Raw genomic sequence first — 230,686 nt, 5'->3', positions numbered from 1 at the left:
TATTTAAAAATATAAACAATAAAAAAGCATATCTATACTCACTAATAGGATGCTTCATATATGCTTGTACAGATGAAATCCATCAACTTTTCATAACTGGAAGAAGTGGAGAATTCAAAGACGTACTAGTAGATACACTAGGAGCAACAATAGGATTATTACTAGTGTTCATAATAAACAAAATACTAAACTTAAGAAAAAATAAAATAAAAAGTTAAAGCTGATTCTAAAAAACTATGAATCAGCTTTTTTAATGTTAAAAACGTTTTCAAATTGTTGTGATATAATATCCTTAAAAAGGGGGTATATTTACATGAACTTTAATATAGAGAACACAGTATCAATAATGAAAAAATATCTTGATATACCAAGCCCTGCTGGATATACAGATATAGCAATTTCAGAATGCAAAAAAGACTTTGAAAAACTAGGGCTAGACTGCAAATTAACTAAAAAAGGTGGGTTAATTGCAACTCTAAAAGGGAAAGATGATGAAAATCAAATAACAATATCAGCACATATGGACACACTAGGAGCTATGGTAAAAGAAATAACTTATGATGGAAAAATAAAATACCATAGAATCGGTGGGGGATGCTGGGATTCGGTAGAAGGAGAAAACTGTAATATAATAACTAGGAAAAATGGACATATAAGAGGAACAGTAACGTTTAAATATGCATCAACTCATACATATGGACAAGAACTAGCAGCAAGTGAAAGAACAGGGGACACTATGCTAATTAGGCTAGATGAAGAAGTAAATTGTAAAGAAGACGTTCTAGATTTAGGAGTAAAAGTTGGGGACTTTATATACATGGACACAAGATTTGAATACAATAAAAACGGATTTATAAAAAGTAGATATATAGATAACAAAGCAGCTATTGCAATAGTGTTAGAGTTAGCAAAATACTTTAAAACAAATAACTTAAAACCAGAACACACAACAAACTTTTATATAAGTAACTATGAAGAAGTAGGACATGGACTATCAAAAGCAATACCAGAAAAAACAACTGAACTTGTATCAATAGATATAGCACCAATAGGAGACGGACAAACATCAAATGAACACAGTGTATGTATAGTAGCAAAAGATAAACAAACAGTATATGATTCATACCTAAGATTCAAGCTAGAAGATATAGCACAAGAACATAACATAAATTATAATATAGATTTATTTAACAACTATAGTTCAGATTCATCACAAGCAATAAAATGGGGAGAAGATTTAAGGTTTGCAAATATAGGACCAGGAGTAGATACAAGTCATCACTATGAAAGAACACATATTGATGCTATTGAAAATACATTTAAATTATTAGTAAATTACATGTTAAAAAATTAATTTAAAAGCCAGAAAATGAGGTAAATAAAGAGGTTGAATATGATCAACGAACTAAGTCGTTTGTGATATTCAACCTCTTTTAGATTAATACTAAACTAAATAAGTAGAAAATTGAAAAAATATTTGCAAGCTTGCATAGATTGGCCAAAACCTATATAAACTTATTGAAAACAATGATAAACTTTAAATACATCAAGGAAAGAAATTTACAAAAATAGGGGAGGTACAATGCAAACAGGGGCAATCATTTGGGAAGCTAATTTTTTTAAACCACTAAAAAATCTAGTTGAAGAAATAATTGAAATACTAACAAAAATAAAATGGAGTGAAAGTAAACTAGCATACAAAAGTGGGATAAAACAATCTACTATAAATAGAATTTTAATAGGAGAAACAAAAAAGCCTGCATACACAACAATACAAGCTATAGTTGAGGCTTTAAAAAAGGGGATAGAAAAATATAATAAAAGTAAAAAAATGGTGTAGTTAAATGGAAATTAACTTAAAATTTGATACAAACCAAGATAGTAAGGAAGATATATTAGAACTAGTTATGAAAATACTAGGAAGAGAAGATGTAGGAAATAAAAAAATAGTAAGTATAAAAGATGCTAGAAAATCACTAAGGGAACTTGCAAAACTAGGAAAAATTCAACTAGCTCAGGACCTTGTCAACAAATACTGTGGGGGCAGTATAGAAGGAGCACCTGAAGATAGTTATAACAAGCTAGTACAAGAAATAGAAAAAATAATAAATAAAGGGGAATAGGGATGTTAAAAACAAAGGTTATAACGGGAAAAGTAAGATTAAACTATACAAATTTATTTAAACCAAAAGCAATAGAAGAAGGTAGTGAACCAAAGTATTCGACAACTTTAATAATACCTAAAAAAGATATGAAAATAGTAAATCAAATAGCATTAGCACTAGATTCTGCAACGGAAAATGGAAAACCAATATGGAAAGACCAAGATGAAGAGGTGCTAATATGTGTAAAAGATGGAGATAAAGAAAAAATAGGAGAAGAAGCTTACAAAGACAGCTACTTTATAAATGCAAGTTCTAAATACAAGCCAGGGATAGTGGATATAAACCTAAATCAAATAATCGATGAAACACAAATATACTCAGGTTGTTATGCAAGGTGTTCTATAAACTTTTATCCATACAATCAAGAAGGAAAAATTGGAATAGCTTGTTCTATAGAAAACATACAAAAATTATCTGATGGTGAAATGTTAGGAAGAACAAGTGCAGCACAAGATTTTAGCACACCTTATGAAGAGGATATATTAATATGAAAAAAATATTAAGCATAGATATTGAAACTTATTGTGAAAAAGACCTAGCCAAATGCTCGGTCTATTCTTATATAGAAGATAAAAGTTTTAAGATAATATTATTTGCTTATGCTTTTGACAATGAAAAAGTAAAAATAATAGATTTACAAAATGATGAAAAAATTCCAAAGGAGATAGAAAAAGCAATATATGATAAAAATATAATAAAAACAGCTTTTAATGCAAACTTTGAAAGAATATGTTTAAGTAAATACTTTAAAAAGCATATAGAGCCAAGCCACTTTAACTGTACAATGGTAAATGCAATGTATCTTGGATTACCACAAAGTCTAGAAAAAGTAGGTAAAATACTAAATCTAAAAGATCAAAAACTAGAAGAAGGAAAAAAGCTAATAAAAATATTTTCAAAGCCAAATAAAAACAAAATCATATACAGTGGACAACAATGGGAAGACTTTAAAGACTATTGTATAAGAGATGTAGAAGTAGAAAGACAAATAAGAAACATATTTAAAAACTATAAACTACCACCAAAAGAACAACATCTATGGCAAATCGACCAAAAAATCAACGACAAAGGAGTATTAATAGAAGAAAGTTTAATAGAAAATTGCTTAAAAATAAAAGAAGAAAATAATGAAATATTAAAAGAAAAATTAAAATCTATAAGCAATATAAAAAATCCTAAAAGTGCAAAAGAAGTAAAGGAATACCTAAAAGATAAATACAACTTTATAGTAAATTCACTAAACAAAGAAAATACAGAAGAACTAATAAACAGTAATATAGATGAAAATATAAAAGAAATACTAATTCTTAGAAAAGAGATATGTAGGACATCACTTAAAAAATTTGAAGCAATGAAAAACTGTGCTTGTAAAGACAAAAGAATAAGAGGATTATTTCAATTTTATGGAGCAAATAAAACAGGAAGATGGGCAGGTAGATTAGTACAAGTTCAAAATCTTCCACAAAATAAAATAAACAACATAGAAAATTTAAGAAGTTATATAAATGAAAATAAAAACTACGATTTAAAATACATAGAAAATAACTTTGGGAAAATCAGTCAAACACTACCACAACTAATAAGAACAGTATTTGTACCAAAGAAAAATTATAAATTTATAATAGCTGATTTTAGTGCAATAGAAGCAAGAATATTATCATGGTTATCAGAAGAAACCTGGAGAAATGAAGTATTTAAAAGCCATGGGAAAATATATGAAGCAAGTGCAGCAAAGATGTTTAATTTAGAAATAGATGATATAACAAAAGATAGTGAATATAGACAAAAAGGAAAAATAGCAGAACTGGCTCTAGGCTATCAAGGAGGAAGGGGAGCACTAAAAGCAATGGGTGCTTGTAAAATGGGATTAAGTGAAAAAGAACTTGAAGACTTAGTTAAAAGTTTTAGAAAAAGCAACAAAAACATAGGAAAACTTTGGAGGGAAGTAGAAAAAAGTGCAATTTATGCAGTAGAAAATAAAACTACTGTAACTTTAAAAAATATAATTTTTAGTTATGAACGCAATATGTTATTTATAAAACTTCCTAGTGAGAGAAGTATTTCTTATGTAAGGCCAAAGATAATAAAAGATAATTACGGAAAAAAATTAGTTTATGAAGGTATAAATCAAGTTACTAAAAAATGGGGATTAATAGAAACTTATGGAGGAAAATTAGTTGAAAATATTGTTCAAGGTATAGCAAGAGATTGTTTATGCGAAGCGATTTTAAATCTAGATAAGCTTGGGTTTGATATTGTAATGCATGTTCACGATGAAATTGTTTTAGAAGTTAAAGCTCTAGATATTACCCATTTGAATAACCTTATTAAATATGTAAAAGTCATAATGGAACAAAATATTTCCTGGGGAAAAGGGCTTGTTTTAAGAGTAGATTTATTTGAAAGTGATTTTTATAAAAAAGGTTAAGGGGACAAAATTATGAGGTTTGATGGATACATAAAAGTAAGTACTTGTGAAAATAGAAAAAATATTAAATATAAAAATGAAACTTTACTATGGTCAGATTTTATAAAAAGATTAGTAAACACAACATATACAAGTGAAAGTATAGATGAGTATTTATCTATGGAAAAATCTAAACAAGATGATATAAAAGATGTTGGAGGTTTTGTTGGGGGAAGTTTAAAAGATGATAGAAGGAAAAAAGGAAATTTAATAAAAAGAAGTTTGATAACTTTAGATGCAGATTATGCTTATCCTAAAATGGAGTCTATTGTTGATTTATTATATGGATATGCTTGTTGCGTTTATTCTACTCATAAACATCAAGATGAAAGCCCAAGGTTTAGATTTGTAATACCTTTAAGTAGAGAAGTTGATAGTTGTGAATATGAAGCTATAGCAAGGATGATAGCTAGTGATATTGGAATGGATTATTTTGATGATACTACCTATGAACCAGAGAGATTAATGTATTATCCATCCACTAGTAAGGATGGAAAGTTTGTATATAGTATATGTGATGGAAATTGGCTAGATGTTGATAAAATCCTTAGTAGATACAAAGATTATAAGGACGTTAGCAGTTGGCCTGTTTCAAGAAGATGTAATAAAAAAATAAATAGAGAATGTGAAAATCAAAAAAATCCAAGAGAAAAAGATGGTATGATAGGGGCTTTTTGTAGGGTTTATGATATTCATGAAGTTATAGATAAGTTTTTAAAAGATGTATATGAAAGTTGTGATTTAAGAGATAGATATACTTATAAAAATGGAAGTAGTTCTTGTGGGTTAGTTGTATATAATAATGGAGATTTTGCTTACTCACATCATAGTACAGATCCTTGCTTAAATAAACTTTGTAATGCTTTTGACTTAGTTAGAATACACAAGTTTTGCAAAAGAAACATAGATGATGAAAAGTCTTTAAAGGATATGCTTGAATTTTGTAGCAAAGATGAAGCTGTTGTAAGGGAATTTGGAAGAAGTAAGTTAAAAAAAGCCTGTGATGATTTTAAAGAAGATATAGAGTATGAAGAATATGATGATAGTTGGCTTGGGGAACTTGAAGTAGATAAAAAGGGACTTTATAAGGGTAGTGTTAAAAATATAGTTACTATACTTGAAAATGATATAAATTTAAAAGATTGTATAAAGTATGATGAGTTTAATAATAGTGTTATGAAAAGTGAAAATTTACCTTGGATAAAGGAAGAAGTTAAAAGTATTTATGATAAAAATTACTTACCTTGGGATGATTATGACGATTCTCTTTTAAGATGTTATTTAGAAAAAAGCTATGGTATATATGTGCCTACAAAAACTGACGATGCTCTTTCCTCTGTGGCAAAGAAAAATTCATATCATCCTATTAGAGATTATATAAATTCTTTAAGTTGGGATAGGGTAAGTAGACTTGATAATTTATTTATAGATTATTTAGGAGCAGAGGATAGTGATTATACAAGGGCAGTTATTAGAAAGACTATGGTTGCTGCTGTTAGTAGAATTTTTGAACCAGGAATTAAATTTGATTATATGCCTGTATTAGTTGGACCACAAGGAGTTGGGAAAAGTCATATTTTAAGTTTGATTGGACAAAAGTGGTATTCAGACTCATTTAATACTGTTCTTGGAAAGGAAGCTTATGAACAGTTACAAGGTTGTTGGATTATAGAGATGGCAGAACTATCTGCTATTAGAAAAGTAGAAGCAGAAGCAGTTAAACACTTTATATCTAAAAGAGATGATGTTTATAGACAGGCCTATGGAAGAAGAGTTGTTAAGCATAAAAGACAATGTGTATTCTTTGGAACTACCAATGATGTTGAGTTTTTAAAAGATAGAACAGGAAATAGAAGGTATTGGCCTATTGTTGTACATAAAAGTAGTCCTAAAAAAGATATGTGGGTAGATCTTACTTCTTATGAGATTGATCAAGTTTGGGCTGAGGCTAAGATTTTTTATGATAAAGGAGAAAAGCTAGTTCTTGATAGAAGTCTTGATAAGAAAGTAATTGAGATACAATCCTCTCATATGGAGTCTAATAGTAAGGAAGGTATGATTATTGAGTATCTTGAGAAGTTGTTGCCAGATAATTGGAATGAGATGGATATAGGTGCTAGAAGAAGATATATTAGTGGAGGTGATTTTAGTGATATTCCTGGAATTAAAAAGCGTGAAAGAGTATGTGCTATGGAGATATGGTGTGAGTTACTTGGAGGAGATGCTAAGTTTTTAAAGGCTGCTCAAAGTAGAGAAATCAATGATATTTTAAGAAATATTAAAGGGTGGAAGGATTACTCTAAGGGTTCTGGAAAGTTACGTTTTAATGCTTATGGGATACAGAAGGCTTTTGTGAGAAGTGATGATTAGTGTATCTTAAATATTTTAGATACGAAGTAGGATACATTAAGGGATACAGTTTGATGCTAGTGTTTTCAATGGATTAAGTTAATATGTATCTTATGTGTCTAAGGTTTTATATTATATAGAAGTTTTTAAAGTATTTAAATATAGTTTTTTATATATTATATAAGCGATTTAGGATTTTTAGATACATTTTTAAAATTTAGGAGGTTTTTATGAGAGAAGCTGATTTATTGAGTTTGGTTAGAGTTGAGGATTTACCAGAAGGGTGTAAGGATTTAGCTGATATTTTGGGAGTTGATATAGTTCTTGAAGTTATTGGTTATGTTGGAGGAGGAAGTTTGTATTTTCCAAGTAAGAGTTCTGTTGTGAGAAATGCTCGTAATAGGGTTATTAGGAAAAGTTTTAACGGGGGAAATTATAAGGAGCTTTCTAGGACTTTTGGCATTAGTGACATGCAGATTAGAAATATAGTTAATTAAAAAAACTAGCCTCACTATTTTGTGAGGCTAGTTATTTGTTTTATACTATTAAGTCGTACTCTGATGTATCTGTTACTACTATTTTTGCTTCCTGTGCTGATTCTATTTCAGAGCCATAGGGAGCAAATATGTTTTTAGATACTATTAAGTCCATACATTCTTTTATTTGTGCTTCTGTTATATCATCTTTTGGGCCGTCTATTGATATTGATATTTTTCTTCCTATTTTTGTGTTAAATGTCATTAGTAATTTTTTAGCTGTTTTCATTTATATATCCTCCTACTAGTTTAGTATCGTATAATCTTGTTTTGCAATTTCTAAAGAACTGTGTTCACAAAGTTTTACCATTGCATTTGCTACGTCAATGACATTTTGTGAATTTGCGTCGTGTTTTACGTTTGAGTAAGTACGAGATTTTACTATTGTTTTTCCGTTATCGTCTAAGCCACAGTCAAGTTTGATTTTTAATGCTGATGGGTTTTGAGTTTCAGTTACAGTCATATTTGAATCCTCCTTAGTTTTTTAGAAGTTTAACTTCTAATTAAATTATAAATTTTTTGTAATGTTAATTATATTAAAAAATTTTAGGAAATTATCAAATTAAATTTAATATGATATTTTACTTTATTTAATAAAGAAAAATAAAAAATAAATAAGATTTTAAAAAATAAAATAAATTAATATTAGCAATATTTGTTGAAAAATTGCAAAAATAAATATACTATTAAAGTAGGGTTATACAAATCAACAAGGAGGCGTTAATATGAGTAAAAAAGATATTAAGTGGTCAGAACTAGGTTTTAGTTATATCAAAACAGATAAAAGATATATTTCTCGTTGGAAAGATGGAAAATGGGATGATGGAATCTTAACAGAAGATAATAACATTACTTTAAACGAAGGTTCTACATGCCTACATTATGGACAACAGTGTTTTGAAGGTTTAAAAGCTTATACTAACAAAGATGGAGAAATTCAATTATTTAGACCAGATCAAAATGCGCTAAGAATGCAAAGAAGTTGTAAAAGACTATTAATGCCAGAAATACCGGTAGATAAATTTATAGATGCATGTAAACAAGTAGTAAAAGCAAATGAAGACTACGTACCACCGTATGGAACAGGGGCAACATTATACCTAAGACCATATGTTATAGGTGTAGGAGAAAATATAGGAGTTAAACCTGCAAATGAATACATATTTGGTGTATTTTGCATTCCAGTAGGACCTTACTATAAAGGTGGAATGGCACCAGTAAATTACATAACTACAGAATACGATAGAGCAGCAGCTCATGGAACAGGAAGAGATAAAGTTGGAGGAAACTACGCAGCAAGTTTATTAGCACATAAAGAAGCTGTAGAAAAAGGATTTGCAGATTGTATATACTTAGATCCAAAAACTCATACAAAAATTGATGAAGTAGGAGCTGCAAACTTCTTTGCAATAACAAAAGATAATAAATTTGTAACGCCAAACTCAACATCAATACTTCCAAGTATAACAAAAGCATCATTATTACATGTTGCAAAAGAATACTTAAACATGGAAACAGAAATAGCTGATGTATTCATTGATAAATTAGATGAATACAAAGAAGCAGGAGCATGTGGAACAGCAGCAGTAATAACTCCAATTGGAGGAATAGAACATAAAGGTAAAATGCATGTATTTTACAGTCAAACAGAAGTTGGACCAGTAGTGAAAAAATTATATGATACACTTTATGGAATTCAAACAGGTGATGTAGAAGCTCCTGAAGGATGGATAGTAAAAGTAGATTAAGCTTAAAAATAAATATAAGTAAAAAAAGAGGTAGGTTATGATTTAATAATCTGCCTCTTTTTTACTTATATTAAATAAGTTTTTTCAAAACTTTGATTGTGGTCATAGTTAACAAAAAAAATAAAAAGGAGTAGGTAAAATTGTTATAACTTTTATTAAGTTGATTTTTATTTATTCAAATAAAGGATGAATACACTAAATTGATGAATATAATTTTATTAGTATAGAGTTTGATTAAAGGGGAGACCATGAAAAAGATAGTGGGAAGGTGGATATTTTTTGGTTTAGTGGTTATTGTAATATCAATTTTATTTATATCAAAGGATAGAGAACATATTATAACAGGAAATCCAGATATTGATTGTATTATAAGTAGAGAAGATATAAAAGCAGATAGAGATGATATGGTAAAGATTATGGAAAGTACCCATCCAATATTTTTAGATGAAGTTCCAAAAGTTTATTATGATGCTAAAGCGGAATTTTTAAAAAATACTAATAAAAAAATGACATTAGGTGAATTTAGAATAGAAATTAGCAAATATTTATCATCAATAGATGATAGTCATACTAGTATAGGATGGGTAGGAGCTGAATTTTTAGATATTAACTGGAAATATATAGATAAAAAACTTACATTGTTAGATAAAAATAACAAACCTACAAAAAAGTTTGTAACATCAATTAATAATGTAAATATAGAAGATATTTTAAAAGTTATTGATAAAACATTTCCAAAAGAAAATTACGTTGATGAATATATGAATAATTCAACTTTATCAAAAGAAAAACTAGTTTTATGTAGTGCTGGAGTAGATGTCTCAGATGATATAGTTTTAAGTGTTAATGATGGGAAAAATGAAGAAGAAATTAAGGTGGGATTTATAAATTATAATAAGGGGGGAAATAACCTAAGTAATGATATATACATTAATGATTTAGGAAACAAAACGGTATATATAAGACTTGGATTTTGTGAGGATAATTACTATATAAGTAAAATCAATACATACTTAAGAGAAAACTTAGATGATATAAAACATGTAATTATAGATGTACGAGATAATCCAGGAGGAGATTCAACTGCTTTTGAAAAGATTTTACAGGCACTAGATATTAAAGCAGGAAATTTTGGCGGTATAACTAGAGTTTCAGATATAGCAACAAAGTTTTATCCAGATTTAAATTCAATGGAATATAAAGAATTTGAAAGATATAATAATGTAGTTAAGAATGAAAATATTGAAGTATATGTAATTATGAATGAAAGTAGTTTTAGTTCTGCTCAGTGGGTAGCTACCTTGGTTAGTGATGGTAAATTTGGAACCCTATTAGGAAAACCAAGTAGAAATAGACCTTCGTCTTTTGGAAACTCACCTTCTTTTGAACTGGCAAAAACTAAGTTAATGGGGCAAATATCAATTACAAAATGGCTTAGACCAGATGCTTCTAAAGACCAAGAAGAAACTATTGAGCCAGATATTAGAGTTGAAGACTGGCAAGATCCTTTAGAAAAAACATTAAAGTTGATTGAAGGTAAAGAAGATTTATCAAATATGTAATTTTTTTTACCAAATAGCTTTATCTTAATAAAAGATAAAGCTATTTTAATTTATAAATAAATACAATAAATTAAAGTGAGTAGTAAAAGATTCGTATAAATAATTAAGAGATTAAATTAATTTACAGATTTAAGTTTTATATAACTAGTATAAATAGAAATAAAAGGAGTATTTATGGATGAATTTTAATATAAATTGTTTATACAATGAAATTAATGGAGAAGAACGAAAACAAGAATATAATAGTATAAAGAAAATGCTATCTAAAATACTTAATATAAGTGAAAATAATGTTTGTAGTATAGAACCAGTTGGCGGTATGACAAATAAAAGCTTTAAGGTTTTTATAAATAATGAATATTATATTTTAAGAATACCAGGAAATGGTGCTGATAAAATTATAAGTAGATATGATGAAAAATATAATAGTTTAATTGCAAATGACTTAGAGTTAGATACTGATATACTGTATTTTGATGAAGAAAATGGAGTTAAGATAGCTAAGTATATAAATAATGCACAAACTATAAATCCTAAAACTGCAAAGAAAAAAGAGAATATGATAGAAACTACAAATCTATTAAGAACACTTCATAAATCTAACATGAAATTTTCTAATGAATTCAATGTTTTCAAAAAAATAGAAGAGTATGAAAAGTTACTAAAAGAATCAAATGGAACTAATTTTAAAGACTATTCTATTGTAAAACAACAAGTATTAAAGTTAAAAGAAATACTTAAAGATTTAGGGGAAGAAAGTGTTCCCTGTCATAATGATACAGTACCAGAAAATTTCGTAAAAAGTGATGATAAGTTATACTTAGTAGATTGGGAGTACTCAGGTATGAATGATCCTATGTGGGATTTGGCAGCACATTGTTTAGAATGTGATTTTTCTAAGGAAGAAGAAGAACTTTTCTTAAATTTATATTTTAATCAAGAAGTAGAACCTAGATACAAAACTAAAATCCTTATTTATAAAGTTTGCCAAGACTTTTTATGGAGTATATGGACAAATATAAAAGAAGCTAGTGGAGATGACTTTGGAACTTACGGAGAATATAGATACAATAGAGCAAAAATTAATATAAATAAAATTTTAGAATTAAATTAGTTTGGGAGAAAAATTATGATTAATAAAAATAAAGGATTATTTTCAGGGGTAATGTCTGGAGTTTTATGGGGATTAGATACAGCATTAACTGGAATAATTCTTACCATGAGTCCCTTTATAGAAACGCAAAAAATTATATTATTAGCTCCAATTGTAAGTGTATTTTTGCATGATATGTTTTCAAGCTTATGGATGTTTTTATACATAATAGTTACAAAACAATTAAAAACAGTATTAAAATCAATAAAAACTAGAAGTGCAAAGTTTATTTGTATAGCAGCTATATTTGGAGGACCTATAGGTATGGCAGCCTATTTAATGGCTATAAAATATATCGGAGCAGGATACACTGCAAGTATATCAGCTATATATCCTGCATTAGGAGCGTTTTGAGCATATCTATTTTTAAAGGAAGAATTGAGTAAAAGGGCTTTTGCTGGTCTTACATTAAGTATATTTTCGGTAATAATATTAGGATATTCTCCTGATAACATTTCAAATGGAAATTTCTTATTAGGTTTTTTATCAGCTTTAGTTTGTGTATTAGGATGGTCATTAGAAAGCGTTATATGCGCCTATGGTATGAGAGATGATGAAGTAAGTTCAACTCAAGCACTACAGATAAGACAATTTGTATCTGCTATATTTTATGGAATAATAATAATTCCTATAATAGGAGGAGTTGGATTATCTAAAATTATTATTACATCTAATTTATCAATTTTAATATGTTTTATAGCGCTTATTGGAACGGCATCATACATGTTTTATTATAAAGCAATAGATAGGGTAGGACCGGTAAAGGCTACAGGCTTAAATATAACTTATTGTATTTGGTCTATAATATTTGACGTAGTTATTTTAGGAAATTGTATTACATTAAAGTTAATTTTATGTAGTGTTCTTATAATAATAGGATCTATTATGGTATCTAAAAATTAATTTTATATAAGGAGTTTATTTTATGAGAGCAATACTTTTAGCAGCAGGGATGGGAACACGACTTAGACCATTAACACTTACAACACCAAAATCATTAGTAGAAGTTAATGGTAAGCCTATGTTAGAGAGACAAATAGAATTTTTAAGAGAAATTGATATTGATGAGATAATTGTTGTAACAGGATATTTAAATGAAAAATTTGAGTATCTTAGAGAAAAATACGGAGTTAAACTTATCCATAACGAGAAGTTTGATATATATAATAATATATATACTATGTATTTAGTTAGAGAATATATAGGAGATAGTTATGTTATAGATGCAGATGTTTATCTTAATAGAAATTTTTTAGAAAGAGATATAGAAAAATCTACATATTTTAGTGGTTATAAAACTGGATTTAAAAATGAATGGAAATTAGAATATGATGAAAATAATAAAGTATCTAATATTATTGTAGGTAATGGAGAAGGATATATTCTATCTGGAATATCATATTGGAGTAAAAGTGATGCAAGTATTATAAATAAGGAATTAGAAAAGTATATAGAAAATGGAAAATTTAAAGATTTATACTGGGATGATGTAGTTAAAGATAACTTATCTAAATTAGATGTATATATAAGAAAAATTAAAAGTGAAGATTCATTTGAAGTTGATTCTCTAAGGGATTTGTCAAATTTAAATGAATTATTAAACATTATCTAAAAATTAGCTTGAATAATGAAAGAGGTTATATTCTATAAAAATAATATATAATCTCTTTTTTTATTCAAAGATTTTAATTATTACAGAATCTATAATATAAAAAACTATAAAAAAAGGTTGATATATATAAATTATAGAAATATATATTATAAGTATATAAAAACAAAAGGGGGATAGGTATAATGAAACTTGATGAGAGGTTATTAAACTTAAGAAAGCAAAAAGGCTTATCTCAAGAGGAGTTAGGGAAGAAGATAAAGGTTTCTAAGAATACTATTTCAAAATGGGAAAGAGGATTGTCTTATCCAGACTTTGAGAACTTAGCTATTTTAAGTGATTTTTTTGAATTAAGTTTAGAAAAACTTATGAAAGATATTGATGTTAATAATATTATAAATAAAAAATATATAGATTTTAGATATAAAATTAGTATAATTTTTAAGAGTATAATAAATATTTTTATAGGTCTAGGGTGGATTTTATTAGTTACCTTAATTTTAGGGATAATAGGGTCTCTAATGGAGAAAGGGATTAGATAAATTGATTATCAACTATGTAAATGGTAAAATATAACATATAAATTAAATCAATTTTGGAGGCTTATAATGAACAACACCGAGGATTTAAAACCAAAAAGCATAGTAAGTAATGTAGTATTTATAATTTTATTTAGTATATTTTTCGTAAATAATGCTTACGATGTATATCTTAATCATATGGAAATTAATATGACTATGGGGATAGCAATACTAGATTTGGCACTTATAGTATTAAATGTTAAGGATTTAACTAATAAGAAAAAACACAATAGAGAACTAGAACAGCTTAATCATTAATTATATTTAAATTTCAAGATAAAAAAGTACTAATCTATAGTTAATAAAACTATAAAATTAGTGCTTTTTTATTTTATATAGATATAAAAAAATTTTTACGTTATAGTTATTTATAAAAGGAGAAAATACTATGAATAAAAGCTTTAAAATATACATAAAAAATAATAAAAATAAGTAAGGGGAAATAAATGGTTAGAATTTTATTAGACGAAGTAGAAATTAATTTAAAAGAAAAAGAAGATTTTAGTTGGATAAAAAATTATGGAAAAGTATTTTGTGTTTTTGATCAACAAGATTCAGGTAACATATGCTTTGGAGTAGATGATGGGGAAAATAAAAAATTTATTAAATATGCTGGAGCAAAAACAATAAATTATAAGGGTGATTTGGAGGAAGCTATAAATAGATTAAAAAAATCAGTAAAAATTTATGAAGATTTACAACATGATAATTTAATTAAACTTATAGAACATTTTCAAATAAATAATGGCTATGCATTAATATTTGAATGGGTAAATGGAGACAATTTACATCCTCATTGGAAATTTAACACTTATGAAAAGCACAATAATATAAATTCACCTTATTTTAAACATAAAAATATGAATATGAAAAATAGGATAGAATCCATAAATAAAATATTTGAGTTTCATAAACATGTTGAAGAGAAGGGGTATGTAGCTATTGATTTATATGATGGAAGTATAATGTATGATGATAAAAATCATGTAACTAAAATTTGTGATATAGATTTATATAATAAAGGATATTTAGTTAATGAAATAGGAGAGGAATTTTGGGGTTCTAAAAGATTTAAATCTCCTGAAGAAAAAACAAAGTCAATGATAATCGATAATAAAACTAATGTCTATAACCTAGGGGCTTTAGCTTTTGGACTTTTAGGAGGAGAACTAGACAGGTCTTTTGAAAAATGGGAAGTTGATGAAAAGTTATATAACATAGCTCTAAAAGCAGTAAGTGAAAAGAAAGAAGATAGATATAATAGTGTTTTGGATTTTTATAATGACTGGATTAGAGAAAGTAGAAATTATATATAAATAAGATTTATAAAGGGGGATTTTAATGAAAGAGGTAAAATTAAAAAATGGGGAAGTTGCAATTTTAAGAGAGCCTACAAAAGACGATGCACAAGCTATGATAGATTATTTAAATGCAATTGGAGGTGAAAGTGACTTTTTAACTTTTGGTAAAAATGAATTTTCAGCGAGCTTAGAAGATGAACAAGATTATATAGAGGCAATAAACAAAATGGAGAACTCAAAATGTATAATAGCTGTTGTAAATAATGAATTAGCAGGTATTATTTCTATAAATTCAGTAAAAAAAGCTAGAATGAAGCATAATGGAACTTTGGGAATAAGTTTTAGACAAAAATATTGGGGAATGGGGCTTGGTAGCGAGTCTATGAAATATATTATACAATGGGCTAAATCTAACAATATAACAAAGAAGATAAACCTTTTAGTTAGAGAAGATAATTATAGAGGGATTAAATTATATGAAAAGTTTGGATTTGAAAGAGAAGGATTATTAAAGAAAGATATATGTGTAAATGGAGTTTATTATAATACTATTGCTATGGGACTTTATATAGATTAAAAGACTTTAAAATATTGCTTACATAGGAGATTATAAGATGAAAGACATTAAAATTAGAAAGTTATCTAAAGTAGATGAAATACCATATAAATTACTATACAGTGCTGACCCATCAATTGAATCAGTTAATGATTATTTAGATAGAGGAGATTGTTATATTGCATATAATAATGATGAAGTTTTAGGAGTATATGTTTTAATAAAAACAAGACCATCAATCTTAGAAATTGTAAATATTGCTGTTGAAGAAAGTTATCAAGGTAGTGGAATAGGTAAAAAATTAGTAGCTAGTGCAATAGATAAAGCAAGAGAATTAAAAGTAAAAACTTTAGAGGTTGGAACGGGAAATTCAAGTATATCTCAGCTAGCATTTTATCAAAAATGTGGTTTTAGAATAGTAGGAGTAGATAAAGATTTCTTTAAAAAACATTACAAAGAAAAAATTGAAGAAAATGGAATTGAATGTATAGATATGATTAGATTAAGTATAGATTTATAAAATTTGATAAAAAATAAATATAATATTGGGAATCGTTATAAAATTGTAAAACTTTATAACGATTTTTTATTTATAATTAATATATATGTATTTTACTAAAAAGGAGAATTATTATGAAAAAGTTTTTGAATTTTGTTTTTTGTACCATATTTATAGCATATTTTTTAATTTTACTAGATACTGTATTCTTTTTTAGAACTGGAGATAGTATGAGATCGGTTAATTTAATTCCTTTTAAAAGTATTACTCAGTATGTAAATGTTTATGATGGAGTTAGACACAAGTTAGTAGATATGAATATTTGGGGAAATATATTAATGTTTATTCCTTTTGGAATATATTTAATGATATTTTTAAAAGAAAAGTCTTTAATAAAAGGAATTTTAATAACTGTACTTGCTAGTTTAATTATAGAGATAGTTCAATTTATATTTGCACTTGGAAGTAGTGATATAGATGATATAATTCTTAACACAATAGGTGGTTTAATAGGTATATTAATATATAAAATATTAATGTTTATAACAAAGGATTCTAAAAAGGTTAAAACCATAATTACTATATTATCTGGAATAGTTGGATTTCCAGTAATATTTATAACTATAATGCTTTATGTTTACAATAGCTAAAAAATAGGGGGATAAAATTATTGAAAAGAAAAGTGGTTATATCATGGGGAATTGTACTTGGATTAGTATTATTTATTGGATTAATGAAAAAAGATTTGATTTTAAATATGTTAAAACCATCAAGAGAAATTGTTATTGGCTATCCAGATGAAAATCACCCAGAAGATATGCTTAATATAGAAAAAATGTTAAATGATTATAAAGATCAACATAAAATCGACTTATTTGATGCACTACTTTATAATGCAAAAGATATAGAAAATATAAATTTAGATCCTAAAAAAATGGATGTACAAATAATGATAAATAGTCCAAGAGAGTGTATTGGATTAATGGAATTAAGATTATGGTTTAAAGATGATATATGTTTAATTGGAAATAGAGTAGGTGAAAACTTTGATGAAATTAGATTAAAAAAATTAGACAAAGAATCAACTAAAACTTTAAAAGAAGTTATTGGATATAAAAAGTAAATCTCTGTGATAATTAAATGTAAATTTAACTTTAATTTAATAAAAAGAAGTGAAAATTTTAAAAAGTTTCATAGTTTTGTTAAATTTTTGAAAACTATTGATTTATTTAATTAAATTTACATATAATTAATTAACAAATTAATACAATAATACCTATAAAATTATTACAGGGGGTTAATATGAAAAAACAATATCTAGATACTTTAGTTATAGGATTTGCCTTATTTGCTATGTTCTTTGGAGCTGGAAATTTAATATTTCCACCATATTTAGGAGTAGTATCAGGTGAATACTGGTTATTAGGTTTTTGTGGATTCGTTTTAGCAGATGTAGGATTAGCGTTACTAGCAATATTAGCTGCAGCAAAATGTGATGGGGATATAAGTAGGGTCCTATCAAGAAGTGGAAAGACACTATCTAAAATATTGGCAACAGCAATTATGATTTGTTTAGGTCCGCTATTAGCAATACCTAGAACGGGGGCTACAACATTTGAAATGGGTATAGAACCAATTTTTAATGGATTTAGTCCAGTATTATTTTCGGTAATATTCTTTGGACTGACAATTATACTTACCATAAAACCGTCTAAAGTAGTAGATATTATAGGAGAATATTTAACACCTGCATTATTAGTTGCATTGGTATTTTTAATCATAATGGGGATTGTATCTCCACTTGGAGATTTAAATCAACCACAAATGATAGATGGAATTTTTGCAGAAGGTATAGCACAAGGATACCAAACAATGGACCCCTTAGGAGCAATAGCCCTATCAGCTGTAGTAATAATCTCAATTACACAAAAGGGATATACGAAAGAGTCACAAAAAGTAAAGATAACACTTCAAGCAGGAATTATTGCAGGGGTAGCTTTATTTATAGTATATGGAGGATTAACATATTTAGGATCTACAGTTGCACATCAATTTAAAGGTATAAACCCATCAGATATAAATCAAACAGCTTTAATAGTAGGTATAACAGAACAATTATTAGGTTATCCTGGTAAAATAGTATTAGCACTAATTGTTGGGCTAGCTTGTTTGACAACATCTATAGGGCTTGTTTCAGCAACAGCTCAATATTTTACAAAGATGTCTAATGGAAAAGTAAAATATGAAACTATAGTAGTAGGAGTCTGTATATTTAGTGCATTGGTTGCAAACTTTGGAGTTAGTGCAATAATAAAATTTGCATCACCAATTTTAACAGTAATATATCCTGCTACGATTGTACTTGTATTAATGACTTTATTTAATAATAAAATTAAAAATGATAACACATTTAAAGGAGCAACATATGTAGCTTTAATCATAAGTATACTTACTGTTATAGATAACATGGGAGTTAATGTATTTTTTATAGAGCACTTACCTTTTTATAAGTTAGGTTTTAACTGGATAATACCTACTATAATAGGTGGGATAATAGGAAGTTTAATAAAGCAAAAAGAGAAACAAGAGATTAATTAGTATTTTTAATATATTAATTTTATATATAAAAAAAGTCGTATCATAATTTATTGATAGGGCTTTTTTATTATGAAGAATTAAAAATAAAGGAATAATTATGAGATAGGTATAATATAAAAGTAAATGGGGGTTAGATATTTAATTGAATTTAATAATGTCAGATTGAAGGGGATTTTAATATGGATAAATATATAGTTAATGAAGATGGAAAAATATTTTATAAAGTAATTGGTGAAGGTAAGCCAATCCTTTTTATACATGGAGGACCTGGATTAACTCATAATTATTTTTTACCACATTTTTTAGAACTTGCTAAGTTAAATTATAAATTAATATTTTTTGATCAAAGAGGCAATGGAAAGTCTACCTATTTAAATAATAGTAAATATATAAATATAGATCAATTTACAAATGATATTGAAATTTTAAGAAAAGAATTAAACATAGATAAACTAATAATATTTGGACATTCTATGGGTACTTTTTTTGCTATGGATTATGCGAAAAAGTTTCCACAAAATGTTGAAAATCTAATTTTATGCAATGCTACACCAATGAATTTAAATGCACTTGGAAAGATGAATGAAATAATGATTAAAAGACTTAACCCATATACCAAAGACCTAGATAACATAACAAACACAGTAAATTTTAAAAACTATGATAAAGATACTTTGAAAAAATATCTAGTAGAGCTTAATAGACATAACTTTTTTGATGAAACCCTTGTATATAAGTTATTTGATGGTGTTGATATAAATGAAAGCTATATAAAAAATTTTGAATTTATAAATACAACATTGCTTAATGAGTATGTAAATTTATTAAGTGATTATGATATAAGTAGTATAGAATCACCAATTTTAATAATAAATAGTGATTATGATTTTATACCAATAGAATCTAGTCTTTATATAAAAAATAAAGTAAATCAATGTGAGATAAAAACAATATATAAATCAGGACATTATCCTTTTATTGAAAAAACAGAAGAAGTTATAAATACTATAGATAGTTACTTAAAAAAATTTGAAGTTTAAATAAAAAATATAAGTGGGTAGTTAAATACTTTTAAGCAACTTAACTACCCACTTATATTTGATAAAATCTACTTTTCCCAATGAGAAGGCCTAGTTATATAACTAGGTAATTTTGTAGTTATATCACCTTTAGCAGAGTTAACCTGAAACTGAGTAATATATAAGCTTTTACTAAAATCAGCACCTTTTATATTTGCATCTCTAAAATCAGCTCCGATAAGGTCAGCACCATCTAAGTTTGAACCAGAAAGATTAGCGGCAATAAGAAGACTCCCTCTTAACTTAGCTCCTTTAAGATCAAAATTTCTAAGGTCTTTACCTATAAAATCAAAATCATTTTTAATTTTTCTTTTACCTTTAGGCAAATTTTTATTTAAAAATCTAGGTCTATAATTATCACTGACTTTAAGTAATAATTTATTAACTTCTTTTCTATGAGAATCTAAATCAAAACTTAAAATAGATTTTGGTTTAAGTAAAGAAATTTCATAGGTTTTTTCTATCATATCTAAAATATTGGTATCATTTGAAACTAAATAAGCTTGATTTAGATACCAAAGCATTTCATGGATTTGTCTCATTACAACAAAAACATCAAACATTTCTTTTGAAGAAATAGAATCATTTTTCCAGTCAACACCTTTGTATGTTATTTGGCACACCTTTTGACCTGCACCAAAGCAATCAAAGTTAGTACAACCTTTAAGATTTTTTTTATAAAGTGAACTGTGAATACTGCATTTAAAATAATTTTCTAAGTTTAAACAAGGTTTACCAGAATCCTTATTAAAAGGAAAGCCATCGGACTTAGAAAAGTATAAAGATACGCAGCATAGTCCAAAACATTTTTCACAATCTATTTTATAGCTATGTATATCATTAGCTGGTTGCATTAAAATCCCACCCTTTTATATTTTTTTACATATTAATGATATAGTATTTTATTTATTTTTACAAATTGATATTAAACATATAAAATAGTGAACATTTGATTGTAAATAAAGAGGAACTTTGTTAATAAAAATCTAATATAAACTTATAACTATAAATTTTATTAATTAAATATAGGAGGTTATAGATGATAAAGGGCTATGCAGATTTAAAAGGAACGATTGAGTATTTTAAAAACAAACAAAAATCAGATAATTGGGTAGTAAAAACGGACAGACTTTGTTACTCAAAGTTAGGCTTAGGAACTTATATTGGAGATTTTAGTGAGGAACACTCAAAATTTTTTAAAGAATCAATTGCATATGCATTGTTAAATGGAATTAACTTTATAGATACATCCATAAACTATAGAGGAATGATATCTGAAAGAGATATTGGATTTGTACTTACAAAACTTATAGAAGGAAATATTTTAAAAAGAAATCAAATGATAATATCATCTAAAGCTGGGATAATACCTGGTGATGGAGAAATAATGCTTAGACCTATTAACTATATGCAAGAAAAGCTTCTTAACACAAAAATACTTGATAAAGAAGATGTATATATGGAAGATACTTTATGGCTTACAATGAATCCAAAGTATTTTGAATATGCTATAGATATAAGTAGAAAACATTTAAACTTAGAAACTATCGATATTTATTATATGCATGAACTAGAACTGTCTATGAAACATTATGGAGCAGAAAAGTTTTATAAAAAATTAAAAGATATAGTTATTGCATATGAAAATATGGTTGATGAAGGAAAAATTAGAGAATATGGTATGGCTACATGGGATGCTTTTCAACTAGATCCTAAAGATGAAAAATATATATCTCTTGAAAAAGTTATGGAAGTAGTTCAAAGTGTAAGAGCAAATCATCATTTTAAGCATTTAATGGTTCCAATAAATTTAAAAAATAGATTATGTGTTGAAAATAAAAATCAAAAATATAAAGATGATGTACTTACAATTGTTGAATGTGCAAAAAAATATAATATTGAAATCCACATTAGTGGACCTTTAGGTCAAGGAGAAGCTAAAGATTATTTAGAAGTTAAAGAATACATAAGATATTTAGTTGAAAAAAGTGGGTGCAATTCTTATTTTATTGGAACTAAAAATATTAATCATCTAAAAGAAAATATAGAGATTACAAAAGAGTTACTTGATTAGGAGGAAAATCAAGTGCACATTGAAAATGATAAATTCTATTTAACTAAAATTTCAATTAAAGATTATGAAGAAATTATAAAAATATATAATTCAAACGAACAATTTTTAAATATACATCAAGATACAAAATCAATAACTAAACATTGGCTAGACAAAGAAATGAAAACTATGAAAAAAGAAGGATTTTTATCTTATAAGATAGTAGAAAAAACATCAAATCAAATAATAGGGATAATAGATTTTAAAATATCAAATCAATCATATATATCATTAATCATAATACATAAAAAATATCAAAATAAAGGCTTAGGAAAAGAAGTATATAATTTAATTGAAAGCTATCTAAAGCAAAGAAATAGTATATCTATAAAAATAGATGTTGTTAAAAATTATAATAAAAATGTTATTAACTTTTGGTTAGAAAATGGGTTTGAAATTATTGAAGAGATAAATTTAAATTGGAATGGAAAAGTACTAAATGCATTAACAATGGAAAAAATAATTTAGATGGAAATATTTACATAATATTCTGAAATAGGTATACTTTAACTAAAGTATTATATAAAAGGGGATTGGACATTGAAATTAAAAAGTTATGTAGGAATAGCAATTTTAACTTTAGCAATGACTGGATGTAGTATTAAAGATAAAGAAGAAAATTTAGATACTTCAAATCAGAATAGTTTAAATCAGAGTGTAGAAAAAAATGATGAAGATAATAAATATCAAGAACTATTAGAGCTAGCTGATAAATTTAGAGAAAGTTCATATAGTAGTGAAGAAAATCTTAAAGAACGATCTATGGAAGAATCTATAGATTATGTAAAAAGTATAATTCCTAATGATTCAAAAGAAATTGAAAACGTATATGAAAAAGAAGTCGGAGTAAATCAAGTTATATATGAATATGAAGGGCAAAAAATTGAAGTAAGATATATGCATCCTTACAAAGAAGATGGAAACAATGTAGATGAATATGATTTGAATAAAACTGTGGGTATATACATTGGTTTTTTATAAAATTAAATAAAAAAGCTAGGTACATGTAATTGTGCCTAGCTTTTTTTATTTAATTTTATAGATTTATATTTAAGATTTCTTAAGATTTACTTATAAATAAGTTAATATCTATCTTTTAAAATTACATTATCAAAGAAAAACATGAACTTAAGGAGAAGATAGATATGAAAATAAAGATAATAATAGTAGCAGGAATATTGGCATTAGTAGCTTTTTTTATAAGTTTAAAGGATTCAAATTTAGAGTATAATATTATGTGTAACTTTATTAAACCATCAAAGAATGTAGACAATAAAGTAAAGGATAAAAATATAGATTCAAACTTAATACTAGTTAATAAAGACAATCCATTAACATCAAATTACAAACCTAAAAATTTAACAAAACTTAATATACCTTTTGTTGAAGATTCAATTGAAGAAGAAAAATATATGAAGACAGTAGGAGCTAAAGCAATCAAGCAGTTATTTGAACAAGCTAAAAAAGAGGGAATCGAATTTTTAGGTACATCAGCTTATAGATCTTATCAAACTCAAGAAGAAACCTATTTAAATAGAGTTAATTCAGTAGGAAAAGAAGAAGCCGATAAATATGTTGCAAAACCAGGTAAGAGTGAACATCAAACTGGATTGGCTATAGATGTAACAAATAAAGATAGATGGTTTGTAAAGTCTACAAAGGAGGCTAAATGGTTAGAAGAAAATGCTTATAAATTTGGGTTTATATTAAGATATCCAGAAGATAAAACTGAAATAACTAAAATAGCTTATGAGCCATGGCATATAAGGTATGTAGGAAAAAAGGTAGCAAAGGAAATTTATGAAAAAGAAATAACATTTGAAGAATATATAGAAAGCAAAAATAATTAAATAGGGGGCGGTTTAAATTGAAAAATAAAATTCTTATTGTAGATGATGACAATGAAATAAGAAACCTTTTAGAAATATATCTTTCTAATGAAGGGTTTGATATTGTAAAGGCAAATGATGGACAAGAGGCTCTTGATATTGTTGAAAAAGAAGATATAAGGTTAATTGTATTAGATGTTATGATGCCTAAATTAGATGGAATTGAAGTTTGTAAAAGAATAAGACACAAATTAAATATACCAATTTTAATGTTAAGTGCAAAATCTGAAGATATGGATAAAATAAAGGGAATTATGACTGGTGCAGATGACTACATGACAAAACCTTTTAACCCATTAGAATTAGTTGTAAGAGTAAAATCTCTTTTAAGAAGAGCTTATTATTTTAACAATAATTCCAATTCTAATCAAAGTATAAATATTATAAATATAGAAAATTTAGTCATAGATAAAAATCAACATAAAGTAACAGTTGAAGATAAAGAAATTCCACTGACTTCTAGGGAATTTGATATTTTATACTTACTTGCATCTAATAGAGGAATTGTATTTAGTTCAGAAGATATATTTAGAAAAGTATGGAAGGAAGATTACTATCAATCAAATAATACGGTTATGGTACATATGAGTAGAATAAGAGATAAAATAGAAAAATATATGGATGGGCATAAAGTAATTCATACAGTATGGGGAGTGGGATATAAAATTGAAAAATAAAACAGATAATAATCTACTTATATTTAGATATATGTTTCAACCAATTATATACTTTATTTTAAGCGGACTCTTAGCAACAGGAATTTTATATACTTTATATGCCGTTTTTGACAATCTTTATAGATCAGCAAAATATACAATAGTAAATAATGCGGTAGACTATTTTATGTATATAAAAAGAGTTTTTTTAGGAGATTTAATTTATGCAATTTTATTTATTTTAATAACTTTTATTATATATGCATTAATTTCATACAAGAGGAGTCAGAACATAATTTTATTAATAAATAGTGTTAAAAAAATGGCAGATGGGAATTTAGAACAAAAAATAGAAATAGAAAATCCTAAAAAAGTAAAAGAACTAGCTAATAATATAAATACAATAGTTGATAGATTAAGAGATATAACTATAGAAGAGAGAATAGCACAACAAACTAAAACTGATTTAATCACTAATGTTTCACATGACCTTAGAACTCCACTAACTTCAATAATAGGATATTTAAGTTTAATCGAAGAAGATAAATACAAAGATGAAGTTCAGCTAAGATATTATACTAATATAGTTTATGAAAAAGCTAAAACATTAAATTTACTTATTAATGATTTGTTTGATTTAACAAAAATGCAAAATAACTCTATGCCTATGGATAAAATACAAATTAATTTGGTAGAGCTAATTGGACAGATAGTATCCCACTTCGAGTTTTTATTTGAAAAGGAAAAAATCAAATGTAGGGTTAAATTTTCAGAGGATAAATTTATAATTATGGCAGATCCAATTAAATTAGTTAGAGCTTTTGAAAATTTAATTACTAATGCTATGAAGTATGGAAAAGATGGCGGATATATTGATGTTGTAACAAGTAAGGAAAAATCTATGGCAGTAGTTGAGATAATAAACTATGGAGAATCTATACCTATACTAGATTTACCTCATATATTTGATAGATTCTATAGAGTTGAAAAATCTAGAAATAGAAATGATGGAGGGTCTGGTTTAGGACTGGCAATAACTAAAAATATTATAGAACTTCATTTAGGAGAAATATCAGTAACTAGTGATAATATAAAAACAGTATTTAAAGTTAAATTGCCAATAATTGAATAAATTTTATAATAATATAAGAAAATGTTTATTTAAAATGTTTTCTTATTTTTAATTAAAAAATATCGAAAAACAATAAAAATATATTGAATATATTAAAAATCCGTGCTATTATTAATCATGCAAATTAATAAAACAAGGAGAGAAATTTATGAAAAAAGAATATAGAAACTTAAAAAAATTTATAGGTATAAGCTGTATGGTTATAGTAGTATTAGTTATATTTACAGGGATTAAAATCAATTCAGATCCATTATTTCTAGATAAAATTAGAACATCAATTTTAACTGATGAATATTTTACAAAGATAGAAAAAGATGGTGTAGTAGATAAGGATAGAGAAAAAGAAGATAGCACATGGAAATATAAATATGATATTCAAGCTTATAATAAAAATGGTAAAGCTATCAAAGTTAGCTTTTACGCAGAAAAGAATCTAAGAAAAGGTGCTTATCTTAAATTAAATGTACAAGGTGGCAAAGATAAAAACGGTGTATATAGTATTAGTAGCTATGAGGAAGTAAATGAAACTAGTTTACCAAGTGTTGTTAAGAAAAAATTATAAATTAAAATAAAAAAAGATAGTGCATAAATAAGTCACTATCTTTTTTTATTTTAATTTAAGTTACTAAACTTTGTATATCTACTAGATACTTTTAAAAGGTATATATAAATTACACCGCCGATGAAACCACCTAAAGTATTTAGCCATAAGTCATCTATCTCACAAAATCTATAAGGGATAAATCCTTGAACAAATTCTATAAATAGTGATGATAAAAAGCAAGTAACAATAGTTTTATTTAAGTCAAATCCACTTTTAGAATATGTAAAAAATCCAAAAGGAACGAACAGTAGTATATTACCTAAAGTTTGGTATAGAAAATATCCAAAGCTATAATTTTTATATAATGATATTACAACTTTAAATGGAATTATATTGTATATTTCAAAACCTTTATAATCAACATTAAACTTAATTGGAAACATAGTAGCAGCCATTATAGCAACGATAGATATGTAAAATCCAAAATTAGTAATCTCTATTTTAAAATCCAATTTATAGTTTTTAATAAATAAATATACTCCCCTAAAAAATATATAACATATTATAAAATTAATTAAAATTAAAAAATCAAATTTTAATTCCAAAATATAACCTCCTAAAAATTTAATCATAGGTGATTATATCCTATTTTAAATATATGAATTCAATAATAAATATAAAAGCAAAAATGAAAACAAACTTGTAACAAATACATTAAAATTATTTTAAATTATTTGAAATTTGTATATAATAATACGTAGGCAAAAATTAGATATTGGAGGAAGTTATGAGTAATTTAGCAAAATCAGCATTTTGGCTTATGGTAGTCACTATGCTATCAAAGGTATTAGGGTTTGCAAGAGAAATAGTACTTGGATATTTTTATGGAACAAGTGCATATAGTGATATATATATAACAGCAATGAATATACCACTAGTAGTATTTGCTGCAATTGGTTCAGCTTTAGCTACAACTTTTATACCATTATACCATGAGGCGCTAGAAGAAGGTGGGAAAAAAGGTGCACTAAAGTTTTCAAATAATATTATTGGGATAGTTAGTATACTTAGTATATTGTTAGCGATACTTGGATATATATTTGCAGAACCATTGGTAAAATTATTTGCAATGAATTTTACGGGGGAGAAGTTGGAATTAACTATTCACTTTGTAAGAATAATGATAATAGGAATATTATTTATAGGATTGAGTTATATAATGACTTCATACTTACAAATTCAAGGGGATTTTACTATACCAGGTATGATAGGATTTCCAAATAATATAATAATAATAATATCTATTATTATGAGTGCTATTATGAAAAATATAGATATATTAGCTATAGGTGGATTACTTGCTATGTTATCGCAATTTTTATTTCAAGTTCCATTTGCAATAAAAAAAGGATTTAAGTTTAAATTATCAATAGACTTTAAAGATAAATATTTAAGAAAGATGTTATGGTTAGTATTACCTGTATTTATTGGAGTTGCAGTAACTCAAGTAAATACCATGGTAGATAGAAGCTTAGCATCAGGTTTGGGTGATGGAGTTATAACCTCGTTAAATAATGCTAATAGACTAAATGGATTTGTGTTAGGATTATTTATAGCAACTTTAGGAGCTATTATTTATCCTACACTTTCTAAGTTATCTACTGAAAATAATAAGGAAAAATTTGCGGAATCTGTAGCTACAAGTGTAAACTGTGTAAATTTAGTTTCATTACCAACTACTATAGGAGCTATAGTTTTAGCAACTCCTGTTGTTAGAATATTATTTCAAAGAGGTGCATTTGATGAAAGATCAACAGCTCTTACGGCAACAGCTTTAGTATTTTATTCAGTAGGTATGGTAGGTGTTGGATTAAGAGATATATTAGGAAAAGTATTTTACTCATTAAAAGATACTAAAACACCTATGATAAACGGAATAATAGCAGTTATTCTTAATATAGTTTTAAATATAGCTTTAGTAAAAGTTATGGGACATGGTGGGTTAGCATTAGCAACGAGTTTATCAGCTATTATATGTATATTATTACTATTTGGTAGCTTAAAGAAAAAAATAGGTTATTATGGACAAGATAAGATAAAAAGTACATTTTTAAAATCATTAATATCAAGTCTCATAATGGGAGTTGTAACATACTTTATATATAAATTTTTAAGTGGTATGTTAGGATTAGGATTTATACAAGAGGCTATATCTTTAGGTGTATCTGTAGCAATAGGGGCTATAGTTTATGCTATACTGGTAGTAGCTTTAAAAGTTGAAGAAATAGATATGCTTATTGATATGATAAAGAAGAAAATCGGGAAAGCTTAGGGGAGATGAAATGATGAAAAAGAGAGTTAGAAAAGCAATAATACCAGCAGCTGGACTTGGAACAAGATTTTTACCAGCAACAAAATCACAACCAAAGGAAATGCTACCAATAGTTGACAAACCAACTCTTCAATATATAATAGAAGAAGCTGTAAATTCAGGAATAGAAGAAATATTAATTGTAACAGGAAGAAGTAAAAAATCTATAGAAGATCACTTTGACCGTAGTATAGAACTAGAGCTTGAACTTGAACAAAAAGGAAAATTAGATATGCTAAAAATAGTTCAAGATATATCTAATATGGTAGATATATATTTTATACGTCAAAAAGAACCTAAGGGACTTGGACATGCAATATATTGTGCAAAAAGCTTTGTTGGAGATGAACCATTTGCTGTACTTTTAGGAGATGATATAGTAGATAGTGAGAAACCTTGTTTAAAGCAACTTATAGGAGCTTATGATGAATATAATACTTCTATATTAGGAGTTCAAGAAGTAGCAAAAGAAAATACAGATAAATATGGAATACTAGATGTTAAACATATTGAAGATAGAGTTTACAAAGTAAATGATATGGTAGAAAAGCCTAAGGTAGAAGAAGCACCATCAAATATTGCTATATTAGGAAGATATATAATTACTCCAGCTATATTTGAAATACTTGAAAATCAAAAACCAGGAAAAGGTGGAGAAATTCAACTTACAGATGCCCTAAAAACTTTAGGGGAACATGAAGCTATATATGCATATAACTTTGAAGGAAAAAGATATGATGTTGGAGATAAGTTAGGATTTTTAAAAGCAACAGTTGATTATGCATTAAAAAGACCAGAACTTAAGTCTGACTTTATAGAGTTTTTAAAAGAGAAGGTAAGTTTAGAAAATAACTCTAAAGAAGATATAATAGATGAAGCTGCTATAACAAAAGAAGAATAATAAAAAAGCTACTTATTAATAAGTAGCTTTTTTATTAGTTATTTTTTATATGAACATCCATTTGAGGATAAGGAATATTGATTCCCTCTTCATCAAATTTAATTTTAACTTTTTCTAGTAAGCTAGCATGTATAGTCCAATAATTTTTAGAATCACACCAAACTCTAACTGCAAAATCTATTGAACTTGGACCATGAGCAACCATTCCTACAAAAGGAGCTGGATCATATAGAATAAGGTCTTGAGTTTTAACTATATCACTTAAGACATTTTTAACATGATTTATGTCATTGTCATAACTAACATTAAAAACTAAATCAACTCTTCTTGTTGCTTTAGCAGAATAGTTTACTAAACTTCCATTTGATAAAGTTCCATTAGGGATTAATATCAATTTATTATCTATAGTAGTAAGTTTAGTGTAAAAAAGACCTATTTCTTCTACAGTACCTTGGTATATACCTGTTTCTATGTAATCTCCAACTTTGAAAGGTCTAATTAATAAGATTATAAAGCCTCCAGCAAAGTTAGATAAACTTCCTTGAAGAGCTAAACCTATAGCAACCCCTCCAGATGCTATTAAAGCAGCAAATCCTGTAAGTTGGACATCCCAGTATCCAAGTATTATTATAAATAATAATAATTTTAAAGATATTTCTACAAAAGCATGTAAAAACTTGGTAAGTGTTATATCTACAGATTTTTTTTCTAAAAACTTAGTAAAGTGTTTTACTACTTTTTTTATAACTTTTAAACCTATGAATATAGCTAGAAGACCAATTATAAGTTTTATTCCATAGCTTGTTACCCAACTTATAAAGTGTTCAGTTAATTTATCTAAGGGCATATTACTTAATTTTTCAACTTCATTAGTTACTGATTCGGCTACATTAGTAGTCAAATATAACACCTCTTTCCTATTAGAAATTCTACTAGTAGATAATACAATAATATTCGACAAATGTCTACAATATGAGATTAAAACTAAGCCATATACAAAAATTGGAATATATAATGAAATTTAAACAGTATAAATATAATATAAAAAAATGTACATATAATTGGATAAAGAGAAAAGCTTAAAATTAAGAATATAATTACTTTTTAGAAAGGGGCAATCATAAAATAGATAAAAATAAAGGGTAAAGCATTTAAGCTTTACCCTCCATAGGATAGTTAGTGATAGTTTTATTATATACAATGTTGAGGGGAAATGGCAGTTCCCCTTATGACTATATAATACGGATGAAATTAACAAAACTTTACAATAAATATAATAAAATTTAAAATTTATATTCTTGTGAATAGGATTTAATAAAAAGAAGCCTACACATTATATGCATAGACATCCTTTATAATATCATTGTGAGGGGAAATGGCGAGTCCCCTTATGTTATATTTTTCGGTTAAATATATTAAAGCTTAAGTGGAAATTTGAAAAAATTAAAAAATAAATCTAAAATATTCATAGTACTTTATATGCTAGATTTTAATTACTTAATATATTTAATTGTATAACCATTAGACTTCAAAATATGTAGAATACCATTTTTGCCAAATAAGGAGTAATAACTTATAGCTACTGCATAGGTTTTCTTATCATTTATTAAGGAATCTATTTTATCTGAAGTCATATGGTTAATGGTGTAGTTTTCAGTATTATCAAATCTATAAGAGTTTTCTTCAAAAAATCTTGCATTTCCATCAATGAAAGCTTTCACAACTTTTTTTGAAAAATCTATTTTTGTTTTCATGGAATTATAAGTGAAAGAATTAATTAGTTTTTTAAATTTATTTATATAAAACGTATTAGAATTATAATCCTTTAAAGCTACTATTTCTTTTTTATCTTTTATATATATATTAGTTAAATAACTGTCAAATTTATTTTCTGTTAAACCAGATTTATAAGCTAATAATTTATCAATAACTTCTAAAAATTTATAAGGAGTTAAATTAGCTATATCTTTATAATTTAAATTAAAATACTTTAATAAAGCATTAAAGTTTTTTTCTTCTTCTTTATTTAAATAGTATTTTAATTGATGATTTTTTGAGGAACAACTGTTTTTAGATGTATATATATTCTCATTTACTAAAAGTACATCAGTATTATACAAAACCTTTGTTAAATTTCCACTTAGAAAGTTAGTATGTTTGTCTATGTAAGGAATAGTACAAATTAGATATATAGAATTATTTCCTTTAGTAGCTTTAAAATAAATTCCTTTAGCTTTAGGAGTGGATATATTCTCTATGATTGAAGTAACTATTATCATGAGAATAACTAAACCCACCCATTTTAAGATGTTTTTTCTTGTAGAATTTTTCATAAAAATCACCTTTTCTTGTATATTATATATAAATTATATCAAATAAAAAAAATAGAAAACACCTATTTAAGTAGAATAAAATATTAAAGTGGAAGCTTAATTATAAAAAATGAATATTATAGTTAAAATTATATAAACTCAAATGTATATCTATAGTTTTTTACATAATAATGATAGTAGAGTTTACTAATACAATATGAAATTTTAACTAGTATTAGGTGTTTTTTAACTGTCAAGTATTTTATTTAACAGTCGTATAACTAATCTAAGTAAAGGTTAGAGGTGATACAATGATTAATAATATAGACTTATTAAAAATGGCAGCACTAATGTCAAATAATTATACAAGTGGCTGTAGTTGTAATTGTAATAAAACAAATGAAGCATTTGATATGTTGATAATGGGATTAATAAAAGCTATAAGTAATACAAATCCAATTGTAAGTAGTAGTAAAAATATAAATCAAATAATACAACCCAAGGTTCAAGATCATAATCTAGAAACAGTAAATACAGTACATAACAGTAATAAACTAAAACTAGGCTCTAAAAATCAAAATATAAATACACAGATAGATAATGCTATAGCTATATCATCGCAAAAGTATGGAGTTGATAGCAATTTAATAAGAGCAATAATCAAAGTAGAGTCAGATTTTAATCCAAAATGTGAATCATCAGCAGGGGCGAAGGGTTTAATGCAGTTAATGCCGGAAAACTGTAGAGACTTAGGAATAAATGATCCATTTGATATAGTACAAAATATAGATGGAGGAACAAGACATATAAAAGAATACTTAGATAGATATAACGGAAATAAAGAAATGGCTTTAATGGCATACAATGGAGGGCCGACAAGAATGAGTAGAAGAGGAGTTAAATCTCCTGAAGATATATATTTAATGCCAAGAGAAACACAAAATTACGTACCTAAGGTAATGAAATATTATAGAGTATAATTAAATGACCATAGGAGTTTAGTGGTTGATGTGGGGAGATTAGACTATGAATTATAGGCACTTAATAAAAATAAGAGAAAAAATACTCTTGCGAAAGAAAAAGAAAGATAAATTAACAGGAGTATATAATAGAGATTATTTTCAAAAATACACAAGTAAAAAATTAAATGGAACTATAATAAGAGTCAGAGTAGAGGGCATTAATTTTATAAGTTTAAATTATGGAGTTGAAAAGGGTGAAATGTTATTTTCATCAATAGCTAGAAGACTAAATCAAATTTGTAATTTTAATGAGATGCTTTTATCTAGGACATCAAGGTATGATTTTACTGTGTATGCATCTGTTTTAGATAGCAAATCAATAAGTCAATTTATAGAAAATACAATGACGATGTTAATAAATAGTATAGAAGAGATTTACAAAATATATATAAATTTTAATATGGCAGCAGTTATATATGAAAAAGAGAATTTAGACATACATGATGCAACGAACAAGTTAGATGTATGTATGACGAATTTATTAAAAAAAGGAAGTACATTTGAAATATATAATGATAAATATGATGACTGTATAAGTATAAAATCTATAGAAAAAGGTATTGAAAATGGAGAGATAAAGGTATATTATCAACCAAAAGTTAACCTGAAAAATGGGAAAATAGCCGGAGTTGAAGCTCTAATAAGGTGGTTTAGCGAGGAACATGGTTATATACCACCAGATAAAATAATAGAGTTTTGTGAAGAGTGCGGATATATAAACATATTAGGTAAATGGATACTAGAAAATGCATGTAGAGATATAAAATATTTAAATGAAACAATGAATACAAATATAGATTTATCAGTTAATATATCCCCACATCAACTAGATAAAGAAAATTTTACTGTAGATTTAGTACAAAGTTTAAAAAAAATTAAATTTAAATTTGACTTATTGAAACTTGAAATAACAGAAAGTGAAAATATAGAAGGCATAATAAAAATAAATGAGATAATAAATGAAATAAAAAGAACTGGAATAAAGATTTCAATAGATGATTTTGGTAAAGGATTTAATTCTATTAACTATATAAAAAACTATAATGTAGATGAAATAAAACTAGATAAGTCTTTAGTAGAGTATATGAATATAAATCCAATGTTTATTGAAAGTCTAATAAATATGATTCATACAACTAAAGCAAAAGTTGTAGCTGAAGGAGTAGAAACGGAACTTGAATATAGAAAATTGAAAAACACAGGATGTGATTTAGTTCAAGGCTACTTTTGCTATAAACCGATGAGCTTATATGAATTAATAGATGCGGTTGGAGAAGAAAAATATATGAGCAATAAAGAGTTAAATATGATTTAACTAAATAGAGGTTGAATATGAAAATAAGAGAGTTCAAAGTTTTAACAGAAAGTAGTAATATAGAAGCGAGGAAAGTAAAACCAGGGGCAAGTTTTCACGATAGCTTTAATCAAATAAATAGACTAAAAACAAAAGAAGAAGTTGACGGATATATAAATCAAATTAAAGACCTAGGAAAGCAATTAGTGAATACTAAAGGTTATTCTGATGTCATTAGATATAAGCAAGTTATCCAAAAATACTTAAAATCTGTTGTAAACTATGCCTATGAAGTAGATAGAAAAGATAGCTTTTGGAATAATAATTACTTTAGGACTGTAAATGTCGTAAATGAAAAGCTAGAAAGTTTAACAAGAGATTTTTTAAGTGATGAAAAAGAAAATATTGATATAGCATCAAAAATAGATGACATTAATGGATTATTAATTGATTTATATATGTAGTATAGAGGAGAGACATAATTTATGCAAAAACAAGGAGAAACACAATTCGTTTATGAGCCTAAATTTGAACAGTTAGTAGAAGGCGAAAAAGAGGCTATAAATGCTGTAGAGTCAATAGCTCAAGCAGCAATGAAACTAGAAGTAGAGGTGGGATATACTCATCAAAAAATAGAAAAAATAGTAAATCTTAAAGTCGGTGATGTGTTAGTACTTGAAAAAAGCTTAGAAGACCCATTAGATATAAATGTAAATGGTGTAAATATAGCTAGTGGTGAGAGTATGATAATACATGATAAAATAGCCGTAAGACTATCAAAGATAAAATCAATGCAAGAAGAAGATTAAATTCTTGAGGAGGTAATGTTTTGAAAGTTACTAATGATAGCAAGGTAGCGTTTAATAATATATATAAGATGGAAAAAGTAAAAAATCACAATAATTATAATAATAAAAATAGTGCAGATAGATTAGAACTATCTGAACTAGGAAAATATTTAAGCAAAGTTAACTCAAAAGAAGAAGTGATGGATATGGAAAAAGTTAATAAACTTAAAAAACAAATAGAAAGTGGTACTTATAAAATCGACTCTAGAGCTTTAGCTAAAAAGATAATAGAGAAACTTTAGGAGGAGAAAAATTTGAATCCAGAATTAAAAGTTATAATTTATGAAGAAAGAAAGCTATTTAACAAATTACTTAATTTATTAGATGAACAACATGATTACATAGTTAATAAAGAAGTAACAAAGATGGATAAGATAGCAAAAGAATTAGAAAGTTTAGCAAGAGAAATAGCAAAGATTGAAATACAAAGAAGAGAGATAACTTCATCAGATATCTCTATGAGCTCTTTGATTGAAAACTGCGAAGATGAAAAAATCAAAGAAGCTTACAATGAGATAACATCTAACATAAAAATGATAGAACTTCAAAAAGAAACAAATCAAACACTTTTAAAACATAGATTGTTTTTTACAAAGAAAATGATGAATGTTATAAAACCAAATCAAGGAATAGGTACTTACGATGCATATGGACAAGTAGGTAAGTAGGAAATGGAGAGATAATATGTCAGGATTATTAGGTAGCTTACAATCAGCAAGAACAGGTATGAGTGTAAGTCAAGCATCAATACAAACAACTTCTCATAACTTAAACAATTTAAATACTCCTGGATACTCAAGACAAAGAGTTGAACAAAGTGCAAGAAGTGCATATAGCTATCCAGGATACAGCTCCACATTAGGGGCAGGGCAGTTAGGTACAGGAGTTGAAGCAACAGATATAACTAGAATAAGAAATACTTTTTATGATTTTCAATATAGAAGTGAAACTCATGGATTTGGTGAAACTGGTATAAAATATGATCACTATACAACTATGGAAAATATATTTGGAGAACCTTCAGAAGTTGGGATATCAGCATCTATAAATAATTTTTTTACAAGTTGGCAAGAACTTGCTAAAAATCCAGATGATAAAGGTTCAAAAGATATAGTTATACAAAATAGTGATTATTTAACAAAGAAGATAAGTAATGCTTATAGTAAATTAGATAATTTAAGTGAGTCTGCTCAAAAGAAATTAGATGAGAATGTAAAAGAAGTAAATGGAAAACTAGATCAATTAAAAGAATTAGATAAACAAATAAGATTAATTCAAGGTAGTGGAAAATCTCCTAACGATTTAATGGATGAAAGAGATAAAATACTTGATGATTTAAGTTTTAAAATGAACATACACGATGAAGATGTTCAAAAGTTAATGAAAAATAAAATTGAAAATGGAAAAGACATTACTATAGATGATCTTAAAGCAATAAAAACTGTATCAGGAGAAATAAAAGGTTCTCTAGAAATGATTGAAAAAATAAATGGTTTTAAAGAAGATGTAAAAGAATTAGCTAAAGGAATAAATGATAGTGTAAATAAAGCTTTAGGTATGGACTTTTTCGAAGTTGGAACAAAACCAATTTTAAAAGTAAAAGATGATATATTAAACAAGACTACAGATATAAATGTATCTGCAGATACAGCTCAAAAACTGTATAAATTAAAAGATGCAAAAGTTTCTATAGGAAAAGATAATATTACTATAAATAACTTCTATAATGATACGATTCAAAGGCTTGGAAATGAGTGCCAAGAAGTTAGAAGAAATGAAAAGAATCAGAGTAAGATGATAAAAGAAATACAAACTTCAAAACTTAATGTTTCTGGAGTATCTTTAGATGAAGAAATGATAAGTCTAGTTCAATATCAACATGCATACAATGCAAGTGCTAAGGTAGTATCGACTATAAACTCATTATTAGATGTTGTAATTAATGGGCTAATAAGATAATTTAGGAGGCAAAAATGAGAATAACTAACTCTTCAATGATAACAAACCATATGTTTGATACACAGCAGACATTAGAAAGAATGGATACTTTAAATAGACAACTTGATACTAGTAAACAAATTAATAGAGTATCAGATGATCCTCATAAAGCTATAAAAATAATGAATTTAAATAATGAACTTAAATTCACTGAAAAATATAATCAAAATGTAGAAGAAACAGTAGGGTGGATGAATAATACTGATTCAACTTTACAAGAAGTAGGAGACCTTTTAGGTGAAATAAAAACTAATATATTAAAAGTAGGTAATGGGACTTACAATGATGAAGAAATAAAAGCGATACATGCAGAAATGAATGAAAAAATAAAAGAACTAGGAGAATGTTTAAATTCTTCTCATGGTGGAAGACATATGTTCTCTGGAACAGCAGTAGGTGAAGTTCCGATGGTTATGGAAGAAAAAGATGGAGTTGTTACCTTAAAAGTAAATTCAGCTGTAAATGATAAAGATTTAAAGGCTGAATTATCAGATGGAATAACTGTTGATTACAATGTTTCAGCTAAAGAAATCTTTGAAAAAGATGGGAAAAATTATTTAGATCAAATAAATAATTTATCAAAACTTATGAATGATATATCAAATGGTAAAGATGTAGAAGCTAACAAAAAAGAATTGCTTGGAACAGTAAAAGACGATATAGATGGTTTATTTAACCATACTATAGATACAAGAACTACTTTTGGAGTTAGAGTAAATACAGCTGAAAAAATAAAAGATTTTAATGACGAAAATATATTAAATATGAAAGCAGTTTTATCTTCAGAACAAGACGTAGATCATGTTAAGAAATTTATAGAGTTAAAATCAGCAGAACTAGTTTACAATGCGTCAGTTCAAGTTGGAGCAAAATTAATACAACCTACTGTACTAGATTATTTAAGATAATCAGGAGGAAAATTTATGGAAATATTATTTGAAAAAGGGCTTCCAGGTTTTGAAGATTATAAAACTTTTATAATTGGGGAAGTTGAAGGTAACTCTAAATTAAAATTAATTAATTCTATAGACAATGAACATATAGGATTCATAGCTATATCCCCTTTTGATATAAAAAAAGACTATGAAATAAAACTAGATGATGAAACAGTAAAGTTTTTAAAAATAGAATCGCCTGAAGATGTAATGCTGTTAAATATTATAACATTAGGAAAAACACTAGAAAAAAGCACGGTAAATTTAAAAGCTCCGTTAGTTATAAATATAAAAAACAATAAAGGTAAACAATTAATATTACAAAATGATAAGTATGCAATAAAAGAACCTTTAACAGGAGTGATATAAATGTTAGTAATTACTAGAAAAAAAGATGAGTCTCTATTAATTGGAGATGATATAGAAATAAAAATAGTGAAGGTAGAAGATGGCAGTGTTAAATTAGCTATCGATGCACCTAAAGATAAGGTGATACTTAGAAAAGAGATTTATGAAAATGTAAAAGAGGAAAACTCTAAAGCTATAACTAACATTAATGATATTTTTAAGTTATTTAAGTAAGTGAGTGAGGGAAGATTTATGTATACGGCAAATCCATATAATGCATATAAGCAAAACTCTGTAAGTACAGCATCAAAAGAAAAATTACTAATTATGTTAGTAGATGGTGCTGTTAAATACACTAAAATAGCTAGAATGGCTATTTTAGAAAAAAATATAGAAAAAGCACATAAAGAGTTAACTAGAGTTCAAGATATATTCTTAGAACTTATGATAACTATGGACAAAGATTCTAATAAATTTATGCAAGATTTATATAATGTTTATGATTTTATAAAAAGTCAGTTGGCTATGGCTAATATAAAAAAGGATGTAAAAATAATAGATAATGTACTTCCTTTAATAGAAGAAATAAGAGATATGTGGCATGAGGTTGATAAAAAAATAAAGTCTGGTAAATAGGAGGAAACACTATGACTAGAATAAATACTGTAAGAATACCAGGGCTTGCAACTGGAATGGATACTGATAGCATGATAAAACAAATGCTTTCAGGAGAACAAAATAAAGTTGACAAAGCAAAGCAAAAGCAACAAAGTGTAAAATGGCAACAAGAAATATATAGAGCAGTAATTAAAGATGTAAAAGATCTTCAAGATAAATACTTTTCAGTAACATCAAAAGACTCTATAATAACATCAAAAGCGTGGAACTCGACAAAAGTATCAAGTTCTAATGATAAGGTTATGACAGCTACTGGAAGTGCAGGGGCTAATAATGTAGATTATAATTTTGAAGTTGTACATTTAGCTAAACCTGCAAGTACAACTTCAAAAGAAGCTACAAATGGAGCAACTATAAAAAGAGAATCTAAATTAAATGATCTTGGCTTAAAAGAAGAACGTAAGTTTACTATAAGTTTTGGAAAAGATGGCAAAGATGTATCAAAAGAGATAACTATAAATTCTGATGATACTGTAGATTCTTTAATTGCAAAAATCAACGAAAGTACTGATGGTAAGGTAAAAGCAAGTTTTAGTGACATGACAGGAAAACTTACTATTGAAACTAATAAAACAGGAGAAAGCTCTAAATTAAGCTTTATTAGTTCTAAAGGAAGCTCAACAAGTCCAATGGATTTTTTAGGATTAAGTGATGTTCCAAAAGGAGAAAATGCAGAAATAATAGTTAAATCTTCTAAAGATAAAACATTTAGTAAAACATTAAATGAAGAATCAAATTCATTTACTATAGATGGAATAAATTATAGTGTTCATGCTGAAGGAAGTGCAGATATCAGCTCTTCTCAAGATGTAGAGCCTGTAGTTGAGAATATGAAAAAGTTTGCTGAAGACTACAATAAAATAATGGACAAAGTATATGGCCTTGTAACTGAGAAGAAAAATAAGGACTTCCAACCTTTAACAGATGCTCAAAAAGAAGATATGAAAGAAGAAGAAATTGAGAAATGGGAGAAAAAAGCTAAAGTAGGATTATTAAGAAATGATTCTGAGATGAGAACTTTTATGGATCATATGCAAAATGCTATATTTGGAGAAAATACTAAATTTTTAAATGAATGTGGATTAACTTCAAGTGAAGATTATAACAAAAGAGGACAGATATCCATAAATGAAGATAAATTTAGAAAAGCACTTCAAAATGAAGGTGATAGAGTTTATAAAGCTTTCGCAGGTAATAATAATAGTGTATTAGAAAAAATGAGAAAAACTATGAATAACTATGTAGGTGGATCATCTTCTATATTTGCAAGAAAAGCTGGACTTGAAAAAACTTCATCTGCTGTTAAAAACTATTACTCAGAACAATTAAAAAGACAAGAAGATATGATAAAAAGTCTTCAAAGAAAAATGGATAAAAGAGAAGATCAACTATATAAGCAATTTGGACAACTAGAATCTAGTATGAATAAATTAAACTCTCAAATGAACTACTTTGCACAAGCGTAGTCTTAAGGAGGAGAGCTTATGGAGGAACTTGCTAAAAAGTATAAAGAAATATCATTAGATATTATAAAAAACTTGGAAAAAAATGATTCTTATGATGTAAATATACTTTTAGATAAACGACAAGAAATATTAGATAGTGTAAATGATAAAAATCTATTTAAACAAATACTTGTTGAAGATGGAATACTTGAAATAGATAAAAAAGTACATTCTTTATTAAAGGAAAAAATGATTAAAGTTAAGATGGAAATAAAGGAACATAAGAAGTCTATACAAGCAAATAACTCATATGTTAGCTTTAGTAAAGAAAAATTAAATATTTTTAATAAAAAAGTGTAAAGTATTTTAAAAGTATTCCGATATATAATATTAGAGGCAATACTAGATCAAGTGATTGCACATAAAAAAGACAAGGATGTCGAAAAAAAACTAAGGAGAGTATAAAAATGAGAATAAACACTAACTTAAACGCTATGGTTGCAACTAACCAAATGGCAAAAAACACTGCATTATCAGGAAAAGCTATGGAGAAGTTATCTACAGGATTAAGAATAACTAAAGCTGGAGATGACGCTGCAGGATTAGCAGTTTCAGAAAAAATGAGATCTCAAATAAGAGGTATGGAACAAGCAGATAGAAACGTACAAGATGGTATATCTATGGTACAAACTGCTGAAGGTGCTTTACAAGAAGCTGGAAACATAGCTCAAAGAATGAGAGAACTTGGAATACAAGCTGGAAATGATACTTTAGATACTACAGATAAAGATAAGATAAAAACAGAATTAACTCAATTACAAGAGGAAATGGATAAAATAGGTAAAGAAACTAAATTCAATGGTAAAAACTTATTAAGTGGTACTACAAACTTCACTATACAAGCTGGTGCTAATACTGAAACAAGAAAAATAACTACAATAGACTTAGTAGCACAAGCTAAGACTTTATCAAAAATAGATGTAGCAGATGCAACTAAAGCACAATCTTACGTAGCTAGCGTAGATAAAGCTTTAGAAGCTATAAATACAGGAAGAGCTACATTAGGAGCAACTCAAAATAGATTAGAGTGTACTTCTTCAAACTTAACAACTTCTACTGAAAACTTATCAGCTGCAGAGTCTAGAATAAGAGATATAGATGTTGCTAAGGAAATGGTTAAGTTATCTAAGTTAAACATATTAACTCAAGCATCTCAAGCTATGGTTGCTCAAGCTAAGCAACAACCTGAGAGTGTAACTCAATTATTAAGATAATTAATGTATTAATTAAATTTTAAACTAAAGGGTAAAGCAATATGCTTTACTCTTTATTTTTAAATTTAATAGATTGAAAGGATTATTAATATGTTATTAAGTATTGTAATGATGGTAAAAAATGAGGAACGATATTTAGATAAAACATTAGAATCATTGAAACCTTTAATGAAAGAAATTGATAGTGAGTTAATAATATTAGATACTGGTTCGGATGATTCTACTGTTGAAATAGCAAAGAAACATACTGATAAAGTATTTTTTGCCAATTGGAGTAATGACTTTGGACAAATGAGAAATATATCAATTAGTCATGCAAGTGGAGAATGGATACTTATTTTAGATGCAGATGAGCAGTTAACTAATTATGATAAACTAAAAGAATTCTTTAATTCGAATTTATGTAAAAAATACAATAGTGCAACTATAACATTAAAAAATATTTTTTCTGAGGATGAAGATCGTTATAGTATTGATCCTCTATTAAGATTATTTAAAAATTATGATGGCTTTAGATATGAAGGTGCGATTCATGAACAACCAATATTTAAAAGTCCTACATACAATGATATAGCAAGATTTAATCATTATGGCTATTTATTTGAAGATGAAGAAGTGAGGCAGTTAAAGGAAAGTAGAAATAAAGCTATTTTATTAAAAGAAATAGAAAAAAATCCTAATAATCCATATATAAATTATCAACTAGGGAAGCAGTATATAATATCTAAAAATTATGAAGATGCACTTTTCTACATTGAAAAAGGATATGAGATATATGAAAAAAATAAGTATATACCTCTATTTGTAACTCTAGATTTGGCAAATTTATATGTAGATTTAAGTGAGTTTGATAAGTGTGAAAATTTATGTATTAAGTATATAAAAAAAGATGATAGAAATATAGATATATATTATTATTTAGCAACTAGCCAAAAACAATTAAACAAAAATAAAAAAAGTATAGAAAGTTATAAAAGATATCTTTATCTGACAGAAAATTTCAATATAACCACACAAGCAAATAATACAGAATGTAATTATGATACGTTACTTAATAAAGAAAAAGCTATTATTAATATAATGGATAATTATTATAAACTAGAAATGTATGAAGATGTTATAAAAGATATTGATAGTATGTCGATAAATGTTTTAGAAGAAGCATATTTAGTTGTATTTATGAGTTTATATAAACTTAACAAAGAAGAGAAAATAATTGAGTTATTTAATAAAATTTCAGGATCTAAATCTCAAGAAAATAAATTTAAAGTAGCTATAGAATCAATATTAAATAGAGTAAAAGAAAATGATAAGGCAAAATTTTATAAAATACTTTCAAATATTGATGATAACTATGGAATTTTAAATAAAATTAGATTAGGTATGACTTTAAATGAAGAAGAGTACAATTACATTTTAAAAGAAGAAAAAGAAGTGTATTTTTCAGAAATTTTATATTATGCTATAGAAAATAATTTTAATATAGAAAATGTCTTAAACAATGTTAGTTACATAAAAATGCAAAATTTCACTGATTATTTAATCAAAACAAAGCGAGAATGTATAATTAAATTATATAATTACTTAGAAAACGTTTCAAATACTATGTATTATAAAAAGCTTCAAGTTTATGCTTGTTTATCAAAATCACTATTAATGTATGGTAATTTAGTTGGGGACAAGTATAAAAAAATATTCTATATGTATATAAGTTATAGTTATGAATGTCTAAGAAGAGTTTATAATATAAACTTAAAAAATGAAGAAGCAATAAATTTACTTAGAAATGAAGAAGATGAATTTATCGTAAAATTAAAAAAAATTGAAAAATATAAAAGTAATGATGAATTAATATATATAAGAAAATTAAAAGATTTATTAATTGATAATCCTTACTATAAAAAGTGTATTAAGCTATTAATATCTGATTTTGAAAAAGAATTAAATGAAAATACAGAATTAAAGGAACTCAAAATTAAATATAAGTTGTTAATTGAAAGTAGCATAAATGGTGGGAATTTAGATGAGGCCATAAAAATGATTAATGAATATGAATCTATGTTTAGTGAGGAATTTGAAATACTAAATATGAAGGCTGTAATAGCGTTGATGAGTAGCCAGTTAGATAAAGCTGAAAAATTACTGAAAAATTCTTGGATATATAGTAGTGAAGATTTTAATGTTATTTTTAATATTGCTTATTTAAAAGAATTAATAGGTGATAAGCAAGAAGCTAAGCAATTTTATGAGAACATAATTAATAATTGTAATGAAGCTGATATAGTTAGAGAAGCTACTGAAAATATAAAAAAATTATAATGAAATAAGTTATTTATATTTTTAAGATTTAGTTTAGTTTTTAAAAATTCAAAAGGAGTAATTATGAATAAGCAAATAATAGAAGAAATTAAACTGTTTATAGAACAAGATAATATCGATGCTGCAAAAGAATATCTTGAAAAATATGAATCAGATTATGAAAATTTTAAGATAGAGATATACTCAATCAAATCTATTATATATATAAAAGAAAATAAGTTTAATTATGCTGAAGAGTTTATAAACAAGGGATTAGCGATAGATCCAACAAACATTGACTTATTATACAATTTAGCATATTTAAAGTTTTTACAATCTGATATAGAAGCATCGTATAGATGCTATTTAGATTGTTATATAAATTGTAGAGATAAGGACTTAAAACAGGAAGTTATAAATATACTAGAGCAACTTCAATTTAGTATAGATAAAAATAAATTAGGATTTATAACTATATGGATTGAAAATTATAATGATAATATTAGATTTCTAAAAAATAATAAATTTAGAATATATAAGATGAATTTAGAAGATTTATACCAACTGATGAAAGAAAATTTTATGCAAAATATTTTTTGCTATATAGTATTTGATGAATTTGTACATATAAGTGAATTAAAGGCACTTAATATATATGGAAAATTAGTTTATAATTGCCGTAAAAATTTGTATTTAGATAAAACTGATTATTTAAATGAAACTTCAAATATATATAATGAAATGGTCTGTTGTAGCGAATCTGATATTATCATAACTGATGATATATATATATATATTACTAAAAAGCTTTTAGAAGATAATGGGAAAATTTATTTTATAAAAGATATAAACTTAAATAATTATAATGAGATGCTAATTGAATTATTTTTATCGATTTATAAATCACAACCATACAAAGTTTATAATATATGTGATGAATTTCTTGAAAACCAAGATTATGAATATTTAAAATCAATTTATAGAATTGTTGAAAATAAAGAAAAAACAGAAAAAGATATTGAATATATAAAACAAATTTATAAAAAAAATAATAATGATGAATTTATATTTATTATATATATAAATTTACTGTTGAAGTTGGAAAAAGTAGATGAATGCATAGAATTAATTACTGAAAGCAATTATGTAAAAAATATATTTATTAGCGAGTTGAAATATTTAAAAAAAATAGGAAATAAAGAATTGATTAAATTTATGATTAATCTATCTTTAAATAATTATAGCAATATAGTTGATAATATTTATACAAATGATTATTATAAATTATCTAATTTATATTATACTCTAGGGTATTTAGATGAATCATTTGAAAATTATAAGAAAGTATTAATATATCAAAATGAATTAAGAGATTCAATTATAGTAAATCAAAATTTAAAATTTTTAAGAACTAAAATTTAAATGTACTAGAAAGGATTTATATGATAAAAGTAAGTATTGTAGTTCCTGTATATAATGTGGAAAAATATTTAAAAGAAAGTTTAGATAGTGCTGTTAAGCAATCATTAAAAGGGATAGAAATAATAGCTATAAATGATGGATCTACTGATAATAGTGCTGAAATATTAGAAGAATATAAAAAAAAATATTCTAATTTTAAAGTTATAAATCAAGAAAATAAAGGATTAAGTGGTGCTAGAAATACCGGAATAGCAGAATGTAAAGGTGAATATATTTATTTTTTAGATAGTGATGATTATATAGATTTAAATGCTATGAAATATTGCTATGATGAAGCTAAAAAAAATAATTTAGATATACTTACCTTTGATGCAGAAACATTTTTAGATGGGCAATCAAGTATTGGTGAAGTAGATAAAGAAGAATTTTACAGATATGACCTTATAGAATCAAAAATAATGAGTGGAGAAGAATTTTACGTTTATGCTAATAGAAATAGGGCTTATAGAGCACCTGTATGGTTGAATTTTTATAAAAGGAAATTTATAGAAAGCAATAATTTGAATTTTTATGAAGGTATAGTTCATGAAGATGAAATACATACAAGTAAAAGCTTCATATTAGCAAAAAAAGTTAAATATATACCTAAAAGATTTTTCTTTAGAAGAATAAGAGAAAATTCAATAATGACGAAAGAAATAGACGAAAATAGAATAAAAGGAAACTATATTATTGCAAAAGAAACTTATAAACTATCTAAAAATAAAAATTTAAGCAAAAAAACAAAAACAATCTTAAATATATGGATTAGAAAGTATTATTCTAATTGTATTATGTTTTGTGATACTTTAAATTTAATTGACAAAAGAAATTTTATTGTTGACAATATAGAAAAAGATATTTTGGATACTTCTCTAGAGTTTCAGATTGAAAATCCTAAAATGTTTTATAGCAATTGTAACATCAAAAAAAATCTTTTTTTAGTTAAAACCGGATACCATCTACTATTATCTACAAGTGTAGCTATAGATAGTTATATAGGATATAGGAATGATTTATTTATATTTGATAGTGATAATATTGAGTTTAACTTAGATGAAGTATCTAAGGTGTTTGATAATATATATGACTTAAACAATTTACCTGAAAATTTATATGATAATATTTTTACACATAACGAATCAGATCAAATAACTCAAATGATATGTAATAGTCTTTTTAAGGATTCTGAAAATGTAATTTATATTGAAGATGGATCAGCATCATATTGTAATTCAGTTATTACATATAATGAAGAATTTAAAAAAATAAGTAACATAGAGTGTATAGAAGTACTTGGAACTTATAGTAAGATAAAACAAAGGATTTTCCTATATCCTAATCTTGTTAGAGATGAATTTTATGATGGTAAATTAAGCAATGAAATTAATTTAGGATGTCTAAAAAAAGCGATAGATTTAGTATATGGTAACTATGAATTTAATATAAATGGAAAAACTATTTTTATTGCCTTAGAACATGTAGATGCATTTAATTTATATGATTTAGACTTAAATAAATATAAAGAAATAATTGCCTATTTAATTAAATCCTTAAAAGATTATAATGTATTTATTAAATATCATCCTAGAGATAATAGTAAGTACATGGATGATTTTTTAAGTGGATATAAAAATATTAATTGGATAGACAAACATATAAATATAGAAGTTTTTTACAAATATGATAATATATCAATTATTTCATCAGTATCTACATCTGTTTTATCGATGGCTAAGTTAGGAGCTAATGTTTGTGTTATATCTAAAATACTTAGTAATCAAGAACAAAGGTTGTTTGATGTATTTTCAAAGTTAAATGTTTATATGCCTAATACGGTTGAACAGTTTTATGCTTATGTAGATGAAAATATGTAACATAATATATAAATAAAATTAAATTAAATTATAATTTAAAAAATATGAAAATCTAAATTATTATAAATTATTAAAAAAATATATTGTATACAAATTTCATTAAAGTAAAAATAAATAATGAAATTAAAAAAATAGAAAAAAATTATGCAAAAAATAAAAAATAATAAGATTTATAAATGTTAAAAATAAGGTAGTTACAAGGATTAACCTTAATATTGAAATAATTTGATGTTAAAAATAGCATGATGTTTAAGCTTATAATTATTTTTTAAACAAATTAGAAAATTACTACTTATTGGAAAAGTTAGAATTTAAAGTAAATGCTTGAATAATGCTGAATAATGGTATAAAATGAAAATATAAGTCGAAAAAAATAAGGGCATACCTAGGGAAATCTAGGGTCGCAAAACTATAGGGGCTAAGGTTTATTAGAAATAAACTATGCCAGCCAGCTGCCGAAGAGTTACTAAACTTTTTGTTATAATTACTAATATAAAATTTAATTGCAAATATAAAATAAAAGATGTAATTGTATCATTATGTCTAAATTAGGGGTGTAAAATATTATTATATATATATTTACAGGGATAGTTCTGTGAAAATTTAATAATATTTACTTATTGAATTTATTTTATATTTAAAATTTAAAATTAGTAATTAGTCATATTGTATAAAAGTTATTAAACTACTCTTTCAGAGTAGTTTTTTTATTTTAATAAAAAAATGGGAGGGAAGAATGGAAATATACAATTTAATGAAAGCTGGTTTAGATGCCACAGCCTTAAGGAGTAAAGTTATTGCTAATAATATAGCAAATATTAATACCCCAAATTATAAAAGAAAGTATGTAAGTTTTGAAGATACTCTAAACGAATCTGTAAATGGAAAACCTAAAATAGAGGTTAAAACAGATGAAAATTCAAAAATGAGAGTAGATGGTAACAATATCGACTTAGAGAGCGAAAAGGTAAACCAAGCAGCTACAACTCTTGAATTTAATGCTCTTGTAACTTTAACTAATATAAAATTAGGAATGGCAAAAAATGTTATAGCAGGGAGGTAACTAAATGAGTATTTTTGGAGGTATGAGAATAAGCCAAAGTGCTTTATCTGCAGAACGTCTTAAAATGGATGTAGTTTCATCTAATATAGCTAATATGAAAACTACAAGAACTAAAGAAGGCGGAGCTTATAGACGTAGAGTTCCAGTATTTGAGGAAAATTACGATAGTAAGTTAGGTATGCTAGGTGTAAAAACTGTAAGTATACAAAAAGATCAAGCACCACTTAGAAAATTATATGAACCTAATCATCCAGATGCAGATAAAGAAGGATATGTTGAATATCCAAATGTGGATATATTAGTTGAAATGGCAGATTTAATGACTGCAGCAAGATCTTATGAATCTAATATAGATACATTAAATGCACAAAAGAATATGATTTCTAAGGCTTTAGAAATAGGTAGATAAAACAAAAAAGGAGTATATTTATGACAGGAATAAGTGCTATAAGCGGAGTAAACAATATCGCAACAAGCAATAATTTACTTAAAACATCAAATGCAGAGAGTATTAAAAAAGAAAGTAGTTTTTCAGATGTTATAAAAAGTGCAATAGACAAAGTTAATGATATGCAAGTGGACTCAAATAACAAAGTAAAAAGCCTTATAAAAGGTGGAGACGTTTCTATGCATGATGTAATGGTATCAGCACAAGAAGCCCAAATGTCAATGCAGTTAATGATTGAAGTTAGAAATAAGGTATATGAAGCTTATCAAGATCTAAATAGAGTTCAATTATAACTTTATAGCAAGGAGAAATTTAGATGAATATAAAGGAATTACCACAAAAAGCAAAAGATTTTGTGTTGGTTAAAAAAGAACAATTTGATACCTTATCTAAGAAGAAGAAAATTGCCATAATGGTTGCAGTTATATCTTTAGTTTTAGCAATGATATTTGGATTAACATATGCAAAGAAAAATAAATATGGTGTTTTATTCTCAGGTTTAGATTCTAATGATGCTGCTACAATAACTAAGGAATTAGAGTCAAAAAAAGTAGAAACCAAAATAGAAGGAAATAGTATACTAGTTCCTAAAAAAGATGTAGATAAATTAAGAATGGAATTATCTTCAAGTGTATCAAATGGTTCAAAAGGTTTTGAAATAATGGATGAAGGATCTTCTTTTGGAATGACTGATGAAGAATTCCAAATAAAGAAACAAAGAATGGTTCAAGGTGAAATAGAAAAAACTATAAAAGTTTTTCCACAGGTAAAAAGTGCAAGAGTACATATAACTGAAGGTGAAAAATCAGTTTTCGCAAATGAAACCGTACCAGGAAAAGCAGCTGTTTATCTTGATCTAAATCCAGGTGAATCTTTACAACCAGACCAAGTAAGATCAATTATGTGCTTAGTTTCAGCAAGTACTAATAATGTACCAAAGCAAAATGTCGAAGTAATAGATCAAAATATGAAGCTATTATCAGATGGACTTATGGATGAAAATGGAAACATAAAAACTTCAAGTTTAGGAGAAGTTGATCAAGCTTTAAAAGCTGAAAAAGACTTAAGTAAAGAACTTGAAAGATCTATAACAGGTCTTTTAGAACCTATATTTGGACCAGGTAAAGTAAGAGCAAGTGTTAACACGGATTTAAACTTTGATTCAAGTGAAAGATCTGAAATTATAATAGATCCAAATAAAGTAATAACTAAAGAATCAAAATCAAATAGCAAAACTACTGAGAGACAAAACACAGGTGGTGCAGTAGACAACAACATGAGTAATGTTAATGAAAGCGGAGCTGGAAGTGTTCAAAGTAGTGAAGAAGACATTCAATATCAAACAGGTAAAACTGAAACAAAGACTATAAAAGCAAAAGGTGAAGTAAATAAAATAACAGCATCAGTAGCTATAAATGGTCAATTAAGTGATGATGTAGTAAGAAATGTTCAACAAATGGTAGCAAATGCTATAGGAATGGATCCAAAAAGAGGAGATAACGTAAAAGTAGTTTCTATGGGATTTGAAACAGAGAAAGAAGATACTTCTACATTTGGAGTTATTAAGAGTGCTATAAGCCAAAATAAATCATTATCACTAATGTTAACTATAACAGGAATAATAATTGCTATTATTATAGGATTATTAATCGGTACAGTAGTTTACATGATTATGAAAAATAAACGTAAATCTACTATAGTAGAGGATGTAGAGGAAGAAGATGAATTAGAACTAATCAACAAAAAGCTAGAAGAATTGGAGCAAAATAGATTGAACAGCAATGAAGAAGAAGATGAAGCAAGTGTAAGTTTAGAAGATGAAGTTAAGCAGTTTGCTGCAGACAATCCAGACCAAGTTACAGATTTAGTTAATAGTTGGTTAAATGAGTAAAGGGTGATTTTATTTGCAAAACGAAGGCGTTAAAGGAAATGCATTTGACTTAGGTGATATACCTAAATTTAGAAGAGTTACGGGTGCAAGAAAAGCAGCTATACTACTTATGACTTTAGGGCCAGATGTAGCTGCAAGTGTAATAAAAAACTTATCTGATAGGAAAATTCAGAAAATAGGTGTTGAAATAGCTAATATAAATACAGTTAAACCTAGAGAAAGAAGAGAAGTTTTACAAGAATTTATAGAGCTAAATAAAGGTAAGGAATTTGTTATAGAAGGTGGTATTGACTGTGCAAAATCATTACTTAATGGAGCTTTAGGAAGTCAAAGGGCTACTAAGTTACTAGAAGGTATAAAGTATGATGCATATACAAAGTTATTTGTTTCAGCTAGAAAAGCAGAACCAGAACAAATACTTGCATGTATACAAGGGGAAAGTCCTCAAGCTATAGCAATATTACTATCTCATATTCAACCAGATAAAGCAGCAGTTGTTTTATCTGAACTATCAGATGAATTAAAATTAGAAATTTCCTTAAAGATAGGAACTACATCTAACATACCACCAGCTGTTATAAAATCTATAGATAAAGCTATAGAAGAAAAATTAACTAGCTTAGGTAAGTTAGATATGGAAAGCTCTGGGGGAGTTAACAGCTTAGTAGATATATTAAGCAATGTAGATAGAAAAACAGAGAAAAGTATTATTAAATTTATTGAGTCTAAAAATGAAGAATTGGCTGAAGAAATTAAATCTAATATGTTTATCTTTGATGATATTGTTAGACTTGACAACATGGCTATACAAAGAATTCTTAAGGAAGTTAATGTTAAAGATCTTGCATTTGCTCTTAAGGGAGCCTCTTCAGATGTTTCAGGAACTATATTTAAAAATCAATCTCAAAGAGCATCTCAAGCACTACGTGAAGAAATTGAGTTACTAGGAAAAGTAAAGATTTCTCAAGTAGAAGAAGCACAACAAGCTGTTGTAAATGTTGTTAGAAGACTTGAAGATACTGGGGAAATAACATTATCTAGAGGATCAGAAGATGAATTCATATAAAAATACAAGCATTATAAAATCTAGGGAAGTAGTTTTTAAAGGTTTTAAACCTTTAAAAACTACAAACTCAAATAAAGTGATAATTGAAACTCAAACTGAAGAATTTGAAGAAATTAGACAAGAATTAGAAAGCCAAAAAGAAAAGTTAAACAATGAAATTGAAGAAGCTAGGAAAACTTATGATGAAGTTATAGCTAATACACAATTAGAAAGCCAAAGAATTATAGAAGTTGCAAATGAAGAGTCAGAACAAATCAAAAGACAAGCATATGAAGAAGGTCACAAGCAAGGACTTCAAAATGGATATGAAGATGGATATAAAGAAGCTTATGAAGAAAATATAGAAAAAGCTAAAAAAGAATCTGAAGACATTAAAAAAGAAGCTAGTGAAACCTTAATAAATGCTAAGGAACAAGTGGTTGAATACTTAAAAGATAATAAGAAACAAATAATTGAATTAAGTATATCAATAGCAGAAAAAGTATTAAAAGAAAAATTCAATGAAGTTGATTCAATGAATAATATTTTAGAATCAGTTATCAATGAATATGAAGTGAAAGAAAATTTTGTTATAAAAACAAATTCAATATATATAGAAAGTATAAATGCAAAACTTAATGAATTAAAAAATGAACAATCTATAAAGGGAGATGCCTTTGTACTACCAGATGATTCTATTGATCCAGGAAATGCAATGATTGAAACAAATAAAGGAAGATTAATTGTAGGAATTGATTGTGTTATGGATAAAGTAAAAGAGGAGCTATTATGATTAACTTAGATTTTGAAAGATTAAAAAATAAAGTTTCAGATATAAAAGATGTGATAGCAGAAGGTAAAGTTACAAAAATAATAGGATTAACTGTAGAGGTTGAAGGAATAAAATCTTTTGTTGGAGAGTTATGTATAGTATATAACTATGCAAATGAACCTATAAATTGTGAAGTTGTAGGATTTAAAGATAATAATGTAATACTTATGCCATTAGGTGAACTTGCAGGAGTAGCTCCTGGTTGCAGAGTTGTTGCTAGAGGAATACCGCTAAGTGTTAAATGTAGTGATGATCTTTTAGGAAAGGTTCTTGATGGAATAGGAAACCCAATAGATGATGTTGAAATTTTAGGTGGAGAAAGATATAGTCTTTCAAATGAGCCACCAGACCCTATGAAAAGACCACGAATTAAAAATATAATGCCTACTGGAATTAGGGCAATAGACGGATTTTTAACTTGCGGAGAAGGCCAAAGAATAGGAATATTCGCAGGAAGTGGAGTTGGAAAAAGTACTACATTAGGTATGATAGCAAGAACAGCAGAAGCTGATGTAAATGTTATTGCACTTATAGGAGAGAGAGGTAGAGAGGTCTTAGACTTTATAGAAAGAGACCTAGGTGAAGAAGGAATGAAAAAGTCTGTAGTTGTTTGTGCAACATCAGATAAATCACCACTTTTAAGACTAAAAGGAGCTTTAACTGCTACAGCTATTGCCGAGTACTTTAGAGATCAAGGTAAAAAAGTAATATTAATGATGGATTCAGTAACCAGATTTGCTATGGCTCAAAGAGAAGTAGGTCTTGCAATAGGTGAACCACCTGCACAAAAAGGATATACTCCTTCTGTGTTTGCATTACTTCCAAAACTTATGGAGAGAAGCGGTATGTCAGAACATGGATCAATAACAGCCTTTTACACTGTACTTGTTGATGGAGATGATTTTAATGAACCAATTGCAGATACAGTAAGAGGTATACTTGATGGACATATAGTTTTATCAAGAGATTTAGCTCATAAAAATCATTATCCAGCTATAGACATATTAAATAGTGTAAGTAGACTTATGAAAGAAATTTGTGAAGAGGATCATCAAAAAGCGGCATCTTTAGCAAGAGATATATTAGCAACATATAAAGAAGCTGAAGATTTAATAAATATAGGAGCTTATGAAAATGGCTCAAATAATAAAATAGATATGGCTATCGAATATATAGATAGAGTTAATTCATACTTAAAACAAGGTGTAAATGAAGATACAATCTTTGAAGACAACGTAAGTGAGTTAAAAAGCATATTTAATTAATGAGGAGCGTTTTAAGTGACCAAGTATAAATTTAAGCTACAAAAGTTATTAGACATGAAAATAAAAGAAGAAGAAGCTAGCAAATTAGAATATACAAAAGCTCAAAATGATAAAAAAGCACTAGAAGATAATATAAAACAATTAGATTCTAATTATCAAAGATATTCAAATATTGAAAATTGTGAAGATATAATTAGCCAAAAAATTAGATTTAATTATTTATATTCTATTACAAAAACAATTGAAGAATGTAAAGATATGCTAGTAGAAAAAGAACAAAGAGTATTAGAAGCTAAGGATGATTTTATTGAAAAGCAAATAAATAGAAAATCATTAGAAACCTTAAAAGAAAATAAATTTATGAAATTAAAAAAAGAAGAAGATAGAAAAGAGCAAATTGAAAATGATGAATTTGCCTTATATGCATATATAAGGAATAAAAAGAAAATATCATAAAGGATGATTTTAATATGAATTTTAATTTAAATATTTCTAAAGGCTTAGTTAAAATGTCATCTGAAAAAAATAGTGTAAAAGGTAACTTATCAAGTGGCAATGGGTTTGAAGATTTAATTGCATCCTTAGGTTTAGACAGTGAAAAAACTAGCACTGACAAAGACATGGATATTATGGAATTACTACAAGGTCTTCTTTCAAATATAAAGCTATACAAGGAAATAAGCAACACAGAATGTGAAGATGAATCAAAGAAAAAAGATTTATTAAAAGAAATTGATTCTTTATTAACAAATATAAAAAATCAAAAAATAGATATAAATTTAAACAATGAAAAACAAAATCAACTTATAGATTCAATAAATGACGAGTTTTTAGAAAACGTAGATTTAAACTTTAACTTAGATTTTAAAACTATCTTTAATAAGAAAAAAGATGAAGACTTAATTGGTTTAGATAAAGTTATAAATTTAGACAATAATTTATCTGATGATTTAAAATCAGATAAAATGTCGAAAAAAACTGGAGAAAAAATAGATAATATATTGAAAAATATAAGTTTAGAAGATTCTAAGAACAAAAAAGTAAATTTAGAATCTATATCTTCAAAAGTTACTTCAGACCAAAAGAATATGATTGATGAATTGGATAATCAAGTTAAAAGTTTAAAATCATATGAAGAATTAAATGTATCGACAAATTCAAATAAAAGTAATGTTTTAGACTTAAAACCTAAAGAAGAAGATAAAGATTTAAATGTTTTAGAAAATATATTAGATAAAAATGCAAATGTATTTTCTCAAGTATCAAATAAAACTTTTATACAAGAATCAAATGCCAACAAAAATGTTCCAACAGTAACAATAAGAGCTAATCAAATGGCAGATGATTTTATAAAGATGGTTAAATACTTAAAAAATAATAATATAGAAGAAATTAAAGTAAATATAAATCCTAAAGAATTAGGAGATATGACTATAAAACTTATGAAAGATAGTGAAGCTACCAAAGTTTTTATAAATGTTTCTAAGGAAGATACTTTCCACATGTTAAGTAAAAATATAGGTGATATAAACAAACACTTATTTGATTTAGGAATAAAATCAAAAGATGTTGTGGTTACTATGAAATCAAATGGTGAAAATTTCTTTTCTGATAACTTAAATCAACAATTTAACAAAAGAGAAGAATCTAGAAAGCAAAAAAGAAATAGTACTAAGCAAGTAAGTTCTATAGAAGAGTTTGAAGAAGTAGATAATTTACAACAAAATGTCAATATATTAGCGTAGAGGTTAAACTATGAATGATTTTATGAATGTAACAAAAAAGAGTATAGATACAAATAACACAAAGACAAAAAGTGCTAAGTCTGCAGGAAAAACAGAAAATGGAACAGACATAATAATGCCTGGTCAAGAAACAGATAAAAATTTATTTTTAAAATTACTTGTAGCACAAATGGGTCATCAAGACCCAATGAATCCACAGGATCCAACTCAATACATAACTCAGTTAGCTCAGTTTAATACACTAGAGCAAATGCAAAACTTAAATGATAATACACAGTATATGGCTGGGTTAACAAATGGAGTTTTAGTAAACTCTGCAATGAGCACAGCATCATCTATGATAGGAAAAAAAGTAGAAGCTTATGCACCTGAAGAAGATGCAAATGAAAAAAATAAAATTGATGCAAATATACCTAAAGACAATAGTTCAAATGAAAAGAAAAGAATAACTGGAGTTGTCGAAGGTATAAAAATAGAAAATGGAATCGTTTATATGGATATAAGAGATAACAAGACAGGTGAATTAAAATCTGTTGAATATGGTGCTCTTATAAAAGCAAGTGAAAATAAATAATAATAGATTCAAATTTATAAAAAAGGGAGATAAAAGCTTATGTTAAAGTCAATGTATTCAGGAATAAGTGGAATGAAAGCAAATCAAACAAAGATGGACGTTGTAGGTAATAACGTTGCAAATGTAGGAACAACGGGATTTAAAAAATCTACTACAAGATTTGCTGATGCACTAAATCAAACAGTTATATACTCAAGTGTTCCTGGAGGGGATGCTGGAGATCCTAATGTTATAGGTGGAGTAAACCCAGGACAAGTTGGTGTAGGAACAAAAGTAAATGGGATATTTAGAAGTATGGCTCAAGGTAATATACAACCAACAGGAAGACCAACAGATTTAGCAATAGATGGAGATGGATTCTTTATTGTATCTCTTGGAAAAACCCAAAGAGCATATACAAGAGATGGATCATTTACACTAGATAAAAATGGAAGTTTAGTAACTGGTGATGGATATAAAGTTATGGGAATTGATGATAAAGGAAATGAAAAACCAATACAAATTCCTAAAGAAGAAAAAAATCCAGCGGGAGTTTTACAAAAAGTTTTATCATTTAACATATCTAAAGAAGGCAAGATTTCATATCTTTTAGCAGATGGAACAAAAGTTGAAAATGCTCAAACTTTAAAAATAGCAGTTTTCCAAAATCCTGAAGGTTTAGAATCATTAAGTGGAAATCTTTATGGACAAACAGGAAACTCAGGGGCTCCAATGAATACTAAACATGGTCTTATAAATCAAGGGGCAATAGAAATGTCAAATGTTGACCTTTCTGATGAATTTACAGAAATGATAGTAACAACAAGAGCATTCCAAGCTGCAAGTAAAGTTATAACAACAAGTGATGAGTTACTTCAAGAAATAATAAATTTAAAGAGATAATATAGGAGGGTAATATGAAAAAAAGTGATATATTAACTCCCTTAGGGCTTATCTTGGCATTTGGATTTGTTATATTAGGAATATGTTTAGGAAAATCAGGACTAAAACCATTTATAGATGGAGCTTCTGTAGCTATAACATGCGGAGGTTCTTTTGCAGCAGTACTTATAACATTTTCAATGGATGACTTAAAAACAGGATTTAAAGCAACAAAAGAAACCCTAAGATCTGGTAATGTAAATAAAGTAGATCTAGTTGATCAATTTAAAGAGTTAGCTAGAAAGGTTAGAAAAGATGGTCCTCTTGCAGTAGAGCAAGAGGTATCACAAATAGAAGATGATTTCTTAAGAAAAGGTCTAGAACTAGCAATAGATGGTATAGACATGGAAGATATAAAAGAAATTTTAGAAATAGAAATAGGTGAGGTAGAAAACAACTATAGTAAAGGTGCAAAAATTTATAAAGTTTGGGGTGGATATGCACCGGCATTTGGTATGGTTGGTACACTTATAGGACTTATACAAATGCTAGCTGATATGGGAACTCCAGATACTATAGCAAAAGGTATGGGTGCAGCATTAATAACTACTTTTTATGGAGCACTAATGGCAAATGCTCTATTAAATCCATTAGGATATAACATACAAATAAAAGGTGAAAAAGAGTGCGAAAAAATGGATATGATGATTTGTGGAATTATGAGTATCCAAAATGGAGATAGCACAAGAGTTATAGAAGAAAAACTAGTAAACTTCTTAACACCAAAAGAGAAGAAAGCTTATTACAAAAGAGAAACGTTAGAAGGTGGACCAGCACATGCCGCGTAGAGATAAAAGACGAGGGAAAAATGATGATATGGGTGGAAGTTCTTGGATGGACACCTATGCAGACACTATAACCTTGCTTCTTACTTTCTTTATTCTTTTATATTCTATGTCTGCAGTTGACAGTCAAAAATTAAAACAATTATCTAAGGCACTTCAACAATCTTTAGGAGGTGGAAGTACATCAATTTCAAAAGTAAAAGATATAGACGAATTAAAAGTTGATGTAGATAAAGATGCTAAGGAAATGAAAGAAGACTTAGAGAAGAAGGTTAATAAGGCAATAGCTAATAACAATTTAAATGATTCTATAAAAGTAAGAAAAGAAGATAGAGGTATAGTATTACAACTAGATGAAACTATATTATTTGATTCTGGTAGAGATGAATTAAAACCAACGAGTATAAATGCACTAGACACTATTACTACATTAGCAAATGGTGTAGACAATGATATTTTAGTGGAAGGTCATACTGATAATGTTCCTATACACAATTCAAGATTTGCTTCAAACTGGGACTTATCAACATCAAGAGCTGTAAGTGTTGTAAGTTATTTCGTTGAAAAAAAAGGTATGAATCCAACAAGATTTTCAGTAAAAGGATATGGTGAGTATAAGCCTTTATTAGACAACTCAACACCAGAAAATAGAGCTATAAACAGGAGAGTTGATATTTTAATAGTAGATAAAAAAGATGATCAACAATCAAACTTAGAGCAACAGCCTAAAGAACAAAATCAAAATAAGCAATCTCAATAGGGAAAAAGGAGCAAAAGTAACTTATTATGGATGGAATGTTACAGTATTTAGTAAATTTAAGCGCATTTGTTATATTGATGTTTTTAATAATTTTAATAGCTCATAAGATGAATGGGTTTAACTTACAAAATATGGGCATATACAAATATGCAAAAGTGATAGAAAAAGTGAGCATTAGTAAAGATACATTTTTAATAGTTTTAAAAACTGGAGATGAAGGATGTGTTTTACTAATCTCACCACACAATGTTGAAAGAGTAAGAGACTTAAATAAGGCAGATTTAGAAGAAATCGAAAATAGTAAAAAGAGTAGTAATAAATTAAAATTTGATACTTCTAAGTTTACGAAAGTCAAATTTAATAGAATTAGATTTAAAAAAAATATGTACAATACAATGGATGTAATAAACAAACTAGAGGAGAAAGAAGATGCAAACATTAAGTGATTTAACACCTTATATAGGTGACTACACTCCTTTAATGAAATTATTTTTAGTTCTAACAGCTCTAATGTTTTTAGGCACTATAGTGTTTATGATGACGAGCTTTGTAAGAATTATAATAACTTTTTCGTTTATAAAGTCAGCGCTAGGAGCTCAACAATCAATACCTAATCAGGTATTAGTAGGACTAGCAATTTGTTTAACGATGTTTGTTATGGCACCAACGGTTAAACAAATAAACGATCAAGCATTAAAACCTTATATGAACAATGAAATTAAATTTGAACAAGCTATAGAAAAAGCAGAAGTACCTGTAAGAAAGTTTTTATTAAAGCAAACTAGACAAGAAGATATAAAGTTATTTGTTGATAACTCAGATGTAAATAAGAAGAAAATGACTAGAAACAACATACCTTTATATATACTAGTACCAGCTTTTGCAATTAGTGAACTTAAAACAGCTTTTCAAATTGGATTTTTAATATATTTACCATTTTTACTAATAGATTTAGTGGTATCGAGTGTACTTATGTCTATGGGGATGTTTATGCTTCCACCTGTTATGATTTCTTTACCATTTAAGTTGTTATTATTCATAATGGTAGATGGATGGAATTTATTAATAAAATCGTTACTGTTAAGTTTTCAATAATTGAGGAGAGTATTCATTATGAATGAAAGTGTAGTAGTTAGTGTAGTAAAAGAAACTTTATATACAGCTATGTTAGTAGGCGGACCTATATTAATTTTATCTTTAATAGTAGGGCTATTAGTAAGTATTTTTCAAGCAACCACTCAAATCCAAGAACAAACTTTATCATTTATACCAAAATTAATAGCAGTAGCATTAGTTTTAGTAGTTGGAGGGGCTTGGATGCTAAATGAACTTATACAGTTTACTAACAAAATTATGAATATGATAGCAGTAATAAAAGGATAGTTAAAAAATTGATATTTGTATTTATTAGGTTAATAGCATTTTTTTCATGCCTAAGCGTAATATTTCCGAGTGGAACGCCAAATGTATTTAAAGTTACTTTTACTTTGTTTATATCGGTAATAATATCATGTACTGTAAATGTACATGTAGAAGTCAGTAGTACGTATGATTTAATTAATATTGCAGTTATGGAAACTATAACAGGATTGGTTTTAGGATATATAACAAGTATTTGTATAAATAGTTTAAAAATAGCAGGTAGTTTAATAGATCAACAATTAGGGTTATCAATGGTAAATATTTATGATCCTAATAGTAAAGACAATACTACATTAATAGAAAATATGGTTTATTGGATTGGTATAATGGTGTTTTTTACAATGAATGGACACCACAAACTTATCACTGGAATAAGCCAAAGCTTCAAACTTGTTAAGATAGGAAGCCCAATATTAACAAATAATTATGGTTATATAGTTAATGTATTTATACAGTGCTTTGTAATTGGATTTAAAATTGCGGTACCAATAATATTAGCTCTTATTATAACAGATTTTATAATGGGTTTAATATCAAGAAGTGTTCCGCAGTTAAATGTAATGATTTTAGGAATGCCACTAAAAATTTTAGTTGGGATAATGTTCTTTGTAATATCATTACCATTCATTCTAAATGAACTACATAACTTACTAGTTCATATGACAGATATATTAAATGGAACCTTTATGAGTGGTCATAGCTCCTACTTTACAGCTATGGCACCATTAGGAGCCATGTTATCAACAGATGATAAAACTGAAGAACCATCTTCAAAGAAAATAAAAGATGCAAGAAAAAGTGGGAATGTAGCAAAGAGTAAAGAAGTTGTAACAACATTAACATTGTTAGGTGTACTTATGATAATTTACTCAATGTCAGATTTTGTAATTTTACAACTTAAAGAATCAATAGTAAGGTATTTAAATATCGGATTTACAAATGAGTTTTCAATGAAAATAGTAGGTAATTTGCTTATGATGCTTTTAGCAGGATTTATGAAAATTATAATACCTATTGGAATGATTATAATTGTATTTTCTGCTATAGGAAACGTAATGCAAAGTGGATTTTTAATGACGACGGATCCTTTAAAACCAAAACTTTCTAAATTAAATCCGATAAATGGATTTAAGAATATGTTTTCAATGAAATCACTTGGAAACTTAATAAAAAGTATAATTCTTGTAGCTATATTATTTAAGGTTGGTTACTCATTTATGAGTAAAAACTTTATGGGAATTTTAAAAACAGGTGATATATACCTGCCTTACTTAATGAGTACAATTATTACTCTTGTAAAAGAGTTGATACAAAGTATTTTGTTAGCCTTATTTGTAATTTCTGTATTAGATTTTGCTTATCAGAAGTATATGTATAAAAAAGATTTAAAAATGACTAAGCAAGAGGTCAAAGAAGAGTATAAGCAAATGGAAGGTAATCCAGAAATTAAAGGTAAGATAAAACAAAAACAAAGAGAGATGGCATCAAGAAGAATGATGGAAGCTGTGCCATCAGCTAGTGTAATTGTAACAAATCCCACTCATATATCTATAGCTATCAAATATGAAAAAGGAAAAGATCAAGCCCCTATTGTAGTTGCAAAAGGAGCAGATATAGTAGCTTTTAAAATAAGAGAGATAGCAAAAGAACATGATATACCAATCATAGAAAATAAGCCTTTAGCTAGACTTATGTATAAAGAGGTAGAGATAGAAGAAGAGGTACCAGAAAAAGTGTATCAAGAAGTAGCAGAAGTGTTAGTAGCAGTTTACAAGATCAAAAATAGATATAAAAAAATATAAAAGAGGTTTTAAATGGAAAAATTTAGTCTTAAAAAACGAACTGATATATTAGTTGGATTTGGGATAATTGGAATTATACTTATGATAATAATTCCACTACCACCATTCTTATTAGATATAATGTTAGCCCTAAATATAGGTTTTTCAATACTTATATTACTAATGACAATTTTTTCAACTAGTATATTAGAATTATCAATATTCCCTACTATCCTCTTAGTAACTACCTTATTTAGACTAGGGCTTAATATATCATCAACAAGACTTATATTAGGCCAAGGTTATGCAGGGAGCGTAATAGAATCCTTTGGTAGTTTCGTTGTTGGAGGAAACTATGTAGTAGGTATAATTATATTTTTAATAATAATAATTATCCAATTTGTTGTTATAACAAATGGTTCTGGTAGAGTATCTGAAGTATCTGCAAGATTTACACTAGATGCATTACCAGGTAAACAAATGAGTATAGATGCAGATTTAAATGCGGGTATGATAGATGAAAAAACAGCTAGAAAGAGAAGAACTGAACTTCAACAAGAAGCTGAATTTTATGGATCCATGGACGGGGCATCAAAGTTTGTAAAAGGAGATGCAATCGCCGGAATTATAATAACAACAATAAATATACTTGCAGGTATGGTTATAGGTGTTGTAATGCTTAATATGGATTTTATGGAATCTATCCAGACCTATACAAGGCTTACAATAGGAGATGGACTAGTAAGTCAAATTCCAGCCCTAATAATATCTACATCGGCAGGTATACTAGTAACTAAAGTAAATGGTGAGGAAAATTTTAGTAGTCAATTAGGAAAACAGTTAATGTCTATTCCGCAAGCAGTGCTTATGGCAGGAATAGTGCTGGTATTACTAGGACTTTTACCAGGGCTTCCAAAATTATCATTTTTTACTTTAGGAGCAGGAGCAATATTTGTAGGATATACACTTAAAAAAGAAGAAAAATCTGAACAAGAAAATGCATTACTTGAAATAGAGGAACCACCAACTCCAGAGGAAAGTTTAGAAAATGCAGAAGATGTATCGACACTTATAAATGTAGAACCTATAGAAGTTGAAATTGGATATGGAATAATTCCTCTAGCTGATGAAAGTAGTGGAGGAGATTTATTACAAAGAATAGTTTCTGTTAGAAGACAGTGTGCAATAGATATGGGAATAATTGTTCATCCAATAAGGATTAGAGATAACTTACAATTAGAGCCAAATCAATACACTATAAAAATAAAAGGAGTACCAGTTACCACATACGAGCTTATGCCAAACATGCTACTTTGCATGAATCCAATGGGAATGGATATAGATATGGAAGGTATTTCAACAAAAGAGCCTACTTTTGGGTTAGATGCTTTATGGATAGAAAAAGACAAAGCAGAAGAAGCAGAATTATATGGATTTACAGTTGTAGACCCTACGACGATTTTAGTAACGCACTTACTTGAAACTATAAAAGCTAAGTCTTATGAGTTAATGGGAAGACAAGAAGTAAAAGCTATTATAGATGCAACAAGAGAAAGATACAGTGCAGTAGTAGACGAATTAATACCAGATTTAATGACATTAGGAGAAGTTCAAAAGATATTCCAAAATTTATTAAAAGAAAAAGTATCTATAAAAGACAGAGTTACAATATTAGAAACTTTAGCTGATAATGCAAGAAATACTAAAGATTTAGAGCTACTTACCGAATATGTAAGAATGGCGATGAGTAGAAGTATATGCTTTGAGCTAATAGATGAGAACAACTCAATTGTAGTTACTACATTATCTATGGAAATTGAAAATTTAGTAGCTAATAGTTTACAAAGATCTGTAAATGGAACATACCCAGCTATAGATCCAGATACTACTAATAATATATTTAGAGGAATACAAAATACTATAGAGTCTGTTAATTTTAACAATAATAGACCTATATTATTAGTTTCTCCAAAAATAAGAGCGCCATTTAGAAAATTAGTAGAAATGGTCTTTCCTAATTTAACTATATTGTCATTAAATGAAATACCTAGTGATGTACAAATAAAATCTCAGGGTGTAGTTAATATATAGTGATTGGAGTTGTTATAGTTATGATTAGTAAAGAAGAACTTATAAATCAAAATATGCCTATAGTAAAAAGTATCGCATCGAAATACTATACAAACAAAATAGGTATGGAATATGAAGATTTAGTGAGCTATGGTGTTATGGGACTTTTAGATGCAAGTGATAAATTTGATGAGGAAAAAGGTGTCAAATTCTCTACTTATGCTTCGATAAGAATAACATCTTATATAATAGATGAAATAAGAAAGCAATCGCCTGTATCTAGGGGTTGCCTAAGCAAAGTAAAGTCATATAAAAGTTGTGTAGAACACTTACAACATAAATATCTTAGACAACCAACAATAGATGAAATTTCAGATTATATGGAGATTTCATCTAATGAAGTTCATAAGATAAAGAAAAGTACTTTAAATTTAAGCACAAGCTCTCTTGATAATATTGTTTTAGATAGTGAAAATGATTTAAAACTTATAGACATAATAAAAGATGAATCTATAAATATAGAAGATTCTGTTGAAAAAGATGAGTTAATACAAACTGTAACGAAAGCACTAGATATGTTAAATGAAAGAGATAGATTAGTACTATCACTATATTATTACGAAGAACTAACACTAAAAGAAATAGGTGCAGTATTAGGAGTTTCTGAGTCTAGGGTTTCACAATTAAATAAAAAAGCTATCTTGAATTTAAAAGGTATGATGAAAAAATTAAACTACCTAGATTAGGAGGAAATATGCTAAGAGGATTATATACATCTGTATCATCGATGTTAAACTTGCAAGAAAGACAAAGTGTTTTAACAAATAATTTAGCTAATATCAAAACTAATGGATATAAGGAAGATAAACTTATATCCAAAAGTTTTGATGAAATGACTTTATCTAATAATGATAACTATAAAAATGGAATTCCAACCCATCAAATTTTAGGGGACTTAAGTTTTGGGACTAAAATCGACGAGGTAACTACTAATTTTAAACAAGGAAGTTTTATCTCAACAGAGAACAATTCAGATTTTGCTTTAAATGGAAGTGGATTTTTCCAAGTAAGAGATCATGATGGGAATACATTTTATTCAAGAGATGGATCTTTTAAGATAAACTCACAAGGATATCTAGTAACAAATGGTGGTCATAATGTTATGGGAGTAAATCAAGCTAGTAATAGTGTAGAGCCTATATATGTTGGAAATGGAAAGATGACTATAAATTCATCAAATGGACTGACTATAGAAGGTGGTAATAGTTATAAGTTTAACATTGTAGACTTTAATGATTATAAGGGATTAAAAAAAGTTGGAGATAACTTATATTCAGGAAACAACCCTACAAATACTAATAATTATTCTATTAAACAAGGATTCTTAGAAGGATCTAATGTAGATTATATAGCATCTGTAACTGAATCTATGGAAACAATAAAAGAATTTGAAGCTAATCAAAAGGTTATACAAACTATAGACTCTACACTAAAACAAATTGCTAGTGAAATAGGAAATGTAAGGTAGGTAAAGATATGTATAATATAATGCATAATAGTAAAGCAGGAATGTTAGCTAGCCAGTCAAAGATAGATGTAATATCTAACAATTTAACAAATGTACAAACTGTAGGGTATAAGAAGTTAGAGGTTGGTTTTTTGGATTTATATGAAGAAAATCTACATAAAAGATCTTTTCCTACAAATTCTAAGGATGCTACAACAGGGACTGGATCTAGAGTAAGTCAAGTAACTAGAAATTTTTCTCAAGGTGCTATAAAGGAAACTAAAATAAAAACTAATCTGGCTATAGATGGTGAAGGACTTTTTAGAGTAAGAAGAAATGATGGAAGTTATGCATACACTAGAAATGGTGAATTTAACTTAGATGCAACAGGAAAATTAGTAGATGATAATGGGAATATATTAGATATTAGATTTACTAATGGAAATTTAAGAAATACTAATTTAAAAAATGGAGAACTAAGCATAAATAAATCTGGAGAAGTCTATCTTGATAGTAGAAAAATAGGAGATATAGATCTATATACTACTAAAGGAGATGCGGATTTCACAGCTGTAGGAGATAATTTATTTACAGCAAAACCAGGACAAGTTGAAACTGTAAATAAAAAAACTATTTTACAGGGGTATGTGGAAACTTCAAATGTAAATATGAAAGATGAGATAGTAGACCTAATGATGGCACAAAGAGCATTCCAATATAATAGTAGAGGTATGCAGACAGTAGATGAAATGTGGTCAATAGCAAACAATCTTCAAAGTAGATAAAATCAACGGGGGAGGTGAAAATTATCGAAAAGCAAATTAGAAATTACGATTTTAAAAATCCTCAAAGATATTCTACTGATAATATGAGATTTTTATCCGTTATATCTGAAGACTTTTGCAAGTATATGAATTTACATATCAATTTTGAGTTAAAAAGAAAAAACATAACTTGCAAGCTTGAAAAAGTCGAACAAACAAACTTTCAAGAATTTATGGATATAACAAATCCAGGGTCAATAATAGTTGAACATGATATTTTTCCTTTAGTAAAGGGCCTTATATATCAAGTAGATAAATCTGTTGTACTTACACTTATAGATTTAATGCTAGGTGGAGATGGTACTTTTGAAGATGCAAATAGAGAGCTTACAGAGATTGATAAACATTTAATGCTTCATGCAGCGACTACTTATATAACTAGATTATATATAGTAGATGGTTGTACTAAAAGAAAAGTTTCATCAATACATACCAACATGGAATCAAGTAGAAAATACTCAGTAAGTGAATCTGTTCTTATTGCACATATGACTATGTATGATGGGAAAAAAGAAATTGGAAAAATGAGATTTTGTAACCCTTATTGCTGTATGGAACCAATACTTGGGCAGTTAGAAACTAAAAAACTTTTAAAATCAACTCATATAGAAGGGCAATATGAGTTTTCTCAAGCCATATACAAAAATATTTGTAATGTAAAAGCAGAACTTTTAGCCACATTAGGAAAAACAAAAATATCTGTAAAAGATCTTATAAATTTAAATGTAGGTGATGTTTTAAAATTAGAAACTAAAACAAATGAGCATTCATTACTTAGTGTAAATGGATCTAATGTATATAAGTGTAGAACAGGGCTTATAGAAAATAAAAGAGGGCTTGTTATTGAGGATATGGTTGAAAAAAACAATTAACAGACAAACTTATAATAAATAAAGGCTAGAAATCTATGGCGGAATAATTTAAAGAGTTTTAGCTAATACAAGAATGACTTTAAAATAGATATTTGATTTAAATTACAATCACTAATTGACAATTTTTAACAGTAGATGTAAACTTTGGAGTTAGGATAACTAGTATACTTGAAGAAGGTGAATTGGTGAAACTATAAAATAAATCAAAGTTCATTTGCGAAGGGTGAAATTTATATATGACAAAGATACTAAAAAGTAAATATAACAGTAGTGGAGAACGATGTGTAGATTCTTGCTTACATTATGGTGAATTAAGGTTTAAAAATGAGGATGGAAGCCCTGTTAATATTGAGATTCCAATGGACAAATATGAAGAAGCTATAGGTGATTTTGAGGATAGAATAAAAGAAGGAATGACTCAATCCACTCTAGAGCCAAAAAAAATATTAAAAAGAGGAAACTTTACATATAATCAAGCCAAACTTATAGCTAATGAAGGAAAAGTAAAAGGAATAGACTTCTTTGGTATAGATGGAAGTATTGAAACGGAACATATTTTAGGTATGTCTGGATGTATAGAATATGCTTTGTCTATATGGAATGGAGATTCAAAAGAAGATGCCCTTTTTAAATCTATTATAAGAAGTATAAAGGTTTTTGGAGAGGATTTTATTCATAGCTTGAGTTTAGACAATACAGTAGATGTAAAGGAATATATTAGATTTGCAAATAATCTAAATTCGACATCGAACTCTCTAAACTTCAAATTATACAAGTATAAAAATCATGCTATAGATGAAGATTTTTACTTAGAAGATAAAAAAAACTATGAAAAAATAAATAATGTCAAATTAACTTTAGGTATTTTAGGTGGATCATTAGCATTTTTTATATTAGGAGCAGCTACTCAATATGGAAAATTAATAAACAATATAATTGCATATCTTATATTAAATGTAATCTTTATAGGATTAGGGGCTTTTGTATCAGCTAAAGGTTCTAAATTTATATTAGATAAGTATATAAAAAATACAAATAAAGAAGTTATGCAGATGTTTAATGAAGAAGTAGAAAGAGTTTCTTATGAAAACTTACTTACAGAAAAAGAAATTCATATAATCTTAAAGAACATAACAAAAGGAGAATTTTCACAGCTACTTTTAGATATGAAGGGTAGCGTAAATAAGAAAATTTCTAGTGTAAATATAGTCAATAAGGAAAGTAAATTCATATTAGATGCAAGAAAATATGTAATATTACCAAATGAATATGAGATAAAGCAAGCACTTGATATGCTTGTAAATGACTATAAAGAAAAGTTGGAAATTGAATACAATGTTGGAAGTATTGATTAATTAAATTTAAAATAAATATAGAGTAGATAGTTTGTTTAACTATCTACTCTATATTTATTTTATATGTTACAATTATAACAAGGGAGTAGACATAAGGGGGAAAACGTATGAAAAAATTGAATAAGATTTTTCTTTTAGCTATTGCTATATGTATACCAATTTTTTTTATAGGGTGTAGCATAAATTCAATAGGACAAGAAGATAAAAAATCGACTTTAGCAAAGGGATTTTTCTGGAAGGCTACTAAAGGAGATGATTTCATATATTTAGTAGGAACAATGCATCCTGATAAATCTAATATAAATTATTTAAATGATACGATGAAAAAAATTATAAAAGAAACAGATGCACTTGCTTTAGAAATTAATTTTTCTGATGAAAATACAAAAAAGTCATTAGATAAAATTAATAAAGAAAATACTTATTTAAAGCAAGGTGAATTAAATAATTTACTAACAAATAAAGAACAAGAAAAGTTTAAGAGAATATTAGAATCTTTAGATTTTAAATATGAGGATATAAAGAATTTAACTCCTGAGGCTATATCAAATTTAATAAAAAATGAAATATATGTAAGAGCTGGATTTAATGGAAACACATCTGATATTTTTTTACAAAATACTTACAATTCAAACAATAAAAAAGTTATATCTCTTGAAAATATAAATGATCAACATAGAATTATATCTAAAAATACTACAGACTTAAAAAAATTTATAAATGAATTTAATGCAAAGACCATTGAAAAAGAAATAAAAACAGGAAATGAAATAATGTATGCATTTATAACAGGGGATTCAAACTATATGGGAAAATATGTGGAAGATAATCAATTAAAGAATAAAGACGATTATAATAAACTTTTAAAAGATAGAAATAAACAAATGGTAGAAAAAATAGATAATTTAATTAAAGAAAATGAAAATTATGCAGTAGCAGTAGGAACTATGCATTTTTTTGGAAATGATAGTATAGTAAAATTATTACAAGAAAAAGGATATAAAGTAACTAAATTAAAAAGCTAAAAAAGTATATACTATAAATAACCCTTTAAGTTAAAACTTGAAGGGTTATTTTAAATCATGATAAAATTAACAATGACACAATAAAAACAAGGGAGGATTTCTTGTGAAAAATTTTAAGAAAATAGCTATATTAATATTGCCTATTATGGCACTTTCTTTAATAGGAGGATGTACTCTAAAAGGTGAAAATCAAACATCAGAAAAAGCAAATATTAAAACTAAAGGATTTATTTGGGAAGCTAAGAAGGGAAAAGATTATATATATCTTACAGCATCAAATCAACCTACTAAGCCCAATTTAGACTATCTAAATGAAGAAATGAAAATTGTTTTAAACAAGGTAGATGCTCTTGCTCTTGAAATAAATTTCACAGATAAGAAAACAGTAAAAGAGTTACAAGAAAAACAACAAAAAGAATTATATTTAAAAGATAAAGAGTTAAAAGATTTATTAAATAAAGAAGAACAAAAAAAGTTAGATGAAGTTTTAAAAACTTTAAATTTAAAGTATAAAGAAGTAAAGAACCTAAGTCCTAGTGGTTTTTTATCTTTAGTAAAGCAAGTAGAATCTGAGAAAGCTGGGCTTACAGGAACTACATTAACTACATTTTTAGCTCAAAGATTTAGTGAAGAAAAAAAGCAAATAGTATCACTTGAAAGCAATAATACGCAAGTTGATTTGCTTAAAAAATCAAATTCTGATTTAATAAGGTTCATAAATACATACAATGAAAATGAATTAAAAATAATAACAGATTCAATGAAATCATCAACAGAAGCTTATATAAATGGAGATTATAAGTATATGGAAAATGAATCTAAAAATATTTACATAAAAGATAAGTCTGATTATGATAAACAATATAAAAATAGAGATATCAAAATAGCTAAAAAAATTGATGAATTAGCAAGGCAAGATAAAAAATATATAGTGTCACTAGGAACTATGCATTATTTTGGGAATAATAATGTTTTGAAAAATTTAGAGGAAATAGGATATAAAGTAACTTTATTAAATAATTAATTTAGATAAAAGTAAGCATGCATAAATATTTATGTATGCTTACTTTTATATTTAAATCTTAAATTAAATTTAAAAAATATATAATAATTGTCGGAAAATAAAGAAAAATAAGTATTTACAAATTATTTTGAAAAATGTATTATATATATAAATATTTTTTTATAATTAATTTTATAGGAGGGGAAAATATGAAAATATTAGTAACAGGGTTTGATCCCTTTGGAGGAGAAAGTATAAATCCAGCTGAAGAAGCGGTTAAAAGAATAAAAGAAGAAATAAATGGAGCAAAAATAATAAAATTAACGATACCTACGGTAAGAGAAAAATCATTAAAAGCTATAGAAGATGCGATTCAAATACATAAACCAGATATAGTTATATCTATAGGCCAAGCTGGGGGAAGATTTGATATTACGCCAGAGAGAATTGCTATAAATATAGATGATTTCAGAATAAAAGACAACGATGGAAATCAACCAACTGATGAGCCTGTACGTAAAGATGGAGAAATAGCATATGTAACTAGCTTACCAGTAAAAGCTATGGTGGAACATATGAAAAAAAATGAAGTTCCTGCATCTGTGTCATATACAGCTGGAACATTTGTATGTAATCATGTAATGTATGGAGTTTTATATATGATAGATAAAAAATATCCTAATATAAAAGGTGGGTTTATACATATACCATATACAACAAGTCAAGTTATAGACAAAAGAAATATACCATACATGTCATTAGATGAAATTGTAAAAGGATTAGAACTAGCTATAGAAGCATGTACTATATATAAGGAAGATATAAGCATAAGTGGTGGAGAAATATGCTAATAGAAGATTTGAGAAGTTTATTAATTAAAAATAAATTTTTAAAAATAGATGAAGTAACTAATGAGATTGATGGGTTAAACGGGAAACTAGTATTAAATAAAAATGCAAGTATAGACGAAAAAATAAAAGCAATAAACTTATGTTGTTTAATTGGATTTGAATGTAGTGCAATAGATTTACCAATAGTAAAATTTATTGAAGATGATAAAGATGTAAATGAGTATGACATATTTACAAAAGATATGGAAATCGATTTTATGGATATAGAATCTATTGAAAATATAATAGAGCAAAAAGCAGACATATACAACTATGAAGATTTAAGCTGTATAAATGATATAAAAAAAGGTCTATTAATTGATACAGATAATGATTTTTTACCAGATTATATAAATTCTCAAATAGTAGTATCTAAAAACCCTAGTGATAATGAAGTTTTAGCAGCTTGTAATATATCTACTATACTAGGATTTAATAGTGTTGGATGTAATTTAAATATAGCATTAACGGAAGAAAATTTAGACTCAGATAACGATAAATTAAAAATATATATTGGGAAAAATTTTTTAGAGGGAAATGTAAAATTTAATGATTCAAATATAATATTTAAAAAAGAAAATAAGTCTTTGATAATAGGTGCAGAAGAAGAAGATATAATCAAAACTTCAGAATTTTTTTGCAAAAACTATGAATACTTTATAAAACCTAATGAGGTTAGTTTAAAAGATTTTAAAGAAGATCTGAAGCGTTTACTTAAAAAGGGAAATAAATCTAGTAATATAAAAGTTTTTGAAAAAGAATTCAATTTTAAATGGGAAGTTGATGAGATTAAATCTATACTAAACGATAAAATTATAAATAAAATAAAAAAAGATGATGAGATAGAAATAAAAATTTTAGTAAGTGAAGAACAACAAATAAGAGAAGAATTAAAGTTTTATATAAAAGAACAAATAGAAAAAAAGGGTGCTAAGCTATTAAGATGCAGTGTTTTATGTTCATATAAACAGGGTTTAAGTTGGATAATGGAAGAAATAATTCCAAATATAAAATCTAATATAGATATAAATTCTATAGGTAGTATAGATATAAAATTCAAACCATTTTTGCCAGATGGAAAGACAAAATGGGGTGATGAGGATGGAGCTATACCTAATATAGATGCATCTAGAGATGATAATCCTGATAAACATTTTGATTTACCAATAAGATTAGTTCAAGAATTGTTTCCAGTAGATGATTTGATTGAAGAAGAAATTGGAATTTCAAGAGATTATATAAACTTTAAGATTTTAGAAGATAAGGAATATAGTTATGAATTTCTAGTTTATGATAAACAAAATAATATTATCTTAAGAGAAACTTTTGATGTTGAATATTCACAAAGACCGTATTTAAGTGAATTTGTAGGGATTGGAAAAGTACATCCAAATACAGGCTTAATTAATGTAAAGATTAATAATAAAACTATAATTGATGAAAACGTTAAAACGGATGTGGAAAAAATATGGGATACATATCAGGAAGAAATACTTGTAGAGTGTAAAGATTATATATTAGAAAAGACAAACAATAATCCAACTAAAGACAAACAACCATTTTTTAACACTTTAAAGCTAGATATATTAACAAGTGAGCCAGATTATAAGCTAAATGTAAGAGAAGATATAATATCTACACTAAGTGCACTTCATGAGGATTTATATTTTGCGGGATTAGACTTTTTTAAGACTTTAGGAATAAAGACAGTTAAAGAGGCACTAGATGAACCAGGGTTAATACTTCCTATCATAAATAAAAGGAATGGACAAGGTACATACTTAAAAGCTACATTAGAGTCAAATGATTTAAATGATTATGTGTGTTTAGATTTAAATTTATTTATAAATGAACTTTATATAAAAAATGGGGAAATAGATAAAGTTTATGTAGATTTAGAGATATCTAAAAATTTATCAATGGAAGAAGAAGTTGATATCGAAAAAATAAGAAAAAAAATTCAAAATGAGAGCTATGCATTTAATAACCTAGTTATTAGATACGGAGATAAAGAGTTTTATATTGAGAATAAAAACAAATATAAAAAGGTTGAGGAATATATTGAGATAGAGGATATAGATATACCACAAGATGAAGTGATTGGATATGAAAAATATATACAGATTATAGATAAATTAAAACAGGTAAAAGGAGTTAATATTTTTAGAGCATCAAAATCTTATCAAGGAAGAGATATTTATGCTATTGAAATTACAAAAGAATATAAATCAAGCCTAGTATCTAGAAATAAACTTATAAATAATAAACCTGTATTCCAGATAAACAATAGGCATCATGCAAATGAAGTATCTAGTACGAATTCTGCATTTTTATTAATTAAACAAATTCTTACTCAAAAAGATTATAAGAAATATTTAGACAAATTAAGTATAGTGATGATTCCTTTTGAAAATGTAGATGGAGGATATATTCACTATGAACTACAAAAGGATAATCCAGAATGGCAATTTCATATAGCTAGGTTTAACAGTGTAGGTAAAGAATTTGCAAGAGATTATTTTAAAGAAGATAGTAAATATACAGAAAGTAAGGCACTGACAAATCTTTGGTATAAATGGTTGCCAGATATATTAGTTGACAATCATGGAGTTCCAAAACATGAATGGGATCAACAGTTTTCTGGATATACATCACCTTGGTTTAAAGGATTTTGGTTACCAAGAGCATTGTTTTATGGGTATTTTTGGTACCTAGATGATGATAGATATCCAGAAAATAAATTATTAAGCAGTGCAATTCAAGATGTAGTAAGTGATTATATAAATAAAGATAAAGAAATTACTATATGGAATAAGGATTGGCAAAATAGATTTGAAAAATATGCACATCAATGGATGCCTAAGTTGTTTCCGGCAAATTATTATAAAGATTTAATTTATTATTGGATACCGTATAAAGTTAATGAAAATTCTTGGCATGTATCTCATAGATATCCTTGGATAACTGCACTTGATTGGACAACTGAAGTTTCAGATGAAACAGCTCAAGGAAAATATCTAAAATTATGTAGTAAAACTCATAATTTATCAGATATAGCAACTATACATATGATGTATAACTCAAGTTTTGATCGAAGTAGAAAAGTTGTAAAAATAAAAAATGAAATAATATTAAAAGATGTACGAATTAGACCAATAAAAGTTAATAAAAACTAGGTTAAGGAGGAATATATGATTAAATTAATCGGAATTTTGATTATAGTTGTAGGATTTGCACTTAGACTAAATGCTATAGCAATAGTTATGGCTGCTGGTGTAGTAACTGGTTTGGTAGGTGGAATGACAATACCAGAAATTTTATCAACTCTTGGAGAAACATTTGTAGCTAATAGATACATGGCAATGTTTATAATAACACTTCCCGTTGTAGGTGTTTTAGAAAAGAATGGTTTAAAGCAGGTTGCAGGAGATTTAATAGCAAAAATGCAAAAAGCTACTCCTGGATTAATTGCAATAGGGTATACGATTATAAGAGGAGCCTTAGCTGCATTTAATGTAAGTTTTGGAGGAGTTGCAGGATTTATAAGACCAGTTATATGTCCTATGGCAGAAGCTTCAGTTGAAAAGCATGGTAAGAAGTTAGATGAAGAAGATAAAGATACGATAAAAGCAATGAATAGTGCAGCAGAAAATATAAGTTGGTTCTTCGGACAAGTTTTATTTATAGCAGGGTCAGGAGTTTTACTAGTAAAGAGTACGTTAGAACCATTTAACTATAAAATTGATCCTGTATCAGCTGTAAAAGCTGAGATGCCAGTATTTTTAATTGCAGTAATAGTATCAGGAATATACTTTATGATAATAGATAAAAAAATTATGAAAAAGTATAAGAAAAAGGCAGGTGTTAAAAGTTAATGACTACTAAAGATATTATAATGGAAATTATTTATATAGCATGTGCTTTAATGGCTGCATATGTAGGGTTTAGAGCTTTAAAAGATGAGGGACAAAAGAATAAAGTAGGAACAGCTGTATTCTGGTTTTCCCTAGCTGCAGTTTTAGGACTTGGTAATTTTATACCAAGTGAAATATCAGGAGTACTAGTAGTTTTAATGACTATACCACCTATACTTAATAAGGTTGCACCAGGAATAAACAAAGTAGTACCAGAAGAGTATAAAAGAAAAATGGCTGATAAAATAGGTAATAAAATATTTATACCAGCATTATCAATGGGAGTTTTAGCATTGATATTTGGAATTGCATTACCTGAATTGGGAGCTTTAGTTGGAATGGGATTTGGTATATTAGTTTCAGCTATAATAATATTGATAATGTCTAAGGACAAATTAACTTCAATCCCAACGGAAGGGAAAAAATTATTAGAATCAGTTGGACCTTTATCGATTTTACCTCAACTTTTAGCTTCTTTAGGAGCTATATTTGCAGCAGCTGGAGTAGGAGATGTTATAGCAGGAATGGTAAGTAATGTAGTACCAGAAGGAAATATAACTGTAGCAATAATAATATATGCAGTAGCTATGGCTCTATTTACTATGATAATGGGAAATGCATTTGCGGCCTTTTCTGTAATAACTATAGGAATAGGAATACCATTTATATTAGCATATGGTCTAGATCCAAATGTTGTAGGTATGATTGGACTAACAAGTGGGTATTGCGGAACATTAATGACCCCTATGGCTGCGAACTTTAATATAGTACCAGTAGCGATTCTCGAAATGAAAGATAAATATGGAGTTATAAAAAAGCAATTACCAATAGCCTTAGTTATGTTAGTTGCTCAAATAATATTAATGAGAGTTATGGGGTAGAAAAATGAAGTGTAAAATGTTTGTATACGGGACCTTAATGAAAGGTTATCATAATTATGATAAATACTTAAAGCATAAGGCCTTATCACATAAAAAGGCATATATTGAAGGTTGTATGTATCACTTGCCTTCTAAAAAGTGTCCTGCTGTTATAGATGGTAAAGATAAAGTTTATGGACAAGTAATTGAAATTAAAGATGATGAAAACGGAACTACTTTAAAGGAAGTAGATTACTTAGAGAGGTATTTTGATGGAAGTGATGAAATAATGTATACTCGAGAAGTAAGAGATGTATATTATGAAGATGGAACTATTGAAAAAATTAATGTATATATATTTAAAAATGATAAGTTTCTTAAAGATAATGAGACTATATATATTAAAAATGGAAATTGGCATGATTATAATTTAAAAAAGTAGAAATGGAAAAAGCTAAATCAAATTTGATTTAGCTTTTTTAATCTTAATTCTAATTGCTTAAACCTTTTTCAATTGAAGAAAGAGCTAACCCTGAGAATGCAAGCCCAAAGAAAGCAGAGCCTGTATAAAGCACAGGAGTTAATATAGGCATATCTAATAAACCACCAGATATACCACAGATTAGTCCTGAAAGTAGGAACATAACCATATTATAACTTCTTCTCAACCGATCCATTGTTAAAAGACCCCCCTTTAAAATTTATAAATCATAGGAAGTATATATATGTAGTTATTAATAACTACATATATATATTAACATAAATTTAATATCTAACCAATCTAAGTAGGATAAATTGCATAAATTACTTTATAATTGAAAATTTAATTCCTAAAAAAATTAAAATAGCAATAAAACACGCCATATAAAGTGTAGAAGATACAGCCATAGAATTTAGAAAATATCCCAAAACAGCACATATAACTCCAGATAAAAACCAAAATAAAAGTCTATAATTTTTTTTATGTTTCAACATAAAATCCCCCCTTTTTAAAAGACTTTAACCCCAAAACCTAATACATATAAGCGCATATCTGTAAATAATATCATAATTTATAAAGCTAACCAAGGATATATCAAAAAGTCAAAAAATAAAAAAATTTTTAAAATAACCATAGAATTACAAGTAAATTTATCTATTTTGAAATAAAAATACAAAATCATATAAAAAATTTTGAATTTTAAAAAATATGAAATAATTTAACTAGAGGAAAATATATATAACTAATGGAATACATATAAAAAAATTAAAAAGGAGTAAACAAATGAAAAAAGAAAGTAAAGTTATAGTAGTTTCAACCATACTAACAACTACTTTAGTAACTAGTTTTACATTATCTCAAGGACCGATAGTATTAGCTGATGAGAATTACACTAAGATAGCTTCAAGAGAAAATATAAAGAACTATGATATGAATGATGAAAAAGAAAACAAAACTGAATTAAAAGAAGATATTGTTCTTGAAAAAGATATTAAAAATTTAAAAGTAAAAAATGGTAGTTATACAAATATAACTAATTCCCAAGTGAAATCTAATACACAGCCAAGCATGTTTAATAATACATCAACTATAAAACCACAAGTTATTCATGAAGAATCAAAAGAACCAATAGTTTCGAAACCAATAGATTCACCAACTGAAGAAGAACTACCAACTGAAGAATTACCGACGCCAGAACCACCAATCGTAGAAACTCCAGAAGAAATACCATTAGATCAAGACATAAATTCATCAGAATTTACGGAAGAAACAGGTTTATAAAATAGCAAAAAGATAAATAAATTCAAAGGTGAAGTATTAAATATACTATTATTGATGCTAAATTGAACTAATGCTATAATTAAGACATCATAAATATTTTATATAAAATTTTTATATAAAAATAGAGGGAGAGAAATTTAGTGGAAGTAGATTTAATAACACAAATAAAAAGCGCTTATTCATCTCTTACAAAATCAGAACAGAAAGTAGCAACTTATACAATAGAAAATATGAAGCATATTGCTTACGTTTCTGTAACTGATGTAGCTAAAAAATGTGGAGTTGGAGAAGCTACTATATTTAGATTTGCAAAAAAAATAGGTTATAGTGGATATTATGAATTTAAAAAAGATATTATAGAAATAATTGAAAATAAAAGTGAAAATAATAAAAGAGAAGCTAAAAATAAAACCTATGAGAGTATACAAACTATGCTAGAACATACTATAGCGCTTCATGATGATGAGACGTTATTAAATGTAGCAAAAGTTATAAAAAATGCAAATAATATATACATATTTGGACTTGGGTTATCGAATTTATCAGCTAAAGCTGCCGAGATAAGGTTATCTTTTATGGGTTATAATACATTTGCATTTAGTGATAATCATATAGAACTTATAAAAGCAAATTTAATTAAAGAAAATGATGTTGTAATAGGTCTTTCAGTATCCGGAAAGACTATTGATACTATTAAGCATTTAGAAATAGCAAAAAATAGAGGGGCTACTATAATTGGTATAACAAATTATAGACCATCTAAAATTTCTGATTTAAGCGATTATACATTATTGACAGCTAGTAAGGATGTTTTAGCTCAGGGAACGTCTTTAATCACTCAAACTTCTCAATTGATAGTACTAGAAGAAATTTGTGAGAAATTAGAACAATTAGATAAAGTATATACACAGAAAATAAGAAAAAGTATATATAATAGTTATTAGAGATTTTTTACTTACATAGGAATTGATATAAATAAACATTATATTTAATAATTCAAAAACTTAAGTGTATTATTTATTGTTAAAGCATATAAAAATATTTCAATATAAAAATAATTATATAAGATAAGTAAATAAACATTGATTAATATCTTTTAATGATTTATAATAATATAATTAAAAAAATCAAAAACCTGTATAAATTTGACGATAAGGGTCAAGAGTTTCTACCAAGTCACCGTAAATGACTTGACTACAGGAAGTTTATTTATTATACACATAGTAAATGAAAACTCCTGTTTAAAGACAGGAGTTTTTTAAACTTTCTCAATAGTATTTATGCAGGATACTAAGCTTGGAGGAATTTAAATGGAGAAGTTAAAAGAAAAGATAATTACTGAAGGTAGGGTTTCAGGAAATGATATATTAAAAGTTGATAATTTTTTAAACCATCAATTAGATGTTGCATTTCTAAATGAAATAGGAAAAGAATTTGCAAAAAGATTTGAAGGAAAGAAAATAGATAAAATATTAACTATAGAAGCTTCTGGTATAGCAATAGCATCTATTGCTTCTCAACATTTTTCAAATGTACCAGTTGTATTTGCGAAAAAGGTAGAGTCGAAAAACTTAGATAAAGATGTATATGAATCTAAGGTATATTCTTTTACAAAGGCTAAAGAATATACTATAAGAGTTTCTAAAAGATATCTAAATGAAGGTGAAAACATACTAGTATTGGATGATTTTTTAGCGAACGGAAGAGCTGCTATAGGATTAAAAGAACTAGTAGAACAAGCAAATGCCAATTTAGTTGGAGTAGGGATTGTTATTGAAAAAGGATTCCAAGACGGTGGAAAGTTATTACAAGAAAAAGGTGTAAACTTACAATCTTTAGTAGTGCTAGATTCTATTGAAAATGGGAAAATTAATTTTAGATAAAGGCTAGATTACATCTAGCTTTTTGTTTTGTAAAAATATGTAGTAATTTGTAGGAAAAAATACATTATATTTGCTATCAAATGTAAAAAAAATATTATATAATTATAATATAGGAAAAAAATGGAATAAAAGGGGAGGTCCCAGATGAGGCTAAAGATAAAACTGGTAATTGGGATTACCTTAGTTTTAATATTTATGGGCTTAACATTTTTCATTGTAAATACATTTGCTAGATATGAAGAAGAACTTGGCAAGGTTTCTTTGTTTTGTATTGGAGAAGAGGAGAAAAAAGTAAAAAAATATATTTGAAAATAAACTGCGAAAGCAGTTTTTTTATATTTACAATTTTTAAAATATGTTACTATTTTGAAATAGTTGTTACGAATATGTAATACAATTTGATAGGTATATATAGTATAATTATTTTATAAGAAAATGTGACAAAAAGTGACAGATAGGGGGGAAATAATATGAGCAGAAATATATTTGAAAATCCAAATAATAAAAAAAGAAAGATGAAAAAGAATGTCAAAAGAGCATTTTTACTTATGGTTGCATGCTTAGTTATATTTGGTTGTGCTAATAAGGTTAAAGCTTATGTAGATGAAACTATAAAAGAGAAGCAAGAGCAAAAAGTGGCAGAACAAAAAAGATTAGCTGAGGAAGCAAGAAAAAAGAAAGAAGCAGAAGAAGCTAAAAAGAAAATAGTTGGAGTTAAACATGGAGCAGAAAGCTACAGCTATAGTGCGAAAAAAGTTGCAGAAAAACTAAAGAGTGGAGATTACTCTAATAATGGTCAAAAAATAGTATTTTTAACTTTTGATGATGGAACATCAACTACAGTTACTCCAGAAGTTTTAAAAGTGTTAGATAAAGAAAAAGTTAAAGCGACATTTTTCTTAACAGGACAAAACATAGAACGTGGTGGAGATAAAGCTAAGGAACTTATAAAACAAGAATTTAATGCAGGCCACGCTATAGCTAATCACTCTTATAGTCACGATTATGGTATATTATATCCAAATAGAGTTTTAAATTTAGATTCATTTAAAGCTGACTTTAAAAAGACAGATGATATATTAAAACAAGTGCTAGGTCCTCACTTCTCAACAGAAGTTATAAGATGTCCAGGAGGTCACATGTCTTGGAAGGGAATGGAACCTCTAGATCAATATTTAGCACAAAATCATATGGCATCTATTGACTGGAATGCTTTAAGTGGAGATGCTGAAGGTAAGAAAAAGAATCCTGAAGAACTTTATAATTACGCAGTTAAGAGTGCAGAAGGAAAAGAAATGGTAGTAGTTTTAATGCATGATACTTACGGTAAAGAAAATACAGCTAAAGCTCTTCCACAAATAATAAAATACTTTAAAGATAACGGGTATCAATTTAAAGTATTAGTTTAATAAAAATAGTATTTAATAATAAAAAGGAGCTTTTTAAGCTCCTTTTTATTATTAGTAATTATACTTTAAGGGAGAATTATTTATGAAAAAAAGAATAATATATTTTTTAATAACCATAAGTGTAATGGCTTTAGGAATACTATCTAGAAAATTTATGTTTATATTTCCTAAGTTGATTGCACCATTTATAGGGGATTTACTTTGGGCTATGATGATATATTTTGGATTAAGATTTTTAATGTCTAAAAAAAATATTTCTAAAGCGTTTTTAGTTGCTATACTTTTTTCTTTCTCTATTGAAATAAGTCAATTGTATCAAGCAAATTGGATAAATAGCATACGAAATACTACACTTGGAGGATTAATTTTAGGTCATGGGTTTTTATATGAAGATTTAATAAGCTATAGTATAGGTATAATAATGGGGGTAATATTTGATAATTATGTAATAAAAAATATTATAAAATAAAAAACATATACCTTTATATAAAGGTATATGTTTTTTTATTAATTATTTTAGATATTCATCTATAGACTCGGAAACTTTCTTTGCAGCTACAACAGCCTCTATAACCGTTTTAGCTCCATGAGTTACATCACCACAAGCAAATACTCCATCTAATGTAGTATGACCGCTGTCATCAGTCATAATTAGACCTCTATTATTAACATCAAGTCCTTTGTTATTTGATACTATTGTATTTCTAGGCGTTTGGCTAACTGCAACTAAAACAGAATCACATTTATATAATTTTTCACTGCCTTCAACAGTTATTAAAGTAGATTTTCCATTTTCATCTATTACTTTTTTTGTATCTGCTAATATTATTCCTTCATTAACTATTTTAATAGGAGCTTTGTAAATCATAAATTCTACATCTTCTTCGATAGCCTCTTTTATTTCAGCTTTTGTAGCTGTCATGTCTTCAAAATCACGTCTATAAGCTACATATACATTTTTAGAACCGTAATGTTTAGCGCTTCTAGCAGCATCCATAGCAACATTACCAGCACCTACAACAATTACATTATCTCCAAGGTCATAATTTTTAGGAGATCTTAAGTAGTCTATAGCATAATGTATGTGACCTAAACTTTCTCCAGGTATATCTAATCTTCTAGGGTTCCAAACTCCAGTACCTATAAATATAGCATCATAACCATCTTTAAATAATTTTTCTATAGTTATAACCGGTCCAACTGTAGCATTGATTTTAAACTTAACACCCATATTTTTTAATATTTTAACTAAATTATCAATTATATCTCTAGGCAATCTAAATTCAGGGATACCATATCTAAGTATACCGCCTAACTGATCATTTTTTTCAAATACAGTTATATTATAACCTTTTTTAGCGAGTTCAAGTGCTACTGTAAGGCCAGCAGGTCCAGATCCAACAATAGCTATATTTTTGTTGTTTTTAGGAAGAGAATCAACAGAAGCTTCTTCTAAAAACTTTTTAGAAATTTCTTCTTCTATTTTATAAAACTGAATAGGCTCCCCTTTGATTCCTCTTATACAATTTCCAGCACATTGATCTTCATGAGGACATACTATTGCACATACAGCAGAAAGAGGATTATTTTTAAATAAAATCTCTCCAGCTTCTTTTATTTTATTTTCTTTATATAAATTTATGACAGTTGGTATATCTGTGCTTATTGGACAAGCACTTTTACATCTAGCATTTTTACATACCAAGCATCTATTAGCTTCTAATTTTAAATCCAACAAAATCATCACCACCTATATTTAATATATAGTTATTATATCCTATAATGGCTATTTAGAATATACGTATAAGTCGAAATTTGAAAAAGAAATACAATATTAAGGCGAATTGACTAGAAAAACAACTGATTATATAATAACAGTATAAACTTAGGAGGTATTTATCATGCAAAAAAAAGTCATAATTTCTATTGTGATAGCAATGATTGGGATAATAGTTATTGGATGTAAGAAAGACGAAAAAACAAAAGTTCATTTAAGTGTGGCATCTAGTTTAAAAGATCCACTTTTAAAAATTGAAGAAATTTATGAAAAAAATAATAGTAATGTGGACTTAGTATTGAATTTTGGATCATCAGGATCTTTAAAACAACAAATAGTTCAAGGGGCCCCGTGTGAGATATTTATATCAGCATCTAAGAAATATATGGATGAACTTAAAGATAAAAACTATCTATTAGATAATAAATATAAAGACTTAGTGAGAAATAAGTTAGTTTTAGTAAGTAGTACTAAAGATATACATAGTATTGAAGACTTAAAAGGTGATGATTATAAAAGAATTGGTATAGGTGAAGTTAAAACTGTTCCAGTTGGACAATATGCAGAGGAAGTAATAGTAAATACAGGTATAAAACCTTATGTGGAAAATAAGCTTATATATGGAAAAGATGCAAAAGAAGTCTTAGCATGGGTTATATCAGGAAATGTAGATGCTGGATTTTTATACTCAAGTGATACTACTCATCATAGAAATCTAAATACAGTTAGTATTGATGATAATTTACATTCACCAATAATATATCCAATTGGAGTTATGAAGAAAGGAAATAATTTAGAAGAAGCTTCTAAGCTTAGTAAATTCTTACAAAGTGAAGAAAGTAAGAAAATATTAGAAAGTTATGGATATGTTTCATAGGTTAAAATTTATTAGAATTAAGGAGAATTAAAAATGGATATTTCCCCATTGATTATATCAATAAAAACAGCACTGACATCTACTGTAATAACTTTTGTATTTGGAATAATTATAGCTTATAAAATGACGTGCTATAAAGGAAAGTACCAAAGTTTTATAGATACAGTATTAACACTACCACTTATATTACCGCCTACTGTAGTAGGATTTTTTTTGCTAATTATAATAGGAAAAAATGGGCCTATAGGCATATTGCTTGAAGATTTAGATATAAATTTAATTTTTACTTGGTCAGCAACTGTCATATCGGCGGCAGTGGTATCTTTTCCTATTATGTATAGAACTAGTAGAGGTGCGTTTGAGCAAATTGATGAAGACATGATATCGGCAGCTAGAACTTTGGGGTTAAGTAATAAAAAAATATTTTTAAGAATAATTATACCTCTAGCATATCCAGGAATAATTAGTGCTACCGTATTATCTTTTGCAAGGGCCTTGGGAGAATTTGGAGCAACTCTTATGATAGCTGGGAATATACCTGGAAAAACTCAAACTATGCCTATTGCCATATTTTTTGCTGTGGAAAGTGGAGATATGAATCAAGCTATGTTGTGGGTTTTGATTATTATTGGAATTGCATCAAGTGTAATAGTTTTATCTAATTTAACATTAAATTCTAAACAAAGAAAATTTGGAAAGGGAAACTAATATGTCTTTATATATAGATATAGAAAAAAAGATAAATAAGTTTAAATTAAAAGTAAAATTAAATCAGGATAGTGGGATTTTGGGATTATTAGGGGAATCGGGTTGTGGAAAGAGTATGACTTTAAAGTGTATAGCTGGGCTTGAAACACCAGATAAAGGAGTTATAAAGGTAAATGATAAAGTGTTATATGATTCTAACTTGAACATAAATCTATCACCTCAAGAACGTAATATAGGATTTGTATTTCAAAACTATGCTCTTTTTCCTCATATGACAGTTGGAGAAAACATAAAAATAGGATTAGTTGATATAGATAAGGATATAAAAGAAAAAATTTGCTCTGATTATTTAAAAGATTTTAATTTAGAAAATTTTAAAGATTTATATCCAAGACAACTTTCTGGAGGGCAGCAACAAAGAGTTGCTATTGCTAGGGCATTGGCTAAAAAGCCTGATATATTATTATTAGATGAACCATTTTCGGCTTTAGATTATAATTTAAGAGATCAAATGGAAGAAAATTTAGTAAATACTTTGAAAAATTACAATGGAAATTCTATATTTGTTACTCATAACATAAATGAGGCATATCGAATTTGTGATGAAATTGTTGTTTATGATGAAGGAGTTGTTTTAAATAAAAAGAATAAATATGATTTATTTGAGAAACCTGAATCAATAAAAGAAGCAAGACTAACTGGGTTTAAAAATATATCTCGGATATCATATATAAATGATGAATTAATAAATGCATTAGATTGGGATATAGAGATACCTTATAAAGGAACTAATAAGAATAAAAAATACATTTGCATTAGAGAAGATGAAATTAAAATTTCTGAAAATAATTTTATAAAGATGGAAATTTTAAATATTATTGAAAATCCATTTGATTATACTGTTTTATTAAAAAAAGAAAAAGAATCTGATAAAAGTACTATTTATATGAGAATTAAAAAGAATGAAATAAATCCATTAAGTACAAATTATCTAAATATAGAATTTAATAAAGATAAACTTTGGTTATTTTAAACAAATAAAAAGCACATCTTTTGATGTGCTTTTTTATATATTATGCTGACTAAGCAGCAGTGTCTTCATTGTTTCCATTTCCACGGATTACATCAGCTTTTACTATTTTGTAGTTCTTGAATAATGCATGTCCTATGAATCCAGCAGCAATACTTACTACTATACATCCAGCAGCAGCCATTAAAGCAGGAGTTCCATTTTGTCCAACTGCTACAGCGAAACCAGCTATTGGAGTAGCCATACCAGGAACGCTTATTGCAAGTGGTGCAACATAACTACTTATTAAAGCAACTACAACACCTGATAATGCTCCACCTATAAAGTTAGTACAGAATACTGGAATTGGGTTAGCAGATATTATATCTGATTGAGTTAATGGTTCTATAGCAACTGCTATTGTATCTTTCTTATCACCAAACTTCATTCTAGAGAAGAATACGAAGTTCATGAAAGAAGAACCAAATACTGCTAATGCACCTATTGCCATTGGAAGACCTGTTAATCCTATTATAGATGTTAAAGCCATTGATGATAATGGAGCAGTAGCAACAACTGTTATTAATCCACCAAGAATTATACCCATTAATATTGGAGAAGCAGTAGAAGCAGCTGTTAAAGCTTGTCCTATTTGCATTAAAGTATCGTTAACTATTGGGTTCATAACTTGAGCTATCCCTCTTGATAAAGGAGCAGCTATTAATATTATTACTATTAAGTCAAGTCCAGCAGGAGTTTTTTCCTCTAAGAACTTAACAACGAATGATATTAAATAACCAGCAACGAAACCAGGAAGTATACCAAATCCTGAAACTGATAAACCAACTAAAACAGCGTAAACTGGAGATACACCTAAAGCTAATGGTACTAATATAGCAGCGGCAACTCCACCTAAGCTACCGTTTGCAGCTCCAACTTGCTCTAAGAATTTAACTCCAAATTGTTGACCAAATAATGAAGCGTGGAATGCTTCAACTAAGAAACTTGCGCAAGCAGCACTTGCTAATGCACCCATTGCTTTCATACCATGTGGTGCCTTGTAACTAAATAAAGTGAATAATGCCAGTACAACTAATAATAATGCCGTACTTGTAAGTATTTGCATCATAATAAAATTTCCTCCTTAAAAAAATAAATAAATGCTTGTTACTGTTTTCCTGAGCTTTTTATCAGGTTATGACTAAATTATATTATAAAAAATTATTTTTGTAAATAGTTTAAATGTAGAAAAATGTAGAAAGAGTTAGAAAATAAAGTAAAATTTGAAAAATAGTGTTAAATTTACAATCGTATCAGATTGCTGTTTTGGAGTGTTATTAAAGAGTAGATATATGCTAGTTTATATTTTGAATAATCAAGATTTTTTATGAAAATTGTTCTTAACATGAAAAAAGCTACTTTTAACAATGTAAAAGCAGCTTTTTTTATAATCTCATTTTATGTAAAACATACTGGTCTAAGCAGCAGTACATTCGTTGTTTTTGTCACCACGTATTTCAGCAACAGTAACTATTTTGTGGTTACTGAATATTCTATGGCCTAATAATCCAGAGAATACACTTGCTACTATACATCCACCAGCAGCAATTAAAGCAGGAGTTCCGTTTTGTCCAACTGCTACAGCAAAGCCAGCGATTGGAGTAGCCATACCAGGAACGCTTATTGCAAGTGGAGCAACGTACATACTTACTAAAGCAACTACGATACCTGATAATGCTCCGCCTATAAAGTTAGTAGTAAATATTGGTATTGGATTTGCAGATATTACATCTGATTGAGTTAATGGTTCTATTGCAACAGAAATAGTATCTTTTTTATCACCAAATTTCATTTTAGAGAAAAATACGAAGTTTGTGAAAGAAGAACCGAATACTGCTAATGCACCTATTGCCATTGGAAGTCCAGTTAATCCTATTACAGATGTTAATGCCATTGATGATAAAGGTGTATTACCAACAACAGTTATTAATCCTCCTAGTATTATAGCCATAAATATTGGAGATGTTGAAGAAGCAGCTGTTAAAGCTTGCCCTATTTGCATTAATGTAGATTTTACAAGTGGATCCATAAATGTAGCGATTCCTCTTGATAAAGGAGCAGCAATTAATATTATAATTATTAAATCAAGACCAGCAGGAGCTTTTTTCTCTAAGAATTTAACAACAAATGCTGTTAAATATCCTGCAACAAATCCTGGAAGTATTCCGAAACCAGAAACTGATAAACCAACTAAAACTGCATATACTGGAGATACACCTAAAGCTAATGGAACTAATATAGCTGCAGCAACTCCACTTAAACTACCAGTAGCAGATCCAACACTTCCTAAGAATGCGATATGAACTTGTTCTCCGAATAATGCACCATGAAATGCTTGAACTAAAAAACTTGCGCAAGCAGCACTTGCTAATGCACCCATAGCTTTCATACCATAAGGTGCTTTGTAACAAAATAAACTGAATAATGCTAGTACAGCCAATAGTAATGCTGTACTCGTTATAATTTGCATCATAAAAAAATTTCCTCCTCGATGATTAAAATAAATAGTCGTTATTGATTTCCTACGCTTTTTAAGCAGTAATTAAAATTATATTATAAAATATTAAATTTGTAAATGCTGTAAAATGTAGAAAAATGTAGAAAAAGATAGAAAGTAAAATAAATTTTAAAAAAAATTATAAAAATATTTATTTTATAAATAGTCTATATATAAAAATATGTAGAAAAATGTAGAAAATAAAATGGAATTTAAAAAATATTGAAAAGCTTTAATAAACATGAATTGTTGTTTTGGTGTTGTTTATACAAAAGAATTAGTGTAAACTAGTATTTGACGATAATCTAAAGGGGTTGGAGGTGAAAATATGAATGAAATAATAAAAGATATTATAGACTTTGTATCTAAAACTTTTCCAAAGATACATGCAAGTTTATATCTAGAATCTTTAAAAGAATATGCAGCAAATACCGATGTAAATAGAACTCAATTAAGAGCACTTGTATTTATAAAAAATAATGGGGAAATAACAATGACGGACTTATGTGAAAAATTAAATATAGAAAAGGGAAGTCTTACTACTATGGTAGATGACCTAAATAAAAAGGGATACTTAACAAGAACAAGAGATTCTAGAGATAGAAGAAAATATATATTAAACCTTACAAGTGAAGGGGATAATATAGCTAAAGATTTTTTAGAAGAGTTAGGGGATAAGCTTGAAAAGAAATTTTTAGAATTAGATAAAAATGATAGAGAAAAATTTATGGTATCTATAAAAAATCTCGAAGATATACTTGTAAAAGAAGAATTTAAGTAGATTAAAAAACAGGTTAAAGTTAACTTTAACCTGTTTTTATTTTAAATATTAGTAGATAATATATTTTTTACTTCCATATATTTTTCAAGACCTTGTTTTAATATATTAGCAGCTGTTTTTAAATCATGTTCATTAAGGATATAAGCAAGTCTTATTTCACTTTTTCCAAGTCCTTTAGTTGCATAGAAACCTTCAGCAGGACAAGCCATAACAGTTTCACCGTCTACGTTAAATTCATTTAGCATCCAAATAACAAAATCTTCAGCATTTTCTACTGGTAATTTAGCAAGTATGTAAAATGCTCCTGTAGGTTTTTCACATATTACTCCTTCAACCTTCATTAATTCATTGTATAAAACATCTCTTCTTTTTTTATACTCATCATTAACTTCTTTAAAATAAGTTTTAGGAGTTTTATAAAGTTCTACTGATCCAACCTGATCAAGGGTAGCGACACATAATCTCCCTTGGCACAATTTTAATACTTCGTGTATAAAGTCTTTATTTTTAGATGCCAAAGAACCTATTCTAGCTCCACATGCACTATATCTTTTGGATACACTATCAACTATTATAACTCTGTCTTTTATTTCATCTATATTTCCAAAACTTATATAATCAAGACTATCATAAACAAATTCTCTATAAACTTCATCAGCAATTATCCATAAATTATTTTCTTTAGCTATATCGGCTAACATGTAAACTTCTTCTTTTGTATAAACCGTTCCTGTTGGGTTCCCTGGATTTGATATAAGTATAGCTTTCGTATTTTTATCAATTTTTGATAAAATTTCAGATTTATTAGGTAAATGAAATCCATTTTCAGGATGAGTAGTTATAGGTTTAACTACAACATTTACAGAAGAACTAAAACCATTGTAATTAGTATAAAATGGTTCAGGAACTAATATATTATCACCTGGATCGCAAGTAGCCATCATTGCAAATAATAAAGCTTCACTACCTCCGTTAGTTATAAGTATTTCATCTTTTTCAAAGTGCATATTATATGTGGAGTAGTAATTTATCATTGCATCAATAAGTTCAGGCAAACCTTGAGAAACAGCATACTCTAAAACATTACTATTAAACTTATTTATAGCTTCAAAAAAACCTTTAGGTGTTTTTATATCAGGTTGTCCTATATTTAAATGATAAACCTTAATACCCCTTTCTTTTGCTGATGTAGCATAAGGAACTAACTTTCTTATAGGTGAAGATTGCATAGAGATCACTCTGTTAGAAAAATTCATTTTCAATACCCCCTGTAATTTGTTTGAAAAGTCTGTAAAATCCCCTCACAAGAGTATGATAGCATAGTTAATACTAAAAAGCACTTAGTTTTCAAAAAGTATACAGGTATGCAATAAGATTTACATTTTAATGGAAAATATGTAAAATTATAATAATGAATTTTATTAACTTTTAGGTATAAGTTAATAATTAAAAATACACAAAATATAAAAAATACCCTAAAAAGAGGTGTACGATATGAAGGATTTAAAAGTGGATGTATTTAGTGGGGATATGATTATATATGCACCTGATAGGATAACAAGGCCTACAGACTTAAAACCTATAAAAGATGAAGAAGAAGTATTTGAAGAATATGATAGGAAATGTCCTTTTTGTAGAGGAAATGAACGTTATTCTCCAGAAGAAACATTTGAAATCAAAGAAAATGGAAAATGGATTTGTAGATCAGTTTATAACAAGTTTCCTATTATAGATAAAAGCTTCAATTTAGTAAAAGGTACTCATGAGGTTATTATAGATAACTATAAACATAATAAATCTTTTTATAATATGAATGGAGAAGAATTTAAAAATATGTTTTTAATATATCAAAATAGGTATAAAGAATATATAGGAGATGAAGATGTTTTATATGTAAGTATATTTAAAAATTTCTTAAAAAAAGCAGGAGCATCATTATCTCATCCTCATTCTCAGATAATTTCTATGTCTATAATTCCTAAAGAAATAAGAAATGAAATCGATATATTAAATAAAAATTATCATGAAAAAAAAGAAAACTTATATGAAAAAATAATAGATAAAGAAATATTGTTAAATGAAAGAGTTGTATATAATGGGGAAAAGTTTATAGTATTAGTACCATATGCTTCTATATATGGGAACGAAGTTAGAGTAATATGCAAAGATAATTCAAAGTTTGAAGATTTAACTTTAAATAATGTAGAAGAACTTTCATATATATTTGATAAATTATTTAAGAATATATACAAAGTTTGTGGATACATGCCTTTTAATTTATATCTACATACTCATCCTAAAAATTTAAAAGGGAGTGAGTTATTAAACTTACATTTTCATATAATACCAAGAAAGTATAGCTTTGGAGGATTTGAGATAAGTAATGGAATATATGTATCATCAGTGATACCAAAAGATTTCGCAAATAAAATAAAATTTAATTAGAAAAACAAAGGAGATAGTTATGAAATTTATATCATGGAACGTGAATGGATTAAGAGCATGTGTAACAAAAGGATTTATGGACTTTTTTAAAGAAATAGATGCGGATATATTTTGTTTACAAGAAACTAAGCTTCAAGAAGGACAAATTGATTTAGAACTTGAAGGATATTACGATTATTGGAATTATGCAGTTAAAAAAGGATACTCAGGAACGGCTGTATTTACAAAACAAAAACCAATTAGCGTGCATTATGGGATTGGAATAGAAGATCATGATAATGAAGGTAGGGTTATTACCTTAGAATTTGAAGATTTCCATTTTGTAACAGTATATACACCTAACTCTCAACAAGGATTAAAGAGACTTGATTATAGAATGAAATGGGAAGATGATTTTAGAGAATATTTAGATAGATTAGATGATATAAAACCTGTAATAATGTGTGGAGATTTAAATGTAGCTCATAGAGAGATAGATCTAAAAAATCCAAAAACTAATAGAAAAAATGCAGGATTTACAGACGAAGAAAGAAATAAATTTTCAGAGTTTTTAGATTCAGGATTTATAGATAGTTATAGATACTTTAACCCAGATAAAGAAGGAGTTTATAGCTGGTGGTCTTATAGATTCAATGCAAGAAAAAATAATGCAGGATGGAGAATAGATTACTTCTGCGTTTCTAAAAAATTAGAAGAGAGATTGGTTTCTGCTAATATTCATACAGAGGTTTTAGGTTCTGATCATTGTCCTGTAGAATTAGTTATAAAATAAAACATAAATTTATAATGCCTTTAATATAATTTAATATACTTTAAATAAAGGAGGGTATTATGAATTTAATACAGCTTAAAGAAAAAGTTAATAAAGGAATAGAGTTGGGAGCTCAAGTTGTTTATATAAAAGAAGAAAGTTTATTATTTGGAATTGAAAAAATCTTAAAAAATGAAGAAAATAAAAGCATAGTATTAGTAAAATCAAAAGGAGAGAGTTTAAAGAGTGAAGATTTTATTAATATTATAGACGAGATATATAATCATATTGGTGATGTAGAGGTATTTATAGGTAAAGATAATAAATACAGAAATGAAGATAAGTCTATAGAGTTTGTTGAATTTGCACAATATGAAGATATTAAGATGTTATTTTTAAATTCTAATTAAAAAAGAAGATAAAATCCTCATATTTGAGGACTTTATCTTCTTTTTTTATATTTTAAACCATTTCTTGGCTTAGATTTGCTACATTTCTTTTTAGATTTATTAGTAGTTTCTATTATATCATCTATTAAGAATTGGTTAGTTTTTCCCATCTTATATGCTAAATCAATTATTTTTCTATCATCTGAAGTTAGATCTCTGTCTAATATCTTCTTAAATTCTTCAAATAAGCTAGCATAATCTACTTTTTTCTTAGCTGTCTTAGATCTAGTTCTATTTGGTTTTACTGGTGTGTAAATATACGTATCAGGAACTACATTTTCATTATATATATTTTTTAGAACAAGTGATGTATAGTAAGCATCATTTAATGCATCATGATAAGCTTTATCTTGCTCGAGTTGTAGCATTTGAACTGCATTTTGTAGTCCTATGCTTTGACCTGTTGGATTATTAAAATAAACAGAAGCATATTGTTGAACATTTATATATAACTTTGGAAGTCCTTTGGTTGGCAATGAATAGTAATTTATATTTCTATAGAGTTCTTTTAAATCACCAGATCCCCAAACACACATTATATTTGATTTATTGGATATAAATTTTTTAAAATCTTTATAAACAGAACTAAAAGAAGGTGCATCTATAACTTTATCTATAGTTATATGAGTCATTTTTCCTACAAAAGGATGAATATCTTTATATATATTGGGTTTTACAAAACTATTAAACCTATCGATTATATTAAAGTTAGAATCTAACTTTATAGCTCCTATTTGTATTATTTCAAAGGGACATTTTTCATCAGAAAATGTTTTATTATTTTCCTTATCAAAGCCCTGATTAAATTCAAAATCGAAAACGATATATTCCATACAAATCTCTCCTAAAATTATTAGTTATTACTTTAGTATACCCTATGTGAAAAAAATTTGTACACAGGATTTTTTTATATGAATTTAAATTTAAAAATATTGCGAATATTACATGCATATATTATAATAATATAAATTAACTTACGAACATAAAAACAAACTATAAAAAAATATTTTGCAAAATGATTCGTAAAATACAATCAGTGAATTGGGGGATAAAAATGCAATCTTTATTATATGTTATAAAAAAACATAATCATAATGAAAAAGATTTAAAGGAAATACTATCTCAACATAAAAACATAAGATTTGTTTCTCTTATGGGTGTTGATTTAGGAGGTAATTCTATAGATGAAAAAATACCTATAGAGGTTTTCCTAGATGATATTGATGCTTTTTTAAATTCTGGCATACAAACAGATGGATCAAGTGTTGAACTTTATAATATAGCTACATTAAATAATGCAAAAGTAGACTTGATGCCAGATAATGATGCTATTTGGTATATAGATTATAATATGGAAAATATATGTGATAAGTGCAACTTACCAATAGGAACTTTAAAAATACCTGCATTTTTATTACATGAAGGTAGTAGAGTTTGCTCAAGGGGGATACTAAAAAAATCAGAAGAATATATAAAAAGTTCTGTAATGAAAATAATAGTTAATAATCCAAAAATGATTGATGACCTAGGTATCAATGATGTAAATGATATAGATTGCATAAACCTAACAGCTGCTACAGAACTAGAGTTTTGGGTTAATACTCCAGAGGATAAAGCTGACTTAGAAGCTCTTCATGTGTCACAAAGTTTAAAAGAACAATATTGGAAGAGAACTAGAGGAATAATTAGAACTTGTTTAGAAGAAAGTTTAATAATACTTCAAAATTTAGGAGTAGATCCAGAAATGGCTCATAAAGAAGTTGGAGGGATAACTAGTTCTATAAGTGTGGATGGTAAAACAAATCATGCAATGGAACAATTAGAAGTAGACTGGAAGTATTCAACACCACTTCAATGTGCGGATAATGAATTACTAGTAAGAGAAGTTATAGAAGATGTATTTACAAGACATGGGCTTGAGGTTACTTTTAAAGCTAAACCATTAGATGGAGTGGCTGGAAGTGGTGAACATACACATGTTGGCATTAGTGCAAAGCTTAAAAATGGTAAAATAGTTAACTTGTTTTCACCAAAAGATATGAAAAGTGATTATACAACTAAATTTGGTTATGGGGCTTTAATGGGAATACTTAGAAACTATGAAGTTTTAAATCCATTTGTAACATCATCTAATGATGGATTCAACAGACTTGTACCAGGATTTGAAGCTCCTGTATGTATAGTTACGTCATTAGGGCATACATATGAATTACCTTCAAGAAATAGATCTATATTAGTAGGTCTTATAAGAGATATAAATTCTCCATTAGCTACTAGATTTGAATTAAGATCTCCAAATCCATTATCTAATACATACTTGGTAATAGCTGGAACATATCAGACTATGTTACATGGTATAAAAGCTGTTTCTAATAGTAAATTGAATATTAAAGATTTAGAAAAAGAACTATCTAAAGATATAGGTGAAGTAGGCTTTTACCTTGAAAAAGATAGAGCATATAGAGATGAAAATGATGTGTTTGAAGATTATAATATGGATGAAAGAAATAAAAGATTTTCAACTCCACCAGCTACAGTATATGAAAATATGAAAAACTTAGAGATTCAATCATATAAAGTAGAAGCATTAACACAAGGTGGAGTATTTACAGATACAATTATAGATTCTTTTAAAACTGGAGCTATAGATAAATGGAAGAAAGAACTAAAAAATAGAATTATACAAGACAATATAGATATAATAAGAAGTCTAAAAAAATTACATGAAAATGAAAATATGGATGTTTTAGATGAAGTATCATGGGATGTAATAAATGAAATAAAACATTATATAATGAAAGATACTATGAGTAAGAAATCTTTATTTACTAGAATAAAAGAAGCTATTGAAGAAGAAAACTACGAATTAGCATCTGACTTACAAATAGAAATGAAAGATAAGATGAAAGAAGTACAACAATTATATATTCAATATCAAAAAAATATATTTTAATTAGATTTCAGATAAAAAAAGGAGGTTATTAGATAACTTCCTTTTTTTATCTGAAAAATATGTGTACGGCTAAACTTAGTGTCAATAAATAAGATAGTATAGATGAATATTGTTTTAATTTAAATCTATTAAAAAAACTAAGCTTTGTGCAAGTAGATAAAAATAGCAATAGCAACAATAAATAACCAGAACTAAAACTAGATAAAGAGCTATTTGTCAAATAAACATGAAAAGCTGTAAAAAAAAGTGAGATTATTAAAGAGATGGTATTTAATCTACTAATAGTAGGAAGTACTTTATTAATGATCAACTTTAGTGGCTTAAATTTAATAGAGATATATAAATCTTGAAGTATATACATAGATGTATGTATAAGTATAAATAAACTAGATATAAGTCCAAATAAAAGTTCTTGATTTTTAAACACAATACCCTCCCCCTTTTAAATATGAAACTGAACTAGTTGAATTATGTTTTATATTATAATATTAGGATTACTTGTCTATTGTGAGTGAATTTATGGTTAAAAATATGAATAATTTATTTTTAAATTGCTCATATTAAAAGATAGTGATTAAAAAAAGGAGGTAAAGCTTATGTTAAAAAAAGTAAAATTACTTATAGCATTAAGCTTAATAACTACTATAAGCACAATTAATGTAAATGCACTCGATACAACAAGTAGCTCAAGTGATGAAATTGTAAAGGATATCTATAATTTAAAAATAGAGAAAAAAGATTTACAAAATCAAATAAGCAAAATTGATGATATGATTTTTTCAAAAAAAGAATCAATAAATTTAGATGAAAGTGTTGAAGTTGTTCAATTAAGTTTTGTTGATGATGATAGTTTAATAAACACTAATAGTGATGAAAATGTAGTTGAAGCTGAGATAGAGGGCCTAGAAGGATTAAAGGAAGGATTAACTGAAAAAATAAATAAGCTAAATGAGAAAGAATCAAATTTAAAAGCTAATATTGGTGAAAATATTAGTTGTGGAATATGGCCTGTAAATGGGTTTAATGAAATTAGTTCTCCATTTGGCTATAGAATTCACCCAATAACTAAAGAGAAAAAACTTCATAAAGGAATAGATATACCTGCAAACTATGGGCTTGATATACTATCTACAGATTATGGAGTTGTAACTTTCTCTGGAGTTAAAAATGGATATGGAAATGTTGTTTACATAGAACATTTTGATGGAAAGGTGTCTATATATGGACATAATAGTGAAAACATAGTAAAAGAAGGAGACATAGTAGAAAAAGGTCAACCAATTGCTAAGATTGGATCAACAGGCATATCTACCGGAAATCATGTACATTTTGAATTAAGTGTAAATGGAGAATTAAAAAATCCATTAGAGCTAGTTAATAGATAGAAAATACCTATGTAGTTATTTTAGACTACATAGGTATTTTTATTTTAATATATTAAAGAATTTACAAATAAATAGTTTAAAAATAAAAAAATACAAAGCGAAAATATTTAACAAATAAAATATTTTAAAATTTAAATATTAGAAAACTAATTTTCAGACTTTTTGAAATAAAATGAATTATTAAAAGGCGATTGACAACTAAGTAGAATAGGTCTATACTTAGACGTTGTTTAAGTAAAATAGTTAGAAAACTAATTAATCAAATAAATGGAGGAGTGAGGCAAATGGAAAACACAATGGAAGCAATAGCTACTAATAATTTATTATTCATATTTGCAGTAGTTGTTGTAACGGGTATAGTATTAGGAAAAGTTAGTGAGCTATTAAAGCTACCAGATGTAATATTATATTTAATCGCAGGAATAATTATTGGACCAGCTGTATTAAATGTAATAAGTGTAGAGTCTTTTCCAATAGAAAATAATCTTATATTAACTTTTGGATCAGCATTCATATTATATGAAGGTGGTAGAGAAATAAATTTAAGAGTTTTAAATAAGGTTAAAGTAAGTGTAGGGTTATTGGCAACTTTGGGAGTTATAATATCTACTATAGTAGTAGGATTTGCTACTAGTAAAATATTTCCTTTACCAATAATGACAGCATTATTAATAGGAGCAGTTATTGCATCAACTGACCCAGCAGCTCTTATTCCTGTATTTAAGCAAGTTACTATAAAAGATAAAATAAAGCAAACTGTAGTTAGTGAATCGGCTTTTAATGATGCAGTTGGAGCTATATTAGTAAGTACTTTATTAGCAGTTATAACATCTGGGTCTTTTTCTATGGGAGAAAGTGTAAAAGAGTTATTAATGTCTGTAGTAGTAGGATTAGTAGTAGGAGTTTTAGTAGGATTAATATTCTCATTATTAATATCAGATAAAAAATGGGGAGTATTTCACTCTTATGCGCCTATAATATCTGTTTTAAAGGTTGCATTAGCTTATGAAGTTGCAACTAAGCTACATGGTAGTGGATATATGGCAGTATTTATAGCAGGGCTAATAGCTGGTAATAGAAAGTTATTTGGGCTATGGGTTCCAGAAGAAGATTTCCATGCAGAACATTTTTTCAGAGAAAGCGTAAGTGCTTTATGTCGTATGGCTATATTTATAGTTCTAGGAACTCATGTGGACTTAGCTGCGTTAGCTAAGTACTGGTTACCATCTTTATTAGTCGTACTAGTATTAATGTTTATTGCTAGACCTTTAGTAGTATTAATTTGTACTTTATTTGATAGAGAAGCTAAGTGGAATTTTAAAGAAAAGTTATTCATGATGTGGGTAAGAGAAACTGGTGTTATACCTGCTGCATTATCAGGGATAATAGTTTCAATGCAATTACCTGGCTATCAAATAATTTCTTCAGTAGTATTTATGACTATATTAATTACATTAATTGTACAAGCTAGTACAACAAAAATATTAGCTAATAAATTAGGTTTACTAGAAGAAGATAAAAAAGAAGTTACGGATAAGCAAATAGCATAGATAAAAGACTTTGTGTTTAAATTTAAGCACAAGGTCTTTTTTATTAAAATGAAATGATTATTGATAAAATTAAAATTTAAAAAAGTAAAGAAGGAAAAAAAACTAAAAAATAGAACTAATTTATAATGGAATTATATGAAAAATTAAAAAACTAATAGATTAAAGGGGTGGATTGATGAAAAAAAAGTTAATAGGAGATATATTAGTTTATTTCATAGCTCCTATTGTATTATGTTCTTTGATTAAAGGACAAAATAAGATTTATTCTATAATAATTATCACAATGATTGGGATAGGATATTCAATTATAGTAAGATATAGTCAATATAGAGTAAATATATCAGCTATAATTTTCTTATCTATTTACACAATAATTCAGTCTCCAAAAATAAGTTTAAATGACAATTATTATATATATGTATATGATATATATTGCTTAATTTTAACTTCTATATTTTTAATAATAACAAATCTATTGGATAAAAATATATTCAAGCTTTTTTATATAGATGCTTTGAAAATATTAAACTACACTAATAATCAAATCTTAAATACTATAAAAAGAAATAATTTATATAGGGAATTTTACAAAATAACTTCTATATTAAACATTCATATTTTGACAATCATTCTAGTTAAAACACATGCTGCAATTAGTCTAGGCAAGGTAGGATATTTAACTAGCTATAACATGGAAGTTTTTATATCTGTTATATTTATTTTGGCAGAAATAATCATCGGAATTTCTATTATAAAGAAAATAAAACCTATATTAGATGGTAGGAACTTAAAAAATATGAAATTTATAAAATCAGACACGAGGGTAATAAATTTTGAAAAGTATAGAAATTTAAACAAATAAGGGACTATTTTATATAGTCCCTAGCATTTCTATTACAAAGTTTGCTATTTTATCACCATCTATAGATTTTTTAAACTTAATCATATTTTCCTTCATAAAAGAAACTCTATCATCTAGCTTTCTATAAACAATTGCATTTAGAAGTTCTTTTAAATCATTTTCATCATTATAGATAATTCCTATACCTTTATCTATTATAAAACGGGCATTTTCAATTTCCTGACCTACTTTAGGAAGCATTACAACAACAGGAATTTCACTTTGTATAGCTTCAAATAAAGTTGCACCACCGGGTTTTGTTATAAGTAAGGTATGATCTTTTAATAGAGATGGCATATTAGTTACAAATCCTAAAACATTTATATTTCTAAGTGGTTTTTTTTCTGTCAATTTATCATATAGTTTATGATTTTTACCACATACAATAGTAACCTCTAAATGATGATTATAAGACTTTAAAAGTTCATCTATATAGTAAAAAAAGTCAATTTCCATATCAAATAATCCTCTACCTCCGCCTACTATAAGAAGCTTATGTTTATCATACTGAATATCAGAGTGATTATTAAACTCTTTTTTTACTGGAACTCCTGTGACTTTTACTTTATTTGGGTTTATTCCTTTTTGTACATATCTATTTTTTATTTCATGAGATGCTACAAAATACATATCTGTACTAGGATAAATCCACTCAAGGCTATCTACAACATCTGTAACTACTGTTATTGTAGGTACTGAAAAATCAGGATTTTTCGATTTAAAATGATCAACACAGGCACATGCCATCGGAAAAGTTGATATTATAAGATCCGGATTTGTCTGTATTATGTATTCCGATAATTTAGGTGTATACATTTTATAAGATACATCATGTCTTGAGTCAAAAGACTTTTTTAAATAATAATAGTAGTTATAAAGCCCTGGAGTATATTTAGTATTAGCCTCGTAAAGTTTAACAAGGGGTTTGTTCATCCGTGGAATACTAGCACTTATAAAGTTTTGGATAACTATATTATATGTAGGTTCTTTATCAAGTATGTAATCTCTTATAGCGTTTGCAGCACTTACATGTCCTGCACCAAATTGAGCAGTAAGAATTAAAATTGTTTTGTTGGTGTTATCCAATATATCACCTCTTTTTTATAATTTTAGCTAATGATAGTATTATACATTTATATAAAAATTAAATCAATTATATATTAAATATATGTAAAGGAAGTGGAAATTTGGAGAATATAGATTTAAATAATAAAACTAATTCAACTTATGACTTTGAAATTTTAGATTCTTTTAAAATAGTAATATATTCTATTATAGGGATAACTATATTTTTTATACCTATAAGTATAAATGGGTATGTAAATACATTAATACACCATATGGCCTTATTTATTCAAGAAAGATATATACATTTGTTAAAACTATATATAGTCTTAATGGTTATATTTGGATCTATAATTCCTATCTTAAAATATGATAAGAAAAACAATAATGAAATTGTACATAATATTATCACATTATTAAGACCAATAAGTATACTATTGGTTTTAATAATATTTTCTCAGAAAGAATATTATTTACATAATAATGATAGCTTATTATTTATGCAAGAAATTATATTAAAGTACACAATAGTATTTTCTTTAGGTGTATTATTTATGCCTTTGATAACAGATTATGGATTAATAGAAGTTACAGAAGGGTATTTTAATAAATATACTAAGAAAAATTTAAATTTAAGTGGTAAAAGTGTATTAAATGTATTTGTATATTTATTCGTAGATGTATTTACTGGAATGTTTATGACTAATAAATTATATAAATCAGGTAAATTAAGACAATCAGAGGCTTGCATAATTATATCCTGTTTTTCATTTTTTAGTATAATGAATAGTATTTACTTAGCTGATAAGCTTAAAATACAGTCTAAGGCATTTACAATAATTATATCAATAATTTTGAGTATAATTATAAACAGTGTAGTATGTAGAATATGGCCTTTAAGACAAAAGAAAAAATCGTATTTTTTAAAAGTAAAATATAAAGAATGTAATTTTAGAAGTAATAAATTTAAAAAGTCTATTCAAAGATATTTGGAAAATAAAGAAAAGAAAAAATTGATTTATTGTATGATAGAAAATTTTAAGGAATCATTTAATATAATTATGACAATATTACCAAATTTAGTTATAATTATATTTGTAGGAGAGTTTATTATTAATAATACAGGACTAGTTGAGAGTATTAGTAATATTTTAAATCCATTTATAGAAGCATTGAAGTTACCAGGGAAAAGTAGTTTAAGTGAGTTTATATGCTTAGGCTTGTTCAATGGGGGTAGATATATAGAACTTGTAAATAATGAATCAACAAGTATAACAACTCTTATAATATTTATTGTGCTTATTGGGCAAACGGTATCTATAACTACGAATGTACTATATATATCTAGTACAGATATTCCACTTAAAACAACTGAGCTAATTATAATTGGACTAGAAAAAGTATTTATAACTCTTATAGTAATATCTTTAATTTATTATTTATTTATAGGTTATATATAAACAAATAGGAGGTTTATGTTATGGAATACAAAGCTGATATAGTAAAAAAATATTTAACGGATGTTTTAAACATTCCAAGTCCGTCTGGATATACTCAAAATGTAGTAAATTATATAACGGATGTATTAAAAACGCTTAAAGTTGATTACAAGGTTACAAATAAAGGAGCTGTAGTTGCTACAATAAAAGGAGAAGATGATAATTATCAAAAAACCCTATCTTGTCATGTTGACACATTAGGAGCTATGGTCAAGGAAATAAAGTCAAATGGAAGATTAGCATTAACTCAAGTAGGTGGATATATGATGACATCTATTGAAGGGGAATGTTGCAAAATACATACAAGGAATGGAAAAGCTTACGAAGGTACTATACAAACTATAAAACCATCTGTGCATATTCACTCAGATTGTAGAGAACTACCTAGAGTACCAGCAAACTATGAGGTTGTAATAGATGAACAAGTTTGTTCTAAAGAAGATACTGAAGAACTTGGTATAGAGGTTGGAGATTTTATATCATTTGACCCAAGAGTTAAAATAACAGATTCTGGATTTATTAAATCTAGACATTTAGATGATAAGGCATCTGTAGCAGCAGCTTTATATGTTATTGAATATCTAAAAGTTGTTGGAATAAAACCTAAACATACGGTAAACTTCTTCTTTAGTAACTATGAAGAGGTAGGACATGGATCATCAGCTGCAATACCAGAAAATACAAAAGAATTTATAGCTATAGATATGGGGTGCCCGGGAGAAGGACAAAACTCAACTGAATATGATGTATGCATATGTGCTAAAGATTCAGGTGGGCCATATGACTATGAGTTAACTTCAAAACTTATAGACATTGCTAAAAATAATAATATTGGATATAAAGTTGACACGTATCCTAACTATGGATCAGATGCAGGAGCTATGTTAAAAGCAGGTTATGATGTTAAGACGGCTTTGATAGGAGCAGGAATATTTGCATCACATGGATATGAAAGAACTAACTTACAATCTATAATAGAAACAATTAAATTAGTAACAGAATATGTAAAATAGAAAATAGGTATACCATATTATGGTATACCTATTAAAAAATATAAATATATAATAACACAGTATTGTGTAACACACAGTACTGTGTTATTATATATTTATAAATGCGATTAAACCCAGTACTGTATAAAACACAGTAATTATTAATTAAATAGAAAGGATGGAGTTGATGAATACACAGTTTAAAAAAGGAGTATTAGAAATATGTGTATTAGCACTCATATCTAAAAAAGATATGTATGGATATGAGATTGTACAAAATATTTCAAAGGTCATAGAAGTAAATGAAGGCACAATATATCCTTTATTGAGAAGATTAACAAAAGAAGAATTTTTTGAGACATATATATTAGAATCTAATGAAGGTCCGGCAAGAAAATATTATAAAATAACGGAACTTGGAAAAAAGAATTTAGTAAGTCTCATAAATGAATGGAGAAATTTTACTAGTGCGGTAGACTATCTTATTAATTTAGATTAAGGAGGAATTAGTGTTGAATAAAAAAGAATTTTTAGAAATATTAAAAGACTATTTGTCTAACCATTTTTCACAAGATGAAGTTAATGATATATTAAGAGATTATGAAGAATATTTTATTGACGGGGAAATAGAAGGTAAAAGTGATATACAAATTATAGAATCCCTAGGTTCACCAAAATCTATTGTTAGAGATTTAGTTGGAGAGATGAAAGAAAGCAAAATTAATTATAATAATAAAAGATTTGATAGAATTCATGATAGTTTAAGTCAGATAAAGTTAAGAACTAAAGAAACCTTTTATAAGACTAAGGATGTTATAAATAATAAGTTAACTCCAAATTTAAAAAGTGATGAAGATGGATTATCAACAAAGCTCATAAAATTTTTATTGGCAGGACTTAGTTTTATTTTACTTATTATATGGCTAATATTTATATTAGTTATGGTATCAGCTGGAATTACTATAGGGGCATTAAATATAGCATTTATAGCATTAATAGGGACATCAGGGCCTTTATTCGCTTTAGACTTATCTATAGCTTTACTTATAGTATTTATTAGTATAGGGATAATAGGTTTTGATATTTTAGGAATACAAGTATATCTTTATATATTAAAATTAGGGAAAACTTTATACAAAAGATACATGCATTGGTTAAAAAACAAGAAAAAATATATAGTTGCAAAAGAAAGAAAAATAAACTACAAAGGGGATGATATAGATGAATAAAAAGATAACTATATTTGCTGTTATTTTAATTGTAATAGGAATTGTTGGAACTATATCATCATCAATAGCAGCAGTTCCATTTGCAACAAATTATATAAACAAAACTATAAAGAAGGCTAATGAAGAAGTTGAAATATATGAGAAAAAAGTAGATATAAATAAGCTAGATATAGATACTAAAAATATGAGCGTAGAAATAAGAAAAAGTAATTCTGACAAGATTAAAATAGTACAAGTTGGAAGTTACACTGATAAAACATTGACTATAGAAAATAAAGATAAAGTATTTAGTGTAAAAGAAAATGATGAAAGTCAACATTTAAATATACAAGTACAAGGCTTTGGAGATGCTGTTTTAAGTATGATAAATTTAGGTAACAATAAAATAATTATTTATGTTCCTAATAATGTAGATATTCAAGCTGATACAAAAACTGGTAGTTTAATTGTAAGAGATAAAGATGTACTATCTAGTCAAATAGTATTTAATACAAATCAAGGTGAATTAAGTTTACCTAAAGAAGTTAAACACTTAGAGAAATTAAGATTAAGCTCTATAGGTGATATAAATTTAAAAACTAGTGAGTTGCTAGGTATAAATAATGTAGAAGTTAGCACTCAAGGAAATGTATACTTAGAATCTCTGCCTAATGATATATTTATTGAAGATGTAGAAAACTTTATACCAGAATCAGTAAATATAATTGCTGACAGATATTCGAGAATGGTATATGTGGAATCTAGTATACCAATTTCTAAAAATTTAAATATAGAAAATAAAACAGGAGAGGTATACTTAAATTTACCTATAGATAACTATAATATGAATTTTAATTTAAATTCATTAAATGGAATTAATTTTGAGAACAAAGATAACAATGGTTCAAATATGAATAAATTTGAAGGAAGCCTAAATGAAATTAAGGATAAAAAGATAACTTATAATGTTACTGTAGACTCAAATACAATAGATATAAATAAAAACTAAATCAAACTTTAAATAAGGAGCTATAAAATTTTAGCTCCTTATTTATTTTTTTATAATTAATACATTAACTATGTTGGTTAGTTAAATAACTTGCCATAGCTAACATTCCTAACCCTAATGAAAATTTAGCTTGTTGCTTAATTGCATATTTTGCAACAGGTACAGTTATTTTTCTGGTCTTTGGACTAACTAAACTAACACCTGTTAAAACTGTAGCAGATAAAGCAGTAGCAGTTATTACCGGATGTTGTTTAGCATAATCTTTTACATAGTCAACTGTAGTTTTTGGTTCATCAAAACACTCACAACTTATACCACAGCTACATTCATCATTAGGACCTATTTTAATTTGGTCTTTTTTTTTAAGAGATTATTCACATCATCACTAATATCTGATGTTTTATCAACCATATCATGAGCTAAATCATTTGCTTTAGATAAAAGTTCATTTGCCTTATTTTCAGCTTTTTCTATATACTCTTTACCCTTGTTAGTATAATCATCAATTTGATTATTCATTTGATTATTCATTTCATTATTATTCAATTAAATCACTCCAATCAACTATAATATTGTGTTTTGATATTAATTTGTATCAATAATAGGATGTGCAAAAATTTATATTTTATAGTAAGAAAAAAATAAGTTTAAAGGTAATTTATGTATAAATTTTAGCTATTAATAGTAACCAGAAAAAATGAGTTTCATATAATTATTATTAAGCATATAAAATTGCTTAGTTAAAATAAAATACAACAAAGGGGTTTTGACTAGCTATGAGTACTATGAGAAAGAAAAAAAAATGTAATAATAGCTGTGCTATGAATACAGGGTGCCATCAAAAAAAAGAAAAAGAAGTTTATTGCGATCCATGTAAAAAGCCGGTTCATAAAAAGTGTGAGCCATGTAAGCCAATAGAACCATGTAAAAAAGTAGACTCATGTAAAGAGATGGATATGGTATGTAAAAAGCATGAATTTGCTTGCTGTCCTCCAGGTCCATGTGAAGACTGCGAAATAAAATTTGATGATACATGTGCGAAACTAGCTGAACAAGCAGAAAAGCTATTTAAAAAAGCATTAAATTGTGAGTGCTTAGCCACTGAATCATATGAAGAAGCTAGAGAGTTTGATAAAAAAGCTAAGGCATTAGAAGCTAAAGCAAAAAGATTGGCTAAGGAATCTATGGAAAATGAATGTGAAGCTGATAAGTTAAGAAAGCAAGCAAATGATCTTTTATGTAGATCAGAAGAACTTTGTGAAAAAGCTAAGTGCTTATATAAAGAAGCAGAAAGAGCAGGTAATGATGCTGAAAAATTCTGTGAAAAAGCTAAGTGTTTATTTGAAAAAGCTCAAAATGAAAATGAGCAAGCAAAATGTTTATTCTCTCAAGCTATGAAGTGTGATGAGAAAGCTATGAACTGCTATAAAGTAGCTGGAGAAAAAATAAAAGAGTACGAAGATAAATCTAACAAATGTGAAGATATGATGAAAAAATGTAAAGATAAAATAAAAGGATGCCACGATATGGATGTTTGTAAGACAATGAAAAAAACTTGTTATGTTGATTTAGGTATGAATGAACCTTGTAAATCTAAGTGTAGTTATGTAAAGCCAGCTACTAAGTGTGAAAAGAAAATGAAGCCAAGTTGTGATTGTGAAGTTAAATATGTTTGCCCAACACACAAAGAAATGCCTAAAAAAGAAATTAAACAAAAGTGTGAATATGAGTATTATGATATGAATGATTGCTATTTTGAAAAAGATGAATATTGTGATTTAGATGATATAATGTTGATGAAAGAAGAAGAAACTGGATTATATATAAACCCTATATATAACATGGAGCCTATGCAATATATGGGTAATTTTGCATCTAAATATCCATGTATGGAAGAACCATATATGAATATGGAACAAATGGAAATGAATGATATGCAAGATATGTGGATGAATTACTACATGTATATGCAAAATATGATGAAAAATATGATGGGAAAAATGTAACACTAATATAATAAAAAAATCAAAGCTCATAGTATTATACTATGAGCTTTGATTTTTTTATTATAAAATATATGTAGTAGAAATATTTATTATATTAAAAAGGAGTTTAAAATGAAAATTTATAAAAAATATTTAGTAGGTTTACTTTTATGTTTATCAATAATAATGATAGTTGGATGTAGTAAACATCAAGTTAAAGAGAGTAAAAAAGAAAACCAAAAGGTTGAAACCAGTAAAAAAGAAGTTTTTAAACCTCAGTTTACAAAATCAAGTATTCCTGACGAAGTTTATAAGAACATGATAGGAAAGTCTATCCCTAAAAAAGATTTAGTAGATATAAATAGTTTATCTTATTTAAAAATCACATATTATGGATTTGATAATAAAGCACATATAGGTGAAATGATAGTTAATAAGGAAGTAGCATCTGAAGTTTTAGATATATTTAAAGATTTATATGAAAATAAATATCCTATTGAAAAGATGAACTTAATAGATAAGTATAATGCAGATGATAATCAGTCGATGAAAGATAACAATACGTCTGCATTTTGCTACAGGGTTATAGAAGGATCAGATGTAATTTCTAATCACTCTAAAGGGTTGGCTATAGATATAAACCCACTTATAAATCCTATGGTTAAAAATGGAGTTGTAAGTCCAAATGAAGGAAATAAATATATAGATAGAGAAAAAAATGTAAAAGGTATGATTAAAAAAGGTGATGCATGTTATGAAGCTTTTATAAAAAGAGGTTGGACCTGGGGAGGTGATTGGAAATCTCTTAAAGATTACCAACATTTTGAAAAATAAAAGAGACTATTTTATAGTCTCTTTTATTTTATTTTATTTTGTTAATTCATTTTCTATTTGTTTATATAAATTTTCCATCATAGAATTAAAATTCCTATTTGATTTCATATAATTAGATACTAATGGATGGTTAAAAAATTTATCATAATCTCGATTTAACTGACTTATTTTTTTTGATGCATCTTCTATTTTATATCTAGAATAAATAATATTTTTCTTTTTTAGATACTCATCAAGTTGTTTTTTTAAAGCAGCATTTTTATCTAGTTCTTTTTTTGCTTTATTCATAGATTTAAATTCATTAGTATTTTTAATATATGATGCAAGTTCTCTAGCTTTTACATTTATATCCATAGTAAATCCCCCCTATAATATATAAAAATATTAATCTTATAATTATTTTATAAAAAAGAATAAAAATAGTTACTTTTTATTTAAAATTAAAATTGTATCAAATTTATATTTTACGGAATACTATATATTATGAAATACAAAGACCTCTAAGAACTATCAACGTGGAAAAGAGACCTTTTCTAAAAGGTCTCTTTTAAATTACGCAAGTTATATTTTCTTCATTTGAAATATTTTCATTAACATCATTTGGGAATAAATCTTTCAGGAAAATATTTCTTAAAATACCATAGTTATTTTCTTGTTGCATTTTAAAATCGAAACCTCGACTAACTATATTATTAAGACTATGTATATTATCAACAGCAGCAACTGTTACTATATATTTTTTACGTTGAGATTTAGCTATATCTATTCTTAGGTCTAACAATTTAAGTTGAAGTGAATTTCCTCTATACATAGGATGAACCATAACAAATCCTGAAATGTAAGTATTTTTAAAATCTTCAATAGAAATTCCTAAAGAATCTAAAGTCTCTAAATCATTTATATTAGGTACGTCACAAAGTGCACAAGCAATAAGCTCTAAACCGACATAACAACCTATTATAAATCCACCATTATCAATGGTTTTTTTTAAAGAATCATAATCTCTATTCTTTAGCCAATTTTTATTATCCATAGAATTACTTACTTCTTCGTATAGTTTTGTTATATCTCCAAAATTTTCCTCACTTAAAAAATAAATATCTGCATATATATTATTAGTAAGAACATTATTTACTTTAGACAGTTTTACTTTTGTTAGCAATTGAGCACCTCTTTCCTTTGATTGAATGTTAGACAATTATACCATAAATTTAATTATATTTGGCTAAAAAAATGTAAAAACTATATAAAATATTATAATACCTTTAAAATACTACGTATTTTTCAGCTTAAGTCTATTATTTGATAGGAGGCATAAATTTGAACATAAGAAAAAAAATCAATAGGAAGAAAATAAGCAAAATACTATTCTTGGTAGGTGTTTTTGTCATTGGGAGTATAGTTTTAAGTTTTAATAAGGAAAAAAACATTAGTACTTTTATAAATTTAAGGGCATCTAAGAAGATGGAGGAGGAATCGGAAACCGCTAAATTCCAACTATTGTTAGAAAATTTATTTGATCATAGAAATAAGGCTATACTAACAAAAAATGATGAAGTATTAAAAAAATTATATGATGTAAATCATAAATTTGGACTTTGGGCTTATGAACAAGAAGTAACTAAAATGAAGTATTTAGAGAATTGGTCATTTAAGCAAGGTGTAAAATTTAATGATATAAAAACTAGAGTAAAAATTAGAAAAATAAAAGAAAAAGAAGAGAATTTATATGGAATTATATGTGTAGTATCTACAGAATATAATTACTCTTATGAAAATCAACTAGATACTAAAAATATGTTTAGAATTGGGACATATCATTACCTTAATATGAGAATTACTGATAATGAATACTTAATTACAAAAGAATGGTATACAGATCCTTTTGCGGATTCACTTCATTTAGATAATATAAAGTCAGATGATATAAGAAATTATATTATGGCTAATGATAAAAAGGATTTTTCACTTACAAATGAGCAGAAAAAAGCTATTGAATATGCTCATAAATATTGTGGAGCTGCAGCTGATGAAGAACATGGAATGAAGTTTAATCCACAGTATAAAGATTTTAACCCAGATGGAGGAGACTGTGCAAATTATGCCTCTCAGATAATGTATGAAAGTGGAAGATTTAAGAAAAATGGTACGTGGAATTATATGGGAAGAGAAGGAACGAAGGCATGGGTTAATGCACAAGGATTCAAAAATTATATGTTAAATAGTGGAAGAGGATCTTTAATATGTAAAGGTTCATACGAAGATGTATATAAATTAGCCTACAACATGACTCCTGGTGATATAGTAGCTTATGAAAAAGGTGGAAGAATAACTCATGTTTCTACTGTCACAGGAGTTGACTCTAAGGGATATCCTTTAGTTACATGTCATAATACAGATAGATTGCTGGTTCCTTGGGATTTAGGATGGAGTGATAAATCTATAAGGTTTCACTTAATAAAAGTTCATTATTAATAAAAAATAGCTATCTATAAAAAGATAGCTATTTTTTAACTTTGAAGGAAATGGAAAGATTTTAATATTTTAGAATATATGATAAAATGTTAAGTAGGTTTAAATTTATACTACTTAATAGGAGGTGTAGTATTTGAATATACTATTTTTTATAACACCCAAAAGTGAAGTAGCATATATATATGATGACTATACAATGAGACAGGCATTAGAAAAAATGGAGTATCATAGATATTCTGCTATACCTATTATAAATCGAAATGGGGAGTATGTGGGTACGATAACAGAGGGAGACTTGCTATGGGCTTTAAAAAATGATTTAAACTTGGAACTTACAGCCATAGAAGATGTATGCATATGTGATATAAAAAGAAGGATGGATAACAAGCCTGTATCTATAAATGCAAATATAGAGGACTTAATATCTAAGTCGATGAATCAGAATTTTGTACCTGTAATAGATGATCAAAATATTTTTATAGGGATAATAAAAAGAAGAGATATAATTGAGTATTGCTATAAAAAAATAAAGTCTTAGATAAAAAAAGGATAACTATAAAGTTATCCTTTTTTTATTTAATATTAGTCGTTAAGTTTAACTAAATCTACATATTTACCTTTTAAGTCATTTATCTTAGAAGAATAAACTTCATTTTGTTTTTGATACATTAGGCTTTTAGCTATTTCATCTTTTACTTCATCAAGCTCAGATTGACCGCCTTCATTTAAATCTTCTAATTTTATTAAATGATATCCAAATTGAGTTTTAACTGGACCTCTAACTTCACCTTTATCCATAGAGAATACAGCTTCTTCAAACTCAGGAACCATTTGACCTCTAGGGAATACTCCTAAATCACCATCAGCGTCTTTAGAAGGGCAAGTAGAATGCTCTCTAGCAGCTTCTTCAAATGATAATTCATTGTTGTTTATTTTAGTTAATAATTCATTTGCTTTTTCTTCATTATCAACTAATATGTGTTTAGCTGATGCTGTTTCAGGTTTTATAAATTTATCTTTATTAGCTGCATAGAAGTTAGCCACTTCTTCGTCAGTTAATTTTATAGATGTTAATATTTTATTTATAGCATATTGCTTTAACATATTCTCTTCAATTCTTTTCATTTCAGCTTTGAAGTTTTCATCATTATGTAAGTTAGACTCTTTAGCTTCAAGATAGAATAGTTCTTGATTAACTAAATCTTCTAATAATCTTTTTTTACCTTCTTCATTATTAAATTGCATAGCTTGATATGGATCTAAACTTTTTAAAGCATTTTCAATATCGATATTAGTTATTTCTTTTTCGCCTACAGTGGCTAAAACTTTTTTTTCCATAGTATTAACTCCTTTAAAATTTTTTTATTATAGTATTAACTATCAAGATAAATAATAACAAAAAATAACTCATATGTCTAATGTTTCAAATTTAGTATCTTACAAACATGAAAATCATTAAAGCTGCACCAATAATACCTACAACGCCTTCCTCCATTTTATATTTATATACTTTTAATATAGATATATACATATAAAAAAATAATACTGAAAGTTTTACTAAAAACCAAAACATACTTAGAGGTAAGATATAATAACTATATGATGAAAATACAAATGATAAAATTGTAACTAATTTATAATAGATTTCTATTTTATTTTCGTATACTTTAGTTACTTTCATATAAACTAAGTAGGCAATAATATAAATTATACAAATTGAACTATAGGATATAAACAAGGTTGTAGATAATTGATTAAATTTATTATCAGTTAATATAACACCTATAAACCAAAAAATAATCCAAAATGCAACAAATATAAGTTTAAACAGAGTATTAAACAAATTAAGTTTATTAGATGTATTAGTGGAATTCATAGTTAATCACTTCCTAACTTTTAATCTGTAAAAGTATATACACATCTTTAAATATATATGCAAAATATACTTATTAATTATAATTATATATATTAATTGAAATATTAAAATATATATTTTAATATTTCATCAAAACTTAACATAAATTAGAAAAATAATAAATAAATATAATAACAAAATATATTGTAAAGGTGATGAATATGTATAGATATTATACCAAAGGTGTATGTTCAAAATCTATTTTGTTAGATATTGAAGGGGATAAGCTTATAGATGTTATATTTGAGGGAGGATGTGCAGGGAATTTAATAGGAATTAAAAATTTAATAGAAGGAAAAAATATAGATGAAATAATTGAAACTTTTGAAAAAATACCATGTAAAAATAGAGATACATCGTGTCCTGATCAATTAGCTACTGCTTTAAAGATATATAAGAAATATATATTAAAAGATTAAAAAAGCTTCTACATATATGTAGAAGCTTTTCCTATAAAAAATTATCTAGTAACAACTATTGCTATTTTTTCGTCTTTATTATAGCTTATTTGTACTAATTGGTTTTTCTTAACTTTTTCTAATTCTTCGCCGCCGTATTTTATTTGAAGTTTATCAACTTTTTTACCTTGCTTTATTATTGCAACATATTCTTTTTTACCTTTTTTCTCAAGGCTTATTAAATTACCTACAAAAGGTTTGAAGTTTTGATACTTATCACCTTGTTTTTTAATATAGAAATAAGTTCCTATAGCTAATAATATTTCAACACCTAATAAAACCCAACCGTTAACTTTTAAAGAAAAACCACCAATCCAAACAATTAACATAATAATCATAGGAACGATACTTTTCTTAAGTAAAAGTTTTCCCATTATTTCATTAGCCTTTTTTTCAGGACCAGTCATTGTTTTTGATCTAGCATATGACTCTGCAAATTTGTCTTTTAAGCTCATATTAATCCTCCTAGATTATCTCAAATTTAAATTATGATAACAAGTTATGCTTGAAACTAAACTATATTTATATTATGTACAAGTTTCACATTTAAATTTATATTCAAGCAAGTATAAATATATAACATATTTTATCATAAAAAACTTAAAAAGAAAATAAATCAATATGTAAAATTTTAACGGAAATTCAAATTAAATATTATAAAGATTTTATAAATTTTTACATATGCTTAAATAAATAAAGTTTTACTATTTATATTATAGATTATATCACAGAAAAAAGTGAATTTTCTGTATTAAAATATTATGAATGAAAGAAGAAAAAATACGAATAATAAAAAAAATTAAAAATGAAAATAAAATCTAAATCATACTTTCATTATGGAACATAAATAAGCAATAACATATGCATTATTAAAAAATAGTTTGATGAATTTTAAAATTATATCAAATAAAAACAATTAAAACACGAATTAAAAATAATTGAATTGTAATTAAAGTTCGAACAAGCAATATCTTTTATTTTTTTAATAATTTTTTTGATTTTTATGTAGACTTTAATCAAAAATAGGATTATTATATTAAATGTTGTAATAATTAGTTTTGGAGGGAAGTGTTTAAGTGTTACCAAAGTTATTTAAAATGATTAATAATAATGAATTAACCAAAGAACAAGTTGGAAAGGATATAGTATCGGGAATTATAGTTGCTATAATAGCTCTTCCTTTATCTATAGCTTTAGCCATATCTTCGGGTGTATCACCGGAAAAAGGATTGATAACAGCTATATTTGCAGGTTTTGTAATTTCTTTTTTAGGTGGAAGTAAAGTTCAAATTGGAGGACCTACAGGAGCTTTCGTTGTAATAGTTTATGGAGTTGTTAAGACTTATGGAGTAACGGGACTTATAACAGCAACAACTATGGCAGGAATTATACTTGTAATCATGGGATTACTTAGATTTGGATCTTTAATAAAATATGTACCACAAACTATAACAGTAGGATTTACTAGTGGGATAGCAGTAACATTACTTACAACTCAATTAAAAGATTTCTTTGGTTTAGAGATAAAAGATGTTCCAGCAGAGTTTATAGGAAAAATAGAAAGTTATATACATCATATATCAACCTTTGATATAGTATCATTTCTAATAGGACTAGCCTGTATTTTTATATTAGTTTATTGGCCTAAAATAAACAAGAAAATACCCGCTTCAATAATAGCTTTAATATTATCTACAATAATCGTAAATATATTTAATTTACCATCTGATACTATTGGCACTAGATTTACGCATATATCATCAGCTATACCTAAGCCACAAATACCACATATGGATATACAAACAATCATAAGCTTAATAAAGCCAGCAATGACAATTGCTTTATTAGGAGCAATAGAATCGCTACTTTCTTGTGTTGTATCAGATAATATGATAAATGATAAACACGATTCAAATATGGAATTAGTTGCACAAGGTCTTGGTAATATAGCATCTTCAATTTTTGGAGGAATTCCAGCAACAGGGGCTATAGCAAGAACTGCAGCGAATGTAAGAAGTGGAGGACGAAGTCCTATAGCTGGTATAGTCCATGCGATAACTTTACTTCTTATAATGGTTATACTTATGCCACTGGCAAAACTTATACCGATGACGACTTTAGCTGCAATTCTTATTATTGTTTCATACAATATGGGTGAATGGAAACATTTTAAAGAATTATTATCTTCAGACAAATCGGATGTTTTAGTATTAATTATAACATTTGTATTTACAGTTGTATTTGATTTAGTATTTGCAATTGGGGTAGGAATGCTTGTACATTATATTCTAAAATTTGTTAAAGATAGAAGTAAAAAGACAGAAGAAGAAGATGAAGAATTAGAAGTAGCTTAATAGAGATAAAAAAGTATGTATTTTAATATTAAAATACATACTTTTTTGTGTAAATATGGAAATAATAAGTAATAATATATATTTTAATCGGAGGAGCTTAATGAAAAAAATACTATTATTACTATTATTTATAATTTCCATCACTGGATGCTCTAAAGAAATTGTAGAAAATAAGGTAGAGGAAGAAAAAACAATACCAAATGGATTAAGTAGTGAGAAAGGAGAAGGGAATATTTACATAAATACCCCGACTTCAATAAAAGAAAAAGGCAATATACCTATTTTATATACGAAGGAACATGAAGCTTTTTTACATCTGGGACTTCAATCAGATGGAATTGATAATTCTAAACCAAGCTATATATATATAGATGAAAAGTTAAATTCTATAGAAAGATTAAGTAATGAAAATTCAGCTACACTAACTATATGTGATGAAGAAATAAAAGAAGGAATACATAAAGTTGAGATAGTACAATTTGATAATGATAAAACTAGAGGCACTCCTGTTTTATATAAGAGTTGTAAATACGAGATAAAATTAAGATGAGATAATAATAAATTACTTAAAAACATTGTAGTCATTTTGTTTTATTGTTAATATTTACTTAAAGGATACTATATAATAGACAACTTTAAGGAGCAAAGATTATGGAAAAAAAATATATAATAGCTCTAGATCAAGGAACCACTAGCTCTAGAGCAATCTTATTTGATAAATATGGAAATATAGTTTCATCAGCCAAAAAAGAATTCAGTCAAATTTATCCAAAAACTTCATGGGTAGAACATAATCCTATGGAAATATGGGGAAGTCAAAGTGGGGTTTTGAGAGAAGTTTTAGAGACTTCGTTTATAAGACCTGATGAAATAGCAGCAATAGGAATAACAAATCAAAGGGAAACAACTATAGTATGGGATAAGATTACTGGAAAGCCTATTTACAATGCTATAGTTTGGCAATGTAGAAGAACTGCAGAAATTTGTGACGATTTAAAAGAAAAAGGATTAGAATCTATTATAAAAGAAAAAACTGGATTAATAATAGATGCTTATTTTTCAGCAACAAAAATAAAGTGGATTCTAGATAATGTAGAGGGAGCTAAAGAAAAAGCTAAAAATGGAGAATTACTATTTGGAACCGTTGATACATGGTTAATTTGGAATTTCACAAGAGGTAAAGTTCATGTAACAGATTATTCTAATGCATCAAGAACAATGCTTTACAATATAAAAGAATTAAAATGGGATGAAGATATATTAAAAGAACTTGATATACCAAGAAGTATGTTGCCAGAAGTTAGACCATCAAGTGAAATATATGGATATACAGATGAAGAAATGTTAGCAGGTGCAAAAATACCAATTTCAGGTTGTGCAGGAGATCAGCAAGCCGCACTATTTGGTCAAACATGTTTTGAAAAAGGTAGTGTAAAAAATACATATGGAACAGGATGCTTTTTATTAATGAATACAGGTGATCAGATTGTTGAATCTAAAAATGGCTTAATAACAACTATTGCTTGGGGAGTTAATGGAAAAATAAATTATGCACTAGAAGGAAGTATATTCGTTGGAGGAGCATCGATACAGTGGTTAAGAGATGAATTAAGGTTGATTTATGATTCGGGTCAGTCTGAGTATTATGCTAATCAAGCAAATGATACAAATGGAGTATATGTTGTTCCTGCATTTACTGGATTAGGAGCACCTTATTGGGATATGTATGCAAGAGGAGCTATTTTTGGATTGACTAGAGGGGCTAAACGTGGGCATATAGTTAGGGCAACCCTTGAATCTATTGCATATCAAACTAAAGATGTATTAAATGCTATGGAGGAAGATTCTAAATTAAAGTTAAAATGTCTGAGAGTAGATGGTGGAGCTAGTGCGAATAACTTTTTAATGCAGTTCCAATCTGATATATTAAATGTAAATGTTGATAGACCTAAAATTATAGAGACAACAGCTTTAGGAGCTGCTTATCTTGCTGGACTTGCAGTAGGATTTTATAAGAATAAAGATGATATAAAGCAAAAGTGGGTAATTGATACAGAATTTATTCCTAAGATGAGTGATAAAAAAAGAGAGGTTTTATATAAAGGCTGGAAAAGGGCAGTAGATAGAACTCTTTTGTGGGCAAAAGAAGATGAGGATTTAGTTTGTGAATTAAATAATATAAAATAAAAAAGAAGCTCAAGCTTCTTTTTTATTTTATATTTAGTATAAGTTTTTTATATTGGGACATATAATTTATTATATAAAAATTATATGGAGGAATATATGAAAAATATAATTAAGATATTTGGTGTAATATTTTTTACTTTGCTTATGATAACTGGATGTACAAGCAATGAAAATGATATAGAAACAAATTTTAATAATATTAACAGTATTGTAGATAAAAACAATGAAAATATTAATGAAACTATAAATAATCAAGATGATATATTTGAGATAAAAACTAAAGATTCAAGTAGTGATGAAGTTATAGTTTTAGGAAATATAAAAATCAATAAAAATGCAACAATTAATGAAAAAATCAATAAAATTTTAGAAAAAATGTCTCAATTACAATTCGAAGGGTCTCCTATTGAATTAGAAAAAATAGAAGATAATATAGCATATATAAACATAAAGGAAGAAAAAAATAAAAATAATTGGAAACAAAAGTACTTTCAAGGAAGCACGGGAGCTAGCATAACAACATACTCTTTAGTAGAAAACTTACTTCAAAGAAATTATAAAGGAAATTGGATTAAGGGTATATGTTTTACTTATGAAAATAGAAGTGATATACAGTTTGATCATTTAGACATGGACTTTTTTGGAACTATTATACAAAGATAAAAAAGTAAGAAGTTAAAAACTTCTTACTTTTTTAGTGCTTATTTTTAGTCAGACAATTGTTGTTAGATAATTTAAAATCATAATTATTTATTAACAAGTTTAATAATTCATCAGAATTATACTTTGGATATTTAAGTAAACATTGTTTAGGATCATCTTCTAATTTATCAAATTCATTATAAACGTTAAATGTAGCCGACATTTTAGCCATATCGTCTCGAAGCTTATCTATATCTACTAATATATGAGCAAATTTAAAATCTAATTTATTAGATTCAATCATATCTGCTATTGAATTTAATAAATTTTCTTTGCTATCAAATTCAATTACTATTAATTCATTTCTATAATCATTTAGTCTATTAGATAACTCTTCTAAGTAATTATCTAATGTATTATTAATAAAATCAACAAATCCATTTTGACTAAAAAGATTTTGAATATCTTCAATTAATAAATTATTCATGTGATCTTCCCAAAGTAAAAGTGCAAATTTAGTATAAGTTGAATCTACAATAGGCTCACCTTTATAATTTTCAAATCTGGGATGTAGTCTATTGTGATATTCTGAAATTGAAACCCTAAATAGGTTTCCGTCATGACCTTTAGGTATATGACTTATTATAAAATCGTCCATATCACTTCCAAGATATACTCTTTCTTTTGAAAGTATATATTTTGTATTTTTTAAATCATTCTTAGAAAAATTTATTTGTGGATTAGCTTTAGCTAAATCATATACTAACTCTTTATATACATTATTTAATATATTATTTAATTCTACTGTGTAGTTATATTTCATAGTCAGAAACCTCCAAATTTTAAGTCATTTTAATGTATACCCAAAAACTAAATAAGTTAACATTAGATATTTTAAAATATACGAATCTAAACTAATATAAAAAACAAAAATAATTAAACTTTAATAAAAGATAGTTTTTTAAGAATAATATTACTTAAATTACAAAAATTAAATAAAGATTAAAAATTTACTAAAAGGTGAAGTTATGAAGATTAAAAAGATAGTTTTAGGAATTTTAATTTTTATTATGTTTTTATCTATTGTAGATAATAAAAAAGAAATAAGTAATAAATACGATTTAGATTATAAAATAAAAATGTGTTTTGTTAATGAATTAAAAAAGAATAAAAAGTATAACTGGAGTAGGTATGACTCTGATATATGGGTGGACAGTTATAAGATTATAGGTATAAAAAGAATGGATAATAATACATTTAATGTAAATGCAGAAATCTCAATGATTAATAGACTTGGGGAAAATATCAAAAAAAATGAAGAACTTATAATAAGTATTAAATAAAAATATATCTACATATTATGTAGATATATTTTTATTGCCTAGTAAATATAAAGTTGTTTATATCCGATAAGCTATCATTAAATTTGTATCCATCAGAGTTAAACTTTTTTAAATTCTCTATATCATCTATTTTATTTTTAATAATGTAGCTACTCAATTGACCACGAGCTTTTTTAGAATAAGTTCCTATAACTTTATACGTATTAGATTCTTTTTTAAATTCTTTAAATTCAACATTAATTATATTAAAATCTTTTGCTAACACTTTAAAATTTATAGCTTTGGAATACTCAGAAGAAGCTAGGTTTATTAATATTTTAGATTTTTGTTTTGAAAGATCATCATATAAAAAACTAGTTATTTTATCTTTCCAGAATTTATATAAATCATTACCTAAATTATTTTCAAGCTTAGATTTCATTTCAAGCCTATAGGGTTGTATTAGATCAAAGGGCTTTAAAACTCCATATAATCCTGATAAAACTCTTAAATGGTTATTTGCAAATTCAAAATCTATTTCATTAAAGTCATCTATATTCATAGCATTAAAAACATGACCGTTAAAGGCTAAAATAGATTGTAAGTAAGGACTTTCATCAGTTCCTAAAACTTTATATCTATCTAAATTTAAAATAGCTAAATCATCACTTAATTTCATTAGTTTGCTTACTTGATTTTTATTTAATTCTTTTAAAATACCTGAAAGATAATTTACTTCTTTATTAAAATAAGGATTAGAATTTGAAATATTATTGTTAACTTTTTCGAAATTCATTGTTGTTGCTGGAGAAATTATAGTTATCATTTAAATCACCTCAAAATTTTATTATATATAATATATATCAAAAAATAAAATGTTTAATCACAAATTTGAATATATAAAACATAATATGAATTATGCTTAAACATTAAAGCATATAATTATAAAAAGTATCTAAAAGGAGGAGATTTAAATAGATAGAGCAGCATTGAAAGAATTATCAAAAAGTCAGTTAAAAGGAAATTGGACTACACCCGTATTAGTATCTTTAGTATATTCGGTAATAACAATTTTAATAAGTATGATTCAGAGTGAAACAAATTCAAATTTTATTATAATAATATCATTATTATCAACTTTCCTTATAGGAGTATGGGCAACTATTGGGATTCCAAGTTTTTATTTGAGATTTATTGAAACATCAGGATTAGCTACATTTAGAGATTTGATTGTGGATAAAAGTAGTTTTTTTAAGTCGTTTCTATACACACTTATATTATCTTTAATTTCTTTTGTAATAGCATGTATAACTATATTTTTTTTACTTAGCATAGGTACAGGAATGCTACTTTCAAATGGAAGTTTAAGTACTTACGCATTTATAGTTATAGCAGTTATAAGTTTGGTTATTTTACTAACAGAAATTCTTATATTAGCAATATCTCAGACACCATATTTAATATTAGAAAATCCAAGTATGGGGGTTTTTGAAGCTATAAAATTAAGTATGAATATTATGAAAGGAAACAAATGTAAGTTATTTATACTAGAACTTAGTTTTATTGGATGGGCGATTTTAGCAGTACTTACATTTGGAATAGGATTTTTTTGGTTAGAACCATATATTATGTTAACAAAAGCTAATTTTTATAAATTAATTAGTAGAAAATAAATAAAAAGATGCATCTATAGATGCATCTTTTTATTTATTTTCTACTTTATTTTTATTATTATTTTTTATAAAAGAAATAGCTTCTTTTATAAGGATTAGTGCCAATATAAGTAAAAGTACAGCTATTATTACTAATGCATAGTTGACACCTATATTAGCTTTTATATTTAAACAAAGAGACACTATAGTAACGATAAACATAAAGATTATAGGAATTATAAACTCTTTAAAGCTTTTCTTAGAATTAGCTAGCCAAATTGCTATTGCCATTAAAGCTATAGCTGCTAATAATTGATTTGCTGAACCAAATATTGGCCATATTTTTTCATAACCCATAACAGCTAAAAGTCCAGAACATACAACTGTTATAATTGTTGATATATACATATTCGTAAGAGGATTTTTATTAGTTGATTTCTTAGATTCTTTTTCATCTGGATTAGTAGTATCAAAAAACTCCTGGAATATAAATCTACCAAGTCTTGTAGCTGTATCTAGTGAAGTCAGTGCAAATGCAGATATAGCAAGTGATGTAAATGTCTTTCCAACTGTAAAAGGTATACCAAAAGGCATCATAAAGTTAGCTATACCTTCAGAAAACACATTTACAGGGCCACCATTTCCTAATAAGCTACCAAACTGCTTATTTGATATATAGGCAACTGTTATAAGTGCAACTATAGCAAGAAGACCCTCTATAAGCATAGCTCCATATCCAATTTTTTTTGCGTCTGACTCTTTATAAAGTTGTTTAGATGAAGTTCCAGAACCGACTAATGAATGGAAACCAGATATGGCACCACAAGCTACAGTAACAAATAAAAATGGGAATAAATACTGACCTTCAACATTAAATCCAACAAATCCTTCCATTTGTATTTCAGGTCTTAAAATGAAAATTCCTAAAAGTGCACCTATTATCATTGCATATAGTAAATAAGAGTTTAAATAATCTCTAGGTTGAAGTAATATCCAAACTGGAGTTACCGATGCAACAAATATATAAATCATAAGTAATATTATCCAAGTTTGCTTACTTAAAACTATAGGAAATAAAAAGCCTAAATATATACAACCAAACAATAATATAACACCAACTATAGTTGCAGGAATCAAGGGCATTTTAAATCTATAAACTGCTATACCAAATAAAATAGCTAAAATTATAAAAAACATAGAGGCGCTTGCAGCTTGAGGTGTAGAGACAAAATTATCAGCAACAATATTAGCAAAAGCAGCTACTACCAAAACTAAAGTCAACCAAGCAAAAAGTGAAAATAGTTTTTTTCCTTTTCTACCCATATTAAATTCTATAATTTCGCCTATAGATTTACCATCATGCCTAATTGATGCAAATAATGAACCAAAGTCCTGAACTCCACCAAAGAATATACTACCTATTAAAACCCAAAGGGCAACTGGAATCCATCCAAATACAGCAGCTTGAATAGGACCAACTATAGGACCAGCACCAGCGATAGATGCAAAATGATGTCCAAGTAATACTGGGGATTTAGCAGGAACATAATCTACACCATCATATTTTGTATGAGCAGGTGTTTTTATATTATCATCAACTCCCCATTTTTTAGCTAAATATCCACCATAACAAACGTAACCTATAAATAAAATAATTGCGCTAACTAACAATAAAGTCAATGAATTCATAATAAAACCTCCTTATAAAAATGAATAATATCCTTTGAATCATAATTATAAATAAATTCATTTGTTAGTTTATCAAATAATATTAATCTCAAAGATGAGTAACCTCTAAGACCAAACATATAGCTTTTTCTTTTCTTTATTTTTGAAATTTGTTTTTTTAGAATATCGTCTATATTTTCGCAAGATATGAATAAAGTGATAGCTGTAGACATGTGAGTATCATCTGTTTGTACGAGATTTTTCATTGCATAGTCAGCAAATGGTAGCAAGTTGTTTTCAAGAACATCTTTTGATAGGAATTGTATATCTTTTGCAAAGATATATTCTCGATTATCATATGACCAAATTATTTTTTTTTTATTTAAAAAATATTTAGAATTGGACAAGATATATTCCCCCATGAAATCAAAGTTATATTTATATATATTATAATTATCATATATATTAAATTGATTTTTCATGGAGTTTTTTAATTTATCTAAAATAAATATCACCTCCTTATGTCGTTTACATAAATGTTAGTACTTTACTTATAGATTTGCAATTATTAAAAATATTTATATATATAAAAGAAGTTAAATGAAATACAATTTATGGACAGGATTTAAATAAAAAAGTAAAATATTGATTAGAAGATTAGTTTTCAAGGAGAATAAGCCTTTATGAAAAATAATAATTATAAATTAGATCATGTAAAGATATTTAAAAATATAAATAATAATACAAAAGTTGAAATTTTAAAGTACGGCAAATTAATTTACTTAAATCAAAAAGATGTATTATTTAATGAAAAGGATGTAATTGATAAGGTTTATATTTTGATTGATGGAAAAGTTTCTATATTTAAAATAAGTGAAAATGGAGATAGAAAGATAATATTTATATTAAATAAAGGGGAGATGGTAAATGAAATAAATTTAGAATTTAAAAGGGCTACTATAAGCTGCGAAGCTTTTGAAGATTGTTTAATATTAGAATACAACTTAGAAACCTTTTTAGGTATGATGAAAAATGATTTTGAATTAACTAAAAATATTATAAGTTATATGGAAAGACGAAATAGAAGATTATATAGGCAAGTTAAAAATTCTATTTCAATAAAAATAGATAAAAGATTGGCCGCAAAACTTTATAGATTAGCTAATGAATACGGAAAAGAAATAGATGGATGGCATTTCATAGATATAAAAATAACAATAACTTATTTAGCTGATATGTTAGGATGTCCAAGAGAAAGCTTATCTAGGGCTATGAGGGTTTTAGAAACTAATGGACTTGTAAGGATTGAAAATAAAAAAATATATGTAAGGAAAGTTGAAATAGCAAGATACTTTAAAGAAAAATAAAATTAAAGTATTTTGCTATTTTTTATATATAAAAATTGTTAGTTTTTAGTCAAAGTGTGATATATATCACAGAAGTAAAGTTGAAATAGTGTTAATATTTATTTAACAAATTAATGATTTGAAAAGGTGGGTTATATGAAAATAAAATTATCTAAAAATGAATTTAATAATTCATTAAAAAAGTTAAAAGAAAAGTATAAATTATTTGCACCTGTATCATTAGCATATAAAGGGACTTACTCTGATACAGATGTAGTTAGGTATAAGGAAATAGAAGATATAGAGGAAATAGAACTAAATAAAAAATCAAATTTTTCACCTAAGGAAATTGTTTTACCAATATCAGAAACATTATTTTATTTTACAGAGGATGAATTTAAAGAAGCTAATCAAAAAGAAGATAAAGATATATTAATCTTTTTAAGAGCTTGTGATATTAATGGAATTAAAAGAATAGACCAAATATATTTAGAAAATGGAAAAGAAGAAGATTACTTCTACAAAAGAATTAGAGAAAAAGTTAATTTTGTCTTAATCGGATGTAGTGAAAGCTTTAGGAACTGTTTTTGTGTAAGCATGGATTCTAATAAAACTGATAACTACTCAATAGGACTTAATTTTAGAAATGATGAAGTACAATTACATATAAACGATGAAGCGTTTAGTAATTATTTTGATGGTGAAGATATAGACTTTGAAGTAGATTATGTCAAGGAAAATGATATAAGTATAAGCGTAAATGAGAATATAAATACTCTTAAAGTGAGTATGGATGATATGTGGAGAGAGTACGATGATAGGTGTATAGCCTGTGGTAGATGTAACTTTGTATGCCCTACATGCACATGCTTTACTATGCAAGATATATTTTACAAAGAAAATGAAAATGTTGGAGAAAGAAGAAGGGTTTGGGCATCATGCCATGTTGATGGATATACAGATATGGCTGGAGGACATTCATTTAGAAGATTACGTGGAGATAGAATGAGATTTAAAACATTACATAAAATATACGATTTTAATAAGAGATTTGGATATCAAATGTGTGTTGGATGTGGTAGATGTGATGATGCATGTCCACAATATATATCTTTTTCGACTTGTATAGAAAAAGTAAATGACCTAGTAAATAAGGAGGAAAAATAATATGAATCCATATATACCAGTTGGAGCTGAAATTTTAGAAATAATAAAACATACAGAGATTGAATGGACGTTTAGAACAAAGTGCAACTCTAAAGGTGTATTACCAGGTCAATTCTATGAAATATCAATACCAAAATATGGTGAAAGTCCTATATCTGTTTCGGGAACAGGTAAAGACTATATTGACTTTACAATAAGAAAAGTAGGTAAAGTTACAGATGAAATATTTAGTTATAAAGTGGGAGATAAATTTTTCTTAAGAGGACCATATGGAAATGGATTTGATATATCACTTTATGAAGATAGAGAGATTGTAGTAGTAGCTGGAGGTAGTGGATTAGCACCAGTAAGAGGGATAATGGATTATTATTATGATAACTTTGAAAAATGCAAAAGCTTTAAGTTAATAGTAGGATTTAAATCACCTAAAGATATTTTATTTAAAGATGATTTAAAAAGATGGAGTGAGAAACTAGATGTTATAGTAACTGTGGATGGTGCAGAAGAAGGATATGAAGGACATATAGGTCTTGTAACTAAATATATCCCATCTCTTGAAATTAAAAATATTGATAATGTATCGGCTATAGTTGTAGGATCACCTATGATGATGAAATTTACAGTAAGAGAATTCTTAAAAAGAGATTTAGATGAAAAAAATATATGGGTTTCATATGAAAGAAAGATGTGTTGTGGAGTAGGTAAGTGTGGTCATTGCAAAATGGATGATACTTATATATGTATAGATGGACCTGTATTTAACTATTTTGAGGCTAAAAAATTAATAGACTAGGAGGGTAAGATTGTGATAAGAGATTTAAATACTAAGAAAGTAATGAAAAATGCATATAGAATAACTAAGAATAAATATGAAACGGCTCTTAGAGTAAGAATACCTGGTGGATGTGTAGATCCAGAAAGTCTTATTATAGTTTCTAAAATAGCAAATGAATATGGAAATGGGCAAATTCATATAACAACAAGACAGGGTTTTGAAATACTAGGGATTCCAATGGAAAAAATGGATGAGGTTAACAAAATAATACAACCAGTTATAGAAAAAATGAGTATAAATCAAGAAGACAAAGATAAAGGATACCCAGCTGCAGGTACTAGAAATATAGCTTCATGTATAGGAAATAAAATCTGTCCAAAAGCTCAGTATAATACTACGAAATTTGCAAAGAGAATTGAAAAAGAAATTTATCCAAATGATTTTCACTTTAAAGTAGCATTAACAGGGTGTCCAAATGATTGCATTAAAGCTAGAATGCATGATTTTGGAATCATAGGGATGGCATTACCTAGGTTTGAAAAAGAAAGATGTGTATCTTGTGGGGCATGTGTTAAAAAGTGTAAACAACTTTCAACAGGTGCTTTAAGTGCTCAAAACTATAGACCTGTTAGAGATCATAAAAAATGTATAGGATGTGGAGAGTGTGTACTAAACTGTCCTACAAATGCATGGACTAGAGATGAAAAGAAATATTTTAGATTATCTATAATGGGTAGAACAGGTAAGAAAAATCCAAGACTTGGAGAAGATTTTATAGTTTGGGCAGATGAAGAGAGTATAGTTAAGGTTATAAAAAATACTTATAAATATGTTGATGAATATATAGATAAAAATGCTCCGACAGGAAAAGAACATGTAGGTTATATTGTTGATAGAACTGGATTTATGGAATTTAAAAAATGGATATTAGAAGGTGTAGAACTACCTGATATAGCACAGGTTAATGAAAATGTGTATTGGGGTGGAATAAGATATAAGTAAAATGGATGACTCAAAATAGAGTCATCCATTTTTTATTTATCCAAAAGTAATACAATAAATTACAAATAAAAAACACTTGAACTATAAGTGTATTATAGATATAATACACTTATGAGGTGTACTACTGGAATAGTACAGTAATACGGAGGTGAGAATATGAGCTTTATTCCAAATGACAAGGAACCCGTGTATATACAGATTATAAGATACATAAAACAACAAATTGTAAGGGGAGATTTACAACCAGGAGACTCTATACCATCTAGAAGGGAGATGGCTGTAAATATTAAGGTAAACCCAAATACGGTTCAAAAATCATATAAGGAGATGGAAGATATGGGGATAATTACTACACAAAGAAATTATCAAAGTAACATAACTACAGATGAAAATCTTATAAATAAGATAAAAGAGGATTTAATTAATGAATCTATGGAAGTTTTTATAGAGAATATGAAAGCTATAAATGTAAATAAAGAAGATCTTATAAAGATAATAAATGATAGATATTAGGGGGTGAAAAAATGATAGAAGTAAAGAATGCTACTAAAAAATACAAAAAAGTAAAAGCTTTAGATAATATATCTTTTGAAATACATGAAGGTAAGATAACTTGTTTATTAGGAATAAATGGAGTTGGAAAGTCAACAGTTTTAAAGGCTATATGTGGACTTATTAAGCTAGATAGTGGAGAAATACTTATAGATGGAGAAAAAATAGATAATAAAATATATGACAAAGTAGCTTTCGTTCCAGATGTTGATAATTATTTTGTTCAATTTACGATAAAACAAAGTTTTGAATTTATGAAAGAGTTCTATAAAAACTGGGATGATAAAAAAGCATATGAAATGCTAGACTTATTTAACTTAAATGATAATAGTAAAATATCAAATTTATCTAAAGGTAATATAGCTAGAGTTAAAATAATTTTAGGATTTGCACAAAATGCAAAGTACACTATACTAGATGAACCATTTTCTGGTATAGATATTTTTAAAAGAGAAGATTTCTTAAAAGTTATGACAAAGTATATTACAGATGAGCAAAGTATAATAATAACAACTCATGAAATATCTGAGATAGAAATGATAGCAGATGATGTTATTTTAATAGATGATGGACGAGTATCGTTAGTATTCAATGCAGAGGAAACTCGTGAAGAAGAAGGAAAATCTATAATAGATAAGATGAGTGAGGTGTATAAGAATGAATAAAATATTAAGTTTATACAATATAGAATTTAAAAGGATATATAAGTTATATTTTGCATTGATAGGTGTGCTATTTATAGGAAATTTATCTGGATTAGCAATTAGTATAAAAAACTCTGTGGAAAAAATTAGTACAGATAATAAACTTCCAATGAATTTAAGTATATTAAAAAGCAATATAGGATATGAATTTGTAAATACCTTCACTGTAGGGGATATATATATATATGGAACTATTGCCCTTGGAATAGCAGTGCTAATGTGTTTATTATATGCTCTTATAATATGGTATAGAGATTATTATTCAAGAAGTAAAACAATATATACATTATTATGTTTACCTCAACCAAGGTTTAATATATATTTATCTAAATTAATAACTATAGTTGTTATGATATATGGAGCTATAGTATCACAGTTTGTATTTTGGTATCTAAATTTAACTATAGTTAAAAACTTAGCGGGAATACAGTCTCCAATATTTTTGAATATATTTAAAAATATGATGCATAATGTGAAAACAATTAATATAGTATCGCCAAATATTGTAGAATTCTTAATGGTAGATATAATTGGAGTAATACTAGCTATTGTAGTTATATTCACATCAGTATTAATAGAAAGAAGCATAAAAAAAATAGGATTGATATTAGGACTTTTATATATAACACTAGCTATATTTGGATATTTATACTTAGTTTCACTGAGTAGGTTGTTGTTAATTAATTTATTGCATGTTCATATAGGGTATTATGTATTTTTATTTATTGTATCTTTATTTTTATCGTACTATCTTATGAATAAGAAGATTTCAATTTAAGGGAGGTTTATGTATGAATAAGAAATTGTCAATATCAGTTTTAATAATAACGGTGGCCTCTCTTATAGGGATAGGTATAGGTATCGTTTTTAATGAACCAAGTTATGATTTAGTGGATGTACAAGGAAGCAAAGAAAATTTAGGAGATGTTTTATTTTTACAAAGACAAAATTCTGATTTATATAAAAGCATACAATCAATTGTATCTAAGGATGGATTTGAAGTTAAAAAGTATAAAAATAATGAAAAGTTTAGAAGTGAATATAATCAGCTTATAATATCTAATCCGGATTTGTTTAATGATTCTAGTCCATACGGAAGTGGAATATATAAATCAAATGAGAATATAGGATATGTAGAAAGCTTATCTCAGACATATAATGAAAATGGTGAATTTGTTCAAGAATTTACTATCCATAATAAAAATATAAAAACTGGTGAAATAAATGAGTATCATTTTACATTACCAGAAAAAATAGAATCAGATGGAAATATTGAACATGCATTTGTAGTAGGTATAAAAAATGATAAAGTATATATATTAAATTCACTAGTAGCTCACATGAATTATAACCGTAAAGGAGAAGTGACTAGTATTGGAGATAGTTCTTTAAATTTATACACTTTTAATTTAAGTACTCAAAAAGTTAAGAAAAATAATACATATAAAACTTTTGAAAAAGATGACTATAAAGCTATTTTTAATTTAGCTACAGGTTTTAATAGAGACAATAAAATTTATACTCTTGTAGAACAAGTGAATTTAAAAGATAAGAGTAAGGTAGATTATTATTTAGTATATTATGATATAGATACTAATGAATTTAAAAATATAAAAGAACCGGTAATAAAAGATAGTACATCACCATTATTAGGTGGGAATATAACAATAGGAGCTGATGTTGAAGGAGATATATTATACTTATTACAACATAATAAGGGAGAAAAAGAAAATATTAATATTGAACTTTCTAAAATTGATTTAAAAAATGATAAAATAGATTATGTAGATAGAGATTATAAAACTGGTAATGTTGACGACAATTACGATGTCATAGATTTTAGAGTTTTAAATAATAAAATATATATGTGTATAAATAGCTGGAAAGAATCAAATGAAAAATATTCAAAAAATCAAAAGAAGAAAAATAGTATAGTAGTGTTAGATGAAAAAACAGGTCAAATTATTTATATAGGTGAATATATAAATGACAGCTTGGCTTATCCAAATAATGATATATTAACAAAGGATGAATTATAGAAAAAATGGGCTATTTTAAATAGCCCATTTTTTATTAAACTGAAAACAAAATCATTCTGAGAACTTCAAAATAATCATTGGTTTTAAATGAAATAGTTTGAGAGTCCTTTAAAATTACATTAGGGTAAAATGATGCCCTATAAGCATCTTTATGATTTTTGTATCTAATTTCAAGTTTAAAACTATCTGGAAGCTTAACTATACACTTAGATAAGTCGCAAGATAAAGCCTTTTTTACTTCAGATTCTATGGTTTTTATAGCTAACTCAGGGTGAATAGCTATAGTAGCGGCTCCTATACCCTTAGAAACGGATACGGTGTGAATATTTTTATTTAGTTTTTTAGAGTCACTGCAAAGCATTTCATCTCCACTAATAAATATAACAGGGACGTTATAATAACTAGCAGTATAAGAATTTATAACAAATTCATTAGCAAGTTCATCGTTTATTTTTATATAATCATAAGCTCTTCCATTTTTAGTATGAGATAAAGGGTTACCACTTACTGTAGCACCACTATGATAACCTATGAAGATACATGCATCAAAACTACTATCTAAGCCACTCATCATAGACAGTGGATCACCTGTCCAACCCCTCATAATATTAGCATCAGTAGGCAACATATCAGGTATTATGTTTCTAGCACTAGCATGAGCATCTTTAACTAGTATATAATTACATCCAGCAGCAGTAGCTCCATCACAAGCAGCTTTTACTTCTTTGGTCATTTGAATCCTATGATACATACAAAATTCTGAGTTTATATTAGTTTCATCAACATTAACGATACCACAAGTCCCTTCTATATCTGCACTTATAAATATTTTCATAAAATCTCCCCTCTAATAAAAATATATCTATATTTATAATTATATATAAATTAAGAAGAATTATCTAAAAATTATGAAAAATAAAAAGAACTACACTAAAAAGTGTAATTCTTAAGCATACAATTATTCAAAATTTATTTAACAGCAGCAACTACTGACATTTCAACTAGTAAAGCTTCTCTAGCTAGTCTAGCTTCTACACAAGCTCTAGCTGGTTCAAATCCTTCACTAACCCAAGAATCCCAAACTGAGTTCATATCAGCAAAATCTTTCATATCTCTTAAGTATATAGTAACTGATAAAATATGATTTTTATCAGAACCATATTTATTTAATAAATCTTCAACTTTTTGTAATACAACTTTAGTTTGTTCCGTTACATCACCTTCACCATGAGTTTGACCACATAAATATATAGTATTGTTGTGAACAACTGCTCTACTCATTCTTCCAGTACCTTCGTATCTTTTAATTTCCATAAAATATTCCTCCTGTATAGTAACTTTTAAATTTAAGTCCAGAATTTAATTATAAAATAATATAAAAACATTTTCAATTAAACATTGGTTATATATTTAAAAAGAAAAACACATACAAAAATAATAAAGAATAATAAAAGATTCGAAAATAGTGCATAATATAAAAAAGTATGATATTATATAGTTCTGTTAAGAACAAAATTCGACAAAAAGTGAGGACGTTAATGGAAAAATATTTTAGACTTAAAGAAAATAACACAACAATAAAAACAGAAATGCTAGCTGGTGTTACTACCTTTATGACTATGGCATACATACTGATAGTAAACCCTAGTATATTATCAGCAGCAGGAATGGATTATGGAGCTGTGTTCACGGCTACGGCTTTATCAGCTGTTGTTGCTACACTTATGATGGGATTATATGCAAAATTACCATTTGCTTTAGCTCCAGGAATGGGACTAAATGCTTTTTTTGCATACACTGTAGTTGTAGGAATGGGATATTCATATCAATTTGCATTAACAGCAGTATTTTTAGAAGGAATTATTTTTATTATATTGACTATATTTAATATACGTGAAGCTATAGTCGATTCAATACCTACAAATATAAAAAAGGCTATATCTGTTGGAATAGGACTTTTAATTTCTCTTATAGGACTTGAAGGAGCTGGAGTTATAGTACATCCACAAGGAGGAGGAACTATAATTGCTCTTGGAAATATAACATCGGGAACTGGATTATTAGCTATAATAGGTATATTAATAACAGCCGTGTTATTATCAAAAAATGTAAAAGGTGCATTATTTATAGGAATGATTATAACTACTATAGTAGGTATACCTATGGGAATAGTAGACTTACCAACAAAAATAGTTAGTATGCCACCATCTATATCATCTACGATGTTTACTTTCGAATGGCATAATATATTCAGCATAGATATGTTAATTGTATTATTTACATTATTATTTATGGATATGTTTGATACTATAGGAACATTAGTAGGAGTAGCTACAAAAGCTAAAATGCTAGATGAGGATGGAAAAGTTCCAAACATAAAAAAAGCATTATTTGCAGATGCCGTAGGAACAACAATAGGAGCTTGTCTAGGTACTAGTACAGTAAGTACATTTGTTGAAAGTGCATCAGGAGTTGCAGAAGGTGGAAGAACAGGGCTTACAGCAGTATCTACAGCAGTTATGTTTTTCTTAGCGCTATTCTTTGCTCCATTATTCTCTATAATAACTCCAGCTGTTACAGCATCAGCCTTAGTTTTAGTTGGATTATTTATGATTGAGCCAATAAAAGAAATAGATTTAATGGATTTTACAGAATCAATACCGGCTTTTTTAACAATAATAATGATGCCACTATCATATTCTATAGCTGATGGTATTGTGTTTGGAGTAATATCATATATTGTATTAAAGTTATTTTCAGGTAGAGCAAAAGAAATAAGTTTAACTACAGTTATAATTGGATTAGTTTTTTTACTGAAGTTTTTAATATAGATAAAATACTTTCTTTTAATATTTAGAATATAAAAATACATTGTGTAAAGAATAATTTATAAAATATTAAAAGAGGTGTAAATATGTCTAAGAAAAACAGTATGATTAAAGAGATTGGAAATAAAATGGAAGACTTAGGGCATGACATGTCTAAAGGAATAAAATCTTTTACAAGTTCTGTTGAACATGTAGGAGAAAAAGCTGCTAAAGACGTAAAAAAAGCAAGTAAGAAAATATTTAAATAAAAAGAATTGTTATATAACTATTCTTTTTATTTAAACCTATAGAAAAAAGCTATCTAAACTTAAGTTTAGATAGCTTTTTTCTATAGGTTTAAAGTAAATTTATATGATATAATCCTAGGTGCAATTTGAGTTTGATAAAACTTTAGAAAAAATTCCAATAAAGTAATAATTATATATAAAATTAAGTCTAAAGTGGATGTTTCAACTTTAAAAATATGTAATTTTGAAATTTCCTATTTTAAATTATTCTAAAAGGTGGTGGAGAAAATTAATTTAGATATAAAAATTGTAGATAAAATTAAAAGAGATAAGGATGAATGTACTGATTGTAAATTATGTTTTAACAAATGTCCTATGATGAAGGAGTTTAGTAGTTCACCTAAAAATTTAATGAAAGAAATTCTAGATGGAACAGTTGATTATAAATCAGTTGCATATTCGTGTATGTTATGTGGTTTATGTAATCAAAAATGTAAAAAAAATATAGATTTAGGGTCTACTTTTTATCAAATTAGAGAAAATATTGCATTGAAAGATAAAAAGACTCTTAGAAAAAAAGGATATAGTATAGTAAAATTTCATCAGATGAATAGTTTCTCGCCTATATTTTCTAAGGATTTAAACACTGAAAATGCTAGAGTAGTATTTTTGCCTGGATGTAGCTTGAGTAGCTATAGTGATAGTATAGTTAAAAAAATATATAAATACCTACAAAAACACTATAAACATATAGGAATGACTTTTAAATGTTGTGGAAAACCAACTAAATCTATGGGAGAAGTTGAAAAATTTAATAAGTATTATGATAAAATAGAATCTCTTATAAGTAACAATGAAATTGAAGAGATTATAGTTGCATGTCCAAATTGCTATAATACTTTAAGCAAAAATAGTAAAAGGATAAAAATCACATCATTATATGAGGTTATAAAAGATAAAGGAATTCCTAAAAATTTAAAAAATAATTTTGAAAATATAACTTGCTCAGTCCATGATTCTTGTTCTATACGATATGAAAAGTGTATACATGATAGCGTTAGATATATATTAAAAGAATTAGGTGTAAATATAGTTGAATTTGAAAATTGCAGAGAAAATACAGTTTGCTGTGGAGCAGGAGGTATGGTGGCTATAACAAATTCAGAAGTTTCATTAAAACAGATAAATAGAAGAGTAAATGAAACTAAATGTGAAAATATAGTTTGCTATTGTCAATCTTGTTGTGAATCACTTTTAAATAGTGATAAAAATATATTTCATATTTTAGATTTAATATTTAATGAATCTTTTATAAATAAAAATGTAGTTTCTCAATCAACTGAAAATACTTTGAAAAAATGGAAGAATAGGTATAAAACAGTTAGAATTAAGCTATAAAATAAGGGAGATGAGAACATGAAATACAACTTAGGAAAAGTTTTAAAAATATTAATATCTATTATTATACTTTTAATATTAGGTACAATAATATGTAAAATATTAAGTATGAATATAGGGGTAGAAGACATTCAGGATTATGTAAGTTCGTTTGGGAGGTTAGCACCTTTAGTTTACATTATAATGTTTGCATTAGTTCCATTAACGTTATTTCCAGACTCTATATTAGCGATAGGCGGAGGAATGGTATTTGGATTATTTAAAGGATACATATATACATTAATAGGTGCATTAATCGGGGCTACAATTTCATTTTATATATCTAGAAAATTAGGTAGAGCTTTTGTAAAAAAACTCACTAAGGAGAAGTTAGACAATATAGAGGAATTAATAAACTCAAAAGGATTTTTTATAGTACTAATTTTAAGGCTAGTACCTCTATTTCCATTTGATATAATTAGTTATGGATCTGGGCTTACATCAATAAAATATAAGGATTTTTTATTAGCTACTATAATCGGTACTATTCCTGGAATTTTAGTTTTTACCAATATAGGAGCTCAATCGGTCAATATTGGAAGTAATAGTTTTTATATTTCTATAATGGGGCTAATATTATTAGTTTTATTATCATTAATATTAAAAAATAAATTTTTACGTATACAAAAGAAGTAGGAGGGAAAATGTTAGATACTCATGGAAGAAAATTTGTAGATCCTATTATTAATATAGGGGCTAATTTTTTATTAAAATTAAAGCTAAGTGCAAACAATGTAACATTTATAGCACTTTTAATTGGAGTAAGTACAAGTGCTTTAATATATTTTGATTTGCCTATTCTGGCTGTTTTACTACTTTGGATATCTGGATACTTAGATGCAGTTGATGGAGCTATGGCAAGAAAAAGCAATACAACATCAACATTTGGTACTCTTATGGATATCACTTTCGATAGAATAGTAGAAGTATTAATGATATTTACATTAGCATTAAAATATCCACTAGCTAGAATGAATTTTATTGTACTTTTAATGTGTATAATTATTTCTATGACTATATTTTTAACTGTAGGAGCACTTGCAAATAAAAAAGGAATGAAAAGTTTTTACTATCAAGCTGGAGTAGCAGAGAGAAGTGAGGGATTTTTATTTTTTAGTTTAATTATACTGCTACCTAAATTTATAATTTTACTTACTAATTTATTTTCACTAATTATATTTATAACAATAATACAGAGAATAATAGAGGCTAAGAATATATTATAGTTAAAGACTTTATGATATACTGTATACAAAAGTGGAAATAGATAGGAGGTTAAATTTATGAATAACTTAAATATAAGTGATAGAAATAAAGGGATTTTATTTATAATTATATCTGCATTTGGATTTGCTATGATGTCTGCTTTTATAAAATTATCTGGGGATTTACCAAGTTTTCAAAAGACCTTTTTTAGAAACTTAGTTTCATGTATAATTGCTTTTGCATTGATACTTAAATATAAAGAAAGTTTTTTTGGGAGTAAAGAAAACAGAAAAATTTTAGTATGGAGATCTATTTTTGGAACATTGGGGATTATCTTAAATTATTATGCTATTGATAGGCTAGTTCTTTCAGATGCAAATATGCTAAATAAATTAAGCCCATTTTTTGTAATAATATTTTCAGCAATATTTTTAAAGGAAAAAATCAAGACTAATCAAGCTATAGCTGTAGGAATAGCATTTATAGGTGCATTATTTATAATTAAGCCTACATTAAACTTTGAAGTAATACCATCTGTAGCAGGAACTATGGGGGCTATATTTGCAGCTGCAGCCTATACGTGTTTAAGGGTCTTAGGAGGAAAAGAGAAATTTTATACTGTAGTGTTTTTCTTCTCATTGTTTTCAACTTTAGCAATATTACCATTTACAATAGTAGTTTATAAAAGTATGACAATTGTTCAATTTGGATATCTTATTTTAGCTGGAATATTTGCAAGTATCGGTCAATTTGGAGTAACTTTAGCATATAAGTATGCACCGGCGAAAGAAATATCTATATTTGATTATTCAAATATAATTTTCTCAGCAATTATAAGTATAATAATTTTTAATACTATACCAGATAAATTTAGTTTTATTGGATATATAATAATATTTTCAGCATCATATTATATGTTTAGATATAACAAGAAAAAAGGAAGCTAATTTAATTAGTTTCTTTTTTTATAAATTTAGTACACTATTTACACGAAATGTTACTTATTATATTGACAAAAATAAAATTATAGTATATAGTATATTGTATACAAGATGAAAATAACCCCTTAAAATAGATAAAATAAATAAATGCGAAAATATAGGAGTATTTATAGTTATTAAGTAGCTATAAATACTCCTATTTTTTTATTGATAAAGTAAATTTGACACTTAGCTAAAAAATGACAAAAAAATATAAAAAATAATAAATTTTTATTGAAAACGAACTAATGTTTGGTTATAATAAATCTATAAGGAACAAATGTTCGAAAAAATTAGGAATAAATAAGAAATTATATGAATATAATAATGTAAATTATTAATTTAAAAGGAGAGATTAGCCAATGATGATATCAAATAGAAGACTAAAAGAAATAACTATAAATAACTTAAGAAATGGAGAAGTTAGTATAAGTGAATTAGATGAAATATATAAAAAAATGGGATTCTTATTTGTTATAAATCAGGGAAGATGTACTAGCGTAAGGAAGGAAAGAAATTAAGTAAGGATTTTTTACAAATATTAAATTAAAATTAATAAAATGCAATATTCATAAATGAACGGATTAGAAATAACAAATTTTTAGTAAGTAAAAATGCTCAATGAATATTATTTACCTCTAAAAAATTAAAATTAAACTACGAAGAAAGAGTTTTTAGATTGATAATTATTTTACATAAAATTTCATAGATATAGAGACAATGAATTTATAATTGTGACAATAAAGTTACACATATATGTTAAATATTGTTTTAATAACCTAATTTAAATATAATTATAGTAATTAAATTAGGGGGATTTGAAATGGAACAAAATATATCTATTGAAGAACATGATGATAGTGTTAAATTAAATAAAAACACTAAGAAATATACAATTTTATTAATTATTTTTTTTGCTATTACAATTATAGGAATCATATGGTTTAGCAATAAATATATATATAATGGAAAAATTGCAAACAATATTTATGTAGGAAGTATAAATGTATCAAATTTATCTAAAGAAGAAGCAAAAAAATTAGTTGAGCAAAAATATAACCCAAAAAACATAGATTTAGAATATGAAGGACAGAAATTTTTATTAAAACCAAAAGATATAAATTTAAATTATGATATAGGAAAAATTATTAATGAATCATATAAATTTAATAAATCAGATTCTTTTTTTAAGAATCTAAAAAGAACAATTACTCTACAATTAGGTAATGAGAAGGTTTTTGAAGTAAAAGGTCAATACAATGAAGAAATGTTAAATAAATATGTAAAGAATATAGAAAAAAATATTAACAAAGATGCTATTGATGCAAAACTTTATGTAGGTTCAAATGGAAGTATTAATGTAATACCCTCTGTAATAGGACAAGAATTAGACTTAAGCAAAACTAGTGAGAATATAAAAAAATCAATAAATGATAATAGTTTTTCACAAGTAAAGTTGGTAGTTGAAAAAGATAGCCCTAAAATAACTACAGATATGTTAAAAAGTGTTGATTCAGAATTAGCTAGTCACAGAACAACATATAACAATTCATCTCCAAATAGAGTGCATAATATTATAAAAGCAGCTCAAAGTACAAATGATATAATTTTAATGCCAGGAGAAGAATTTTCTTATAATAAAGCAACGGGACCTAGAAGTAAAGCTAATGGTTATAAAGATGCCCCTGTTATTGTAAATGGAAAAATCCAAGATGGATCTGGAGGCGGAGTGTGCCAAGTGTCAACAACTATTTATAATTCGGTATTATATTCAGGGTTAGAAATAACTCAAGTTAGAAATCATTCTCTACCATCTTCATATGCACCTATGGGAAAAGATGCTACAGTTGCTTATGATTATTTAGATTTAAAATTTAAAAATCCGTATAAACATCCTATATATATACATACTACAGCTTATAATGGAGTTATAAACTCAGAAATATATGGTAGTTCAATAGATAAACAAAATATAGATATAGTTGTTGAAAATGTTGGTGGAGGATCTTCAAATACCGTTAAAACATATAGGGTTTTTAAAGATAAAAATGGTAAAATAGTTAAAAATGAATATATATCCACTAGCACATACAATAAAAAGTAAAAAAGTTATAAAAAAAATATATAAATATCCGTATATAATTTGTAGTTCTTTAATCAAATTGGTTAATGAAGTAAATTGTATGCGGATATTTTTTACTATTTAAATATAATTTCAAAATAAATAGATTAAAAAAGATAGTAATTGGGTATGACCGTATAAATAAATTGAAAAATACATAAATTTAAAAAAATATGGTCATAGAATACTTATTTCTTACATTAATTTACATTAAATGTTATAATTGTAAGTGATTAGGAACAAAGGTATTTAAATATATAAGGGGGAGTTTATTTGATATATATAGGCAATAGATATAAAATAATAGATGAAATTGCAAGAGGATGTAGATCATGCTTATATAAAGGTAAAGATTCCTATGATAATCAGATGGTTATAGTAAATGTAATAGATGAAGGAGTAATAACTAACAAACAATTTGTATCCAATCTAATAGATGAAGCGACAACTATAAATGAAATAGATTCTCCAAATATACTAAAAATAAAAGATGTAGGTATACATAAATTAGATGATGGATGCGAATTATATTATATAGTTAGTGAATACATAGAAGGAAGCACTTTAGACCAATTAACTAAATATCATAGGTTAAACACAGATGAAATTGTAATCATTCTTAGACAAATCTTAAACGCACTTGAAGTTGCTCACAGTTATGATATTTATCATGGAAATTTACAGCCAAGCAGTATAATAATTGATGAAGGATACAATGTTAAGTTAAGTAATATAGGAATTATAAGAGCTAATAATAAAATTTTTAATAATGGAATTAAAAAATTTTCAAAAGATTTAAGATATATGTGTCCTCACCAAATTTGTTTAGGCTACACAAATAAGAGTAGCGATTTTTATGCACTGGGAATTATTTTATTTGAATTGATATTTGGAACACATCCATTTGGAGATATAGAAGATGAAGAAAGTATGCTGAGAAAAATGGATAAAGGTATTAAATGGAAGGATTTTAATACTGAAGTAGTTCCTAGACATCTATTAAATATAATTGATAAATTATTAAGAAGAGATGAAAAATATACAACACCTCAAGAGGTTATGATAGATTTAAGTAAACATTTGTATGAAACAGAAAACATATGTGATGAACATACAAGTAAAAAAGATGTCGAAATTATAAAAGAAGGAATTAATAGTAAAAGAAATTTAAATTTTAAAAAGGTTGGAATTGTTGGAGTAGCTGCAATCATATCATTTTTAATTTTAGGAATGACTATAGTATAAACTGTTTCTAGAGTTTTTTGAGAAACAGTTTTTTTGTTTTTGAATAAAAAAAATTATATGTTAAAAACTAGATATTATAAGCTAAATAGGAGGAAAATTTACCTATGAGCATAAAAAAATATACTAGTGAAAATAAAAACAATAAAAATAAACATTTGAAAAAATTAGTATTTAAAGAATCTATTATTATCAATAATGAGAATATAGGTAAGTTTAATATTGATGAAAATATTGATTTTTCTAATTTAATCTTTTTAAAAGATGTCATATTTGATAATTGTGTATTTAAAAAAGATGCTGTATTTTTAGGTACTGAATTTAATGGCGATGTGTCGTTTAATAAATGTATTTTTAATGAAGATTGTATTTTTAAAAATACTAAATTTAATAAAAATACATGCATGAATAAAATATTTGTTAAATCAGAAATAAAAGGACAAAAAATAGTTTTTGACAAAGTAGAAAATATGCCTAGATTAGATGGAATGCTTTTTAGTCAATGTTGCAAAGTTAATATTAAAAATATTATGTATGATAAACAAAATTATAAAAATGCAAAAATAAATTATAGAATTGCAAAAAATCAAGCCGGTATTATTGGAGATTATGAACAAGTTAGTCACTATTACTACATGGAAAGGTATTATGGAGGTAAATGCATAAAAAGAAGTGATTTTAACAATACAATGGAATATATAAATTTAAAATTTGTAGATGTTTTATCAAGATATATAATTGGTTATGGAGAAAAGCCTTTAAATATATTTTTAATATCTTTTCTTATAGTAAGTATATTTGCAATTTTATACATGATTACAGGTGTAGAGAATAATAATACAGTTGATCTATTAAATTCAAATTCAAATGAAAGTTTTTTTAATTTTATCAAAAAGTATATAGATGTATGGTATTTTAGTATGGCTACGTTTAGTACTGTTGGATATGGAGATATAGTAGTGACTAGTGTTTATGGAAAATTATTGGCAAGTATAGAAGTATTTTTAGGTGTTACTATTGGAGCTTCTTGGGCATCTGTTTTATTTAGAAAAATGTCAAGATAGTAAATAATTACTAGATATATATTTAAGTTAATAAGTTAAAAATTAATATATACTTATTAACTTAAGAAGGTGAGGAAATGACATTTAACTTAAAAAAAGTTACATCCGTAGTTTTAATTTTAGCATTTATAGTACCTTTTAATGTATTTGCTACAGAAAAAGAAGTAGATAAGTATTCTTTATCATCTATACTTATAGATCAGGATACCAATAGAGTTTTATATTCAAAAAATCCAGATGAAAAAAGACCCTTAGCTAGTTTAAGTAAAATGATGACATTTTTAATAGCTATAGAAGCTATTGAAAATAAACAGGTAAAGCCTGAAGATAAAATAAAGATTACTAAAAAGATAGCATCAGTACGAGGATCTAGTTATCACCTTAAAGAAAATGAAGAAGTTGAATTGATTGAGCTTATGAAAGGACTTATGATTGTATCTGGTAATGACGCTGCCATAGCTATTGCAAATCATATATCAAAAGATGTAGATGAATTTGTAAAACTTATGAATAAAAAAGCTAAAGAAATAGGGATGAGTAATACTAATTTCGTTAATCCACATGGATTACCTATATATGATTTACAAAATCCAAAGGCACAGCCAAAACAAAATATATCTACAGCAAGAGATATTTCAACACTTGGAAAATATATGTTTGATAACTATGAAAAGCAAGTTACAGCTATAACCGACATGCAATTGTATACAAATTCAAAAAGAGGATTTTCAAAAAATAATACTAATCCTCTACTATCTATGATACCTGATGTTGATGGTATTAAAACTGGATATACAGGAAATGCAGGATATTGTTTATCTTTTTCTATGAATGTAAAAAAAGAAAATGATATTAAAAAATATAGAGTTATAGGAGTTACATTAGGAGCCAATCATAAAAACAAGAGGTTATCAGCAGCTGTAGACATGTTAAAATATGGAAAAGAGAATTTTTATACTGAAAAAGTTATAAATAAAAATCAACTTATAGGTAAAAAATATATAAAACAATTAAGTGAATTAGAGGTAGAATTAAGAACCAAAGAAGAATTATATACAATAGTAAAAAATAATGAAAACATAAATACACAAGTAACACTAAAAGAACTTCAGTATCCAGTAAAAAAAGGTGATGTTGTAGGTGTAATTAAATATTATACTGATGATGGTGAAATATTAGGAAGTATTGATATAATAAGTGCAAATGATGTGGATAATACTTCTTTAATAACTAAAATAAAAATGATTTTTGCAAAATAAAAACATATGAGATAGAAATTTCTATCTCATATGTTTTTATAATGAATAAATAGTTTTTTATTTGTAAATAATTATTTAAGTAGATCAATTTATTAATACATAATTTAGTATATATATTAATGTTATAAAATTTATAAAAAATATTGTAATTTACAATTTCCTATGATATACTAACGAAGGTAAAAAAATAAAATAACGCACGACTTTGTGATTCCTAAAAGGTGCCGAAATGGTTTTTTAGGGAGATGATCAAGTCGGAGGTAAAACCAGGAGGTAAAAATGTCAGTAATATCAATGAAACAATTATTAGAAGCTGGTGTTCACTTCGGACATCAAACAAGAAGATGGAACCCTAAGATGGCTCAATATATATTCACAGAGAGAAATGGAATATATATAATAGACTTACAAAAAACTGTTAAAAAAGTTGAAGAAGCTTATAGATTCACTAAAGAAATAGCTGAAACTGGAAAGCCAATATTATTCGTAGGAACTAAGAAACAAGCTCAAGAAGCTATAAAAGAAGAAGCTGAAAGATGTGGAATGTTCTACGTTAATGAAAGATGGTTAGGTGGAATGTTAACAAACCACAAAACTATAAAGACTAGAATAGACAAGTTAAGAAAGTTAGAAAAAATGGAAGAAGAAGGAGTATTCAACGTTCTTCCTAAGAAAGAAGTTATAAAATTAAGAGCTGAAAAAGAAAAATTAGAAAAATACTTAAACGGTATAAAAGATATGCCTGAATTACCAGCTGCTATATTCGTAGTAGATCCTAGAAAAGAAAACATAGCTATACAAGAAGCTCACAGATTAGGTATACCAGTAATAGGTATAGTTGATACAAACTGTGACCCTGAGCAATTAGACTTTGCTATACCAGGAAACGATGACGCTATAAGAGCTGTTAAGTTAATAACTGGTGCTATGGCAACTGCTATAATAGAAGGTAGACAAGCTATAGCTGATGATCAAGAAGAAGTAACAGAAGATCAAGAATAATAAAATAAGTTAATGGTAAGGGGGTATACCCTTACCATTAGTAATATATAGGAGGGATTACCAATGGCTATAACTGCACAAATGGTTAAAGAGTTAAGAGAAACTACAGGTGCCGGAATGATGGACTGTAAAAAAGCTTTACAAGAAGCTGAAGGAGACATGGAAAGAGCTATAGATTTATTAAGAGAAAAAGGATTATCTAAAGCTGCTAAAAAATCTGATAGAATAGCTGCTGAAGGATTAGTTGCTATAGAGATAAACAACGACAACACTGTTGGAACTATAGTTGAAATAAACTCAGAAACAGATTTCGTTGCTAAAAACGAAGATTTCAAAACTTTCGTTAAGGACGTAGCTGAAATGGCTTTAGCTACTGAAAAGGAAGATGTAGCTGGATTATTAACTGAAGCTCATAGAGAAGGAGTTTTATCAGAAGTATTAAATAACAGAATAGCTACTATAGGAGAAAAGTTAGATATAAGAAGATTTGCTAAAATATCTACTAATGGACAAGTTGCTGGATACATACACGGTGGTGGAAAAATAGGTGTATTAGTTGAATTAGAAACAGAAGCTAGAGATGCTGAAGTTTTAGCAATGGGAAGAGATATAGCTATGCAAGTTGCAGCTATGAATCCTAAATATGTTTCTAAAGACGATGTAGATCCAGAGTACATAGCTCATGAAACTGAAATATTAACTCAACAAGCTTTAAATGAAGGAAAACCAGCTAACATAGTTGAGAAGATGATAAAGGGAAGATTAGATAAACAATTAAAAGAAGTTTGTTTAGTTGAGCAAGCTTTCGTTAAAAACCCAGACTTAACTATAAAGCAATTAGTTGCAGACGTTGCTAAAAAAGTAGGTTCTGACATAAAAGTTGCTAGAGTCGTAAGATTCGAAGTTGGAGAAGGTATAGAAAAGAAAGAAGAAAACTTTGCTGAAGAGGTTGCTAAGCAACTTAAGTAATTAACCAAAAGAGAACACTTCGGTGTTCTCTTTTTTAAAAAGTTAACTAACTAAGGAGGATTTCAAATGACAAAGCCCATGTACAAAAGAGTATTACTTAAATTAAGTGGAGAAGCATTATCTGGAGATAAAGGATTCGGTATAAATAACGAAGTTGTAAATGACATAGCAAAAGCTATAAAGCAAATACAAGAAATTGGTGTTGAAGTAGCTGTAGTTGTCGGAGGAGGAAACTTCTGGAGAGGAAGAACATCTGAAGGAATGGATAGAACTACTGCTGATTATATAGGTATGCTAGCTACAGTTATGAATGCTATGGCACTACAAGATGCTCTTGAAAATATAGGGGTATTAACAAGAGTTCAAACTGCTATAGAAATGAGACAAATAGCAGAACCTTATATAAGAAGAAAGGCAGTTAGACATTTAGAAAAGTCTAGGGTTGTTATATTTGGAGCAGGAACAGGAAATCCTTACTTCTCGACTGACACAGCAGCAGCTCTTCGTGCTGCGGAAATGGAGTCTGAAGTTATATTACTAGCTAAAAATGTAGATGCAGTATATGATAAAGATCCAAAAGTACATGCTGATGCTAAGAAATTTACAGAACTTAGTTATATAGATGTATTACAAAAAGAATTAAAAGTTATGGACTCAACTGCTACATCTTTATGTATGGATAACAATATACCAATAAAGGTATTTGAACTTTCAACAGAGAATATAATAAAAGCAGTTATGGGTGAAAATATAGGTACTACTGTAAAATAATAGATTATTAAGGAGGAATAAAAATGAGTGCACAAGTAAAGAAACAATTAGATGAAAAAATGAATAAAACAATAGAAGCTCTTAAAAAAGAATTTACAACTATAAGAGCAGGTAGAGCTAATGCTCAAATGTTAGATAAAGTAAGAGTTGATTATTACGGAACACCTACTCCTGTAAATCAAGTAGGTGCTATATCAGTTCCAGAACCAAGAACTTTAATGATAAACCCTTGGGATAAAACAGCTATGGCTGAGATAGAAAAAGCTATAAGAAATTCTGACTTAGGACTAAATCCAACAAATGATGGTCAAGTTATAAGAATATCAGTACCAGCTTTAACAGAAGAAAGAAGAAAAGAGTTAGCTAAACAAGCTGGTAAAGTTGCTGAAGAGTTTAAAGTTAGATTAAGAAATGAAAGAAGAGATGCTAATGATAAACTTAAGAAAATGGAAAAAGAAGGCGAAATAACTGAAGATGATTTAAAGAAATCTCAAGATGAAGTTCAAAAAATAACTGATAAATTTATAAAAGAAGTAGATAGTTTACTAAAAGCTAAAGAACAAGATATAATGGCGGTATAGTATTGAAAAAATATTATAATTTATTAGGACTTCATACAGATGAGGTAGCAAACTTCTTTGAAAAAGAAAATAAGAACTATACAATAAAGACAATAAAGGGATATAAAGATACAGAGAAATTAATAATACCTAGAGTAATTAAGATTTCTGAAGTTGAAAATTGTGTAGAGATAATACAAACATACTTTGCTGACTCCTTAAAATAGGAGTCAGAAAATTTTATTGGGAGGTAGTTTATGAATAAAAAGAATAAATATGACATAAACTTAATTAATGTACCTACTCATATAGCGATAATCATGGACGGAAATGGTAGATGGGCAAAAGAGAGACTACTTCCAAGAACAGTTGGGCATAAGGCTGGTGTTGAGGCTATAAGAGCAGTAACAAAAGAGTGCTCTGCATTAAGAGTAAAACACTTAACTTTATATGCTTTTTCAACAGAAAATTGGAAAAGACCAAAATTAGAAGTAGATGCTTTAATGAATTTACTATATACATATTTAAAGAAAGAATTAAAAGAATTACATGAAAATAATGTAAAAATAACAACTATAGGAGACATAGATGTATTACCAAGTAAATCTATGGAAGCTATAAAAGATGCAATTGATATAACTAAAGATAATACTGGACTAAACTTAAATATAGCTTTAAATTATGGAAGCAGAAATGATATAAAAAATGCAGTTATAGATATAGTAAAAAAATGTAAAAGTGGTAAAATAGATATAGAAGATATAAATGAAGACACTATATCAAAATATTTAAGTACAAAGTCGATACCAGACCCAGATTTAATTATTAGAACTAGTGGAGAACAAAGAATAAGTAACTTCTTATTATGGGAAATTGCATATTCAGAGTTTTATTTCACTGATGTATATTGGCCTGATTTTAACTCAAATGAATTGAGAAAAGCTATATATACATATCAAAATAGAGATAGAAGGTTTGGTGGACTTAAGTAAGGAGATTATTTTATGGTTGTAAGAATCATTGCTGCGTTAGCCTTAATTCCATTATTACTTTTCGTAATATATGGAGGATTGCCTTTATACATAGCAGAAGCTATTATAGGAATTATTGCATTAGATGAGTTTTATAAGGCATTTAAAAGTAAAAGTATACAACCTATCAGTATTTTAGGATATGTATTTGCCATATACTTATCTATGAGACATGTTTTAAATTTAAATAGTGAATATACATATATACTTGTGTTTACGTTATTCTTAATAGGAATAATTTATATGTTAACTAATAAGAAAAATATTTTAGATTTTTCTATAACATTTATAGGTATGTTTTATATACCGATATTTTTAGATTTTATAGTTTTAACCATTAACAATTTTGACTTAGGAAATATTTATGTATGGCTAATATTCATAGTATCTTTTATGACAGATACATTTGCATATTTTAGTGGATATTTGTTTGGAAGACATAAATTAATACCTAGTATAAGTCCTAAGAAAACAATAGAAGGCAGCATCGGAGGAATTTTAGGTTCTACAATTTGTTGTGTAGCATTTGGGTATGTATTCAATTTAGGAATTGCTCATATGATTTTAGTTGGAAGTATTGGAAGTGTTGTTGCACAACTTGGAGATTTATTTGCATCAGCCATAAAAAGATACGTTGGAATTAAAGATTATGGAAAATTAATACCAGGACATGGTGGTATATTAGATAGATTTGATAGTGTTATACTAGTAGCACCATTTGTTTATTATGCAATATATATATTTATTTAGCTTCAGGGATATCTGAAGCTTTAATTGTATAATATATAGATTTTTGGAAAGGAATTAATAGTAATGAAAAAAATATCAATATTGGGATCAACAGGTTCTATAGGGACACAAACATTAGATGTAGTAAGAAAAAATAGAGATAAATTTGAAGTTGTAGCAATATCTGCAAATAGTAGTATAAACTTATTACTAGAGCAAATAAAAGAGTTTAAACCTAAATATGTTGCGGTATATAATGAAAATAGCGCTAAACAATTAAAGGAAATTATACCAAGAGATATAAAAATAGAAGTATTAAGCGGTATGGATGGATTAATCACTATATCTTCATTAGATGAAATAGATGTACTTTTAACTGCTATAGTAGGAATGATAGGTTTAGTTCCAACTTTAGAAGCTATAAAGAAGGGAAAAACTATTGCACTTGCTAATAAAGAAACTTTAGTTACAGCTGGACAACTGGTAATGGAAGAAGCTAGAAAAAGAAATGTAGATATATTACCTGTTGATAGTGAACACAGTGCTATATTCCAATGTTTAAATGGTGAAAATAAAAAAGAAATTGATAGTATAATATTAACAGCATCAGGAGGTCCGTTTAGAGGAAAAACAAAAGAAGAATTATTAAGTGTAACTAAAAATGAAGCTTTAAAACACCCAAATTGGAGTATGGGAAGAAAGATAAGTATAGATTCTTCTACACTTATGAATAAAGGATTAGAAGTTATAGAGGCTAAGTGGCTATTTGATGTAGATGCAGAAAAAATTGATGTAGTAGTTCACCCACAAAGTATAATACATTCTATGGTACAGTTTGTGGACAGTTCTATAATAGCTCAAATGGGATGTCCGGATATGAAGTTACCTATTCAGTATGCTTTAACATACCCTAATAGATTACTTAATGATTTTGAAAGATTGGATTTTTCAAAGCTAAATGGTTTAACTTTTGAAAAGCCAGATTTACAAACTTTCCCATGTTTACAATTAGCATATGAAAGTTTAAAATTAGGAGGAACATACTCAGCAGTTTTAAATGCAGCTAATGAAGTTTTAGTTAATGAATTTTTAGAAGATAAAATAAAGTTTTATGACATACCATATTATATAGAAAAAACTTTAGAAGCACATGATAGTATAAAAAAACCTACACTAGAAGAAATATTACACATAGATAAATGGAGTAGAGATTTTGTAAAAAAATGTATTAAATAGGGTGGTGAATAAATGAATATATTAACTATTTTAGTAGCTATTTTAGCTTTTGGAATAATAGTGTTTATTCATGAATTAGGACACTTTTTATTTGCAAAAAAGGCAGGTGTCAGAATCCATGAATTTGCTATAGGAATGGGACCTAAGATATATGGGTTTCAAAAAGGAGAAACTACATATAGTATAAGACTTTTACCTCTTGGAGGATATGTTGCTATGGAGGGGGAAGATAGCGACTCTAATGATCCAAGGGCATTTGGAAATAAAAGTATATTACAAAGGGCAAGTATTTTATTTGCAGGTCCATTTTTTAATATAATACTTACGGTTATAATACTAATACCGGTTTTTATGTATATTGGGACTCCAAGTACAAAATTAAAATCTGTTATAGATAATAGTGTAGCTCAAAGGGCTGGAATTCAAGCTGGAGATACAATAACCGAGATAAATGGTAAGGATGTTAAATCTTGGAATGAATTAAGTAAAGAAATTCAAGATTCTAATGGTAAAAAGTTAAATATAACTTTAGAAAGAGATGGAAAAGAAAAGAATGTAAATCTTACTCCAGAATCAAAAGACGGTAAGTATTTAATTGGAATATATCCTAAAAATGAAAAAAATATCTTAGGATCATTTACAACTGCTATAAAGACAACTATAAGCATGATAGTTGGAATGATAACATTCTTAGGTCAGTTAATAACAGGAAACTTACCAGGTGGAATAGATCAATCGCTAGCAGGACCTATAGGCGTTATAAGTATAGTAGCTGATGCGACTAAGACAGGTATAATTAATGTATTATACTTAGCGGCAGTAATTAGTTTAAACTTAGGTGTTTTAAATTTACTTCCTATACCTGCTTTAGATGGAGGAAGATTATTTTTCTTATTTATAGAATTTTTAAGAGGTGGAAAGAAAATTGATCCTAACAAAGAGGGTATGATAAATGTTATAGGATTTGCAGTATTAATGGTATTTATGCTATTTGTGACATATAAAGATATTGTAAGACTTATGGCAAGTTAGTTTTACTTTGACAGAAAGTGAAGGTGATATAATGAGTTACAAAAGAAGATTAAGTAAAGAGGTAAGTGTAGGTAGTTTAAAAATAGGAGGTAACAATCCTATATCTATACAATCTATGACTAATACAGATACAAGAGATGCAAAAGCTACTATAGATCAAATAAAAAGACTTGAAGAAGTCGGATGTGATGTAGTTAGAGTTGCTGTACCTGATATGGAAGCAGCGAAAAATATAGGAGAGATAAAGAAAAATGTTAATATACCTATAATAGCGGATATACATTTTGATTATAGATTAGCACTAGAAGCAATAGATCAAGGTGTCGATGGAGTAAGAATCAATCCAGGAAATATTGGTAGTATAGATAGAGTAAAAATGGTAGTTAATAAATGTAGAGAGAAAAACTTAAAAATTAGAATAGGTGTAAATGGGGGATCTTTAGAAAAAGAATTATTAGAAAAATATGGTTCGGCTACAGCTGAAGCATTGGTAGAAAGTGCTATGGGTCATGTTAAAATTCTTGAAGACTTAGACTTTCACAATATAGTAATATCTTTAAAATCTTCAGATATATATAAGACTTTAGATGCCTATGAACTTATAGCTAAAAAGGTTGATTATCCTCTTCATATAGGAATTACAGAATCAGGAAGTTTAAAAAAGGGAACAATAAAATCTTCTATAGGAGTAGGAGCTCTTTTATTAAAAGGAATAGGGGATACTATAAGAATTTCTTTAACAGGAGATCCTACAGAAGAGGTAATAGTGGGTAAAGAAATATTAAGAAGTCTAGATTTACTAAATGATAAAATTAAAGTTATATCATGTCCTACTTGTGGAAGATGTAATATAGACCTTATAAGTGTAGTAAATGAAGTAGAAGAAAAAATTAACAAAGTAGATAAAGATATAACTGTAGCAATAATGGGATGTGCAGTTAATGGTCCTGGAGAAGCGAAAGAGGCAGATATAGGGATAGCTGGTGGTAAAGGAGAAGGTCTATTATTTAAAAAAGGAGAAATAATAAGAAAAATAAATGGAGATAAGCTAGTTGATGAATTATTAGCTGAAATTGAAAATTATAAAAAATAGGTTTGAAAACTGTTGAACTAATATTTTGAATATTAGTTTAGCAGTTTTATTTTTTTTACAATGGGTATTTTTTAATATTAGGTAAAAAGAATAGTATTTAACAAAAATGGAAAAGTTAATACTATTTAATTTAAATATCAACTTATATTAAGGGGTGTTAAATGATGGATAATAATAAACCAACTATAATACAAAGTTCATTAGGATCTGTTTTCTCGGTATTTAGCGAGTCTGAATTAAAAGAATTAACAGATGATAATTCTAGAAAAATAGCTATAGCTGGAAAGGTAAATAATCCAGGAATAATTGAAATACCAGAAAAAGCTACTTTGAGAGAAATAATAGATTTAGCAGGAGGCATTATAAAAAAAAGAGAATTTAAAGCTGCTCAATTAGGAATACCATTTGGAGGATTTTTAACAGAAGATAGCTTAGACAAAGAGTTAGACTTTAGTTTATTTGGTAAAGATAGTGGAAGATCTATAATAATACTTTCTCAAGAAGATTGTATAGTTCAATATGCTAAGTTTTATATAGATTTCTTAATTGGCAAAATGAAGGAAGATAAATATAAAAAATACGAAAAGGTAAAAGATGAAATTATACAAATGTGGAAGATATTAGATAGGATAAGTAAAGGAAGATCTAATATGAGAGATGTTTTTATTTTAAGAGAATTAGCAATTACTGTAAAAACAACTCTTAATCAAAATCATAATATAATGCAAGAAATAATAGATAAATTTTATGAAGAGATAGAAGAGCATATAGAAGATGAAAAATGTTATACAGCACAATGTAATAATCTTGTTAAATTAACTATAACAGGTAAATGTATAGGATGTGGTGCGTGTAAAAGAGTTTGTCCTGTAGATTGTATATCAGGAGAAAGAAAAGAACAACATTACATAGATTATAATAGATGTACTCATTGTGGGCAATGTATAGCAAGTTGTCCAGTTGATGCTATAACTGCAGGTGATAATACTTTAAAATTCTTAAGAGACTTAGCTACTCCAAATAAAGTAGTTATAACTCAAATGGCTCCAGCTATAAGAGTTGCTATAGGTGAAGCGTTTGGGTTTGAACCAGGAGAAAATGTTGAGAAAAAAATAGCAGCAGCACTTAGAAAACTAGGTGTAGATTATGTATTTGATACTACATGGGCAGCTGATTTAACAATAATGGAAGAAGCAGCAGAACTTCAAGAAAGATTAGAAAAACATTTAAATGGAGATAAGGATGTAAAACTTCCAATACTTACATCTTGCTGTCCTGCATGGGTAAAATTTATCGAGCAAAATTATGGAGATATGTTAGATGTTCCATCAAGTGCTAAATCACCAATGCAGATGTTTGCAACAGTTGCAAAAGATTTATGGGGACGAGAAAAAGGACTTACTAGAGATCAAATAACATCTGTTGCTATAATGCCTTGTATAGCTAAAAAGTATGAAGCATCAAGAAAAGAATTTTCAAGAGGGCTAAACTATGATGTAGATTATGTTATAACAACAAGGGAACTTATAAAAATACTTGAAGATTCAGGTATAAATTTAAAAGAAATTGAAGATCAAGAGATAGATCAAGTTTTAGGAGAGTATACAGGAGCAGGTATTATATTTGGGAGAACTGGTGGTGTTATAGAAGCTGCAACTAGAACTGCAATAGAAAATATGACTGGTGAAAAAATCGAAAATGTTGAATTTGAAGCTTTGAGAGGTTGGGACTCATTTAGATCTTGTGACTTAGAAGTATCAGGTATGAAACTTAGAATAGGTGTTGCCTATGGATTAAAAGAAGCTGGAAAAATGCTTGATAAAATAAGAGCCGGAGAAGAATTTTATCATGCAATAGAAATTATGGCATGCTTAGGTGGATGTGTAGGTGGCGGTGGACAGCCAAAGGCAAGAAAAAGAGCTGAGACTGTAGAAAAAAGAGCAGAAGGACTAAATAACATAGATAGATCGTTAACACTTAGAGTTTCTAAAGAAAATCCAGCTGTTCAAGCTATATATGATAAATACTTAGGACATCCATTAAGCCATAGAGCTCATGAACTTTTACATACTAGATATTTTGTAAAAGTGAAAAAGTAAATAAAATTAGCTGAATAAAAAAATAGATTTTAGAAAAACTAAACTTGTAAGGTATTAAGATAGTAATACAGTTTAATTCTAAATCAGGATTAAATATATATACAAGTTTAGTTTATTTTAAAAATATAATAATGCTAAGTGTATTTGTATATACTTAGCATTTAATTTAATATTTAAACTGATTATAGAATTAATACTAGTGAAATTACTAAATATCTCAAATATATGAATTCATAATTATTTATAAGAACTATAAAGCTTTAAGTATTTTTTACATACGGAAAAAATAGTTCTTAATTATTAACTGGAGGTATAATATGAAATTTTCAAAATTAGTATCACTAGGATTAATAGGTTTGCTTACATTTGGAACAGTAGGGTGTACAACTAAAACAGAAGAAAAAAAAGCAACTGAAAAAGCAAAAACAGAAACTACTACTGAAGCTAGAGATAATATGACTTTAGAAAGTTATAAAACAGAGTTTGGGAAACTATACGACACTAATATAGCAAGGTTAGAAAATTACAGTAAATATAAAGATATAGCAGTAGAAGAACCAACAAAGGATTACCCAGGAAATGAAGCGTATTTAAATGAACTAAAGAAATCATATAAAGATAGCGAAGTAAAATTACAAGAATTTGTAAATTCTTTAAAAAAGGTTAAAACAGATGATCAAAAGTTAAAAGAAATGAATGACAAACTTATAAAAGAAGGAGATAAAGTTATAGGTGAGTTAAAAACTAGAAGTAAAAAGCTAGAAGAAGTACCAAATGATTTAATGAGTAAGTCGGAGGTAGAGTTTAGAAGAGGTTTAAATGACTTAGTAAAAGTTGACAATACTGCAAAAAGTGACTTTGAAAAAATGATAAATGATGTAAATGAATTTTTAGGTATGAAGCCTTCAAATACAAAAAAATAAAAAAATAAAGTGCATGTATTTAATTGAATACATGCACTTTATTTTTTTATGAAATATTTTAATTATATTTAAATTTAACTCAAATATTTTATAACATAAAATCTAAAGTATTTACTTTGATATCCGTATAAATTATTAGTAAAAAAATATTAACGGTAGAGAAAAAATGGAATTATAATTATTAAATTAAATTACAATATAAAAACTGAAAAACTTAAGCTTTATATATGTAGTATAAATTATTGAAAATATAAAATTGAAATTGTAAATTAAGCTAAAAGGAATCATAAAAATGTAAATATTAAACTGTATGTTACCTATTTAGTCCCTATGAAGTTTAAAGTAAAGTTAAATTAAAATTAAAGAGACATATTGTAATTAAAGTAAGAAACGACAACTTAGGAGGAAGGTTATGAAAAATTTAAAAATAGGTAGGAAGTTAAGTATTGCTTTTATTGTATTATTGATGATTACTACATTTGCTAATTTTTATACAATATCAAAATTAAGACAAGCAGAAGATTTAAGTAGTATTTTATTTAATAGACCGTATAAGCAAACAAATGATTCCATGGAAATCAGAAGAGACTTAGTATCTATAGGAAGAGAAATAAGTAATGCCATTTTAAGAGAAAATCCAGGTAAATATAAAGCTGGAATAGAATCAGATTTTAACTCTATCTATGAAAAAGTAGAGAAAATAAGTAAAAGTTTTGGAGGAGATAAAAACTTAGTTGATTCTATTAAATCGACTACACAAAACTTACAAAACCAATATAATAATGTATTTGCAGTTTTAGAGTCTGGTGATTATAAAAAAGCTAAAGAAATAACTGATGATAACACTGAATATAGAAATGCTTATGAACAAAGTGTTGAAGCGGCTGTAACTTTTAATAAGGAAGCTGATAAAAGAGGAAATTTATTTAATGATGAAATACAAGATGCATCTTCAAGAGCAATATTTGCATCTACGGCAATTAGTATGGTATCTATAGGAATTGGAGCTGTAATTTGTATATTTATGACAAAGAGCTTAAAAAAACCAATTGAAGATATTGAAAAAGCTGCTAATAAAATGGCTGAAGGTGATTTTGATATTGATATAGATTATGAATCTAAAGACGAATTAGGATCATTATCTAATAGTATGAAACAAATGAGCAATACGACTAAAGATGTTATAAATGATACTGTACGTGTCTTAGGAGAAGTTGCATTAGGAAACTTTAATGTTGAGCCTGAAGCTAAATATATAGGAGTATTTAAAGATATTGAAAAATCAGTAGTTAGAATAACTAATGATTTAAGCGAGACTATGTCTCAAATAAATTTAGCTGCAGAAGAAGTCGGAGCGGCCTCAGATCAAGTAGCTGGTGGATCTCAGATGTTATCTCAAGGAGCTACTGAACAAGCTAGTGCTATACAAGAATTATCAGCAACTTTAACAGAGATATCTGAAAAAATTCAAGATACTGCGCAAAATGCAAAAAAAGCTAACTCTTTAACATTAAGTTCAGGACGTGATGTAAAAGAAGGAAATGAACAAATGAAACAAATGGTTAAGGCTATGGAAGAAATTTCATTCACATCAAGTGAGATAGGAAGAATAATAAAAACAATTGATGATATAGCCTTCCAAACAAATATACTAGCACTAAATGCTGCTGTAGAAGCAGCAAGGGCTGGAGAAGCAGGTAAGGGATTTGCAGTAGTTGCTGATGAAGTTAGAAATCTTGCTGCTAAATCAGCAGAAGCAGCAAAAAATACTGCAACACTTATTGAAAACTCTATTGAGGCTGTTGGAAAAGGAACTGAAATAGTAGATAATACAGCTCAATCGCTTCAAAAAATAATAAACACAACTAATAAAACAATTTCAGTTGTTGATGAGATAGCAAAAGCATCTGATGAAGAAGCAAATGCTATCAATCAAGTTACATTAGGAGTTGAACAAATTTCAGAAGTGGTTCAAACTAACTCAGCAACATCAGAAGAAAGTGCAGCTGCTAGTGAAGAACTTAGTGGTCAAGCACAGATGTTAAAATCACTTATTGAAAACTTCAAACTAAAAAATATAAATGATTCTCGCAAAAGTATAGATTTTAATAATGATAAAGTTAATTTTGTAGGAAATGAACTTGATTAATACTTATGTATTATTTTAAAAATGGAAGCTTTTGTGCTTCCATTTTTAAAAACTTGTTTAAAAATACAAAAGTTAAAATATATTATATATTAATAAAAAAAGGAGAAACGATATGAGCGGAATGGATTCTTTAAATGAATTTTATGTTCAAGAAAATATGCAATTATTAGAACAGTTAGAAGAAATCCTACTTGTAGGTCAATCAGGTACAGGGGAACTTGGAAAAGAGGAAATTGAAGAAATTTTCCGTGCAATGCATACGATCAAAGGATCATCAGCTATGATGGGCTATGATAGTTTAACTAAGCTTACACATAGTATAGAAGATGTTTTTGATGAGATACGTAATGGACTTGAAGTTTCTAGCAGTAAATGGGAAGAGATAGTAGATGTCGTTTTAGTAAGTATTGACTTTTTAAAAGAAGAAATATTAAATGTTCAAGATGGGTTACTACCAGAAGCTAGTATAGATGAATTACATGATAGAGTTTCTAAATTATTAAAAGATTTAAAGGAAGAGGCTAATGGGGCTAGTGAAGAAGTAGCACTAGACTTAGAAGTTACATCAGAATCGGTAGAGACTGAGAATGTTCTAGCTGAAGGTGAAAATTGTTTTTATATAAGAGTTTTATTTGAAGAAGGATGTGCAATGGAGAGTATTAGATCACTTGGAGTAATTGCAACTATCCAAAGTTTATGTAGCTTTATTAAGACTATACCAGATGATTTAGATTCAGACTGTGATGATGTTATTATAAAAGATGGATTTAAACTATATATAAAAACAACACAAGAAAAAGAAGCCATCGAACAGTGTGTTTGTGAAACTATGTTCCTAAAAGATTTAGAAGTTAAAGAAGTAACTGATGAAAATGAACTTAGGGATATATTTAAAATAGTAAATATAAATAGTTCAGAAGAAACTAAAGTTGAAGAAGCTAAAACTGAAGAAATTAAAGCCGATAATATAGAAGTAAAAGAAACTAAAGTTGAAGAAGCTAAAGAACAAGAAATAGAAACTAAAGAAATTCAACCAAAGATAGTTGAAGCTAAAAAAGAAAATATAAGCGTAGATAAAACTAAAAAAACTAAGGAAAAACCGGCTAAATCTGAAGAAACTCAACAACATTCACATAATAAAAATAGTTATTTAACTGTAAATATAAATAAGATTGATACACTTATGAATTTAGTTGGAGAGATTGTTACAACTGAATCTATGGTAGAAAAACAATCTCAGATGGAGAATTTTGATCGAGATAATTTTGAAAAACAAGCAAGAAGATTGCATCAGTTAACAAATGAATTACAAGATGTGGTTATGTCTATTCGTATGGTACCTATATCTTCTACATTTACAAAAATGCAAAGAGTTGTTAGAGATATGAGTAGAAAAACTGGAAAGTCTGTAGATTTAAAATTAATTGGAGAACAGACTGAAGTAGATAAAAATATATTAGAAAATATCTCAGATCCTTTAATGCATATGATTAGAAATAGTATGGATCATGGTGTAGAAACTCCAGAAGAACGTAAATTAACATCTAAACCAGAAAAAGCTACTATAGTATTAGAAGCTAAAAATACTGGAGGAGATGTAGTAATAGTTATAAAAGATGATGGTAGAGGGTTAAATAAAGAAGCCATTGCAAAAAAAGCAATTGAAAAAGGAATTACAAATAAAAGTCTAGAGGATATAAGTGATAAAGAAGCATACAACTTTATACTAGCACCAGGATTCTCAACTAAAGAAGCTGTAAGTGAGTATTCTGGAAGAGGTGTTGGAATGGATGTTGTTTATACAAACATCCGTAAGTTAAGAGGATCTATAACAATAGATAGTGAGCATGGAAAAGGTACTATGATAGTTCTTCGTATTCCATTGACATTAGCGATAGTAGATGGAATGAAAGTAAAAATAGGTGATGAAATATTTATTATACCATCGCTTAATATAAAAGAAGTATTTAGACAAGGTGCATATGAAATTGTTAAAAATCCAAATGGAGAAGAACATAGTATAATAAGAGGAAATTGTTACGAGATTCGTAGATTATCAAAGATACTAGGTTTAGATAATAAAAAAACAGATGAAGGTATAATGATTTTAGTAGAATCTGAGATGGGGAATGTTTGTATAATAGTAGATAGCATTATTGGTCAACAACAAGTTGTTATAAAACCTGTACCTACATTACTTACTCAATTTGAGAAAGTTCATTCTTATATATCAGGTTGCTCTATTTTAGAGGATGGATCTATTAGTTTAATATTTGATGTAAACGCCATTATAAATTTATAAATGGAGTTAGTATAAATAAACACTGTAGACGAAGTTACCTAAAATTAAAAATAAACATTAAAACTGTTAATTAAAGCAGATAAGATATTATAAAGGAGAGCCGGTCTATGGAAAGTAATAAAAAAATAAAAGTACTGGTGGTTGATGATTCCAGTATGTTTAGACGTATTATAAAAAATTATCTCCAAGAAAATCCTGACCTAGAAGTTGTTGATACTGCTAAAGATCCATATGAAGCAAGAGATAAAATTTTACAACTTAGACCAGATGTACTAACCCTAGATATAGAAATGCCAGGTATGAATGGGATTGATTTTTTAAAAATTTTAATGGATCAATGTCCAATTCCAACCATTGTTATTAGTGGGGCTGATGGGAGATGTTTTGAAGCAATAAGTGCAGGTGCTGTTGGATTTGTAGAAAAGCCAACTGCAAATACTATGAAAGATTTTTCTATTGATTTAGCATCGAAAATTAGAGAAGCATCAGTTGCTAAATTAGAAAAAAGTATTACCAAAACAAATACTTCTAAAATAATAAATAAAGGTAATATACTTAACAATATAGGTATAAGAAAAAACAATAGTAAAGAAATAATAGCTATAGGCGCATCTATGGGAGGCGTAGAAGCTGTTGGAAAGTTATTAAAACAGTTACCACTAGGATTACCAGGAATTGTTGTTACTCAGCACATGCCACCTGTATTTACCCAAAGATATGCAGAACGATTAAATAAAGAATGCTTAATAAATGTATCAGAGGGTAAAGATGGAGAGGAAGTATTAAGTGGACACGCTTATATTGCTCCTGGTGGTTTTCAAATGGGTATTATAAAAAAGAATAATAAGTATGTATTAGAAATTATCGAAGGAGAGAAAGTAAGTGGACACTGTCCATCAGTGGACTACTTGTTTCAATCGGTAGCAAAAGTTGCAAAAGATAATTCAATAGGAGTAATTTTAACAGGAATGGGATCTGATGGAGCTAAAGGATTGCTTGATATAAAAGAATCTGGAGGCTATACAATAGGACAAAATAGACAGTCATGTGTTGTTTATGGAATGCCTATGGCTGCAAAAAATATTGGAGCCGTTGCTAAAGAAACTTCTTTAGAAATGATTCCAAATTCAATATTAAATCAATTAAAAAGAAGACAATCAACTGTAAAATCTAATGATTAGATAGAAAGTAGGTATATATGAAATTTGAGTGTGATAAATTGAATGTATTTCGTGAGATTAGTAATATAGGTTCAGGTAATGCGTCATCTTCATTAGCTATAATGCTTAATGAATTAGTTGACATAGGAATACCTAAAAGTGATATGATTAAATTCTCTGATATAACTAATAGTTATAGCTCTCCAGAAGAGTTAGTTGTAGGAACTGTTTTACAACTTTCTGGAGATATGGAAGGCTTTATCATGGTTATAATGAAAGTTGATTCAGCCTTTAATCTATTATCAAGAATATCAGGAAAAGAAATTACATGTGATAAAAATGACTATAATGCAGTATGTGAAGAATTAAGTTCAATAGGAGAAATATGCAATATACTTTGTGGAACTTATTTAACTGCAATATCAGATATGACTAACTTAAGTATAACTCCATCAATTCCGTATTTTAGCGTAGATATGGTTATGGCTATTATGAATTTACCTATGTCTTTATATGGACCAGTTTCAGATTCTATTTTATGCATTGAGACTGAATTTTTCACTGCAGATAGATCAATAGATGGAAAGTACTACTTTATACCTAAAGTAGAGTCATGTAATAAGCTATTATCTTCATTAGGTTTTGCTGATTAGGAGAATAGCTGATGGAAAAAATAACAGTAGGTATAGCAGATTTTAACATTGTAAAAGCTCCTGACAGAATATCTACAATTGGACTTGGATCTTGTTGTGGAGTAGTAATTTACGATGAAGTAAATAAAATTGCAGGACTAGTTCATATTTTACTTGCTGAATCAAAATATGATAAAAAACTTGTTAATAAAGCTAAATATGCGGATACTGGTATTACCTTGCTATATGAAGAAATGAAAAAAGCTGGTGCAAATACTAGATTTATGAGAGCTAAAATAGCTGGAGGGGCGCATATGTTTAGCTTTAAAAATACAACAAATAGTATATTTACTATTGGAGAAAAAAATGTGAAGGCATGTAAAGAAACATTAGCCAAATTAAGGGTAATGATTGTTTCAGAAGATGTATTAGGATCTTGTGGAAGAACTATTGTTTTTGATACAAATACGAATAAATTATTAATTAAAAGTGTTGGGAAAAGTGAAAAATTTATTTAAAAGGAGGGTACATTGTTTTGGAAGCTAATGAGGAAATAATAGAGAATAAAATTGATGACTTGTATATGGTATTTATAATAAATAACCAAAAATATGCATTATCATCAAAATATATTATTGAAATTATCGAAATGTTACCTATAACGAAAGTTCCATTTTTACCAAACTATATGAAAGGTATTATAAACTTAAGAAGTACAATAATACCGGTTATGGATGCTAGAATGAGATTTGACATGGAACCAATAGCGTACAATGAGAGAACCTGTATAATAATTATTGAAAATGATTCAAATAAGATTGGATTGATAGTCGATGCAGTAAATGAAGTTATAAATATTTCACCTACTCAGAGCATGAATATGAATTCAAACAATGATGAGTCTAAAGAAAATTTCATAAAAGGTGTTAGTGAAATAAATGATGAAGTACAGTTAATACTTGATTGTGATTCATTAATGAAAATTGTAGAGGATATAAAGAATGAAATTAACGAATAAAGACTTTGTACGATTAAAAACTTTTATGTATAATAATTATGGGATAAATCTTGAAAATAAAAGAACACTTATTGAGACAAGATTGGTATTGATGGTAAAGCGTTTAGGGTTTGAAGATTTTAAAAGTTACATAGATAGTTTAATGTTAGATAAGACAGGAGATCAAGCTGCTATTTTAGTTGAAAAGTTAACAACTAATTTTACTTATTTTATGAGAGAAGAACAACATTTTGAATTTTTAAGAAATGAAGTACTTCTACCGCATTTTAAAAAGCCTAGAGTAGGTGGATTAAAAATTTGGTCGGCAGCTTCATCTACTGGAGAAGAACCATACTGTATTGCCATGTTAGCATCATCTGTATTTGGAAGAAATACTAAGTTGAAAGTATCTATATCTGCATCAGATATTTCAAATAATGTTTTAAAGCAAGCAAAATCAGGTGTTTATTCGCAAGATAAAATAGATAAACTCCCACAAGCTTGGGTTAAAAATTTTTTCCAACAAATTGATAACCGAAACTACGCGATTTGTGATAGTATAAAAAGCCTAGTAGATTTTAAATATTTTAATTTAAATAATAGTATAGGTTGGGAAAGAAATAAATATGATGTGATTTTTTGTAGAAATGTTATGATTTATTTTGATAACCCAACAAAACAAAATTTATCAAAAAAATTATATGATGCACTTAAACCAGGTGGGTACTTAATAATTGGTATGTCTGAAAATCTATCAAACTTAAAAACAGATTTTGAGCGCGTAAAACCATCAGTATATAGAAAAATGATATAAGTTATATAAATGGAGGAAAATTTATGAAAAGAGTATTAATAGTTGATGATGCAGCATTCATGCGTATGTCTATACGTAAAATGCTTGAAGAGAATGGATTTGAAATAGTTGGAGAAGCAGAAAATGGGTTAATGGCAATTGAAAAATATCAAGAGCTACAGCCAGAAGTAGTTACAATGGATATAACTATGCCAGAGATGGATGGACTAGAGGCCCTAAGACAAATTAAAAAAATAGATCCAGCTGCATCGATTGTAATGGTATCTGCTTTAGGTCAAGAAGCTAGAATGAAGGAAGCTATAATATATGGAGCAAAAGGATTTATAGTAAAGCCTTTTAAAGAAGAAATTATAGTTTCAGCTTTAGCTAAATTATAAAATACTAATATTAATAAACATTGTAAAAGGAATTTATATTCCTTTTACAATGAAAAATAATAAATATTTAATAATAAAATAAAGTGAAAATAAAATATGATAAGTGTAGTATTAATTAGGTATAATAAATTGGATTATTCATTAGTCACTGACTTATAACCTATTTTTAATAGGTTATAAGTCAGTGACTAATGAATAATTAAAAGCTATTCAGCTAGTTTATATAATAAGCTAAATGGGAAATAGTCTTCAAATGAAGCCGAAAATTTATATAGGAGATATAAAAAGAAATTATGAAACAAAAAGTAACTGTATATGACTTTAAAAAACCACAAAGATATTCTACTGGAAATATGAGATTTTTATCTGTAATAGCAGAGGAGTTTTGTAAGAGTATAAACTTATTTGTTACTTATGAATTAAAAAGACCAAATATAGTATGTAAATTAGATAGAATAGAACAAACAAATTATGAAGAGTTTATGAATATGATATCAAATGACTCTGTGATTGTAGAACATGCTATACAACCATTAGTAAAAGGATTAATATACCAACTAGATAAAAGTGTAGCTCTGACTTTTATAGACCTAATTCTTGGAGGAGATGGAGAATTTGGAGATACTAAAAGGGAACTTACTGCAGTAGATAGAGAACTTATATCATATGTAGGAAGTAAATTTTTAACAAAGATGTACATATTTGAAGGATGTGAATATAGAGAAGTTTCTCATATCTATACAAATGTTGGATCAAGTAAAAAATACCCAATAAGTGAATCCGTAGTAATTTCTCACATGAAGATGATGGATGGAGATAAAGAAGTTGGAAGAATGAGCTTTTGTAATCCATATAGCTGTATGGAACCAGTTCTTGAGCAACTAGAGCCAAAGAGACTTTTTAAGAGTAAATCAATAGAGTATGATTTTGAATTTACAAATGCAATATATAATAAGATTTGTGGAACTAGCACAGACATGGTAGCTATATTAGGGAGAACTAAAGTAAGTGTAGAAGAACTACTAGATTTAAAAGTTGGAGATGTTATAACTTTAGATACAAAAGTAGATGGAGATATGGATTTACATGTAGGTGGGTCAAGTGCATTTAAATGTAAACTTGGACTTATAAAAAATAAAAAAGGTGTTATGATAACAGATTGTGTAAAGAAAGAAGGATAAAAATATGAGTGAAAAATTTGATAGAGTATTAGACATAGAACTTAAGGTAAGTGCAATTTTAGGAAGAACTCAAATAGCTTTAAAAGATATATTTGAGTTATCAAAGGGATCATTAATAGAGTTAGATACATTTGAAGACCAAGAAGTAGAGATAACTGTAAATGGAAGAATGATAGGATATGGACAAGTTGTAATCGTAGATGATAGTTTTGGAGTAAGAATTACACGTATACTAGGTGAAGAAGAGTTAGCTAAGACTTTAGCATAAAATTAATTATTAAAATTAAAACTCCATTATGATAATTGTAAATTTCAACAATTATCATAATGGAGTTTTTTAGTGAAAATTAATTGCTTTTTTGTGTGTTATTATCGATTTGAGAATTAGCATCATTTATATTATTAACGTCGTTATTATGATTAGCATTATTATCTTTATTTTCTAAATCAGAACTTTGTTCTGAATTAGTAGCATTTTCATTATCATTGATTTCATTGTTATTGCTTTCGTTATTAGTATTTTCACTTTGAGAATTGCTATTATCTGTACTTTCTTCTTTCTTAGGTTCATTATTAAATAGACCTGTAAACCAATTCCAAACTTTTGTAAAGAAACCTTCTACTTCTTCGTTTGAAGGTAAGTTTATTGCGTTTTTGTCAGTTGCATCTATTTTTGCATTATCTCCAAGTAATTTATCATTTGTATTTTCCAATATACCTAAGTCCTTATTATCTCCACCAAATAAGTTAGAGACCCAATTACCTATACCATCAAACCAACCTTTTACAGTATCTAATATACCTGAATTATTTACATTTTCACCTAGTTCTTTTAAGTGGTCATTAACAGTATTAGAAACACTTTCTAATGCGTCTTTCATCTCTTTGTAATTATAATCTTGTTTAGATATCTTCAACATTAAATTTTCTATTTGTTTTTGTTGCTCTGGTGATAAAGTTACATTATAGTTATTAGTTATATTATTTATTGTATCTGCTATTTGAACTGTATCACTAGTATTATTTTTTATAACTTGAGTTTTTATATCGTTAATTATACCTGTTGCTTTATCTTTACCAACATCTTGACCTAAATCTCCAGTTACAACTAGCTCTTCTGTTGCAATTTCTTTTTTCTTCTCATCTAGAGGTTTTCCAGTTGCATCTTCATAAGCCTTCATAACTCCGGTAAGAGCTCCTGTACCACTTACTGGGAAATTAGCAGCTATTACACAGTTAGCATCTGTTATACCTAAACTTGCAAGAGTACTTGCTATCATAGATGAAGTAACCCATGTTATATTAGCTGTCTTTACATTTATACCGCTTCCAGACTTTGTAGGCTCAACATAAGCACAAGAATATGTCTTTGTACCAATTTGAGACTCAGGGGCTATTCCTTCTAAGTACTTTCTTTCTTCTTGATTATTAACATCTAAAATTACAGCATCATTTTTATTAACACCAAAGTATTTTAGCATAGTTTGTTTTTGTTCCGGAGTTAAGTTTGCTCCCAAAGTTACAACCTTTGAAGAATCTGCAAATACTAAGCTTATACTTCCTAGAACCATAGTACTACATATAACAATTGAAATTATTTTCTTTTTTATACTCATAATCAATCTCCTTTAAAATAATTTAAACAGGTACCTATTATAATAAAACATTTTTTAGATTCTGACGATTACAAAATTATAACATTTTTAGTCAACTAACTCAAATAGTATATGTATATTACTAATTTAATAAAAATTAGAACCAAAAATAAATTTTATATAGGTGTAAATTTGAAATAAAGGGAAAAAATATTTCTATTATAAAATATACAACTTTATAAAAAAGGAGCGCTATAATGTTAAAACTACTGAAAAATTTAAAAAAATATAAATGGGTAGTTGTAATTATATTTTTATTGGTATTTATACAAGCCTTATGTGATGTGTACTTGCCAAACTTAATGTCTAATATAGTGGATATTGGAATTATAAATAATGATAAGGCTTATATTTTAAAAATTGGTTTTATAATGTTAGGAGTAAGCTTAATAGGTGTTATAGCGACTATATTAGCTAGTTATTTTGGAGCTAAAGTAGCTATGGGATTTGGAAGAGACATTAGAGAAAAAGTATTTGAACAGGTTGAAACATTTTCTTTAAAAGAGGTAAATGATTTAGGGGTATCTTCCTTAATTACAAGAACTACAAATGATGTAACCCAAATACAACAAGTTTTGATTATAATGTTAAGGATGATGCTTTATGCACCGATGGTTGCTATAGGGGCGACGATAATGGCTATAAGAAAAGATAGCAAATTATCATTAATAATTTTAGTCTCAATTCCAATATTAATTTTAAGTATATATTTAATAGCTAGTAAAGCCATACCCCTTTTTAAAAAAATGCAAAAGAATGTAGATAAGCTAAATAGAGTTTTAAGAGAAAATTTAACAGGAATAAGGGTAATACGGGTATTTAATAAATATGAACTGGAAAAGCAAAAATTTGAAAAATCTAGCTTTCAATTAAGTGATATAGCTATTAAAGCTAATAGAACTATAACATTATTAATGCCAATTATGATGTTACTTGTAAATTTATCTATAATTGCTGTTGTGTGGTTTGGAGGCATAAGAATAGATAAGGGTAATATGCAGGTTGGGGATTTAATTGCATTCATACAGTATTTAACACAGATTATGTTCGCACTTATGATGCTGTCTATGATGTTTGTTATGGTGCCAAGAGCATCTGCATCAGCTGATAGAATAAATGAGATTTTAGGAAAAAAATCAGAAATATATAGTAAAGAAAAGGCTATAAAGGAAACAGAAAAAACAGGATATTTAGAATTTAAAAATGTAAGTTTTTATTATGATGAAAATAGTGAAAAAGTATTAGATAATATAAATTTTACAAGTGGACCAGGGGAAACTACAGCTATAATTGGAGGTACTGGTTCTGGAAAATCAACACTTATAAAATTAATTCCTAGATTATTTGAGGTAAATGAAGGTGAAGTTTTAGTAGATGGAATTAATGTAAAAGATATGGATCTAAAAGTATTAAGAAATAAGATTGGTTATGTTCCTCAAAAATCTGTTTTATTTACAGGAACTATAAAAGAAAATATAGTTTATGGTGATGATGATGCAAGTAATGATGATATAAAAAGTGCAATAGATATATCTCAATCAAAAGAGTTTATAAACGAAAAAAAGGATAGAGAAAATTCTTATATAGCACAAGGTGGAAATAATGTATCAGGAGGACAGAAACAAAGGCTAGCAATAGCCAGAGCTATTGTAAAAAAACCTGAAATATATATATTTGATGATAGTTTTTCAGCATTAGATTTTAAAACAGATAAAAAACTTAGAGAAGCTTTAACAGAAGAAACTAAAAAATCAACTGTTATAATAGTTGCACAAAGAGTTAGTACAGTTATCAATGCAGATAGAATTATAGTTTTGGATGAAGGTAAGGTTATAAAAATAGGTACTCATAAAGAATTATTAGAAACCTGTGATATTTATAAAGAAATAGTATACTCTCAATTGTCTAAGGAGGAGATATAATATGAGTAAAAACAATCAAGTCTCAATTAATAAAATATCAACTCAAAAGGCAAAAGATTTTAAAGGAACATTAAAACGATTAATAATGTATTTAAAAACATATAAATCAAGTATAACCCTGGTAATTATAGCTGCTATATTAAGTTCTATATTTTCTATTGTAAGTCCTAAAATTCTTGGACAAGCAACAACTAAAATATTTGAAGGAGTAATATTAAAAGCTAAAGGTCAGGGAGGGATAGACTTTGCATTTATATATAAAGTACTTATAATTTTAGTGATTTTATATATAATAAGTTCAATTTTTAATTATATGCAACAATATATAATTGTTTCAGTGGCTCAAAAAACTGTATATGATATGAGACAAGATATATATAATAAACTTAATAGACTTCCTTTAAACTATTTTGATACTCATACTTATGGTGAGGTTTTGAGTAAAGTAACAAATGATATAGATAATATAAGCTCAACACTTCAACAAAGTATGACACAGCTAATAACATCTATTGTAACTATAGTGGGAGTAGTAATAATGATGCTAACTATAAGTCCAATTATGACTTTTGTGACAGTATTAACTATTCCATTAGGGATTTTATTTGTGAAACCAATTATAAGCAGATCTCAAAGCTACTTTATAAAACAACAAAATATAATTGGAAATCTTAATGGACATATTGAAGAAGTTTACACAGGACATGAGATTATAAAATCTTTTAATAGGGAAAAAAAATCAATTGATACGTTTAGAGATATAAATATTAAGCTTTATGAAAATGCATGGAAAGCACAATTCATGTCAGGTATGATGATGCCTATTATGAACTTTGTAAGTAATATTGGCTATGTGCTTGTATCTGTTATAGGAGCTGTACTTGTAACAAAAGGTCGTATTCAAATTGGAGATATCCAAGCATTTATACAATATACTAAACAATTTAGCCAGCCTATAAGTCAAACTGCAAACATAGCTAATATAATACAATCAACTGTTGCTTCAGCAGAAAGAATATTTGAACTACTAGATGAAAAAGAATTAATTCCTGATATTGAGAAAAGTAGAGTAATAAAAAATCCTAAAGGAAAAGTTGTATTTGATCACGTAAAGTTTGGATACAGTGAAGATAAAATTTTAATACAGGATATGAATTTAGAAGTTAACCCAGGACAAAAAGTTGCCATAGTAGGGCCTACAGGTGCAGGAAAAACAACACTTATAAACTTATTACTTAGATTTTATGAGTTAAACGGAGGTAAAATCCTTATTGATGATATAGATATAAGAGATATGAGACGATCTGATTTAAGAAAAATGTTTGGTATGGTTTTGCAAGATACATGGTTATTTAAAGGAACTATAAGAGAGAATATAGCATATGGTAAAGAAAATGCTACCAAAGAAGAGATAGAAAATGTAGCTAGATCTGTTAATGCAAATCACTTTATAAAAACTTTACCAAAGGGTTATGATACAATAATAAATGAAGAAGGATCTAATATATCACAAGGTCAAAAACAGTTATTGACTATAGCAAGAGCTATGATTTCAGATCCTAAAATATTAATATTAGATGAAGCGACTAGCAGTATAGATACTAGGACTGAACTTAATATACAAAAAGCCATGGATGAGATAATGGTTGGAAGAACAAGCTTTGTAATAGCGCATAGATTATCTACGATAAAAGATGCTGATATAATACTAGTAATGAAAGATGGAAATGTAATAGAAAGTGGAAATCATAAAGAACTGATTGAAAAAGGTGGATTTTATTCAGAATTATATAATAGTCAATTTAATAAATAAAAAAGGTATAGTTATTAAACTATACCTTTTTTTATTATTTTCCTATAAACATTTGAGTCCAATATAAAGATGAACCATTAGAAGCTATACCAACACCTAATTCAGTAAAGTCAGGATTTAATATATTTTTTCTATGTCCATCAGAATTCATCCAAGAATTCATAACTTCTTGTGGAGTTTTTTGACCCATAGCTATATTTTCTCCTGCTGCACGGTAGCTTATTCCAAATTTTTTCATCATATCAAATGGAGAACCGTATGTTGGAGATGTATGATCAAAATAGTTTTTATCTATCATATCTTGAGATTTTAAAGTAGCAACATTTGATAACTCACTGTTAAATTTAAGTGGTTGTAAACCTCTATTACTTCTTTCTACATTTACTAAGTCTAAAACTTCTTTTTGGAAATTTGCAAAGTTTCCAGATGGAGTAGATGGTTTATTCTCAGTAGAAGGAGTTTCAGGCTTTGATTCTGGTTTACTGTTTGTATTAGAATCAGGCTTATTTGTATTAGGAGTAGATGGTTTATTCTCAGTAGAAGGAGTTTCAGGTGTCACTTCTGGCTTAGAATTTGTATTTGAACTATCTACTGGTTTATTTGAAGGTTTATTTACAATTGTATCTTCTTTATGGATTTTTTCATTAAAGCAGTTAGATTTATTATTTACTAAATCTTTTATTAATGAATACATAGGTTTTACTTGAGTAAAACAATCTTTTCCATTTACGTTTACATATATATATTCTTTATATCCGCTTTCATTACAGTAAACTTTTTTACTTACAGTTTCGTTTGAAGCAGCATTTACTGGGAATGTAGCACATGCACTTAAAATAGATACTACACCTAATGATAATAATGTTTTTAATCTTTTATTCATAAGTCACCTCTTTTAATTGATTATAAAAATTCTGAAAATGTTACTAATTTGTAACCTAGGGGATGTGGTTACCCCTTGGATAGATATAATCATAACATATGAAACAATGATTTTCTAATGTAAAGTTATGTAAATACTATATATAAATAACAAATTTGTAATAATATAGAGTATATTTATTATATAAAGAGTAAAAAATATATAGATGGGTATATCTTTAATTAATACTAAAATATAAGTAAATAAGCTAAATTCTATAGTTATATTATTTAAAATGTAAAAAATATGGTATACTATAAAAAGGCAATATTGGCAAAAGATGAAAGGAGAAATATTATGTCAAAAGAATTAGTAAAAGATAGAGTTATAAAATACTTAATGGAAGATTTATATGTTCCACAAGAGATGATAGATACAGACGTAGCATTATCTGAATTTGAAGAAGGTGCAGAAGGCGTTATAGATATAATGGTCAATGTTAAAGATAGTGAAGATTACTATGCTCCTGTTATGATAATAAAATGTTTAGATGAAGAAACTCCATTACAAGGAGAAGTAGCACAAGAGGCAGTTGACTTCTTAGAAGACGTAGATAATATAACATTAGCAGGAAGAGCAGTTTTAACTAATGGAAATGAAATGATGTATGCTAATTGGACTGGAGAAGAATATGATACAGAGGAAGCTTTACCAGAGTACGATGTAATGGTAAAAGAATTCTTTGAAATGGAAGAACAAGTTAAAGAACATGAAAAAAGTCATGAATGTGGATGTGGACATGACCATGATGATGAACATGAATGTTGCGGTGGAAGTTGTGGATGTGACCACAATCACAAGTAAATTTTAAAAGTTTATAATACCATTAATAAAAGGGGTTTAGCTTGACTAACCCCTTTTATTAATGGTATTATAAATCTGTTATAATCTCATTAATATTTTACCGTTAATATAGGGGCAAGCGTATTATAGGATTTATTAATAGGGATTTAACTTTGTCGTTCGAGGATAAAAGACTGCACATTGTGCAGTCTTTTGTTCTTTTAGAAAGAAAATTCGTTAAAAATAAAAAAAATCAAAAAAAATCAAGGATTTTAATATATGGATGTAGAATAATAAATATAGGAATTTGTTGACAATTAAAAAGTCTTTTTTTTTACATGAATACATAGTATTAACATATAGAAAAAACTACAGATACTTTTTAAGACTGATTAACAAATTATTAGAGATAGAAGGGGTAGATTATGGGGGCTAAAAGAGAACACACTTACGAAAATTATATTTATAGTGATTCATCTAATTCATCAAATGCAATGAAAATGTATTTAAAAGAAATAGAAGAATATAAAATGTTGTCTGCAGTAGAAGAAATAGAACTTGCAAAAAAGATAGATGAATCATTTATAGGGGCTAAAGAGGAATTTATCAATGCGAATTACAGATTAGTTGTTAGTATTGCTAAAAAATATAGAAAAGAAAATATCGATATGCTAGATTTAATTCAAGCTGGAAATATTGGACTTATAAAGGCTGTAGAAAAATATGATTATAAAAAAGGATACAAATTTAGTACTTATGCTACATGGTGGATAAAACAAAGTATAACTAGATATATAGATGACTGTGAAAATACTATTAGAATACCAGTACATCTTCACCAAAGAATTAATTTTGTTAAAAGAAAGAAACAAGAACTTTCACTAGAGCTTCAAAGAGAACCCAGTATAGATGAATTAGCTATGGCTTGTGATATAGAAGTTGAAAAAGTTATAGATTTACTAAAGAGAGATAAAAATATAATTTCATTAGATACACCTATAAAAGAAGATGAAGATAGTAGCTTAGTTGAATTTATACCTTCAGATGCATATTTTGGGGATGTTGTAATGCATGAAGTTGAACAACATAACTTAAGAGAAAAGATAGAAGAGCTATTAACAGGATTAAGTGAACAAGAACAAAAAGTATTGAGAATGAGGTTTGGTTTAGATGATGATATTCCAAAAACTTTAGAGGAAATAGGAAGAGTATTTGGAGTTACAAGAGAAAGAATAAGACAAATAGAAGCTAAAGCTATAAGAAAATTAAGACACCCAAGTAGATTAAAGCAATTAAAGCATTTTTACTAACTTAATATATAAATAAAAAACGTAGATATAATTATATCTACGTTTTTTATTTATATCTCATAATACTTTTATAAAAGAATATAATTATATTGTATTAAATTAAAAAATTAAGGATTGGTAATATCATGGGTTTTGATCGAAATAATTTATATAAAAAAGCATTATACACTGTAGAAGAAGTAAATAAAAACTTAAATAAGCTAAAGTTAAATGTATTTGATGAAAAAAGTGAAATCAATATACTTATTTTAAAAGTAAAAAATGAAATAGATATTATAAAAAAAAGTATTGAAGATCTAAAAAAACCATTTTTATTATTTATAATGGGTCCAGGAAAATATGGAAAAACATCTCTTATAAACTCATTAATAAAGGAGCATTTTCTAGAAGTTAGGGATATTCCAAATACATGGAAATTAGATTCATTAGTTTACGGGGAAAATAAAAGGATTGAGATTATTTATGATAATAAAATTTCAAGAGTCTATGACTATGAAGAGGGAAAAGATATTATAAAGAATGAAGAAATAAAATTCAGAAATTCAAAAAATAAAATTAGATACGAACTTGAAAAATATAAAAATAAAGAAAAGATTAATATAGAAGAATTAAAAAATTACAAAAAAATTTTAGAAGATATGTATATTTATAAGTCTAATATATGTGAAGTTAGATATTTTATAGATAAGAAGGGTATACTTAATGATTTTGTAATTGTAGATACCCCAGGATTGAATCAAAGCTTATTAGAAAATACAAATTCAAGGATGTTGGATTATTATAATCATGCTGATGGCATTATTTGGATTTTAGATAGTCAGAATGTAATTTCAAAGTCTAGTTATGAATTATTAGAAGAATTAAAACACAATTATAGTATAGAAAAGAATAAGGATAATATAATTTGTGTTGTAAATAAAATAGATACTATAAAAAATAAAACCAAGGATAAACAAAAAATTATAGAAAAAGTAGATTTATTGTATGAACAAAACTTTAAGGATATTGTAATGATATCAGCAAGAAATGCTATAAATGGAATATTAAACAATGATACTAATCTTATAGATATTAGCAATATAAAATCTTTAGAAAATAGTATAGAAATTAATTTTAAGAAAAAATCAGAAAAAATACAGATAAAATCAAAACAACAGGGTTTGAAACTAATGAGTAAAAAAATAATTGAATATATAAATGAGTATAAAAGAGATTTGTATTTTGAAATTTATAAATTAAATAAAAATAAAAACAATATAAAAGAAAAGTTAGACTTAGTGAAAATCTATACACTAGAATATGTAAAAATTTATATTTCTTTTGAAAATTTAATTAAAAATGATATTAATGTTGAAATAAGACAATTAGAAAATATAATTAATAAAAAGATAAACCAAGATTTTGATTTTGAAATAAATTTTAATGTTAGCATATGTAGGTTTAAAGAAATTATAAAATTAAAGGTTTTAATAGATGATTATAAGAAAATTAGTGAAAAAAAAGATTTATATTTAAATATATTACAAAACAAATCTTTAACTAACAATTATAAATTTAATATAAATAGATTTATAGAAAGTTTAAAAAATGAAACTATAAGTGAAGTATCAAAAGTTTTGGAAATAATAGAAAAAAATAAAATATATGATATTGAGAAATCTTTTAGAAATAGATACACAGATATTGAAGTAGTAAAAGAACATATGCAATTTATAAACAATATCTATGATAATGTAGTTATATGGGGGGATAAAAATGAGTAGTTTAGAAAATTATATAGAAAATACAAAGTATAAATTTATTGAGTCTCCAATTAGACGATGTTTATCTAATGAAATTAATATACCTTTTAAAAAAATAGTAAAAAAGAATTTAATTGAAACAATGGATAGTTTAGATAAACTTTTCAAACAGCCAGATCAACCATTAAAAATAGCTATTATAGGAGAAGTAAAATCAGGAAAATCTACATTAGTAAATTCAATAATACAAAATGAAGTATCTGAAGTAGACGTACTAGAGGCTACTTCGAGTATATTAAATATTAAGTATAGTGAAGAATGTTACTCTGAAATAGAAGATGAGTGCATAAATATAGGATTAGATTCTGATATTTTAAAAAATATAGTATTAGTAGATACCCCTGGTCTAAAAAGTATAACTAAAGATAATGAAACTAAAACTATGGATTTTGTACAAAAATCAGATATTATCTTATTTGTATTTGACTCAACACATATTGGTCAGCTAGATATTAAACATTCATTAGATATATTGACATCATATGGAAAACCTATAATTGGCATACTAAATAAAGCTGATCTTTTATCTTGTGATTACAGTGAACTAATTGATTATGTAGAAGATGAGTATGGAATATATATAGAAAAGTTTTTTCTAGTATCGTCATATTTGCAGTTTCAAAGTATTATAGGAACAAATGCAATAGCAAAAAACAATGATATAATAGTTGATTATCCTGATGAATTAAGTAAAAATTTTGAACAGCTTATTGATTTTATAAAAAATACTTCTATAAACCATGGAAAAGTTAAAAGTAATAGTATTGCATCTTCATTAGATGCTCTTAAACATAAGGAAAAAATATATCATTATGAATATCTAAAATCATTAGAAATGATAGAAAATGAACTTGTAAACCATAAAAATTTATTGAAAAATAAATATGATTATATATCATCTAAAATAGAGTTTGAGATAAATGAATGGCTAAATAAAGTATTTTTAGAAGATGAAATTAGTAGAATAAATAAAAATATAGATATTGTAAATGATTATATTAATGATGAATATATAAATAGAATAATAAATGATAAAAAGATAGAATTAGATGAATTGTTTTTTAAAGAATGGGATGATTGTATAAAAGAAGTTAATAGTATTATAGATAAAAATATAGAAATGTATTCACAACAAATAAGCTATATAAATTGTGATATAGATATACCTAGAGTAAACTTAACGAAAGATCAAATAAATGTTAATGAAATGTTAGCTACAATAGGTACAGGAGCAATATTAGGAGCAACATCAGGAAGCGCAGTGGCAATGTATGCTGCAGCACTTGGAACTTCGGCACAAAGTATAACTATAGGAACTGCTATGTTAACTTATTGTCCACCTTTATTATTAGCGGGAACATTAACTGGTGGTATAGGAAAAATTATATATGATAAGTTAAAGCAAGAGAAATTAAGTAAAGATATAATAAATGATATCGCTAATTTTAAAGAAAATATAAAATTTGATATTCAAAGCAATTTAGTTGAAAATTATAATAAAGCTAGCAATGAGATTATAAAGGTAAATGAAGAAATTTTTGCAAATTCAAAAGAAATATATATAAAAGAATATGAAATTGATAAACTAAAAAGTGACTTAGAAGCATATATAGATACCTTATAAAAAATATAAAGCGTTAATGAAATTAACGCTTTATATTTTTATTAACACCTATTGTACATTTTGAATAAAGAAAGTGCTATCTGACCTGTTATTTTATTGAAGTTATTATCGTAGTTAAGTATATTTTTTCTTATATGAAAAGAACTAAAATCTAATTTGTTTTTTATAGCCAAGTTAGAAATATAGCTATATCTTAAACAAATTATTGATAAAAAATAAATTAAAAATAAAGCGAATAATATTAAAATAACTATAGACATATATACCCCCCAAAAAAGTTCATTAATTTAATGACTTATACTTAAATTGTACAACTAATAATGAGAAATTTCAAAATATTACTAAATACAATATATGAGAAAAATATCCATAAAATACAAAAAAATATCAAAATAAAAATAAAAATAGAATTAACAATAAAAAATAAAGTACAAAATGTATAACAATGTTGATAGATATATAATGTATATGATATTATAATAAAGTACAGTACTGTTTAAAACACAGTAGTGGTTTTAATTTAATATAAAAGAGGTGTAAGTTTGGATTTAAAGTTATTGATAGAACAGTTTATGATAAATTATGGGTTAATAAGTATTTTTTTAGTTGTAGCTCTTGAATATGCAAATTTTCCACTACCGAGTGAGTTAGTATTACCATTAGTAGGTATATTTACATTTGAATATGATATGAATTTAATTCAAGTGTTACTTACATCTATATTAGGCGGGGTTATAGGATCTATAATAAATTATTATTTGGGATTTAAATTTGGAAAACCATTTATAGATATGATAGGAAAAAAGTTTCCAAGTACTAAAAAGTCTATAAAATCATCATATAGATGGATTAGTAAGTATGATAAAGTATCCACTATGTTATCTAGATTAGTACCAGTTGCAAGGACATTTATATCTATAGTTGCTGGAGTAATAAAAATGAATTTAATAGCTTTTATTGTGTATTCAACTATTGGAATCGGGATATGGAATACAATTTTAATATATGCAGGGTATTTATTAGGAGATAAGCTACATTTAATAACATATATATTAAAGCAATATTCTTTAATTGTAATTGTTATAGGAATTTTAGTTTTTTTTACATATATATTAATAAATAGGTTTAAAATAAAAAAATAAAGACACATAGGTGTCTTTTTTAATGAAAATTTAAATAATTACTAAAATTTATAGATATAACTAATAAATATACAAATTATGATATAATTCTACATGAAAAAACAATATAGGAGAATTGAAATGGGCAAACTAAAGAAAAAGCTAACAATACCTCATACATTCACTATAATATTTTTACTTATAGTGGTAATTGCGGTACTTACTTGGATTATACCAAGTGGAGAATTTCAAAGGGTTAAAATTGATGGAAGAATGGTTGTAAAACCTGGGACATATCATAAAGTAGCAGCAAATCCACAAGGAATAAAGGATATATTTCTAGCACCTATAGATGGTTTTATAGATGCAGCTGAAGTAGTTGGATTTGTATTATTAGTAGGAGGAGCATTTGGAATTGTAAATAAAACAGGGGCTATAGAATCAGGAATAAATCATACAGTTAAAAAATTAAATGGTTTAGAGGTTCTTATAATTCCTGTATCTATGATATTATTTGGACTAGGTGGATCTACATTTGGGATGAATGAAGAAACACTTCCTTTTTATATGATATTTATACCTTTAATGACTAATTTAGGTTATGATACACTAACGGCTATTAGTACGGTTTTCTTAGGTTCTGGATCAGGAGTTTTAGCATCTACTATAAATCCATTTTCAGTAGGAATAGCTCAGGCATTATCTAATATAGCTCCTGGATCTGGAATTGGATATAGAACTATTATTTTTATAGTTATATTATCTATATCTATATCCTTTGTAATGATGTATGCCAGAAAAATAAAGAGGGATCCTAAAGAATCTATAGTTTATGAACTAGATCAAGCTAATAAGAAACATTTTATAATGGATGAATCAAATATAAAACCATTCACTTTAAAAGAGGGAATTGTGTTAACTATATTTATATGTGGTATGGGAATAATGGTTTATGGAGTTTTAAAAATGAACTGGTATATACCTGAAATAGCTATGATATTTTCTATGATAGGGGTATTTTCAGGTCTTTTTGGAGGACTTAAACAAAATGAAATTGTAGATGCGTTTTTGTCAGGAGCTTCAGACTTAGTATCAGCAGCGCTTGCCATTGCTCTTGCTCGTGGGATAGTAATAGTAGCTCAAAATGGTCATATAATTGATACCTTGCTAAATTATTCGGCAGATGCATTAAGTAAATTACCTAAGTTTATATTTATCAATTTATCTTTTGCATTAGAGTCTTTTATGGCATTTTTAATACCATCATCTTCAGGTTTAGCATCACTTACAATACCAGTATTATCGCCACTTTCAGATTTAGTAGGAGTGTCTAGCCAGTTAATAGTAACAGCATATCAATTTGGAACTGGGCTTATAAATTTAATAACACCTACATCTGGAGTATTAATGGGTGCATTAGCTTTTGCGAGAGTACCTTGGTCTAAATGGGTTAGATTTATAGCTCCGTTGTTTGGAATGATAATTTTAGCCTGTATAGCATTTTTGACAATAGGATTATATATAGGATATTAATAAACATAAAAACTGATTTATATAAGAAAATAGGAATATTCCTAGTAATTTATATGAATCAGTTTTTTTATATTTAAATCATTGCTAAATAATTGTTTACTATATTAACAAAAGTTTATTAGTGTGATAGAATTGTTATAACAAATATACAATAATGGGGGTTTAATGATGAACAGTATAGAACAAATATTGCATTCTATGGATATGCAATATCATGAAAAAAGAGCAAATATGGCTAGGGTAGCGGAGGATTCCTTACCTCCTTTAAAAATAAGTGATGAAACAAAATTATATTTAGATAAAAAAATATTATGTGATATGAACGAAGGTACTAGACCTTATAGACCTAGATACGTTTTACCTGATTATGTTAAATTTATGAAGCAAGGTAGTGAATATTTAGATATTGAGCCACCTAAAGATTTATATGAAGCAGTAAATGCTTTAATGATATTATATAGATATGTGCCTTCTATTACAGGATATCCAGTTTATGTAGGTCAAGTTGATGATGTTCTTGAGCCATTTATGAATACTGTAAGTGAAAAAGAAGCATATAATCTTATAAAAATGCTACTTATAAATATAGATAGAAATTTACCTGATGCATTTGTTCACATGAATATAGGTCCAAAGGATACGAAAGTAGGAAGATTAGTTATTCAAATTGAAAGAGAGCTTAGAAAAACAATACCTAATGTTACTTTAAAATGTAGTGAAGAAACACCAGATGACCTTATAAAATATGGTATAGAATCTGCCCTTGAAAATATAAAACCATATTTTGTAAATCATAAATTAATGACATCAGATTTAGGGGAAGATTATGGAGTAGTTAGTTGTTATAACTCTTTAAGGATAGGTGGAGGAGCACATACACTAACAAGACTTAACTTAAAAGCATTAGCACAAGAAAGTGAAAGCTATGATGAGTTTATAAACAATCAGTTACCAAAAGCGGTAAAGGCATTGGGAGAGCTTACTAATGCAAGAATAAAATATTTAGTAGAAGATGTTAAGTTTTTTGAAAGTTCATTTTTAGCAAAAGAAGGATTAATTGACCTAAATAAGTTCACTTCTATGTTAGGGATATATGGAACATTTGAATGTGTTGAAATATTTACAGGCAAACAAATGGGTCATGATGAACATGCAAACGATATAGCAGAAGAAATTTGTAAGGTTTTTGCAAAACTAGTAAAAAGTGAAGAAGCTGTATATTGTGGGGGAACAAATGGAGAACATGGGGTTCATGCACAAGGAGGATTAGAATCAGATATTGATACTACCCCTGCAGTTAGAATTAAATATGGATGTGAGCCAAGTATATTTGATAATATAAATTTATCAAGTAGACTTCATAAGTATTTTAACACAGGATGTAGTGATATTTACTTATTTGACGAAACTGCAAAAAATAATATAGATGGAATGTTAAAGGTTGTAAAAGGTGCTATAGATAGTGGAATAAGAGTTTTATCTATTAATAGCGATTCTTCTGAATTTGTAAGAATAACTGGTTATTTAGTTAAAAAAAGTGATGTGAAAAAGTTTAATGATGGAGAGCGTTTAAGAGAAGATTCTGTAGTTCTAGGGGCATTAACTATGAAAAATGGAATTGAAGAAAGAAAGGTAAGAAATATATAATGAAAGCTCCTATTAATAAAATTATAAATATGAGTTTTATAGATGGACCAGGTTCAAGAATAAGTATATTTTTTCAAGGATGTAATATGAAATGTATATATTGTCATAATCCGGAGACTCAAAATATATGTTTAAGTTGTAAAAAATGTATAAATGTATGCAAAGTAGGAGCTCTTAAATTTGATGAAATTAATAAAAAAATAACCTATAATAATGATATTTGCATAAATTGTGATGAGTGCATAGGAATATGTGAAAACTACTCATCTCCTAAAATAACTTATTACACACCTAAAGAACTTTTTAACTATATTATTAAGTATAAAAATTTTATAGATGGAGTAACTTTTTCAGGTGGTGAATGTAGTCTATATACTGAATTTATAAAATCATTTACAAATATTATTCATGAAAATACCAATTTAGATGTATTTTTAGATACAAATGGGAACATTGAAGATGAGGACATGGAAAAACTTTTAACATGTGTAGATGGATTTATGATAGATTTAAAAGCTTTTGATGAGTATACTCATAAAAAAGTAACGGGAGTAAATATAGATAGAATTTTAAAAAATATAAAAAAATGTTCTAACTATGGCAAGTTATATGAAATAAGGACTGTACTAATTGAAAATATAAATGATGATGAAGTTACATTTAATAAAGAATTGAACTTTATAGAAAATTTAAATTCTTATACTAAGTTTAAGCTAATACCTTTTAGAAAATTTGGTGTAAAGGGAGAACTTTCTAAATTTAATGATTATCCAAGAGAAAAGTATCATACTTATTATGAAAAATCGAAAAAAGTACTAAAAGATAGAATGATTAATCCTATTATTTAATAAAATGAATTTACATGTAACCTAAGATAATAAATTGTTATCTTAGGTTTTTTTATGCTAAAAGTTAGTATACGAAACATAAAAAAAAGCAAAGGACATAAAATTAAAAAATAGAACCCTAAGTATATAAAGAATTATATGGAGGGGAATATATTGAAGAGTAAAATAATTAGTAAAACTATTGAATGGGGAAAAGTAACAACATTAGCTGTTATTATGGGATTGATAGTAACCTATTTTATAGTACCTACTGTAGTTAGTGGAGAATCTATGTATCCTACATTAAATACTAAGGATTATTTAATAATAAATAAAATTGCTTACAAAAATAATCATCCTAATAGAGGTGATATTGTAGTATTTAGAAGTGAATTGAAAGATATAAATGGTGTTAATAAAAGTTTAATAAAAAGAATTATAGGTGTACCGGGAGATCATATAGTTATAAAAAATGGAGATGTATATATAAATGATCAATTAAGTAATGAGCCATATATAAATGATTCATATACAGATGGATATATTGATATGGTTATACCTAAAGGTTATTACTTTGCTATGGGAGATAATCGAGTAGTTAGTAAGGATAGTAGGGATTCAGAAGTAGGAGTTATAAGTGAAAGTGACATAGTAGGAAAAGTAAACTTAAGATTATTTCCTCTTGATGAGATAGGTACAGTAAGTTAATTAATATAATGGAGTATAAAAAATAGTGTATTTAATACACTATTTTTTATATTTAGCTAATTTAATAAATAATAATATTGAACACAAAAAAAGATATAAAACGACAACAATAGACGAAAAATTTGAAAAAAATTGATTGATTAAAATAGTTTGCCACTATATTAAAATAATTAAATTATAATAAATACCTAATAAAAAAATACCTAATAAAAAAATATACTAACAAAATATAAAAAATAATTAAAAACACTTTAGAAATTAAAAAAAACATTATATAATATAAACAAGGAAAACATTATATTGGGTATATATATTTAAAATTTAGGAGTGTGAGGATATAGTGAATCAGTTAAAAATAACTGAAACAGCATTAAGAGATGGGCATCAGTCTTTAATTGCTACAAGGTTAACTACAGAAGAAATAATACCTATACTAGAAACTATGGATAAGGTAGGATATCATTCTATGGAAGTATGGGGGGGCGCAACATTTGATGCATGCATACGTTTTCTAAATGAAGATCCTTGGGAGAGATTAAGAGAGATAAGAAAAAGAGTAAAAAATACAAAATTACAAATGCTTTTAAGAGGTCAAAACCTTTTAGGATATAGAAACTATGCAGATGATTTAGTTGATAAATTTATTAAACTTTCTATTGAAAATGGTATAGATATAATTAGAGTATTTGATGCTTTAAATGATGTTAGAAATATAGATGCATCTATGAAAGCTATAAAAAAATATGGTGGACACTGCCAGTGTGCAATATCTTACACAACAAGTGATGTGCATACCACTGAATATTATTTAGAGTTATTAAAGACAATGGAGTCTATGGGAGCAGATTCTATATGTATAAAGGATATGGCTGGAGTTTTAACACCATACAATGCTTATGATTTAGTAAAGAAGATGAAATCAATAAGCAAGTTACCTATAGAGCTTCATACTCATTGTACAAGTGGTATAGCAGATATGATATACATGAAAGCCGTTGAAGCTGGGATAGATATAATAGATACGGCAATATCACCTTTTTCAGGAGGAACATCTCAACCACCTACTGAGTCTTTAGCAGTTACATTTAGTGAAATGGAGAGAAATCCAGGGCTAAATATGGATGCGTTACTAGAGGTTGCAGAATATTTTAAGCCAATAAGAGATAAGTATATGGAAAACGGTACTTTGAATCCTAAGGTATTACTAACGGAGCCGCAAACTTTAAATTATAAAGTTCCAGGTGGTATGTTATCTAATTTGCTATCTCAATTAAAGCAACAAAATGCAACTGAAAAATATGAAGATGTTTTAAAGGAAGTTCCTAGGGTTAGAGCTGATCTTGGATATCCACCACTAGTTACACCTATGAGTCAGATGGTTGGAACTCAAGCTTTATTTAATGTATTAACAGGAGAAAGATATAAGCTAGTACCAAAAGAAATAAAAGATTATGTTAAAGGACAATATGGAAAAGCTCCAGCACCTATAGATGAAGAAGTTAAAAAGAAAATAATAGGGGATGAGGAAGTAGTTACAGTAAGACCCGCAGATCTTCTAGAGCCTGAGTTTGAAAAAATAAAGTTGGAAGCTGGAGTATTAGCTAAGTGTGATGAAGATGTAATAACATATGCATTATTTCCACAAGTAGCACCGAAATTTTTAGAAAATAAATACAATCCAGAAAAGAAAGACGAATCAAGTGAAGAAAATAAAATTCACTATATAACAGTAACTATGTAGAAAATGGGTGATAATTAATGTTTGGTAATGAGATAAGTATAATGGAAGCCATTAATATAACTATATCTAGTATGGCTATAGTATTTTTAACTTTAATATTAATATCTCTTGTACTGGCTTCATTTAAATATATTTTTAAAACAAAGCCACAAGTTAAAGAGAAATTAATAAATAAAAACTTAGAAATAACAAATGCAAACTTTGAAGAAGACGATGAAGAAGACAAAATAGTAGTTGCACTTGCAGCATCTATAATGGCAGGAGAAGGAAAAATAGATCCTAATCTTCATGTAAAAAGAATAACTAGAATAAAATAATTTATTAAATAAATTTGATTAAGGGGAGATAAAAGATGAGCGCAAAGACATATCATATAAAATTAAATGGGAAAGTTTACGAAGTTGAAATAGAAGAAGTACAAAAAGGGCAAAATCCAGAGCCTACATTTAAAAAGGCAGAACAACAACCTAAAAAAGAGGTTGCAACTACACAAAATAGTTCAGGAGAATCAGTAGAAGCACCAATGCCAGGGACAATAGTAAATATAATGGTGAAAAATGGGGATCAAGTTAAAAAAGGTCAAGTAATAACAATTCTTGAAGCTATGAAAATGGAAAATGAAATAGTAGCTCCAACAGATGGAACAGTTATTTCTGTTGATATTGAAAAAGGTCAAAATGTAAACCTTGGAGATAGCTTAGTACAAATAGGATAATCGAATAAATAGGGGGCGTTACTGTGTTAGAAATGTTACAAACTTTTTTTGCAAACACGGGGTTTGCAATGGTAGATTACAGACAAATAATAATGATTTTAATAGCATGTGTATTTTTATATTTAGCTATAGCTAAAGGATATGAACCATATCTTTTAATACCTATTTCTATAGGTATGTTACTTGCTAACATGCCTGGAGTTGACTTGATGAAAGCAGCTACAGATTCTGAAAATGGAGGTTTATTATATTATTTATATCAAGGAACCAAACTTGGAATTTATCCTCCACTAATATTTTTATGTATAGGAGCAAGTACGGATTTTGGGCCTATAATTGCAAATCCTAAAACTCTTTTATTAGGAGCAGCAGCTCAATTTGGAGTATTCTTTGCATTTATGGGAGCAATAATTTTATCATTTACTGGACCAGAGGCAGCATCTATTGGAATAATAGGTGGAGCAGATGGACCTACAGCAATATATTTAACTGGAAAACTAGCACCACATTTATTAGGAACAATTGCACTAGCAGCTTATTCTTATATGGCATTAGTTCCAGTTATACAACCGCCTATAATTAGGGCATTAACTACAAAAGAAGAACGTATGGTAAAAATGGAGCAACTAAGACCTGTATCTAAAACAGAAAAAATAGTATTCCCAATAGTAATAATGATTTTAGTTATAGGATTACTACCTTCAGCAGCTCCACTTATAGGAATGCTTATGTTTGGAAACTTAATAAAAGAAAGTGGTGTAGTTCCAAAGTTAGTTGAAACAGCTACAGGACCATTATTATATATAATAACTATAATACTTGGATTAACAGTAGGAGCAACAGCTAATGCTAAAACTTTCTTAACACCTCAAACATTAGGAATAACAGCTATGGGACTTGTAGCATTTTCAGTTGGGACAGCAGCAGGGGTTCTATTTGGTAAAATAATGTATAAGGTTACAAAAGGAAAAGTAAACCCAATGATAGGTGCAGCAGGAGTTTCAGCAGTTCCAATGGCAGCAAGAGTCGTTCAGAAGGTTGGACAAGAAGAAAATCCATCAAACTTCTTACTTATGCATGCTATGGGGCCAAATGTTGCAGGAGTTATAGGTTCTGCAGTCGCAGCAGGAGTTTTATTACAATTATTTGCTAAATAAAAAATTTAAAGCTATTTTAAATAAACTCATTAATTAAATGATGTTTTATTTAAAATAGCTTTTTATGTTAACCAATATTAAAAATAAGTTGACATATGTACCGTTTATTGATTAAACTTAAATTGTAAACTTAAAAAATAATGAAGTTAACTAAAGGAGATAATATGAATTTAAATACTAAAGATTTAATAATCTGTGCGATATTTGCAAGTATAACTGCTATACTAGCTCAAATAGCTATTCCTATTCCTTTTTCAACAGTTCCATTAACAATGCAAGTATTTGCAGTAGCTATAAGTGGAATTATATTAGGGTCTAAAAGAGGTTTTATATCAATGTTAATCTATGTTTTATTAGGAGCTATAGGTATTCCTGTATTTGCACAAATGAGTGGAGGTATAGGTATTATATTTGGATACACTGGAGGCTTTATAATGGCTTTTCCTATAATGTCACTAATAATAGGATATATAAGTGAAAAGTATAATAAAACTATTTATATAGTATTAGTTATGATTTTATCCTTAGCCATAAATTATGAAATAGGCACAGCTTGGTATTCTATAGTATCAGGAGTAGGATTTAAAGAAGGGTTTATGGTATGTGTAGCGCCGTTTATATTTGTAGATTTTATTAAGATCGCATTAGCAACAACTATAGGAATAACTGTTAAAAAGAGACTTAAAAAAGAGGTATTTGTATGTTAGAGATAAGACCACATCATTTTTTATGTATGAAAGCTTTTGTAGGAAAAGGATATAGTAAAGAATTTGTTGAAAATATGAGAAGAACTATCGAGATTTTAAAAAATGATAAAAATCAAACTATAAAAATTATATATGGACTAGATAATTTATGTTCTAAGTGCCCTAATAACACTGATGAGAAATTATGTAGTACTAATGAAAAAGTAATGACTATGGATAAAAAAGTAATGGATTATTTTAACATAGACTGTGGTGAATATAAATATGACGAAATAATGGATTTGATATATAATAATATAAATGAAGAGATATTACAGGATATATGCGGAAATTGTAATTGGTATAACCAAACAAACTGTAAGGACTTAATATTATTATAATCAAAGGAGATTTTTACAATGAAGAGTTCTATATTTAGTATAAATGATATTATTACTATAGTCATGGCTATGATAGAAGATATTGATAATAAAGAAAAATATGGAATTGAAAGTGATGATTTAAATATACCTATTAATATAAATGAAAAAATAGAGAATTTAAGTGATAAAGATTGTGAAGAGTTATTTTATTTAATAGATAAAATAGCTGAAAAAGTTTATAGTATAAAAAATGGAGAACTCCATGAACTAAATCTTATACACAAGGAAGTAATTGAATTAACAAATGAAAATTTATCAAAATTCATAGAATAATAAAAAGAAGATAATCTTGGATTATCTTCTTTTTATTATATATTATAATTGGTAAAATATATAATTTATTATAAAATAATATATAGATATTTAAAGGAGGAGTACAAATGAAAATCCTTGTAGTTGAAGATAACACAAAATTATTAGATAGTATAGTAAAAGAACTAGAAAAACACTTTCAAGTTGAAAGTACAAGTAATGGAGAAGAAGCTTATTATTTAATAAAGCAGAATATATATGATTTGGTTGTTTTAGATTTAATGCTTCCAGGAATGGACGGAATACAAATTTTAGAAGGTATAAGAAAAACTAATGAAGATATTTTAGTTTTAATCTTAACTGCTAAAGAAAGTGTGGATGATAAAGTTAAGGCATTTATGATAGGCGCTAATGATTATTTGACAAAACCATTTTATATGGAAGAATTAGTTGCTAGAATATATGCAATGTTAAGAACAAAAGGTAAATTAGACAATAAAAATACACTTGAATTTAAAGATTTAAAACTTGATTTAAATAAAAAAAAGGTTACTATAGAGGGAAATGAAATTGAACTTGCAAATAAACAATTTAATCTTTTAGAATATTTACTTTTAAATAAAGGAACAATTTTATTAAAAGAGCAAATATTTGATAGAATATGGGGACTAGATAGTGATTCTACAATAGATATTGTAGAAGTATATATAAGCAATATAAGAAAAAAATTAAGTACATATGGATATCATAAATATATTGTTACAAAAAGAAGAGTGGGGTATATGTTTGATGATAAACAATGATGTAATAAAAAGTACTAAAAAAAATCTTATAAAAATAAATTTGGTTGTTGTTAGTAGTTTTTTAATTATATTTTCTTTATGCATATATGGATATTTCAAAGCCCAGACATATAAAAATGTAGATAATCACTTAAAAGATGAACTTGAATATATAAATGTACAACTTAATAGAAATCATTTATATGAAATTCCAAAACTATTAGACCCTAAAAATATTGTATATATATACAAAGATAATCAAGTTAAGTATTTTACTCCTAATGGGTACTTTAAAGATAATATTCCATATAATAATAGTGAGAACTTAGGATTTAATACTTATAAATATAATGGATATACATTTAGAGAACTGAAATTTAACATCTCAGGGTATACAATACAAATAATAAGAAACATAGATTCGGAAATGGGATTATTGAATAAGCTCTTAATCATATTTTTTGTAGGAGCAATATTTGCAATGATTATTACATATTTTATAGCACTATATCTAACAAAAAAAGCTTTAGTCCCTATTGAAAGAACATGGAATAATCAAGTTAAATTCATCCAAGATGCATCGCATGAACTTAGAACTCCAATAGCTGTAATAGCTTCAAAATTAGAGAGTATGTTAAAGCATCCTCAAAATTCTATAAGTGATGAAGTTGAAACTATAGCAGATGCTATGAGAGAAAATAGACGATTGAAAAAGATGGTAAATGATTTACTACACTTAACAAAAGAAGAGAGTATATCAAAATTAAATATAGAAGAATTTAATATAATAGAATTTATAGAGAGTATATCTAGTGATTATATAGAAATAGCTGATATTCAAAATAAAACATTTGATTATAAATTTGAAAACAAGACAAATAAAATTACCACAGATAAGAATAAACTAAGACAGCTTATAGTTATATTCATAGATAATGCATTTAAATATACAAATGAAGGTGACAATATAAAAATTATTTTAAATGAAAAAGATAACAACTTCATTATAAGTATAGAGGATACAGGAATAGGTATAAGTGAAAATGAAATAGGATTAATATTTGATAGATTCTTTAGAAGTGAAAATGTCAGAGATAAGGATATTGATGGATCTGGTATAGGACTTAGTATTGCAAGTATGGTTGTAAAGACTTTAAAAGGAAATATAAAGGTAGAATCAAAGCTAAATGAAGGAACTAAATTTGATATATATATACCTAAGAAGCTAAAAAATAATTGATTTGAAATATATTGCATGGGTATAATAAAAGTATACAAATTATATACTTTTTATAGAATGTGATAAAGTTACAGAATAAAAGTAATTTGAATTATATAATATAATAAAGAGTTTAAATTAATATAAATTAGGAGGAAAGTATTATGGCTAAAATAGTAAATACAGGAAACTTTAGAGGGGCAGTAGAAGAAGATAAAGGAGTTGTAGTTGTTGATTTCTTTGCAACTTGGTGTGGACCTTGCAAAATGCTAGCACCAGTATTTGAAAGTGTATCAGAAGAGGTAAGCGATGCTAAATTTGTTAAAGTTGACATAGATGAAAGTCTAGAATTAGCTCAAAAATTTGGAATATCAACAGTGCCAACTATGATGATATTTAAAGATGGTAAAGTTGTTGATAAATTAGTTGGTTTTATGCCAAAAGAAAGCTTAAAATCAAAAGTAGAGGCTCATTTATAAGAACTAAATGTATAAATGTTAATTAACTTTTATTAGGGTGCTAAGTTATATTAGCACCCTAACTTACATATATTTAAATTTATAAGTAGATAAAGAGGGTGAAAATTATGAGATATGATATAGCTATAATTGGTAGTGGGCCAGCAGGAGCATCAGCTGCTATTAATGCTACTATAAGAAATAAAAAAGTGATATTGTTTGGAACAGATGATTTAAGTGCGAAATTAGTAAAAGCTCCATCAATAGATAATTATTTAGGATTTTATGATATAAGTGGAAAAGATTTAAAAGATAAATTTAAAACTCATTTAAGTGACATGGATATAGAAATAACAAAAGCAAAAATAAACAATATATATGCAATGGGCGATTATTTTGCGCTAATGGCTGGAGATGATATGTACGAAGCTAGCGCAGTTGTAATAGCAACAGGTGTTGAATATGGAAAGCCTATAAAAGGGGAAGAAGAATTCTTAGGCAAAGGGGTAGGATATTGCGCTACTTGTGATGCTCCTTTATATAGAGATAAAAAAGTTGCTGTAATAGGTTATAATCATGAAGCTGAAGAGGATGCAAACTTTTTAAGTGAAATAGCATCTAAGACTTATTTTATTCCTATGCATAAAAATGAACTTAAATTAAATGATAATATAGAAGTTATAAAAGATTTTCCTTTAGAGATTTCAGGGGATAAATTAGTTAATAAATTAAAATTAAGAAATCATGAGTTAGATGTTGATGGAGTATTTGTCATGAAGGATAGTTCATCTCCAAAAGCATTAGTTCCAGGAATAGAAACAGAGGGAGTTCATATAAAAGTTAATATAAATATGGAAACTAGTATACCTGGATGTTTTGCTTGTGGAGATTGTGCAGGTAAGCCATATCAATATTTAAAAGCAGCAGGACAAGGACAAATAGCAGCTCTTAATGCAGTTAGCTATTTAGATAAAAAGAAATTAGAGCAAAGAAATGCTAAGTAAAAAGGGTCATTATGATCCTTTTTTTATTTTATATACTAAAAAATATAGAAATATAAAAATAATTATGATATATTATTAGTACTAGGTTATAAAATTAGGTTATAAAATAAGTGTTGAATTTGGAGGACTTACATGAGTAATATAAAATTAATATGTGATAGTTTATCTGATATACCAAAAGAACTAATCGAAAAATATGATATACATGAAGTTCCATTAACAGTAATATTTGATGGAAAAGAATATATAGATGGAATAGATTTAAGTAAAGAAGAATTTTATAATATGTTAAGAAATAGTGATAATATGCCTAAAACTTCTCAATGTACATATATTCAATTTTTTGAGGTATTCAAGAAATACTTAGATGATGGAAAAGATATATTATATATAGGAGGTTCATCAGCTGCATCTGGGACCTTACAAAGTGCAATAATGGCAAAAAATGATTTAAAGGGAAATATATATATTGTAGATACTCAAAGTTTATCCATTGGAAGTGGATGCTTTTTATTATCAGCAGCTGAAATGATAAGTAATAATGAACCTATTGAAAAGATTATAAACCAATTAGAGAAACTAAAATCCAATATAAAAGTATTTTTTACAGTAGACACACTTGATTATTTGCAAAAAGGTGGAAGGATTTCTTTAGCAAAAGCAACTATAGGGAATATGTTAAATATAAAACCTATACTTTCTATTGAAGATGGACTTGTAAAACCAATAGGTCAAGTTAGAGGAAAAAAACAGGTTGTTAATAAGGTTTTATTATCTATAAGAGAATACTTTGGAGATGACTTAAGTAATAAAAGGGTTATAATTACATGTGGAGATAATTTCGGAGAATTAAGATCCTTTAAAGAAAAAATAGAAGAAGAATTTAAAATAAAAGAAATATTAAGTGTTAATGTAAGTTCTTGTATATGTGCCCACACAGGACCGGGTATAATAGGAATTGCATGTTGTGAAAAATAAAAATAGATAGATAAGTATATACTTATCTATCTATTTTTATTTAAGCTAATCCGAAAAGTTTGAAAACACATGTTGATATAAAACACACTAAAAATGCTATTGCAGTAGGCATTAAAAAGCCTACTAAAGTCCATTTATTACTACCTGTTTCTTTTTTTATTGTTAAAAGAGTAGTCGCACAAGGCCAATGTAGCAAGCTAAATAACATGGTATTTATAGCTGTTAAGTAAGTCCAACCATTATTTTTTAGAACTTCTCCTAAAGCTGATAAATTATCAAATTCAATCATTGACCCTGTTGCCAAATAAGACATTAGCAAAATCGGAATTACAATTTCATTTGCTGGAAAACCAAGTATAAATGCAAGAAGTATAAATCCATCAAGACCTATAAACTTAGCTATTGGATCTAGAAAGTTTGCTACATGTGATAAAATACTTAAATCTCCTACATATATATTTGCAAATATCCAAGTTATTAATCCAGCAGGAATAGCAACAACTACTGCACGAGATAGGACAAATATAGTTCTATCTATTATTGATGTATATATAACTCTACCTATTTTAGGAGTTCTATAAGGTGGGAGCTCAAGCGTAAAAGTTGATGGAACTCCTTTTAATAAAGTTTTTGAAAGTATATACGAAACAACTAGAGTAGTTAAAATACCAAATACTATTGTTAAAGCTATACAAAGCGATACAACCAGACTACTTGCGAATGAATCTTGTATAAAGTATGTGAAAAATATAGTGGATATAGCTATTAAAGTTGGAAATCTACCATTACAAGGTACGAAGTTGTTTGTAAGTATAGCAATTAATCTTTCTCTTGGAGAATCTATTATTCTACATCCTATAACTCCAGCAGCATTACATCCAAATCCCATACACATTGTTAGACATTGCTTACCATGACAACAAGCTTTTTTAAACATATGATCAAGATTAAATGCCACTCTAGGAAGATATCCAAAATCTTCAAGAAGGGTAAATAAAGGGAAGAAGATTGCCATAGGAGGCAACATAACAGATACTACCCAAGCTAGACTTCTATACACACCTAAGCTAAGCATTTCATTTAGCCATATAGGAGCATTTAAACTTTCTAAAAAGCTATAAAGTTTTGGTTCGAAACTAAATAAAAAATTTGATAACATACTAGATGGAACATTGGCACCTTCTATAGTAATCCAAAGAACAGTACATAAAATTAACAACATCAAAGGCAATCCAAATTTTTTAGATGTCAAAACTTTATCTATATTTTCATCTCTATGAAATTTATTTTTACTTTGAACTACTACACTTTTATCATATAAATCAGATGCATAAGAATAAATTGTTGAATTCATATTATCTCTAATCTGTACTTTATCTATATTATTTGGAAGTTTAGATTTAACGTTGTTTACAAAAGTTTTTGCATCAGAGCCCATATAGTTATCTATTGACTCATAGATACTTTTATCTCCATCTATTAATCTAAGTCCTAACCACCTAGATTTTATATAAGGAATATTAGAGCTTAAATCAGGTTCTATTAAACTAAGTAGATCTTCTATTTCATTATCATATTTAAACGTCTTATTATTATAGTTATAGCTTTTAGATACAACAGTATCTAGTGATTTAAGTAGTTCATCCATTCCAAAACCATTTCTTGCAGAGGTTAAAACTACGGGTATTCCTAATTCAGCTTCAATTAAATCTTTATCTATAGAAATTCCTTTTTTTCTAGCCTCATCAACTAGATTTATACATAGTATTACATTGTCAGTAAGTTCCATTATCTGAAATGCTAAATTGAAATTCCTCTCTAGAGAAGTTGCATCAGCTACAACTATAACTGCATCTGGATTTCCAAAGCAAGCAAAGTCACGAGCTACTAATTCCTCTTGGGATGCTGCAAACAATGAATAAGTTCCTGGTAAATCGATAAGTGCAAATTCTTTATTATTGAATTTGAAATCCCCTCTTGCTGTACATACTGTTTTGCCAGGCCAATTTCCTGTATGTTGTTTAAGTCCTGTTAGATAATTAAAAACAGTACTTTTCCCTGTATTTGGATTACCAGCTAATGCTATAATATATTGATCTTCTTTTTTATCTATATTAAACATGTCTTTTAATGACTTTATTTTTGTTGAGTCATAAGTTAATCCCATAAAAATCCCCCCTAAAATAAATCTATAAATATGAAACTATTATCTTCTCACTTTCTTCTTTTCTAAGTGCAATCATCGCACCTCTTATGTTATATACAGTTAGGTTATTTTTAGGACCTTTTCTCAAAACATCTACTAATGCGCCATTAGTTAAACCTAAGGCTAACATTCTTTCCCTTAAATAGCCTTCTGATAAAAGTCCTTCTACCCTTACGGTGCTGCATACATCTACATCAGTTAGTTTAACCATAAAAATACCTCCATATTTTAAAGTAGAATTTAGTCTAAGCTAAAATTCTTACAATAGATACTATGAAAAAACTTGAGTATTTGTTACATAAAAATAGAATATATAGATATGTAATTAAATATAGTAAATATAAGAGAGTATTAGGAGGGGATGTGTTGAAAGAAATAAATCAATTTTATACATTTAATGAATATATGAAAAATAATAAATTAAGCCCTAATGAAGAAGATTATATTGAAATGATTTATCGATTATATAAAGAAGAAAAAGATATAAAAATTAGCAACTTATCAAGATCTTTAAATATAAGACCATCTTCCGTTAGTAATATGGTAAAAAAATTGCAGCATAAAGGAATTTTACGACATGAAAAGTATGGATCTATAATTTTAAGCAATAAGGGAGAAGAAATTGGGAAGCAATTATTAAATAGACATAATATAATAGAAGAGTTTTTATATTTAATAGGAGTTAGAGATCAGATACATGAGGAAACTGAAAAGATAGAACATACTATAAGCGTAGAAACATTAGTTAAAATAAACAGATTAATTAACTTTTTAAAAAATAATAAAGATGTATTAGAAGGTTTAAATACATATAGATAATTTATATGTGGAGGGGCTTTTATGAAAAATGTATTAAGAATAGGATTTATAATTATATTAATTTTAATTTTTACAACACCAAATAATATTTTTAAATCAAAAATATATAGTAATAAAATTGATTCAAATGACCAAGTTTATAAGTTACTTTTAAGTGAGAATAAAAACTTTGAAGGTATAAGAATAATTAACAATAATAATGATAAAAATAAGTTAATGAAAAATGAAGAAGCTTATATATTATTTAAAAATAAAATTGGTAAATATTACAACAATGTAACTATAAAAGAAAAAAATGATGATATAATTATAACATATGAAGAAGCTGACATATGTAGTAGTTACGAAAATAATATATATAATAATAGAACTAATGATATGATGCTTATAAGAATCAAAGCTAATGATAATATGCGTAGTTTTGAATTGTTAAATCATTAATAAAAAATCACAATAAAATCATATGAAATTCATATGAAAAAACTACAATTAGAGTTAAGAAGGAAGTGATTGAAAATGACTATCATATTAATAACTGCTATAATAGTAGTATTAATGTATGGATTATACGTAGCTGCATATATATCAGAAAATGTAGCTGAAGACAATATAGGATATGAAAATAATTTATAGACATAGAGAATGCCCTAATTTAAAATTAGGGCATTCTATTTTTATAAAACATAAAATTTATAAAATAGATTTTTTATTAGTCTATGTTTGTATAATATGCAACTCCTATACTTCCAGGGCCAACATGAAGACCTATCGTAGGGCCTATTGATTGTATTTGAACTTTAGTATTTAATTTTTCTTCTAGTATTTTAGCTAAAGCTAAACCTTCTTCTTCACAATTTATATGATGAACTATAATATCTCCAAGACCTTTACTTTCTATATCTTCAAGTGCTGATTTTACTATAGAATCAACAGCTTTTTTTCTAGTACGAACTTTAGTAAAGACTGATGTTACACCATTATTTACAGTTAGTATAGGTTTTATTTGAAGAATAGATCCTAATAGGGCAGACGCTTTTCCTATTCTTCCTCCTTTTTTTAAATACTCTAATGTATTTGGAGAAAACAAAAATTTACTATTTTTAAGAACTAAATTGCAACGGTCAATAATTTCTGAAACTGATTTTCCTTCGAAAGCAAATCTAGCAGCTTCAATAACTGCAAATCCCATTTGCATACAATTTGTTTTAGAGTCTATTATATTTATATCTGCATTTGGGTATTTTTCTAGAACCATATTTTTAATTAAATTTGCACTAGAAAATGTACCACTCATATCAGAAGATAGAAAAATACCTATTAAAGAATCTCCATTTGAGACTAAATCTGTAAATGTATTTAGCATTTCATCAGGTATAGGTTGAGAGGATTTAGGAATTTGAGTTAAATTATTCATCCTTTCATAGAAATCTTCATTAGTTATATCTAATTCACGTAAACTTTCATTTCCCATAAAAACATTAAGAGATACTATATGTATATCATACTTTTTTATGTAGCTATCAGGAATGTAAGCAGTGCTATCTGTAACTATTTTTACAGCCATAAAAATACCTCCTATATATGTAAATCTAACTATATATTGATAATTTATTATATAATAAAATGATTAAAATGTAAAATGTAAAAAGGAACTATCCATTATAGCTCCTTTTTACATTTTCTTATTTTTGCAGTTTTTACAGATTCCTTGAAGTATAACATTGCAAGACGTAATTTCTAAATCCAATTCATCTGAAATTACGCTTGGTATGTTTCTTAAAGTATCACATTGGATATCTTGTATATTTCCACAAATCTCACAAATCATATGATTATGTTCAGATATATTTCCATCAAATCTATCTGGAAATCCAGGGATGCTTACCTTTTGTATAAATCCATGACTTACAAGTTGAGACAAGTTTCTATATACTGTACCTAAACTTAAGTTAGGATTATCTTTTTTTAAATAATCATATATATAATCTGCAGTAGGATGAACAGTATTATCTCTTACTGCATTTAATATAAGTTCTCTTTGTTTTGAAAATTTCAAAAAACCACCTACTTATAAATATTTTTAAAAATAAATATACCCAAAAAGCAAATTTATAATCAAATTATATTATAAACCAAAATGTAAAATATTAAAATAGAGTAGCCAAATGCAAAGGCTACCCTAGATGTGTGAGTGAGAATATTTAACAAAATTATTAATTAGTGAAATGTCTTTCTAGTAATCCTAAGAATGCTTTACCATGTCTAGCTTCGTCTTTACACATTTCATGAACTGTATCATGTATAGCATCTAATCCTAATTCTTTAGCTCTTTTAGCTAATTTTAATTTACCATCAGTAGCTCCATATTCAGCTTCAACTCTAGCTTTTAAGTTAGCTTGAGTATCTGCAGCTACAACTTCTCCTAATAATTCAGCAAATTTAGCAGCATGTTCAGCTTCTTCAAATGCTATTCTTTTATAAGCTTCAGCAACTTCTGGGAATCCTTCTCTATCAGCTTGACGGCTCATAGCTAAGTACATACCAACCTCTGTACATTCACCAACAAAGTTAGCTCTTAAACCCTCTAAAACTTCAGGATCAACACCTTTAGCAACACCTATTCTATGTTCATCAGCCCAAACCATTTCGCCTTTCATTTCTTCGAATTTATCAGCGCCTACCTTACATACAGGACAAAGCTCTGGAGCTGTTTCTCCTTCATGTATATATCCACATACTGTACAAACAAATTTTTTCATTTTAATATTCCTCCTAAAATTAAAAGTAGTAATCATTACTATTATTGATTATGATATAATGATATACTATCTAGAAAAGAAAGTCAACAAATAATTAAAAAAAATTAAATAATTAGTAAAAAAGAATTAATACTAAGTAAAACAGGAACAATATATTTATGAAAAGGAGTGATATTATGCGAGACTTAAAAAGTAAAAATAAAATAAAAGTTATTCCTTTAGGCGGACTTGGAGAAATTGGTAAGAATATAACTGCTATAGAGTATAACGATGAAATTATAGTTATAGATGGAGGATTATCTTTTCCAGACGAAGATATGTATGGGGTTGATTTGTTGATTCCAGATATATCTTATTTATTAGATAACAAAGAAAAAGTTAAAGGAATGTTTGTTACACACGGTCATGAAGATCATATAGGGGCGATTCCATATATTTTAAAACAATTAAATATGCCAGTATATGGTACAAAGTTAACAATAGGATTAATATCTAATAAACTAAAAGAACATAATATATTAGATATATGCAGTCTAAATTCAGTAGAGGATAGGCAATTAGTCCAAGTTGGTAATTTAAAGATTGAATTTATAAGTGTAACACATAGTATAGCCGATGCATGTGCATTATGCATACATACCCCTCAAGGAAGGATATTACACACAGGAGACTTTAAGGTAGATTATACACCTATAGATGGAAGAAGGATGGATTTAGAAACTATATCAAAACTTGGGAAAAAGGGGATATTATTATTATTAGCAGATAGTACCAATGTAGAGAGGAAAGGACATTCATTATCAGAAAAAACTATAGGAGAAACTTTAGACAGAATTTTTACAGGTAAAAAAGGTAGGATAATAGTTGCGACATTTGCATCTAATATACATAGAATGCAGCAAATAGTTAATGCGTCTATAGCTAATAATAGAAAAGTTGTATTTAGTGGGAGAAGCATGGAGAATGTATCTAATGTAGCAATAGATCTTGGATATTTAGATATTCCTAATGGATATAAAATAAATATAGATGAAATGAGTAATTATAGAGACGATGAAGTAACTATAATAACAACTGGTAGTCAAGGCGAAGCAATGGCAGGTCTTGCTAGAATTGCATTTGATACTCATAAAAAAATAAAAATACATAACAATGATTTATTTATAATTTCTGCATCTCCAATACCAGGAAATGATAAGTTGATATCTAGAGTTATAAATCAATTATATAGAAAAGGAGCAGAAGTTATATATAAAGACCTAGAAGCAGTGCATGTTTCTGGACATGCTTACCAAGAAGAATTAAAACTTATACACACATTAGTTAAACCTAAGTTTTTTATGCCAGTTCATGGAGAGTATAGACACTTAATACATCATAAAAATCTTGCTATAAAATTAGGAATGAAAAAAGAAAATATATTTATATTAGAAAGTGGAGAAGTTTTAGAACTAACGAAAAAAACTGCTAAGAAATCAGGTAAAGTTAGAGTAGGAACTGTTTATGTAGATGGAGTTGGAGTAGGAGATGTTGGAAATATAGTTTTAAGAGATAGAAAGTATCTTGCTGAAAATGGAATGATGACAATTGTTATAGCTATAGATAAAATAGGCTGTAGTATTGTTGCTGGACCAGATATAATAACTAGAGGATTTATATATGCTAGAGAAGCAACTGATTTGATTGATCAGGTTAAAAATATTGTAACTGAAGAAGTAGAGCATTGTTTAGAAAATAATATATTAGAGTGGAGTGTAATTAAATCTAAAGTTAAGAAATCTGTAGATAGATATTTATATGGAAAATTGAAAAGAGGAACAACTATATTTCCTATAATCGTAGAAGTTTAATAATAAAAAAGAGTCGTATATACGACTCTTTTTTATTATTTACTTGCTTGTCTTGATTTATTATATCTTAATCTTTCGTTTTCGTTTAAGAATCTTTTTCTTAATCTTATAGAATCTGGAGTTATTTCAACTAACTCATCATCATCTATAAATTCTAAAGCTTCTTCTAAAGTAAATGTTCTAGCAGCTTGTAATTTAACAGCATCATCAGTACCAGAAGCACGAACATTAGTTAATTTCTTGTTTTTACAAGGGTTAACTACCATATCGTCTTTTCTTGAGTTCATACCGATTATCATACCTTCATAAACTTCAACACCTGGATCAACAAACATTTGAGCTCTTTCACTTAATGCACTAAGAGCATAAGCCATAGTAGTACCAGGTCCTTGAGCTACTAATACTCCGTTAGTTCTTCCTGGGATTGATCCTTTATGTTCTTCGTATCTTTCAAATGATCTAACTATAGTTCCTTCTCCACGAGTATCGTTTATGAATTCACTTCTATATCCTAATAAACCTCTAGTAGGAGCTATAAATGTTATTTTTACATAATCTCCTTCTATTTCCATAGCTTCCATCATAGCTTTTCTTAAGTTTAATTTATTTATAACAGTTCCTGAGTAAACTTCTGGACAGTTAACAATAACTCTTTCCATAGGCTCCATTAACTTACCATCTTCTTTTATAAATAAAACTTCTGGCTTAGAAACTCCAATTTCATATCCTTCACGTCTCATGTTTTCAAGTAATATTGATAAGTGAAGTTCTCCACGACCAGATACTTTAAATCCGTCAGTAGTATCCATTGGCTCAACTTTAAGGCCAACGTTAACTTCTAATTCTTTATCTAATCTATCTTTTATATGTCTAGTAGTAACGAACTTACCACTCTTACCGCAGAATGGAGAGTCGTTAACTAAGAAGTTCATAGATAGAGTAGGTTCTTCTATATGGATAAGTTCCATTGGTAATGGATTATCTACATCACATATAGTTTCTCCGATTGAGATATCTGGCATACCAGCTACAACTACTATATCTCCAGCATAAGCTTCATCTTTTTCAACTTGACGAAGTCCTTCGTATACTGTAAGTTTAGATATTTTTCCTCTAGCAACAGTTCCGTCAGCTTTACATACAGAAACTTGAGATCCATTTTTAACTGTTCCTTTATAAACTCTACCGATTCCAAGTCTACCTACATAATCATCATATGCAAGTGCAGATACTTGAAGTTGTAAAGGCTCAGATGCATAATCAGGATAAGCGTCAACATGATTTACTATAGTTTCAAATAATGGAGATAAATCATTACTATCATCATCCATTTCTAACTTAGCTACACCTTGTTTAGCTATACCGTATATTATAGGGAACTCACATTGCTCATCAGTTGCATTTAAGTCAACAAATAAGTCAAATACTTCATCAACAACTTCTTCAGCTCTTTGGTCTTGCTTGTCTATTTTGTTTATGAAAAGTATTGGTCTAAGTCCAGCTTCTAAAGATTTTTGTAAAACGAATCTAGTTTGAGGCATTGGACCTTCACTAGCATCTACTAGTAATATAACTGTATCAACAGTTTTTATAACACGTTCAACTTCAGAAGAGAAATCACTATGTCCTGGTGTATCAACTATATTTATTTTATAATCCTTATAGTTTATAGCACAGTTTTTAGAATATATAGTTATTCCTCTTTCTTTTTCTAAATCATTACTATCCATTACACAATCTTTTACTACTTCGTTTGCTCTAAATACTCCAGATTGAGACAGGAAAGCATCAACTAATGTTGATTTACCAGCATCGACGTGGGCGATAACGGCAATATTTACGATTTTATTCTTAGTTGTCATATCGATAATCTCCTTTTTTTAAAATAACCTATTAAGTATACCACACCCATTTTGAATTGTAAAATGAATTAAAATTTATATTAAATAAATTTTATAAATTTATTATGTGGAATTTATAAAATTTCATATAAGAGTATTAATAAAATAATGGTATTTAAGTTGATTAAATTTATAATATAAAAACTAACACTAAGATAAACTTAGTGTTAGTTTTTATTTACCTTCATTTTCAGTATCTAGCTTAACTCTAAAAATTAATCTTTTAAGTGCACTAAACTCAAAAGGAATAAGTGGATATAAATAGCTTTTTCCTGTAATAGTTTTATTTGTTGCTAAAAGTACGAATGTAATTATTAATCCAGCTATAAATCCCCATATGTTAAATGCTGCTGTTAATGTTAACAATAATATTCTAATTATTTTTATAGAATAACCTAAATCTATACTTGGTTGAGAGTAACTTCCAAGTGCTACTATGGCCATATAGAGTATTGTATGAGGTATAAACCATCCTGTTTGAACAGCAAAGTCTCCTAATATAAGTGCTCCAACAACGGAAAGTGACATTCCAAGTGAACCAGGAGTATTTAAGGATGCTAATTGAAGAGCATCAATAGAAAACTCTAAAATTAAAAATTGAAGAAATATAGGGACATCATAAGGGTCCTTAGGGGTTATAAATTCAAGCCAAACAGGGAGTCTATATGCATATTTAACGGCTAATGTATATAATGGAGTTATCAGTAAGGTTGCCATCAATGTAAAGTTTCTAATTAATCTTAGGTAATTACCTATAATAACTGGTTGATAAAAATCATCTACATCTTGAAGGAAATCAAAAATAGTAGTTGGTAGTATTATTGCACTAGGAGAATTATCTATTATAAGTAGAATTTTTCCTTCTAATATATGTGCAGCAGCTACATCAGGCCGTTCAGTATACCTAGCTTTTGGAAATGGATTGTACCATTTACTTTGAACAATTGCTTCTACAATACTTTGTTCACTCATGACAAGTGATTTTACATTTATTTCATCTATATGCTTTTTTAAAGCTTTTAAAGTTTTTTTGTCTACAAGTCCGTCTATATAACCTATGACAACATCTGTTTGAGACCTTTTACCAACTGTAAACATTTCAAATATAAGACTTGGGTCTTTAATTCTTCTTCTTACTAATGCCGTATTAAAAACTATAGTCTCAACAAAACCATCTTTAGAACCTTTTAAAGCTTTTTCTTTTTCAGGCTCTTCAATACCCCTTACAGGATAGGTTCTAACATCTAAAATTATTGCTTCATCAAATCCATCTATAAGGATAGCCATGGGACCGGATAGAACTTCTTTAGCTATTGATTTTAATTTATTTTCTTTAGCTACCTCTATATATGGAATATATTTATGAATAAAATCTTTTAGTTCATGAACGGATTTGAAATCCTCTGGAGATATTTGAAAAAAACCAGATAAGATTCGTTCTACTACATCATCTTTTATAAAACCATCTATGAAAAATAAATAAGAACTTTTTCCACCTATTATAACTTCTCTTTGGATAACGTCGAAACTTTTATCTAAAGGAAGATGTTCTTTCATAAGTTCTACATTTCTATGTATGTTTTTGGTCAGAATCATAAAAACACCCTTTCGTAATTTAAAAGTCTATACTATTATCTACAAAAGAAGTATATTTATTACAAAGAACAATAAAAAAAGAGTAAGCTATAAAGCTTACTCTTTTAATTTATATTAAATATATAGTAAAAATTATATTATTGAATATAATTTTTACACCCTACAAAATTACTTTTTAAATATTCCAAATGGCTTTCCAACTGGTAAAAATTCTCTTCCAAAGTGGCCATTTAAAACTGCTGCTGCAGAGCCATAGAATGAGAATATAGCTATTCCTAACTCTGAATATGCTGCAAATTGATGAGTAGCATGTTCCATTATTCCAAATGTAGAAAGAGTTAATCCTATAAATAAACAATCTATAAGTACAAATATTATAAATAATACTTTATGAGTTTCCATTGCACCGATTGTCATAAATAATGTAAATATTAAGTATCCTAAAAATGCAAAACCTAATTGTTTAGGGTCAGCTGAAGCAGCTAATTTTTCACCAAATACTCCATTTTGTATTAACCAAGATAATCCCATTGCATACCAGAAAAATGCATAACCACCAAATGCAGTAGCACCAAATACATTATTGTGCTTGAAATCATTTATACAAGCAAATAATTGAGCAGTAGCCCCTAAGAATATTGCCCAAGGTAAAACTAAAGACACACTTGAAGTTAATCCAAGTTTTTGAGAAGAAGCAACTAATGTTATCATTGCTAGTCCGAAAAGTCCTAATGCTGAAGGGTCAGCAGTTACAACTTTAACTTTTGTTTCGTTTGACATTTTAAATCCTCCTATAATTCCAAAATAAATATACAACATTATAAATGCATTTTGTATACAAATACACAGATGAATATATAATAACATCTTTTTCAAAAGAAGTATACAGTAAATTGCAAAAATTATAAAAAATTTAAGAAAAATAAGTTAATAGGTCGTAATTTAATATAAAAATTATTATATATATTTTAAATAAAATAGTTAATGGAGTTTACAAATAACTAGTAGGTATAACAAATAAAATATATTAATATGGGTATTATAACAAATAAATAAATATTATTTTGTTTAAGTATATGTATTAACTATATGGAGTGATTAGATTTTAAAAAGTATAAATACTAATCAGAATAAAATGAAAAGTTTAACTATTTTAAAAATAAAATAGATTTATGTTTATATATAAAAGCTATGGGTATATTTATACAAACAGGAAAATGATTTTATAGGAGGATTCACAAATGATAAGAGTATGTCCATTTTGTTCAAATGTTGATGTTAATAAAATAAAAGAACTAGTTGGAGAAGAAAATGTTAAAACTGGATGCATAGGACAATGTAGAGCTTTTAAAAAGGAAGCTGTTGGTTTTATAGATGGAGAACTAGTTATAAAAGAAAATGAAGAATTATTTTTAAAAGAATTGAAAAAATAAAAAAAGGACTAGATTAAATTCTAGTCCTTTTTGATTTAATAAAAAAAAGTTGTATATAAATATTAATATGAAAGATATCTATTAAGGAGTGATTAATATGAAAATTTATACTAAAACTGGAGATGCTGGAAAAACATCATTATACGATGGAAGTAGAGTTGACAAAGATGATATTAGGGTAGAAGCTTATGGAACTATAGATGAATTAAATTCTTTTATAGGGGATGCCTGTAACTATATAAATGAAAATGATAAAAAAATACTAAGAGGTATACAAAGAAAATTATTTGATGTTGGAGGAGAGCTTGCAACAATGGATATTAAAAAGTTTAAAAATAATATAAATGAAGAAGATGTCAAGAATCTAGAAAGTATTATAGATGAATATATGAATAAAACTGGTGAAATGGAAATGTTTATATTACCAGGAACAACTAAGGCATCAAGTAAATTACATATAGCAAGAACTGTTTGCAGAAGAGCAGAAAGAAGAATTATTTCTCTAAATAAAATAGAAACTTTAAATCCCATGACTGTAAAGTATATAAATAGATTATCAGATGTTTTATATTCTATATCTAGAGCTTATGAAAATAAACTAATAAATATAGAATTTTAATTTGTAGTAAATTTAAATATAAAATGTTAAGATATATAAATAAAATATAAAAGGAGGCTTGTAAATGAGCACAATGTATTGTCCTAAATGCATAACTGAAGTTATGGATTTAATTAAGCATTAAGAGGGAATGGATGTTGAAGTAATAAATGAAGGTTTAGAAAATGAACAAAAAGAAGAGTTCGAATATTTTATAGATATATATAGATGCCCTGTTTGCGGTCATGAAGTAGAAGATTATATGGAATATGAAGAAGAATAAAAAATACCAAGTTTCTTATTAATATTAATTAAGAAACTTGGTATTTTTTATATAATTGAAATCTAAAGTAAAAAAACCTTTGTCCGTATAAATGTTATGCACAAAATACAATTTTTACCATATAATTCGGGAAATAAAAATTGTTGCTGTATTTAATATGAACTATTCAAAGAAAATATAAGCTTTATAAGCAAAAGATTAAATTGAATGCAAATGAATTTATATCATTAAATGGATAAAAATAGGCTTTAATTGAAAGTAAAAAACTAATACAAAAAATTTTTATAATAAATATTTTAGTAAAATTAAAATCAATTTTTTTAAAACAAATGGAAACGTTTTCGAAAAATATTTAGTTTATGTTAAAACATAAGTTCATAATTCCAATTTAATTTGCTTAAATAAGTTTATCATTTCTACAGGGAGGAGAATTTATGAAAAATCTAAAAATAGGTAAGAAATTAGGTCTAGCTTTTGTAATTTTGCTAGTAATTACTGCATTTTCAAGTTTTTATGTATTGTTCAACTTAAAAAAATCAAGTCAACAAAGTCATGATTTATTTAGAGGTCCGTATCAAGTAACTAATAATGCTTTAGGTGTTCGTAGAGATATAGTTTCGATTGACCAAAATGTAATGAACGCTGTTGCTGGAAACAAACCAAAGGAACATGAAATTTCAGCTCAAAAAGATTTTGAAAGTATTGATAATAGCATTAAAGTATTAAAAGAAAACTCTAGAGGAGATAAACAACTTATTGATAATTTAGAGGCTGCTATAGCTAATTTAAAACAACAAAATCAACTAATTTACTCTTTTTTAGATAAAGGGGATGTTGCTAATGCTCAAAAAATAGCGGTAACAGAAGGCAGTGGATATTATCAGGCTTACGTAGATAGTGTAAATAGCGCAAAAGCTATATATGAGGATGAAGCAGCGCGTGGAGTAAGATTTGATAAAGAAATAGAAAATACAGCATCAAAGGCTATGATAACATCTACTACAATGTGTATACTATCTATATTAGCAGGAGTGGTTATATGTATATATATAACTAAGAGTTTAAAACAGCCTATTGAGGAGCTTGAGGTAGCTGCAAATAAAATGGCAGTTGGTGATTTTGATATTGATATTAATTATGAATCTAAAGATGAATTAGGATCACTATCAAATAGCATGAGATTAATGAGTAATAATACAAAAGATATTATAGATGATACAGTTTACGTTTTAAGTGAAATTGCATCTGGGAATTTTAATGTAAATCCTGAAGCTGACTATATTGGAGTATTTAAAAACATAGAAAATTCAGTATATAAAATAACTGAAGACTTAAGTGAAACTATGGAACAAATAAATCTAGCTTCAGAAGAAGTAGGAACTGCTTCAAATCAAGTATCAAGTGGATCTCAAATGTTAGCTCAAGGAGCTACAGAACAAGCAAGTTCAATACAAGAATTATCTGCAACTATAATAGAAATTTCTGAAAAAATTAAAGACACGGCAAAAAATGCTAAAGAAGCAAATGAATTATCACTAAGTGCAGGTCATGAAGTTAAAGATGGAAATGAACAAATGAGACATATGGTTAAAGCTATGCAAGAAATTTCATTTACATCAAATGAAATTGGTAGAATAATCAAGACAATAGATGATATAGCATTCCAAACAAATATATTAGCACTTAATGCTGCAGTAGAGGCTGCACGTGCAGGAGAAGCAGGTAAAGGATTTGCAGTTGTAGCAGATGAAGTAAGAAATCTTGCTGCAAAATCGGCAGAAGCAGCTAAAAATACTGCAACACTTATTGAAAACTCTATCGAAGCTGTTGATAAAGGAAGCACTATTGTAGATAATACTGCCATATCACTTCAAAAAATAATAGATACAACTAATAAAACTATAGGTGTAGTAGATGAAATAGCAAAATCATCTGATGAACAAGCAAGCGCAATTACACAGGTTACATTAGGGGTAGAACAGATTTCAAGTGTAGTTCAAACGAACTCAGCAACATCAGAAGAAAGTGCAGCAGCTAGTGAAGAATTAAGTGGACAAGCACAGATGTTAAAATCACTTATAGATAAGTTTAATTTAAAAAATAAATATAGTAAAAAATCTATAAGTTTTTCAGATGAAGATTCAAATGTTTTTGAAACAAATAATGCATAGAAAATTACATTTTAACAAATTAAAAAATGAGATTTTAAAATCTCATTTTTTAATTTTAAATAACAAATCAGTTTATTTTATATCATAAATAATACAATTAACTTTAGAATTTAAAAATGTAATAAATAAAATATAAAGTAAAACGATATTTATCCGTATAATGAGTGCATAAATTATATCTATTGAAAGTTATTGTGTTTAAAAAATAATTGAAAGGCTTGGTAACATTTAAAAATTTAGTTTTCAGGAAAACAATTACAAAAGCTTGAAATATGGATATAAGTATTAAGGAAGTCAATAAAATAAATACAACTATGGGGAGGAATATTTATGAAAGATTTAAAAATAGGTAGAAAGCTTAGTATAGCTTTTGCTATTTTATTAATGCTTACAGCTTTTACAAGTTTTTACACTATATCTAAACTTAGACAGTCTGAAAAGTTATCTCATCAATTATTTACGGGACCATACCAGTCAACAACTGAGACTATGGGGGTTCGCAGAGATTTAGTTTCAGTTGGAAGAATGCTTGGAAATGCAATTATGGAAAAGGATGTTGCTCAATATAAAGCTAAGACTATGAGTGACTTTGATAGTATTTATAAAAGAATAGATGTTATAAAAGAATCTTTTGGAGGGGATCAAAAACTAGTTGAAAATCTTCACACTTCAGTAGATACTCTAAAACAAGAATGTGATAAAGTCTTTGCTCTACTAGAAAAAGGTGATTACAATAATGCTATAGAGATAACTAAGCCAAATACAGCATATTTTAATGCATACAATAAATGTGTAGATGACTCTAAGATATTAAATGATGAAGCTGAAGCTAGTGGAATTAAATTTAATAAAGGTGTCCAAGATACATCTGCAAAAGCTACTATTACAGCTATAGTTATTAGTATACTTACTATTATAATTGGAGTGGTAGTGTGTATATTCATAACAAGAAGTTTAAAAAGACCAATTGAAGAAATTGAGACAGCTGCTAATAAGATGGCAGAAGGTGACTTCGATATTAATATTAGTTATGAATCAAAAGATGAATTAGGTTCACTATCAAATAGTATGCGTAAAATGAGTAGTAAAACTAAGGATATTATAACAGATGCAGTTCGTGTATTAGGAGAAGTTGCATCTGGAAACTTTGATGTAGAGCCTGAAATAGAATATATAGGGGTATTTAAACATATTGAAAACTCTGTTTCAAGAATAACTAATGATTTAAGTGATACAATGTTACAAATAAATATAGCTTCTGACGAGGTAGGCGCAGCTTCAGAACAAGTATCAAGTGGATCACAGATGTTAGCACAGGGAGCTACAGAACAAGCAAGTTCAATAGAAGAATTATCTGCAACTATAATGGAAATTTCTAATAAAATTAAGGACACTGCAGATAATTCTAAAAAAGCAAATTCCTTAACTTTAAATGCTGCAAGCCAGGTTAAGGCAGGAAACGAACAAATGAAACAAATGGTTAAAGCTATGGAGGAGATATCTTTTACATCAAATGAAATAGGTAGAATAATAAAAACAATAGATGACATAGCCTTCCAAACAAATATATTAGCACTTAATGCTGCAGTAGAGGCTGCACGTGCAGGAGAAGCAGGTAAAGGATTTGCAGTTGTAGCAGATGAAGTAAGAAATCTTGCTGCGAAATCAGCAGAAGCAGCTAAAAACACTGCAACACTTATTGAAAATTCTATAGAAGCAGTTACTAAAGGAACTGAAATTGTAGATAATACAGCCGAGTCTTTACAAAAAATAATAAAAACAACTAATGAAACAACATCTATAGTAGATGCAATTGCAAAAGCATCAGAAGAAGAAGCTGGGGCTATAAACCAAGTAACATTAGGTGTAGAACAGATTTCAAGTGTAGTTCAAACTAACTCAGCAACATCAGAAGAAAGTGCTGCAGCTAGTGAAGAGTTAAGTGGACAAGCTCAGACATTAAAATCACTTATTGAAAACTTTAAATTAAAAGATAAAAATAGTAAAAACAAACGAATAAGTTTTGAAAGTGATGAAAATAATTACTTTGAACTAAGCGAAGTAGAATGTTAAATAAAAAAGGAAGCCTTAAGACTTCCTTTTTTATTTAAGTAAATACTCTTTATGTAATACCCAAGTATTATTTTCCCACTTAAAAATGCTTATATTATCAAATGAACATTCAAAGTGACAATCTATATCTTTTACGTAATTATATATTTTGATAAAGTTTTTTTGTATCTTTTTAGAAGCTACAGTTATATGAAACACTTTGTCTTTACCATCATGATCTGAAAAATTTATATAACTTAGTTTACTTAATTCATCAATTAGTTTATCATGAGTTATTTTTCCAGAGTTACTCATAAATACTTCCATATATATAACTCTATTATCAAAGTTATTATAACCTATGACTTTATATGGGGCTGATTTATTATTTTCACAAAAGTATTTTAAAGTATTTTCTAAACTTGATATATTATCACATTCAAATGGGGATTTTACAGTAAAGTGAGCAGGTAATTTAGATGACTTAACTTGAAACTTTTTAAATATATCTTTTCTTAAATTATTATTAAATTCTCCTGCAATTCCTTTAGTTACTGAAACTATTACGTACCTCATAGATTCCTCCTAAAAAAAATTATAAATAATTTTATTTTACTCTAATTAGTTTAAGGTAAAACATGAAAAATTTACTCCGAATTAAAAATTTATATACGAGCAATATAAGTTTGTAGCTATATATATTATAGCTCAAAAACATTCTTATAATACAGGAGGATTTAACATGAAAAAAGGCATGGTACCGATAGTTTTAGGAGCAGCAGTTACTACAGCAGGACTTGCTTTAGATGCTAAGCAAAATAAAAATCATAAATTCAAAAAAAATGATTATAAGAATATGGCAGGGGCACTTTTAGTTGGAGCAGGAGTAGCTCATATCGCTCTTGGAAGTATAGATAGAGCTAGATATTAATTAAAATAACAGCAGGGTTAACCTTGCTGTTATTTTAATTAATAAATATATTTACTTACTCATATAATTAAAATTTTTACTATATAATTTAACTAAGTAAAACTATTAATTATATAGGGGGTAAAAACTTGTCTTATAATATAAAAGTTATAAAAAAAGAAGGTCAAAGAGTAAGTAGATGGGATGGAGGAGAAACAACTCAGCTATACATATACCCTGAAAACTCATCTTATGAAAAGGGAAACTTTAAATGGAGGATAAGTTGTTCAACTATTGAAATAGATAAATCTAAATTTACTAAACTTCCAAATATACAAAGAAAATTAATGTTACTAGATGGAAATTTAATCTTAAAACATGAAAATTGTGAAGAAGTAAATTTAGATAAATTTGATATACATACATTTAGTGGAGAACTAGATACTATAAGTTATGGAAAAGGTATTGATTTTAATCTTATGACAACCAATAATTGTATAGGAGAGCTAGAACATATATATATTAAATCAAAAACGCAGATAAAGTTAAATGAAGATTATGTAGATAAAAAATATAAATATAAGTTTATTTGTATATATAGTTTAAATAATAGTTTTAATATTGAAATTCAAAATAAAAGAAGTTTGGAAATTCAAAATGGAGAAGTTGTAATTATAAAAATAAAAATAAATGAAGTTGAAAATTTAAATATAGTTAATAATGGAAAGACAGATTTACAAATTGTAAAAAGCACAGTATACTTCTAATAAAAATATTGAATAATTGAAGTTCTAATAAAATTTTGATATTATATAAAAAAACGTTTTATAGGGGGAAGTATGGAATTATTAACAAAAGAATTTGAGAATATGAAATTTAATCTAGAAAAATTAAAAAGCAAAAAAATAAATGAATTAGATTTAAGTAAAACTATGCTTTTTATAATTGACATGAATAATGGATTTGCAAAAAAAGGAGCACTTTATTCAGATAGAGTAGAAGCTTTAATAAATCCTATAACTAATCTGGCCAAAATTTTAGAAGCAAAAAATTGTGAAATAATAGCTTTTACAGATAGCCATAATAAAGATTCAATTGAATTGAGAAGTTATCCAACGCATTGTTTAGAAAATGATTATGAAAGCAAAATTGTAGATGAAATAAGTACTATTAAAAATCTAAAGGTTATACCTAAGAATTCAACAAATGGATTTTTTTGCTTAGAAGATAAAAATTTTAAAAATATAGATAATATAATAGTTGTTGGAGACTGTACAGATATTTGTATTTATCAGTTTGTAGTAACATTAAAAGCTTACTTTAATCAAAATAATATAGATAAAAATATTATTGTTCCTATGAATTTGGTAGATACTTATCATATTGATAATATTCATAATGCAGAGATTATGAATATAGTATTTCTTAATAGTATGATACAAAATGGAGTTGAAGTTATAAAAGAGATAGAATTATAAAACTATATACAAAATGCCTTATTTTAAGAAATAAGGCATTTTTTGTATATAATTTTCAGAATTTATTGAAAAGTAAGGCGCAATATGATAGAATATACTTCAATAGGAAAACGATATGCAAGAGAAGGTTCAATATAGATGTTAAAATATACACAATTCAAATGGGGAAGGGGGATACTAAGGTAAAAGGCCTTAGTTGAATGAATATGGATGAGAAGAATAGAGTTTCATTAGAAAGAGCAAAGGAATTAAAGTCAAGAATCGAAGACTATATAAAAATAAAAGATAGTATACCTAAAGGGTTGGAACAAGAAGAGCAAATTAATAAACGTAAAAATAGTATATTAAATATTTTAGGTGCAAGTGAATCAGATTGGAATAATTATAAATGGCAATTATCAAATAGAATAACAGATGTAGATACTTTAGCTAAAATATTAAATTTAACACAAAAAGAAATAGATAGTATAAGAGAGGTACAAAGTCAATTTAGATGGGCTATTTCTCCGTATTATTTAAGTCTGATAGATCCTAATGATTTATATGATCCAATTAAATTAATGTCAATTCCAACATATATTGAATTAGATGATGAAATAAGTGATCTAGATCCAATGGGAGAAGAGTTTACAAATCCTGCAGGAAGTATAACAAGAAGATATCCGGATAGATTAATTATAAATGTAACTAATGAATGTGCTATGTACTGTAGACATTGCCAACGTAGAAGAAATATTGGACAAGAAGATTGTCAAAAGAGTAGAGATATTATAAAAGAATCTATTGACTATGTAAGAAATAATGAAGAGATAAGGGATGTTCTTATAACAGGAGGAGATCCATTAACATTAAATGACAGTATGTTAGAGTGGATAATAAGTGAACTTAGAAGCATAAAACATGTGGATTATATAAGATTAGGAAGTAGAACGTTAGTTACGATGCCACAAAGAATAACAGATGAGTTTTGTGATATGATTAAAAAATATCATCCTATATATATAAATACTCACTTTAATCATCCAATGGAAATAACAAAAGAAACAAAAGAAGCTTGTGAAAAGTTAGCAAATAGTGGAGTACCTTTAGGAAATCAGGCAGTGCTTTTAAATGGAGTTAATAATGATAAATATTTAATGAGGGCCTTAAATCATGAGTTGCTTAAAGTTAGGGTAAAACCATACTATATATTCCATAGTAAACATGTAAAGGGAACTAGTCATTTTAATACTTCAGTAGATGAGGGAATGGAAATTATGGAGTATTTAAGAGGGTATACTTCAGGTATGGCAATACCTACATATATAATAAATGCACCAAAAGGAAAAGGAAAAACTCCATTATTGCCTCAATATTTAATATCTAAAGGAAGCGATTATATAATGATAAGGACTTGGGAGGGAGAAGTTGTCAAGGTCGATGATCATAAATCTGTAAATATTAAAGAAGCAATAGATAAAGTTATCATGTAGGAAAGTAGGGATATAAATCCCTACTTTTTATTTATGAAATTTCCATATTGTAATAGACTTTGATTTTTAATAGTTGATCTTCCTTTTTCATCAACAGAAACTATAGTTTCAAGTGTAGCAATTGTATCTAAATTAGAAGCATATAAGACATTTTGATGAATTTGTAGACTATAAAAACTTTCAAAAGGATTAATTATTGGATGAATAACACTTATATCAGATACAATAGGAGTGAATTTATCATGTTTTTTTTCATTAATATCAACTATAAATCTTTTGTTAGACTCTAAACATGAAACTAAAATCTTATTTGATTCTTCTAAAGTAGCATAACAATTTATTTGAATAGCTAAAGTCTCATCATCAACTAATAAGTCTAAATTATCATTATTGTAGTTATATATTCTTAGTATTCCAAATTCTTTAATATTATTATATTGGCCGATTATTAAAATTTGATTTTTATAGCTTTTAAATAGATTGCAAATAAATAATTTAGGCGAATAACCTTTAAAAGGTATTTTAAAAACTTTATTAATAGTATTATATTTTTCTATTACCAGTTCAAGACTTTGTATATAAGAACTATTTCCATCAGAAATATGGCCTATTAAACTTATTTTTTCAATTTCAGAATCCCCATCAATATCAATATATTTAACTTCTAAAAGTTTTGATACTTTCACTTTAAACACCACCCATATATTTAAACTTAATATATAATATGTAGAATAGTGATTATAGTATAAGACTTTATTAAATTTTATACTATTATTTTAATAAAGTTGAAAGTAAAAAAGCCATACAAATTTAATTTGTATGGCTTAATTTTTATGCTGTTTGATTAATTTTTATAACTCTTTTTGCTATACTTGCAGAGTGATCAGATATTCTTTCTAAATTAGTTAATAAATCTAAATACATAATACCGGAATCAATACTACAAGAATGAGAATTTAATCTATTCATATGTTTAGCTCTATATAATTTATCTAAAGCATCAACTTCGTCTTCTATTTTTAATACATCATTTGCTAGAGTACTATTATTTTGTTTCATTGCGTCTAATGAAAGCTCATAAGCATCTAAAACTTTACTATATATATCTATTAATTCAGATTTAGCACTATCTGAAATTTTTGTTTTATTTTGTATAGCTACTTCAGCTAACTCAGCTATATTTTCTGACAAGTCTCCAACTCTTTCTATATCATTTACAGTATGGAACAATAAGTCAAGTGAAAATCTCATTTTATCATCTAAAGTTCTATTTGATAATTTAATTAAATAATCTAATACTTTTCTTTGTTGCTCATTTAAAATCTTTTCTTTTTCAAAAGTTGTTTTTGCATCATCTTCTGATCTTTCAAGTAACGCATTCATAGAACAAGTAAAACTTTTTTTAGCTTTATTACCCATTCTAAGTGTTTCTCTTATTGTATTACCAAAAGCGATAGATGGAGTTTCTAACATTCTTTCATCTAAGTATTTTGTAATACGACTATCATATTCATCCTCTTCATCTTTTTTATCGGGTATAAGTAGCATAACTAACTTAACGATATATTTAGAGAATGGTAGTAATAAAATAACATTAATTATATTAAATAATGTGTGAGAGTTTGCTATTTGTCTAGCTGTATCTGTTGGATCTAAATAAGTAACTATCATAGAAATAGGCTTATTAAGTACTATCATAAATAACATAGTTCCTATAACATTAAAACATAAATGCATTAATGCTGCTCTTTTAGCGTTTTTATTTGCTCCGACACTTGATATAAGTGAAGTTGTACAACTACCAATATTATCACCATATAATATTGGTAATGCTCCAGCTAATGGCATTAAACCTTGAGATGATAAAGCTATTAGTATACCCATAGATGCACTTGAACTTTGCAAACAAGTTGTCATTGCAAAACCAGCAAGTAATGCTAATAAAGGATGATTTGCAAGGCTTGCTAATAAACTTCTAAAGCCTTCATACTGAGATAAAGGAGCAACTGCATCTTTCATAAATTCCATACCTATAAATAGGATACCAAAACCTATAAGTATTTCTGATATATTTTTAAGATTTGGTTTAGATTTACAACCAATCATATATAATACTATTCCTATTCCAAGTGCTATTGATGAGAAAATGCTAGCATCAAAAGATACTAACTGAGCTGTTACAGTTGTACCTATGTTTGCACCCATTATAACTCCAATTGCTTGATATAATGTCATTATACCTGCATTAACAAATCCAACTACCATTACTGTAGTTGCACCACTACTTTGAATGATTCCTGTAACAACAGCTCCTACTAAAACACCCATAACTACATTACTAGTTAAAAGTTCTATTGCCTTTTCTAGTTTAGGTCCTGTTGACTTTTGAAGACCTTCACCCATTAAGTTCATTCCATAAAGGAATAATCCTAGGCCTCCAATAAGACTTATAAATATAGACAAAATTGTCGCCTCCTCAAAAAAAGTTTATTTTCTTATTTTCGCAATTCTTACTTTTTTTATGTACGCTAACATATTAACAGAAAATTCGACATCTTTTGTTAAGAACATGTTAAATTTTAATTTAACATGTTTAAGAAAGTATTAAATTAGAGATGAATTAAATAGGAAATTTGAAGAAAAGAATATTTATATTATTATAAAAAATAGATATATACTAAGGTTAAAAGGTTTAAATAAAAATGTATTAAATAAAACTTTATTAAGTATAAGATTATTAACATAAAAAATAAAGGTTAAAAAATTTTTACATACTACAAATAACATGCTTGAGAATTCGAGAAGTTAATAAATAAAAGAGAGGATGAATCCTCTCTTTTATTTATTAATTTCTTTTGTTCTAAATTTAGTATCAACTATAAATATTAAAATTCCAAGTATAGTAAATGCTAAGGAGCTTTCATTATTTAAGTTTAGACTTGTTGTATGATTTAAAATACCAGTTAAATTCATTATAAATGGTAATAGAGTATAAATTAATGATTTAGATTTAATTCCAACTAAAATAGATATAAATAAAAGTAAAAGTACTAAAATTTTTATTAAACTATCTGTAAGTATAATTACTTTTGGCATATCTTTTGAAATTAAACCAATAACGATAAATGCTAAAACCTGAAAAACGAACACTGATAAACTAATTACTTTAAGTTTTTGATCATCGAAAGCAAACTTTCTAAATGAATATATTACTAATGATATAGATAAAAGGAATATAATTGGAATTCCAACCGCTTCCAATAATGAATAAGACGGTACTGTTTCAGACAGATTATTTAAAAAAGTCCATGTAAAAATAAAAAATAAAACAAGTAATCCTATTGAAAGAATACTTTTTTTATCAAAGGAAAGTTCTTTTTCAATTGATTTTGCATATTCCATAGGGGAACATCCGAATATATCTTCTACAGTTTTTCCTTCTTTTTCTCCCAATTCTAGATGATCTTCTGCTTGTTCTATAAATTCTTTAATTTCTTCTTCGTTTTTGCCTGAGGCTACTAAATAAGCATTAAGATCTAATATAAATTTTTCTCCTTCTTTTGATAGACTCATATAAATCATCTCCCTTGTAAATTTCTGTTATTCTTTAAAAGATTCTCTACACATAATGAAAGATTCTCCCAATCTTTTATAAACGATAAAAGTTGTTCACGCCCCTTATCTGTTATTAAATAATATTTTCTTTTAGGGCCACTAGCAGAAGCTTTTGTTATGGTAGTTACTAAATCTTCTTTTTTCATTCTAATAAGTAAAGGATATATACTGCCTTCACTAACCATATCAAATCCATATTTTTTTAGCTTTTTTACCATCTCATAACCATAAATTTCTTCTTCTGAAATTATAGCAAGAAGGCAGCCCTGAAGTATACCTTTTAACATTTGAGTTGAATTCATAATGACCTCCTAAATAATTAAGCTATCTTGCTATACAATATAGAATGAATATAGTATAGCATTTACTATATTGTATTACAAGTTACTTTGAAAAAATATATGATATAAAGTTAAATTAATAGATATACCGCCCTGTTGAAAAAACATTCAAAATTTATGTTATAATTTTATATAACCATAAAATAACAAAATAATATCATGGTTATATAAAATTATAAATTTAGGAGAATAAAAAATGAGTAGAGCAGTAGTAATATCAATTGACTCTTTATTTACTAGCGACATAAAGTTTTTAGAAGAATTACCTAATTTTAAAAAAATATTAAAAAATGCATCTATAGTAAAAAATATAAACTGTATATATCCAACACTAACTTATCCATGTCACACTACTATAGTAAGTGGAGTATACCCAGATAAACATGGTATAGGGCATAATGAGAAATTAGAATTAAATGAAAAAATGCCAGAGTGGTATTGGTATAGTAAAGATATAAAATGTGATACTATTATAGATTTAGCTAAAAAAAATAATATAACTACATCAACTATATTATGGCCAGTTACTGGAGGTTGCAAATCAGATCACAATATAGCTGAAATATGGACTAAAGATGAAAATGAAGATCATTTTAAAGTATACGACAACAGTTGTAGCAAACATCTTATGAAGACTGTATATCCTAAGTATTCACATATAATAAATTGGAATAGGGAACCATTTTTAGATGAATTTGGGGTTAGTTGTGCAGAAGATATAATAAAAGAATATAAACCAGAGTTAATGTTAATTCATTTAGCCTACTTAGACCATACAAGACATCAGCATGGGCTTTATGAAAAAGAAGTTATAAATTGTTTTCCAAAATATGATGAGTGGATAGGACGAATAATAAAAGCCTTAAAAGAAGTTAAGGTGTACGAAGATACTAATTTTATAATACTTGGAGATCATGGACAATTAGAAGTAAATAAACTTATAAGTCCAAACATAATATTAAAAGAAAAAGGATTAATAGATGTAGATGAAAATGGAAAGATTATAGATTATAAAGCGATATGTAAATCTGCCGGGATTTCTACTCATATAATTGTAAAAGATAAAGGGTGCATAAGTTACTTAGAAGACATACTAAAAGAGATGATGGAGTATGAAGAATTTGGGATAGAAAAAATATTTAACAAAAATGAATTAAAAAAACAATATAAATTAGACTGTGATGCAGAGTTTGTGTTAGAAGGAAAGCCTGGTATAGCTTTTAATAATGATGTATGTGGTGATATAAGTAAGTCTGTGGATAATAGCAATTATAAATACTGTTTAGCAACACATGGACATCTTCCTCATAAAGGAGATAAACCTCCTTTTATAGCTAAAGGACCAAGTATAAAAGAAAATGTAATATTAAATAAAGGTAATTTAGTTGATGAAGCTCCTACAATAATGAAAATTTTTAATATAGATATGAAAAATATAGATGGAACTGCATTTGATATAATTAAGTAAGTTTAAATAAATATATATTAAGTTGAAAGTATGAAACTTAATATATATTTAAAATCAATTATCAGAAAATTCTTGAATATTTTGTTAATTTGAGGTATCATGTATTTAGAGTAAATATAAATCATAAAAAGTAAGAGGTGACTAATATGATAAGAAAACAACTGAGGATAACTTATGAACTAATAATGATAGCTATAGGAGCTTTAATTGTAGCTATGGGACTTGAATTAATTTTATCTCCAAATGGAATGGTTGACAGTGGGACAACGGCTTTATCGGTAATAATACATTCCTTAACAGATATACCTATGTTTATATTGTTACTTATATTTAACATACCTATTTTACTATTTACATCAAAATCATTTGATAAAATGTTTTTATTTAAGACATTATGGGCAAATCTATGTTCTTCTATATTCTTATATTTATTAACTCCTGTACCACCTGTAACAACATCAGAATTTCTTATAGTTATTTATGGAGGAGTAGCACTTGGTCTTGGAGCAGGAATAGTTATTAAATTTGGAGGCGCAATAGATGGAAGTGAAATGTTAGCAATTTGGGCAAATCAAAAGTTTAAGGTACCTGTATCTACATTTTTAATGAGTATAAATATTATAGTTTTAGTTATAACTGCAATAGTATTTAGCATAGAAAGTGCTATGTTTTCATTGACTATTATATATATAATGACTAAACTTGTAGATCTTATACTAGATGGTTTTAACCAAGGAAGGTCTATAATTGTAATTTCTAACAAAAGTAAGGAGATAGGAGAACATATTATAAATAATCTTGGAATTTCAATAACTTATTTAGAAGGTTATGGTGGATATTTAGGTAAAAAATCTAAAGTTATATTATGTATAACTGATAAATTCACATATCCTACATTAAAGAAAAATATTTTAGAAATAGATAGTAATGCAATAATAGAAACTAGTTATTTAGCGGATAGTCACAATATAGAAAAAACTTCAATAGAGCATGTAATAAGAAAAAAATTAATAAATTAAAATAAAAAGTGAGGTTTAAAATTTTAAACCTCACTTTTTATTTTAATTTATTTAAGGATTATTTAAGATTGAGTTTATAATGGATTAAGATTACCTCCATATAATATAAACATAACAACGAATTAAGTATATGGAGGTAATTATGAATAAATTAGAAATTGTAAATTTAACTAAATCATATAAACACAAAAATGCAAATGAAAATATAAACTTAACACTAGAAAGTGGAGTTTATGGTTTACTTGGACCAAATGGAGCGGGAAAAACGACTTTAATGAAACAAATAGCTACACTTAAATGTCCAACTAGTGGAAAAATACTTTATAACGGAAAAGATATAAATTCTTTAGATGATAAATATAGAGAGGTAGTTGGATATTTACCACAAGATTTTGATGCATATAAAAACTTTAGTGCGAAGGACTTTTTATTATATATTGGAGCGCTTAAAGGATTGAGAAAAGATGAAGCTAAAATAAAAACGGACAAACTTTTAAATTTAGTAGGACTTTATGAGGTTAGAAATAAAGCTATTTCAAAATTTTCAGGCGGAATGAAAAGAAGAGTTGGTATAGCACAAGCACTTTTAAATGATCCTAAAGTACTTATACTAGATGAGCCAACAGCAGGGCTTGACCCTCAAGAAAGAGCTAGATTTAGAAATTTATTATCTCAGATAGGTAAGGAGACAATAGTAATTTTATCAACTCATATAATTTCGGATATAGAATCGGTTGCTAAAGAAACTATTATGATTAAGGATGGTAAAGTTTTACTTCAAGGAACACATAAAGAAATATTAGATGATATGAGAGGTAAGGTTTATAGTATAACAGTTGAAAGTGAAGATGAAGTTTATAAGATACAAAATAAATATAAAGTAGTTAACATACAACGTGGAATAAGTGATATAGAACTTAGAGTTATAAGTGAAATTGAAATAACAGATTTTAAAGCTAAGAGTATAGAGCCTAGATTTGAAGATGTTTATATGTTTTATTTTGACTTAGAAGATGCTAGGGAGGTATAAAAATGAATAATATTATAAACTCAGAATTAAAAAAAATAATAAAGAAAAAAGGATTAATGGTATTTTGGATATTATCTTTATTATTAGGATATATAAGTGTTAGAAACTTTAGTTTAGCAGATAGTTATGGAGATTTATTTAGTAAATTCTATGGGTTAGCCCCTTTAATGGGAATATTAATGTTTAGTGTATTTGCTGGTAGTTTTGTATTAGAATATAGTTCAAATATGGAGTCTATAATAAAGTGTACTAAAAATGGAAAAAATAAAATTGTTTTAGCTAAAAGTATAGCTTATGGAATTATTGCAAGTTTAATAAACTTATCTATGCTTGCAGTTATGAGCTTAAAAATAATAGTTGGAAATAATTTTAAAGGACTAGACATGCCTATAAAAAACATTTGGTACTTTGGAAATAGTGGATCAAACTTAACGGTTTTACAAATGTTAGTTATAATGTCTTTTACTATAATATTAGGATCATTTTTATTTGCTCAATTAGGATTATGGTTATCTTCTATAAGCAACAAGGCTATAGTTCCATTTTTCTTAGGTGGAATTATAATGGGAGTACCATATATAGCAAGTAGTTTTATAAGCGAAAAAATACTTGGATATACACCTTTATTTGGAATGTATAGCTCAGAACTTGTAAGGTATGGATTATCACCCATATCATTTGTAGTATTTTTAGTTATAGTTATTTTAGGAAGTTATATATTATATAAACTTACAAATAAAGGTTTTTTACAAGAAAGATAATTTTTACATTAGTTTATATTAATCAAATCATTAGAAATATGAAATTATCTTTAGGAGGTAAAAAATGTTTAATTGGGAAATAAAAAAGTTACTAAAAAATAAATCAATAATAATATCAGGAATAATTTTAGTGCTTTTATGCACTATGATGAGTTTTATAAAACCTGATTTAGAAACAGAAAATTCATATATAGATAATAAAGGAAATTATATTCAAGATACAAGAGAAAAATCAGTAATAGCAAATAGTAAATTAGATGATAAAGTTAATCAACTTAAATCTTTACAAATAAATAATAATAAAAATGTTGATATCTTAAGTAAGTCAATGTCAGATATGGCAAAAGAAAAATTAAAAAATGATGAAGGTAAAGAATACAAAGATATAAATTTTTATAAAGTTTTTAACTTTAGGGCAAGTAATATTTTTTCTGGATTTATTATAGTTGGCATATGTATATATATTTTTTCAGGTATATACACTGATGAAAAACTATCTAATGTAGATTCAATTATTTTATCTAGTAAAAATAAATATAAAGCATTATTTTCTAAACTTAATTTAGCTATAATAATGCCTATATTAATATATTTAATGTATTTAATAGTAGTAGGAGCAATAACCTATACTCAATATGGGCAACCCTTAAATGGAAATCTTCAAGCATATAGAATTGTTGATGTTGTTGCAGTATTAAAGCCAATGACTATTAACTCCTATACTGTTATAAATATAATGACCATGACTATTATATTTATAAGTATAAGTATATTTTCAAGTTTATTTTCTTTTATAAGTAAAAATTCAGTTGAATCTATAGTTTCAATAACTGTATTTTTAGTAATTGGTAAATTGCTTACTTTAATTAAGTTTTTACCAAGAGACTTATTAAGTGTAATTAGCTATTCAAACTATATAGATTTACTTATGAATCCACAAATGTTTATTGGAAATTATATGGGAAATATACAGATATTTGGGCAAAACCTAGGAATAATAAGTTTAGGATATGTTATTTTGATATTTATATTATTAATGGGAATTTTAGCTAATATATATGTATTTAAAAAATTTTTAAATAGATAGAATAAAAATAATAAACTATAGTTATATAACTATAGTTTATTATTTTTATATAAAAGCAGAAATTTATTAAAGTAGCTTTGTTTGTAAATATTACATATATTGGGTAATATATATAAAGAAATGTTATGGAGGTGATTTAATTGGAAACAACAATAAAGGAAAAAAATATTTTATTAGTAGATGATGAAATAGATATATTAAAGCTTTTAGGTACTGTATTAAATAAAGAAGGTTTTAAAAATGTATATAAAGCAGAAACAGGAAATGAAGCTATAAATATATTTAAAAATAATGATATAGATATTGTTGTATTAGACATTATGCTACCGGATAAAGAGGGGTATGAAGTTTTTAAAGAAATTAGGCAAATCTCTCAAGTTCCAGTACTATTTTTGTCAGCTAAAACTGAAGAAATGGATAGAGTATTAGGACTAGCATTAGGAGCAGATGATTACATAACAAAGCCATTTAGCCCAAAAGAAGTTGCACTTAGAATAAAATTGAATCTTAAAAAAAATCTTATGTTAGAAACTAAAAAAGATGAAGATACAAAGGAAAAATTGGTATTTGGACCATTTGAAATAGATGAAGATAGTGTAGAAGTCAAAAAAAATGGAAAAACTATAGAGCTTAAAGCTAAAGAGTTTAAAATGTTTTTATATATGGCAAAACATCTAGAACAAATTATAAGCAAAGAAAAGTTTTGCGATGAAGTATGGGGAGATGATTTTATAGGATATGACAATACAATAATGGTTCATATAAGGAGATTAAGAGAGAAAATAGAAGATAATCCATCAAAACCTAAGCACATAAAAAATATAAAAGGATTAGGTTACAAGTTAACTTTGAAGGAAAACTAAAATGAAATTGAGAATAACTTTAAAGTATGTAGTAAGTATAATTTGTGTAGTTATGATAGTCACTATCCTAAATATATCAGGAATAATGGGAGTTGTTATTTTTAATAATTCTAAAACTCCAAAGCAAGAAGGAGAAGTATTTACTAGAGATTTTAATAGATATATAAATATCAAAAATAATGAAATAGAAGTTAATGAAAAAGGAAAACAATTATTACGTAAAAATGACATGTGGATACAGATACTAGATGAAGATTCAAAGGAAGTATATAGATATAATGCTCCAAAAGCTCTCAATAAAAAGCATACTCCTGTAGAAATTATAAATGGGTATAAATATGCTGGTGGATTTGATAGTAAGGATGCAGAAAATGTATTGGTATCTAGTAAGGTTATAAATAATAAAGAGTATAGTTATATACTTGGGTTTGATAGAAATCAATTACAAAAGTATATACTTACTTATAATCCAAAAAACTTAGCTAATACTGTAATAAAAATAATATGGCTTATACTATTTATCGATTTAATATTAGCCATAATAGTTGGATATATATTTAGTAGAAGGTTAACTAAGCCATTAAAAAATATAATACGAGGAGTTGAAAATTTAGAAGAGGGTAAGTATGAGATTTTCTACAAAGAAAAGGGATTATATCAAAGTGTGTATAAAAAGCTAAATAAATTATCTGATACCTTAAAAAGTAATGAGATAGAAAGAAATAAATTAGATAAATTAAAGCAAGAATGGATTGCTAATATTTCACATGATATTAAAACTCCTCTATCATCAATTAAAGGATATGCAGAGCTTTTAAGTGATGATGATTACTATATAGATAGAGAAGAAGCAAAAGACTACGGAGTTATAATCAATGAAAAATCCGAATATATAAAAGAACTTGTAGATGATTTAAATTTAACAATGAAGTTAAAAAGTAGTGAAAATGTATTAAATAAATCAACTGTAAATATTGTAAGAGTAGTAAAAGATTGCATAATTCAGATATTGAATGACCCTAAATATTCAAATAGTAAAATTGAATTTTATACTAATAAAGAAGTAATAGAGAAAGATATTGATTTAATGTTGTTTAAACGAGTTATAAATAATCTTGTATATAATGGGCTTATACATAATAAAAAAGATGTGAATATAGAAGTAAGCATAGATTATAAAGATGATAAAAATACTATTTTAACAATAAAAGATAATGGAAAAGGGATAAAAGAAGATGATTTAGACAGAATCTTTGATAGATACTACAGAGGAACTAATACCGGTGAGGCTCATAAAGGGTCTGGACTAGGAATGGCTATAGCTAAAGATATCTTGGAAGCGCATAAATTTGATGTGAAAATTAGAAGTAAGATTGGATTAGGAACAGAAATTAAAATTTTTATTAAATAAAAAAAGCTATCTCAAGATAGAATTAATATCTATTACTTGAGATAGCTTTTTAACTAGCAGTGACACTTACAGCAGCGTCTGCAGCAACCACATCTAGGACAAATTTTAAAAAAGAAAAAACATCTACCACAACGTCTGCATTTACAACATAAAAATGACCTATTATGCATAAAATTCCTCCAGTATATTAATTAAAAGAGATCTCTTTTAATTAATATATTAAAATTAGTGAAAGTTGTGACTATTTATGTAGAATTAAAAAAATATATATAAAATAATGTCAAAAAAAAATATTAATCATATATTAAATTATGGATAAGTTTATCCATAATTTAATATGGGAGCTGATTTAATGAGTTGCAATAAAAAAAATAACTGTAAAAAATGGAATTGTGATGGAAATAATAATCACAAGTTCGTATGTAAGTGTATATGCAATTGCAATAAATCACAATGTTGCGAATGGACTAAATTCCCAACATGCAAAGATAAATGTGATAAAGATTTAGATTGGTTTTTAGGAAGATATGTTAGAGAATTATTAGAAAACTTAGATTTACCATGTGGACACCCAGGTATAGATGCTATATTAAGAATTTTAGCAGATGGTGGATGCTTGCCATGTGGACATCCTAGCTTAGAAGAGTTAATATTAATTGCTATCCTAGAAGATAACAAAGAACTATGCAAAGTTTTCCACAAACATTGTTGCAAGTAAAGCATAATTAAAGGGCTCTATAAGCCCTTTTTTTATTTATATGAATATATAGAAATAAAATGCATTTTATAATCTGAATGTTACAAATTGATATAAAACAAAAGCTAATCATACAAATAACTTGCTTTTGTTTTAAATTCATCTTTTATCGTAAATTAATATTAGATATGCTCCTCCTGCTAGATTTGGGCATGAATTTTTATCACAATTAACTTTACCGATGACTTTATTTTTCTTGTATATAAAACCGTTACTATCGATTTTTCCTATAGGGGAATCAGATTCTACAGAATATACATGACCATTATTATCAACACTTCCAACAATATTTTCTAAATTATCATATATAAGGTTTACATAAACTCTACCAACTGGACAGTCATGATATAGATGATTATGAACTATATTGTAACTGTCTAATCTAGCTACAGGTCTATTATTGTAAGGAAAATTTATTATTTCGAACATGTTTGTACTCTCCTTTTATCATAGTATAAAAATATGTTTTATTGAAGCTTATTATTAAAAATTTAAATTTATGATAAAAAGGTAAAATTAAATTTGTTTATATAAAATCATAAGTGTAGTACCATGTTATATTACTTAAATCTGATCCAAATAATTCATATTCTGTTGGTAAAAAAGTTAAAAGCACTTTTTTAGATCTTAGTACACCTAAATTTCCACATATATCTATATTTTTAAATAATTTATTAGCAAATGTTATACCTCGATTATCTCGTAGTTCAAGATAAAAGTTAAATAAACTAGATAAAGGCACTTTCTTTAAATTTATCATATACCCATCTAGATATAAAATATTTTTATCTTTTTTTATACTGTTTATTATTAAATTTATAGTATTATTTTCTAAGAAAAATTCTTCGCAAAAGTAAATTTCGGTTGTACTTTGACTATCCCTTGAGAATAGGTTATCATACAGATACTTATATAAATTAAAGCTTTCTAATTTAGAACTTAATATATTTTGAAGATTTTGTTTTGAAAATGATGAATCTATATTATTTATATTATTAATATATTTGGTAAATAATTTATACTCTAGAATCATAGCATTTTTTAAATCAGCTTTTATATTATGAGTTATACAATATGAATTTTCTAAGTTGGAAAATGTAGAACAACTATTAATATAATTTGAACTTTTATGAATATCATTTATTATTTTATTTATTGAATTTATAGTTTCTAGATAGTATTTATTTTTGCTGGATTGGAGTTTGTAACAAGTTAAATAATCATTTATATATTCTAAAAATTCTTTTTTTGTATAGATAAATACCACCTCCAATTAACCCTGTATACTATATATATGGCTAAAAAGTTATATAAGTTCTAGGTTGTGTTATAATAAATAACTATATGAAAATGAAATTTATTTTAGATAAGGTGGTAATAATGAAAACGAAATTTAATGAATTTAACCTGGATAAAAATATATTAAAATCACTTTTTAACATGGGATATGAAGAACCCTCAAAAGTACAAAAAGAGGTTATACCTAAGCTTATAAAATGCGAAAATATAGTGGTTAAGTCTAAAACAGGTAGTGGAAAGACGGCTAGTTTTGGAATACCGATATGTGAAATGATAAATATAGAAGAAAACTGTATTCAGGCATTGATTATTGTTCCTACTAGAGAATTAGCTATACAAGTAAAAGATGAAATATCTAATATAGGAAGAATTAAGAAAGTTAGATGCAGTGCTATATTTGGAAGACAACCTATAAAGGATCAAATAAATGAATTAAAACAAAGAGTTCATGTTGTTGTGGCTACTCCGGGGAGAGTAATTGATCATATAAAAAGAGAAACTATAGATATTAAAAATCTAAAATATTTAATTATAGATGAAGCTGATAAAATGTTAAATAAAGGGTTTATAGATGATATGGAGTTTATATTTAAAAAGATTTCAAAACAATGTAATATTGGTCTATTTTCAGCGACTATAGATAAAGATATAAAATATGTTTACGAAAAACATATACAAAGTCCAAATATTATAGAAATAAAAAATGATAAGTCTAAAGATAAACCTCAAATTAGAGAAAGATTAATAAATTCAACAACAATTAAAAAATATGATTGTTTAAAGAATATAATATATTATAATAATCCAAAAACCACTATTATATTTTTAAACACAAAAGATAGAGTTAGTAATTTATATAAAAAGATGAAGCAAGATAAGTTCTCTGTAGCACAAATCCATGGAGATATGTCTCAAGAAAAAAGAATATTTGTAATTAAAGATTTTAAGGAAGGAAAATATAATGTACTAGTTAGCACTGATGTTGCAAGTAGAGGAATACATATAGATGATGTTTCATTAGTAATAAACTATGATGTTCCAAAAGATAAGGAAAATTATGTACACAGAATAGGTAGGACTGGAAGACAAGACAAATATGGGCAAGCAATAACTATTATAACAGAAAAAGATGAGAGTGTTATAAATGATATACAAGAATATATTGGATATAATATAGAAAATTTAAAGGACTTAAATGAAGAGAGTATAGAATTAGGTAAAAGAAAGTTTGAAGAGAAATCTAAAAATTTATTTAAAACTAATCGTATAAATAAAAAAGATAGTAAGTTAAATAGTGAGGTTACTAAAATATATTTAAATGCTGGAAAAAAGAAAAAAATAAGAGTTGGAGATATTGTTGGAGCTTTTAGCAATATTGATGGTATAAAAAATGAAGATATAGGAGTTATTGAAATAAGTGATCTATGCTCTTATGTAGATTTACTTAATTATAAAGGTGAGATATTTTTAAAAAAACATAAACAAATATACATAAAAAAGAAACCTGTTAAAGTTAAGAGAGACAATACGATTTAGATTAATAAACTATAAATTTGATTGCAAAAAATATCGAAATTTGGTAAAATTAAGTGAATTAATTTAATGATTTAGAAACGAAGAAGTATATTCTGTATTTGGGCATCTGGAATATATGGAGTTAGTGATGCAACCGGCTATATTTACAAACTGTAGGTATAGCCTTTTTTATTTGAAAGTAAAAATTTAATGATTTAGAGACGAAGAAGTATATTCTGTATTTGGGCATCTGGAATATATGGAGTTAGTGATGCAACCGGCTATATTTACAAACTGTAGGTATAGCCTTTTTTATTTGAAAGTAAAACTTAATAATTTAGAGACGAAGAAGTATATTCTGTATTTGGGCATCTGGAATATATGGAGTTAGTGATGCAACCGGCTATATTTACAAATTGTAGGTATAGCCTTTTTTATTTCCAAATTTAAAAAATAAAAAGAGGTGATTTTTTGAAAGATAGGAAAGGCAGGAAGGTACTTAGCTTAGTTATTATTCTAAATATGATACTAAGTATAATATCGCCAAGTATAACTGTATTTGCTGACAGTAATATTAAACTGAAATTAACCAGTAATAAGAGTAAAGTTGATTCAGGAGATCAAGTTGAATTTAATTTAAACTATGAAGCTTTAAATGGGCCAGGAAGTATAAAAGATGGAGATGTAATAACTTTTGAATTACCTGATGTATTTAAAGATATAAGCCCCAAATATCCACCGGAGCATTTTAAAAGTGTAACAGTAAATGGAACAACTGTTACTGCCGTATTTAGTGAAGGAGCAAATGATGCAATTGGAGGATATATGAGTGTAAAAGCTACTGCTAAAAATGTTGAATCTGCTACAACTCAGAGAGTTGAAGTGAATTTAAATGGAACAGTGCAGTATATGGATATTGAAGTTGATCCTCCAAAAGAAGTAAATCCACCAACAGAAGAAATAATAGATAGACAAATATACAAATCAGTAGACAATCCAGACGGCTATGAAGGTTATGAAAATGGAACTCTAATAAATAATATAAATAATCCAGTAGTAGGGAAAAAGGTTCAGTATAGTATATATGTAAATGAAAAGCATGGATATATCTATAATTCATATATAAAAGATAGTATCCCAGAAGGTATGGAACTAGTCAGAAATTCCATAAAAGTTTATGAAACTAAATATGGACAAGAAGAAAGAAATGTAACATCTGAATTCAAAGGTAAAATGAACTTACAGAGTAATGAGTTTTATGTGAATTTTGGAACTACACAAAATAAATACAGAATAAGTTATGATTTGATAATAAAAAAACAAATGCCAAGATATGATAATATTGCAAGCTTAATTAAACATGATGGAGAAATATCATCAAAAGCTATAGTCAAACCTAAAGATGACGATAAAATTATATCAAAATATAGTAGAACTAATGAAACTGCCAAAGATGAAAATGGACATACAGTAGGTATAGTAAATTTAAATGATAACAAAGTTACATATACATTAGATATAAACCCTAATAACCAAGATATAAAAAATGCTATTGTTGAAGATGTTATACCATCAGGAATGAAATTAGTTGATGGAAGTATAAGAGTTGGAGCATATGATATAGCAGATAATTTTGAGTGGGTTACAAAGCAAATAAAAGATAAAATAAAGTTTGAAAATAATAAATTAACTTTAAACATCGGAGATACAAATAAACATTATTTAGTTTATTATGACTTAGAAGTTACTCAAAGGCAAAAAGCTTATACTAATAATGCCAAAATAAGCTATGATAAAACTTCTAAAGAAGTAAGTAATGTAGTTAGGTATGAAATGAACGCAGGTGCTATAAATGCTAGAAAAACTGTGGATAAGACCTCATTAAAAAAAGGCGATAGTCAAATCGTTAATTATACAATAGATTTTGACTGTTATGGATACTTTAATAAAGGATATTTAAATTTAACAGACAAGTTAGATCCAAGAGTTAAAATTTTAGATGTACAAGCACCTAAACATTTTAGTGTAAATATTGATAAATCTACTAATACAATAAATGTAACTAATGATATTAAACAGATAGAATATGGAGAACCACTACAAGTAAAAATAAAAACAGATTTTTCTAAAGTTGATGATGGAAGTACTATAAATAATATTGCAAAAATAAATAACTCGACTACCAATAAAGTTGAAACTAAGAAAGGGTATAGCTTTAAAGCTAAAAAATTAGATAGTTTAACAAAAGCACCTCTTGAAGGAGCTACATTTGAACTAATGGATAGCAACAAAAAAATAATAGCTACATTAAAGAGTGGAACAGATGGAGTTGTTTCATATAGTATAGATAAGCCTGGAGATTATTATTTAAAAGAAACTAAAGCGCCTAGTGGATATACATTAGATAATAAAGAAATTAAATTTACTGTAAGTGAAAATAACTTGGGAACTACCGTAAATTTAGGCAATATATTAAATTCTCAATCTAATCACAACTTAACTATTAAAAAAGTTGATTCGAGTAATAAAAATAAAGTCTTAGAAGGTGCTGTATTTGAAATTCAAAATCTTGATGGTAAGAAAATAACCACTTTAACTACGGGAAAAGATGGAATTGCAAATGTAAAATTATCTCCAGGAAAGTATAAAGCAGTAGAGACAAAGGCTCCAGAAGGATATATTCTAAATAAAAATTTATATACATTTGAGATTAAGCTAAGTGACAATTCTGATGTTAACTTAGTTGTTAAGAATGATAAGATAACAGGAAATATAGAGATAACAAAGAAAGATTCAAAAGATAGTAAGAAAGTACTAGCAAATACAGAGTTTACAATATTTGATAGTAACAAAAAAGAAATTAAAAAAGGTGTGACAGATAAAGAAGGTAAAGTAGTATTTGAAAACTTAGAATATGGAAACTACTACTATAAAGAAACAAAAGCACCAGAAGGATACACAATAGATAAC

242 protein-coding genes and 5 riboswitches (1 of these 247 running past the window's edge) are annotated in these 230,686 nt (G+C 26.9%); of the genes, 198 read left to right on the top strand and 44 right to left on the bottom strand.

From position 1 onward, the window contains the following. The 8 genes from ATCC9714_RS12510 to ATCC9714_RS12475 form a co-directional block, all read left to right on the top strand. A protein-coding gene (locus ATCC9714_RS12510; protein ID WP_057545512.1) for a VanZ family protein crosses the window boundary here: on the top strand, positions 1-218 show its final stretch. 247 nt of this gene lie to the left of the window's left edge; the window shows 218 of its 465 coding nt (coding positions 248-465); its start codon lies off the left edge, out of view; its stop codon occupies positions 216-218. A 95-nt stretch (positions 219-313) separates the two neighbouring features. Further along, positions 314-1,354: a M42 family metallopeptidase gene (locus tag ATCC9714_RS12505; protein ID WP_055342471.1), complete on the top strand. Its 1,041-nt coding sequence runs from the start codon at positions 314-316 to the stop codon at positions 1,352-1,354. A gap of 228 nt (positions 1,355-1,582) precedes the next feature. Continuing rightward, complete coding sequence (locus ATCC9714_RS12500) at positions 1,583-1,840, top strand: helix-turn-helix domain-containing protein (RefSeq protein WP_021122647.1); 258 nt, start codon at positions 1,583-1,585, stop codon at positions 1,838-1,840. Between the two features lie 4 nt (positions 1,841-1,844). Next, positions 1,845-2,123 (top strand): hypothetical protein, encoded by a 279-nt coding sequence (locus tag ATCC9714_RS12495; RefSeq protein WP_057545513.1) that lies wholly within the window; start codon positions 1,845-1,847, stop codon positions 2,121-2,123. Positions 2,124-2,125: 2 nt separating this feature from the next. After that, positions 2,126-2,656: a DUF2815 family protein gene (locus tag ATCC9714_RS12490; protein WP_021122645.1), complete on the top strand. Its 531-nt coding sequence runs from the start codon at positions 2,126-2,128 to the stop codon at positions 2,654-2,656. Beyond that, positions 2,653-4,593, top strand: coding sequence for a DNA polymerase (locus ATCC9714_RS12485; protein ID WP_057545514.1), 1,941 nt, complete (start codon positions 2,653-2,655; stop codon positions 4,591-4,593). The genes ATCC9714_RS12490 and ATCC9714_RS12485 overlap by 4 nt, the downstream gene beginning before the upstream one ends. Before the next feature lie 12 nt (positions 4,594-4,605). Further along, entirely contained in the window at positions 4,606-7,002 is a 2,397-nt protein-coding gene (locus tag ATCC9714_RS12480) for a virulence-associated E family protein (RefSeq protein WP_057545515.1), read from the top strand. Between the two features lie 209 nt (positions 7,003-7,211). Further along, the gene (locus ATCC9714_RS12475) at positions 7,212-7,478 is read left to right on the top strand and encodes a Mor transcription activator family protein (protein ID WP_021122635.1); all 267 of its coding nucleotides are present in this window, start codon (positions 7,212-7,214) and stop codon (positions 7,476-7,478) included. 40 nt (positions 7,479-7,518) lie between these two features. On the opposite strand, the gene ATCC9714_RS12470 is transcribed toward ATCC9714_RS12475, so the two are convergent. After that, complete coding sequence (locus ATCC9714_RS12470) at positions 7,519-7,746, bottom strand: DUF2922 domain-containing protein (RefSeq protein ID WP_021122634.1); 228 nt, start codon at positions 7,744-7,746, stop codon at positions 7,519-7,521. 15 nt (positions 7,747-7,761) lie between these two features. Further along, positions 7,762-7,980 carry a DUF1659 domain-containing protein gene (locus ATCC9714_RS12465; protein ID WP_057545516.1) on the bottom strand — a complete coding sequence of 73 codons (219 nt, stop codon included), beginning with the start codon at positions 7,978-7,980 and terminating at the stop codon, positions 7,762-7,764. A 262-nt stretch (positions 7,981-8,242) separates the two neighbouring features. On the opposite strand from ATCC9714_RS12465, the gene ATCC9714_RS12460 reads away from it, so the two are divergent. The 15 genes from ATCC9714_RS12460 (at position 8,243) to ATCC9714_RS12395 (ending at position 20,164) form a co-directional block, all read left to right on the top strand. Beyond that, positions 8,243-9,265: a branched-chain amino acid aminotransferase gene (locus tag ATCC9714_RS12460; RefSeq protein ID WP_057574341.1), complete on the top strand. Its 1,023-nt coding sequence runs from the start codon at positions 8,243-8,245 to the stop codon at positions 9,263-9,265. 248 nt (positions 9,266-9,513) lie between these two features. Beyond that, positions 9,514-10,827: a S41 family peptidase gene (locus ATCC9714_RS12455; RefSeq protein ID WP_057545517.1), complete on the top strand. Its 1,314-nt coding sequence runs from the start codon at positions 9,514-9,516 to the stop codon at positions 10,825-10,827. Positions 10,828-11,005: 178 nt separating this feature from the next. Then, on the top strand, positions 11,006-11,941 hold the full coding sequence (locus ATCC9714_RS12450; protein ID WP_057545518.1) for a choline kinase family protein: 936 nt from the start codon (positions 11,006-11,008) through the stop codon (positions 11,939-11,941). A gap of 15 nt (positions 11,942-11,956) precedes the next feature. Beyond that, positions 11,957-12,334 (top strand): hypothetical protein, encoded by a 378-nt coding sequence (locus ATCC9714_RS17600; RefSeq protein ID WP_242853416.1) that lies wholly within the window; start codon positions 11,957-11,959, stop codon positions 12,332-12,334. A 24-nt stretch (positions 12,335-12,358) separates the two neighbouring features. After that, positions 12,359-12,883: an EamA family transporter gene (locus ATCC9714_RS17595; RefSeq protein ID WP_021122627.1), complete on the top strand. Its 525-nt coding sequence runs from the start codon at positions 12,359-12,361 to the stop codon at positions 12,881-12,883. 22 nt (positions 12,884-12,905) lie between these two features. After that, positions 12,906-13,592, top strand: coding sequence for a sugar phosphate nucleotidyltransferase (locus ATCC9714_RS12440; protein ID WP_057545519.1), 687 nt, complete (start codon positions 12,906-12,908; stop codon positions 13,590-13,592). Positions 13,593-13,774: 182 nt separating this feature from the next. Then, positions 13,775-14,131: a helix-turn-helix domain-containing protein gene (locus ATCC9714_RS12435; RefSeq protein ID WP_021122625.1), complete on the top strand. Its 357-nt coding sequence runs from the start codon at positions 13,775-13,777 to the stop codon at positions 14,129-14,131. 66 nt (positions 14,132-14,197) lie between these two features. Continuing rightward, positions 14,198-14,428 carry a hypothetical protein gene (locus ATCC9714_RS12430; protein WP_057545520.1) on the top strand — a complete coding sequence of 77 codons (231 nt, stop codon included), beginning with the start codon at positions 14,198-14,200 and terminating at the stop codon, positions 14,426-14,428. A gap of 188 nt (positions 14,429-14,616) precedes the next feature. After that, a complete protein-coding gene (locus tag ATCC9714_RS12425; protein WP_057545521.1) occupies positions 14,617-15,486 on the top strand; it encodes a protein kinase domain-containing protein in 870 nt (289 codons plus the stop codon). A 25-nt stretch (positions 15,487-15,511) separates the two neighbouring features. Next, positions 15,512-16,048, top strand: coding sequence for a GNAT family N-acetyltransferase (locus ATCC9714_RS12420; protein ID WP_021122622.1), 537 nt, complete (start codon positions 15,512-15,514; stop codon positions 16,046-16,048). A gap of 37 nt (positions 16,049-16,085) precedes the next feature. Continuing rightward, entirely contained in the window at positions 16,086-16,547 is a 462-nt protein-coding gene (locus ATCC9714_RS12415; RefSeq protein WP_021127114.1) for a GNAT family N-acetyltransferase, read from the top strand. A 113-nt stretch (positions 16,548-16,660) separates the two neighbouring features. Next, a complete protein-coding gene (locus ATCC9714_RS12410) occupies positions 16,661-17,176 on the top strand; it encodes a VanZ family protein (RefSeq protein ID WP_021122620.1) in 516 nt (171 codons plus the stop codon). 20 nt (positions 17,177-17,196) lie between these two features. Next, positions 17,197-17,649 (top strand): hypothetical protein, encoded by a 453-nt coding sequence (locus ATCC9714_RS12405; protein ID WP_057545523.1) that lies wholly within the window; start codon positions 17,197-17,199, stop codon positions 17,647-17,649. Between the two features lie 179 nt (positions 17,650-17,828). Then, positions 17,829-19,124: a branched-chain amino acid transport system II carrier protein gene (gene brnQ, locus ATCC9714_RS12400; RefSeq protein WP_057545524.1), complete on the top strand. Its 1,296-nt coding sequence runs from the start codon at positions 17,829-17,831 to the stop codon at positions 19,122-19,124. A gap of 179 nt (positions 19,125-19,303) precedes the next feature. Beyond that, positions 19,304-20,164 (top strand): alpha/beta fold hydrolase, encoded by an 861-nt coding sequence (locus tag ATCC9714_RS12395; protein WP_057545525.1) that lies wholly within the window; start codon positions 19,304-19,306, stop codon positions 20,162-20,164. Between the two features lie 68 nt (positions 20,165-20,232). Here the strand turns inward: ATCC9714_RS12395 and ATCC9714_RS12390 are convergent, their stop codons facing one another. Then, positions 20,233-21,057: a pentapeptide repeat-containing protein gene (locus ATCC9714_RS12390; protein WP_057545526.1), complete on the bottom strand. Its 825-nt coding sequence runs from the start codon at positions 21,055-21,057 to the stop codon at positions 20,233-20,235. Positions 21,058-21,242: 185 nt separating this feature from the next. Here ATCC9714_RS12390 and ATCC9714_RS12385 point away from each other — a divergent pair, with 185 nt between their 5' ends. The 7 genes from ATCC9714_RS12385 (at position 21,243) to ATCC9714_RS12355 (ending at position 26,555) form a co-directional block, all read left to right on the top strand. Beyond that, entirely contained in the window at positions 21,243-22,277 is a 1,035-nt protein-coding gene (locus tag ATCC9714_RS12385; protein WP_057545527.1) for an aldo/keto reductase, read from the top strand. 12 nt (positions 22,278-22,289) lie between these two features. Then, a complete protein-coding gene (locus ATCC9714_RS12380) occupies positions 22,290-22,784 on the top strand; it encodes a GNAT family N-acetyltransferase (RefSeq protein ID WP_057545528.1) in 495 nt (164 codons plus the stop codon). A gap of 72 nt (positions 22,785-22,856) precedes the next feature. After that, positions 22,857-23,297 (top strand): hypothetical protein, encoded by a 441-nt coding sequence (locus tag ATCC9714_RS12375; RefSeq protein ID WP_021122609.1) that lies wholly within the window; start codon positions 22,857-22,859, stop codon positions 23,295-23,297. A 164-nt stretch (positions 23,298-23,461) separates the two neighbouring features. After that, positions 23,462-24,166: a M15 family metallopeptidase gene (locus tag ATCC9714_RS12370; protein WP_054631528.1), complete on the top strand. Its 705-nt coding sequence runs from the start codon at positions 23,462-23,464 to the stop codon at positions 24,164-24,166. 17 nt (positions 24,167-24,183) lie between these two features. Then, on the top strand, positions 24,184-24,882 hold the full coding sequence (locus tag ATCC9714_RS12365; RefSeq protein WP_055331159.1) for a response regulator transcription factor: 699 nt from the start codon (positions 24,184-24,186) through the stop codon (positions 24,880-24,882). Then, positions 24,872-25,993 carry a sensor histidine kinase gene (locus tag ATCC9714_RS12360; protein WP_057545529.1) on the top strand — a complete coding sequence of 374 codons (1,122 nt, stop codon included), beginning with the start codon at positions 24,872-24,874 and terminating at the stop codon, positions 25,991-25,993. Before ATCC9714_RS12365 ends, ATCC9714_RS12360 begins: the two co-directional genes overlap by 11 nt. Before the next feature lie 148 nt (positions 25,994-26,141). After that, positions 26,142-26,555 carry a YxeA family protein gene (locus tag ATCC9714_RS12355; RefSeq protein WP_055331161.1) on the top strand — a complete coding sequence of 138 codons (414 nt, stop codon included), beginning with the start codon at positions 26,142-26,144 and terminating at the stop codon, positions 26,553-26,555. 50 nt (positions 26,556-26,605) lie between these two features. Here the strand turns inward: ATCC9714_RS12355 and ATCC9714_RS12350 are convergent, their stop codons facing one another. After that, complete coding sequence (locus ATCC9714_RS12350; RefSeq protein ID WP_054631532.1) at positions 26,606-27,142, bottom strand: VanZ family protein; 537 nt, start codon at positions 27,140-27,142, stop codon at positions 26,606-26,608. 182 nt (positions 27,143-27,324) lie between these two features. On the opposite strand from ATCC9714_RS12350, the gene murJ reads away from it, so the two are divergent. Together murJ and galU are read left to right on the top strand one after the other, a co-directional pair. Beyond that, entirely contained in the window at positions 27,325-28,869 is a 1,545-nt protein-coding gene (gene murJ, locus ATCC9714_RS12345; RefSeq protein ID WP_054631533.1) for a murein biosynthesis integral membrane protein MurJ, read from the top strand. 13 nt (positions 28,870-28,882) lie between these two features. Further along, entirely contained in the window at positions 28,883-29,809 is a 927-nt protein-coding gene (gene galU / locus ATCC9714_RS12340; RefSeq protein ID WP_057545530.1) for a UTP--glucose-1-phosphate uridylyltransferase GalU, read from the top strand. 34 nt (positions 29,810-29,843) lie between these two features. On the opposite strand, the gene ATCC9714_RS12335 is transcribed toward galU, so the two are convergent. After that, positions 29,844-30,710 carry a mechanosensitive ion channel family protein gene (locus ATCC9714_RS12335; RefSeq protein ID WP_021127102.1) on the bottom strand — a complete coding sequence of 289 codons (867 nt, stop codon included), beginning with the start codon at positions 30,708-30,710 and terminating at the stop codon, positions 29,844-29,846. A gap of 592 nt (positions 30,711-31,302) precedes the next feature. Further along, positions 31,303-32,088, bottom strand: coding sequence for a TraB/GumN family protein (locus ATCC9714_RS12330; protein WP_196333216.1), 786 nt, complete (start codon positions 32,086-32,088; stop codon positions 31,303-31,305). Positions 32,089-32,432: 344 nt separating this feature from the next. Here ATCC9714_RS12330 and ATCC9714_RS12325 point away from each other — a divergent pair, with 344 nt between their 5' ends. The 47 genes from ATCC9714_RS12325 (at position 32,433) to ATCC9714_RS12095 (ending at position 76,893) form a co-directional block, all read left to right on the top strand. Further along, positions 32,433-33,101: a lytic transglycosylase domain-containing protein gene (locus tag ATCC9714_RS12325; protein WP_057545532.1), complete on the top strand. Its 669-nt coding sequence runs from the start codon at positions 32,433-32,435 to the stop codon at positions 33,099-33,101. Positions 33,102-33,147: 46 nt separating this feature from the next. After that, a complete protein-coding gene (locus ATCC9714_RS12320) occupies positions 33,148-34,458 on the top strand; it encodes a GGDEF domain-containing phosphodiesterase (protein WP_021127099.1) in 1,311 nt (436 codons plus the stop codon). A 17-nt stretch (positions 34,459-34,475) separates the two neighbouring features. After that, on the top strand, positions 34,476-34,901 hold the full coding sequence (locus tag ATCC9714_RS12315) for a YaaR family protein (protein ID WP_054630124.1): 426 nt from the start codon (positions 34,476-34,478) through the stop codon (positions 34,899-34,901). Positions 34,902-34,922: 21 nt separating this feature from the next. After that, a complete protein-coding gene (locus tag ATCC9714_RS12310) occupies positions 34,923-35,246 on the top strand; it encodes a FliM/FliN family flagellar motor switch protein (RefSeq protein ID WP_021124835.1) in 324 nt (107 codons plus the stop codon). Between the two features lie 20 nt (positions 35,247-35,266). Beyond that, positions 35,267-35,527, top strand: coding sequence for a flagellar biosynthesis anti-sigma factor FlgM (flgM, locus tag ATCC9714_RS12305; RefSeq protein WP_021124834.1), 261 nt, complete (start codon positions 35,267-35,269; stop codon positions 35,525-35,527). Between the two features lie 12 nt (positions 35,528-35,539). Then, positions 35,540-35,953 carry a flagellar protein FlgN gene (locus ATCC9714_RS12300; RefSeq protein ID WP_054630126.1) on the top strand — a complete coding sequence of 138 codons (414 nt, stop codon included), beginning with the start codon at positions 35,540-35,542 and terminating at the stop codon, positions 35,951-35,953. A gap of 16 nt (positions 35,954-35,969) precedes the next feature. After that, positions 35,970-37,244: a flagellar hook-associated protein FlgK gene (gene flgK, locus ATCC9714_RS12295; RefSeq protein WP_057545533.1), complete on the top strand. Its 1,275-nt coding sequence runs from the start codon at positions 35,970-35,972 to the stop codon at positions 37,242-37,244. 14 nt (positions 37,245-37,258) lie between these two features. Beyond that, the gene (locus ATCC9714_RS12290) at positions 37,259-38,191 is read left to right on the top strand and encodes a flagellin N-terminal helical domain-containing protein (RefSeq protein WP_054630128.1); all 933 of its coding nucleotides are present in this window, start codon (positions 37,259-37,261) and stop codon (positions 38,189-38,191) included. Positions 38,192-38,206: 15 nt separating this feature from the next. Further along, the gene (gene fliW / locus ATCC9714_RS12285; RefSeq protein WP_021124826.1) at positions 38,207-38,587 is read left to right on the top strand and encodes a flagellar assembly protein FliW; all 381 of its coding nucleotides are present in this window, start codon (positions 38,207-38,209) and stop codon (positions 38,585-38,587) included. After that, the gene (csrA, locus tag ATCC9714_RS12280; RefSeq protein ID WP_021124825.1) at positions 38,588-38,800 is read left to right on the top strand and encodes a carbon storage regulator CsrA; all 213 of its coding nucleotides are present in this window, start codon (positions 38,588-38,590) and stop codon (positions 38,798-38,800) included. 18 nt (positions 38,801-38,818) lie between these two features. Continuing rightward, positions 38,819-39,202, top strand: a complete 384-nt coding sequence (gene fliS / locus ATCC9714_RS12275; protein ID WP_054630129.1) for a flagellar export chaperone FliS — start codon at positions 38,819-38,821, stop codon at positions 39,200-39,202. A gap of 11 nt (positions 39,203-39,213) precedes the next feature. Next, a complete protein-coding gene (gene fliD / locus ATCC9714_RS12270) occupies positions 39,214-40,710 on the top strand; it encodes a flagellar filament capping protein FliD (protein WP_054630130.1) in 1,497 nt (498 codons plus the stop codon). A gap of 18 nt (positions 40,711-40,728) precedes the next feature. Further along, complete coding sequence (locus tag ATCC9714_RS12265) at positions 40,729-41,049, top strand: hypothetical protein (protein WP_077065725.1); 321 nt, start codon at positions 40,729-40,731, stop codon at positions 41,047-41,049. Between the two features lie 107 nt (positions 41,050-41,156). Beyond that, positions 41,157-41,963: a flagellin N-terminal helical domain-containing protein gene (locus tag ATCC9714_RS12260; protein ID WP_057582216.1), complete on the top strand. Its 807-nt coding sequence runs from the start codon at positions 41,157-41,159 to the stop codon at positions 41,961-41,963. Between the two features lie 90 nt (positions 41,964-42,053). Then, positions 42,054-44,282 carry a glycosyltransferase gene (locus tag ATCC9714_RS12255; protein WP_054630133.1) on the top strand — a complete coding sequence of 743 codons (2,229 nt, stop codon included), beginning with the start codon at positions 42,054-42,056 and terminating at the stop codon, positions 44,280-44,282. A 63-nt stretch (positions 44,283-44,345) separates the two neighbouring features. Continuing rightward, complete coding sequence (locus tag ATCC9714_RS12250) at positions 44,346-45,683, top strand: hypothetical protein (protein WP_054630134.1); 1,338 nt, start codon at positions 44,346-44,348, stop codon at positions 45,681-45,683. Positions 45,684-45,703: 20 nt separating this feature from the next. Beyond that, positions 45,704-47,599, top strand: a complete 1,896-nt coding sequence (locus ATCC9714_RS12245; protein ID WP_054630135.1) for a glycosyltransferase — start codon at positions 45,704-45,706, stop codon at positions 47,597-47,599. Positions 47,600-47,967: 368 nt separating this feature from the next. Next, a riboswitch (cyclic di-GMP riboswitch) is annotated at positions 47,968-48,059 on the top strand. A gap of 276 nt (positions 48,060-48,335) precedes the next feature. Further along, complete coding sequence (gene flgB, locus ATCC9714_RS12240) at positions 48,336-48,662, top strand: flagellar basal body rod protein FlgB (protein ID WP_021124808.1); 327 nt, start codon at positions 48,336-48,338, stop codon at positions 48,660-48,662. A gap of 4 nt (positions 48,663-48,666) precedes the next feature. Next, complete coding sequence (gene flgC / locus ATCC9714_RS12235) at positions 48,667-49,071, top strand: flagellar basal body rod protein FlgC (protein WP_021124807.1); 405 nt, start codon at positions 48,667-48,669, stop codon at positions 49,069-49,071. 20 nt (positions 49,072-49,091) lie between these two features. Continuing rightward, positions 49,092-49,403 (top strand): flagellar hook-basal body complex protein FliE, encoded by a 312-nt coding sequence (fliE, locus tag ATCC9714_RS12230; RefSeq protein ID WP_021128230.1) that lies wholly within the window; start codon positions 49,092-49,094, stop codon positions 49,401-49,403. 23 nt (positions 49,404-49,426) lie between these two features. Beyond that, entirely contained in the window at positions 49,427-51,001 is a 1,575-nt protein-coding gene (fliF, locus tag ATCC9714_RS12225; RefSeq protein WP_021128229.1) for a flagellar basal-body MS-ring/collar protein FliF, read from the top strand. A 13-nt stretch (positions 51,002-51,014) separates the two neighbouring features. After that, positions 51,015-52,067, top strand: coding sequence for a flagellar motor switch protein FliG (fliG, locus tag ATCC9714_RS12220; RefSeq protein ID WP_021128228.1), 1,053 nt, complete (start codon positions 51,015-51,017; stop codon positions 52,065-52,067). Beyond that, positions 52,054-52,839, top strand: coding sequence for a FliH/SctL family protein (locus tag ATCC9714_RS12215; protein WP_054630136.1), 786 nt, complete (start codon positions 52,054-52,056; stop codon positions 52,837-52,839). The genes fliG and ATCC9714_RS12215 overlap by 14 nt, the downstream gene beginning before the upstream one ends. Continuing rightward, the gene (fliI, locus tag ATCC9714_RS12210) at positions 52,836-54,143 is read left to right on the top strand and encodes a flagellar protein export ATPase FliI (RefSeq protein WP_021128226.1); all 1,308 of its coding nucleotides are present in this window, start codon (positions 52,836-52,838) and stop codon (positions 54,141-54,143) included. Before ATCC9714_RS12215 ends, fliI begins: the two co-directional genes overlap by 4 nt. 15 nt (positions 54,144-54,158) lie before the next feature. Continuing rightward, positions 54,159-54,599, top strand: coding sequence for a flagellar export protein FliJ (fliJ, locus tag ATCC9714_RS12205; RefSeq protein WP_054630137.1), 441 nt, complete (start codon positions 54,159-54,161; stop codon positions 54,597-54,599). A 14-nt stretch (positions 54,600-54,613) separates the two neighbouring features. Beyond that, complete coding sequence (locus ATCC9714_RS12200) at positions 54,614-55,888, top strand: flagellar hook-length control protein FliK (RefSeq protein ID WP_054630138.1); 1,275 nt, start codon at positions 54,614-54,616, stop codon at positions 55,886-55,888. A gap of 10 nt (positions 55,889-55,898) precedes the next feature. After that, a complete protein-coding gene (locus ATCC9714_RS12195) occupies positions 55,899-56,462 on the top strand; it encodes a flagellar hook assembly protein FlgD (RefSeq protein ID WP_054630139.1) in 564 nt (187 codons plus the stop codon). Positions 56,463-56,501: 39 nt separating this feature from the next. Beyond that, positions 56,502-57,344, top strand: coding sequence for a flagellar hook-basal body protein (locus ATCC9714_RS12190; RefSeq protein WP_054630140.1), 843 nt, complete (start codon positions 56,502-56,504; stop codon positions 57,342-57,344). Between the two features lie 14 nt (positions 57,345-57,358). Beyond that, positions 57,359-58,171, top strand: coding sequence for a motility protein A (locus ATCC9714_RS12185; RefSeq protein ID WP_021124791.1), 813 nt, complete (start codon positions 57,359-57,361; stop codon positions 58,169-58,171). After that, positions 58,161-58,928, top strand: coding sequence for an OmpA family protein (locus ATCC9714_RS12180; RefSeq protein ID WP_054630141.1), 768 nt, complete (start codon positions 58,161-58,163; stop codon positions 58,926-58,928). Before ATCC9714_RS12185 ends, ATCC9714_RS12180 begins: the two co-directional genes overlap by 11 nt. 26 nt (positions 58,929-58,954) lie before the next feature. Beyond that, positions 58,955-59,374 (top strand): flagellar biosynthetic protein FliO, encoded by a 420-nt coding sequence (locus ATCC9714_RS12175; protein ID WP_021128220.1) that lies wholly within the window; start codon positions 58,955-58,957, stop codon positions 59,372-59,374. Further along, positions 59,358-60,023 (top strand): flagellar type III secretion system pore protein FliP, encoded by a 666-nt coding sequence (fliP, locus tag ATCC9714_RS12170; RefSeq protein ID WP_038293386.1) that lies wholly within the window; start codon positions 59,358-59,360, stop codon positions 60,021-60,023. The genes ATCC9714_RS12175 and fliP overlap by 17 nt, the downstream gene beginning before the upstream one ends. Before the next feature lie 18 nt (positions 60,024-60,041). Next, the gene (gene fliQ / locus ATCC9714_RS12165; protein ID WP_021124786.1) at positions 60,042-60,311 is read left to right on the top strand and encodes a flagellar biosynthesis protein FliQ; all 270 of its coding nucleotides are present in this window, start codon (positions 60,042-60,044) and stop codon (positions 60,309-60,311) included. An 8-nt stretch (positions 60,312-60,319) separates the two neighbouring features. Then, the gene (locus ATCC9714_RS12160) at positions 60,320-62,152 is read left to right on the top strand and encodes a fused FliR family export protein/FlhB family type III secretion system protein (protein ID WP_057545635.1); all 1,833 of its coding nucleotides are present in this window, start codon (positions 60,320-60,322) and stop codon (positions 62,150-62,152) included. A 12-nt stretch (positions 62,153-62,164) separates the two neighbouring features. After that, positions 62,165-64,222, top strand: a complete 2,058-nt coding sequence (gene flhA / locus ATCC9714_RS12155; protein ID WP_021128217.1) for a flagellar biosynthesis protein FlhA — start codon at positions 62,165-62,167, stop codon at positions 64,220-64,222. 20 nt (positions 64,223-64,242) lie between these two features. Beyond that, the gene (locus ATCC9714_RS12150) at positions 64,243-64,947 is read left to right on the top strand and encodes a sigma-70 family RNA polymerase sigma factor (protein WP_038293427.1); all 705 of its coding nucleotides are present in this window, start codon (positions 64,243-64,245) and stop codon (positions 64,945-64,947) included. A gap of 8 nt (positions 64,948-64,955) precedes the next feature. After that, entirely contained in the window at positions 64,956-65,729 is a 774-nt protein-coding gene (locus ATCC9714_RS12145) for a flagellar hook-basal body complex protein (RefSeq protein ID WP_054630143.1), read from the top strand. An 8-nt stretch (positions 65,730-65,737) separates the two neighbouring features. Continuing rightward, a complete protein-coding gene (locus ATCC9714_RS12140) occupies positions 65,738-66,493 on the top strand; it encodes a flagellar hook-basal body complex protein (RefSeq protein WP_057545636.1) in 756 nt (251 codons plus the stop codon). 14 nt (positions 66,494-66,507) lie between these two features. Next, the gene (locus ATCC9714_RS12135) at positions 66,508-67,404 is read left to right on the top strand and encodes a flagellar motor switch protein FliM (protein WP_054630145.1); all 897 of its coding nucleotides are present in this window, start codon (positions 66,508-66,510) and stop codon (positions 67,402-67,404) included. A 236-nt stretch (positions 67,405-67,640) separates the two neighbouring features. Then, complete coding sequence (locus ATCC9714_RS12130; protein ID WP_054630146.1) at positions 67,641-68,759, top strand: hypothetical protein; 1,119 nt, start codon at positions 67,641-67,643, stop codon at positions 68,757-68,759. 107 nt (positions 68,760-68,866) lie between these two features. Continuing rightward, positions 68,867-69,784 (top strand): TraB/GumN family protein, encoded by a 918-nt coding sequence (locus ATCC9714_RS12125; protein ID WP_054630147.1) that lies wholly within the window; start codon positions 68,867-68,869, stop codon positions 69,782-69,784. A 103-nt stretch (positions 69,785-69,887) separates the two neighbouring features. Then, positions 69,888-70,808, top strand: a complete 921-nt coding sequence (locus tag ATCC9714_RS12120) for a TraB/GumN family protein (RefSeq protein WP_054630148.1) — start codon at positions 69,888-69,890, stop codon at positions 70,806-70,808. 188 nt (positions 70,809-70,996) lie between these two features. After that, positions 70,997-71,638, top strand: coding sequence for a pyroglutamyl-peptidase I (pcp, locus tag ATCC9714_RS12115; protein ID WP_054630149.1), 642 nt, complete (start codon positions 70,997-70,999; stop codon positions 71,636-71,638). Then, a complete protein-coding gene (locus ATCC9714_RS12110; RefSeq protein WP_057545637.1) occupies positions 71,632-74,853 on the top strand; it encodes a M14 family metallopeptidase in 3,222 nt (1,073 codons plus the stop codon). The genes pcp and ATCC9714_RS12110 overlap by 7 nt, the downstream gene beginning before the upstream one ends. A 15-nt stretch (positions 74,854-74,868) precedes the next feature. Then, the gene (locus tag ATCC9714_RS12105) at positions 74,869-75,552 is read left to right on the top strand and encodes a DUF969 domain-containing protein (RefSeq protein ID WP_021124761.1); all 684 of its coding nucleotides are present in this window, start codon (positions 74,869-74,871) and stop codon (positions 75,550-75,552) included. After that, positions 75,552-76,472 (top strand): DUF979 domain-containing protein, encoded by a 921-nt coding sequence (locus ATCC9714_RS12100; RefSeq protein WP_021128207.1) that lies wholly within the window; start codon positions 75,552-75,554, stop codon positions 76,470-76,472. Before ATCC9714_RS12105 ends, ATCC9714_RS12100 begins: the two co-directional genes overlap by 1 nt. A gap of 4 nt (positions 76,473-76,476) precedes the next feature. Beyond that, a complete protein-coding gene (locus tag ATCC9714_RS12095) occupies positions 76,477-76,893 on the top strand; it encodes a gamma-glutamylcyclotransferase family protein (protein ID WP_054630151.1) in 417 nt (138 codons plus the stop codon). Positions 76,894-76,942: 49 nt separating this feature from the next. On the opposite strand, the gene ATCC9714_RS12090 is transcribed toward ATCC9714_RS12095, so the two are convergent. Then, positions 76,943-77,128, bottom strand: coding sequence for a hypothetical protein (locus ATCC9714_RS12090; protein WP_021128205.1), 186 nt, complete (start codon positions 77,126-77,128; stop codon positions 76,943-76,945). Between the two features lie 127 nt (positions 77,129-77,255). After that, positions 77,256-77,426, bottom strand: a complete 171-nt coding sequence (locus tag ATCC9714_RS12085) for a hypothetical protein (protein WP_021124755.1) — start codon at positions 77,424-77,426, stop codon at positions 77,256-77,258. 289 nt (positions 77,427-77,715) lie between these two features. Here ATCC9714_RS12085 and ATCC9714_RS12080 point away from each other — a divergent pair, with 289 nt between their 5' ends. From ATCC9714_RS12080 to ATCC9714_RS12055, 6 genes are all read left to right on the top strand, one after another. Continuing rightward, on the top strand, positions 77,716-78,213 hold the full coding sequence (locus tag ATCC9714_RS12080) for a hypothetical protein (protein WP_054630152.1): 498 nt from the start codon (positions 77,716-77,718) through the stop codon (positions 78,211-78,213). Between the two features lie 140 nt (positions 78,214-78,353). Then, positions 78,354-79,157 carry a MurR/RpiR family transcriptional regulator gene (locus tag ATCC9714_RS12075; protein WP_054630153.1) on the top strand — a complete coding sequence of 268 codons (804 nt, stop codon included), beginning with the start codon at positions 78,354-78,356 and terminating at the stop codon, positions 79,155-79,157. A 171-nt stretch (positions 79,158-79,328) separates the two neighbouring features. Continuing rightward, positions 79,329-79,430: riboswitch (purine riboswitch) on the top strand. A 93-nt stretch (positions 79,431-79,523) separates the two neighbouring features. Further along, a complete protein-coding gene (locus ATCC9714_RS12070; protein ID WP_054630154.1) occupies positions 79,524-80,096 on the top strand; it encodes a xanthine phosphoribosyltransferase in 573 nt (190 codons plus the stop codon). Between the two features lie 144 nt (positions 80,097-80,240). Further along, positions 80,241-80,405, top strand: coding sequence for a hypothetical protein (locus ATCC9714_RS12065; protein WP_021124748.1), 165 nt, complete (start codon positions 80,241-80,243; stop codon positions 80,403-80,405). 161 nt (positions 80,406-80,566) lie between these two features. After that, the gene (locus tag ATCC9714_RS12060; protein WP_054630155.1) at positions 80,567-81,505 is read left to right on the top strand and encodes a polysaccharide deacetylase family protein; all 939 of its coding nucleotides are present in this window, start codon (positions 80,567-80,569) and stop codon (positions 81,503-81,505) included. Between the two features lie 82 nt (positions 81,506-81,587). Continuing rightward, positions 81,588-81,974: a ribosomal maturation YjgA family protein gene (locus tag ATCC9714_RS12055; protein WP_021128199.1), complete on the top strand. Its 387-nt coding sequence runs from the start codon at positions 81,588-81,590 to the stop codon at positions 81,972-81,974. Positions 81,975-82,016: 42 nt separating this feature from the next. Here the strand turns inward: ATCC9714_RS12055 and ATCC9714_RS12050 are convergent, their stop codons facing one another. Then, complete coding sequence (locus ATCC9714_RS12050; RefSeq protein ID WP_330374660.1) at positions 82,017-83,243, bottom strand: NAD(P)-dependent oxidoreductase; 1,227 nt, start codon at positions 83,241-83,243, stop codon at positions 82,017-82,019. A gap of 163 nt (positions 83,244-83,406) precedes the next feature. Between ATCC9714_RS12050 and modA the strand changes: the two genes are divergently transcribed. From modA to ATCC9714_RS12035, 3 genes are read left to right on the top strand one after another with little or no spacing between them, the layout of a single operon-like run. Then, positions 83,407-84,159, top strand: coding sequence for a molybdate ABC transporter substrate-binding protein (modA, locus tag ATCC9714_RS12045; RefSeq protein ID WP_057545638.1), 753 nt, complete (start codon positions 83,407-83,409; stop codon positions 84,157-84,159). Positions 84,160-84,192: 33 nt separating this feature from the next. After that, positions 84,193-84,867, top strand: a complete 675-nt coding sequence (gene modB / locus ATCC9714_RS12040; RefSeq protein ID WP_054630158.1) for a molybdate ABC transporter permease subunit — start codon at positions 84,193-84,195, stop codon at positions 84,865-84,867. Position 84,868: 1 nt separating this feature from the next. Beyond that, a complete protein-coding gene (locus ATCC9714_RS12035; RefSeq protein WP_057545639.1) occupies positions 84,869-85,900 on the top strand; it encodes a sulfate/molybdate ABC transporter ATP-binding protein in 1,032 nt (343 codons plus the stop codon). A gap of 49 nt (positions 85,901-85,949) precedes the next feature. On the opposite strand, the gene ATCC9714_RS12030 is transcribed toward ATCC9714_RS12035, so the two are convergent. Beyond that, on the bottom strand, positions 85,950-87,005 hold the full coding sequence (locus ATCC9714_RS12030) for a PTS sugar transporter subunit IIC (RefSeq protein WP_330367372.1): 1,056 nt from the start codon (positions 87,003-87,005) through the stop codon (positions 85,950-85,952). 348 nt (positions 87,006-87,353) lie between these two features. Continuing rightward, the gene (locus ATCC9714_RS12025; RefSeq protein ID WP_330373325.1) at positions 87,354-88,409 is read right to left on the bottom strand and encodes a PTS sugar transporter subunit IIC; all 1,056 of its coding nucleotides are present in this window, start codon (positions 88,407-88,409) and stop codon (positions 87,354-87,356) included. A 352-nt stretch (positions 88,410-88,761) separates the two neighbouring features. Here ATCC9714_RS12025 and ATCC9714_RS12020 point away from each other — a divergent pair, with 352 nt between their 5' ends. Then, entirely contained in the window at positions 88,762-89,214 is a 453-nt protein-coding gene (locus ATCC9714_RS12020; protein ID WP_054630160.1) for a MarR family winged helix-turn-helix transcriptional regulator, read from the top strand. 41 nt (positions 89,215-89,255) lie between these two features. Here the strand turns inward: ATCC9714_RS12020 and ATCC9714_RS12015 are convergent, their stop codons facing one another. Next, entirely contained in the window at positions 89,256-90,470 is a 1,215-nt protein-coding gene (locus ATCC9714_RS12015) for a pyridoxal phosphate-dependent aminotransferase (protein ID WP_054630161.1), read from the bottom strand. A gap of 238 nt (positions 90,471-90,708) precedes the next feature. Here ATCC9714_RS12015 and ATCC9714_RS12010 point away from each other — a divergent pair, with 238 nt between their 5' ends. The 3 genes from ATCC9714_RS12010 to ATCC9714_RS12000 are packed head-to-tail and all read left to right on the top strand — an operon-like array spanning position 90,709 to position 92,820. Next, positions 90,709-91,659 (top strand): galactose-1-phosphate uridylyltransferase, encoded by a 951-nt coding sequence (locus ATCC9714_RS12010; protein WP_057545641.1) that lies wholly within the window; start codon positions 90,709-90,711, stop codon positions 91,657-91,659. A gap of 19 nt (positions 91,660-91,678) precedes the next feature. Beyond that, positions 91,679-92,431 (top strand): exodeoxyribonuclease III, encoded by a 753-nt coding sequence (locus tag ATCC9714_RS12005; protein WP_057545642.1) that lies wholly within the window; start codon positions 91,679-91,681, stop codon positions 92,429-92,431. Between the two features lie 59 nt (positions 92,432-92,490). Beyond that, entirely contained in the window at positions 92,491-92,820 is a 330-nt protein-coding gene (locus tag ATCC9714_RS12000; protein WP_021124728.1) for a hypothetical protein, read from the top strand. A gap of 32 nt (positions 92,821-92,852) precedes the next feature. On the opposite strand, the gene ATCC9714_RS11995 is transcribed toward ATCC9714_RS12000, so the two are convergent. Continuing rightward, positions 92,853-93,692 (bottom strand): 3'-5' exonuclease, encoded by an 840-nt coding sequence (locus ATCC9714_RS11995; protein WP_077065736.1) that lies wholly within the window; start codon positions 93,690-93,692, stop codon positions 92,853-92,855. 221 nt (positions 93,693-93,913) lie between these two features. Between ATCC9714_RS11995 and ATCC9714_RS11990 the strand changes: the two genes are divergently transcribed. The 4 genes from ATCC9714_RS11990 (at position 93,914) to ATCC9714_RS11975 (ending at position 99,609) form a co-directional block, all read left to right on the top strand. Beyond that, positions 93,914-95,812, top strand: a complete 1,899-nt coding sequence (locus tag ATCC9714_RS11990; RefSeq protein ID WP_054630163.1) for a type I glutamate--ammonia ligase — start codon at positions 93,914-93,916, stop codon at positions 95,810-95,812. Between the two features lie 596 nt (positions 95,813-96,408). Next, positions 96,409-97,197, top strand: a complete 789-nt coding sequence (locus ATCC9714_RS11985) for a M23 family metallopeptidase (RefSeq protein ID WP_021124722.1) — start codon at positions 96,409-96,411, stop codon at positions 97,195-97,197. Between the two features lie 284 nt (positions 97,198-97,481). After that, on the top strand, positions 97,482-98,747 hold the full coding sequence (locus tag ATCC9714_RS11980) for a cation:proton antiporter (RefSeq protein ID WP_057545643.1): 1,266 nt from the start codon (positions 97,482-97,484) through the stop codon (positions 98,745-98,747). A gap of 175 nt (positions 98,748-98,922) precedes the next feature. Beyond that, positions 98,923-99,609: a hypothetical protein gene (locus ATCC9714_RS11975; protein WP_021128183.1), complete on the top strand. Its 687-nt coding sequence runs from the start codon at positions 98,923-98,925 to the stop codon at positions 99,607-99,609. A 9-nt stretch (positions 99,610-99,618) separates the two neighbouring features. Here ATCC9714_RS11975 and ATCC9714_RS11970 read toward each other — a convergent pair whose 3' ends face one another. Beyond that, entirely contained in the window at positions 99,619-100,734 is a 1,116-nt protein-coding gene (locus tag ATCC9714_RS11970; protein ID WP_057545644.1) for an MGDG synthase family glycosyltransferase, read from the bottom strand. A 101-nt stretch (positions 100,735-100,835) separates the two neighbouring features. Between ATCC9714_RS11970 and ATCC9714_RS11965 the strand changes: the two genes are divergently transcribed. The 5 genes from ATCC9714_RS11965 (at position 100,836) to ATCC9714_RS11945 (ending at position 105,421) form a co-directional block, all read left to right on the top strand. Further along, complete coding sequence (locus tag ATCC9714_RS11965; RefSeq protein WP_057545645.1) at positions 100,836-102,173, top strand: YjiH family protein; 1,338 nt, start codon at positions 100,836-100,838, stop codon at positions 102,171-102,173. Between the two features lie 20 nt (positions 102,174-102,193). Beyond that, the gene (locus tag ATCC9714_RS11960; protein ID WP_021128180.1) at positions 102,194-103,225 is read left to right on the top strand and encodes a M42 family metallopeptidase; all 1,032 of its coding nucleotides are present in this window, start codon (positions 102,194-102,196) and stop codon (positions 103,223-103,225) included. 166 nt (positions 103,226-103,391) lie between these two features. Next, a complete protein-coding gene (locus ATCC9714_RS11955; RefSeq protein ID WP_021124710.1) occupies positions 103,392-103,703 on the top strand; it encodes a PadR family transcriptional regulator in 312 nt (103 codons plus the stop codon). Between the two features lie 13 nt (positions 103,704-103,716). Then, positions 103,717-104,433 carry a DUF1700 domain-containing protein gene (locus tag ATCC9714_RS11950; protein ID WP_057545646.1) on the top strand — a complete coding sequence of 239 codons (717 nt, stop codon included), beginning with the start codon at positions 103,717-103,719 and terminating at the stop codon, positions 104,431-104,433. Beyond that, positions 104,426-105,421, top strand: coding sequence for a DUF4097 family beta strand repeat-containing protein (locus ATCC9714_RS11945; RefSeq protein WP_054630169.1), 996 nt, complete (start codon positions 104,426-104,428; stop codon positions 105,419-105,421). Before ATCC9714_RS11950 ends, ATCC9714_RS11945 begins: the two co-directional genes overlap by 8 nt. A 339-nt stretch (positions 105,422-105,760) precedes the next feature. On the opposite strand, the gene ATCC9714_RS11940 is transcribed toward ATCC9714_RS11945, so the two are convergent. Further along, positions 105,761-105,967, bottom strand: coding sequence for a YtxH domain-containing protein (locus ATCC9714_RS11940; RefSeq protein WP_054630170.1), 207 nt, complete (start codon positions 105,965-105,967; stop codon positions 105,761-105,763). 230 nt (positions 105,968-106,197) lie between these two features. Here ATCC9714_RS11940 and ATCC9714_RS11935 point away from each other — a divergent pair, with 230 nt between their 5' ends. Next, positions 106,198-107,427: a hypothetical protein gene (locus ATCC9714_RS11935; RefSeq protein ID WP_054630171.1), complete on the top strand. Its 1,230-nt coding sequence runs from the start codon at positions 106,198-106,200 to the stop codon at positions 107,425-107,427. 111 nt (positions 107,428-107,538) lie between these two features. Continuing rightward, on the top strand, positions 107,539-108,240 hold the full coding sequence (locus ATCC9714_RS11930) for a M15 family metallopeptidase (RefSeq protein ID WP_077065737.1): 702 nt from the start codon (positions 107,539-107,541) through the stop codon (positions 108,238-108,240). A gap of 33 nt (positions 108,241-108,273) precedes the next feature. Here ATCC9714_RS11930 and ATCC9714_RS11925 read toward each other — a convergent pair whose 3' ends face one another. Both ATCC9714_RS11925 and ATCC9714_RS11920 read right to left on the bottom strand, forming a co-directional pair. Further along, positions 108,274-108,594: a YlbF family regulator gene (locus ATCC9714_RS11925; protein ID WP_021128173.1), complete on the bottom strand. Its 321-nt coding sequence runs from the start codon at positions 108,592-108,594 to the stop codon at positions 108,274-108,276. Positions 108,595-108,787: 193 nt separating this feature from the next. Next, positions 108,788-109,402 carry a GNAT family protein gene (locus ATCC9714_RS11920; RefSeq protein WP_057541135.1) on the bottom strand — a complete coding sequence of 205 codons (615 nt, stop codon included), beginning with the start codon at positions 109,400-109,402 and terminating at the stop codon, positions 108,788-108,790. A gap of 158 nt (positions 109,403-109,560) precedes the next feature. Here ATCC9714_RS11920 and ATCC9714_RS11915 point away from each other — a divergent pair, with 158 nt between their 5' ends. Both ATCC9714_RS11915 and ATCC9714_RS11910 read left to right on the top strand, forming a co-directional pair. Next, entirely contained in the window at positions 109,561-110,715 is a 1,155-nt protein-coding gene (locus ATCC9714_RS11915; RefSeq protein ID WP_021128171.1) for an amidase domain-containing protein, read from the top strand. A gap of 133 nt (positions 110,716-110,848) precedes the next feature. Further along, on the top strand, positions 110,849-111,253 hold the full coding sequence (locus ATCC9714_RS11910; protein ID WP_021128170.1) for a CBS domain-containing protein: 405 nt from the start codon (positions 110,849-110,851) through the stop codon (positions 111,251-111,253). A 44-nt stretch (positions 111,254-111,297) separates the two neighbouring features. Here ATCC9714_RS11910 and ATCC9714_RS11905 read toward each other — a convergent pair whose 3' ends face one another. Next, positions 111,298-112,053 carry a peptidylprolyl isomerase gene (locus ATCC9714_RS11905; protein WP_057545647.1) on the bottom strand — a complete coding sequence of 252 codons (756 nt, stop codon included), beginning with the start codon at positions 112,051-112,053 and terminating at the stop codon, positions 111,298-111,300. Positions 112,054-112,144: 91 nt separating this feature from the next. Then, positions 112,145-112,591 carry a hypothetical protein gene (locus ATCC9714_RS11900; RefSeq protein ID WP_021124697.1) on the bottom strand — a complete coding sequence of 149 codons (447 nt, stop codon included), beginning with the start codon at positions 112,589-112,591 and terminating at the stop codon, positions 112,145-112,147. A 200-nt stretch (positions 112,592-112,791) separates the two neighbouring features. Between ATCC9714_RS11900 and ATCC9714_RS11895 the strand changes: the two genes are divergently transcribed. After that, positions 112,792-113,049 (top strand): TIGR03905 family TSCPD domain-containing protein, encoded by a 258-nt coding sequence (locus ATCC9714_RS11895; protein ID WP_021124696.1) that lies wholly within the window; start codon positions 112,792-112,794, stop codon positions 113,047-113,049. A gap of 41 nt (positions 113,050-113,090) precedes the next feature. Here ATCC9714_RS11895 and ATCC9714_RS11890 read toward each other — a convergent pair whose 3' ends face one another. Further along, the gene (locus tag ATCC9714_RS11890; protein WP_021124695.1) at positions 113,091-113,543 is read right to left on the bottom strand and encodes a hypothetical protein; all 453 of its coding nucleotides are present in this window, start codon (positions 113,541-113,543) and stop codon (positions 113,091-113,093) included. Positions 113,544-114,164: 621 nt separating this feature from the next. Between ATCC9714_RS11890 and ATCC9714_RS11885 the strand changes: the two genes are divergently transcribed. The 4 genes from ATCC9714_RS11885 to ATCC9714_RS11870 all read left to right on the top strand — a co-directional run bounded on the left by ATCC9714_RS11885 (position 114,165) and on the right by ATCC9714_RS11870 (position 118,292). Then, positions 114,165-115,442, top strand: a complete 1,278-nt coding sequence (locus tag ATCC9714_RS11885) for a SulP family inorganic anion transporter (RefSeq protein WP_081013651.1) — start codon at positions 114,165-114,167, stop codon at positions 115,440-115,442. A gap of 100 nt (positions 115,443-115,542) precedes the next feature. Beyond that, positions 115,543-115,992, top strand: coding sequence for a hypothetical protein (locus tag ATCC9714_RS11880; RefSeq protein ID WP_021128167.1), 450 nt, complete (start codon positions 115,543-115,545; stop codon positions 115,990-115,992). A gap of 101 nt (positions 115,993-116,093) precedes the next feature. Further along, complete coding sequence (gene glpK, locus ATCC9714_RS11875; protein WP_057545648.1) at positions 116,094-117,629, top strand: glycerol kinase GlpK; 1,536 nt, start codon at positions 116,094-116,096, stop codon at positions 117,627-117,629. 96 nt (positions 117,630-117,725) lie between these two features. Further along, positions 117,726-118,292, top strand: a complete 567-nt coding sequence (locus tag ATCC9714_RS11870; RefSeq protein WP_057545649.1) for a hypothetical protein — start codon at positions 117,726-117,728, stop codon at positions 118,290-118,292. A 31-nt stretch (positions 118,293-118,323) separates the two neighbouring features. Here ATCC9714_RS11870 and ATCC9714_RS11865 read toward each other — a convergent pair whose 3' ends face one another. Beyond that, the gene (locus ATCC9714_RS11865; protein ID WP_021128164.1) at positions 118,324-119,094 is read right to left on the bottom strand and encodes a hypothetical protein; all 771 of its coding nucleotides are present in this window, start codon (positions 119,092-119,094) and stop codon (positions 118,324-118,326) included. A 205-nt stretch (positions 119,095-119,299) separates the two neighbouring features. Here ATCC9714_RS11865 and ATCC9714_RS11860 point away from each other — a divergent pair, with 205 nt between their 5' ends. Beyond that, entirely contained in the window at positions 119,300-119,614 is a 315-nt protein-coding gene (locus tag ATCC9714_RS11860; protein WP_021124685.1) for a hypothetical protein, read from the top strand. A gap of 31 nt (positions 119,615-119,645) precedes the next feature. On the opposite strand, the gene ATCC9714_RS11855 is transcribed toward ATCC9714_RS11860, so the two are convergent. Then, positions 119,646-120,419 (bottom strand): YaaA family protein, encoded by a 774-nt coding sequence (locus tag ATCC9714_RS11855; protein WP_055331214.1) that lies wholly within the window; start codon positions 120,417-120,419, stop codon positions 119,646-119,648. 163 nt (positions 120,420-120,582) lie between these two features. Here ATCC9714_RS11855 and ATCC9714_RS11850 point away from each other — a divergent pair, with 163 nt between their 5' ends. Continuing rightward, on the top strand, positions 120,583-121,266 hold the full coding sequence (locus ATCC9714_RS11850; RefSeq protein ID WP_057545650.1) for a DUF975 family protein: 684 nt from the start codon (positions 120,583-120,585) through the stop codon (positions 121,264-121,266). Positions 121,267-121,296: 30 nt separating this feature from the next. On the opposite strand, the gene ATCC9714_RS11845 is transcribed toward ATCC9714_RS11850, so the two are convergent. Together ATCC9714_RS11845 and ATCC9714_RS11840 are read right to left on the bottom strand one after the other, a co-directional pair. Beyond that, entirely contained in the window at positions 121,297-122,934 is a 1,638-nt protein-coding gene (locus ATCC9714_RS11845) for a carbon starvation CstA family protein (protein WP_057545651.1), read from the bottom strand. Next, positions 122,931-123,320, bottom strand: coding sequence for a hypothetical protein (locus tag ATCC9714_RS11840; protein WP_155485708.1), 390 nt, complete (start codon positions 123,318-123,320; stop codon positions 122,931-122,933). Before ATCC9714_RS11840 ends, ATCC9714_RS11845 begins: the two co-directional genes overlap by 4 nt. 276 nt (positions 123,321-123,596) lie before the next feature. Here ATCC9714_RS11840 and ATCC9714_RS11835 point away from each other — a divergent pair, with 276 nt between their 5' ends. The 8 genes from ATCC9714_RS11835 (at position 123,597) to ATCC9714_RS11800 (ending at position 130,498) form a co-directional block, all read left to right on the top strand. Then, on the top strand, positions 123,597-124,280 hold the full coding sequence (locus ATCC9714_RS11835) for a Crp/Fnr family transcriptional regulator (RefSeq protein WP_021128158.1): 684 nt from the start codon (positions 123,597-123,599) through the stop codon (positions 124,278-124,280). A gap of 135 nt (positions 124,281-124,415) precedes the next feature. Further along, on the top strand, positions 124,416-125,426 hold the full coding sequence (gene asrA / locus ATCC9714_RS11830) for an anaerobic sulfite reductase subunit AsrA (RefSeq protein ID WP_057545653.1): 1,011 nt from the start codon (positions 124,416-124,418) through the stop codon (positions 125,424-125,426). 1 nt (position 125,427) lies between these two features. Next, the gene (asrB, locus tag ATCC9714_RS11825) at positions 125,428-126,219 is read left to right on the top strand and encodes an anaerobic sulfite reductase subunit AsrB (protein ID WP_021124675.1); all 792 of its coding nucleotides are present in this window, start codon (positions 125,428-125,430) and stop codon (positions 126,217-126,219) included. A gap of 12 nt (positions 126,220-126,231) precedes the next feature. Continuing rightward, the gene (gene asrC / locus ATCC9714_RS11820) at positions 126,232-127,203 is read left to right on the top strand and encodes a sulfite reductase subunit C (protein ID WP_057545654.1); all 972 of its coding nucleotides are present in this window, start codon (positions 126,232-126,234) and stop codon (positions 127,201-127,203) included. Positions 127,204-127,359: 156 nt separating this feature from the next. Beyond that, complete coding sequence (locus ATCC9714_RS11815) at positions 127,360-127,716, top strand: GntR family transcriptional regulator (RefSeq protein WP_057545655.1); 357 nt, start codon at positions 127,360-127,362, stop codon at positions 127,714-127,716. Positions 127,717-127,727: 11 nt separating this feature from the next. After that, positions 127,728-128,420 (top strand): ABC transporter ATP-binding protein, encoded by a 693-nt coding sequence (locus tag ATCC9714_RS11810; protein WP_021124671.1) that lies wholly within the window; start codon positions 127,728-127,730, stop codon positions 128,418-128,420. After that, positions 128,413-129,237: a hypothetical protein gene (locus tag ATCC9714_RS11805; protein ID WP_057545656.1), complete on the top strand. Its 825-nt coding sequence runs from the start codon at positions 128,413-128,415 to the stop codon at positions 129,235-129,237. The genes ATCC9714_RS11810 and ATCC9714_RS11805 overlap by 8 nt, the downstream gene beginning before the upstream one ends. Positions 129,238-129,250: 13 nt before the next feature. Next, positions 129,251-130,498, top strand: a complete 1,248-nt coding sequence (locus ATCC9714_RS11800) for a hypothetical protein (protein WP_057545657.1) — start codon at positions 129,251-129,253, stop codon at positions 130,496-130,498. Between the two features lie 34 nt (positions 130,499-130,532). Here the strand turns inward: ATCC9714_RS11800 and ATCC9714_RS11795 are convergent, their stop codons facing one another. Together ATCC9714_RS11795 and ATCC9714_RS11790 are read right to left on the bottom strand one after the other, a co-directional pair. Continuing rightward, on the bottom strand, positions 130,533-131,333 hold the full coding sequence (locus ATCC9714_RS11795; protein WP_021124667.1) for a M55 family metallopeptidase: 801 nt from the start codon (positions 131,331-131,333) through the stop codon (positions 130,533-130,535). A 134-nt stretch (positions 131,334-131,467) separates the two neighbouring features. Further along, positions 131,468-131,812, bottom strand: a complete 345-nt coding sequence (locus tag ATCC9714_RS11790; protein ID WP_057545658.1) for a RidA family protein — start codon at positions 131,810-131,812, stop codon at positions 131,468-131,470. A gap of 224 nt (positions 131,813-132,036) precedes the next feature. Here ATCC9714_RS11790 and ATCC9714_RS11785 point away from each other — a divergent pair, with 224 nt between their 5' ends. The 33 genes from ATCC9714_RS11785 to ATCC9714_RS11625 all read left to right on the top strand — a co-directional run bounded on the left by ATCC9714_RS11785 (position 132,037) and on the right by ATCC9714_RS11625 (position 164,188). Continuing rightward, positions 132,037-133,329: an NCS2 family permease gene (locus ATCC9714_RS11785; protein ID WP_054631772.1), complete on the top strand. Its 1,293-nt coding sequence runs from the start codon at positions 132,037-132,039 to the stop codon at positions 133,327-133,329. Between the two features lie 83 nt (positions 133,330-133,412). Next, on the top strand, positions 133,413-133,574 hold the full coding sequence (locus tag ATCC9714_RS11780; protein ID WP_021124663.1) for a hypothetical protein: 162 nt from the start codon (positions 133,413-133,415) through the stop codon (positions 133,572-133,574). Between the two features lie 258 nt (positions 133,575-133,832). After that, positions 133,833-134,951 carry a (Fe-S)-binding protein gene (locus tag ATCC9714_RS11775; protein WP_081013653.1) on the top strand — a complete coding sequence of 373 codons (1,119 nt, stop codon included), beginning with the start codon at positions 133,833-133,835 and terminating at the stop codon, positions 134,949-134,951. Between the two features lie 18 nt (positions 134,952-134,969). Further along, positions 134,970-135,626, top strand: a complete 657-nt coding sequence (locus tag ATCC9714_RS11770) for a TVP38/TMEM64 family protein (RefSeq protein ID WP_021124660.1) — start codon at positions 134,970-134,972, stop codon at positions 135,624-135,626. An 8-nt stretch (positions 135,627-135,634) separates the two neighbouring features. Further along, the gene (locus tag ATCC9714_RS11765) at positions 135,635-136,216 is read left to right on the top strand and encodes a CDP-alcohol phosphatidyltransferase family protein (RefSeq protein WP_054631490.1); all 582 of its coding nucleotides are present in this window, start codon (positions 135,635-135,637) and stop codon (positions 136,214-136,216) included. 57 nt (positions 136,217-136,273) lie between these two features. Further along, positions 136,274-137,143 carry a DMT family transporter gene (locus ATCC9714_RS11760; RefSeq protein WP_021128145.1) on the top strand — a complete coding sequence of 290 codons (870 nt, stop codon included), beginning with the start codon at positions 136,274-136,276 and terminating at the stop codon, positions 137,141-137,143. Positions 137,144-137,538: 395 nt separating this feature from the next. Further along, complete coding sequence (locus tag ATCC9714_RS11755) at positions 137,539-137,697, top strand: hypothetical protein (RefSeq protein WP_021124656.1); 159 nt, start codon at positions 137,539-137,541, stop codon at positions 137,695-137,697. 302 nt (positions 137,698-137,999) lie between these two features. Beyond that, entirely contained in the window at positions 138,000-139,280 is a 1,281-nt protein-coding gene (locus ATCC9714_RS11750; RefSeq protein WP_054631491.1) for a VanW family protein, read from the top strand. Positions 139,281-139,571: 291 nt separating this feature from the next. After that, positions 139,572-140,543 carry a serine/threonine-protein kinase gene (locus ATCC9714_RS11745; RefSeq protein WP_021128142.1) on the top strand — a complete coding sequence of 324 codons (972 nt, stop codon included), beginning with the start codon at positions 139,572-139,574 and terminating at the stop codon, positions 140,541-140,543. 104 nt (positions 140,544-140,647) lie between these two features. Next, complete coding sequence (locus ATCC9714_RS11740) at positions 140,648-141,604, top strand: potassium channel family protein (protein ID WP_057545659.1); 957 nt, start codon at positions 140,648-140,650, stop codon at positions 141,602-141,604. Positions 141,605-141,681: 77 nt separating this feature from the next. Next, complete coding sequence (locus tag ATCC9714_RS11735) at positions 141,682-142,863, top strand: D-alanyl-D-alanine carboxypeptidase family protein (protein ID WP_057541118.1); 1,182 nt, start codon at positions 141,682-141,684, stop codon at positions 142,861-142,863. Between the two features lie 279 nt (positions 142,864-143,142). Continuing rightward, a complete protein-coding gene (gene rpsB / locus ATCC9714_RS11730; RefSeq protein ID WP_021124645.1) occupies positions 143,143-143,865 on the top strand; it encodes a 30S ribosomal protein S2 in 723 nt (240 codons plus the stop codon). 63 nt (positions 143,866-143,928) lie between these two features. Continuing rightward, positions 143,929-144,834, top strand: a complete 906-nt coding sequence (tsf, locus tag ATCC9714_RS11725) for a translation elongation factor Ts (RefSeq protein ID WP_054631494.1) — start codon at positions 143,929-143,931, stop codon at positions 144,832-144,834. 66 nt (positions 144,835-144,900) lie between these two features. Further along, positions 144,901-145,605 carry a UMP kinase gene (gene pyrH / locus ATCC9714_RS11720; protein ID WP_021128138.1) on the top strand — a complete coding sequence of 235 codons (705 nt, stop codon included), beginning with the start codon at positions 144,901-144,903 and terminating at the stop codon, positions 145,603-145,605. A 23-nt stretch (positions 145,606-145,628) separates the two neighbouring features. Beyond that, positions 145,629-146,186, top strand: a complete 558-nt coding sequence (gene frr, locus ATCC9714_RS11715; protein ID WP_054631495.1) for a ribosome recycling factor — start codon at positions 145,629-145,631, stop codon at positions 146,184-146,186. A 2-nt stretch (positions 146,187-146,188) separates the two neighbouring features. Next, on the top strand, positions 146,189-146,392 hold the full coding sequence (locus ATCC9714_RS11710; protein WP_021124639.1) for a hypothetical protein: 204 nt from the start codon (positions 146,189-146,191) through the stop codon (positions 146,390-146,392). A 30-nt stretch (positions 146,393-146,422) separates the two neighbouring features. Then, the gene (locus tag ATCC9714_RS11705) at positions 146,423-147,157 is read left to right on the top strand and encodes an isoprenyl transferase (RefSeq protein WP_057545660.1); all 735 of its coding nucleotides are present in this window, start codon (positions 146,423-146,425) and stop codon (positions 147,155-147,157) included. Between the two features lie 12 nt (positions 147,158-147,169). Next, positions 147,170-147,946: a phosphatidate cytidylyltransferase gene (locus ATCC9714_RS11700; RefSeq protein ID WP_021124636.1), complete on the top strand. Its 777-nt coding sequence runs from the start codon at positions 147,170-147,172 to the stop codon at positions 147,944-147,946. Positions 147,947-148,009: 63 nt separating this feature from the next. Continuing rightward, positions 148,010-149,161 (top strand): 1-deoxy-D-xylulose-5-phosphate reductoisomerase, encoded by a 1,152-nt coding sequence (locus tag ATCC9714_RS11695; protein ID WP_054631496.1) that lies wholly within the window; start codon positions 148,010-148,012, stop codon positions 149,159-149,161. Between the two features lie 12 nt (positions 149,162-149,173). After that, positions 149,174-150,193: an RIP metalloprotease RseP gene (gene rseP / locus ATCC9714_RS11690; RefSeq protein WP_054631497.1), complete on the top strand. Its 1,020-nt coding sequence runs from the start codon at positions 149,174-149,176 to the stop codon at positions 150,191-150,193. 31 nt (positions 150,194-150,224) lie between these two features. Further along, the gene (gene ispG / locus ATCC9714_RS11685) at positions 150,225-151,286 is read left to right on the top strand and encodes a flavodoxin-dependent (E)-4-hydroxy-3-methylbut-2-enyl-diphosphate synthase (RefSeq protein ID WP_057545661.1); all 1,062 of its coding nucleotides are present in this window, start codon (positions 150,225-150,227) and stop codon (positions 151,284-151,286) included. A gap of 161 nt (positions 151,287-151,447) precedes the next feature. Then, positions 151,448-153,385 carry a [FeFe] hydrogenase, group A gene (locus ATCC9714_RS11680; protein ID WP_330374656.1) on the top strand — a complete coding sequence of 646 codons (1,938 nt, stop codon included), beginning with the start codon at positions 151,448-151,450 and terminating at the stop codon, positions 153,383-153,385. 317 nt (positions 153,386-153,702) lie between these two features. After that, a complete protein-coding gene (locus tag ATCC9714_RS11675) occupies positions 153,703-154,308 on the top strand; it encodes a hypothetical protein (RefSeq protein ID WP_054631499.1) in 606 nt (201 codons plus the stop codon). Positions 154,309-154,720: 412 nt separating this feature from the next. Next, on the top strand, positions 154,721-156,457 hold the full coding sequence (locus ATCC9714_RS11670) for a methyl-accepting chemotaxis protein (RefSeq protein ID WP_054631647.1): 1,737 nt from the start codon (positions 154,721-154,723) through the stop codon (positions 156,455-156,457). Between the two features lie 112 nt (positions 156,458-156,569). After that, positions 156,570-158,759, top strand: a complete 2,190-nt coding sequence (locus tag ATCC9714_RS11665; RefSeq protein WP_057545663.1) for a chemotaxis protein CheA — start codon at positions 156,570-156,572, stop codon at positions 158,757-158,759. Between the two features lie 107 nt (positions 158,760-158,866). Further along, a complete protein-coding gene (locus ATCC9714_RS11660) occupies positions 158,867-159,940 on the top strand; it encodes a protein-glutamate methylesterase/protein-glutamine glutaminase (RefSeq protein WP_021128127.1) in 1,074 nt (357 codons plus the stop codon). 17 nt (positions 159,941-159,957) lie between these two features. Then, a complete protein-coding gene (locus ATCC9714_RS11655) occupies positions 159,958-160,572 on the top strand; it encodes a chemotaxis protein CheC (RefSeq protein ID WP_021128126.1) in 615 nt (204 codons plus the stop codon). Between the two features lie 11 nt (positions 160,573-160,583). Next, positions 160,584-161,069 (top strand): chemotaxis protein CheD, encoded by a 486-nt coding sequence (locus ATCC9714_RS11650; RefSeq protein WP_021128125.1) that lies wholly within the window; start codon positions 160,584-160,586, stop codon positions 161,067-161,069. Between the two features lie 17 nt (positions 161,070-161,086). Next, complete coding sequence (locus tag ATCC9714_RS11645; protein ID WP_021128124.1) at positions 161,087-161,569, top strand: chemotaxis protein CheW; 483 nt, start codon at positions 161,087-161,089, stop codon at positions 161,567-161,569. Next, the gene (locus tag ATCC9714_RS11640; protein WP_054631643.1) at positions 161,553-162,362 is read left to right on the top strand and encodes a CheR family methyltransferase; all 810 of its coding nucleotides are present in this window, start codon (positions 161,553-161,555) and stop codon (positions 162,360-162,362) included. Before ATCC9714_RS11645 ends, ATCC9714_RS11640 begins: the two co-directional genes overlap by 17 nt. 23 nt (positions 162,363-162,385) lie before the next feature. After that, complete coding sequence (locus ATCC9714_RS11635) at positions 162,386-162,739, top strand: response regulator (protein WP_021128122.1); 354 nt, start codon at positions 162,386-162,388, stop codon at positions 162,737-162,739. Between the two features lie 293 nt (positions 162,740-163,032). Beyond that, a complete protein-coding gene (locus ATCC9714_RS11630) occupies positions 163,033-163,920 on the top strand; it encodes a flagellar motor switch protein FliM (RefSeq protein WP_054631642.1) in 888 nt (295 codons plus the stop codon). Between the two features lie 4 nt (positions 163,921-163,924). Beyond that, complete coding sequence (locus ATCC9714_RS11625) at positions 163,925-164,188, top strand: FliM/FliN family flagellar motor switch protein (protein ID WP_021128120.1); 264 nt, start codon at positions 163,925-163,927, stop codon at positions 164,186-164,188. A gap of 79 nt (positions 164,189-164,267) precedes the next feature. Here ATCC9714_RS11625 and ATCC9714_RS11620 read toward each other — a convergent pair whose 3' ends face one another. Next, positions 164,268-165,536 (bottom strand): DUF1002 domain-containing protein, encoded by a 1,269-nt coding sequence (locus ATCC9714_RS11620; RefSeq protein WP_054631641.1) that lies wholly within the window; start codon positions 165,534-165,536, stop codon positions 164,268-164,270. Positions 165,537-165,772: 236 nt separating this feature from the next. On the opposite strand from ATCC9714_RS11620, the gene ATCC9714_RS11615 reads away from it, so the two are divergent. Together ATCC9714_RS11615 and ATCC9714_RS11610 are read left to right on the top strand one after the other, a co-directional pair. After that, the gene (locus ATCC9714_RS11615; protein ID WP_057545664.1) at positions 165,773-167,497 is read left to right on the top strand and encodes an ABC transporter ATP-binding protein; all 1,725 of its coding nucleotides are present in this window, start codon (positions 165,773-165,775) and stop codon (positions 167,495-167,497) included. A gap of 1 nt (position 167,498) precedes the next feature. Continuing rightward, entirely contained in the window at positions 167,499-169,310 is a 1,812-nt protein-coding gene (locus ATCC9714_RS11610; RefSeq protein ID WP_057545665.1) for an ABC transporter ATP-binding protein, read from the top strand. 34 nt (positions 169,311-169,344) lie between these two features. Here the strand turns inward: ATCC9714_RS11610 and ATCC9714_RS11605 are convergent, their stop codons facing one another. Then, positions 169,345-170,193, bottom strand: coding sequence for a CAP domain-containing protein (locus ATCC9714_RS11605; RefSeq protein WP_021124597.1), 849 nt, complete (start codon positions 170,191-170,193; stop codon positions 169,345-169,347). Between the two features lie 336 nt (positions 170,194-170,529). Between ATCC9714_RS11605 and ATCC9714_RS11600 the strand changes: the two genes are divergently transcribed. The 4 genes from ATCC9714_RS11600 (at position 170,530) to ATCC9714_RS11585 (ending at position 175,751) form a co-directional block, all read left to right on the top strand. After that, positions 170,530-171,036 (top strand): type I restriction enzyme HsdR N-terminal domain-containing protein, encoded by a 507-nt coding sequence (locus ATCC9714_RS11600; protein ID WP_021124596.1) that lies wholly within the window; start codon positions 170,530-170,532, stop codon positions 171,034-171,036. 404 nt (positions 171,037-171,440) lie between these two features. After that, the gene (locus tag ATCC9714_RS11595) at positions 171,441-172,325 is read left to right on the top strand and encodes a sigma-70 family RNA polymerase sigma factor (protein ID WP_021124595.1); all 885 of its coding nucleotides are present in this window, start codon (positions 171,441-171,443) and stop codon (positions 172,323-172,325) included. 125 nt (positions 172,326-172,450) lie between these two features. Next, positions 172,451-174,088, top strand: a complete 1,638-nt coding sequence (locus ATCC9714_RS11590; protein ID WP_057545666.1) for a dynamin family protein — start codon at positions 172,451-172,453, stop codon at positions 174,086-174,088. Continuing rightward, complete coding sequence (locus tag ATCC9714_RS11585; protein ID WP_057545667.1) at positions 174,081-175,751, top strand: dynamin family protein; 1,671 nt, start codon at positions 174,081-174,083, stop codon at positions 175,749-175,751. The genes ATCC9714_RS11590 and ATCC9714_RS11585 overlap by 8 nt, the downstream gene beginning before the upstream one ends. Positions 175,752-175,792: 41 nt before the next feature. Here the strand turns inward: ATCC9714_RS11585 and ATCC9714_RS11580 are convergent, their stop codons facing one another. Further along, a complete protein-coding gene (locus ATCC9714_RS11580; RefSeq protein WP_021124588.1) occupies positions 175,793-176,011 on the bottom strand; it encodes a hypothetical protein in 219 nt (72 codons plus the stop codon). 282 nt (positions 176,012-176,293) lie between these two features. Between ATCC9714_RS11580 and ATCC9714_RS11575 the strand changes: the two genes are divergently transcribed. The 17 genes from ATCC9714_RS11575 (at position 176,294) to ATCC9714_RS11495 (ending at position 191,022) form a co-directional block, all read left to right on the top strand. Then, positions 176,294-176,893: a DedA family protein gene (locus tag ATCC9714_RS11575; protein ID WP_057545668.1), complete on the top strand. Its 600-nt coding sequence runs from the start codon at positions 176,294-176,296 to the stop codon at positions 176,891-176,893. 120 nt (positions 176,894-177,013) lie between these two features. Then, entirely contained in the window at positions 177,014-178,405 is a 1,392-nt protein-coding gene (locus ATCC9714_RS11570; protein ID WP_057545669.1) for a YfcC family protein, read from the top strand. Positions 178,406-178,573: 168 nt separating this feature from the next. Continuing rightward, a complete protein-coding gene (locus ATCC9714_RS11565; RefSeq protein WP_057545670.1) occupies positions 178,574-180,052 on the top strand; it encodes a YjjI family glycine radical enzyme in 1,479 nt (492 codons plus the stop codon). After that, positions 180,052-180,900, top strand: a complete 849-nt coding sequence (locus ATCC9714_RS11560; RefSeq protein WP_055339946.1) for a YjjW family glycine radical enzyme activase — start codon at positions 180,052-180,054, stop codon at positions 180,898-180,900. Before ATCC9714_RS11565 ends, ATCC9714_RS11560 begins: the two co-directional genes overlap by 1 nt. A gap of 153 nt (positions 180,901-181,053) precedes the next feature. Next, positions 181,054-181,587: a signal peptidase I gene (gene lepB / locus ATCC9714_RS11555; protein ID WP_330374655.1), complete on the top strand. Its 534-nt coding sequence runs from the start codon at positions 181,054-181,056 to the stop codon at positions 181,585-181,587. Between the two features lie 340 nt (positions 181,588-181,927). Further along, on the top strand, positions 181,928-183,328 hold the full coding sequence (locus ATCC9714_RS11550) for an oxaloacetate decarboxylase subunit alpha (RefSeq protein WP_057545672.1): 1,401 nt from the start codon (positions 181,928-181,930) through the stop codon (positions 183,326-183,328). A gap of 17 nt (positions 183,329-183,345) precedes the next feature. After that, the gene (locus ATCC9714_RS11545) at positions 183,346-183,645 is read left to right on the top strand and encodes an OadG family protein (RefSeq protein WP_054630622.1); all 300 of its coding nucleotides are present in this window, start codon (positions 183,346-183,348) and stop codon (positions 183,643-183,645) included. A 35-nt stretch (positions 183,646-183,680) separates the two neighbouring features. Continuing rightward, on the top strand, positions 183,681-184,043 hold the full coding sequence (locus ATCC9714_RS11540) for a biotin/lipoyl-containing protein (RefSeq protein WP_021124575.1): 363 nt from the start codon (positions 183,681-183,683) through the stop codon (positions 184,041-184,043). A 32-nt stretch (positions 184,044-184,075) separates the two neighbouring features. After that, complete coding sequence (locus tag ATCC9714_RS11535; protein WP_038293408.1) at positions 184,076-185,200, top strand: sodium ion-translocating decarboxylase subunit beta; 1,125 nt, start codon at positions 184,076-184,078, stop codon at positions 185,198-185,200. 164 nt (positions 185,201-185,364) lie between these two features. Beyond that, positions 185,365-185,907 carry a biotin transporter BioY gene (locus ATCC9714_RS11530; RefSeq protein ID WP_057545673.1) on the top strand — a complete coding sequence of 181 codons (543 nt, stop codon included), beginning with the start codon at positions 185,365-185,367 and terminating at the stop codon, positions 185,905-185,907. Next, positions 185,901-186,287 carry a DUF1284 domain-containing protein gene (locus ATCC9714_RS11525; RefSeq protein WP_021124570.1) on the top strand — a complete coding sequence of 129 codons (387 nt, stop codon included), beginning with the start codon at positions 185,901-185,903 and terminating at the stop codon, positions 186,285-186,287. The genes ATCC9714_RS11530 and ATCC9714_RS11525 overlap by 7 nt, the downstream gene beginning before the upstream one ends. An 18-nt stretch (positions 186,288-186,305) precedes the next feature. Beyond that, positions 186,306-186,602 carry a hypothetical protein gene (locus tag ATCC9714_RS11520; RefSeq protein ID WP_021124569.1) on the top strand — a complete coding sequence of 99 codons (297 nt, stop codon included), beginning with the start codon at positions 186,306-186,308 and terminating at the stop codon, positions 186,600-186,602. 107 nt (positions 186,603-186,709) lie between these two features. Then, on the top strand, positions 186,710-187,384 hold the full coding sequence (locus ATCC9714_RS11515; protein ID WP_021128100.1) for a response regulator transcription factor: 675 nt from the start codon (positions 186,710-186,712) through the stop codon (positions 187,382-187,384). Beyond that, positions 187,371-188,603 (top strand): sensor histidine kinase, encoded by a 1,233-nt coding sequence (locus ATCC9714_RS11510; protein ID WP_057545674.1) that lies wholly within the window; start codon positions 187,371-187,373, stop codon positions 188,601-188,603. The genes ATCC9714_RS11515 and ATCC9714_RS11510 overlap by 14 nt, the downstream gene beginning before the upstream one ends. 143 nt (positions 188,604-188,746) lie before the next feature. Continuing rightward, the gene (gene trxA, locus ATCC9714_RS11505; RefSeq protein ID WP_021124565.1) at positions 188,747-189,061 is read left to right on the top strand and encodes a thioredoxin; all 315 of its coding nucleotides are present in this window, start codon (positions 188,747-188,749) and stop codon (positions 189,059-189,061) included. A 107-nt stretch (positions 189,062-189,168) separates the two neighbouring features. Next, the gene (locus ATCC9714_RS11500) at positions 189,169-190,044 is read left to right on the top strand and encodes an NAD(P)/FAD-dependent oxidoreductase (RefSeq protein WP_021128097.1); all 876 of its coding nucleotides are present in this window, start codon (positions 189,169-189,171) and stop codon (positions 190,042-190,044) included. A gap of 132 nt (positions 190,045-190,176) precedes the next feature. Further along, on the top strand, positions 190,177-191,022 hold the full coding sequence (locus tag ATCC9714_RS11495; protein ID WP_057545675.1) for a DegV family protein: 846 nt from the start codon (positions 190,177-190,179) through the stop codon (positions 191,020-191,022). A 40-nt stretch (positions 191,023-191,062) separates the two neighbouring features. Here ATCC9714_RS11495 and feoB read toward each other — a convergent pair whose 3' ends face one another. Both feoB and ATCC9714_RS11485 read right to left on the bottom strand, forming a co-directional pair. Beyond that, positions 191,063-193,189, bottom strand: a complete 2,127-nt coding sequence (gene feoB / locus ATCC9714_RS11490; protein WP_054630629.1) for a ferrous iron transport protein B — start codon at positions 193,187-193,189, stop codon at positions 191,063-191,065. 22 nt (positions 193,190-193,211) lie between these two features. Then, positions 193,212-193,439 carry a FeoA family protein gene (locus ATCC9714_RS11485; RefSeq protein WP_021124557.1) on the bottom strand — a complete coding sequence of 76 codons (228 nt, stop codon included), beginning with the start codon at positions 193,437-193,439 and terminating at the stop codon, positions 193,212-193,214. A gap of 152 nt (positions 193,440-193,591) precedes the next feature. On the opposite strand from ATCC9714_RS11485, the gene ATCC9714_RS11480 reads away from it, so the two are divergent. Further along, positions 193,592-194,047, top strand: coding sequence for a metal-dependent transcriptional regulator (locus tag ATCC9714_RS11480; RefSeq protein ID WP_409339669.1), 456 nt, complete (start codon positions 193,592-193,594; stop codon positions 194,045-194,047). A gap of 21 nt (positions 194,048-194,068) precedes the next feature. Next, positions 194,069-194,488, top strand: a complete 420-nt coding sequence (locus ATCC9714_RS11475) for a hypothetical protein (protein WP_021124555.1) — start codon at positions 194,069-194,071, stop codon at positions 194,486-194,488. 268 nt (positions 194,489-194,756) lie between these two features. Here the strand turns inward: ATCC9714_RS11475 and ATCC9714_RS11470 are convergent, their stop codons facing one another. The 3 genes from ATCC9714_RS11470 to ATCC9714_RS11460 all read right to left on the bottom strand — a co-directional run bounded on the left by ATCC9714_RS11470 (position 194,757) and on the right by ATCC9714_RS11460 (position 196,806). Further along, entirely contained in the window at positions 194,757-195,611 is an 855-nt protein-coding gene (locus ATCC9714_RS11470; protein WP_054630632.1) for a DegV family protein, read from the bottom strand. Between the two features lie 108 nt (positions 195,612-195,719). After that, positions 195,720-196,103, bottom strand: a complete 384-nt coding sequence (locus tag ATCC9714_RS11465) for a Fur family transcriptional regulator (RefSeq protein WP_057545676.1) — start codon at positions 196,101-196,103, stop codon at positions 195,720-195,722. A gap of 157 nt (positions 196,104-196,260) precedes the next feature. Further along, positions 196,261-196,806 carry an NADH peroxidase gene (locus ATCC9714_RS11460; RefSeq protein WP_021124551.1) on the bottom strand — a complete coding sequence of 182 codons (546 nt, stop codon included), beginning with the start codon at positions 196,804-196,806 and terminating at the stop codon, positions 196,261-196,263. A gap of 176 nt (positions 196,807-196,982) precedes the next feature. Here ATCC9714_RS11460 and ATCC9714_RS11455 point away from each other — a divergent pair, with 176 nt between their 5' ends. After that, positions 196,983-198,656: a ribonuclease J gene (locus ATCC9714_RS11455; protein ID WP_057545677.1), complete on the top strand. Its 1,674-nt coding sequence runs from the start codon at positions 196,983-196,985 to the stop codon at positions 198,654-198,656. A 35-nt stretch (positions 198,657-198,691) separates the two neighbouring features. Here ATCC9714_RS11455 and typA read toward each other — a convergent pair whose 3' ends face one another. The 3 genes from typA to ATCC9714_RS11440 form a co-directional block, all read right to left on the bottom strand. After that, positions 198,692-200,518, bottom strand: coding sequence for a translational GTPase TypA (typA, locus tag ATCC9714_RS11450; protein WP_054630633.1), 1,827 nt, complete (start codon positions 200,516-200,518; stop codon positions 198,692-198,694). Positions 200,519-200,731: 213 nt separating this feature from the next. Then, positions 200,732-202,153, bottom strand: coding sequence for a spore germination protein (locus ATCC9714_RS11445; protein ID WP_054630634.1), 1,422 nt, complete (start codon positions 202,151-202,153; stop codon positions 200,732-200,734). Positions 202,154-202,321: 168 nt separating this feature from the next. After that, on the bottom strand, positions 202,322-202,933 hold the full coding sequence (locus ATCC9714_RS11440; RefSeq protein ID WP_021128086.1) for an acetate uptake transporter: 612 nt from the start codon (positions 202,931-202,933) through the stop codon (positions 202,322-202,324). A gap of 461 nt (positions 202,934-203,394) precedes the next feature. Between ATCC9714_RS11440 and ATCC9714_RS11435 the strand changes: the two genes are divergently transcribed. The 5 genes from ATCC9714_RS11435 to ATCC9714_RS11420 all read left to right on the top strand — a co-directional run bounded on the left by ATCC9714_RS11435 (position 203,395) and on the right by ATCC9714_RS11420 (position 208,711). After that, the gene (locus ATCC9714_RS11435; RefSeq protein WP_021128085.1) at positions 203,395-203,586 is read left to right on the top strand and encodes a hypothetical protein; all 192 of its coding nucleotides are present in this window, start codon (positions 203,395-203,397) and stop codon (positions 203,584-203,586) included. Positions 203,587-203,683: 97 nt separating this feature from the next. Continuing rightward, a complete protein-coding gene (locus tag ATCC9714_RS11430; RefSeq protein WP_057545678.1) occupies positions 203,684-204,205 on the top strand; it encodes a cob(I)yrinic acid a,c-diamide adenosyltransferase in 522 nt (173 codons plus the stop codon). A 130-nt stretch (positions 204,206-204,335) separates the two neighbouring features. Next, positions 204,336-204,467 (top strand): hypothetical protein, encoded by a 132-nt coding sequence (locus tag ATCC9714_RS17755; protein WP_021124539.1) that lies wholly within the window; start codon positions 204,336-204,338, stop codon positions 204,465-204,467. A gap of 434 nt (positions 204,468-204,901) precedes the next feature. Beyond that, positions 204,902-206,638: a methyl-accepting chemotaxis protein gene (locus ATCC9714_RS11425; protein ID WP_057545679.1), complete on the top strand. Its 1,737-nt coding sequence runs from the start codon at positions 204,902-204,904 to the stop codon at positions 206,636-206,638. 330 nt (positions 206,639-206,968) lie between these two features. After that, a complete protein-coding gene (locus ATCC9714_RS11420) occupies positions 206,969-208,711 on the top strand; it encodes a methyl-accepting chemotaxis protein (protein WP_057541091.1) in 1,743 nt (580 codons plus the stop codon). A gap of 30 nt (positions 208,712-208,741) precedes the next feature. Here the strand turns inward: ATCC9714_RS11420 and ATCC9714_RS11415 are convergent, their stop codons facing one another. Beyond that, positions 208,742-209,266 carry a 2'-5' RNA ligase family protein gene (locus tag ATCC9714_RS11415; RefSeq protein ID WP_057545680.1) on the bottom strand — a complete coding sequence of 175 codons (525 nt, stop codon included), beginning with the start codon at positions 209,264-209,266 and terminating at the stop codon, positions 208,742-208,744. Between the two features lie 166 nt (positions 209,267-209,432). Here ATCC9714_RS11415 and ATCC9714_RS11410 point away from each other — a divergent pair, with 166 nt between their 5' ends. The 4 genes from ATCC9714_RS11410 to eam all read left to right on the top strand — a co-directional run bounded on the left by ATCC9714_RS11410 (position 209,433) and on the right by eam (position 212,550). Beyond that, positions 209,433-209,621 carry a hypothetical protein gene (locus ATCC9714_RS11410; RefSeq protein WP_021124533.1) on the top strand — a complete coding sequence of 63 codons (189 nt, stop codon included), beginning with the start codon at positions 209,433-209,435 and terminating at the stop codon, positions 209,619-209,621. A gap of 128 nt (positions 209,622-209,749) precedes the next feature. Continuing rightward, positions 209,750-210,367: a HutD family protein gene (locus ATCC9714_RS11405; protein ID WP_057574344.1), complete on the top strand. Its 618-nt coding sequence runs from the start codon at positions 209,750-209,752 to the stop codon at positions 210,365-210,367. A gap of 72 nt (positions 210,368-210,439) precedes the next feature. Then, positions 210,440-211,078: a cysteine hydrolase family protein gene (locus ATCC9714_RS11400; protein ID WP_057541088.1), complete on the top strand. Its 639-nt coding sequence runs from the start codon at positions 210,440-210,442 to the stop codon at positions 211,076-211,078. Positions 211,079-211,284: 206 nt separating this feature from the next. Continuing rightward, entirely contained in the window at positions 211,285-212,550 is a 1,266-nt protein-coding gene (gene eam / locus ATCC9714_RS11395) for a glutamate 2,3-aminomutase (RefSeq protein ID WP_155485702.1), read from the top strand. 20 nt (positions 212,551-212,570) lie between these two features. On the opposite strand, the gene ATCC9714_RS11390 is transcribed toward eam, so the two are convergent. The 4 genes from ATCC9714_RS11390 to ATCC9714_RS11375 form a co-directional block, all read right to left on the bottom strand. After that, the gene (locus tag ATCC9714_RS11390; RefSeq protein ID WP_057545683.1) at positions 212,571-213,236 is read right to left on the bottom strand and encodes a hypothetical protein; all 666 of its coding nucleotides are present in this window, start codon (positions 213,234-213,236) and stop codon (positions 212,571-212,573) included. 145 nt (positions 213,237-213,381) lie between these two features. Continuing rightward, the gene (locus tag ATCC9714_RS11385; RefSeq protein ID WP_054630643.1) at positions 213,382-215,013 is read right to left on the bottom strand and encodes a Na/Pi cotransporter family protein; all 1,632 of its coding nucleotides are present in this window, start codon (positions 215,011-215,013) and stop codon (positions 213,382-213,384) included. Between the two features lie 375 nt (positions 215,014-215,388). After that, positions 215,389-216,123 carry a DUF1129 family protein gene (locus ATCC9714_RS11380; RefSeq protein ID WP_057545684.1) on the bottom strand — a complete coding sequence of 245 codons (735 nt, stop codon included), beginning with the start codon at positions 216,121-216,123 and terminating at the stop codon, positions 215,389-215,391. Between the two features lie 5 nt (positions 216,124-216,128). Further along, positions 216,129-216,467, bottom strand: a complete 339-nt coding sequence (locus ATCC9714_RS11375) for a PadR family transcriptional regulator (protein ID WP_021124521.1) — start codon at positions 216,465-216,467, stop codon at positions 216,129-216,131. 235 nt (positions 216,468-216,702) lie between these two features. Here ATCC9714_RS11375 and ATCC9714_RS11370 point away from each other — a divergent pair, with 235 nt between their 5' ends. The 8 genes from ATCC9714_RS11370 to ATCC9714_RS11335 all read left to right on the top strand — a co-directional run bounded on the left by ATCC9714_RS11370 (position 216,703) and on the right by ATCC9714_RS11335 (position 224,863). After that, positions 216,703-217,974, top strand: coding sequence for an alkaline phosphatase family protein (locus tag ATCC9714_RS11370; RefSeq protein WP_057545685.1), 1,272 nt, complete (start codon positions 216,703-216,705; stop codon positions 217,972-217,974). A gap of 146 nt (positions 217,975-218,120) precedes the next feature. Continuing rightward, entirely contained in the window at positions 218,121-218,993 is an 873-nt protein-coding gene (locus ATCC9714_RS11365) for a YitT family protein (protein ID WP_021124517.1), read from the top strand. 142 nt (positions 218,994-219,135) lie between these two features. Beyond that, positions 219,136-220,023 (top strand): ABC transporter ATP-binding protein, encoded by an 888-nt coding sequence (locus tag ATCC9714_RS11360; RefSeq protein ID WP_055328300.1) that lies wholly within the window; start codon positions 219,136-219,138, stop codon positions 220,021-220,023. Positions 220,024-220,025: 2 nt separating this feature from the next. Continuing rightward, complete coding sequence (locus tag ATCC9714_RS11355) at positions 220,026-220,784, top strand: ABC transporter permease (protein WP_057545686.1); 759 nt, start codon at positions 220,026-220,028, stop codon at positions 220,782-220,784. Positions 220,785-220,848: 64 nt separating this feature from the next. Then, positions 220,849-221,871, top strand: coding sequence for a hypothetical protein (locus tag ATCC9714_RS11350; protein WP_057545687.1), 1,023 nt, complete (start codon positions 220,849-220,851; stop codon positions 221,869-221,871). A 140-nt stretch (positions 221,872-222,011) separates the two neighbouring features. Next, complete coding sequence (locus ATCC9714_RS11345; protein WP_057545688.1) at positions 222,012-222,734, top strand: response regulator transcription factor; 723 nt, start codon at positions 222,012-222,014, stop codon at positions 222,732-222,734. Position 222,735: 1 nt separating this feature from the next. Continuing rightward, on the top strand, positions 222,736-224,145 hold the full coding sequence (locus ATCC9714_RS11340) for a HAMP domain-containing sensor histidine kinase (RefSeq protein WP_057545689.1): 1,410 nt from the start codon (positions 222,736-222,738) through the stop codon (positions 224,143-224,145). 352 nt (positions 224,146-224,497) lie between these two features. Further along, positions 224,498-224,863, top strand: coding sequence for a hypothetical protein (locus ATCC9714_RS11335; protein WP_038293373.1), 366 nt, complete (start codon positions 224,498-224,500; stop codon positions 224,861-224,863). A gap of 138 nt (positions 224,864-225,001) precedes the next feature. Here the strand turns inward: ATCC9714_RS11335 and ATCC9714_RS11330 are convergent, their stop codons facing one another. Then, positions 225,002-225,331: a hypothetical protein gene (locus ATCC9714_RS11330; RefSeq protein ID WP_021128060.1), complete on the bottom strand. Its 330-nt coding sequence runs from the start codon at positions 225,329-225,331 to the stop codon at positions 225,002-225,004. Positions 225,332-225,428: 97 nt separating this feature from the next. Next, on the bottom strand, positions 225,429-226,169 hold the full coding sequence (locus tag ATCC9714_RS11325) for a hypothetical protein (RefSeq protein WP_057545690.1): 741 nt from the start codon (positions 226,167-226,169) through the stop codon (positions 225,429-225,431). Between the two features lie 113 nt (positions 226,170-226,282). Here ATCC9714_RS11325 and ATCC9714_RS11320 point away from each other — a divergent pair, with 113 nt between their 5' ends. Both ATCC9714_RS11320 and ATCC9714_RS11315 read left to right on the top strand, forming a co-directional pair. After that, on the top strand, positions 226,283-227,737 hold the full coding sequence (locus ATCC9714_RS11320; RefSeq protein ID WP_057545691.1) for a DEAD/DEAH box helicase: 1,455 nt from the start codon (positions 226,283-226,285) through the stop codon (positions 227,735-227,737). Positions 227,738-227,801: 64 nt separating this feature from the next. After that, positions 227,802-227,885: riboswitch (cyclic di-GMP riboswitch) on the top strand. Positions 227,886-227,924: 39 nt separating this feature from the next. After that, positions 227,925-228,008: riboswitch (cyclic di-GMP riboswitch) on the top strand. Positions 228,009-228,046: 38 nt separating this feature from the next. Next, a riboswitch (cyclic di-GMP riboswitch) is annotated at positions 228,047-228,130 on the top strand. Between the two features lie 57 nt (positions 228,131-228,187). After that, the coding region (locus tag ATCC9714_RS11315) for a SpaA isopeptide-forming pilin-related protein (protein ID WP_280136262.1) at positions 228,188-230,686 on the top strand (2,499 nt) is incomplete at its 3' end.

This window comes from Paraclostridium sordellii, from assembly GCF_000953675.1.
GTDB lineage: Bacteria > Bacillota > Clostridia > Peptostreptococcales > Peptostreptococcaceae > Paraclostridium > Paraclostridium sordellii.
The sequence above is the reverse complement of the archived record's forward strand: the minus strand, read 5'-3'. Positions and strand labels throughout refer to the sequence as shown.

Excerpts from the sequence above, each read along its gene's own strand:
- ATCC9714_RS11705 (WP_057545660.1), top strand. The coding sequence starts at position 146,423 with ATGAATAAAAAGAATAAATATGACATAAACTTAATTAATGTACCTACT.
- ATCC9714_RS11665 (WP_057545663.1), top strand. The coding sequence starts at position 156,570 with ATGAGCGGAATGGATTCTTTAAATGAATTTTATGTTCAAGAAAATATG.
- rseP (WP_054631497.1), top strand. The coding sequence starts at position 149,174 with ATGAATATATTAACTATTTTAGTAGCTATTTTAGCTTTTGGAATAATA.
- ATCC9714_RS11815 (WP_057545655.1), top strand. The coding sequence starts at position 127,360 with ATGAGCTTTATTCCAAATGACAAGGAACCCGTGTATATACAGATTATA.
- flgB (WP_021124808.1), top strand. The coding sequence starts at position 48,336 with ATGGAAATATACAATTTAATGAAAGCTGGTTTAGATGCCACAGCCTTA.
- ATCC9714_RS11650 (WP_021128125.1), top strand. The coding sequence starts at position 160,584 with ATGGAAAAAATAACAGTAGGTATAGCAGATTTTAACATTGTAAAAGCT.
- ATCC9714_RS12065 (WP_021124748.1), top strand. The coding sequence starts at position 80,241 with ATGAGGCTAAAGATAAAACTGGTAATTGGGATTACCTTAGTTTTAATA.
- ATCC9714_RS12215 (WP_054630136.1), top strand. The coding sequence starts at position 52,054 with ATGAATTCATATAAAAATACAAGCATTATAAAATCTAGGGAAGTAGTT.
- ATCC9714_RS12430 (WP_057545520.1), top strand. The coding sequence starts at position 14,198 with ATGAACAACACCGAGGATTTAAAACCAAAAAGCATAGTAAGTAATGTA.
- ATCC9714_RS12435 (WP_021122625.1), top strand. The coding sequence starts at position 13,775 with ATGAAACTTGATGAGAGGTTATTAAACTTAAGAAAGCAAAAAGGCTTA.
- flgC (WP_021124807.1), top strand. The coding sequence starts at position 48,667 with ATGAGTATTTTTGGAGGTATGAGAATAAGCCAAAGTGCTTTATCTGCA.
- ATCC9714_RS11500 (WP_021128097.1), top strand. The coding sequence starts at position 189,169 with ATGAGATATGATATAGCTATAATTGGTAGTGGGCCAGCAGGAGCATCA.
- asrB (WP_021124675.1), top strand. The coding sequence starts at position 125,428 with ATGAATCCATATATACCAGTTGGAGCTGAAATTTTAGAAATAATAAAA.
- ATCC9714_RS11895 (WP_021124696.1), top strand. The coding sequence starts at position 112,792 with ATGTATAGATATTATACCAAAGGTGTATGTTCAAAATCTATTTTGTTA.
- ATCC9714_RS11865 (WP_021128164.1), bottom strand. The coding sequence starts at position 119,094 with ATGAAATATAACTACACAGTAGAATTAAATAATATATTAAATAATGTA.
- ATCC9714_RS12000 (WP_021124728.1), top strand. The coding sequence starts at position 92,491 with ATGAATTTAATACAGCTTAAAGAAAAAGTTAATAAAGGAATAGAGTTG.
- ATCC9714_RS11960 (WP_021128180.1), top strand. The coding sequence starts at position 102,194 with ATGGAATACAAAGCTGATATAGTAAAAAAATATTTAACGGATGTTTTA.
- ATCC9714_RS11560 (WP_055339946.1), top strand. The coding sequence starts at position 180,052 with ATGAAAGCTCCTATTAATAAAATTATAAATATGAGTTTTATAGATGGA.
- ATCC9714_RS11610 (WP_057545665.1), top strand. The coding sequence starts at position 167,499 with ATGAGTAAAAACAATCAAGTCTCAATTAATAAAATATCAACTCAAAAG.
- ATCC9714_RS11635 (WP_021128122.1), top strand. The coding sequence starts at position 162,386 with ATGAAAAGAGTATTAATAGTTGATGATGCAGCATTCATGCGTATGTCT.
- ispG (WP_057545661.1), top strand. The coding sequence starts at position 150,225 with ATGAGTTACAAAAGAAGATTAAGTAAAGAGGTAAGTGTAGGTAGTTTA.
- ATCC9714_RS11605 (WP_021124597.1), bottom strand. The coding sequence starts at position 170,193 with ATGAATAAAAGATTAAAAACATTATTATCATTAGGTGTAGTATCTATT.
- flhA (WP_021128217.1), top strand. The coding sequence starts at position 62,165 with ATGGAAAAATTTAGTCTTAAAAAACGAACTGATATATTAGTTGGATTT.
- ATCC9714_RS12185 (WP_021124791.1), top strand. The coding sequence starts at position 57,359 with ATGAAAAAAAGTGATATATTAACTCCCTTAGGGCTTATCTTGGCATTT.
- ATCC9714_RS12030 (WP_330367372.1), bottom strand. The coding sequence starts at position 87,005 with ATGATGCAAATACTTACAAGTACGGCATTATTATTAGTTGTACTGGCA.
- ATCC9714_RS12095 (WP_054630151.1), top strand. The coding sequence starts at position 76,477 with ATGAAGTGTAAAATGTTTGTATACGGGACCTTAATGAAAGGTTATCAT.
- ATCC9714_RS12060 (WP_054630155.1), top strand. The coding sequence starts at position 80,567 with ATGAGCAGAAATATATTTGAAAATCCAAATAATAAAAAAAGAAAGATG.
- ATCC9714_RS11770 (WP_021124660.1), top strand. The coding sequence starts at position 134,970 with ATGAAATACAACTTAGGAAAAGTTTTAAAAATATTAATATCTATTATT.
- ATCC9714_RS12395 (WP_057545525.1), top strand. The coding sequence starts at position 19,304 with ATGGATAAATATATAGTTAATGAAGATGGAAAAATATTTTATAAAGTA.
- ATCC9714_RS11355 (WP_057545686.1), top strand. The coding sequence starts at position 220,026 with ATGAATAATATTATAAACTCAGAATTAAAAAAAATAATAAAGAAAAAA.
- ATCC9714_RS11510 (WP_057545674.1), top strand. The coding sequence starts at position 187,371 with ATGATAAACAATGATGTAATAAAAAGTACTAAAAAAAATCTTATAAAA.
- ATCC9714_RS11680 (WP_330374656.1), top strand. The coding sequence starts at position 151,448 with ATGATGGATAATAATAAACCAACTATAATACAAAGTTCATTAGGATCT.
- ATCC9714_RS11475 (WP_021124555.1), top strand. The coding sequence starts at position 194,069 with ATGAAAAATGTATTAAGAATAGGATTTATAATTATATTAATTTTAATT.
- ATCC9714_RS11540 (WP_021124575.1), top strand. The coding sequence starts at position 183,681 with ATGAGCGCAAAGACATATCATATAAAATTAAATGGGAAAGTTTACGAA.
- ATCC9714_RS12455 (WP_057545517.1), top strand. The coding sequence starts at position 9,514 with ATGAAAAAGATAGTGGGAAGGTGGATATTTTTTGGTTTAGTGGTTATT.
- ATCC9714_RS11985 (WP_021124722.1), top strand. The coding sequence starts at position 96,409 with ATGTTAAAAAAAGTAAAATTACTTATAGCATTAAGCTTAATAACTACT.
- ATCC9714_RS11535 (WP_038293408.1), top strand. The coding sequence starts at position 184,076 with ATGTTACAAACTTTTTTTGCAAACACGGGGTTTGCAATGGTAGATTAC.
- ATCC9714_RS11980 (WP_057545643.1), top strand. The coding sequence starts at position 97,482 with ATGGAAAACACAATGGAAGCAATAGCTACTAATAATTTATTATTCATA.
- ATCC9714_RS11655 (WP_021128126.1), top strand. The coding sequence starts at position 159,958 with ATGAAATTTGAGTGTGATAAATTGAATGTATTTCGTGAGATTAGTAAT.
- ATCC9714_RS12460 (WP_057574341.1), top strand. The coding sequence starts at position 8,243 with ATGAGTAAAAAAGATATTAAGTGGTCAGAACTAGGTTTTAGTTATATC.
- ATCC9714_RS11880 (WP_021128167.1), top strand. The coding sequence starts at position 115,543 with ATGAAAAAAATACTATTATTACTATTATTTATAATTTCCATCACTGGA.
- ATCC9714_RS11640 (WP_054631643.1), top strand. The coding sequence starts at position 161,553 with ATGAAATTAACGAATAAAGACTTTGTACGATTAAAAACTTTTATGTAT.
- ATCC9714_RS12080 (WP_054630152.1), top strand. The coding sequence starts at position 77,716 with ATGAAAAAAGAAAGTAAAGTTATAGTAGTTTCAACCATACTAACAACT.
- ATCC9714_RS11545 (WP_054630622.1), top strand. The coding sequence starts at position 183,346 with ATGTTTGGTAATGAGATAAGTATAATGGAAGCCATTAATATAACTATA.
- ATCC9714_RS12325 (WP_057545532.1), top strand. The coding sequence starts at position 32,433 with ATGATTAATAATATAGACTTATTAAAAATGGCAGCACTAATGTCAAAT.
- ATCC9714_RS12420 (WP_021122622.1), top strand. The coding sequence starts at position 15,512 with ATGAAAGAGGTAAAATTAAAAAATGGGGAAGTTGCAATTTTAAGAGAG.
- ATCC9714_RS12245 (WP_054630135.1), top strand. The coding sequence starts at position 45,704 with ATGATAAAAGTAAGTATTGTAGTTCCTGTATATAATGTGGAAAAATAT.
- ATCC9714_RS12470 (WP_021122634.1), bottom strand. The coding sequence starts at position 7,746 with ATGAAAACAGCTAAAAAATTACTAATGACATTTAACACAAAAATAGGA.
- rpsB (WP_021124645.1), top strand. The coding sequence starts at position 143,143 with ATGTCAGTAATATCAATGAAACAATTATTAGAAGCTGGTGTTCACTTC.
- ATCC9714_RS12015 (WP_054630161.1), bottom strand. The coding sequence starts at position 90,470 with ATGAATTTTTCTAACAGAGTGATCTCTATGCAATCTTCACCTATAAGA.
- csrA (WP_021124825.1), top strand. The coding sequence starts at position 38,588 with ATGTTAGTAATTACTAGAAAAAAAGATGAGTCTCTATTAATTGGAGAT.
- ATCC9714_RS17600 (WP_242853416.1), top strand. The coding sequence starts at position 11,957 with ATGATTAATAAAAATAAAGGATTATTTTCAGGGGTAATGTCTGGAGTT.
- ATCC9714_RS11520 (WP_021124569.1), top strand. The coding sequence starts at position 186,306 with ATGAAGAGTTCTATATTTAGTATAAATGATATTATTACTATAGTCATG.
- ATCC9714_RS12090 (WP_021128205.1), bottom strand. The coding sequence starts at position 77,128 with ATGGATCGGTTGAGAAGAAGTTATAATATGGTTATGTTCCTACTTTCA.
- ATCC9714_RS12055 (WP_021128199.1), top strand. The coding sequence starts at position 81,588 with ATGAAAAAAAGAATAATATATTTTTTAATAACCATAAGTGTAATGGCT.
- ATCC9714_RS12265 (WP_077065725.1), top strand. The coding sequence starts at position 40,729 with ATGGAGGAACTTGCTAAAAAGTATAAAGAAATATCATTAGATATTATA.
- ATCC9714_RS11785 (WP_054631772.1), top strand. The coding sequence starts at position 132,037 with ATGGAAAAATATTTTAGACTTAAAGAAAATAACACAACAATAAAAACA.
- ATCC9714_RS12035 (WP_057545639.1), top strand. The coding sequence starts at position 84,869 with ATGTCTTTATATATAGATATAGAAAAAAAGATAAATAAGTTTAAATTA.
- ATCC9714_RS12175 (WP_021128220.1), top strand. The coding sequence starts at position 58,955 with ATGGATGGAATGTTACAGTATTTAGTAAATTTAAGCGCATTTGTTATA.
- ATCC9714_RS12490 (WP_021122645.1), top strand. The coding sequence starts at position 2,126 with ATGTTAAAAACAAAGGTTATAACGGGAAAAGTAAGATTAAACTATACA.
- ATCC9714_RS11400 (WP_057541088.1), top strand. The coding sequence starts at position 210,440 with ATGGAATTATTAACAAAAGAATTTGAGAATATGAAATTTAATCTAGAA.
- ATCC9714_RS11835 (WP_021128158.1), top strand. The coding sequence starts at position 123,597 with ATGAAAAATAATAATTATAAATTAGATCATGTAAAGATATTTAAAAAT.
- ATCC9714_RS11760 (WP_021128145.1), top strand. The coding sequence starts at position 136,274 with ATGAATAACTTAAATATAAGTGATAGAAATAAAGGGATTTTATTTATA.
- ATCC9714_RS12415 (WP_021127114.1), top strand. The coding sequence starts at position 16,086 with ATGAAAGACATTAAAATTAGAAAGTTATCTAAAGTAGATGAAATACCA.
- ATCC9714_RS12180 (WP_054630141.1), top strand. The coding sequence starts at position 58,161 with ATGCCGCGTAGAGATAAAAGACGAGGGAAAAATGATGATATGGGTGGA.
- fliF (WP_021128229.1), top strand. The coding sequence starts at position 49,427 with ATGAATATAAAGGAATTACCACAAAAAGCAAAAGATTTTGTGTTGGTT.
- modB (WP_054630158.1), top strand. The coding sequence starts at position 84,193 with ATGGATATTTCCCCATTGATTATATCAATAAAAACAGCACTGACATCT.
- ATCC9714_RS11805 (WP_057545656.1), top strand. The coding sequence starts at position 128,413 with ATGAATAAAATATTAAGTTTATACAATATAGAATTTAAAAGGATATAT.
- ATCC9714_RS12440 (WP_057545519.1), top strand. The coding sequence starts at position 12,906 with ATGAGAGCAATACTTTTAGCAGCAGGGATGGGAACACGACTTAGACCA.
- ATCC9714_RS12320 (WP_021127099.1), top strand. The coding sequence starts at position 33,148 with ATGAATTATAGGCACTTAATAAAAATAAGAGAAAAAATACTCTTGCGA.
- fliQ (WP_021124786.1), top strand. The coding sequence starts at position 60,042 with ATGAATGAAAGTGTAGTAGTTAGTGTAGTAAAAGAAACTTTATATACA.
- ATCC9714_RS12195 (WP_054630139.1), top strand. The coding sequence starts at position 55,899 with ATGAATGATTTTATGAATGTAACAAAAAAGAGTATAGATACAAATAAC.
- ATCC9714_RS12100 (WP_021128207.1), top strand. The coding sequence starts at position 75,552 with ATGACTACTAAAGATATTATAATGGAAATTATTTATATAGCATGTGCT.
- ATCC9714_RS11375 (WP_021124521.1), bottom strand. The coding sequence starts at position 216,467 with ATGAATTCAACTCAAATGTTAAAAGGTATACTTCAGGGCTGCCTTCTT.
- ATCC9714_RS11630 (WP_054631642.1), top strand. The coding sequence starts at position 163,033 with ATGAAACAAAAAGTAACTGTATATGACTTTAAAAAACCACAAAGATAT.
- ATCC9714_RS11900 (WP_021124697.1), bottom strand. The coding sequence starts at position 112,591 with ATGAATTCCACTAATACATCTAATAAACTTAATTTGTTTAATACTCTG.
- fliD (WP_054630130.1), top strand. The coding sequence starts at position 39,214 with ATGACTAGAATAAATACTGTAAGAATACCAGGGCTTGCAACTGGAATG.
- ATCC9714_RS11855 (WP_055331214.1), bottom strand. The coding sequence starts at position 120,419 with ATGATAACTATAATTTCTCCAGCAACAACAATGAATTTCGAAAAAGTT.
- frr (WP_054631495.1), top strand. The coding sequence starts at position 145,629 with ATGAGTGCACAAGTAAAGAAACAATTAGATGAAAAAATGAATAAAACA.
- ATCC9714_RS11810 (WP_021124671.1), top strand. The coding sequence starts at position 127,728 with ATGATAGAAGTAAAGAATGCTACTAAAAAATACAAAAAAGTAAAAGCT.
- ATCC9714_RS11440 (WP_021128086.1), bottom strand. The coding sequence starts at position 202,933 with ATGTCAAACGAAACAAAAGTTAAAGTTGTAACTGCTGACCCTTCAGCA.
- ATCC9714_RS11905 (WP_057545647.1), bottom strand. The coding sequence starts at position 112,053 with ATGGAAAAAAAAGTTTTAGCCACTGTAGGCGAAAAAGAAATAACTAAT.
- modA (WP_057545638.1), top strand. The coding sequence starts at position 83,407 with ATGCAAAAAAAAGTCATAATTTCTATTGTGATAGCAATGATTGGGATA.
- ATCC9714_RS11430 (WP_057545678.1), top strand. The coding sequence starts at position 203,684 with ATGAAAATTTATACTAAAACTGGAGATGCTGGAAAAACATCATTATAC.
- ATCC9714_RS12150 (WP_038293427.1), top strand. The coding sequence starts at position 64,243 with ATGATTAGTAAAGAAGAACTTATAAATCAAAATATGCCTATAGTAAAA.
- ATCC9714_RS12085 (WP_021124755.1), bottom strand. The coding sequence starts at position 77,426 with ATGTTGAAACATAAAAAAAATTATAGACTTTTATTTTGGTTTTTATCT.
- ATCC9714_RS11615 (WP_057545664.1), top strand. The coding sequence starts at position 165,773 with ATGTTAAAACTACTGAAAAATTTAAAAAAATATAAATGGGTAGTTGTA.
- ATCC9714_RS12200 (WP_054630138.1), top strand. The coding sequence starts at position 54,614 with ATGAATTTTAATTTAAATATTTCTAAAGGCTTAGTTAAAATGTCATCT.
- ATCC9714_RS11565 (WP_057545670.1), top strand. The coding sequence starts at position 178,574 with ATGAACAGTATAGAACAAATATTGCATTCTATGGATATGCAATATCAT.
- ATCC9714_RS11750 (WP_054631491.1), top strand. The coding sequence starts at position 138,000 with ATGGAACAAAATATATCTATTGAAGAACATGATGATAGTGTTAAATTA.
- ATCC9714_RS11780 (WP_021124663.1), top strand. The coding sequence starts at position 133,413 with ATGTCTAAGAAAAACAGTATGATTAAAGAGATTGGAAATAAAATGGAA.
- ATCC9714_RS12020 (WP_054630160.1), top strand. The coding sequence starts at position 88,762 with ATGAATGAAATAATAAAAGATATTATAGACTTTGTATCTAAAACTTTT.
- ATCC9714_RS11800 (WP_057545657.1), top strand. The coding sequence starts at position 129,251 with ATGAATAAGAAATTGTCAATATCAGTTTTAATAATAACGGTGGCCTCT.
- ATCC9714_RS12110 (WP_057545637.1), top strand. The coding sequence starts at position 71,632 with ATGCTAATAGAAGATTTGAGAAGTTTATTAATTAAAAATAAATTTTTA.
- ATCC9714_RS11890 (WP_021124695.1), bottom strand. The coding sequence starts at position 113,543 with ATGAGCTTAAAAGACAAATTTGCAGAGTCATATGCTAGATCAAAAACA.
- ATCC9714_RS12425 (WP_057545521.1), top strand. The coding sequence starts at position 14,617 with ATGGTTAGAATTTTATTAGACGAAGTAGAAATTAATTTAAAAGAAAAA.
- ATCC9714_RS11790 (WP_057545658.1), bottom strand. The coding sequence starts at position 131,812 with ATGGAAATTAAAAGATACGAAGGTACTGGAAGAATGAGTAGAGCAGTT.
- ATCC9714_RS11795 (WP_021124667.1), bottom strand. The coding sequence starts at position 131,333 with ATGAAAATATTTATAAGTGCAGATATAGAAGGGACTTGTGGTATCGTT.
- ATCC9714_RS11460 (WP_021124551.1), bottom strand. The coding sequence starts at position 196,806 with ATGAAAAAATTTGTTTGTACAGTATGTGGATATATACATGAAGGAGAA.
- ATCC9714_RS11740 (WP_057545659.1), top strand. The coding sequence starts at position 140,648 with ATGAGCATAAAAAAATATACTAGTGAAAATAAAAACAATAAAAATAAA.
- ATCC9714_RS11445 (WP_054630634.1), bottom strand. The coding sequence starts at position 202,153 with ATGATTCTGACCAAAAACATACATAGAAATGTAGAACTTATGAAAGAA.
- ATCC9714_RS11485 (WP_021124557.1), bottom strand. The coding sequence starts at position 193,439 with ATGGTTAAACTAACTGATGTAGATGTATGCAGCACCGTAAGGGTAGAA.
- ATCC9714_RS11590 (WP_057545666.1), top strand. The coding sequence starts at position 172,451 with ATGGGTTTTGATCGAAATAATTTATATAAAAAAGCATTATACACTGTA.
- ATCC9714_RS11975 (WP_021128183.1), top strand. The coding sequence starts at position 98,923 with ATGAAAAAAAAGTTAATAGGAGATATATTAGTTTATTTCATAGCTCCT.
- ATCC9714_RS11935 (WP_054630171.1), top strand. The coding sequence starts at position 106,198 with ATGAGTACTATGAGAAAGAAAAAAAAATGTAATAATAGCTGTGCTATG.
- typA (WP_054630633.1), bottom strand. The coding sequence starts at position 200,518 with ATGACAACTAAGAATAAAATCGTAAATATTGCCGTTATCGCCCACGTC.
- ATCC9714_RS11320 (WP_057545691.1), top strand. The coding sequence starts at position 226,283 with ATGAAAACGAAATTTAATGAATTTAACCTGGATAAAAATATATTAAAA.
- ATCC9714_RS11600 (WP_021124596.1), top strand. The coding sequence starts at position 170,530 with ATGTCAAAAGAATTAGTAAAAGATAGAGTTATAAAATACTTAATGGAA.
- ATCC9714_RS11370 (WP_057545685.1), top strand. The coding sequence starts at position 216,703 with ATGAGTAGAGCAGTAGTAATATCAATTGACTCTTTATTTACTAGCGAC.
- ATCC9714_RS12500 (WP_021122647.1), top strand. The coding sequence starts at position 1,583 with ATGCAAACAGGGGCAATCATTTGGGAAGCTAATTTTTTTAAACCACTA.
- ATCC9714_RS11420 (WP_057541091.1), top strand. The coding sequence starts at position 206,969 with ATGAAAGATTTAAAAATAGGTAGAAAGCTTAGTATAGCTTTTGCTATT.
- ATCC9714_RS11670 (WP_054631647.1), top strand. The coding sequence starts at position 154,721 with ATGAAAAATTTAAAAATAGGTAGGAAGTTAAGTATTGCTTTTATTGTA.
- ATCC9714_RS12250 (WP_054630134.1), top strand. The coding sequence starts at position 44,346 with ATGAATAAGCAAATAATAGAAGAAATTAAACTGTTTATAGAACAAGAT.
- pcp (WP_054630149.1), top strand. The coding sequence starts at position 70,997 with ATGAAAATATTAGTAACAGGGTTTGATCCCTTTGGAGGAGAAAGTATA.
- ATCC9714_RS11995 (WP_077065736.1), bottom strand. The coding sequence starts at position 93,692 with ATGGAATATATCGTTTTCGATTTTGAATTTAATCAGGGCTTTGATAAG.
- ATCC9714_RS12145 (WP_054630143.1), top strand. The coding sequence starts at position 64,956 with ATGCTAAGAGGATTATATACATCTGTATCATCGATGTTAAACTTGCAA.
- pyrH (WP_021128138.1), top strand. The coding sequence starts at position 144,901 with ATGACAAAGCCCATGTACAAAAGAGTATTACTTAAATTAAGTGGAGAA.
- ATCC9714_RS11515 (WP_021128100.1), top strand. The coding sequence starts at position 186,710 with ATGAAAATCCTTGTAGTTGAAGATAACACAAAATTATTAGATAGTATA.
- eam (WP_155485702.1), top strand. The coding sequence starts at position 211,285 with ATGGATGAGAAGAATAGAGTTTCATTAGAAAGAGCAAAGGAATTAAAG.
- ATCC9714_RS12190 (WP_054630140.1), top strand. The coding sequence starts at position 56,502 with ATGTTAAAGTCAATGTATTCAGGAATAAGTGGAATGAAAGCAAATCAA.
- ATCC9714_RS11620 (WP_054631641.1), bottom strand. The coding sequence starts at position 165,536 with ATGAGTATAAAAAAGAAAATAATTTCAATTGTTATATGTAGTACTATG.
- ATCC9714_RS12450 (WP_057545518.1), top strand. The coding sequence starts at position 11,006 with ATGAATTTTAATATAAATTGTTTATACAATGAAATTAATGGAGAAGAA.
- ATCC9714_RS11525 (WP_021124570.1), top strand. The coding sequence starts at position 185,901 with ATGTTAGAGATAAGACCACATCATTTTTTATGTATGAAAGCTTTTGTA.
- ATCC9714_RS11340 (WP_057545689.1), top strand. The coding sequence starts at position 222,736 with ATGAAATTGAGAATAACTTTAAAGTATGTAGTAAGTATAATTTGTGTA.
- ATCC9714_RS11860 (WP_021124685.1), top strand. The coding sequence starts at position 119,300 with ATGAAGATTAAAAAGATAGTTTTAGGAATTTTAATTTTTATTATGTTT.
- ATCC9714_RS11930 (WP_077065737.1), top strand. The coding sequence starts at position 107,539 with ATGAAAATTTATAAAAAATATTTAGTAGGTTTACTTTTATGTTTATCA.
- ATCC9714_RS12355 (WP_055331161.1), top strand. The coding sequence starts at position 26,142 with ATGAAAAAAGAATATAGAAACTTAAAAAAATTTATAGGTATAAGCTGT.
- ATCC9714_RS11365 (WP_021124517.1), top strand. The coding sequence starts at position 218,121 with ATGATAAGAAAACAACTGAGGATAACTTATGAACTAATAATGATAGCT.
- ATCC9714_RS11925 (WP_021128173.1), bottom strand. The coding sequence starts at position 108,594 with ATGGATATAAATGTAAAAGCTAGAGAACTTGCATCATATATTAAAAAT.
- ATCC9714_RS12260 (WP_057582216.1), top strand. The coding sequence starts at position 41,157 with ATGAGAATAAACACTAACTTAAACGCTATGGTTGCAACTAACCAAATG.
- tsf (WP_054631494.1), top strand. The coding sequence starts at position 143,929 with ATGGCTATAACTGCACAAATGGTTAAAGAGTTAAGAGAAACTACAGGT.
- ATCC9714_RS11530 (WP_057545673.1), top strand. The coding sequence starts at position 185,365 with ATGAATTTAAATACTAAAGATTTAATAATCTGTGCGATATTTGCAAGT.
- trxA (WP_021124565.1), top strand. The coding sequence starts at position 188,747 with ATGGCTAAAATAGTAAATACAGGAAACTTTAGAGGGGCAGTAGAAGAA.
- ATCC9714_RS12465 (WP_057545516.1), bottom strand. The coding sequence starts at position 7,980 with ATGACTGTAACTGAAACTCAAAACCCATCAGCATTAAAAATCAAACTT.
- ATCC9714_RS11580 (WP_021124588.1), bottom strand. The coding sequence starts at position 176,011 with ATGTCTATAGTTATTTTAATATTATTCGCTTTATTTTTAATTTATTTT.
- ATCC9714_RS11380 (WP_057545684.1), bottom strand. The coding sequence starts at position 216,123 with ATGAGTCTATCAAAAGAAGGAGAAAAATTTATATTAGATCTTAATGCT.
- ATCC9714_RS12475 (WP_021122635.1), top strand. The coding sequence starts at position 7,212 with ATGAGAGAAGCTGATTTATTGAGTTTGGTTAGAGTTGAGGATTTACCA.
- asrA (WP_057545653.1), top strand. The coding sequence starts at position 124,416 with ATGAAAATAAAATTATCTAAAAATGAATTTAATAATTCATTAAAAAAG.
- ATCC9714_RS12125 (WP_054630147.1), top strand. The coding sequence starts at position 68,867 with ATGAAAAAATTGAATAAGATTTTTCTTTTAGCTATTGCTATATGTATA.
- ATCC9714_RS11495 (WP_057545675.1), top strand. The coding sequence starts at position 190,177 with ATGAGTAATATAAAATTAATATGTGATAGTTTATCTGATATACCAAAA.
- glpK (WP_057545648.1), top strand. The coding sequence starts at position 116,094 with ATGGAAAAAAAATATATAATAGCTCTAGATCAAGGAACCACTAGCTCT.
- ATCC9714_RS11585 (WP_057545667.1), top strand. The coding sequence starts at position 174,081 with ATGAGTAGTTTAGAAAATTATATAGAAAATACAAAGTATAAATTTATT.
- ATCC9714_RS11360 (WP_055328300.1), top strand. The coding sequence starts at position 219,136 with ATGAATAAATTAGAAATTGTAAATTTAACTAAATCATATAAACACAAA.
- fliS (WP_054630129.1), top strand. The coding sequence starts at position 38,819 with ATGTATACGGCAAATCCATATAATGCATATAAGCAAAACTCTGTAAGT.
- ATCC9714_RS11570 (WP_057545669.1), top strand. The coding sequence starts at position 177,014 with ATGGGCAAACTAAAGAAAAAGCTAACAATACCTCATACATTCACTATA.
- ATCC9714_RS11595 (WP_021124595.1), top strand. The coding sequence starts at position 171,441 with ATGGGGGCTAAAAGAGAACACACTTACGAAAATTATATTTATAGTGAT.
- fliI (WP_021128226.1), top strand. The coding sequence starts at position 52,836 with ATGATTAACTTAGATTTTGAAAGATTAAAAAATAAAGTTTCAGATATA.
- feoB (WP_054630629.1), bottom strand. The coding sequence starts at position 193,189 with ATGGGATTAACTTATGACTCAACAAAAATAAAGTCATTAAAAGACATG.
- ATCC9714_RS11455 (WP_057545677.1), top strand. The coding sequence starts at position 196,983 with ATGCGAGACTTAAAAAGTAAAAATAAAATAAAAGTTATTCCTTTAGGC.
- ATCC9714_RS11350 (WP_057545687.1), top strand. The coding sequence starts at position 220,849 with ATGTTTAATTGGGAAATAAAAAAGTTACTAAAAAATAAATCAATAATA.
- ATCC9714_RS12025 (WP_330373325.1), bottom strand. The coding sequence starts at position 88,409 with ATGATGCAAATTATAACGAGTACAGCATTACTATTGGCTGTACTAGCA.
- ATCC9714_RS12495 (WP_057545513.1), top strand. The coding sequence starts at position 1,845 with ATGGAAATTAACTTAAAATTTGATACAAACCAAGATAGTAAGGAAGAT.
- ATCC9714_RS12010 (WP_057545641.1), top strand. The coding sequence starts at position 90,709 with ATGAAGGATTTAAAAGTGGATGTATTTAGTGGGGATATGATTATATAT.
- ATCC9714_RS12105 (WP_021124761.1), top strand. The coding sequence starts at position 74,869 with ATGATTAAATTAATCGGAATTTTGATTATAGTTGTAGGATTTGCACTT.
- ATCC9714_RS11845 (WP_057545651.1), bottom strand. The coding sequence starts at position 122,934 with ATGAATTCATTGACTTTATTGTTAGTTAGCGCAATTATTTTATTTATA.
- ATCC9714_RS17755 (WP_021124539.1), top strand. The coding sequence starts at position 204,336 with ATGGATGTTGAAGTAATAAATGAAGGTTTAGAAAATGAACAAAAAGAA.
- fliP (WP_038293386.1), top strand. The coding sequence starts at position 59,358 with ATGCAAACATTAAGTGATTTAACACCTTATATAGGTGACTACACTCCT.
- ATCC9714_RS12310 (WP_021124835.1), top strand. The coding sequence starts at position 34,923 with ATGCAAAAACAAGGAGAAACACAATTCGTTTATGAGCCTAAATTTGAA.
- fliW (WP_021124826.1), top strand. The coding sequence starts at position 38,207 with ATGGAAATATTATTTGAAAAAGGGCTTCCAGGTTTTGAAGATTATAAA.
- ATCC9714_RS12370 (WP_054631528.1), top strand. The coding sequence starts at position 23,462 with ATGAAAATAAAGATAATAATAGTAGCAGGAATATTGGCATTAGTAGCT.
- ATCC9714_RS11990 (WP_054630163.1), top strand. The coding sequence starts at position 93,914 with ATGCAATCTTTATTATATGTTATAAAAAAACATAATCATAATGAAAAA.
- ATCC9714_RS11470 (WP_054630632.1), bottom strand. The coding sequence starts at position 195,611 with ATGGCTGTAAAAATAGTTACAGATAGCACTGCTTACATTCCTGATAGC.
- brnQ (WP_057545524.1), top strand. The coding sequence starts at position 17,829 with ATGAAAAAACAATATCTAGATACTTTAGTTATAGGATTTGCCTTATTT.
- ATCC9714_RS12255 (WP_054630133.1), top strand. The coding sequence starts at position 42,054 with ATGTTATTAAGTATTGTAATGATGGTAAAAAATGAGGAACGATATTTA.
- murJ (WP_054631533.1), top strand. The coding sequence starts at position 27,325 with ATGAGTAATTTAGCAAAATCAGCATTTTGGCTTATGGTAGTCACTATG.
- ATCC9714_RS11415 (WP_057545680.1), bottom strand. The coding sequence starts at position 209,266 with ATGAGGTACGTAATAGTTTCAGTAACTAAAGGAATTGCAGGAGAATTT.
- flgK (WP_057545533.1), top strand. The coding sequence starts at position 35,970 with ATGTCAGGATTATTAGGTAGCTTACAATCAGCAAGAACAGGTATGAGT.
- ATCC9714_RS11765 (WP_054631490.1), top strand. The coding sequence starts at position 135,635 with ATGTTAGATACTCATGGAAGAAAATTTGTAGATCCTATTATTAATATA.
- ATCC9714_RS12005 (WP_057545642.1), top strand. The coding sequence starts at position 91,679 with ATGAAATTTATATCATGGAACGTGAATGGATTAAGAGCATGTGTAACA.
- ATCC9714_RS11675 (WP_054631499.1), top strand. The coding sequence starts at position 153,703 with ATGAAATTTTCAAAATTAGTATCACTAGGATTAATAGGTTTGCTTACA.
- ATCC9714_RS12390 (WP_057545526.1), bottom strand. The coding sequence starts at position 21,057 with ATGCAACCAGCTAATGATATACATAGCTATAAAATAGATTGTGAAAAA.
- ATCC9714_RS12385 (WP_057545527.1), top strand. The coding sequence starts at position 21,243 with ATGATAAAGGGCTATGCAGATTTAAAAGGAACGATTGAGTATTTTAAA.
- ATCC9714_RS11870 (WP_057545649.1), top strand. The coding sequence starts at position 117,726 with ATGAAAAATATAATTAAGATATTTGGTGTAATATTTTTTACTTTGCTT.
- ATCC9714_RS11695 (WP_054631496.1), top strand. The coding sequence starts at position 148,010 with ATGAAAAAAATATCAATATTGGGATCAACAGGTTCTATAGGGACACAA.
- ATCC9714_RS12070 (WP_054630154.1), top strand. The coding sequence starts at position 79,524 with ATGGAGAAGTTAAAAGAAAAGATAATTACTGAAGGTAGGGTTTCAGGA.
- ATCC9714_RS11335 (WP_038293373.1), top strand. The coding sequence starts at position 224,498 with ATGAGTTGCAATAAAAAAAATAACTGTAAAAAATGGAATTGTGATGGA.
- ATCC9714_RS11955 (WP_021124710.1), top strand. The coding sequence starts at position 103,392 with ATGAATACACAGTTTAAAAAAGGAGTATTAGAAATATGTGTATTAGCA.
- ATCC9714_RS11755 (WP_021124656.1), top strand. The coding sequence starts at position 137,539 with ATGATGATATCAAATAGAAGACTAAAAGAAATAACTATAAATAACTTA.
- ATCC9714_RS11435 (WP_021128085.1), top strand. The coding sequence starts at position 203,395 with ATGATAAGAGTATGTCCATTTTGTTCAAATGTTGATGTTAATAAAATA.
- ATCC9714_RS12480 (WP_057545515.1), top strand. The coding sequence starts at position 4,606 with ATGAGGTTTGATGGATACATAAAAGTAAGTACTTGTGAAAATAGAAAA.
- ATCC9714_RS12505 (WP_055342471.1), top strand. The coding sequence starts at position 314 with ATGAACTTTAATATAGAGAACACAGTATCAATAATGAAAAAATATCTT.
- galU (WP_057545530.1), top strand. The coding sequence starts at position 28,883 with ATGAAAAAGAGAGTTAGAAAAGCAATAATACCAGCAGCTGGACTTGGA.
- ATCC9714_RS12140 (WP_057545636.1), top strand. The coding sequence starts at position 65,738 with ATGTATAATATAATGCATAATAGTAAAGCAGGAATGTTAGCTAGCCAG.
- ATCC9714_RS12315 (WP_054630124.1), top strand. The coding sequence starts at position 34,476 with ATGAAAATAAGAGAGTTCAAAGTTTTAACAGAAAGTAGTAATATAGAA.
- ATCC9714_RS11330 (WP_021128060.1), bottom strand. The coding sequence starts at position 225,331 with ATGTTCGAAATAATAAATTTTCCTTACAATAATAGACCTGTAGCTAGA.
- fliE (WP_021128230.1), top strand. The coding sequence starts at position 49,092 with ATGACAGGAATAAGTGCTATAAGCGGAGTAAACAATATCGCAACAAGC.
- ATCC9714_RS12330 (WP_196333216.1), bottom strand. The coding sequence starts at position 32,088 with ATGATAATAGTTACTTCAATCATAGAGAATATATCCACTCCTAAAGCT.
- ATCC9714_RS11660 (WP_021128127.1), top strand. The coding sequence starts at position 158,867 with ATGGAAAGTAATAAAAAAATAAAAGTACTGGTGGTTGATGATTCCAGT.
- ATCC9714_RS12130 (WP_054630146.1), top strand. The coding sequence starts at position 67,641 with ATGACAAAGATACTAAAAAGTAAATATAACAGTAGTGGAGAACGATGT.
- ATCC9714_RS11425 (WP_057545679.1), top strand. The coding sequence starts at position 204,902 with ATGAAAAATCTAAAAATAGGTAAGAAATTAGGTCTAGCTTTTGTAATT.
- ATCC9714_RS11945 (WP_054630169.1), top strand. The coding sequence starts at position 104,426 with ATGAATAAAAAGATAACTATATTTGCTGTTATTTTAATTGTAATAGGA.
- ATCC9714_RS12485 (WP_057545514.1), top strand. The coding sequence starts at position 2,653 with ATGAAAAAAATATTAAGCATAGATATTGAAACTTATTGTGAAAAAGAC.
- ATCC9714_RS11700 (WP_021124636.1), top strand. The coding sequence starts at position 147,170 with ATGGTTGTAAGAATCATTGCTGCGTTAGCCTTAATTCCATTATTACTT.
- ATCC9714_RS11410 (WP_021124533.1), top strand. The coding sequence starts at position 209,433 with ATGAAAAAAGGCATGGTACCGATAGTTTTAGGAGCAGCAGTTACTACA.
- ATCC9714_RS11625 (WP_021128120.1), top strand. The coding sequence starts at position 163,925 with ATGAGTGAAAAATTTGATAGAGTATTAGACATAGAACTTAAGGTAAGT.
- ATCC9714_RS11735 (WP_057541118.1), top strand. The coding sequence starts at position 141,682 with ATGACATTTAACTTAAAAAAAGTTACATCCGTAGTTTTAATTTTAGCA.
- ATCC9714_RS12410 (WP_021122620.1), top strand. The coding sequence starts at position 16,661 with ATGAAAAAGTTTTTGAATTTTGTTTTTTGTACCATATTTATAGCATAT.
- ATCC9714_RS12290 (WP_054630128.1), top strand. The coding sequence starts at position 37,259 with ATGAGAATAACTAACTCTTCAATGATAACAAACCATATGTTTGATACA.